We start from the raw sequence: 230,686 nt of genomic DNA, 5'->3' as shown, positions 1-230,686 counted from the left end.
CATGCAGAAACTTTTTAGTTTCCTTAATACGGTCATTAGTTTTTTCCGTAAAATCCACTATCTGATAATTCAAATTACGTATCTCGTCTATATTAGTAATTTTTTCTTTATTTAAATTTTCTTTTGTTTGCTGTAATAAATCGGTAATCAATTCATGTATTAGCTTACGTACTACCTCATAAATCAGACAGGATGAGCTAATATTCTTAAATTTTGACTTGAGTTCAAAAACGTAGCTGTCAATATATTTAAGTTCAGCAAGACTATTAAAATCGATAATTTTAGCACCGATACTATCTTCTAAATCATGCGAAATATAGCTAATATCATCGGCAAGTGCTGCTATTTGAGCCTCCGCCGACGCATAAGTACTAAGCTCTAAATCATTTTGTTTATTATACTCCGCTATATATTCATTTATTTCCCCAGTTATAGGACCATTATGTTTTACGATTCCTTCTAAAACTTCCCATGTTAAATTTACTCCGTTATAAGCGGCATATCTTTTTTCAAGTAGTGTTAGTATCTTTAAAGATTGAGCATTATGGGAAAAGCCGTTATACTCTTTCATACATTCATTTAAAGCTCTTTCGCCTGCATGACCGAAAGGCGTATGACCAAGATCATGAGCGAGTGCTATTGTCTCAGCTAAATCACTTGATAAATTTAAAGTATTAGCGACCGAACGAGCAACAGTCGAAACCTCTAAGGAGTGAGTTAGCCTATTTCTGTAATGATCCCCTTCGTGATTAATAAAAACCTGAGTTTTATATTGCAAACGTCTAAACGCATTGGTATGAATAATACGATCACGATCACGTTCAAACTCGTTTCTATACGAAGTCGGGATTTCTTTATATAATCTTCCCCTACTTTTAAGAGGATCGGAAGCGTATGAAGCTAGCATCGTAATCCTTTATTTTGAAAGGCGTTGCTTGTGTGGATACCAAGTCGTCATTGCGAGCGAACGTAGAGAGCGTGGCAATCTAGAAAACAGTATAAAATTCCTGAGATTGCCACGTCGAGACTCTGCCTCTCCTCGCAATGACGACTTGGTATCCACACAAGCAACGCCATCTTGAAAAAATATTCATTATACTATATAATTTATAAGACTTTTACAAGGTAATTTTGGTGACGATAACAATTACGGATAGAGCTTTTCAACGAGTTTGCGAGTTAATAGAGCTAGAAAAAGATAAGAATTTAGTACTGCGAGTTTCGGTTGATAGCGGCGGTTGTTCAGGACTTATGTATAATTATGAACTAGTCTCAAAAGATGATATAGAGCATGATGATTATGTTATTACTAAACATAATGCTACAATTATTATTGATCCTATCTCTCAAAAATTTATGCTAGATTGTACTTTAGATTTTATAGAGGAACTCGGCAGTTCATATTTCAACGTTAGTAATCCGCAAGCTAAAGCAAAATGCGGCTGCGGTAATTCTTTTTCGGTATAGATATTGTTGTCCATGAAATTCTAAATCGTCATTGAGAGGAGCGAAGCGACGCGATAATCCAGAAAATAATTAAAAAAATTCTGTAAATCAGAATTTTTAACTGGATTGCTTCGTCGAATTATTATGTAATTCTTCTCGCAATGACGGAAAATCGGTCCACGCAACAAGACCTTACGAGCTGGGTACTAGATTCCTGCTTTCGCAGGAATGACATCGCAACGTCAAACTTCTAGCAAAATTCATAAACATTTTCTATAATCTAATGTTACTCATTATGTTGAGAGGCAATACCAAGCCCATCAACTTCACCATTATCCCCATAAGGAAGGCGGGCTATTTCATTATTATTACCGTTATTATTCTCATCTTCTTCGTCATCTGAAGCGTTACTATCTACGTTAATATAAACATGTTGTTCTTGGGCTTGTTGAGCTATTAAACTTTGTTTTAGTGTTTCAGCTTGAGATTTTCTTAAATTTAGTCCTTGTTCTCTACATTGCTCCGTAGAGAGAATTTCAAGACCTTGAGATTGTCTTATTAAATCATCACATACAAAAACTCCGCAGTCCGAAGTATTATCTTGTTGTAGAATTTGGTCGTGCCTCCGTATTGCAGTTTAGAGTAAATAGTCTATAATCCTCAAACAGTAATAAGAGAGAATTATAGTTAAGGAGTTATGGCAAAAATAGATGTTAAGTGTAGATATTGTAACAACACAGAAGAAGTAATAAAGTCAGGATATTCAATTTCAAAACAACAGAGATATCAATGCAAGCGGTGTAATCGATATTTTCAATTGGAGTATATTAATAATGCATCTAAGCCTGGAGTTAAGGAGCAAATAGTAGAAATGTCAATCAACGGCTCTGGAGTTAGAGATACAGTAAGAGTATTAAAAGCGGGTATCAATACAGTTATCCGTGTTTTAAAAAAATCTAGTATTAAAAACAATAAATCATTCTATCAGTACAACAGAAGTAATTATTGCTCCTGAGATAGATGAACAATGGTCTTATGTACAGAATAAATCCAGACAACGATGGCTTTGGTATGCCTTGGATAAGATTTCGTTAAAAGTAGTTGCTTATACGTTTGGTACAAGATGTGATAGCACATTAGAATCATTACTGAAAAAACTAGAGAATTTCAAGGTGACTTTTTACTATACAGATGGATGGGGGAGTTATGCTAGGTTATTAGACCCTAAAAAGCATATTATCAGTAAAAAATACACTCAACGGATAGAACGAAGTAACTTGAACCTTAGAACGAGATGCAAGAGGCTTGCACGTAAGACAATCTGCTTTTCCAAGTCATTGGATATTCATGATAAGGTTATTGGTACTCTTATTGAACGTATAGCTTTTTAATAGGCGTAACTGCAATATGGAGGCATGACCCTTTTTTGTAAGAACCGTACCACTACGTACAAGCTTTGGTCTTTCATTTGCCATAACTTGATCTCTTATTATGGTTCTACGGTGTTTTGCTTCTTCTTTACTTATATTAAGAGCTTTCTCTAGTTCACCTAATTCAGGGACTTGACCGGTAGTTATGTATTCTTTTTCTTTAACTGAAGTTGTTATTGAGTGAATATAGAGGTCTAGTAAGGCTTTTTTATCTTTTTCTGCACGGCGTACATTTTGATTTTTTTCTAGTTTATTATCTGTTTTTTTAGCATCATAATCTATTTCAAGGTTTTGTGCTGCTTCTTCAGGCGTAGGAATTTTTCCTTGTGAAATATACCCGTCAACTTTTTCCTTAAAGCCTTGTTTCGTTCCGGCAATATATAAGTCAAGCTCTGCTTTTTTCTCTTGCTTTATGCCTAGTTTTGTTATTGCGACTCGATAAATCACTTTCAGTAAAACCGGTTTGCATATCAATCATTGCTTGAACAAAATCAGGTGTCAACTTTGCTCTTCTCCATGCTTCTTGTTTTTCTTGTAAAGTATAACTATTCCATTTCTGTTTTCTTTGTACTTCGGAAAGACCGCTCAAGGTTGATATTTGGTTAGCTAATTGGGTAAAACTTGCCGCTCTAGCACTTGTACTTAAAAAGCTACTAGTCAACAAACATGTTGACATGAAAAAAGTTAAAACATATTTTTTTGAGTGGGAATTATTGTAAGCTCATTCAAACCTCGATCAGTTATTATTTTTTTAAATATAAACGAGGCAAATTATATAATGTTTATTAACTTATGTAAACTATTAATTACTAATTTTTGTTAACTAATAGATTTTTTAACCAAAATGTGCTTAATACATCACATACTAATGGCATCTCAATTTTTGGTAAATAAAATATGCAAATTCAATTTCACTTATATAACACTCTTAGCCGTACTAAAGAGGTTTTTAACCCTCAAGATAAGACTAAAGTAAAAATGTATGTATGCGGACCGACTGTTTACGATAATCCTCATATAGGTAATAGCAGGTCGGTAGTGGTATATGATTTACTCTACCGTATAGTTATAAAAATATTTGGTGAGCAATCTGTAAAATACGTACGTAATATTACGGATGTTGACGATAAAATTATCGATAGGGCTGAGCTACTTAGCATTACTATTAATGAGTTGACTGATAAAATTACGCAAGAGTTTCATACAAATATGGCATATTTAGGTTGCCTATTACCGAGTATTGAGCCGAAAGCTACAGAGCATATTGATGTAATGATCGAAATAATAGAACGCTTAATAGCAAAAGATCACGCATATATTGCGGATAATCATGTTTATTTTGATGTTTTATCAGCTCCAAATTATACGGAATTATCTAACCGAAATTTAGAAGAAATGTTTGAGGGAGTGCGTATAGAAAACAGCAAAACCAAAAAGCATCCACAGGATTTTGTGTTATGGAAACCGGCAAAGCCGAATGAATCCGCAAATATGAATTTTGAAAGTCCTTGGGGATTTGGTCGCCCTGGATGGCATATTGAATGTTCAGCCATGAGCTACAAATATTTAGGTGAGAATTTTGATATTCACGGTGGCGGAGCAGATTTAATCTTTCCGCATCACACTAATGAAATTGCACAAAGTAGATGTGCTTTTCCGGATTCTACCTATGCTAAATATTGGGTACATAATGGCTTTCTAACGGTGAACGGTGAGAAAATGAGTAAATCTCTCGGTAATTTTATTACCGTAAGGGATTTAATGGATAAAGAAATTTCAGGAGAGGTAGTAAGGTTATTTTTATTAAATACTCACTATAGACGTCCACTTGATTATAATGATAAAGCTATAGAAGATGCTAAAAAGACTTTAGATTATTGGTATAGAGCCATAGAAAATATTAATGTACAAAAAATAGATTTACCTCACAATTTCATGCAAAGCTTACTTGATGACATGAATACGCCGCTTGCCGTTAAAATAATTAATGACTATGCTAAAGGTGTTTTTATTTCTAAAACTGAAGAAGAAAGGCAGCTTAACGCCTCTGCTATTATTACTTGTGCTAATTTTATTGGTTTAATGAATAAAGCTCCCCATGAGTGGTTTAATAGCGGTGTGGATGAACTCTATATAAACGAGCTTGTAAATAAGCGTTTGGAAGCAAAAAAACAAAAAAATTGGTTATTAGCCGATCAAATTCGTAATCAGTTATTAGAGGAAAAAATAATTCTAGAAGATAAACCTGATGGTACTACTATTTGGCGAAAAGAATAAAAGCTTGTAAATTATGTATCATGCGTGTATGATTTGTAGGCTTAATATGTAGTCAAGACGGCGTTGCTCCTATGTCATTCCTGCGAAAGCAGGAATCCAGCATAAAGCGAGAGAAATCGAGCTTTTAAAAAGCTTTAAAGTACTGGATTCCTGCTTTCGCAGGAATGACATAGGAGTCGCAGCATGAACAATATGTAAGCAAAAAATTCACACGTAAGATATATGTTAGTTCATTAGAATGAGCATCTTACGGAGGTATAAACTAACAATTAGGAGAATTTAAAAATGTCAAAAATACCATCTGTTAACATTAAAGAATTATTAGATGCAGGCGTGCATTTCGGTCATAAAACCTCACGTTGGAATCCCAAAATGGCCTCTTATATATATGGTGAACGTGATGATGTTCATATAATCGATTTAAGACAAAGTGCCGCTTTAATGAGTGTTGCTTTGAATACAATATATGAAACCGTAAAAAAAGACGGTAAAATATTATTTGTAAGTACTAAAATACAGGCCAGTGATATTATAGCGGAATATGCCGAAAAATGCGGACAATATTACGTAAATCATAGATGGCTTGGCGGTATGCTAACTAACTGGAAAACTATTGCGGGTTCAATAGAAAAATTAAATAAGTTAGAAAAAACCTTAGAAAGCGAAGAAGCACTTATGGGTTATACTAAGAAAGAGATACTCGATATGAGCCGTAAGAAAGAGAAGTTACTTCTATCTCTTGCCGGTATTAGAAATCTTAATTCTAAACCTGATCTTCTAGTAGTTATTGACACTAATAAAGAGCATATCGCAATTAATGAAGCGGTAAAGCTTAATGTTCCTATAGTTGCAGTAGTCGATACTAATTCTAATCCTGATAATGTAGATTATCCGATTCCGGGTAATGACGATTCTATAAGGTCAATAAGACTTTATTGTAGTTTATTTGCAGATGCGGCATTACAAGGCCTTGAAGAATCAATGAAAGCTTCAGGGGTTGATATGGGAGCTATGCAGGAGCATACAGATAAGGCGTTAACTTCTAAAAATGTTTCTAAATTAAAACAAGCTAAAAAATTCTCTAAAACGAAAAATATTGATGAAGAGACAAATACAGAATTTGAGCAAGCATTAAATTATGCCGATGAAAATAAAAATTCTGATAATGCGTAGTTTGGACACTTGAACCGTCATGAGCTATGCAGCCGTAAGGCTGCGTGGCAATCTCATGTAACAGTACAAAATTCCTGAGATTGCCACGTCGAGGCTTCGCCTCTCCTCGCAATGACGATTAGTTATCTATACATCCCAAGCCAAATATAATAATTAAGGAGAAAGTAAGGTATGAGTGAAATAAATATAAGTGCTGCAGCGGTTAAAGAATTAAGAGAAAAAACCGGTGCAGGTATGATGGACTGCAAAAAAGCATTAATAGAAACCAGCGGTAATTTTGAAGAAGCTATAGATTTTCTGCGTAAGAAAGGCTTAGCTGCGGCAGCAAAAAAAGCCGGACGTATTGCTTCTGAAGGTTTAACGGCTGTAAAAGTTGATGGGCTTACCGGAGTGGTGGTTGAAGTAAATTCCGAAACGGATTTTGTTGCTAGAAATGAGCAATTTCAGGATCTAGTTAAGGATATTGCAAACCTTGCAGTAATTGCAAAAACTATAGACACGTTAAAAACATCTAAAATGCAAAGCGGTAAATCAGTTGAAGAAGAGATTATAGAAAATATCGCTACAATCGGTGAAAATTTAACATTACGTCGTATGGATATATTAGAGATATCCGAAGGAGCAATCGGTTCCTACGTACATAATGAAGTTGTACCGAATCTAGGAAAAATTTCCGTATTAGTAGGTCTTGCGTCTAACGCAAAAGATAAAGCAAAACTAGAAGCTTTAGCTAAACAAATTGCTGTTCATGTAGCAGGAAATAATCCGCAAAGTATAGATGATTCAAGCTTGGATCAAGCACTCGTAGAGCGTGAGAGAAAAGTATTTTTTGAGAAATCTAAAGAAGAAGGAAAGCCTGATAATATTATAGAAAAAATGGTAGAAGGTAGAATACGTAAATTCTTCTCTGAAGTTGTATTGCTTCAGCAAAATTTCTTATTTGAGCCTAAACTTACTGTTGCGGAAGTAATTAAAAATGCTGAAAAAGAACTCGGTGCAGAAATTAAAATCGCCAAATTTGTTAGATACGAACTTGGTGAAGGTATAGAACACGAAGAAAAAAACTTCGCCGATGAAGTAGCAGCCATCACACAGGGTTAACGGTCTTGTTTCATAGCTTCAATGTCATTCCCATAGGTGCATTGTTGCGTAGACCATCTACTGTGTCACCCCGTGGCTTTGTCCATGGGGTCTAGAAAAACAACTAAAAATACTAATCATATATAGCCTCTATATGATACGTATGGTCAGCTTTTCCTATTAATATCTCTCCTCTATTTTCATAAATTGTTTGAGTTAAATACTCATAATGTCCGCTATTTACCGGTACAGGTCATGCCTCCGTATTGCAGTTTAGAGTAAATAGTCTATAATCCTCAAACAGTAATAAGAGAGAATTATAGTTAAGGAGTTATGGCAAAAATAGATGTTAAGTGTAGATATTGTAACAACACAGAAGAAGTAATAAAGTCAGGATATTCAATTTCAAAACAACAGAGATATCAATGCAAGCGGTGTAATCGATATTTTCAATTGGAGTATATTAATAATGCATCTAAGCCTGGAGTTAAGGAGCAAATAGTAGAAATGTCAATCAACGGCTCTGGAGTTAGAGATACAGTAAGAGTATTAAAAGTGGGTATCAATACAGTTATCCGTGTTTTAAAAAAATCTAGTATTAAAAACAATAAATCATTCTATCAGTACAACAAAAGTAATTATTGCTCCTGAGATAGATGAACAATGGTCTTATGTACAGAATAAATCCAGACAACGATGGCTTTGGTATGCCTTGGATAAGATTTCGTTAAAAGTAGTTGCTTATACGTTTGGTACAAGATGTGATAGCACATTAGAATCATTACTGAAAAAACTAGAGAATTTCAAGGTGACTTTTTACTATACAGATGGATGGGGGAGTTATGCTAGGTTATTAGACCCTAAAAAGCATATTATCAGTAAAAAATACACTCAACGGATAGAACGAAGTAACTTGAACCTTAGAACGAGATGCAAGAGGCTTGCACGTAAGACAATCTGCTTTTCCAAGTCATTGGATATTCATGATAAGGTTATTGGTACTCTTATTGAACGTATAGCTTTTTAATAGGCGTAACTGCAATATGGAGGCATGACCTACTATACATGCACCCACTATTAATATTCCGGCTAACTCACTATCTCCATCATCAGATGAGCTATGCTTCTTTCTATATCTTCTTGCATCATGTCCCAATGCTCCGTCATTTGCAATTTGACGTATAGTCTCCGGACTTTGTGTAAACATAATACCTCCTTCATGATTAAATAGCTATTTAATCACATTGCAATTAGAAGACAAATATTATTTTAGGAATTCTATTTTATTAACTAGCCTTAGTTATGGAAGAAACTTCGTAATTACTTGTAAATATTCATCTAGGACTTTTTGGTTATTCTCAACAAATTTTAAAGCTTTTTCACGATAAGCTTTAAGTTCTAGAGAATTATTAGGGCTAAGTAGATATGTTAGTTTGGTTAGTAAATCTTCACCGTTTTTGATTTGGATAGCTGCTTCATTTTGCAGTACGCCTTTAGCAATATCGGTGTTTTTACTCATATCGGGACCGAATATAATACAATTAGAGAAATATGCCGCTTCTAAAATATTATGTCCGCCTTGTTTAAAAGAACCGCCGATAAAAGAAATTGTAGCTACAGAAAAAAACAATCCCATTTCACCGAATCTATCAACTATATAAATATCATCGCTTAAAACAGGTAAATCATTTTGTGACTTAGCGGTAGCGGATAAATTATGTGACTTACAATTATCAATAATTGATTTAACTCGCTCGGGATGTCTTGGAATTATGATAATATAGCAATCTAAAACCTGTTCTTTTAGTTTTTCGATTATAGGCAAAATTATCTCTTCATCTTCGGGGTGAGTGCTAGCAAATACCACAACTCGCCTATTGTCTAAATGTAAACTTAGTTTTGATAACTCTTCTTGATTAACTGGAAGTTTTTCGTTGGCAAATTTAATATTGCCTAAATTAACTGCATCTGATACGCCAAGTTCATTGAATTTTTGTAAGTCACGTTCGCTTTGCACGATAATTTTACTAAAATTTTTGAGGATAAGCTGAAAGAAACTTTTTCTTTTTAGCCAAGCTTTAAACGATTTATCAGAAATACGAGCATTTACTAGCAGTAATTTACACTGCCTCGCTCCTTCATTAATAGTACACGGCCATAATTCCGATTCTATAAAAATACCTAAATTAGGTTGCCAATTTTTTAAAAATTTTCGAGTAAAAATAATATTATCTATCGGTAAAAATTGGTGAACTGCTATTTTAGGTAATTTGGCAGTTAATATTTTAGCGGAGCTGTTAGTCCAAGAAGTTACTAAAAAACGAATGTCAGGATAGCGTTTACTTATATTACTTATTAAAGTTAAAGCTGCCATTGATTCGCCGACGCTAGCTGCATGAATCCATATTAGACTTCTTGCATAACTTGCTTCTAAAGGTAATTTAGACGTCGATCCGGTACTCGAATCCTCACGTACGCTTGTGTACGCTGCGGTTCTGCGTTCCGTGTCTCCTTTAAATTTCTCTTTATTAGCTTCGTTATGTAAGAAGTCTAATGAATAGTCTTGTCGATGCTTACCTATAGCAAAACGTTCTTGGATGCGTCTTATATCTTCCTTACCTATTAATAAACGTATAAGAATTATGATAAAATAAATAGGTAATAATATAAAGCTTAAAGCATAATATAGTAACATCATTTCTTTAAGCTCTCTGTTAAGCTTGCTAGTTGTTTTTCAAGGCTTATATGGTTTTGTATTTTATCATTTGTGAGTTCTAAAGGTGAGCCAACTATGATTTTAATAATACCAAACGGTAGGGGTATTATTAATTTATCCCAACTTTTTAATCTGAAACATCTAGAAGTGGAGCTGACTATAGGAATAAGTTTTTTGTTATATCTATAAGCAATTTCGGTAATGCCGCTATTTACTTTATATACCGGTCCTTTAGGACCGTCCGGCGTGACTATTATATTTGCACCTTGAGATAACTTACCTATAATATTACGTAAAGCTCCAATTGGATTTTTATTAGTAGAACCTACTATCACTCTGCAACCGAATTTTCCTACTAGATCATTTAAAATTTTCCCGTCTAAATGCGGTGATATTAAAGCATAGATATTTCTATGTCCTATAAACATAGCCGGACTTAAGGCAAGCATATTATGCCAAAATGCAAAGGTTACTCCTTGTTCGTTTAAGAATTTTTCCTTATTGCCGTTATCGTAAAAAATAAATTTCTGTTTTGATGTAAAATAAACAAAACGCAAATACCAATATAGTAAAATAGTAATTATACTAAGTACGTATTTATTATTTTTTAAAAATTTTTTAAAAGCTTTCCGCATTGTTTTTTTGTTGGTTTAATAGTGTTTTAAGCGTCATTGCGAGAAGAATTACAAAGTAATTCGACGAAGCAGCAATCTCAGGATATTTGACGAGATTGCCTCCGCCCTCTGCTACGCACCTCCTCGCAATGACGATTTTATACTTATAGAACCACAAGCTCTTTCAATTCTAATACAAGCTTCTTCTAGCTCTTCCATAGAAGTGGCGTAAGAGATTCTGAAATACCCTTCTAAGCCGAAAGCGATACCGGGTACTACGGCAACTTTTGCTTCTTCAAGTAAATATTCGGCAAAATCATTACTATTTGCAATAATTTTTCCTGATTTAGTTTTATGCCCAAATATTTTATCGCATTTAACAAATAAGTAAAATGCCCCTTCCGGCTTATAGCACTCAAAATATTTTACTCTTTTCAAAATTGATAAAGCAAGATCACGCTTTTTTTGAAAATTTAAAGCATTAGGCTTTATATAATCTTGAGGACCGTTTAATGCTTCAATAGCAGCCATTTGACTTATTGAACAAGGGTTTGAAGTACTTTGCGACTGAATAATAGTCATTGCTTTAATCAAAGCTTTAGAGCCCACGCCGTATCCTATACGCCAACCCGTCATAGAATAAGCTTTAGATACACCGTTTACGGTAAATATTCTCTCTTTTAAATCAGGTGCTATTTGGGCTAATGTATAAAATTTAAAATCATCAAAAGTAATATGCTCGTAAATGTCATCGGACATTACGTTCACATGAGGATATTTTCTTAAAACTTTAGCAATATTTTCTAGCTCTTCAAAATTATAGCTTGCACCTGTTGGATTACTAGGTGAGTTAATAATAAGCCACTTAGTTTTATCCGTAATTGAACGTTCTAAAGCTTCTGCACTTAATTTAAAGTTATTTTCAATTCCGCAATTTACAAAAACAGGTGTTCCTGTGCTAAGTGCAACCATATCAGGATATGAAACCCAATAGGGTGCCGGAATAATTACCTCATCCCCTTTGTCCAAAGATGCCATAAACAAATTATATATAACTTGCTTACCGCCAGTGCTTACTATTATTTCATCAAGTTCGTAATCTATATTATTTTCACGTTTGAATTTGTCTTTTATCGCCTGCTTTAGAAGAGGCATACCCTCAACGTTAGTATATTTAGTAAAGCCGTCTTTAATCGCTTTAATCGCTGCTTCTTTAATGTTATCAGGTGTATCAAAATCAGGCTCACCTGCACCAAGTGCGATAATATCAACTCCCGCTTTTTTAAGCTCAAGGGTTTTCTTTACAACTGCAAGGGTTGGTGACGGCTTTATAGAATTTAGTCTCGTAGAAATAATTGACATAATTTTGAGTCCGTATTAAATGAAAGCTATAGTAAAATCAGTAATTTCAAGAAATAAATATTAATTTTTATAATGAAATCTACAATTATATATTATAATTTGTTTAGGATTAACAGAATATATTAATCTATGTTCGTGGTTAATTCTACGTGACCATAAACCTGATAATATATGTTTTAAAGGTTCGGGCTTACCTATACCTGTAAACGGTGCTTCTTGGATATTTTTTATTAGAAGTTTAATACGTTCATATTTTTTAATATCGTATTTTTTCCAATACGCTAAGTCCTCCGCTGCTTCTAGTGTCCACTCAATCTCAATCATCTAAATTAACTTTAGCAAATTCTCCTCTTTTTGCTTGTTCGATAGATTTTTTTATTCGATTAGCATTAGCCGGATTAGATAATAAATATAATGTTTCTTTTGTAGATTCATACTCTTCTTCGGTTAAAAGAATAATATTTTTATGATTTTTTCTTTTAATAAGATAAGGAACATGGTCGTTTTCTACGGTATTGAGTATAGAGCTTAAGTTTTTTCTAAATGAAGTGCCGCTAATTGAGTTCATGAGTTACCTACTGATGTACATATAACATGTACATCTTAGCTCACATTTCATTAATTTACAAGTATAACTATTATTTTATTTAAAAATTTATCAAGATATGCTTTATTATAGTAAGTAATATTAATTTAGTAATTAAACTATGCTCAGTAAAATAAAAGACAAAATCAAACATTATTGCTTAACTATAATAAATATACCGAATTTTATTAAGAATAAAATTTTAGAATTTAAAAATTATATAAGTGATTGTAAATATAAATTCTCTCATTTAGCCGAAACTAATTATCAGCTTGGACTTGATCATTTATATAGAGGTAATTTAAATGATGCCTTGCTTAGGTTTAAACTAGTAGATAAATTTTTTAATCCTAATGATTCTAAAGTATATTATCAACTCGGATGGGTTTATTTTTTAAAAAATAATTACAGACAAGCTATAGAATATTTAGAAAAATCTAATGAAAAATATAAAGCTATATTTATAAATTTTTTGAAAAATTATAAGGATATTACTGAAATACCGGGGGAAATTTGGGGAAAATATCGTGATTTAACTGCACAATATTATCCTACTATTTTTAATAACGATAAAAATATCCATCTCCCGTATAGGTTTGTTAATGATACACTCAAGCAGATATCTGATTTACCGGATAATTATTCTATTTTGGAACTTGGAAGTAATATAGGGCTGGTAGGTTATGAAATACAAAAACGTTTTCCGGAAAATTTTACTTTAACCGGTGTAGAAATTTCTACTTTAATGAATGATTTACAAGAGACATATTACCCGAACACTAAAATTTACGATCAAATATATAATATTGCTATCGATGAATTTTTAAAACAAAACTCTAATAAATTTGATATTATTTTTAGTTTTTGCGGATTATCGTTTACTAACAATTTAATAGAATATTTTAATTTAATATACTCATCTCTTAGTGAACAAGGGTATTTTGCTCTTTGTTTACCGAACGCCGCGAAGACACAATTCTCAGTAAAACGCAAAGAATTTATTTTTAACTTGAATGAAATAAATAATATTTTACAAAAAAATAATTTTACTATATTAACTTCGGAAGAAATAATACTAGCGGAAAACAATAAATATAGTATTATTGTTTGTAAGAAAATAACATAAATCAATGAGAATTTTAATTATACTATCTATTATACTATGCTCATTATTCGCAAGAGCTGATCTTGAATATGTTGATAATGACATATATAACTATAATGGTGGAAGAAATAAAAACGGTTGCTTGGAAGTTTACGATCCATACGAAAAATTTAACCGTAAAGTGTTTGCATTTAATTCTGTACTAGATTATATAATATTGCGTCCTTTAGCAATAGGTTATAAGAATATCACGAATGATTACGTAAAAGCACGTGTTAATAGTTTCGTCAGTAATGTTGATACACCGCTTACAGCGGTAAATTACGGGCTTCAGTTAAATTACGATAAAACTATGAAAAGCGTTTGGCGGTTTCTCATTAACACGACGCTTGGCATAGGAGGTTTATTTGACGTAGCAGGTAAAGTAGGTTTGCCGTCTGAACGTCAAACTTTCGGCAGTACCCTCGCACATTATGGAGTTGCCCCAGGTCCTTATTTAGTATTGCCGATAATCGGTAGTACTAACGCAAGAGATATGACGGATTCGGTAATTACTAATTATGCTCTTAATCCATTAATGTACTACACTCATAATGATTTTGACTTAGGAGTAATAGCAGTTAGTAAAATAAACGATCGATATGTTGTATTACCGTTTAGTGATTATGTGATGAAGAATTCTACCGATCCTTATGTGGCTATTAGATCAGCATTACATCGTGCTCGTGAAGCATCGGTTCAATATCCTGAAAATTTTAAATGTCCTAAACCCAAGAATTAATTAAATTAACGAGGATTATATGCAAAAAATTATTACAGGTTTATTTTTATTAGTTATGACGTTTTCCGCTTATTCTAGCGAGAAAGTGCCTGCTGGTTTGAATGATTACGTTACTAATTTAGTAAATGAAGCTTCTAGTATATTAAACGATAGTAAGCTATCTGAGCGAGTAAAAATTGCTAAAGCACGTGAGTTAATGTCTCAGAACCTAGATTTTGATTGGATGGCTAAATATACATTAGGCAGAAATGGGATAAAAACTTTATCAGGTGGGCAGATTCAGGAATTCATCAAAGTTTACTCTAAATATGTTACTAAATCTTATACTGATTTAATAAAAGATTATAAAGGTGAACAGCCTAAAATAGTAGGAGTTCGTCCTTTAAGCTCGACCGATTTTATGGTTGCTATGAATATCGTTAGTAATAAAGAGCAAGACCCTATTAAAGTAGAATATCTTGTACGTGAAATGAAAGGGAACGGAAAAGATGTTTTTAAAGTTTCTGATATAATTACGGAAGGTGTAAGTCTTATTGGGGCTCAACAAGACGAGTTTACTGATACTTTAAAAAATCAAGGCTTTGAGGCACTAATACAAAAATTAGAAAGTCGTTCTTAAAGTTGCTGTCATTTCCAAAATCGTCATTGCGAGGAAAAACTGTAAGTTTTGACGAAGCAATCTCAGGAGTATTACTTCATGAGATTGCCGTGCAGCCTACGGCTGCGTAGCTCATGACGATCAGGTGTCTACGCAACACAGGCCGTTTGCTAATAGCGTCAAACAACATAAATCACTCACATGAAAATCCTAGCAGGCAGTAGTAATAAGTTACTTGCATCTCGTTTAGCTATAGCATTAAATATATTGAGCCGAGAATTACCTATTTCAATGATTCCGAAATAAAAGTAGAAATTCAAGAATCATTTCATAATGAAGATGTAATCATAGTACAATCCACATCAAAGCCCGTTAATGATCGCTTAATTGAACTGTTCTTGCTAGTAGATGCAGCAAAAAAAGCGGTAGCAAATCGAATAATTTTAGTAATGCCTTATTTCGGTTATGCAAGGCAAGATAATATAAATTCTCAAAATATAATTCCTGCTAAGTTAATAGCAGATTTTTTAGAGAAGCTCGGAGTAAACCATGTAATTACTATTGATTTACATTCCGATAAAATAGAGAAATTTTTTAATATTCCTATTTCTAATCTTGAACCTATAAATTTATATATCCCGTTTTTAAGAACTTATAGCAATTTCGTTATAGTTGCACCTGATAAAGGAAGTATCAATCGAGTTCAAAAAATTAGTAATTTATTAAATATAGATTCAGCTTATATAAACAAAGAAAGGGATATAAATAATAATTGCGAGATGATATCAATAATAGGTAGTGTAGAGGGCAAAAATTGCATATTAATTGATGATATTATAGATAGCGGTGAAACAGTCGTAAAAGCAGCAAGATTTTTAAAAGAACATTCGGCTTTATCGGTTAGTGCTTTTATAACTCATGCTGTGCTTGCTACCGGTTCTAAAAATTCGATAATAGACCTCTTGGAGAACGAAGCTAATAAAGAGGAATTTGAAGGAAACACGGAACGCAACACCGCAGCGTACACTTTAGTACGTGAGGATGTGAGTACCGGATTGACGTACAAATTACCTTTAGAAGCAAGTTATGCAAGAGGTCTATTAGATAAGATTTTTGTTACTGATACTATGAAGTAGGTGACTTACCTCCAAAATTTCATATAATACCGGTAATGCCAATTATCGTTAAAGAGTTAAGAAATATATTATGAGTTTATGTACTCTAGAAATAAATCTATCTGCAATAAAAAATAATTATCTTTTATTACAAGATATTTGTAAAACCTCATTAGTCGGTGCTGCCGTTAAAGCTAACGGTTACGGTCTTGGAGCAGTGCAAATTTCTAAAGCTTTAATAGAAGAAAATTGTAGGCATTTTTTTGTGGCCACAAGCGAGGAGGGAGTTAATTTATGCAAAGCTCTAGTTTCGTGGCATGAATCGGTTTTCCGTCATTGCGAGAAGAATTACACAGTAATTCGACGAAGCAATCCAGTAAAAAATTCTGTAAGTCATAATTTTTTTAATTATTTTTCTGGATTGCAACAATGCTTCGCTCCTCGCAATGACGGCTCTAGTATCCATGCAACAACGCCCAAAGCACTAGATAATGATGTTAATATTTTAGTTCTCAATGGAGTTTTTGAACATGATGCTTTAGAGCTTATAGAATATAATTTAATCCCTGTTCTAAATAACTTAAAACAAATAGAAATTTGGCAAAAATTTAGTAATTTGAAAAACCGATTATTGCCTTGTTATTTACATTTCAATACGGGGATTAATCGCCTTGGATTAACTCATAATGAAATAGAGCAGTTAATTAATAATCGTGATTTATTAAAAGGGCTAGATTTACAATATATTATAAGCCATCTAGCTGTATCCGAAGAAATAGATAATCCTTATAATCTAGAGCAATTAAACAGATTTAAAACTTATTTACAATATTTCCCAAACGTCAAAGCAAGCCTTGCTAATTCTGGCGGCATATTTTTAGGACAAGATTATCATTTTGATTTAGCAAGACCAGGTGCTGCCTTATATGGGCTTAATCCTGTAATAGACCTCTCGAATAACCTATCTTATAAAGAGGAGTTTGAAGGAGACACGGAACGCAGAACCGCAGCGTACATAAACGTACGTGAGGATTCGAGTACCGGATCGACGTACAAATTACCTTTAGACGGAGGTTATTCGAGAGGTCTACAAAATCCCGTAACCTTAAAAGCTCCTATAATTCATTTACAGAATTTGACACTAGATAGCCATATCGGTTATAATATGACTTTTACAACTGAGCGTGATAGTGTTATTGCAACATTACCGCTTGGTTATGCCGATGGGTTTAGTCGTAATTTTAGCAATCAAGGCGAAGTATTTATTAATGGTCGCAGCGTTCCTATAGTAGGGCGAATATCGATGGATTTGATAAATATCGATGTTACCGATCTACCACCGCTTGATATTTTTCTAGGGCAGGAAGCGGAAATTATCGGAAATTATTGCACGCCCGATAAAATAGCAAGTATTATAGGTACTATAGGGTATGAGGTGTTGACTAGTCTCGGTAGTAGGTATAAAAGAATTTATAAGTAATCGTCATTGCGAGGAGCGAAGCGACGTGGCAATCTCGTCAAATATCCTGAGATTGCTTCGTCGAAACTTACAGTTTCTTCTCGCAATGACGATTAGGTGTCCACATAACATATAAACAAAAAAATATACACAAATGTTATTAAATATAGCTAATTCGGTCGGTAAACGTACTATAAAGTTTGCACAAAGTGCAGGTAGTTTTTCTCTATTTAGCTTTGCTGCCGTTAGCAGTATCATAAGACCGCCTTTATATTTGAGTTTAATCATCAGACAATTATTATTTATCGGGTTTCACTCGCTTCCGGTTGTTGCGATGACGACTTTTTTCTCAGGTGCGGTACTTGCATTACAGAGCTATACAGGCTTTTCTCGTTTCTCGGCTGAAAGTTCCATTGCAACGGTAGTAGTATTATCGCTGACTAGAGAGCTTGGACCTGTCTTAGCCGGACTAATGGTAGCGGGAAGAGTCGGGGCATCAATCGCCGCCGAAATAGCGACAATGAGAGTAACGGAGCAGGTAGATGCTTTATATACTTTATCTACCGATCCTATTAAATATTTAGTTTTTCCAAGAGTAATAGCAGCTATTATTACAATGCCTTGTCTTGTTTTAATCGGTGATATAATTGGTGTTATGGGCGGTTATTTGGTTGGTGTGTATAAGCTTGATTTTAATAGCACGGCTTATTTAACCAGTACTTTTCAGTATTTAGAACCGATTGACGTAATTTCCGGTCTTGTTAAAGCGGGAGTTTTTGGGTTTATTATTTCTATAATAAGTTGCTATAGCGGCTATTATTCAGGTAAAGGGGCTAAGGGAGTGGGAAGAGCTACTACCTCGGCAGTAGTAAATTCTTCTATCCTTATCTTAATCAGCAATTATTTAATAACCGAATTATTTTTTAAAGTATAAATATGAGTACAAAGGAAGAATTTAAAATTAAAATTCGGTCATTATATAAATCATTTGCTAATCATAAGGTGTTAGACGGAATAGATTTGGATGTAAAAAGGGGCAGTTCATTAGTTATTTTAGGCGGTTCCGGTAGTGGCAAATCGGTTCTAATTAAAAATATAGTAGGACTGATTAAACCTGATAAAGGTAAAATTTTTATTGATAATGTAGAAATCCAAGATATCTCAAGTAAACAAAAATTTGAGATAATGGACGGTATAGGCTTTTTATTTCAAGGTGGAGCATTATTTGACTCCTTGAATATACGTGATAATATTACTTTCGAGACTAAAAAATTATCTAAGAAAGAAAAAAACGACCTTGCCGGTGCAAAGCTTAATTCCGTCGGTTTGTCCCCTAGAATACTCGATCTTTACCCTTCCGAATTATCGGGAGGAATGCAAAAAAGAGTAGCCCTTGCTAGGGCTATTTGTAGTACACCGTCGATTTTATTTCTTGATGAACCGACCACAGGGCTTGATCCTATAATGGCAAATGTTATCAACGAATTAATTATAAAAATCCAAGAAGAGTTAGGGGCAACTACGATTACTATAACTCATGATATGATTAGTGCCGAAAAAATAGCTAAAGAAGTAGCTATGATTTATCAAGGAAAAATTAAATGGTACGGTAGTAAAGATGAAATGCGTAATAGTGATAATCCTTATTTAAAACAATTTATAAATGGATTAACTACCGGTCCTATAGAGGTATAAAATGTTTAAGAACTTATTATGTATAATAATATTTCTAGGTATAAACCTAAATGTTTATGCTATAAACTCTAGCTCTTATACGACAGATGATATAATAAAAATAGTAATTATTCTTGGAATAGTTATTTTAATTTTTAGTCCTGCAAAATTCCGTATAATCGTTATCGGTACTATGTTAGGCTTGGCTTGTGCCTATTTCACATATAAATATATCGTACCTATCTTTATTTCTTCGCTAAACGGACCGTAATTATCTCTTGACACTAGGGGAGTATTACTTTATATTTTTTATCTATTGTATATTTATAAGTTTTAAGGTATTTAGCTTATGTCACGTAAGTGCGAACTCACAGGTGTGGGTGTTTTATACGGCAATAATGTATCACATTCTCAGCGTAAAACTAGAAGACGTTTTGAGCCTAATTTAAGGTCAGTTAAGTTTACAAGTGATATAACAGCTGAAGGATATAGATTATCAGTTAATGCTAGATGTATTAGTTCAGTGGAAAAAGCCGGCGGGTTTGATGCGTATATTCTAAAAGCCAATGATAATGTTTTATCAAGTACAGCTAGAGCTATTAAGAAAAAAATAATTCAGACTAAAACGGCAAAATCATTATGAAAAACGGTATACATCCAGAATATAGAAAACTTTCGATTAAAGTAGGAAGTGACGTTTTTGAAACAATGTCTACTCATCCTACAGGTGAAATTTTAATGGATGTTGATTTTAGAAAGCATCCGGCATGGAATAAAGATTCCGGAAATGTAGTAAATCAATCGAACAAAAGCGTTAGTGATTTCAATAAAAGATTCTCAGGTCTTTCTTTCGGTGGTACAAAAGAAGCTAGTTAAGCTTTGTTTGTGGATACTGAAGGTCGTTTGAGCTACGGAAATTGCATAGCAATTGTACGCTCGCAACCTCAGGAATTTATTATTATTTCATGAGATTGCCGTGCAGCCTACGGATGCTCGCAATGATTACTCGGTATCTATGCAAGAATGACACTAGCAATATATAGTATTGGACTAAATCACAATATAACACAGATAAATCGTCAATTCTCAATTATTGCGGGGTGGAGCAGCTCGGTAGCTCGTCAGGCTCATAACCTGAAGGTCGTTGGTTCAAATCCAGCCCCCGCTACCATATTTTTCAACTCACTTGTAGTGTTATTGAAATCTGCTGATGTCATTCCTAAATCATTGTTGTTGCATGGTTTGGTTTTCCTGTCTTTACGAGAAAGCATTGACTGCGTGGACCGGTAAATGCTCTTTATGTCATTCCCGCGTAGGCGGGAATCCAGCATAAAGCGAGATAAATCGAGCTTTTAATTTCAAAAAATTTGCTGTATTTATACTATTTTCTGGATTCCTGCTTCCGCAGGAATGACATCGGTATCCACGCAACAATTCTTTGCGAGCAGTCGTAGTACTTGCATGGCAACCCAGAAAAATAATAAAAAAAATTCTGTAAATCAGAATTTTTTACTGGATTGCGTACGTACAATTACTATCTAATTTCCTCGCAATGACGACTCGGTATTCACTCGGGCAATGCCTAATTACATCAAATACAAAAGCAAATTATGACTACTCAGAAAATAGTATCTACAAAATCATCTGACGGCAGTAAGCTTTTTCGTCATCAAGCTAAATTTGTAGCCGGTGCTATGAATATAAATCAAATCCCCAATTTTTCATTACCGGAAATTGCTTTTGTCGGTAAGTCAAATGCCGGCAAATCAAGCCTAATAAATACGATATGTAATAATAAAAATCTTGCTAAAGTTTCTAATACTCCTGGACGTACTAGGCAAATCAATTTTTTTAACCTTGCAGATAAACTTATTATAGTTGACCTTCCCGGTTATGGTTTTGCTAATGTTCCTATATCAGTCAAAGAACAGTGGGAAGTGTTAATTAGTTATTATTTACGAAATAGTTATAATTTAAGGTTAGTTAACTTATTGATTGATTCAAGAAGAGGTATAAAAGAAAACGATAAGAAAGTAGCAGAGCTATTACTTGCAAATAAAAGAGAATTTCAAATTATTTTCACAAAATCCGATAAAGTTACAGATCGTAAAAACCTTAACGATGAAGCCCAGAATTTTCTTGCAACTTTAAACTACTCATGTAATGTTATGTATGTGAGTAGTAGGAGTAAAGAAGGTGCAAGAGAACTTAAAGCTAGTTTGGCAAAATGCATCAAACCTCAAAGGTAAAGAGGTAGATAGTATTTCTTCATTAAATAACATTGCTATAATTAAGAATATAATAAAGTGTAGTAGTGAGTTGAAGAATCAAGCAATAGTTCTAAAATTACCTGCTGCTATTATTATTGACGATAAATTATTTACGGCTTTTATTGAATCTGTTAGATTGCTTGAGATGTGCGGTGCTAAAATATATATAGTACATGATCATATTGATTTACGAAGTTCGTCTTTAATATCACAAATCGATGAAAATTTTAGTCAGAAAATTAGTAAAATAAGCGACTATAGTTCTCTAAATAATCCTATTATTATGGAAATTTTATCTAGTTACGTTAACAAGCTTATAGTAACAAAGTTAAGTAGTATAGGTTGTTATGCAGTTGGTATTTCAGGTAAGGATGCTAATTTACTGCAAGCAAAAAAGTCAAAATTATCTCACCGAAAAATTGTAAATCATGATGTTATAAATATTGGTTTTTTAAGTGAACCTATTATGATTAATCCGGAAATTTTATTAAATTTTGAAGATAATAATATTATACCAGTGATAGCACCATTTGCTAATGATGATCAGGAAAAAACACATTTATTAAATGTTAACTTAACGGTAGCAACAATTGCTTCTGCATTAAGTGCAGAACATTTAATATTGCCATATGAGATATTACAGGTATCAGAGACATTTCCGTATAATATAAAAATACGAGATATTAACTTATTGAAATCAATGTTAGATGATAGTAATAATTTCATCGAAGAAGAATTAATTAAGATAGCAGTTAATGCACTTGAAAATAATAACGGTTACGTACATTTTGTGAATAGTGAAGTACCGAATTCAATATTGTCAACTATGTTTGATATTAATATAAATTAATAGAGGTTTTTTATGGCAGGAGCATTAGCATCCGATCTTTTATTTGTAGGGTTAACTAGACCGCCGATGATATTTGGAGTAAGTATTAAATTTGCTGCGTTAAATATGATAATGACAATGATAGTATTCATTTGGAATAACGGTATTATGATTTTATTCATTGCAGCGGCTTTGCATTTAGTAGCTTATATTATATGTTTTAAAGAACCGAGATTCATAGAGCTATATTTAAATAAAATGTCAAGAACTAGCCAATGTCCTAATAAATTTTACTATGGGGCAAATTCGTATAATATTTGAGTTTTATGTCATTCTCGTGTGTATGCTAAGCCGTCATTGTGAGCAGGTGTTGTTGCGTAGATCAGTTTTACCTCTGTCCATCCCGTGGCTTGACCACGAGATCCAGTTAAAAATACTAAAATTATTAGTATTTTTTATTGTTTTTATAGACCGCGTGGTCAAGTGAACTAGGTGACACAGTAGGTTTTACCGGTCTACGCAACAATGCCTTAAGAGTAGCCGTAGGCTGACAGTATAAAATTTCTGAGATTGCCGCGTCGAGGCTTTGCCTCTTCTCGCAATGACAAAATAAATCAAAATAGTTAAATCAGGTGAGGTAATGAAGTTATTTAGAACTAGAGCAGCTAAAGAATTAAGGTCTAAACAAGAAAGACCAACTTCGCATTTTATTCCTTATAAATGTCATTGGGATAGTAATACTATTTTAACAAAAGATAATTCTTTATTACAAGTTATTAAAATAAACGGATTTTCTTTTGAAACTGCTGATGATGAAGATTTAGACATTAAAAAGAATATCAGAAATGCCTTACTTAAAAATATGGCTTCGGGAAATATCGTTATGTATTTCCATACTATTAGAAGACGTAAAGCAGTAATATTTGACGATACGGAATTTACTTATGATCCTACCGTAAAAGTCCCTAATGATTTTATTACTTATTTAGGTGCGGAATGGCGTAAGAAACATGCAGGTGCTAGGTCATTTTTTAACGAATTATATGTTAGTATTTTATATAAGCCTGATACCGGCGGTGCTGCTATAGTTGAGTATTTTCTAAAGAAGCTTAGACAAAAATCTAATAAAACCGCTTGGGAAAATGACATGAAAGAGATGAAAGAAAATCTTCAAGAAATGTCAACTAGAGTGATTAATACATTCAGAAGTTACGGAGCAAGATTACTTGGAGTTCGTCAAACGCAGTCAGGTAGTTATTGTGAAATTTTAGAATTCCTTTCATCTTTAATCAATTGCGGCGATTCACCAGGTCCTATAGCATTACCGCGTGGTACTATTGACGAATATTTACCGACTCATCGCTTATTTTTTGATTCTCGTACTATTGAAGCAAGAAGTCCGCTTGGCAAAAAATATGCCGGAATGATCAGTATACTTGAATACGGACCTAATACTTCGGCAGGAATTTTTGACGGGTTTCTGCAAATGCCTTTTGAATTTGTCATGACTCAAAGCTTTGTCTTTGCTAATAGAACCGTAGCGATCGGTAAAATGCAATTACAGCAAAATAGAATGATACAATCTGGTGATAAAGCTACTTCGCAAATTGCTGAAATTAATACGGCCCTTGATATGGCCACTAGCGGTGATATCGGTTTCGGTGAGCATCATTTATCGCTTTTATGTTCCGCGAATAATATTAAAGCTTTGGAAGATATATTATCAATGGCAGCAGTTGAGCTTTCTAATTCAGGAATTCAGCCGGTTAGAGAAAAAGTTAACATGGAACCTAGCTATTGGGGACAGTTGCCGGGAAATATGGATTATATAGTACGTAAATCCACTATAAATACTCTTAATATGGCTAGCTTTGCCTCACAACATAATTATCCGCTCGGTAAAATTAGAGATAACCATTGGGGAGAATATGTCACAGTACTTGATACTACTTCAGGTACGCCGTTTTATTTTAATTTCCATGTAAGGGATGTTGGACATACTCTAATTATCGGTCCAACCGGTGCCGGTAAAACAGTTCTTATGAATTTTTTATGTGCGGAAGCACAAAAATTCAAACCTCGTATGTTCTTTTTTGATAAAGATCGAGGAGCAGAAATATTTATACGTGCTTTAAACGGAGTTTATACGGTAATTGATCCGGGATTAAAATGTAATTTTAATCCCTTGCAGCTTGAAGATACTAGTGAGAATAGAACATTTATTTTAGAGTGGCTTCGTGTACTTGTAACTTCTAACAGTGAAAGTTTAACTGCACAAGATAATAAAATCTTATCGCAAGCAGTAAGCGGTAATTTTAGATTAGAGAAAAAAGACAGAAGGCTTAGTAATGTTATAGCATTTCTTGGTATTGATACACCAAATAGTTTGGCGAGTAGGATTGCAATGTGGGTTGGTAAAGGTTCACATGCTAAGATATTTGACAATGAAGTAGATGATATTGATTTACAAAAAGCAAGGGTATTCGGTTTTGATATGACTGAATTACTTAAAGACCCTGTAAGCCTTGCACCGGTATTGTTATATATTTTCCATCGCATTAATATCTCTTTAGATGGGCAGAAAACTATGATAGTACTTGATGAAGCATGGGCTTTAATCGATAATCCAGTATTTGCACCTAAGATCAAAGATTGGTTAAAAGTGTTGAGAAAATTAAATACTTTTGTTATATTTGCTACGCAGAGTGTTGAAGATGCCGCAAAAAGTAGAATTAGTGATACGTTGATTCAACAAACAGCTACGCAGATTTTTTTACCTAATTTGAAAGCTACGGATATTTATCGTAGTGCATTTATGTTAAGTCAGCGAGAATATATTTTAATTAAAACTACCGACCCTACTACACGTTATTTTTTAATAAAACAAGGAATAGATGCCGTAGTTGCTAAAGTTAACTTAGACGGTATGAATAATATAATTAGTGTTTTATCCGGCAGAGTTGAGACTGTAATATTGCTCGATCAAATTAGAGAGAAATACGGCAATGATCCGGATAAGTGGTTACCTATATTTTATGAAGCAGTTAAAACATTATAGATTCTTGTCTGTCATCCCGTGGCTTGTCCACGGGATCTTGTCTCACAGACTGTGTCCTGAGAACCCGTGGACAAGCCACGGGATGACATTTTTACAATACGAGGCAAGTAACTAGTCATGAAATTATTTCCTCGTAGTATACTTATAACATTAGTATTAAGCTTTGCCCTAAATTTAGGGCTAGTTACTAAAACCCATGCCAAGGATACTCTTGATAGCATTGTAGATATTTTGAGTGGCTTAACTTGCGAAACCCAAGGCGTAGGGGATTTGCTGCGTACTGAATTTTCTCATACCTGTATTGTCGCTCCGTTCTTTACTTTTGCGGTAATGAATCTTGTCTCTCCTGTTTTATACATGAATACGTTTTTAAAGCTTAAAATAAACGACAGTGATTTATTTAACGATAGTAATTTTGGAAATTTCCCCGGAGGTCAATGTACTCGTGAAAACAGAATTGATCCTAAAAATCCAGAATTACGCTTTGCTTTATGTAATAATGCTAAATTAATTGTATCTCGGGCAAAATCTGTTGCTGAATCGGCACTTGCTATTGCTAAAGCCGTCTTAACAGGGGGCGACCCTTGGGATGATATAAAGAAAGCGTGGGAAAATAAAAAAAAGGAATATCATATTCCATATAGTGGTAAGCCCGGTGATGACGGTTTTGCATTTGATGTAAGCTTCCCTGGAATATATTGGAAAGTTATTCAAGATAAAGATAGAATATGTGTTTCAACAAAGGGGTTTACAGGAGATGTTCCCGTCGGCTGTAAATATATGAAAGAGCCGTTTCCGAAATCCATGTATAATAGTTTTATGGATGTAGCAGATAAGGATTTTATTCAGGATCCTAAGGAAACGCCTACCGATCCTTTAGCGTTAGTTTCCTGTAGTGCAGCAGGCAACGGATGTTATCAGAAAGCTTATAATGCTTCAAAAACTGCAGTAGTCATGACTTCTCCTCTTATAGAATGTATGAGGCAAATGATTGCTAGATTACTAATTAGTAAAGATGTTTGTAGTTTTGATAATGTAGAACAAGTGGTTAATTTGGCTTCAAGGCAAGATAGTGCATTATTTCAGTTCCAAGTAGGAATGTATAAAATAGTTACGGCTTTCCTAACTTTATATGTTATGTTTTTTGGCTTTAAACTATTACTTGCAGGTGAAATACCGCCAAAAAGTGAGTATATAAATTTTATATTGAAAATGATATTCGTAACTTATTTTTCAATAGGAATTAATATAACCCCTGGTAATGGCTCTCCGTATGACCGACTAGACGGTATGATTCAGTGGGCGTTTCCTTTCTTACTTGACGGTATAAACGGTTTAGCAAGTTGGGTTATGAATGCTGCTCCGTCCGGTTTATGTAAATTTAACAATCTTTCTTATGACGGCAGTGTTTCCTATATTGCATTATGGGATGCCTTAGATTGTAGGGTAGCTCATTATTTAGGGCTTGATATATTATCTACGTTACTTGTCGAAAATGCTTATCGAAGCCATGATTTTTTAAATTTTGATTTCTTTAGTTTTAGTGCTCCACCATATATTTATTTGCTAATTCCGGCGATAATCTCCGGTAATATGATGTTAGTGTCACTCGCTCTTTCTTATCCGTTACTTGTGATTTCGGTTGCTGCCTTTATGGTTAATGCAACGATTATGTGTATGATATCTATAGTAATACTCGGTATTTTAGCTCCTCTTTTTGTACCTATGTTTTTATTCACATATACAAGAAATTATTTTGACAGCTGGGTTAAGCTGATGATTTCGTTCTTGCTACAGCCTATGGTGGTAGTTACTTTTATGATTACGATGTTTTCGGTATATGATTATGGTTTCTACGGTAAATGTCAATATAAGAGCAAGTTAATTCACAATAGTATAGAAGACAAAATTCAAGGTGGTATTACTTCTAAGAGGGATGTTTTAATATTTTACATTAATAATGATTGGGATGATGCGTCACAATATCCTGATAAAGATGCCGTAGAAAGCTGTCAAAATAGTTTAGGTTATATGTTAAATAACCCTATTACCACGGCATTTAATTTTGCAAAAGATAGTGTAAGTGAAATCGTCGATAGTAAACCGGGAGATACCCCTACAGATAAATTTCTTGCTAAATTCCAGTTTTTATCGGGAGTAGTTTTGGGACCCGGAATGTTTTTCATGTCTCCAAAGGTGCTTTTTGAGAAAATTAAAAATATTTTACTTGCGTTAGTTACGGCATGTTTTACATTGTATTTGATGTATAATTTTAGTAGCCAGCTAGCTGAATTTGCTGCAGATATGACGGAAGGAGTAGCTCTTAATAATGTTGCTATAAAACCGCAAGCAATATTTAAGGCAGGTATGGCAGCCCTTGCTGCTGCGGGTGCGGCAACTAAGGGGGTCGATCAGATAGCAAGTAGAGGAGGAGTTGGTGATTTAAAAGCTGGTCAAGGTGGAGGAGTAAGTGATAATATTGCTAAGAGCGGAGGCGGAGGACCAAATGATAATATTGCTGTAAGCGGAGGTACGTCGGCACCTACGGTAACAACACCGACAGCTTCGTCTTCTGTAGCAACTTCTAGCCCAAAAACAGTAAGTAGTGAAGCAAGATCAGATGTTGTTACTCCTCCTCCTGCTCCTCCAGAAGCTGTTTCACCACCGCCTGCTAGTATTAGAACTTCTATTTCTACACCTGCACCGCAAAGTAATATTGAAACTGAAAGTGTTGGAAAAATTATAAGAGATAATAATCAAGAAAGTAAAAAAGAGATTGATAATACTCCGCCTCCACAGGAAAAAGTTAATAATGCAGCTCCACAAGAAAAAGTTGACAGCACAAGTAAAGGTACAGGAGTAATTGATTATAGTTTTAACTTAAAGGAACATGAAAATCCAGCAGGAGTAAAGCAAATACGGGAAAATGCAGAGATTCGGGATAAACGTGCAGAAGTAGAGAAAGCATGGAACGAATTAGTAGCAAGCGGCGGAGGAAGAATAAGAGATCAGCAAGGTGAAGAAACATCGGAGCGACGTGCGAATGCAGAAAAGAAATGGAATGAATTAGTCGATAGCGGTGTAGTAACTGAAATAAGAGAAAGAGATAATAGTGTAACTAATAAATTTGATAAATTAGCTGATGAACTTAATAAGCCAGAAAAAGCAAAGGTAGAAGAAAATAAAAATATAGAAAACGACAGAAAAGAAGATAATACTACTACGTCACCGCAAGAAAAAGTTGACAGTACAAGTAGGGGTTCAGGAGTAATTGATTATAGTTTTAACTTAAAGGAACATGAAAATCCGACAGGAGTGAAGCAGATACGGGAAAATGCAGAGATTCGGGATAAACGTGTAAAAGTAGAAACAGCATGGAATGAACTAGTAGCAAGCGGAGGAGGAAGAGTAAGAGAACAAGAAGGAGGAGAAGTATCAGAACGACGTGCAAATGCTGAAAAAACATGGGATGAGTTAGTAAAAAGCGGCGTAGTAACAGAAAAAAAAGATAATAGTTCTAATGAAAACTCTTAAAACCTTAAAGATATTTATTATAATTTGTATAGCGTCTGTAAGCTTAGCTAGCTTTGCCGGCTTTGGAGAATCATGTTCTAGTTTACCGACTACTTCAGATGGGTATTTAGAAACGGACACGGCATATGGCTATATAATTCGTAATATTGATATGAAAGATCCGAGAGGTAATTGTAACTCAGCTGCGTCTAGTATAACGTTTTGTTTTAAAAATATAGAAGGTAGTAGTAGCCCTTGCACCATATATAATTTAAATGAAGGTGACTCTAAGAAGATTAGTGATTTAAGTACTGATAATAATCCTGATCTTGGAGCAAATCCTATATTAAAGAATATCGTTTTAACGGTTAAAAAATGGGATAATGATCTATGTTTAGTTATGCCGACGTCAAGAGGACCGATGCCAGTAGCATGTAAATCTTTAAGTGCTACTCCGACGCCTACTCCGCCTGATGATGAAAATTGTAATATAGGAAAAAGTTGCTATACGGGAGCAAATTATAGTCAATCGTTAATTAATTTTTCCGGTCTTGCAGTTCAGTGTTTGAGCGAAACGCTTAATAAAATATTTTTTGCCGGAAATGGTTGTAGCTCTCAAGATCAAAATTCTAGAATAACTAATCTTGCAGCTTTTTCTACGTTTCAAGGTTATTTAAAGAGGATTATAGGTGCGGCATTAATTCTTTATACTATGTTTTTTGCCTTTAATATGGCTCTAAATAAAGAATATGCAAGTACTGAAAAAATAGCTCTTTTTGTAATAAAGTTCTTATTTGTTGCTTATTTTTCTATCGGTCTTGGACCTTTAGATTTTAGCGGCGGTCAGCCGACAAAAGAAAACGGTATGTTAAAATATGGATTACCTCTTTTGACGGGAGCAGCACCGGACTTTGCACAGATGGTCTTTAATGCAGCAGGTTCTAGAGGATTATGTCAGTTTGATAATTCAAAGTATAAGGACGGTTATAAATTTTACGGCTTGTGGGACGCGATTGATTGCCGTATAGGTTATTATCTTGGCTTGGATTTACTTTATAATATAGATAAGAATGGAGTTTTAGGGAATTCAGTCGGTAATGGTCCCGGCGGTAATAATACACCTATACCTAATTTTGACCCTGACGGCAAAAAAGACAGACCGAAAGATTTAAGTAAAGCAGGAGCACTTAGATTTTTTGCTGTTATGTTTGGATTCTTTATGGCCGGAAACGTTATTATACTTGCAGCAGGTCTAGTATTTTCTGTAATATTTTTATCTATACTTTTATATTTTATTACGCATTATTTAGTTTGCATGATTACTATTTACGTTATGACATATATTTCTCCTATATTCATTCCTATGGCTCTATTTACTCGTACAAAAGCTTATTTTGACGGGTGGTTAAAAGTATGTATTTCATGTGCATTGCAGCCGGCAGTAGTAGCAGGTTTTATAGCTTTATTAATAACTATGTATGATTCTGCAATATTTAAAAATTGCGAATTTCTTAGATATGATTATGAAAAAGGGGATATTAGATTTAGCACTTTTGAGTTAAGGCTACCTAACGGTGGAGCAGATAAATGTCAGGAAAGTTTTGGATATAAAATGTTACAATATTATGCAGGTGAAGGTTGGGAAGAGCATTTATTGATACTTTTCCCAATAAAATCAATTGTTAGAGATGTTGTATCTATTTTAGCGGAACTTTTGTGCGTATTAGTATTTTCGGTTATTTTTTATTACTTCTCTAAATCTATAGGGCGATTTGCTTCTGATTTAACTAACGGTCCTAATATGGATGCAGTAACGGCAAGTCCAACTAAAATCGTTGATTTAGTAAAGAAAGGAGCAGCTTTCCTTAAGGATGCGGCCATGGCTTCACAAGGTAAGCCGCCGGTAGGAGATAAGCCGGATGTTGGAGGTAAGCGTAAAGAGGGAGAGCAGCAAGGCGGGGATTCAGAAAGCGGTGCAGGCGGAGGATTAGCTGATTTAGCAAGCGGTTCGGGTGGAGGTAAATGATAGAATATGCAGAGTAACTTATTAAAAGTTTTAGGAGTACTCGCTATAGTAGCAACATTAGTTTGCTTTATTTTTGCAGCACTTGGTATGATAGGAGCAGTAAAAGTCGGTGACGGCTGCTACATGAGATATGCTCCGGACGGTAAAGGAGGTTCAGATTCAATAACCGGTACTATAACACTTAATGCTAATGCTAATTATGTAAATACTTCTAAGATGTTGCCCGATGGCACGACTCAGCTTATTCCTGATCCTAATCGTTACGGTGAATGGTTAAATACTCAGGTGCTAGTAGAAAACAATCAACCGGTGAATTTACAAGTGGTTGGTCAGGTTAGTTTATGTTTGGCTTATGTACCGAAAGATAATGTACAATTTACTGAAAGTACAAGACCTGGTAAATCTAATTTAGACGATAAAGGTAACATGATTCCGATTCCTCGTATTACCGATGCAAATAATCCGCCTCTCTCTCTAATAATGGATGCAAAAAATAATGAATGGCGTAATATTGCTGAATTATACGCTAATGACAGAGTTTTAGTTTCCGTATCTCCTAATTTTGCCAATACGGATGCGACAGTTGAGGATGCTTTTAAAGATGATAAGGTTACGAAAGATTGTTCCCAAGGCCAAACTTCTTATGAGCCGATTTGTGGAAAATATTCTATTTATTCCGGTAAATATGTTAATGCTTGCGAACTGAAGCAAAATTATTGGCAAGGTAATAAGCATCGGGAAAAATGTCATTGTATTTTTGGATGTATTCATCAAGAAGATGTTGCACAGTTGGTATGTGATGCTGCTAATGCCGTTTCTCATTGTTGCCTTGGTTTTACATGTGACTCCTTACCTGCTTGGATAAATCACGAGGGCGACATGCCGGAGGCTTATAAAGATGACGGTAGTTTTACCTTTAGCTGGTCGAATAATTCCGGTAATTTATTTATTGATTATGCGGGACTTCAATGTTCTAATAACGCCAATATTCCTCCAAACGGTAAATGTCCTGATAGTGTCGAGAATCGTAGTCCTAAGGATAAAGATTATATTGGAGGTGTAAATTGTACTTCAGGAATATGTAAGGATGGAGATTTTCAAAAGAATCGAAGATTTTGGTATACGGCGGACGGTAAAGGAGGCAAAGGACCAACCGGATTAATATATCAAATGAATGATGCGGGTTCTGTAAGTCAAGCACTGCCTTCTAAGCTAGAATTTGCTGAGTTTGTTGCAGAGACAGATCAACCGCCTGACTATAAAGATAAAGACGGTAAATATTTATATAAAGTTATATATAATAGACCTTTTAACAGTAATATTGAAAAAAGCTATTTACAATATAGGCTTTGGTATCCCGCCTCACAAGATGCTAGTAAGAATACGGGAGGATATGTTCTAAATATTAAACAGACTAAATGTTATAGAGAGAACGGTAATAGTTTTAACGATACTTTTGATGATCGGGGGCGAGTGCAATACATAATAGTAAAGCCTTCGGAAAACCCGAATACTAGCGGTAAAACCTATTCACCTCAAGGAATTAACGTTAATAGTGACGGTAAATATAACTTTAATGCGAATGAGGCGGGTTATATATGGATGAAAATTCTAAATGATCCTAATAATAATTTAAGGGACTATAAAGATAGTGAAGGTAGCTATAAAGTACATTTCTCAACATCCTTAAAAGTAGGAAGTTTTACTATTAAAGTAATGAATCCGTTACTTGAGTTATTTAAAACTAAAGTACAAGGGGCTGCTACTTCTATTTTTAAAAATATGGTATGTTATAAAGCTAATGATAATTCATCCTGTACTAACTTTTTTACCTATATTAAAGCGATTTTAATTCTGTATGTGATGACTTACGGAGCAATGTTTTTGCTTGGTTTTACTAAGATAAACCAAAAAGAGCTAGTAACTAGAATAGCAAAAATCGGGGTAGTTAGCGGACTTATGAACGGTAATACTTTTGAATTTTTCAATAACTATCTTTTTGATGCAATTACCAATTTTTCAGACGCAATTATTGCTAATATGAGTGGATATAGTTTGTTTACTTCTACTAATACTATTTCTAATCCTTTCATGTTTTTAGATGCAGTAATGAGTAAAATATTTTTTAGTCAAACCTTTATCGCTCAATTACTTTCACTTCTTTCTCTTGGGCTTAGCGGTATTATATATTTTATAATTACTTTTATTGCGGTTGGTATAGTAATTATTACGGCACTTAGAGCTGTTGCCGTTTATATTATGGCATTTATGGCAACTTGTATATTAATCGGTATAGCCCCTTTATTTATTAGTTTCTTATTATTTGATTTTACTAGGTATTTATTTGATAATTGGGTGAGGTTTACGATCCGCTATATGATAGAACCGGTAGTTATGATGGCAGGTATTATAGTGCTAACCCAGCTATTTACCATTTATCTAGATTTTGTTTTAGGTTATAGCGTTTGTTGGAAATGTGCTTTACCGATAAAAATTCCCTTTATCGGTACTATTTTACCTATTGCATTGCTGAATGTACCTATCTTCTGTATTAATTGGTTTGCCCCTTGGGGAATGGATTATATGTCGGGTATGATGGGAGTAAATATGCAAAATATCGTAGCTCTAGTTATTATTGCTTATGGTATGTATGGTTATGTCGAATTTTCAGGGCGTATGGTAGCAAAATTAACTAGTGCTGCCGGACCTTCGGCTACTGAAATTGGTGGTAGAATGTCTCATGATGCAGGACAAAAAGCATTAAGTCCAATAGGAATGGATGATAAAACAAGACAAGGTATTACCGGCAGAGCGGAAGCACGATTAAAACAACGCAATAAGACGCTCGATCAGGCTGAAAAAAATAGGAAAAATACGCCAAAAGAAGGGGCGAAAAGACAAATGAAGAACCGCCGCAGCCTGAAGCACGGGGATAGGGGGTGAATCGAAAATCGTCATTGCGAGGAGTCATTGTTGCGTGGACCGGTAAAACCCACTGTGTCACCCCGTGGCTTGACCACGGGGTCCATAAAAACAATAAAAATACTAATAATTTTAGTATTTTTAACTGGATCCCGTGGTCAAGCCACGGGATGACAGAGGTGAAATTGAGCCATGCAACAATGTCTTTGGTCGCTCGCAATGACAAAAAATAAAAACCACGGCATGACGTGTTGGATAACAATTTAAAATTATGAAAATTCTTAAGAGTTTAGTTTTATTAGTTTTGTTTATGGCGATGCCAGCTAAAGCTGATGATGCTTTTTCATGGATGTCAACCAGTTTTGGTGGGTTAAAAAGCTTATTCGGTTGTTTAGAAGTGCCTGAATTTACAAGTTTTAAAGAAGGTAATATAGGAATTAGTTTATCTACAGCCGGAACTTGGCAATCAACAGGTAATACTGTTGAGAAAGGTAAATTGTTAAAAATAAACTGGTCTACTTCAGGTATTACTCCTGAACCTAGAAAATATCTAGTATTATATAGAATTGATCCAAGATTTAGTACGCCGCAAGTTTTCATTAAAACTTATAATTATTCTAAATTACAATTTGAAGCTTTAGGATTCCCTCGTTTTGTTACGGACAATAACAGTGCAACACCTGGGGCTATACCGCCTGATAAAGACCTTGATGCACTTTCATTTACTAAAATGTCTGATTCTGTTAAATATTTTAACTATTCTAACGGTAATTCGAGAATTGAAGTTAAGGTCGGCGATGTAGTAAATATTAGTTTAGTTGGTAAAGATAATTTTTTTAGCCCTAATACTCTAGATAATATTTTAACGCAGGAACTTGATAGTTCAATATTTGCTGCTTCTGCACTTTATACTCAAAGTAACCTTGGAAATTTTGATAATAGAATAATTTACTCATCTGCAAAGGAGGTATGCGATCTTATAGACGCTTCAAGAGATCCTGATAAACCAAGCGGGTGTAGCGGTACTGGCTCAGCTACAAAATATAAAAGTATAAATAGTAACGAAGCATTAGTCGGCAAACCTATGATAACGAGAGCGGTACAGAATTTCATGGGCTTAATTAATTCTTGTCCTGCTAATGCCGGTATAAATACTAGCCCTGCTTGCTATTACGATCAAGGTAGAGGGATGATAATTAAAGTAGGCGGGCAGGTTATTAAGGAACGAGATCAGAGTTTTGTAAATTCAGGCAGCACTCAAAGTAGCTTTATATATTATCAAGCCACTAGCGGCGGTACTATGGATTTTACTAGCGATTGGCAAGTTAATAACATGTTTAGTAATTCAGTTTTAATGAGTGATTGGAGCCGAAATTTTTCAAATTATGCTAATTTTGTAGATTATATAAATAAGAATGATTGGTCAGCTAATTTTTTATATTTCGGTCGTTATTCGATGATTGTTGAAATAGGTAATGGGGCAAATTCAATTAATCCGGGTGATCAGCAAAATATAAGTTTAGAATATTTAATAACATCTGATGGTACGTTACCTGATCCATCTGTTCGTGGTACACCGGTAGATTATAATTTTGCAGCCGATGCACCGCAAGATGGATATTTATGGTTAAGGGTGGTAAATCCCAATAGTAATATACAAGGGGTGGTTAGTGTAAATTATGCTAATTATACCGGTACAACTTGGTTTTCTGATATAATATATAACGGTGCTATTAAACCTATTACCGATCAGTTTAGAACTTTTAGTCAGAACTTTTATATTAAGTTAGTTAAAAATTCTGCAGTGCAGAATATAGCTAAAGCTGCATTAACCCTTTATGTTACTATATTTGGGCTAATGTTCGTTGCGGGAGCATTAAAATTAACTGCCGTAGAAGTAATAACACGTATATGCAAAATAGCTATAGTAGCTTTTTTAATTAGAGAAGAAAGTTGGAGCTTCTTTAATACATACTTCTTTAGTGCATTTACTAACGGTATTGATTTCTTTGTAACTAACGTAGTAGGTGCTACAAGCTCTAGAGCTAATATTTTTGGTTTTATTGATCCTATATTTGATAAATATACTAACGGTAGGATTTGGGGATTACTATTTATTGAATTATTACAAATACATAATGGTTTAGCATTTATCGCTATTATAACCATTTATTCACTTATTACTTATTTTAGAGCTATTTTAGAAGTTATAATAGGCTATGTTATTGCATTTATAGGGCTAACTGTTATGATTTCATTAGCACCGTTTTTCATAATATTAATGTTATTTGAAAAAACTAAAAGTTTATTTGATAATTGGATATCGACATTGCTTAGCTATGTAGTGCAGCCAACTGTACTATTGATCTTCTTTTTATTGATAGACCAGGTTTTATCTGAGCAGCTCTTAAAAGTGGTAGTTAGAGCTTGCTGGGATACTCTTATACCAATAAAAATAGGGCTTGATTTAACAAATCTTGGTATTCCGATTAATTTCTCTTTTACATTACCGTTCTTACCTGGAATACCTTTTTATGTTCCGGATGTACCGGAAATTAGTAGCTCGAATATTCTAACGAACAAGGCTAATACTTTCTTAGTATTATTTACTACGGCTTTATTATTTTATTCATATTGCTTGATGTCATATGGTTTAGTAACTTTTGTAAATATAGTAGTCGGAATGCTTACAAATGTTACACCGGCACGAATATCAGGAAATTATCAAGAACGCTCTGATCCTGTGGGAGCCGTTATGCAGGATATAGGTTCGGTAACAAAACCGATTAAAAAGGCTGCAATGGCTCCGGCTAGAGTTTTCAAAGACAAGATAATTGATCAAAATTATAAAGCTAGAAAACCGGAAGGAGGCGAACATACAAATAAATTCCTTGCCGAGCGTAATGATGTACCGAAGAAAGAGGAAGGAGAGAGGAAAGAATAATTGTAAATATTTTCGCCGTCATTGCGAGGAAAATTACGAAGTAATTTGACGAAGCAATCTCAGGAATTTCGTACTGTGTCATGAGATTGCCGCACTCCCTACGGTCGTTCGCAATGACGCTATATAAAAATAACTTAAAATAAATGAACAAAAATATTTTTATTACATTATTAATATCATCGTTATTACTGCTTTCCGGTTGTACCGGCGATACTTGTATTGACCCTGATGATTTTGGTTTTATCAAATTCAATGTCTCTTCTAGATATAATCCGGAAGAAATTACTTCAAGACAGGAAGGTGATCAGGTAGCACCATGGCGTGATAGTGCTTATAAAGTAAATGGTTATCCTTTAACCGTTATGGTAAGACCGTGGAGTTATATACTTGGTGATAAAAATACTTCAGGTCAGTTATCTGCATGGTGTCCGTGGTATGGTCAGAAAAATAACACAACTACTTTGGCTGCTTTTTGCGTTAAGCTACAACCGTGTACTTTTTGGGATAATGCTAGACTTGATATGTGTACTCCTAATCCCGCAAATCAAAATGACGCAATGATTAGTAATCCTCCATGTATAATGACAGACGGTGTCGGGCTTTATTTTCTTATTGCTGCTAAAAATACCGATCCCAATATTTCGCCGGACTCACAGCGTAAACCGCAAGGTATAACTCAGCATTTAGGAGAGCTTACTTCGAGTGTAGGCTATGAATTTTATAGTATTAGTAGTACAGGACAATTCTTGCCAGCAGGGGGAATAAATTATCAATATAAAGGTGAAGATAAGTCAAAATATGCTCAATCTCCTCTTTATTTTAAGATTATAGATAAATTTTATGATGATAATAGCGGACAATATAGATTAGTAATCAAGTCCGGAGTTACTGATACTAGACCCGATCCGCTACAATTTTTAACGGATTTAATAAAAGGGGTATTATTTGGTAAGGATGGGATTATAAAGAAAACTTATCAACAAATAATTGATACGCCGGGTTATAGGATGAGTGTCTCGGCTATTTTAACTCTATATATAATGTTTACGGGTTTTTCCTTTTTAATAGGTAATATAAACCTTACTCATGTCGAACTTATAGTTAGAATATTAAAAGTTAGTATAGTCTCAATATTATTAAGTACGGATAAAGCTTGGACATTTTTTCATGATTATTTATTCGTATTTTTTATTGACGGGGTTCAGCAAATACTGCAAATAATTAATGAAGCTGCGGCTACCGGTCCCGGTTCTCAAAGTTTGCTGGGGTTACTTATTTCTCCTCAAACTTTATCTAAATTATTTTCTTTACTATTTGTTGATTGGCTTGGTTTTATATATATCATTCTATATTTAATAGCCCTATATTTTATTTTCTTTCTTATATTTAAAGCTACTATTATCTATCTAACCGCTCTTATAACTATCGGTATGATTATAATTATGGGACCGATATTTATTTGTTTCATGTTGTTTAATATAACTCGTTCGTTATTTGAGAATTGGTTAAGACAATTAATATCATATGCATTACAGCCTATAATTTTATTTGCCGGTATCGCTTTTATTTCAATGATCATCAGAACCGAAATATATTCAACTCTTGGTTTTGGGGTATGTAAACATGATTTTCCTAATTTAGGTCCGATAAATGAAATATTCGGTAGTTTTCTTGAGGATATAGATCCAAGCCTTGGTAATTCAATATTTTATTGGTGGTTCCCTGTACCAATGAAAGGAGGTATAAATAATTTCCACAAAGCAAAGATATTAGTTCCCGAAGATCATATAATAGTAGATGATTCTTGTAAGAATGACCCTGATAAATGTAAGCATTGTGCTGCGTATGAGTGTATAGATGAACGCTATATTGAATTACCGTTTTTAGATTTAGTTAAAGATGCAAAAAGGATTAGTAATTTTATAAACGGGAAATTTGTCCAACTTGATGGGATATTACTAATTTTCGTGTCTATTTATTTGCTAAGTAAATTTAATGATACTGCTATATCGACGGCACAATTTATTGCCGGTACTTCAGGTAATTTAACAGACATACAAAAAGTTAATCAGCAATCTTATGAATCTGCAGCGAAGCAAATGAATAGACCATTAAGTTATGTAGCTAAGACGGTAAGTGCACCTGTAACTAGCCGTGTAAGTGCAAGAAAAGAGCAAGCTAGTATGTTCTTTGCCGAGAAATTTGAAGGTATGATGATGGGAAATCTTGAAAAGCAAGCTCTTGGTTCTTCAGCAAACAAAGCCGTACAAAATGAGGTTAAGAGAAAATACGGTATAGATTCTAAAGATGTAAAAATGAATGCTATTACTGATTATGAAAACGGTATTTCAGGATTGTTAAAGAATTTACCTAAAGGGAATGAATTAAAAGCAAAAGAACTATCGCAAATGAAATTTACTCAGCTTCGAGATAAAATTGCTGCAAATAAATATGGAGTGAAAGATTACGCCGCTTTAAGTGAAGAACAAAAAAGAGAGCTTGATAAGTCATTAAAAGATGCTAACTTACGTGAACTCGCTAGCGATGCGAACTTTACTAAAGATTATCAAGATGCTTATAAATATGCTCACCAAGAAATGTCAGGGCGAGGTGTCGGTCTGTTCGGTAAAAATATAAAACCGCTTAGAAGTTGGCAAGAGATGGAGCATCGTATTGATACAAAACGTAAATTAAAAGAAGAAAGGCGTGTAGGTATAGGTGAAAAACTCTATGCCGGTTATACGGGAATAAAAAGAGGAGCTTTAACTGCAATAGTCGGTAAAGATTTACGTGATGCTTATGAGGGTAATCTAACCAGTGCCGAATGGCATGATTTTGAATATAACGATCCAAGGCTTAGAACTTATAGCGAAAAATTAAAAGATGATGAAAAAGCACGGGAACGTGAAGAGCTCCAAATGCATATTAATAAGGAAACATTAGCTGCTCAAGCAGATATATTATCACCGGAATATCTAGCAAGACTAGAAAAAGCAGGTAGACAGAGTGATGTAGAATATTATCAAGAATTAGGTCAAAGAAAGCTTATTCATGAGGTGCGTGGTAGGTTATTCGAGAAAGGTGAACCGGTAATGATGGGCGACAGATTTATGCGTGAGAAAGCTACTGATTCTCAGATGCGAGATATGATAGATAACGCCCATAGAAAACATGCAGAATTTATAGAGGAAGATCGATATACTCGTCGCCAAGAGCATTATGATATTATGCACGAGAAAGCTGAAGGAAATTTAGAACAAACTTATAAAGAGCTTAAAGATCATTTCAAAAGAGATGATATCAACATTGAGGAAATGCCGGCATTAATAGCACAAAAGATCAAAGATACTGAGCAGGGACCTGAAGTAGACGCAAAGATTACGGAAGAGCTTAATAACTTTAATGCTGATGTTAAAAATTATGAATATAGTACTGAAGTATTAAATAAAATAGAGGATAGAAAGCAAGCTATTACCGATGAAGTCAATGCTCAGATCGATCAGATTAATAAATATAGAGAAAATGCCAAAATGGAAAAATATGTGAGACCAATAGTAAATGAAGGCAGAAAACTAAGAAAATTAGAAGATCATTTGAGAGGGATGAAATAGTAAAAGATATATATTTAGAATAGTTGTTTGCTTTAATAATAAAGTTAATACATACTAATTAATATATACTATTGAGGTATAGTTATGAATAAAGCAAAAATATTTATGAATGGTCAAAGTCAAGCAGTAAGATTACCTAAGGAATTTCGTTTCTCAGTTAAAGAAGTTAGTGTTATTCCTTTAGGTAAAGGAATAGTATTACAGCCTCTGCCTAACAGTTGGAAAGATGTTTTTCAGGAAATGGCTGAAATTTCTAGTGATGATATTTTTCCTGAGGGAAGAAAAGATTTACCGCCACAAAAAAGGAAATATTTTGAATGATCTACATGCTTGACACTAATATTTGTGTTTATGCAATTAATAAACATCCTGATTCTTATCATAATAATTTAGAATTACTGGCAAAAAATAATACTATTGCTATTTCATCAATAGTATTAGCAGAACTTCAATATGGTGTTTCTAAAAGTAAGAAAAAAGAGCAAAATCAAAGCAAATTGGATATTTTTCTAAGTAGATTAGAAATAATAGATTTTTCTGCAAAATGCGCTTTTTATTATGGAGAATTACGTACGGAACTTGAGCAAAAGGGTCTAATAATAGGAAATAATGATTTGCTAATTGCAAGTCATGCTATAGCTGAAAACGCAACTTTAGTTACTAATAATATAAAAGAATTTAAGCGTATACCTAATTTAATTTTAGAAAATTGGGATAAATAAAAAAATACACTGTTGCGTTAATGGCACTTAAGAAATTCCCACTAAAAACAATAACTAGTTTTCCCTTTATTAATTAACTTATATATTATCTAATTAAGGGTCGTGCCTCCGTATTGCAGTTTAGAGTAAATAGTCTATAATCCTCAAACAGTAATAAGAGAGAATTATAGTTAAGGAGTTATGGCAAAAATAGATGTTAAGTGTAGATATTGTAACAACACAGAAGAAGTAATAAAGTCAGGATATTCAATTTCAAAACAACAGAGATATCAATGCAAGCGGTGTAATCGATATTTTCAATTGGAGTATATTAATAATGCATCTAAGCCTGGAGTTAAGGAGCAAATAGTAGAAATGTCAATCAACGGCTCTGGAGTTAGAGATACAGTAAGAGTATTAAAAGCGGGTATCAATACAGTTATCCGTGTTTTAAAAAAATCTAGTATTAAAAACAATAAATCATTCTATCAGTACAACAAAAGTAATTATTGCTCCTGAGATAGATGAACAATGGTCTTATGTACAGAATGAATCCAGACAACGATGGCTTTGGTATGCCTTGGATAAGATTTCGTTAAAAGTAGTTGCTTATACGTTTGGTACAAGATGTGATAGCACATTAGAATCATTACTGAAAAAACTAGAGAATTTCAAGGTGACTTTTTACTATACAGATGGATGGGGGAGTTATGCTAGGTTATTAGACCCTAAAAAGCATATTATCAGTAAAAAATACACTCAACGGATAGAACGAAGTAACTTGAACCTTAGAACGAGATGCAAGAGGCTTGCACGTAAGACAATCTGCTTTTCCAAGTCATTGGATATTCATGATAAGGTTATTGGTACTCTTATTGAACGTATAGCTTTTTAATAGGCGTAACTGCAATATGGAGGCATGACCTAAAAAAGCATTACGAAAACAGAAACACTAAATAATGTCCCTACTTCACGCTACAATCTTAACCGTTTTTCCTGAAATGTTTCCTGGTACTCTAGAGCATTCTTTAGCAGGTCAGGCTCTGAAAAAAAATATTTGGTCATATGATGTTATCAATATTCGGGATTTCGGTCTAACTAAGCATAAAAATGTCGATGATGAAGCTTATGGCGGTGGTGACGGGCTTATAATGCGTCCTGATGTTTTAGGCAGTAGTATAGATCATGCCCTTTCTTTAAATCCTAATGCTGAAATTTACTATCCTTCACCTCGCGGTAGAGTCTTTACTCAAAGCTTTGTTAAGGAGATGTTAAAAAATAAAAACCTTATATTCTTATGTGGACGTTACGAAGGGATTGACGAACGTGTAATTGAAGAGTATAATGTTAAAGAAATTAGTGTAGGCGACTACATTTTATCCGGCGGAGAAATACCTACCCTCACCATTCTCGATTGCTTAATTAGACTACTGCCAGGTGTTTTAATGAACCAAAATACCTTATCTTCCGAGTCTTTTGAAGAAGACGGGGAATTTAAGGGCGGGCTTGAATGCGGTCTATATACAAGACCTGAAATTTGGCGTGATCGAGCTGTACCGAGTGTTTTATTATCTGGTAACCACAGGCTAATTAATGAGTGGAAAAAAGAGCAATCACGTATGATTACTAAATTACGCCGTCCGGAGTTACTTAAAGATTTATAGAGTTAAGGAGTTAAAAAAATGAATATTATTGACCACTTTGAACAGGAAAATATTTCAAAGCTTACTGCAAATAAAAAAATTCCTGATTTTGAAGCCGGTGATACAGTTAAGGTAACTGTTAAAATTATTGATAGATCGATTGAGAAAGACGGTAAGGAAAAATTAACAGAAAGATTTCAAGCTTATGAAGGTGTAGTTATCGCAAAAAGAAATCGCGGTATTACTTCATCTTTCTTAGTACGTAAAATTAGCCATGGTGAAGGTGTCGAAAGACGCTTTATGACTTACTCGCCGATAGTACACTCTATTGATGTAGTAAAATACGGGGTAGTTCGTCGTGCTAAACTCTACTATTTAAGACAAAGAAGCGGTAAGTCGGCTAGAATTAAAGAGAGACATATTCCTATTGCTAAAACCAAAGCAGCAAAAGCTTAAGTATACTCAGGTAGAATTTCAAAAATTGGCTACGTCGTTCTACAAGTTCTGTGGTACTCACGTATTAAGTATACGCTCCGTTCCTCGTCTTGTGAACTCCTTGCTCTTTTTGAAATTGACTTTCGTCTACCGATTTTTCACTTACTCAATACGTCATGAGCTAAGCGACTAAAAGGAGCGTGGCAATCTCATGAAGTAGTATAAAACTCCTGAGATTGCTTCGTCAATTATTTTATAATTTCCTCGCAATGACGAAAAAGTCGAGCCACGCAAGCAAACCTACTAAATCCCTAAAGTATCTCTATAAAGCTCAAGCATAGCATCCTGCTCGGCAAGTTTATCTTTATCCAATTTCTTTAGTTTCAATATAGATTTCATAGCTTTAACATCAAATCCATGTGAAGAAGCATCTTGGAAAATATCTTTTACTTCTTGAGATAAATCAGCTTTTTCTTGTTCTAATCTTTCTATTTTGCTTATATATTGCTCTAATTGTTCTTTTACTACTACTTCTGACATAAAAAATCGTTTAACCTTTTTGAATTTACTATATAATACAAATATACTGCTTATCTTTCAAGAATTGTTCTTTCATTTTATCAAGGATTCGCATCCTCACCTATTAAGTATAGGCTGCGGGTGTTCACCTCTCAAAATAAAATGAGGGTTCTTGAAATACAAGCAGTATATAACTTTTATTCAACGAAATATTAATAATGCAAATTTATCCTTTAAGACTTTTACCTAATAAAATCGATTTTGATTTTATGAATTTTAAAAAAGTCAGTTACAGTTTCTCAATTATTTTATCACTCATTAGCTTTATTTGGATCGGTATATATAAATTTAATTTCGGTATTGATTTTGCCGGCGGTATAGTTATTGAAGTAAGGCTTGATCAAACTCCTGATTTGCCAAAAATGCGTCAGGTTCTAGGTGAGCTTGGAATAGGTGAGGTAGTCTTACAGAATTTCGGTAGTGAGCGTGATTTATCGATTAGATTCGGTAGTAGTAGCGAAGAAAATCTCATGAAAAATATTGAGATAATTAAAGCATCTTTGCAAAGTAATTTTCCGTATAAGTTTGAATATCGTAAGGTAGATTTTGTCGGTCCGCAAGTCGGTAGGCAGCTAATAGAAGCGGGGGCTATGGCGATGCTATTCTCTTTCTTAGCTATTATGGTTTATATTTGGGTGCGTTTTGAGTGGTATTTTGGTCTTGGTATACTTATCGCCTTAGTGCATGACGTAATACTCGCCCTTGGTTTTATGAGTATGACTAAGCTTGATTTTAACTTAAGCACTATTGCCGCAGTGTTAACTATTATAGGTTATTCCGTTAATGATTCGGTAGTAATATATGATAGGATTAGAGAAAATTTACGTAAATATCATAAAAAAAATATCACGGAAATTATAAATTTAAGTATCAATGAGACTTTATCAAGAACTATTTTAACGGTAATTACTACACTACTTGCCAATTTAGCCCTTATTCTTTTTGGTGGTGAGGCAATCCGTAGTTTTAGCGTTCTTGTATTTTTTGGGATAATAGCCGGTACTTATTCATCAATTTTTATCTCCGCTCCGATACTTACAATGTTTGCTAATAGGAAGTTTAATAAGAAAGTAATAGAAAGGTAATGAATCGTCATTGCGAGGAAAAACTGTAAGTTTTGTACGTACGCAATCTCAGGAATATTTGACGAGATTGCCACGTCAAGGCTTCGCCTTTCCTCGCAACGACGTTTTTAAGCCATAACGAGAATAGTTTATGCTAAAAGAAGAAGACAAAATTTTTACTAACCTACATGGGCAGCAAAGCCATGATTTGAAATCTAGCAAGAAGCGAGGAGATTGGGATAATACTAAAGCGTTGCTTGATAAAGGTAGAGAGTTTATTATTGAAGAGGTCAAGAAATCAGGACTTAGAGGGCGAGGCGGTGCCGGATTTTCTACTGGTATGAAATGGTCGTTTATGCCCAAAAATCCAGAGAAACCTTGCTATTTAGTAGTAAATGCTGATGAGTCTGAGCCAGGTACTTGTAAAGACCGTGATATATTAAGGTTTGAGCCGCATAAATTGATAGAAGGCTGTTTGCTTGCAAGTTTTGCTATAGGAGCAAATAATTGTTATATCTACATCAGAGGTGAGTTTTACAATGAAGCTTCCAATATTCAGCGTGCATTAGACGAAGCTTATAAAGACGGGTTAATAGGAAAGAATGCTTGCGGTTCAGGCTTTGATTGTAATATTTATTTACATCGTGGGGCGGGGGCTTATATTTGCGGTGAGGAAACTGCATTACTTGAAAGCTTAGAGGGTAAAAAAGGCATGCCTCGTTTAAAGCCGCCTTTTCCTGCTGGATTTGGGCTATATGGCTGCCCGACTACTATAAATAATGTTGAGTCTATTGCAGTAGTGCCGACCATTTTAAGACGAGGAGCTAGTTGGTTTGCTTCTATCGGTAAGCCTAACAATGCCGGTACTAAGATTTTCTGCATATCGGGGCATGTTAATAAGCCTTGTAATGTTGAAGAGGCAATGGGAATTTCGTTAAAAGAATTGATTGAGAAATATGCCGGCGGTGTTCGAGGCGGTTGGGATAATCTTAAAGCCATAATTCCGGGTGGTTCTTCGGTGCCTTTACTTCCTAAGTCATTATGTGAAGTAGATATGGACTTCGATAGTTTGAGGACAGCAGGTTCCGGACTCGGTACAGGCGGTATTATTGTTATGGATAAATCTACTGACATTATTTATGCAATAGCACGCCTTAGTAAATTTTATATGCACGAATCATGTGGGCAATGTACTCCTTGTCGTGAGGGTACGGGCTGGATGTGGCGAGTTATGATGCGGCTAGTTAAAGGTAATGCCCAAAAATCCGAGATAGACGAGCTTCTTAATGTTACGAAAGAAATAGAGGGGCATACTATTTGTGCCTTAGGTGATGCGGCAGCTTGGCCGGTCCAAGGGCTGATACGCCATTTTAGAAGCGAGATTGAGGATAGGATAAAGGGGTGGTCCAGTGCTATATGAACGTTCAAGATGTCATTCCTGCGGAAGCAGGAATCCACAAAATAACCAATTTTAATGTTAGTACAATAATTATATATTTTACTAGATTCCTGCTTCCGCAGGAATGACATCCACCCATAAAAAAGAAATAAATTATGCAAACAGATAATACAAAAACAAACACTAATAAAACAACTAAGCAAGAGTGGGGTTCTTTTGCTTTTGTAATATGTATCGCTTTACTTATTAGAATACTTATTATGGAGCCGTTTACCGTTCCGACCGGTTCTATGAAAGCAACCATACTTGAGAATGACTATATATTTTCTACGAAATATAGTTATGGTTATAGTAATTATTCTTTATCTTTCTTTGATTTCATAAATCTTTTTAAAGGACGAATATTTGCACGCGAACCGGAGCGTGGTGATATTGTAGTTTTTCGCCCGCCTAACGATATGAATGTTAGATATATAAAGCGTTTAATAGGGCTACCCGGCGATAAAATTCAATTGATTGATGACGTAATATATATTAACGATAAAAAAATAGAACGCACGGAAGTTGGAACTTATATTAGCGAAGAAGGAATAAAATATTTGAAGTTTAAAGAAACGTTGCCAAACGGTAGAACGTATTTTTCTTATAAGCTTGCTCCTATTTTTGGCGTTATATATAATGATAGATACGGTAATACGGATGTTTTTTATGTACCTGAAGGAAAATATTTTTTTTTAGGGGATAATAGAGATCAGTCAAATGATAGTAGAGTAAATCTTGGATTTGTACCGTTTGAAAATTTTATTGCTAAAGCACAATTTATTTGGTTCTCAACAAAAATAACTTGGTGGGATAATGATATAGGAGTTATTAATCTAGTACTAAAGTTAAAGCCATGGATTGAATCTGTTAGGTTAAATCGCATGTTCAAAAACCTTTATAGCATGGATGAATAATGGAATCATTTGAGAAGTTAGAAAAATTACTAGGCTATAGTTTCAAAAATAAAGAGCTTTTAATAGAAGCGTTGAGTCATCCGTCTTTAAGACAACATCATGAGTATAAGGATGATAAAGATTATGAACGATTAGAGTTCCTAGGTGATGCTGTATTAAATTTAGTAGTCACGGAAATTTTATTTAAGAATTTTGCAAATTATAATGAGGGAAATTTAGCTAAAATTAGATCATATTTAGTTTGCAAAGAAACAATATGTGTGGTTGGGACCAAGCTCACTTTAAAAGATTATATAATTATGACTCATGGTGAAGAAGTAGCAGGCGGGCGTGATAATCCTAATAATATAGAAAATGCTACGGAAGCTTTAATTGCAGCTATATATCTTGATAGTAATATTGAAACAACCCGTAATATTATCAGGAAATTATGGGCAGAATTTATAAAAATTCAGAATTTAACGGATTATGATCCAAAAACTGCTTTACAAGAATGGGCTCAAGCGAGTAGCCATCACCTACCTATATACCGTCTGATAAAAAGAGAAGGGGCAGCCCATTCATCAACTTTTACGGTGCTTGTGAAAGTAAAAGATTATGAACAAACAGGTACAGGACACTCTATAAAAGAAGCCGAAAAAAACGCAGCAAGGAAATTATTACATAAGCTCAAATAAATAATTATCAAAATGTAATATTAATAAGAGAATAATATGAAACAATACTTTAAATTTTTATTTTTTGCTTTTTTGTCAATCATTACATCAATCAGTAAAGCTGAAACAAATAATAACACTGTTTCCTATACAGATTATGTTGATGAAGCCAACAAACTATATAAGTCTGGTCAGTATGATTTAGCTATTGAAGCTGTTAATAAAGCTGGTCGTGCTCTAAGCCTGGAGTTAAGGAGCAAATAGTAGAAATGTCAATCAACGGCTCTGGAGTTAGAGATACAGTAAGAGTATTAAAAGTGGGTATCAATACAGTTATCCGTGTTTTAAAAAAATCTAGTATTAAAAACAATAAATCATTCTATCAGTACAACAAAAGTAATTATTGCTCCTGAGATAGATGAACAATGGTCTTATGTACAGAATAAATCCAGACAACGATGGCTTTGGTATGCCTTGGATAAGATTTCGTTAAAAGTAGTTGCTTATACGTTTGGTACAAGATGTGATAGCACATTAGAATCATTACTGAAAAAACTAGAGAATTTCAAGGTGACTTTTTACTATACAGATGGATGGGGGAGTTATGCTAGGTTATTAGACCCTAAAAAGCATATTATCAGTAAAAAATACACTCAACGGATAGAACGAAGTAACTTGAACCTTAGAACGAGATGCAAGAGGCTTGCACGTAAGACAATCTGCTTTTCCAAGTCGCATGACCATAAAGCTATACGCTTAGATTCCAATAATTCACTTTTATATAATCTTAAAGGTATAATTTTATGTAGATCAGACCAAGCTAATTTAGGTCTTGAGGCTTTTAATAAAGCTATTGAATTAAATCCTAATGATTCAAGTTTTTATAATAATAAAAGTAAAGCTTTAGCTCAGCTAGGCAAATATGACTTAGCTCTTGAAACTATTAATAAATCTCTTGAGTTAAATCCTAATGATTCAAATTCTTATAGCAATAAAGGTATGGCTTTAGGGGGATTAGGCAAATATGACTTAGCTTTTGAGGCTATTAACAAAGCTATTGAACTAAATCCTAATGATTCAAGTTTTTATAATAATAAAAGTATGGTTTTAGCTCAGTTAGGCAAATACGTCTTAGCTCTTGAGGCTATTAACAAATCTCTTGAATTAAACCCTAGGAATTCTGACGCTCAACGAGTTAAACAATTATTAATACAAAAATTAGAAAATTAAGAGCATAATTAATTATGTCAACTTTATGACAAAACAAGCTCAAAAAACTATATCTATCTGTATAATAGGGCGACCAAATAGTGGGAAGTCCACTCTGTTAAATAGAATAATCGGTGAAAAGCTTTCAATCGTTACCCCAAAAGTTCAAACTACTAGGTCAATTATTACCGGTATTATTACTTTAAAGGATACGCAGGTAATTTTATACGATACGCCCGGTATATTTGAGCCAAAAGGGACGCTTGAGAAGGCGATGGTCAGATGTGCATGGTCTAGTTTGCATAGTGCGGATTTAGTAATGTTAATTATCGATAGTTTAAAACCGTTTGATGATGTAACGCATAATATTTTAGATAAGCTTCGCTCACTTAATATTGTTCCGGTATTTTTATTGAACAAAATAGACGTCGAATCAAAATATCTAAATGACATTAAAGCTTTTTTAACGGGAAGTCATCCTAATGGTTTGCTTTTTCCTATATCTGCTTTATCGGGCAAAAATATTGATGGATTACTTGAATATATAACAAGTAAGGCAAAAATTTCTCCTTGGCTTTATGCGGAAGACGACATAACGGATTTACCTATGCGTTTTATTGCGGCAGAAATTACAAGAGAGCAGTTGTTTTTTAATTTGCAGCAAGAACTCCCATATAAACTAACTGTACAAACCGAAAAATGGGAAGAGCTTAAAGACAAATCCGTAAAGATTAATCAAGTTATAGTAGTTTCAAGAGAGAGCTATAAAACTATAATACTCGGTAAAAACGGCTCTAAAATCAAAGAGATAGGGGCAAAATCCCGAATGCAAATGGAGCGGTTTTTTGGCTTCCCTGTTCATTTATTTTTATTTGTTAAGGTGCGTGAACTGTGGGAAAATAACCAAGAATTTTATCAATATATGAAGATATAATCAATTTAAACGTCATTGCGAGCGACTCAAAGCATTGTTGTATGGATCGTTTTATGTCATTCCCGCGGAAGCGGGAATCCAGAAAAAAAGTATAAATACAGCAAATTTTTGAAATTAAAAGCTCGATTTATCTCGCTTTATGCTGGATTCCCGCCTTTGCGGGAATGACATAAAAACCATGCAATGACGATTTTAGAAAAATAAAATAATAACTATGATAGTACTTGGGATTGATCCGGCACTTGGGAGTCTTGGATGGGCGGTGGTTGCAAAGGATACCGCAAAGCTGAAATATTTAGCTAGCGGTATTATTAAAACAAATAGTAAAGATGAAATTCATAATAGACTTGCCTTTATTAACAGTACATTAGAAAAAGTAATATTAGAATATCAACCAAATATGGCAGCGATTGAAGAAACATTTGTTAATACTAATAGCGTGACTTCGTTAAAGCTCGGCTATGCTAGAGGTGCGATAATGTCGCTGATCGGTAGATATAATTTGGACATGCGGGAGTTTAAGCCAAATACGGTAAAAAAAACCGTAACCGGTTATGGGCATGCAGAGAAAGACCAAATTTTGCATATGATAAAGTTACTTTTGCCTGGAACTTCTGTTATTACTAACTCTGATGAAGCTGACGCAGTTGCAATCGCTTATACTTGTCATGTTATGAGAGTTTAAATGAATCCGATTATAATATTAGTTGCCCCGCAAATGGGCGAGAATATCGGTGCTACCGCTAGAGCAATGAAGAATTTTGACTTAAATGAGCTTAGAATCGTAGCTCCAAGAGACGGCTGGCCAAATGAGGTGGCACGTAATAATGCAGTCGGAGCGGTTAATATTATAGATAATGCAAAAATTTATGATAGCCTAGAAGATAGTATTAAAGACCTCGAATATTTATATGCTACTACTTGCATTAAAAGGGCTATGAATAAAGATTACGTATTTTCACAAAATTTGCCTTTAGATTATCCAAATTCTGCAAAAGTCGGGATAATGTTCGGGAGGGAAAATAACGGGCTTAGTAATGAAGAAATCTCACTTGCCAATAAGATTATCACTATTAACACCACTGAATTTAGTTCATTAAATATTGCTCAAGCAGGGTCGTGCCTCCGTATTGCAGTTTAGAGTAAATAGTCTATAATCCTCAAACAGTAATAAGAGAGAATTATAGTTAAGGAGTTATGGCAAAAATAGATGTTAAGTGTAGATATTGTAACAACACAGAAGAAGTAATAAAGTCAGGATATTCAATTTCAAAACAACAGAGATATCAATGCAAGCGGTGTAATCGATATTTTCAATTGGAGTATATTAATAATGCATCTAAGCCTGGAGTTAAGGAGCAAATAGTAGAAATGTCAATCAACGGCTCTGGAGTTAGAGATACAGTAAGAGTATTAAAAGTGGGTATCAATACAGTTATCCGTGTTTTAAAAAAATCTAGTATTAAAAACAATAAATCATTCTATCAGTACAACAGAAGTAATTATTGCTCCTGAGATAGATGAACAATGGTCTTATGTACAGAATAAATCCAGACAACGATGGCTTTGGTATGCCTTGGATAAGATTTCGTTAAAAGTAGTTGCTTATACGTTTGGTACAAGATGTGATAGCACATTAGAATCATTACTGAAAAAACTAGAGAATTTCAAGGTGACTTTTTACTATACAGATGGATGGGGGAGTTATGCTAGGTTATTAGACCCTAAAAAGCATATTATCAGTAAAAAATACACTCAACGGATAGAACGAAGTAACTTGAACCTTAGAACGAGATGCAAGAGGCTTGCACGTAAGACAATCTGCTTTTCCAAGTCATTGGATATTCATGATAAGGTTATTGGTACTCTTATTGAACGTATAGCTTTTTAATAGGCGTAACTGCAATATGGAGGCATGACCCTCAAGCAGTTATTATTATATGCTATGAATTATTTCGTAATTCTACACCTAGAGAGGATATATACAATATTCAAAAATTAGCTACTAAAGAAGAAATAGAGCATTTTTTAGTAAATTTATTCGGCAGACTCGATAAAGCCGGCTTCTTCAAAGCTCCTGACAAAAAGTCCGCTATGCAGCAAAATATCACTAATATATTTACACGTATCAATAGCCTCTCTTCCCCTGAAGTTCAAACACTGCAAGGCATTATAAAGTCTTTGAGTAGTACTAATTTTAATAATAAAGGTGAGATAAAAGGTGATATATTAGAGCCTATAGATGAAAAATGGGAGGCTAATGAATAAATTCTATAATATCAAAGATTTAATAATTTCAGCTACTCTTTCTGCTTCGTTTAAAGGTTTGTAGCTATATTCTTCTAGAGAAATAACTGACTCATCAAAAATTCTTGCTATTTTCTGCTCTACTAATTGCTTTATAAAAATCTTATGCTTCGAGGAATTAAAGTTTGGTGGGCAGAATATATAAAGAGGTTTACCGCTTGAAGCTGCTTCACTGCACATTGAAATCGAGTCGGCCGTAGATATTATATATTTTGCATTAGCAAGCATAGCTATATATGGATTATATACCGTAGATACTTCAAGATTTGGTACGTCAAATTTCGGGACTCGCCTGTGCTCACGTATTATTATACGCTCCGCAGGCTCGCCGCTTATTTGACTTCCAACTTTTGAAGTATCTACGGTATAGCCTGTGTCTTCGTTCGGGTCATAAATAATTGTGGAAGACGGCATATTATTTTTAATAATTGATTTTACGGCTTGTGGTGTACGTCTACTGAAACTAATGAAAAATGGTATTTGTTGATTAGTATATATTTTATTTAATAATGAAGAAAATAAATTTGCTTCATTTTCGTTGAAATTAAATTTTTTATTATTCCCACCGATTATCACGGCAATAAATTGTTTAAGGTCAGGATAATGCTTTTGTAGCTCTAAGTTCGCTGCGGCGAACTTTTCGGTTACGTTGTTGATAGCTCCATTGATAGGGATGATGTTTTTAAAGTCGTCATTGCAAGGAAATACGAAGTATTGACGAAGCAATCTAGTAAAAAAGTCCTGAGATTGCCGCAGCCACTTCGTGGCTTCGCAATGACGTTGATCATGATAAGGCAGAATAACGGCATCAAACGCATCATAAGGCAAAGAGGGCTGCATTATTTGTATTAACTGTATACTTTCAAATTTCTTTTTTAAATAAAATGCTAAAACTGCTGTTCTTCTGCCGGCGGTAATTATCATATCAGGTAAAGGTTTTGCCATAATATCTTGCAATAGCTCACTTTTTATATGAATAGGATAATATTTTAGTAAAAAATTCGGTAGCTTAGCTAAGCAATTATACTGCAGTTTAATTATAATGTATTCTTGCGTTAATTTTTCAGCAAGTGCAATAGCCTGATTTGTGTTACCTGTTCTATTATCAGCCAATACGTATATTTTCATTATAAATATTCTTTTAAAGGTAATGTTAATAAATCTGTTAGAGGTAGTGATTTATCGCAAGCATTGGCTATCTCCGGCATAATCGGGATTTGAGCGATTAAAGGTATATTATATTTTTGCGATAAATGCCCGCCGCTATTACTTTCAAACATATAGCTCATATTCTCAATTATTCCGAGTATCGGTAGCCCTAATTTTTGATATAAATCTATGGAACGTATTACATCTATTTCTGATATTTTTTGCGGTGTTGTTACTATTATCACGCCGTCTAAATGATAATTCTCTAGCATACTTAAATGAATATCACCAGTTCCCGGCGGCATATCAATAATTAGATAATCTAAATTATCCCATTTTGTTACTGATAATAATTGATAAATGGTCTTACTCGCCATAGGACCACGCCAAATAATTGCCGAATGATCTTTAACAAAAAAGCCTATAGAAATAACTTGGATATTTTTTGCTATTATCGGTATTATGCGTCCCTCCTCTGTTTTTGGTACTCCGTTAATGCCGAATATATGGGGAATTGACGGACCGTAAATATCGGCATCCACTATTCCTACTCGGTAATTTTCTAGACTCAATTGCTGAGCAATAAGAGCCGATATTGTAGATTTTCCGACTCCGCCTTTACCTGACGCTACTAAGATAATTTTTTTTACGTTTTCTATAAAATGTTTTGGTTTTTGAGCTTTTTTCTCCATCGGTTTACTTTCGGTAAAAACAATTGTTATTTTATTTATTTCCGAAATTTCGTTAAGTTTATTAATTGCCTTAAGTCTGATTTCTTCGGCTTCTAACTTGTCTTTACCTGATATATCTATAGAAAAACCTATATTATTCCCCTTAATTATAATATCCGATATAACTTTATTTAAAAAAGTACCGTCTTTAAATATAATATGCTGAAGTTTATCGATAATTTGCTTTTGGTGTAAATTCGCCATAATTAAATTTCCTTTTTAAGGCTGTTTAAGTTCGTAACTTGACGTTATATGCTATAATATATATAATCACTTAATCCTTAAAATAATATAAAAAAGCAAATGCTTAGTAAAAAATATAGCTCGATTTTAAAAAAATCCCCATGGAAAGATTTTGATTCTGATAAAGAAGATAACATATTCACAAGACCGCGTAAAAATCAATTTAATTTTGATAAATTTCAATTCCAGTTTAATTTTAATAGCAAAACAATAATTTTAGCTGTTGTCGCAGTGATTGCTTTATGGCTTGCTTCGGGTATTTATGAAATAAAAGAAGGTGAAGAAGCAGCGGTAATAAGATTTGGGCGTTTTGTGCGTAAGGGCTACCCCGGGCTTAATTATCATTTGCCTGCCCCTTTTGAAAAGATAATAGTTGAGAAAGTTAAACAATCACGGCGAATTGAGATTGGTTATCGTACAAATAGCTCGGCACGTAGCGGTGGCGATAATACTAAAAATATCGCCGGTGAAAGTATAATGCTTACCGGTGATGAAAATATCGTTGCTTTAAATTGTGACGTAATGTGGCATATTAATAACCTTGAAGATTTTATTTTTAACGTACAAAGACCTGAAGAAACAGTAAAAGCAACAGTAGAAAGTGCTGTTAGAGAAGTAATAGGCAATACTCCTATTTCTTGGGTATTATCTGATCAAAAGCAAGAAATTACTTACAAAATAGAAAAATTAGCACAAAAGATACTGGATAGTTATAATGCCGGTGTTATGATTGAGAAGGTGCAGCTATTAAAAGCCGAGCCGCCTGCCGAAGTAATAGACGCTTATAGAGACGTGCAAACTTCAAAAGCAGATAAAGAGAAAGAAATAAATCAAGCTCAAGCCTATAATAATAAGATTTTGCCGGAAGCTAGAGGAGCGGCCGCAAAGATTATACAAGAAGCAGAAGGTTATAGAGAAGAAGTTATATCAAAAGCAGAAGGTGATAGCCAAAGATTTAATGCTATTTATAAACAATATACTATAGGTAGGCAAGTAACTAGAGATAGGTTATATTTAGAAGTAGTCGAAGAGATATTAGGCGGTTCAAATAAAACGATTATTAATAATGCACTACTGCCGCATATGGCTATTACTCGATGAACTTCAAAAATTGGCTACGTCGTCTTATAAGTTCTGCGATGCTCACGTATTAAGTATACGCTCCGCTTCTCGACTTATAGACTCCTTGCTCTTTTTGAAGTTGATCTTCGTAAAAGGGTTTTTTTAAGAGTTACATGATAAAACAACAAGGAATATTAAATTAAATGCAACAAAAGATTTATTATATAATTTTTACAATTATTTTCGGGCTGATACTGATTTTTAGCTCCTTATTTTCAGTGGACCAACGCCAATCTGCTGTAGTATTCCAGTTTGGTGAAGCAGTTAGAACTATAGAAAATCCAGGGCTAAATATTAAAATCCCGTTTATTCAAAACGTTGAATTTTTTGATAAGCGTCTTTTAGATGTTGAGGTTGAGGCAAAAGAATTAACGGCTGCCGATGGTAAACGAGTTATTGTTGATGCTTATGCCAAATTCCAAATTAATAATCCCATAATGTTTTATAAAACGGTACATGATTATCAAGGGGTGAAAATTAGGTTGACTCGTAATCTTGAATCGTCAATGCGTAAAGTGATAGGTAAAATTTCGCTAAGTAGTCTTTTAAGTCAGGAACGTAGCAACGTAATGCTAAATATCTTAAATCAAGTAGACGGAGAAGCTAAAAGCTTTGGAATTGACGTTGTAGATGTTAGAATTTTAAGAGCAGATTTACCGAAAGAAAATAGTGCGGCTATTTATCGTCGTATGCAAACGGCACGTGAAAAAGAAGCGACCCAAATTAGAGCAGAAGGACAGGAAGAAAGCGTGCGTATCCGTTCAAAAGCAGATAAAGAAAGTAAAATAATACTTGCTAAAGCTTATCGAGATGCACAAATTATTAAAGGTGACGGCGATGAGAAAGCGGCAAAAATATATAATTCCGCTTATTCCGTCGATCCGGAATTTTATAAATTTTATAGATCACTTTTAGTATATAAAAATTCTTTAAAGAAAGAAGATACTAATTTTGTGATTTCACCGGATGCAGAAGTTTTAAAATACCTTAATTTAAATAAATAACTATAGTACCGGACATTTTTCATTCTATGTCATTCCCGCATAGGCGGGAATCCAGTTAAGTAAGCTTTACTTAACAAAATTATATAATAAAAAATCTTTAGAATTAAAGATTTTTTAGCCTGGATCCCCGCCTACGCAGGGATGACATCGAGGGCTTCTTAAAAATTGTCCGGTACTATACTAAATAACTCGTTTATCTACTTTATTATTTACTTGGAGTATATGGTTAATCTGAAAATAGTTCTTATTTTAATAGTTTTAATATCAAGTAACGTTGTTTTGGCAAAAGAAAATAGTAAGTCTTTAAAAGTAGCAGAGCAAGAAGAGAATGAATTTACGGCAATAAATTCTGCTCCTTTAAAAGTAAGTGAAGCTGCCCGTTATAGCTTTGCTGATATAGTTGAGCCGTTAATTCCTGCAGTCGTTAATATTTCAACAATAGAATATGTTAATAGTAAGTCGGAAAATGCTGAGAAAGATCCGCTGCAAGAAAAAAAGCCTTTAGACTTCATTAATGATTTTTTAGAAAAGCTAAATATACCGCTGAATTTGGAAGAAATCGATCAAACTCCTAAAAGCGTTCCGCTTGGTTCAGGGTTTATTATTGAGCCTAACGGTTTAATAGTGACAAACTATCATGTAATTGCAAATGTTGATAAAATTAATATAAAACTTGCAGATAATACTGAATTACCTGCTAAGCTAATAGGTAGTGATACTAAAACTGATTTAGCTCTCTTAAAAATAGATAGCGAGGAGCCGCTACCTTTTGTTGAGTTTGGAGATTCAAATGATGCAAGAGTAGGAGACTGGGTTATTGCGATCGGTAATCCGTTCGGTAATCTAGGCGGTACGGTGACAAGCGGTATTATTTCCTCTAAAGGGCGGGATATTGATATAGATACGGATAATATAGTCGATAATTTTATTCAAACGGATGCTGCAATTAATAACGGTAATTCCGGCGGTCCTATGTTTAATTTGGATCAAAAAGTAATAGGCGTAAATACGGCAATTTTTTCACCGCTCGGTACTAATATAGGTATTGGTTTTGCAATACCGTCAAATACTGCAAAGCCCATAATCGAACGTCTTAAGAAAGATGGAAAAGTAAGTAGAGGACGCCTTGGAGTAACAATACAAGATTTAACCGAGGAAATTTCTGAAGGGTTAGAGCTTAAAGATACTAGGGGGGTGTTAGTAGCTAAAGTACAAGAAGACGGTCCAGGTGATAAAGCAGGAATTAAAACAGGTGATATAATAATAGAGTTTGCAGATATACCGGTTAAAAATACTAAAAAATTGCGTGTGATTATTGCAGATGCTCCTATTGATCAGGAAGTAAAAGTAAAAATACTTCGCGATAAAAAAGAGCTTGAATTACCTATTAAAATTACTTCAGATAATGAAGAAGTTACCAAAGATTCTACAGAAGAGACCAATAAAGAAGAAATAATAAACAAAGAAGAAAGTAATTTATCTATTACTAAAAATAATATTACTTTTAGTAATTTGACTGAAGAATTAAGACAACAATATAATATTCCGAGCGATAAAGCTGGAATAGTTATAACCAATATTGATGAAGAAGAAAGTAGCTTCAAAATTGGTGATCTGATAACCAATATTAATCAGGAAAGCATAGATGATATAAATAAGCTAGAAGAATTATATGAAAATGCTAAAAAATCAGATAAGCAAAATATTTTGCTTTTGATTGAAAGGGGCGATACAAGTGTATTTGTGCCGTTACAAGTTATATAGAGTGATTATCGTCATTGCGAGGAAATACGAAGTATTGACGAAGCAATCTAGTAAAAAAATCTTGAGATTGCTTCAGCCACGTTGTGGCTTCGCAATGACGTTAAAAAGTCAAGCCATACAATAATAATACCTAAATAATTATGAATGAAAAAATAGCAATTTTAAGTGCATACAGTTTTGTTAATATAGAAGAACCGGCGAATTTGATACCGAAACTTTTGCTTATCGGTAAAAAAAAATATGTTAGAGGTACTATTCTATTAGCTAACGAAGGTTTTAACGGTTCTTTTTCAGGCTCATATGAAAATGTAAATCTTGTACTTGAAGAACTAATAAAACTAACCTATCCCAAAGATGTTAACGTTAAAATAAATTATAGTGATGTTCATCCTTTTCAGAAGTTGAAAGTCAGGCTTAAGAGAGAAATCGTAGCGATGAATGTTGAAGATTTGAATGTTGATTTATTTAAAGGCGAATATATAGAGCCGAAAGATTGGGACGAATTTATCACCAAACAAAATGTTATAGTAATAGATACTCGAAATGATTATGAAGTAGAGGTCGGTACATTTAAATCGGCAATTAATCCTAATACCAAAACATTTAAGCAGTTTCCTGCTTGGGCTGCGCAGAATCAAGAATTGCTCAAAGGTAAGAAAATTGCTATGGTCTGTACAGGCGGTATCAGGTGTGAAAAATCCACCAGCTTACTTAAAAGTATAGGTTATGAAGAGGTGTATCATTTGAAAGGTGGTATATTGCAATATTTAGAGGATACGCAAAACAAGAATAATTTATGGCAAGGCGAGTGTTTTGTCTTTGATGATAGAAGAGCAGTTGCGGATGACTTATCACCCGCAGAAGGGCATTGGTTACAGAGATAGAGGTTGTGGATACCCGAATCGTCATTGCGAGCAGCCATTGTTGCGTAGATACCAATACCGTCATTGCGAGGAGCGAAGCGACGTGGCAATCTCAGGATTTTGGTACGAGATTGCTTCGTCAAAACTTACAGTTTTTCCTTGCAATGACGTGATATAAGTTTTTTATTATTAATATTATGACTAAAACCAAACAAGAAATTTATAATAAGCGTCCGACTTCGCCGCATTTAAGCATATATAAACCGCAAATTAGTTCTACTTTATCGATTTTGCATCGTATGACCGGCGTAGCTCTATTTTTTGCAGTATCGATTTTGGCGTGGTGGCTGATTCTTAGTAAATATGACAATAATTATTTACAACTTGCTAATTGCTGCATTATAAAAATATGCTTAGTAGCAGTAAGCTACGCTTGGTTTTATCATTTATGCAACGGTATTCGACATTTGTTTTGGGATATCGGTTACGGCTTTTCTATAAAAGCAGTTAATATCACCGGCTGGTGTGTAGTGGTAGGGTCTGTATTATTAACTATGTTGTTGTGGGTGTAGTAATTAAAAACGTCATTGCGAGGAGAGGCAAAGCCTCGACGTGGCAATCTCGTCAAATATCCTGAGATTGCTTCGTCAATTGCTATGCAATTTCTTCGCAATGACGAAAGGCTAAAACAAATATTTAGAGAAAATTAATGGTATATGATTTTAAAGCAGAAATTGTAAAAGCAAAAAATAGCGGTTCTGCTAAAAGTGGTTCTCATCATTGGTTATTGCAAAGAGTAACGGGGATTATATTAGCTTTATGTTCTATATGGTTAATATATTTTACGCTAACTAACAAAAATAATGACATAAATATTATTATGTGGGAGCTTAAAAAGCCTTTTAACGTAGTAGCATTGTTAATTACGGTGGCTATTTCGTTGTATCATGCAATGCTTGGTATGCGTGTAGTGATTGAGGATTATGTAAGTTGTCACAAATTACGTAATACATTAATTATAATAGTGCAATTATTTTGCATTGTGACTATTGCTACTTTTGTAGTAGCGATGTTTTATAGGGGGTAAATTATAAGGTAATTTATTATGGATATAAACTTAACCAATAATCTAGAAGAATTAGTAATCGCAAAAGTTAATTCAGGAATGTATAGTAATGCGAGTGAGGTAGTAGCAGAAGCTTTAAGATTGTTAGATAAATTTGAAAAAGCACAAAGTATTAAATTAGATTTGCTGCGTCAAGCTGTAGGTGTAGGAATATATCAAGCAGAGAATAATATATTTAGTGAGAAATCAATTTTAGATTTGATCGATGGTGAGTAAGATAGTGTCTTACAAATTAACTAAAATTGCTGAAAATGATTTGCTGCAAATAAAGTATTATAGTGAAGAAGTATGGGGGCAAGAGATAGCCAAAAAATATTTAACTCAAATACATAATAAATGTATAGAAATTTGTAATTTTCCAAATATAGGGATAAATCGCCCGGAAATTTTTAAAAATATAAAATCAATAATTGTTAACAGCCATATAATACTTTATTGCTTGATTGAAAATGAAATTAGTATACTCAGAGTGTTGCATAAAAATATGGATATAACTGAAATATATAGTAAAAAATTAATTTAATGACCAAAGCGTATAATATCATACATCATAAATTTGACGTAGTAGTTGTGGGTGCAGGCGGAGCAGGGCTCCGTTCTGCATTCGGTATGGCTAAAGAAGGGCTAAATACCGCCTGTATAACTAAGCTATTCCCAACCCGTAGTCATACTGTAGCAGCTCAGGGCGGAATTAGTGCAGCCCTTGGAAATATGGGCGAAGATGATTGGCGTTGGCATATGTATGATACTGTTAAAGGATCGGACTGGTTAGGTGATCAAGATGCCATCGAGTATATGTGCAAGAACGCTCCTGATGCGATTTTAGAGCTAGAGCATTACGGTGTACCTTTTTCAAGAACAGAAGAGGGCAAGATTTATCAGCGTCCTTTTGGCGGGATGACAACAGAGTACGGCAAAGGAAAAGCAGCTCAGCGTACATGTGCTGCGGCAGATCGTACGGGGCATGCCATACTTCATACGTTATATCAGCAATCACTAAAGCATAAGGTACAGTTTTTCGTTGAGTATTTTGCTCTTGATTTGTTGATGGAAGACGGTGAGTGTAGAGGCGTAGTCGCTTGGAATTTAGACGACGGTAGTCTGCATTGTTTTAGAGCTCATAATGTAGTGCTTGCAACGGGTGGATATGGGCGTGCTTATTTTTCTGCGACATCTGCTCACACTTGTACTGGTGACGGAGGCGGTATGGCGATTAGAGCCGGTCTGCCATTGCAAGATATGGAATTTGTACAGTTTCACCCGACGGGCATATATTCGGCGGGCTGTCTTATTACCGAGGGAGCTAGAGGTGAAGGTGGATATCTCGTTAATGCAAACGGAGAGCGTTTTATGGAGCGTTACGCTCCGGCTGCAAAGGATTTAGCTTCAAGAGACGTAGTTTCAAGAGCGATGACTATCGAGATTCGTGAAGGGCGAGGAGTCGGCGAGCATAAAGATCATGTATTCCTGCATTTAAATCATTTATCGCCTGAAATTTTACACAGCCGTTTGCCCGGTATCTCTGAGACGGCTAAAATTTTTGCCGGTGTTGATGTCACTAAAGAGCCGATACCGGTACTTCCTACAGTTCATTATAATATGGGCGGGATACCGACTAATTACCACGGTCAAGTAATTATTAAAGACGGCACTAATCATAATAGCGTAGTAAAAGGTCTTATGGCAATTGGTGAAGCGGCTTGCGTATCGGTACACGGAGCTAACAGGTTGGGGTCAAATTCTTTGCTTGATTTAGTAGTATTCGGTAGAAGTAGTGCTTTAAAAGCAGCTGAGCTTATTAGTCCAGCAAGTCCCCATAAGCCTATAAAAGAGGCAAGTCTTGAAAAAATTATAAATAGATTTGATAAAGTCCGTCACGCTAACGGTAATATTTTAGTTGCAGATTTAAGGCTTAAAATGCAAAGAACTATGCAAAGCCACGCTTCGGTATTTAGAACTCAAGAAGTACTAGATGAAGGAGCAGGAATGATTAGCGAAATAAGAAACGGCTATAAAGATATAAAAATTAACGATAAATCTTTAATTTGGAATAGTGATTTAGTAGAAGCCTTAGAGCTAGATAATCTACTTGATCAGGCTTTGGTAACGGTATATTCGGCAGCTGCAAGAAAAGAAAGTAGAGGAGCTCATGCTAGGGAAGATTATCCTGATCGTAATGATGGAGATTGGATGAAACATACTCTTAGCTCTATCGATGAAGCAGGTAAAGTAGTTCTTGATTATAAACCTGTAACGCTAACCACTTTAACCGATGAGGTGAAAGCAGTTCCACCGGCGAAGAGGGTGTATTAATGTATACTCGTTTAATTTGAAAAATTGGCTACGTTGTCTCTTGCTGATAATCCTCACGTACTAGTATGTACGCTGCGGTTATCAGCTTCAAGACGCCTTGCTCTTTTCCAAATTAAACTTCGTCTACCGGTTCTTCAGTTATCATTTGTGTATCAAAATATGTTTGAATATTTAATAAAATTTTATCCAAAAATCCTTTTTATTATAGAAGGGACTTTAGTAACTTTAAAATATAGCGTTATTGCCGTTATATTCGGTTTAGTAATAGGGATGTTGCTCGCTATTTGTAAGGTAAATAAGAATCGTGCTTTAAGGCTTTTTGCAAATTTCTATACTTCTATTTTCAGAGGTACTCCTTTATTAATTCAATTAAGTATTATTTATTTTGCTTCACCTTATATCATAGGCGTTAAATTTAGTGTGTTTATGGCGGGAGCTATTTCTTTTTCCCTTAATTCTGGAGCATATGTTTCCGAAGTAGTCAGGGCGGGGATTAATGCAGTTGATAAAGGGCAGTTTGAAGCGGCTGAAGCTCTTGCTATTCCAAAGTTTTTAATAATGAAAGATATAATTCTGCCGCAAGCAGTTAAAAATATTTTTCCGTCATTAGTAAATGAGCTTGTAAATTTGATTAAAGAATCAGCCATTATTTCTATGCTTGGAGAAATGGATTTAATGCGTAGAGCACAAATTGTATCAATTGAAACATATAATTATTTTTTTCCAATGTTTGTTGCTGCGTGCTGTTATTATATTTTAGTGATGTTAATCAGCTTTATAGCAAAAATAATTGAGAAAAAAATGATTGTTAATTAAAACATACTTGCTTTTATGGAAAAAGTAATTATAATTTAAATTTAGTGTAATTTACAAATTCTTATAATTTGTATTTAGAAATGATTTAAAATAAAGGGTGGAAGTATTTTTTCACCCTTTAATTATCGTATATATAAGTTTTTTTTGGAGTATTTTTTTTAATGCCGACATATAATCAATTAGTACGTTTTGGGAGAAAGTCAAAAACTCGTAAGACCAAGTCTCCTGCCTTAGAATCTAATCCTTTTAAAAGTGGTGTTTGCCTAGTTGTAAAAACCGTTACCCCTAAAAAGCCTAACTCTGCACTTCGTAAGATTGCAACGGTGCGTTTAAGTAATAAAAGAACAGTAAATGCATATATTCCCGGTGAAAAGCATAGTGTAAAGGAGCATGATAGGGTATTAGTAAGAGGCGGTCAGGTTCCTGATCTTCCGGGGGTGAAATATCATATCGTACTCGGTGCATATGATATTGCTGGAGTTAAAGGGCGTAAGCAAGGTCGTTCACGTTATGGTGCTCCTCGTAAACAAGTCGCAGTTACAAAAAAATAAATTATTAGTTAGAGAGAAAAAATAAAATGTCACGTCGTCACGCCGCTGAAAAGCGAGTAATTTTACCTGATATGAAATATAACAGTATTTTACTGTCAAGATTTATCAATAATATTATGAAAGAAGGGAAGAAAGCCCTTGCAGAGAAAATTGTTTATTCAGCCTTTAATAAAATTGAAAAGAAGCATAGAGTCGATCCTTATCAAACCTTTAATAATGCTATGCATAACGTGAAGCCGCATTTAGAAGTAACTTCGGTTAGGGTTGGAGGAGCTAATTATCAAGTTCCGACGCATGTTGATGAAAGAAGAGGATATGCTCTTGCTAGCCGTTGGATTATTAATGCTGCGTCAAAACGTTCTGAAAAAATGATGATTGATAAACTTGCCGAAGAGCTGTTTGAAGCTTCTAATAATAGAGGCGTCGCCATTAAGAAGAAAGAAGATACTCATAAAATGGCTGAAGCTAATAAAGCTTTCTCTCATTTTAGCCCTAAAAAAATGAAATAAGGTAGGGTATATAATGAGTAAAATAAATAAACTTGAGCATATTCGTAATATAGGGATATGTGCTCACATTGATGCCGGTAAAACCACAACTACCGAACGTATTTTATATTATACAGGTAAATCACATAAAATAGGTGAAGTTCATGAGGGCGGTGCTACCATGGACTGGATGGAGCAGGAGCAAGAACGCGGTATAACCATTACCTCAGCTGCTACTACTTGTAGATGGCAAGATAAGATAATTAATATTATCGATACTCCTGGACACGTTGATTTTACTATCGAAGTAGAGCGTTCGCTTCGTGTTCTTGACGGCACGGTTGCAGTATTTGACGGCGTAGCAGGTGTTGAACCACAGTCTGAAACGGTTTGGAGGCAAGCAGATAAATATAATGTTCCTAGAATGTGTTTTGTCAATAAAATGGACAGAATGGGAGCAGATTTTTATAGATGCGTTGAAATGATCAAAGATCGTTTAGGAGCAAAACCGCTTGTTATTCAGTTGCCTGTAGGGATTGAAGAAAATTTTAAAGGTATAATTGATCTTGTTAAAATGAAAGCAGTGATTTGGAAAGATGAATCACTTGGAGCTGAGTATTTTGAAGAAGATATACCTGCCGATATGAAAGACAAGGCTGAAGAATATCGTGCTAAATTACTTGATACGGTCGTTGAGTTAGATGACGCGATCATGGAAAAATATTTATCAGGTGAAGAAGTAACAGAAGAAGAAATTAAAAGATTAATCAGAAAAGGTACTATTTCAGCAGCATTTTATCCGGTTTTATGCGGTAGTGCTTTTAAAAATAAAGGAGTGCAGCCTTTACTTGATGCTGTAGTAGATTTCCTACCTTCGCCTATTGATATAGGTATAGTAAAAGGTATGGAAGTAAGTACCGGTGAAGAAAAAGATTTTCTTATTTCAATAACTGAGCCTTTTTCAGCTTTGGCATTTAAAATTATGAATGATCCGTTTGTCGGCTCATTAACTTTTATTAGAATATATTCAGGGAAAATTACTTCTGGATCAACTGTTATTAATACTGTAAAGAATAAAAGAGAAAAAATCGGCAGAATGCTATTAATGCATGCTAATAATCGTGAAGACGTAAAAGAAGCATCAGCAGGCGATATAGTAGCTTTAGCAGGGCTTAAAGATACTACTACGGGTGATACGTTATCCGATATGGATAAGCAAGTAATCTTAGAAAGAATGGAGTTTCCGGAGCCGGTAATTGAGCTTGCGGTAGAACCTAAATCAACAGCCGATCAAGAAAAAATGGGTCTTGCACTTTCTCGTTTAGCAGCTGAAGATCCATCATTTAGAGTTTCAACGGATCATGAAACAGGACAAACAGTGATAAAAGGAATGGGAGAACTCCATTTAGAAATTATCATTGACCGTATGAGAAGAGAGTTTAAGGTTGAAGCAAATATTGGAGCTCCTCAAGTAGCATATCGTGAAACTATAACAAAAGCTTGCGAAATCGATTATACCCATAAGAAACAATCCGGCGGTGCAGGACAATTTGCTCGTGTAAAAATTATTTTTGAGCCTCTAAAAGAGGTAAAAGATCTAAAAGATGAAGACAAAAATAAAACTTTTGTCTTTGAAAGTAAAATCGTCGGCGGTGCCGTACCTAAAGAATATATACCGGGTGTTGAAAAAGGTTTAAATAATATTAGAGAAACCGGTGTTATTGCCGGTTATCCTATGATTGATTTTAAAGCAACTTTAGTTGACGGTGCGTTTCATGATGTAGATTCTAGTGTACTTGCGTTTGAAATTGCTGCAAAGGCAGCCTTTAGAGAAGGGATGCCGAAAGGTAATCCTAAATTACTGGAGCCTATTATGAAAGTTGAAGTCATCACTCCTGATGAATATATGGGTGATATTATAGGTGATTTAAATAGTCGTAGAGGGCAAATTCAAAGCATGGATCCAAGAGGGAATGCTCAAGTAGTTACTGCGAATGTTCCGTTAGCGGAAATGTTTGGTTATGTTAATACGCTTAGGTCTTTATCTCAAGGTAGAGCTCAGTTTAGTATGATATTTTCTCATTATGATCAAGTGCCGAGTCAGGTAGCTGATATTATTAAAGCTAAAAAATAATTGATGGATCTAATTAGATATAATTACTGTCATGTCTTGCAAAGGTAAATGTTGTTTTACTGTGACAGCTTATAAATTAGAAGTACCGATTATTATAGTAATTTTTTAATAATAACAAATATTTTTAATAAATTTATTGATTTTTTATTAAAAATATGATAGGAGTGTAGCTCAATTGGTAGAGCGCCGGTCTCCAAAACCGGAGGTTGCGGGTTCGATGCCTGTCGCTCCTGCCATTATAGGTTTAGAGCTTTTTTGCTATAAAATATAGAATTTTTACAAAATTTGCTTATAGAGAAAAATTTGAAAGAGATACTTCGCCTCGAATCGCAGCGTACATGCTAGTATGTGAGAATTTCAGTGCTGGATCATTGTCTCAATTACCTCTAGAAGTAGAATTTTGTAAGAAGTCTAATAAATTACCTAACAAAAATATGTTTAAAGAATATAAAATTTATAAGTTTTTTGAACAAGTTAAACAAGAAACTTATAAGGTAGTTTGGCCAACTAGAAAAGAGCTTGTTGCTTCAACATTAGTAGTGGTAGTAGCAGTTTTTATTTTTAGCCTAATTTGTTTGGTACTTGATTATAGTATACATAACATAATGCAGCTTTTGCTTAATATCGGCAAATAGTATAAGGAATAAATTGTGACAGAACAGAGTATAGATAATATATTGCCTTCTTCTGAAAAAAATGTAAAGCAGTGGTATGTAGTACATACGGCATCAGGAGCAGAGAAACGCATTAAAGAAGATATGCTTAGAAGAATCGCTAAACAGAAAATGACGGATTTTTTTGAAGATATATTAATACCTGTTTTTGGAGTTTCTGAAGTTAAACGTGGTAAAAATGTCAAGGTAGAAAAAAAACTAATGCCGAGTTATATCTTGATAAAGATGAATATGACTGATAAATCTTGGCATTTAGTAAAAAATATACCAGGAGTAACCGGCTTTTTAGGAAGCAAGACCACACCAAAAGCTCTTACGGAAAGCGAAATACAGAATATTTTTAATAATTTGGAAGCAGAAGCTAAAGAAGCAAAGAATTCTAAATTGTATGAAGTTGGTGAAATAGTGACTGTTACAGACGGTCCTTTTGAAACTTTCACCGGTACGGTAGAAGAAATAGATCAAGAAAAAAATAGGTTAAAAGTTTCAGTATCAATATTTGGTAAAGCAACTCCAATAGAACTAAATTTTAACCAAGTAAAGAAAAACGATTAAAGGTAGTTAGATTTTTATACTAATCAGTATATTGTTGCTATTAGCCTAATAAAGATCGCTGATGTCATTCCTGCGAAAGCAGGAATCCAGCACAACTTATAAAACACTTGTTTTTTTAAAGATATATTTTATTTTAGATTCCTGCTTTTGCAGAAATGACAAGTTTATACACTATTAATTTAAGAGAAAAATAAGGATATTTATAAATGTCTCAGAAAGTAATAAAAGGTTATATTAACTTGATAATTCCGGCAGGCGGAGCCACTCCTGCTCCTCCTATAGGACCGGCCCTTGGGCAAAGAAAAGTTAATATTAAAACATTTTGTGATGAATTTAATAATAGTACAAAAGATACGGAAAAAGGAGTACCTTTGCCGACTTTAATTACTGTTTATGAAGATAGTAGTTTTTCTTTTAAAATAAAAACTCCTCCTGCCTCTTATTTTTTAAAGAAATATGCTAAAATTACTAAAGGTTCTAGTGCTACTAAGAAAGAAGCCGTAGTAGGTAAAGTTACTATGGATGATTGTCGTGAAATTGCAAAGTTAAAAATGCCTGATTTAAATACAAAAGATATTGAAGCAGCAACAAAAATTATTTGTGGTAGTGCTGCATCTATGGGACTTGAAGTGGTAGGGAATTAATTATTATGTCAAATAAGAAAGATGTTGCCGTAAAAATCAGCGGCGGTAAAAAAATAAGAGAAGCTAGAGAAAAAGTAAAATCAGATGCTTTATATAATTTAACAAATGCAGTTGAACGATTAAAGTCAGCATCATATGTTAAATTTGATCCAACCTTAGAAATAGTTATGAAGCTTGGAATTGATCCTAGGCATTCCGATCAAATGGTACGTGGTGTAGTTAATTTACCTGCCGGTACAGGTAAAACCGTAAGAGTTGCCGTTATTTGTAAAGAAGAAAGAGAAGAAGAAGCTAAAAGTGCTGGGGCAGATTTAGTAGGTTCAACAAATATTATTGATGAAATTAAAGCAGGGAAAATTAATTTCGATGTATGTATAGCTACTCCCGATATGATGGCAGTTATAGGTTCAGTTGCAAGAATTTTAGGACCAAAAGGTTTAATGCCTAACCCTAAACTTGGTACCGTAACTTTAGATATTAAAAATGCTATTAAAAATGCTAAAAGCGGTCAAGTAGAATATAGAGCAGAGAAAGCAGGTATAATTCATGCAGGGCTTGGAAAATTATCTTTTTCAGACCAAGATTTATTAAAAAATTTAAATGCGTTTATTGAGGCAGTAATTAAAGCGAAACCTGCCGGATTAAAAGGAAGTTATTTAAAAGCAATGTATTTATCTTCTACTATGGGAGCATCGGTACAAATAGATTTAACTAGTATAGCATAATTTTTATAGCCGTTTAACGGTAGTATAGTAATAATAAAAAAGTTTTGTTATTTTAAGCATTTGTATCAGTTTAAATATATTAAACTGTGTTATAAAAGGAGAATTAAAAGGTGTTAAGATCAGAAAAACCGGTAGCAGTAGAGGATATTGTAAATATTTATAAAGAATCGCCCTCCGTAATTATTACTCATTATCATGGGTTAACCGTTAGTCAAGTGAGTTCACTTAGAGAATCACTTAAATCTAAAGAAGCAGGTTTTAAAGTAGTTAAAAATACTTTAGCAAAAATAGCTGCAAATCAAACAGGGCTTGATAGTATTGCTAATTTATTTGCAGGTCCTACTGCTATTGTTTATTCTAAAGAACCGGTTGAGATGGCAAAATTAGTAGTTAATTTTGCTAAGGCTAATGATAATCTTAAGATTATTGGTGGAATAGTCGATAATCACGTATTAGATGAACATTCAATAAAAGAACTTTCTAAGCTACCTTCACTTAATGAGCTTAGAGGTAAAATTGTTGGGTTATTACAAGCACCGGCTACTAAGGTTGTAGGTGTTTTACAAGCCCCGTCTTCGAGTATGGCGAGAGTAATACAAGCACATGCTAGTAAAAATTAACTTAAAGGTTACTGCACTAGGGATTTTAATTGATAATTAAAGAGCTTTTATAGTGGAAATTAATAAGGTTTTTTATAGGAGATTGCTCTTATTTTAAAAAAATCTTATAATTTGTAGCAAAAAAGAATTTAATTAACTTTGAAATACCTGATGCAGTAATCTCTCAATATAAAAAAAGTAAAAAGGAAAAAATTATGGCAGATTTAGCTAAAATTGAAGAACAATTATCATCATTAACATTAATGCAAGCAGCTGAGCTTGTGAAAATGCTAGAAGAAAAATGGGGTGTATCTGCAGCAGCACCTGTAGCTGTAGCAGCTGCCGGTGCAGCAGCTCCTGCGGCTGAAGCCGCTGCTGAAAAAACTGAGTTTGAAATAGTTTTAATGGCTGCAGGTGATAAGAAAGTTGAAGTAATTAAAGTCGTAAAAGATATTACGGGTCTTGGTTTAATTGAAGCTAAGAAATTAGTTGATGAAGCTCCAAAGCCTATGAAAAGCAATGTGAAAAAAGCAGAAGCTGAAGAAATCAAAGGTAAGTTAGAAGCTGCTGGAGCAAAAGTTGAATTAAAATAATTATTTCTGCACTAGGTTCTGTAAAGAAAAATTAAATTATTCGTATTTTTAGATATTTTTAAGTAAAAATTAATAAGATTCTTGTTGGAACAGTTATCTTTATTCCAAAAAAAATCTTGTGGTTTTCAATCAAAAACAACTAAATATAGATTAATTTTTTTTACAGGACCTAATATTTTTTGTATTACATGATGAAATATTTTATAGCTTTAAATTAACTTCTTAAAATCTAAAAAGCCTTATTTTAGTAACTAAATTTGAATAAGGCTTTTTTGTTTAAAAATTATTTTAAAGCTAATGTAAGTTATTTTTTTGAAATAGGTTAAAGCTATTACATTGAAAATCTTATTGATTAAAATAATTTTGTTAACGTACCATACGTCTAGAAATTTAAATTATTGAAATTTTCTAGGTTCTGTGAACATTTATAATTGATTTTTAATGAAAATTAATGAGATTTTTGAAGGAATAGTACCTAATTTAAAAAAAATCTTATAATTTTTTGTAACAAACAAATAACCAAAATCAAATCTTTTTGAAAATGTTCGCAGAGCCTACACAAGATCTAAATAGGAAACTTACTAGGTTTCTTTAATTTAAGTTCTATGTAAAAAAATTTAAAACAGTATATTTTACTGCAAATTATAAGTGTTTTATTGAAATAGGTAGTTATTCCAATAAAAATTTTACTGTTTAAAATATAAATAATTTAAATTTTATATACAGAACCTAGGTTTTGAACACTTTTGATTAATGATTATAATTAGGATATATTTTTAAGCAAAAATTAATAAGATTTTTGAGAGGATAGGGTTATTACTATTTCAAAAAACTTATGATTTACAGCTAAAAAGAGCCATAATTATGATTATTCTATTAAAAATGTATAGGACCTAATCACTTCAATACGGGCAGTAATTTTATCAGTCAGGAGATTATATGGTTTCATTAAGGGATAATATAGAAGCACAACCCTTGTCACATAATAGAAGAATAAGAAAAAATTTCGGTCATATAAATTTAGTAGCAGATATACCGAATTTGATTGAAATTCAAAAAAATTCATATGAAAAAAACTTTCTACAGTTAAATATTAAAGATTCTGAAAGAAAAAATAAAGGTTTACAATCTATATTAAACTCAATTTTTCCTATTTCAGATTCCTCCAATATTGCTAATTTAGAATTTGTAAAATATGAATTCGATACTCCAAAATATGATGTAGAAGAGTGCCGTCAAAGAAGTTTAAGTTATGCTGCTCCTCTTAAAGTTACTTTAAGGTTAAGTATTTGGGATATAGATGAGGATACCGGTACTAGAGAAATTAAAGGGATTAAAGAGCAAGAAGTATATATGGGTGATATCCCATTAATGACTAAAAACGGTACTTTTATCATTAACGGTACAGAAAGAGTAGTTGTATCGCAAATGCATCGCTCACCTGGTGTATTCTTTTATCATGATGAAGGAAAAGTCCACTCTTCCGGCAAGCTTTTATATTCTGCTCGTGTTATTCCATATAGAGGGTCTTGGCTTGATTTAGAATTCGACGCTAAGGATGTTATTTATTTTAGGATTGATAGAAAAAGAAAGCTTTATGCTACTACTTTGCTTAGAGCTATAGGTATGAGTACTGAAGAAATTATAAAATTTTATTATAATTCAGTAACTTATAAGCTTATTAAAAATAAAGGTTGGGCGGTTAAATTTATACCTCAGCATATTACTGCTCATCGTTTAACAAGTGATTTAGTAGATGCAGATACCGGAAATGTTTTACTGAAAGCAGGGCAAAAAATTACTCCGCGTTTAGCTAAAAAATATTTTGGGGAAGGGCTTAATAATATTTTAGTAGCTCATGAAACTTTAATCGGCAAATATCTATCCGAAGATTTAAGAGATCCTGCAAGCGATGAAGTATTAGCAAAAATCGGTGAAATGATAACTAGCGATATGCTAAATGTTATTAATGATCTTAAAATTAAAAATGTTAATGTATTAGTAATCAATCCTCAATCCGGTCCATATATAAGAAATACCTTATTTGCTGATAAGAATCAGGACCGTGAGGCAGCATTATGTGATATTTTCAGAGTTTTAAGACCCGGCGAACCTGCTAACATCGAAGCGGCTGAAAGCCTGTTTTATAATTTATTCTTTGATGCAGAAAGATATAATCTTTCAGAAGTCGGACGAATAAAAATGAATTCTAGGTTAGAGCTGAATATTTCTGAGGAAGTTACGGTTTTAACAATTGATGATATTAAAAATATCGTAAGAGTTTTAGTAGAGCTTAAAGACGGTAAAGGTATCATAGACGATATTGATCATTTAGGTAATAGAAGGGTTAGATCGGTAGGTGAATTGATAGAAAATCAATTTAGAATAGGTTTAGTCCGAATGGAAAAATCTGTAATTGAAAGGATGTCGGCAGGTGATGTTGATACCGTAATGCCTCATGATTTAGTAAATTCCAAGATTTTAGTTTCAGTCGTAAAAGAATTTTTTAGTACCTCTCAATTATCCCAATTTATGGATCAAACAAATCCATTATCGGAAATAACTCATAAAAGAAGGCTATCGGCCCTCGGTCCCGGAGGTCTTAGTCGAGATCGAGCAGGTTTTGAGGTGCGTGACGTACATCCGACTCATTACGGTCGTATTTGTCCTATTGAAACACCTGAAGGTCAGAATATCGGGTTAATTAACTCTATGGCTACTTATGCCAGGATAAATAAACACGGTTTTATAGAGAGTCCATATAGAAAAGTTAAAGATGGGCGTGTAACTGATGAAGTGGTATATCTTTCTGCTATTGAAGAAGGTAAATACAAAATTGGACAAGCAAATTCTAAAGTTGATAAAGACGGAAAGTTGCAAGGAGAGTTTATTAATTGCCGTGTTGAAGGCGGTAATTTTGTAATGGTAGAACCGCATGAGGTAGATTTTATTGATGTGACTCCTATGCAGGTAGTATCGGTTGCGGCTTCTCTTATACCTTTTTTAGAAAACGATGATGCTAACCGTGCTTTGATGGGTTCAAACATGCAAAGACAAGCCGTTCCTTTAATTAAAACGGATGCACCTTTTGTAGGTACCGGAGTTGAAGGGGTAGTAGCTAAAGATTCCGGAGCATCAGTACTTGCATTACATGACGGTATTGTTGAGCAGGTAGATTCAAATAGAATAGTGATTAGAACTCTAGAACAAAAGATTGACGGTTCTCCTTCTGTTGATATTTATAATTTATTAAAATTCCAAAAATCCAATCATAATACTTGTATAAATCAAAAGCCTTTAGTTAAGGTCGGTCATTATGTTAAGAAAAACGATATTATAGCTGACGGTCCTAGTACGGATAACGGTGAAATTGCTTTAGGTAGAAATGTGCTTGTGGCTTTCTTACCTTGGAACGGTTATAATTTTGAAGATTCAATTTTAATATCTGAACGTATAGTAAAAGAGGATGTATTTACATCTATTCATATTGAAGAATTTGAAGTAATAGCTAGAGATACACGCCTTGGTCCTGAAGAAATTACCCGTGATATACCGAATGTAAGCGAAGAAGCGTTACGTCATCTTGATGAGGTCGGAATAATTTATGTAGGTGCAGAAGTAAAAGCCGGTGATATTTTAGTCGGAAAAGTAACACCGAAAAGTGAATCGCCTATTACTCCTGAAGAGAAGCTACTACGTGCTATTTTCGGGGAAAAAGCTTTTGATGTAAAAGATTCATCTCTGCATGTACCTTCTGGAGTTAGCGGAACTGTAGTAGAAGTAAGGGTATTTTCTCGTAGAGGTGTAGAAAAAGACCAGCGAGCTATTGCTATTGAAAAACAACAAATTGAAAAATTAGCAAAAGACAGAGACGATGAGTTAGAAATTATTGAGCATTTTGTGTTTAGTTGGCTCGAAAAGCTTTTAATAGGGCAGGTGATTGTTAACGGTCCTAAGCAAGTAAAAGCAGGACAAACAATTACTAGTGAAACGCTAAAAAGCTTATCTGAAGGGCAATTTTGGCAGCTTACTGTGGAAGATGTAAATGTAATGAATGAAATAGAGCAGATAAAGACTCATTATGATGAGAAAAAAAATGCTCTTGATAAAAGATTTGCTACTAAGGTGGAGAAGCTGCAAAGCGGTGATGATTTACCTCAGGGAGCTTTAAAAGTAGTAAAAGTGTTTATTGCAACTAAGCATAAATTACAACCCGGTGATAAGATGGCAGGAAGACACGGTAATAAAGGTGTTATTTCACGTATTGTACCTGAAGAGGATATGCCGTTTTTAGAAAATGGAAGAGTAGTGGATATTGTTCTTAATCCGCTTGGTCTTCCGTCTCGTATGAATATAGGGCAGATTTTAGAGACGCATCTTGGGTGGGCATCAATAAATTTAGCACAAAAAATATCTGAATTAGTCAAGGAATATCAAAATAAACAGATCGGTATTGAGCAGATTAAGAAATTCTTAATTGAGTTGTACGGAGAAGATATTAATTCTATACTTGAAAGATCGGAAGAAGAGATTATCTCTTTCTGTAATAAAGTAAGTAAAGGCGTACATTTTGCAACTCCTGTATTTGACGGAGCAAAAGTTCAGGACGTTAAAGATATGTTAAAACTTGCCGGTCAAGATCCTTCAGGACAAGTAAAATTAATTGACGGTAGAACCGGTGAATATTTTGACCGTCTAGTGACCGTTGGACAGAAATATTTGCTGAAGCTGCATCACTTAGTCGATAATAAAATTCACTCTCGTTCTATAGGACCTTATAGCTTAGTAACTCAGCAACCGCTTGGAGGTAAGTCTCATTTCGGTGGACAGCGTTTCGGAGAAATGGAATGCTGGGCATTACAAGCTTACGGTGCGGCTTATACGTTACAGGAAATGTTAACGGTTAAGTCGGATGACGTAAACGGTAGGATCAAAACTTATGACTCTATAGTACGTGGTGAAAATAATTTTGAATCAGGCATTCCTGAATCATTTAATGTTATGATAAAAGAATTTAGATCCTTATGTCTTAACGTAAAGCTTGAAGTAACTTCGAGTTAAGTATACTCGGTGAATTTCAAAAATTGGCTACGTCGTCTAGCAAGTACTGCGGTGCTCACGTATTAAGTATACGCTCCGCTCCTCGTCTTGCAGACTCCTTGCTCTTTTTGAAATTGACCTTCGTATACCTACTCTTTATTTACTCGAAGTATATTGTTCAGCATAGTATTGGCTTTGTTGTATGGTTTGAAGAAAAGTGTTTTATGTCATTCCCGCATAGGCAGGAAGCCAGGGTAAAGCGAGATAAATCGAGCTTTTAATTTTAAAAACTTGCTATATTTATGTTTTTTTCTAGATTCCTGCTTTCGCAGGAATGACATAAGAGCCATGCAATAACGTCTAAATTTCCTCGCAATGACGGAAGCAATGCAATAAGAATCTAATTAAAAAAGTATCGAGTAATTTTTAAGGAAAAGTATTTATGAGCGTAGTAAATTTTTACGGACAATTAAGTAATACTCAACAATTTGATCAAATAAGGATTAATATAGCAAGTCCTGATCAAGTACGTTCGTGGTCTTTCGGTGAAGTAACAAAACCTGAAACAATTAACTATCGAACCTTTAAACCTGAGAAAGATGGTTTATTTTGTGCAAGAATTTTTGGTCCGGTAAAAGATTACGAATGTCTCTGCGGTAAATATAAGCGGATGAAAAATCGTGGTATTACATGTGAGAAATGCGGCGTTGAAGTTACGGTTTCTAGAGTAAGACGTGAAAGAATGGGGCATATTGAACTTGCAGCTCCCGTTGCTCATATTTGGTTTTTAAAGTCACTACCTTCAAGAATTAGTACGCTTCTTGATATGACAATGCGAGATGTAGAAAAGATTCTTTATTTTGAAAATTATGTAGTAGTTGACCCAGGGTTATCGATTTTACAAAAAGGCGAACTCTTAACAGAGGAGGAATTACAGAAAGCAAAAGATAAGTACGGTGAAGATGCATTTACTGCCTCTATAGGTGCAGAAGTAATACAACAAATGCTTAAAGAGCTTGATTTTTCAAAGTTAAAGCAAGAATTATACGAAGAATTACAAACCACTTCCTCAGAAGTCAAAAAGAAAAAATTAGTAAAGCGTTTAAAATTAGTAGAGGATTTTTTAGAGTCGGAAAATAAGCCGGAATGGATGATTATGGATGTTTTACCGGTTATTCCTCCTGAAATTAGACCGCTTGTTATGCTTGATGGCGGAAGATTTGCTACTTCGGACTTAAATGAACTTTATAGAAGAGTAATTAATAGAAATAATCGTTTAAAGAAACTAATAGAGTCAAAAGCTCCTGATATAATAGTCAGGAACGAAAAAAGAATGTTACAAGAAGCGGTAGATGCGTTATTTGATAACGGTCGTCGAGGTAGAGCAGCGAAAAATGCTAATAAGCGTCCATTTAAGTCATTAAGTGATATGCTTAAAGGTAAGCAAGGTCGTTTCCGTCAGAATCTACTTGGTAAAAGGGTTGACTATTCAGGACGTTCGGTTATCGTGGTCGGGCCTGAGCTTAAGCTTCATCAGTGCGGTTTACCTAAAAAAATGGCATTGGAGCTATTTAAGCCGTTTATTTATTCTAAGCTTGAGTTGTACGGTATTGCTACGACTATTAAAGCCGCAAAAAGAATGGTGGAAGCTGAAAAACCTGAAGTTTGGGATGTGCTTGAAGAAGTCATAAGAGAGCATCCGGTTTTACTTAATAGAGCTCCGACATTGCATAGATTAGGTATTCAAGCATTTGAACCGCTATTAATCGAAGGTAAAGCAATTCAGCTTCATCCGCTTGTTTGTGCTGCGTTTAATGCAGACTTTGACGGTGATCAGATGGCGGTACATATTCCGTTATCGATTGAAGCACAGCTTGAAGCTAGGGTATTTATGATGTCTACAAATAATATCTTAAGCCCTGCAAACGGACGTCCTATTATTGTACCGGATAAAGATATAGTACTTGGTTTATATTATCTAACCCTTGCATTTGATAATGAAGTAGGCGAAGGGATGATGTTCTCAGATTTAGCTGAGATGGAACATGCTTTATATAATAAATTTATAACTATTCATACAAAGATAAAATATCGTAGAAATCAGCTAAATGCCGAAGGTAAAATGGTCCCTGTTATCATTGATACTACTTACGGTAGGTTAATGGTAGGTGAATTATTGCCTTCTAACCCTAATATAGAATTCAAGTTTATTAATAAACAACTAACTAAAAAAGACATATCATTAGTTATAGATTTAGTTTATCGTCACTGCGGTCAAAAAGCTACGGTAATTTTCGCCGATCAGCTAATGAAACTAGGTTTTAAATATGCTTGTTCTTCAGGTATTTCTTTTGGAATGGACGATATGGTAGTACCGGAATCTAAGAGTACTCATATCAATGAAACTCAGCTTGAAATAAAAGAATTTGAACAACAATATTCAAACGGTTTAATTACTTATGGAGAGAAATACAATAAAGTAGTTGATGCTTGGTCAAGATGTACCGATAGAGTAGCAAACGACATGATGAAAGAGATTGCTACGCCGCCGGTTAGTGATGATCCGAATCATCAAAAAATAAATGCTATATATATGATGGCTATCTCCGGAGCAAGAGGTTCTTTCCAGCAAATTAAGCAGTTAGGCGGTATGCGAGGTTTAATGACCAAATCAAACGGTCAAATTATACAAACTCCTATTATCTCTAACTTTAAGGAAGGATTAACTGAATTTGAGTGTTTTAATTCTGCTAACGGAATGCGTAAGGGGCAAATAGATACGGCTTTAAAAACGGCAAGCTCAGGTTACTTAACAAGAAAATTAGTAGACGTTGCACAAGATTGTATTATTACCAAAAAAGATTGTGGAACTGATAAAGGGATTGAAGTTAAGAGTGTTATTGAAGGGGGAGAAGTTATAGTACCTTTAGCTGAAAAGATTTTAGGTCGTACTGCTGCTATCGATATATTTCATCCTGTAACTAATGTTCTAATTCTCAATAAAGGCGAGCTTATTAATGAAGCAAAGTTAGAGCAGATTGAGTCGGCTGGACTCGACAGAATTATGATAAAATCTGTATTAACCTGCGAAAGTACTACCGGTATATGTAGCATATGTTACGGTAGGGATCTTGCTACCGGTACGTTGGTGTCGGAGGGTGAGGCAATCGGGGTTATCGCTGCTCAATCTATCGGTGAACCGGGTACGCAGCTTACAATGAGAACTTTCCATATCGGAGGAGCGGCAACAAAAGGTGCTGAAGTTTCTTCTGTAGAAGCTTCCTATGACGCAAAAGTAAAAATTATAAGTCGTAACGTTGTTATTAATTCCGAAGAACGTAAAATTGTTATGAGCCGAAATTGTGAATTATTATTACTTGATAATAACGGTAATGAAAAGGCTCGTCATAAAATTCCATACGGTGCTAGATTACTTGTTGATGACGGTGATATGGTTATTAAAACTCAAAAACTAGCGGAGTGGGATCCTTATACTATACCGATTATCACGGAGAAATCAGGTAAAGTTTTATTCAAAGATATGGTTGAGGGTATTTCTATTCGTGACGTAACTGACGAGGCTACTGGAATACCGAGTAAAGTTATTATTGAATCAAAGCAATATTCACGCGGTGCAGAATTACGTCCGCGTATACAGCTTTTAGATACTAAAGGTGAAGTTATAGCCTTATCAAACGGTTTAGAAGCCAGATATTACTTGCCGGTTGGAGCAGTTTTAAGCGTAGAAGACGGAGTACAAATATCTGTAGGTGATATTATTGCACGTATACCGAAAGAATCAACCACTACTAAAGATATTACCGGTGGTTTACCGAGAGTTGCCGAGCTTGTAGAAGCAAGACGTCCTAAAGATCACGCAGTTATTGCCGAGGTTGACGGTAGAGTAGAATTCGGTAAAGACTATAAATCTAAGAGACGTATTATTATACATCCGATTGATGAAACAATGTCTATTGAGTATATGGTACCCAAAGGCAAGCATGTTGTAGTTAACGAAGGTGACTTTGTTAAAAAAGGCGATTTATTGATTGACGGTAATCCAGTACTTCAAGATATTTTAAAAGTAATGGGTGTAGAGGTTCTTGCAAATTATATTGTTAAAGAGGTGCAAGCCGTTTATCGTCTACAAGGTGTAAAGATTGATGATAAGCACATAGAAGTTATTATTCGTCAGATGTTACAAAAAGTAGAAATCACGGATTCAGGTGGCACTACCTTATTAGCAGGAGAAAAAATAGATAGACATGAATTCGAGGAGATAAATGAAAAAGCTATTAAAAACGGTTTAAAACCTGCTGAAGCACAATTAATATTACAAGGTATTACTAAAGCTTCTCTGCAAACTAGATCGTTTATCTCTGCGGCATCATTCCAAGAGACTACTAGAGTTTTAACTGAAGCAGCTATTGCCGGTAAAATAGATAAACTACGAGGATTAAAAGAAAACGTGATAGTTGGACGATTAGTACCTGCCGGAACCGGTTACTTTATGGATAAAATGCGTAAAGCAGCTGTAAAGCTTGATGAAGAGAATGTATAAATATACTTGATTCTTGTAAGGCGTTATTGCATGGATACTGAAAGTCGTCATTGCGAACGACCTACACAACTGTCCGAAGTTAAAATGAACAAAAGCTATTTAATAGCTAAAAATGGTATTTTTAACGTAAAACATTAAAAATACTACCAGCAATAGTTGTAAAAACAATTGCTTATTCTACTTATTTTTCAACTTCGGACAGTTGTGAACGACCTAAGCGTTGTTGCATGGCTCAATTTCACCACTGTCATCCCGTGGCTTGACCTATAGTCCCGGACATTTTTCTTTCCATGTCATTCCTGCGTAGGCGGGAATCCAGTAAAGTAAAGCTTTTTTTAAAAGCTTTACTTTAAAAAAACTATGTAATAAAAAATCTTTAATTTTAAAGATTTTTTAATATGGATCCCCGCTTTCGCGGGTATGACATCGAGTTATGCTGGATTCCTGCTTTCGCAGGAATGACATCGGTATACACGCGGGCAATGCTTTCCTAGCTAGAAGTGGGAATCCAGAAAAATAACCTTACTACGCATTATTGACAAAAAAAGCCTATAAAAACTAAGTTTTTTATAGGCTTTTTCTTATTTTGTAGGAATGATTCTTTAATAACAAGCAATCGGTGCTGTTAAATGCTCGTAGGTTTGACCTAAATAAGATACTGGTTGTTCAAAGATATACGTATTATTGTTATCATAATTATAATTACCGTATAATTGTAATCTTGCTAAAGAATCTTCATATCGGAAGTTTTCAAGTATTTCTTGATTTTTAGATATCTGAATTTCTGCTAAACAATGTTCAATATAAGTTTTCAGTGCCTCTTGACAAATTCCATCATGTAAAGCTTTTAACATGAGTAAGTTTACTAATGGGTTAATACCATTATTTGCATTAGTAGTAATCGTAGCTTCTTCGTGTTTTTGATCAATCTTTTCAAACTGCACTTCTAGAGGTGATTTAGACGTCGAGCCTAGACTTGCATCCTCACATATGTCTATATACGCTGCGGTGCTGCATTCCGTATCTCCTTTAAATTCCTCTCTATAAACTGGTTTAGAAAGATGTCTAACAGGTAATTCAGAAATTAAAGGATCTTCATTGATTACTTCTACTTTCTCTATTTCAAGATTTTCTGCTTCAGCATTGATTTTTTCTTCAAAATTTATCTCTGGGAAAAGTGCTTTCACATCCGTTATTTCAAGCTTTTCTCCTTTTTTACCTACTTCATAAGCTTTAGAAACAATTTGTTTATAAATAACGTCAATTAATTCTCGTTTTGTTTGTATTTCATCAGAATAATTAATTCCTCCTTCTTTCCAAAACTTTACTATTTTAGAAAAAGCAGGAATATATTTACCGGTCTTTGCTAAAAATTTTTGTATAAATGTAGGTTCAACAAGAGGTGCTAATGTAGGGTTTTCTTCATATTTTTTAAATACATACTCGACAATTTTAGGTATATTTTGATCTGCTTCTATTTCGTCAGGTAAGCCGTGTAATATTTTTTTGGCTATTGCTTGATCCATCTTCTTATACAAAATATTAACCCCTATCCATGTCCATACAGGATTAGCCGTAAAACAAAGCTTTGTTACATAAAATGCTAGCGATATAGGTAGAGATAATAACTTTAAATAGTTAAGGCAAGTATATCGTATTGGATGAGGGGTGAGGCTATAAATCTCATCCATATCTTGGTTTAGCTCACATGATGTTTTAATCATTGTATACTTCTGCTTAATTAAATGAGAAGTGATGTCATATACTGGCATGTTATTACTTAAATTGGTCATGCCTCCATATTGCAGTTACGCCTATTAAAAAGCTATACGTTCAATAAGAGTACCAATAACCTTATCATGAATATCCAATGACTTGGAAAAGCAGATTGTCTTACGTGCAAGCCTCTTGCATCTCGTTCTAAGGTTCAAGTTACTTCGTTCTATCCGTTGAGTGTATTTTTTACTGATAATATGCTTTTTAGGGTCTAATAACCTAGCATAACTCCCCCATCCATCTGTATAGTAAAAAGTCACCTTGAAATTCTCTAGTTTTTTCAGTAATGATTCTAATGTGCTATCACATCTTGTACCAAACGTATAAGCAACTACTTTTAACGAAATCTTATCCAAGGCATACCAAAGCCATCGTTGTCTGGATTTATTCTGTACATAAGACCATTGTTCATCTATCTCAGGAGCAATAATTACTTCTGTTGTACTGATAGAATGATTTATTGTTTTTAATACTAGATTTTTTTAAAACACGGATAACTGTATTGATACCCACTTTTAATACTCTTACTGTATCTCTAACTCCAGAGCCGTTGATTGACATTTCTACTATTTGCTCCTTAACTCCAGGCTTAGATGCATTATTAATATACTCCAATTGAAAATATCGATTACACCGCTTGCATTGATATCTCTGTTGTTTTGAAATTGAATATCCTGACTTTATTACTTCTTCTGTGTTGTTACAATATCTACACTTAACATCTATTTTTGCCATAACTCCTTAACTATAATTCTCTCTTATTACTGTTTGAGGATTATAGACTATTTACTCTAAACTGCAATACGGAGGCACGACCCTTAAATTTAACTAATTCGTCAGCAAAATATAAAAAACATTAACATTTGTCAAATGCTATTTAATGAGATTTTGTTTTAAATCAATTATAATACTTGCAAAGTTTTATCAAGATAAATAGAATTATCCAAAGTCAAAAGTAATATAAGGAATGAGTATGCTTAACATAAATTTTGTGAATGAAGAATTATCTACTAATCAGGGTCTAGTAGTTTTTATTGATGAACAGTTAAAGCTTGATAGTAATTTAATAGGACTTGATCAACAACATCACGGATTAATTTCTAAAACTATTCAGAATAAACTGCAATTTACCGGTAAATATGGACAGATTAAAGTTATTCCGTCTGTCATTAAATCAGGCGAGGTTAGATATTTGATAATAGCAGGTCTTGGGAATGAAGAAAAATTAACTGAAGCAAAAATTGAAGAGTTAGGCGGTAAAATCTTACAACATGCAATTTGTGCTAAAATTTCTACTATCGGCTTAAAACTTACAAATAGAATTAGCAGGTTTACATCTCAAACATTTGCATCTTTAGTTGCTAGTGGGGCGTTTCTTGCTTCTTACAGATTTGATAAATATAGAACTACCTTAAAAGAAGCAGAGAAGTTTGCAGTAGAGTCAATTGAGATTTTTACCGATAATAGTACTGAAGCAGCAAAATTATTTGAAGTCAAAAAATTAATTGCTGAGTCAGTATTTTTTACAAGGGATATATGTAATGAACCGTCAAATATTAAAACTCCGCAAGTTTATGCTGAAAGAATAGTTGATATACTTGAACCGTTCGGAGTAGATGTTGACGTTATCGGTGAACGTGAGATGAAAAATCTTGGTATGGGTGCATTACTTGGGGTCGGTCAAGGTTCACAAAACGAGTCAAAATTAGTAGTAATGGAATATAAAGGCGGCAGTAAAGATGTTCCGACTATTGCTTTGGTTGGTAAAGGAGTGATTTTTGATACAGGCGGTATTTCCTTAAAGCCGTCAAGTAATATGCATTTAATGAGATACGATATGGGAGGTTCTGCAGCAGTCGTGGGTGCTATGATTGCGGTTGCAGGTCAAAAATTACCTGTAAATATAGTCGGTGTTGTAGGGCTTGTCGAAAATATGCCGTCCGGTAATGCACAGCGTCCAGGGGATGTAGTAACTACTATGTCAGGGCAAACTGCCGAAGTTTTAAATACCGATGCAGAAGGGCGTTTAGTACTTGCTGATGCAGTTTGGTATGCACAAGAAAAATTTAAGCCTAAATGCGTGATTGACGTTGCAACTCTAACAGGAGCAATAACTGTAGCACTCGGTAGTACATATGCTGGTTGTTTTTCCAATAATGATGAGTTAGCTGATAAGTTAATAAAAGTAGGGGAAGAAGTTAATGAAAAACTTTGGAGAATGCCGCTTCATGATGAGTACGATGCAATGATTAACTCCGACATAGCCGATATGGCAAATATAGGGAACGTACCGGGAGCTGCCGGAAGCTGCACGGCTGCACATTTCATTAAACGTTTCATTAAAGATGGAGTAGATTGGGCTCATTTAGATATAGCAGGTGTTGCAAATAGTAATAAAGCTTCAGCACTCGGTCCGAAAGGGGCAGTGGGGTACGGCGTGAGACTACTTGAGAAATTTATTAAAGAATATATTTAACGTTATTCTAGAGTCGCTTTGTTGCGTAGAAACCGAGTCGTCATGAGCTACGCAGCCATAGGCTGCGTGGCAATCTCATGCAATAATAACAAACTCCTGAGATTGCGTACGTACAAAACTTACAGTTTTTCCGTAGCTCAGACGAAAAGTCATCTATTTGCTATTTGTTTATTCTGAATATAATTATGAACACAATAAATAAACCTTATATATTTGTTATAGGTAATGAAAAAGGCGGGGCAGGTAAAACTACCTGCTGCATGCACCTAATAATAGCTCTGCTTTATCAAAATTATTCGGTAGTAAGTATTGATACCGACTCACGTCAAGGTTCTTTAACCAGCTATTTAAAAAATCGAGATTTATATAATCAGCAAAATCCTGATAAACCGGTATTAGTACCGAAACATTTTCATATATCTGAAGGAGAGATAGAAGAGCAAGTCAAGAGTTTTGAGAAAGTACTAGAAAATAATCAAGATGCCGATTATATAGTGATTGATACCCCAGGCAGTCATACTCCTTTATCAAGAGTTGCTCATTCTTACGCCGATACAATTATTACACCGATTAATGACAGCTTTCTAGATTTAGACGTAATAGCAAAAGTCGACAGCAAAGATGAAATTATTAGCCCATCAATATATAGTCAAATGATTTGGGAGCAGAAAATGGAGCGTGCTAGTCGTGATAGAATTAGTATAGATTGGGTAATACTGCGTAATCGTTTAAGTAATCTTGATGCATTAAATAAAAGACGCGTAGGGAATGTATTAGCTAAACTTGCTAAAAGAATTAACTTTAAACTCGCAGAAGGATTTAGTGAACGTGTAATATATAGGGAGTTATTTTTACAAGGTCTAACATTACTTGATCTAAAAACTGCAAAATATGATAGAGCGTTTAATAGCTCACACGTACTTGCACGTCAAGAATTACGAAATTTTTTAGACTTTCTAGGTATTAAGGCTGCGTTCAAAGGTTAATTTTTATTAAAGTTTTTCTTGTATAAAGTTAAAAAATATATAATGGGCAAAATTAATATGTTTTAACTTTATAAGGGAAACAAATGCCAAATATTGCTGAAAATATTTCAAAACTACCGGAAGAACAAGAAAAAGTTAATAAGCTTGTTGATCAATACAAAAATTTAACTCCGGAAGAACAAAAAATTGTTGATAGAAAACTTAAGTCACATTTTACAAAAGAAGAGCTAGAACAAGATGAGCTTAAATCAAGAATGAATAACATACGTAGTAATTTGTCCAATAAAGACCAAGAAAAACTACAAGCAGGTAATAATTCTATAGGTGAAATAGCAAAAGATGTATTATCGTTAGTTAAAGGAATAATAAATCTAGTAGAAAATGTTGCAGAGATAATTAAAAACCCTAAGAAAGCAATATATGAATGGATTAAAGGTGAGTTAAATCAAGTAAAACCGGAGCAACAAAATCATCAGCAACTCCCATCAAAGCCAAAAGCTGCTGCAATATCAAGATAAAATTTTGGCAAGATAAAACTTTAGTTTTTATTTGCGAAACTCTGTAATTTTATGTATATGTATAAAGGAAAGAAATATACGTAGAAAATGCATAAATATAGAACTCATAATTGTAACGAATTACAAATATCCGATGTTGGGAAAGAAGTTAAATTATCCGGTTGGGTACATAGAAGAAGAGATCACGGTAATCTAGTTTTCATAGATTTACGCGATCATTATGGTATAACTCAAATCGTGTTTACCGATCAAAACCAGCAGCTTATGGAAGATGCAAGTCGTTTGCGTTATGAGTCGGTAATTACGGTAAGGGGTACAGTTGTAGCAAGATCAAATGATACTATTAATGATACGCTTCCGACAGGTCATATTGAGGTCTTAGCAGGTGAATTTATTGTTGAATCAGCTGCAGATACTCTACCTTTTGTTATTAATACCGAAAAAGATGCTCCAGAAGAGACGAGGCTTAAACATCGCTTTTTAGATCTTAGACGTGAGAAATTGCATAATAATATAATACTCCGCTCACAAATTATTTCTCATATTCGTCATTTGATGACGGCAAGAGGTTTTACTGAATTTCAAACACCGATTTTAACGGCAAGTTCACCTGAAGGTGCTAGAGATTTCTTAGTACCGAGTAGAATGCATCCGGGTAAGTTCTATGCGTTACCGCAAGCACCTCAGCAATTCAAGCAGTTATTGATGGTATCAGGCTTTGATCGTTATTTCCAAATTGCTCCTTGTTTTCGGGATGAAGATGCAAGAGCCGATAGATCGCCTGGCGAGTTTTATCAGCTAGATGTAGAAATGTCGTTTGTTACACAGGAAGACATATTTAGTACTATTGAGCCTGTGATGTATGATTTATTCACTAAATTCACGGCTAAAAAAGTATCAGAGACTCCTTTTGTTCGTATTCCATACAATGAATCTATGCTAAAATATGGCTCTGATAAGCCTGATTTACGAAATCCTATTATAATTGCTGATGTAACTGAGATATTTAGAGATTCCGATTTTACGATTTTCAGAGAGAATATCAAAAAAGGTAGTATTGTTCGTGCAATTCCTGCCCCTAAGGCAGCTGCACTGCCTCGTAGTTTCTTCGATAAAATGATAGAGTTTGCAATATCCGAAGGAGCAGGTGGACTTGGCTATATTCAGTTTAGTGAAACCGGTGAAGCAAAAGGACCGGTAGCAAAATTCTTAAGCCCGCAGCAATTAGAGAGTCTAAAAGCTACAGCTAGTATTAGTAACGGTGATGCCGTATTTTTTGCTAGTGATAAAAAAGAAAAAGCTGCAAAGCTTGCAGGTAAGGTTAGAATAAGACTTGGTGAAGAGCTTGATTTACTCGAAAAAGACTGCTTTAAATTCTGCTGGATTACCAATTTTCCATTCTATGAATTAAATGAAGACACAGGAAAAATTGATTTTAGCCATAATCCGTTTTCTATGCCGCAGGGTGGAATAGATGCTTTAGAGCAAGCTAAAACTACTGAAGAGTTATTAGAAATTAACGCCTATCAATATGATATTGTTTGTAACGGTATTGAGCTTTCCAGCGGTGCTATTAGAAACCATAAGCCTGAGATTATGTATAAAGCATTTTCCATAGCAGGTTATAGTGAGGAGGAAGTTGATAAGAGATTTGGCGGTATGATTAGAGCATTTAAGTTTGGTGCTCCACCACATGGCGGAATAGCTCCCGGTATTGACAGAATCGTTATGCTACTCGCAGAAGCTACTAATATAAGAGAAATAATTGCATTTCCTTTAAATCAGCAAGCTGAAGATTTACTAATGAACGCTCCAAGCTATGTAGAAGATAAAGCTCTAAAAGAGCTAAGCATTATGCTATCACCGTCGATTCTTAAGAATATGAAATAACAATTAGCCAAGATAAAAGACGATTTTATCTTGGACGTAAATCTAATTTTTGTACTTTTATTGTGTCGATGAAAATTTAAAAGGTTTTTCAGGAACAAAATGCTCCGATACTTCACCTGAAAATACTTGTCCTTTTGATATAATAAGTTTTTTTACCGGTGCTCCTTTCTTGAAATCTAAATTGGCAAGAGATATCCAAAATACATTTGGAGGGTCGTGCCTCCGTATTGCAGTTTAGAGTAAATAGTCTATAATCCTCAAACAGTAATAAGAGAGAATTATAGTTAAGGAGTTATGGCAAAAATAGATGTTAAGTGTAGATATTGTAACAACACAGAAGAAGTAATAAAGTCAGGATATTCAATTTCAAAACAACAGAGATATCAATGCAAGCGGTGTAATCGATATTTTCAATTGGAGTATATTAATAATGCATCTAAGCCTGGAGTTAAGGAGCAAATAGTAGAAATGTCAATCAACGGCTCTGGAGTTAGAGATACAGTAAGAGTATTAAAAGTGGGTATCAATACAGTTATCCGTGTTTTAAAAAAATCTAGTATTAAAAACAATAAATCATTCTATCAGTACAACAGAAGTAATTATTGCTCCTGAGATAGATGAACAATGGTCTTATGTACAGAATAAATCCAGACAACGATGGCTTTGGTATGCCTTGGATAAGATTTCGTTAAAAGTAGTTGCTTATACGTTTGGTACAAGATGTGATAGCACATTAGAATCATTACTGAAAAAACTAGAGAATTTCAAGGTGACTTTTTACTATACAGATGGATGGGGGAGTTATGCTAGGTTATTAGACCCTAAAAAGCATATTATCAGTAAAAAATACACTCAACGGATAGAACGAAGTAACTTGAACCTTAGAACGAGATGCAAGAGGCTTGCACGTAAGACAATCTGCTTTTCCAAGTCATTGGATATTCATGATAAGGTTATTGGTACTCTTATTGAACGTATAGCTTTTTAATAGGCGTAACTGCAATATGGAGGCATGACCATTATCCGCATATGTTACCTAGCAAATTAATGTTGATTAATGAATACTTTATATAAAAATAATATTATTGTAAATAAATTTACTTATATTAAAGAATAAAAATATAAGTAAAGCTTCCTTTTTACAATAGTCATTCCCACGTAGTATTGCGTGGCATCGAAATCTCTCGTCATTGCAAGGAAGGACGTAGTCCCGACGTGGCAATCTCAGGAATTTTGCTTGAGATTGCTTCGTCAATTACTTCGTAATTTCCTCGCAATGACGATGAAACAGAACCACGCAAAAATACCGTGACTGCTCGCAATGACGTTTAAGGCATATCCTCAACAATGCCTATCTTTGTTTCTGATTTTCCCTTTTAGCTTGTAATTTAGAGAGTGCAATTTCTTTTACCGCTTCTACTCTTTTTGGCTGAATGCCTTGATTTCCTTTTTGTTTTAATATGTTGCCAATTTTTATACTTTCTGCTATCAGCTTCTGTGTATCATGAATTTTATTTAAATTTTCAGGAGAAATTTTTTTCATAAAATAGTTTGAAATGTTAGATAAACCTATCTTTTCACAAAAATTTCCTACCTTGTAATATATAGTATCTTTGGAATTTAAGTTGAAAGATTTAGCATTTAATAAGTTGGTCGTGTTTTCGATATTATCCTGATATTTTAAATCTTTCTTTATACCCTCAATATCCTGCTGGGTAAGATAATTTTCTTTTTTTAGCTCTTTCATTATATTGTCGTAGAATTTTGCTACTTCTTTATCTGTTACGTTTTTAGTTGTTGCCTGTTTTGTAAAATCAACAATTAGTGATTCCAACTTTTCGCCTGTAGATTTGTCTTGTGTACGCATCGATTTTACAGGATCAGAAATTTGTACTTCTACTTTATCTTTCTTAACCTCAACTTCTGTTTCTTTCCATTTTCCTTCTAAATCTTTGCTCCATTGTTGTTCCTTGATTATTTCTTTTTTCAAGCCTATAGAAGTTTTAATTTGGTAATTATTTTCATACGCCCACTCTTTAGCATCTTTACCTTCAATTGTAATGTTATTATTTATTGCATAGAGTACCGGGTCTTTTACAGGTGAATTAGCGAAAGCCTTTAACCAACTGCCATTTTTAAATTCAGGTGAGACATTACTGAATTTTGTTACTATCTCAGCTCCTTTGGCCACTTCTTGCATATTAACAAGATTTTCTTTTATACTGCCTTTATAGTGTTTCCTCAAATCATCAAAATTGTTAATATTAGTGGATAACGCAATATTTTTTGGATCAAACCCGGCTTTTTTTAATTCATCAATTTTTTGATCAACTATTGCTTCCATCTGTTTCTCATCAAATTGACTTATCATCTGATTTAACGATTCGCTATATTTATCGATACTAAATGAGAAATTACCTGCTTTGATAGCAGCATTGTAGCCGACTCCAGGATGTGCAAACATTTCATTTGTTGATTGGATCATACTGCCAAAATCCTTATGAAATGCTAAAAAAGAGCGACCATGATCAATTTTGGTTATTGTTTTACCATCCTGCACCATTAAATTACCAGCATGATAATCTACTTCCCCCAGCATATGACAAGCAGCTATGGCTTTTTCAAATCCTTCTAGCTTTTTTAAATTTTGATCATTAGCTCTGACTCTAGTTTGATCTGATAAACCGGAAAATTCTGTTAGTGTTACAGCATTATCAAAAAATTTAGAACGTACATAAAGTGAATCAGGGTGTTTTTCATCTGCTTTTACCAGTCCTTCTTTTGGTGCTCGATCATGTAATAAAAATTGATACATGGTAGAGCCTATTAATTCTTGTACCCCGTCTCTTCGGTCAGCAATAGCCTGTTTCCGTGCCTTATTATTTTGTATTTTTTGGCATGCGGCATGAGTTTTATAAAAATGTTTTAAAATAAAAGTATTTCCTAGCTCATCTTTAGCAACATAACCAGCAGAAACTCCTGCTGCCTTTTTTCCTTTCTCCTCAAACTCAGCTTGCTGTGCCACCCTCTTATCACGTAGCATAGCATCAATTGCTTTTTTAGGGTCATTAGGATTGCTTATTTCTTCAAGTTTTCTGTAATCTGCATTATATCGGCTATCATCTAATCCAACTTGTCGTTCAATTGCCTCTTCCATAACTAAATGCTGTAAAAGAGGTGCATCGATTATTTCTCTGAATTCCCGGTGTTTATCTCCTGGAAACAAGTTTTTTATTATTGTTGTGGCTTTAGCCAAACCTCGACCATCCAAATCAGCTAATTTCATTTGACTAACATATAGACTTGCAGTAGCAGGGGATTGGTCATTAGAAAGGTCAATAGCAGATGAGGCAATGGCTTCGCAGGCTCTAGATATTTTGGCATTCAATGCTGTATCTTCTGTTTTCAAGGCTTTAAAAAGTTGCTCTTGTAATAATAATTCCTGTTGAGTTTTTTCTTTAGACATAAAATAACCTGATTATATTAACTAATGCTTCAAAAATTTATTATATAAATTAATTAATTATTATTAATTGCAGGGAAGAAAAAAATTCTAATTTACAAAATTTTTTTATTATTTTTTCTGGATTGTCGAACTAGCTTGGCATTGTTGCGTGGACCGGTAAATGCTCTTTATGTTATTCTTAGCTAAAAGCGAGAATCCAGAAAAAAGTATAAATACAGAAAATTTTTGAAATTAAAAGCTCAATTTATCTCGCTTTATGCTGGATTCCTGCTTTCGCAGGAATGACATCGGTATCCACGCAACAACGCCAACTCGCTTAGACCGTTCACAATGAGGAGTCGGTATCCATACAACAAGGCCTCGCTTTTGTGGGGAATAACATCGAGGTCTTTTTAAAAACTATTCGGTACTATAGATTTGATCGTGATATGACAATGAAAAAAACAAAGCCATAAATAAATCATGACTTTGCAAAAAGGATACCAATTAATCTCTTCTATTGCCTAAAAATCTCATTAGATATAGGAAAAGATTTATAAAATCTAAGTATAAAGTAAAGGCTGCCATAATAGAAAGCTTTTGTCCTACTTCATCGTTTCCTGCCATGTAATACATAGACTTAATCTTTTGTGTGTCCCAAGCAATTAATCCCATAAATACTACTATTCCAATAAGAGAAGTAGCAAAAGAAAGAGCTGAGCTTTTTAGAAACAAGTTGACTAATGAAGCAATGATAAGACCTATAAGACCCATTGCAAAAAATGAACCCATAGATGTTAAATCTCTACTTGTACTATAACCGTATAAACTCATTGTTCCAAAAACGGAAGAGCAAATAAAGAAAGTACGAGCTATCGAGGCACCGGTATAAATAAGAGCTAAATATGCAAGCGACATGCCGGTTAAAGCAGCATAAACCCAAAATAATACTTTTGCCGTTTGCAAGCTCATACGTCCAAAGCCCATAAAGAAATATAAAGCAATCCCAAGCGGAGCAAACATTATAATAGTGCCGAAGCCTGTTTGAAACATTAAATTATATAGCGGCTCAACAGATACGGTTGTTACAGCTGCTACACCGGTTAGTAAAAGTGCTAAAGCCATATAATTATATACTTTAAGCATGTATTTTCTTAAGCCTTCATCAAAAGTTTTATTCTTTGAGGTGGCAGTTAAAGTTTTTGTATAATCGATCATAAGTAACCTTAGGATTATGTTATTTACATAATCAAATATAGCCCTTTAAGCGCTCTTTTTCAAGCTATAATTATAAATATCTTGCATTGAATATAAAGCAGGGGATTTATCTTGCAGCCAAATAGCAGCTTTAATTGCACCAATAGCAAAAGAATTTTTATTCAAAGCTTCATGTTTTAAAGTGATTATTTCATCATCACCTAAAAAAGCTATCTCATGTATACCGTGAACATTCCCGCCACGAAATGAGGAAATACCTATTTCCTCTTTTCTTCTTAGTCTATTACCGCGATTAAATGTTATATCTAAGTCTCGTGCGTTTGCAATTGTTTCAGCAAGCATAATAGCAGTTCCTGAGGGTGAATCTTTTTTATTACGGTGATGCGTTTCTAGAATTTCAATATCGTAATCATCTAGTATTTTTGTTGCCTTTCTTGCTAAATAGCTGAGCAAATTAGCCCCGATACTCATATTTGCAGAATATAAAATAGGTAAAGTTTGAGCTGCTTTTTCTAAAAGCTTAAAATGTTGAGGCTGAAGTCCTGTGGTTCCGATTACTAATTTTGTATTATGTTTTAATGCATAATTAATTAATTTTTCTAATATTTCAGGAGTAGAAAAATCGATGATTACATCAGAATTTTTACAAAAATTATCTAAATCATCTAAATTATTAGTACTATTAAATTTTGTTGAAATTTTGCAATCTTTAAATTTATCTATTCTCTCTGTAATGGTTTTTCCCATTTTACCGGTAGAACCGCTAAGACCGATATTAATCATGTTTGATTTATTGTAAATTTGTATAAGATTTATGAAAATATAATAGAGGCTTTAAATCATTTTTAATAGCAGTATTTATTACTTCACCAATAAATATAACATGGTCACCGGCATCGTAAGAAGCATATTTAGTACATTCTATATAACAAGTTGCACCGTTTATTAAAGGACAATTGGTTTTATTGCCAAGCTCATAAGCAATTTTTGTAAATTTATTAGGTTGTGATTTAGCAAAATGTTTTGAGATATCAATTTGGTTCTCTGCTAAAATACTAACTGCGAATTTATCACTTTTCTGAAAACTGTTTATACTAAAAGAGTTTTTATTGAGGCAAAATAATATTAACGGTGGTTTTAAAGATACAGAAGTAAGAGAACTAGCAGTAAAGCCAAAAAGCTCGTTATTACAATTTGTTGTTATAATAGTCACTCCCTGGGGGAATCGACTCATAGTATCTTTAAATTGACTTTCTGTTACTGTCCCAGCCATTTTTTCATAATTTTGTTAATGGTTCCGTCTTTTTTTAATGAATCGATTGCCTCATTAATTTCATTAATTAGTCCTGAGTTTTTAGACATACCTATAGCAAAATCTGATGAAAATTCTTCTAAAGTACTGCTTTCTAAATTTGAATTATTTTCTTTTAATTTTTTGCCTTGAAATTCCTCAGAAATAATAGCATCTATGACTCTGGCTTTTAACTCTTCAACTAACATTAAATGATTTGCTAAAGAATGAACTTTAATATTCATTGTCTGTGATAGATCTTGTGCTTTTTTTTCTAAAACACTACCGAGTTGTACCCCTACTATTTTATTCTCTAGATCTTTGCTATTTTGTATATTATCGCCTGTTCTATATATTATGGCAAATCTTGCAGTAGCGTAATTATCGGAAAAGCTGATATATTCGGAACGCTCCGGTGTTACGGAAAGCTCCGCCACCGCAACATCAATATTTTCACTAACTAAAGCTGCAAGTAAACCGTTAAAGTCGAAGTTTTTTATAATAACTTTTTTATTTAGACGTTCACTTATTGCTTTTATAATATCAATATCAATCCCAACAATCTCCCCGTCTTGGATGAATTCATAAGGAGGATTATCTGCGGCAGTACCGACTATTAAAGTTTTTTCCGTTTCTTTTTTATCACAAGAAATTAGTAAGAAAGATAGTAAAAATATTTTTAGAAATTTCATAAAAATAATGTTTTAAGTTTGAGTATGTGTCATGTGCCGAATTGTCATTGCGAGGATATGCGTAGCATCGACGTGGCAATCTCAGAAGTGTTATACTATTTCATGAGATTGCCACGCTCTACTTGAGTTCGCTCGCAATGACGGGAAAACTTATCACGTGGGCAATACCTACCGGAGTAATAGCTTCAAGAATCCAGCCTATCCTTTAAAAGCTGATTCACAAGGGTTGGATTAGCCTTACCGCCGGTTTTTTTCATTACCTGGCCTACAAAGAAACCGAATAATTTATCCTTACCACTTTTATAACCCTCTACTGATTCAGGATTTTCAGCTATTACCTCGTCAATTACTGTGTTCAGCACGTTATTATCCGAAACTTGCATCAGTCCTTTTTCCTCTACTATTTTATCAGGTGCTTTACCGGTTTCAAACATAATTTCAAAAACGGTTTTTGCAATTTTACCAGAAATAGTATCATTTTCTATTAATTTTACCAGTTTTGCAAAGTTACTAGGAGTAATTTTACATTCATTTATTCCTATCGATGCTTTGTTTAATTGTCCGAACAACTCACTAGTTAGCCAATTAGTAAGCATTTTAGGGTTACATTCATTTGCTGCTTTCTCAAAATACTCAGCAACCGATTCATCGGCTACTATTACTTCGGCATCATATTTACTTAAGCCAAATTCTTTCGTATATTTTTCAATCTTTTGATCAGGCAGCTCAGGTAAGTTTGCTTTTAGTTCATTTATTAACTCATCAGAAATAACAAGCGGTAATAAATCAGGATCAGGAAAATATCTATAATCAAGTGCTTCTTCTTTTAAACGCATAGTTTTTGTTTCACCGCTATCGGCATTAAATAAGCGTGTTTCTTGAATTATTGCTTCACCGTTTTCAAGCAAATCTACTTGTCTTTTAGCTTCAAATTCTATTGCTTTAATAATATTACGAATTGAATTAATATTTTTAATTTCACATCTTGTGCCGAGTGGTTCGCCGCTACGTCTTACTGAAATATTAGCATCGCAACGCATTGAGCCTTTTTCCATATCACCGTCGCAGCTGCCGATATAACGTAGCAAATTTCTCAGCTTTTTTACAAATTCAGCAGCTTCTTCCGGTGAAGATATATCAGGTTCGGTCACAATTTCCATAAGTCCAATACCGGCACGATTTAAATCGATAAAGCTGTAATGTGGTGATTGATCATGCATAGACTTACCTGCATCCTGCTCTAAATGCAAACGGTTAATACGAATAGTTTTAAGATCGCCGGTACTAGTCGGTATTTCCATAGTTCCGTTTTGCACTATAGGATAGTAAAATTGCGAGATTTGGTAACCTTGGGGCAGATCAGCATAAAAATAATTTTTACGATCAAATACCGAATATTTATTTATTTTAGCTTTAAGCCCAAGCCCTGTTTTAATTGCTTGGTGTACACAATGCTTATTTAATACCGGTAACATTCCGGGCATTGCTGCATCAACATAGGAAACCTGCGAATTTGGACTTGCTGCAAAAATAGTACTACTTCCTGAAAAAAGCTTAGACTTTGAGGAAATTTGAGCATGGATTTCAAGCCCTATTACATATTCCCATTTCCCCGTATTACCTTCAATATATGCCATAATTAAAAACCCTTTGGCTCAAATTTAATATGTTTTACACCTGACTCAATTGTCGATGCTACTTTCAAAACATTATATTCGTCTAATTGTTTACCTATAATCTGCATCCCTAGAGGTAAACCTCGTGCCGATAATCCGGCAGGAACCGATGCACAAGGTAAACCGGCTAAACTTGCAGGAATAGTAAATAAATCGTTTAAATACATAATAGTCGGATCATTTTGTTTTTCACCGATCTTAAAAGCTTCGGTCGGTGCTGCAGGTAACAAAATGGCATCAACTTTTGCAAAAGCATTATTAAAATCGTTTGTAACTAAACGACGTACTTTTTGAGCTTTTAGATAATATGCATCCATACAACTAGATGAAAGCACATATGTTCCAATCATAATACGACGTTTTACTTCCTCCCCAAATCCGGCTGATCTAGTCATTTCGTACATTTCGTCAAGCGTCATATTTTCACGTTCTACTCGAAGACCGTATCTAACGCCGTCATATCTAGATAAATTTGAAGAAGTTTCAGCCGGTGCTATTACGTAATAAACGGCAACACCGTATTTAGCATGCGGTAGCGTAATATCAACTATTTCAGCACCGGCGTTTTTAAGTAGCTCTATGGTATCCTGCCACATTTTCATAATATCAGGTTCAATAATACCGCCTTCACCAAGGCTAAGAGGTACACCTATCTTCATATTTTTCATAGAACTTCCGATAGCGGATTGTAGTTCTGGAACTTCTGCTTTAATCGAAGTAGAATCTTTTTCATCAAACCCCATCATCGCTTCAAGCATAATGCTACTGTCTAAAACGCTTCTAGTAAATATCCCTGCTTGATCAAGTGAGCTAGCAAACGATACCATTCCGTATCTTGAGCAACGACCATATGTCGGTTTAAATCCGACTAAACCCGTAAAGCTTGCAGGTTGACGTACCGAGCCTCCAGTATCGCTACCAAGAGCAGCAGATGCCATAAACCCGCTAACTGCTGCAGCTGAACCACCTGAAGAACCGCCCGGAACTAAATCTGCATTATCATCATTTGCTTTCCAAGGGCTAATTACATTTCCAAAGCAACTAGTGATATTTGCCGAACCCATTGCAAATTCATCCATATTGGTTTTGCCGAGCATCACACCGCCTTTATCAAAAATATTTTGTGTAACGCTTGATTCATAATTAGGTATAAAATTTTTCAGTATATTAGAACATGCCGTAGTTCTAATTCCTTTCGTACAGAAAAGATCTTTAGCGGCAAATGGTATACCCTCAAGTGTTCGCTGTTGATTTTTAGCATAATTTTGATCGGCTGCTTCAGCCTGTTTTAAAGCTAAATCAAAAGTTTCGGTAACATAAGCATTTAGGTTTTTATGTTTCTCTATTTGTTTAATATGTGCATTAACTAATTCCTTACTTGTAAAATCTTTATTTTTTAGACCTTTTACACTGTCTGCTACTGTTAATTTGTTTAGTTCCATCATAATTATTCAACAACCTTTGGAGTGATAAAATATTTTACTTCTTTAGCAAGTTGAGCACTATTTCCGCTTACATTATCAAATAATTTATTTGATAAATCAGAACTTGTAACGGCGTCCTCTCGCATTCTAGCATTCATATTAGAAACCGACGTTAAAGGCTCTATATCTTTGCAATCTATTTCATTTAAAATATCAATCATATTCATAATAGTACTAAGCTGAGCAGAAAATTTTTCTACAGTATCTTCTTCAAATTTTAATCTAGCTAATTTTGCTATTTTCTGTGCTTCTTCTTTTGTAATCATAGTTTTATTATTTTGAGTGATCTGATGTTATTCCTGTGAAAGCTTGTCTGAATGGATCGATCCTGTGATTTGTGGGCTAGATCCTGGATACAGCTTGTGATACAAGATTCCACAGCCGGCTTTATTTTATTAAGTCATAAAAGCTAATTAGTTATTTTTTCTAAAACTATCTTATTATCAAAACCACCATTAACTTTCTTTTTTTGTTTTTTAATTTTTAATATATCTTTTAGTTTATAGTCGTTAATATTACAGATTGTTTCAAGTACTTCTAGTATATCAGCAACTTCTTCTATATACTCATCTTGCAAGAATTCCTCTACTTCCTCTAGTAGTTTATTTTTTAATAATTCTTTATACTCATATGATTCAGCAATATGAATAACCGGTATCCTGCCTGATTTTAAAATAATTTCTGGAATTAAATCTCTAACTAATTTTGTCATTTTATTTTGTCAGTATAGATTTAATTGATGTCATTCCCGCGAAGGCGGGAATCCAGCATAAAGCGAGATAACCTCAGCTTTTAATTTCAAAAATTTGCTGTATTTATACTTTTTTTGGATTCCCGCCTTCACGGGAATGACATCAACAAGCACACAACAAGGCTCTTCACTCCTCGAAGATTAGAATCAAACAGTCATTATCTCGTGTTCTTTTTGTTTTATTGCCGAGTCAACTTTACTACTATAATCATCGGTTAGTTTTTGTACTTGTTCAGATAAGCTATGATGCTCATCTTTTGCAATAATATTATCCTTTTCTAGCTTTTTAAGCTCTTCATTGCCGCCTCTTCTAATATTACGTAATGAAATTTTAGTATCCTCACCGTATTTATGAGCAAGCTTTACCAGTTCTTTACGTCTTTCTTCAGTTAAAGCTGGTATCGGTAGTCTGATTAATTGACCGTCCGTTGCAGGAGTTAAGCCAAGATTTGCTATAGTAATTCCTTTTTCTACCGAGGACACCATAGATTTATCCCAAACCTGCACGTTAATTGTTCGTGCATCAGGGGTGGATAGAGAAGCAACTTGTGAAAGCGGCATTTTACTCCCGTAAGCTTCCACGGTTACGCTATCAAGCAAATTAACCGAAGCTCTACCGGTACGCAAGCCTTTAAGCTCATGATCTAAAACTTTCAGAGCTTTATCCATCTTTTCTTGTAAGTTTTTCTTTAACGTTTCTGTGTCCATATTATTTTATCCGTATATTATTAATTGAGACATTGTTATGTGTATTGGGAAATACCTACAATGTCATTCCCGCGTAGGCGGGAATCCAGTAATTAAAAAGTACAAACATTTTAAGTTTTTAAAATCAAAAGCTCGATTTATCTCGCTTTATGCTGGATTCCCGCTTTTGCGGGAATGACATAAAACGAGCTATGCAACAAGATCTCCTTGCAATGACGAAAAACCGAGTCACACTACAATAATATTATTCCTCAATTGTCGTATATTCGCCTTTATCTTGTATTACTCTAGCAAAATTTCCCTGTTCTTTTATCGAAAATACTCTTATAGGTAATTTATTTTCTCTTGCAACTGCAATAGCTGCCGTATCCATGACTTGCAGGTTGTTAGTTATAACATCTTTATAGCTAATAGTGAAATATTTTTTAGCATCAGGATTTTTTTTAGGGTCGGAATCATATACGCCATCAACTTGAGTTGCCTTTAACAAAAGATCACAATTCATTTCAATTGCACGAAGTACTGCGGCACTATCAGTGGTACAGAACGGATTACCCGTGCCTCCGGCAAAAATTACTACACGCTTTTTTTCCATATGTCTTTTAGCTTTACGGCGAATATAAGGCTCGCATACGCTCATCATAGGAATAGCCGATAGAACTCTTGTATAGATACCTAAGCTTTCCATAACGTTTTGCAATGTTAAAGCATTAATCACCGTTGCGAGCATACCTATATAATCCGCTGAAGCACGATCCATACCGACAAGTGTTGCATTGATCCCTCGATAAATATTTCCGCCTCCGACTACAATAGCGACTTCTACTCCCAAATCAATGACCTCCTTAATATCGCCGCCTATCTTTTTTATTACCTCATATTCATGTCCAAATTGCTTGTCTCCCATTAAAGCTTCCCCTGAAACTTTGAGCAAAACTTTTTTATACTTTAGAGCGTTTATATCTGATAACATTTTCTACTTCAAGTTGTTTTTAATATTTGCTTAATTTTTTTAATCATTCTACCTCTTTGTAGGTCGGTAATCGATGATTTATTGAGTGCATGTACTAATAGCATATTATTATTTATATCAAGTGTTACCGTACCGGGTGTTAATGTAATCGAGTTACTATAAATTACTTCACCGATTTCTTCTAGCCCTTCTGCGTCAATCCATTCAAAAACCGGCTCTATTTCTATCTTTCTTTGCCAAATTATTTTGATAACCGAGAAAGCAGATTTCCATATTTCTAATAATAACCAAGGAAAATATAATATAAATTTAATTTTAGTGAGCATTAACATTTCCGGTTAATTTGATATTTGAAGTAAAAGGTATTAGTAGCATTATAAATACAAATAACAGCCCTATCATATTAAATATATTATTTATTGCAATTACAAAAGCATCATTATTTAATTTGTTTGCTAATAACAAATAGGATGCTTTTTCAGGATTAAGGACTTTCCCGCTTAATAATTCAGTGTAAGAATCTAGTTGTTCTAATGCCATTATAGAAGTAGACGAGATATTTTCCGATAAATATTGCATAAAGATTTTAGTATCATTAGTAAGTATAGTACTGATTACCGCAAGTCCTACAGCTCCTCCTAAATTACGAGTAAGATTATAAAGCCCGCTAGCGTTACCTACTCTTTCTTTTGGCATATTGCCAAGAGCTATATTATTAGTCGGTATAAAACAAAACATTAATGAAAGCCCTCTAACAAATTGAGGAAGCACAAAGGCAGCAAATTTAGAATCAGGTGTTAGAAAACTATTCAAATGACATCCAAGAGCAAACCCTCCAAGCCCTATAATAAGCATCAGGCGTAAATCTACCCCTAGCCCTAACATTCTACCGGCGAGCGGTGCAGATAAAAATTGTGCTCCGCCCGTCACCATCATAGTAGCCCCGATTTGTAATGTATCATATCCGGCAATAGTAAAGAGAAATAGCGGTAATATATATACTGCTCCGTATAATCCGATACCCATAACGAACGAATAAAGGCAACCAAAAGTAAAGTCTTTATAAAGGAATGTTTTTAAATCTAAAATTGGATTAATAAAGGTTAGTTCTCTAATGATTAATAAAACAAAACCTAAAGCTACTGCAATACTTAAGAATAGTATTAAATTATCCTCAAGCCAACCTTTTTTGTTTCCTTCTTCTAAAACATATTGTAATAAGCCGAGCGTTAAAGCCATTAATAATATACCGAGAAAATCAAAATTTTTCAGTAATTTATAATTTGGTTTATCAAAATCCCCATATAAAAATACTACCGTGCATACGAAAATACCAGGTATGACGTTTAATAAAAACATAAAATGCCATGATAAAATCTCTGTAATATATCCACCGAGTGTAGGTCCTAAAGTAGGGGCAACAGTTACGACAAGTCCAATTAAGATAGTAACGGTAGGACGTTGTGATGCAGGAAAAATTATAAAAACGGTACTAAATACCGTCGGTATCATAGCACCACCAAAAAATCCTTGTAATGCTCTAAAGATAATCATTGATTCAATATTAGATGCGAGCGAACATAATACGCTCATAACCGTAAATCCTAGAGCTGCAATAAAATAAGAAATTCTGGTAGAAAGTAACCTTGCTAAAAAGCCGGTAATAGGAATAATGATAACTTCAGCTATTAAGTAAGATGTTTGAACCCAAGAAAGCTCATCGCTTGATGCAGCAAGACCTGCAGCTATTACGGATAATGAGCTAGCGACAATCTGAATATCAAGTACCGACATAAACATCCCGACAACCATACCAAAAAAAGCAAATAATTGCTTTTTAGAAAGAGCAGGCGGTTGTAAATTATCATTTGACATAATTAAATTATACAGTTTAAATTAAATAAAGTTAATAAGTGAAATAAAAATATATGTTTAAAATAAAAAATTGTTGTACAACTTTTAATTTTTAATTAAACTATTTATTAGGATATAAGTAGACAAGACCTAATATATGGTAATCATTTTATTTATATTTAGCAAATAATAAATATGTGATTGATTTATTAAAAAATATTTACTATAATATTAACATTTATTAACTATAATTGATTTATCAATATGCAAAATCCAGCACAAAAAGTTATATCTTTTTCAGAGCATAAATCTGATATAGAACGCATAAAGAAATCAATAGAAGAAGGGTGGGCAATAGTAAAGCTAGTACCTAATAAAGACCGTTTTATCGGACTTTTAGAAAAGATTTCGCATGCTGAAGATGAAACAATCTATATTCCTCCAAGAAAAAAGATAATAGTTAATTAACACGAATAGCGAATTATTACATAATCTGCTATTCGACTTAAGAAGTTGAATATAAAAGTGCAATAAAACAATATTCAATGATTTAAGGCTTGTATTTCTTTTAAATAAGGTGATTTTGCTTTTTTTAAATAAGGTATTACTCTTTCTCTTAGTTCAGGTATCATAATTGCTATGTTAACTAAAAGTTCTTTAACATCAATATGGATAACTCCTTTCTTTGATGTTAAAAATTTTTTTATAAAAGGTAATATAATATCGAAATTTATTTTTTGAAATCTAGTTACTATATAACTAAGCCCTTGAAAAGAAGTGTCATATATTTTTTCGCTTTCTTCTTTTTGAAAAAAATATAAACAAACCTCTAATGCTTCATTATAATCTAAAGAATTTTGGCAGAAACTTAAAATAAATTCTATTTTTTCTTTTTCATTCTTTAGGTTATTTATTAAATTTTTATCAGTAAATACCTGCAACTCTTTTTGAGTAAAAAAATCAATGCCATTTTTAATATATTCTAAATAGATTTTTTTTTGACCTAATTATATAAGCGGCGATTGTTTCTAAAGTATCAATAGTTTCATATTTTATTCGTTTACTTTCACTTCTCAAATTCTTAAATAAGATAGGTAATATCAATTTATCTTCAATATTGCTAAATCTACGAACCGCAATGTCTAAAGCTTGAATGGCTGCAGCCTGCAATAATTCTTCAGGATTCCTCAAATTTTTGATAATACAATCCATTGCTTCATCATAATTCTCATAATGCCCTACATTTATTATATAGTAGAAAGATTTTTCCCATTCTGGAAGATTAATCACATTAGGTTGTTTTTTAAACTCTTCTTCATTAACTATCATAACTAATGTTCTTATTTATAATTTTACCATTATATGTTAATAACTATTCTTTATATTTTTCAGGTAATCTAGCTTGAATCAATTTTTCAAAACTTTTTATTGTTTCTAAGTTAGTAGGTACTTTCATTTCTCTTATTTTTATCATTATTAGTATTTTAAGTTATTTTCCTGGATACCGTGAAGGGAGCACGGTATGACACGAATGCGTTGTTCTACACATTATTAGTGTATCAGGTTCTACCTGTCTATCACAAAATAGGACTATAATTTTATTTAGAAAATGGTGCCAATGTGGGGATTTGAACCCCAGACCTACGCATTACGAATGCGCCGCTCTACCAGCTGAGCTACATCGGCAAGGCTGAGATATGTCATTTCTGTGAGGTATTGCCCGCGTGGACTGGTTTTCCGTCATTGCGAGAAGAATTACGTAGTAATTAGACGAAGCAATCCAGCAAAAAATTCTGTAAATCAGAATTTTTTTAATTATTTTTTGGATTGGAACAATGCTACGCTCCTCGCAATGACGATTTGGCATCCATGCAACAACGCAGACAAGTCACGAGGTGACAATGAAGCATTTTTATAAATGCGTTGAAAATCTTAAATGGAAATGCTGCGTATCGTCATATTTCTTCTTTTTAACCGGGAAACCCCAATCCATTCTGATCGGTGCAAAACGTGTTACCCAAATAAAGCCGAAACCAACGGAAGCTCTAAGCGATTTATCGTTATAAAAACCGTTTGGAGTTTGATATTGTTTCTTATTTAGAGCTACTCCCCATACGCTTCCTAAATCCATAAATACTGCACCTGTTAAATTAAACTCTTCAGGTACAGGTGTTGGGAAATTAAGCTCTGTTGAGAATGTATAATATCGCTCACCGCCAAGTCCTTCATTAGTGACCTTTTCACGAGGTCCTACACCACCGCTTGCAAAGCCTCTTAAACTATAATCACCTAAATTAAAGCGATCGGAAATTCTAATAATTTTTCCTCCAAGCCCTGCAATATCACCACCGGAAGCAGATAATTTTAAAGTAAGTTTGTTATGTATGAAAGATTTATAATATTTACCGTCAACTTCATGTTTTATATATTTGTTATCACCTCCAACGCCGGCAAATTCTTGGGTGCCGCTTACTAAATAACCGTTCTTTGGAACAATTTTGCTATCGGTCTGATCATAAGTAATAGTATGTCCTATAGCGGAAGTAATGAATCTTCCCATTTGTTCATTTAAGTATATTGAGCTTGATGGACTCGGTGCACTTAAAATATCACGTTTAATTAAATAATCTACTTCGTGACCTAAATCCTCTTTGATTTCATAACCAAGAGAAGTTTTAACCCCTATAGAGTGTTGTTTATAGCTTTGATCAGTTGTATTTAATACACTAGCACCGCGTCCGGTATAGTTTTTAAACGCATTTACGCCAAGTGATAAATCACGATCTAAAAAGTGTGGTTCGGTAATACCGCCGTAATAGCTTGTACTGTTTTTACTTACTTGTACACCGGCATTAAGTAGTTTACCGGTACCGACTAAATTACGCTCTAAGAAAGAGAAACGCCCGAATAAACCGCCGGCAGTATTATATCCTAAATCAAAACCTATAGAGGAAGTAGATTTTTCATCAACTTCAACGTTAACATCATATTTATCTTTAGCTTTAGTCGGAGCTAAGCTAATTGCTACTTTCTCAAAATAATCTAAATTTCTAAGGTTACGCTCACCTTTTTCAATATATGAACGGTTAATTATGTCACCTTCTTCTGTTTTAAATTCTCTTCTTATAACATGGTCTTCGGTTTTAAGATTATTAATAATATTAATTTTATTAATATAAACCTTATCGGCTTTCTCAATAATAAATTTAATATCTGCAGTATGATTAGCATTTTTCATTATATCCGGATAAACATTTACCGCAGGGTAACCGTTTGCTGTAAAATATTCTCCGATTTTTTCAGCTATATCATCAACCGTTTTCATATTGAAAACCTTGCCTTGCTTAATATTAACAATTTTATTAAGCGGTGTTATATTTATATTAGTTAATTTATTATCTATCGTAACATTACCGAAGCTATATTTTTCTCCCTCTTCAATGGAATAGGTAAGGGTGAAATATTCTTTAGTATTATTGAGTTCTGCCGATGCCGAAATTACTCTAAAATCTGCAAAACCTACAGATTGATAAAACTCTCTCAGTAATTCTTTATCATATTCCACTCTATCAGGATCGTAAGTATCGTTACTTTCTAAAAAACGAAACCAACGAGATTCTTTAGTTAAAACAACGGATTTAAGTTCTGAATCACTATAATTTTCATTACCGCTAAAATAAATATATTTAATACCGGTTTTTGGTCCTTCTGCTATATCAAAAATAACCTTAACTCTGTTGTTTTCTAAATTTTCGATTTTAGGTGTTACTGTAGTAGCAAAACGTCCGCTACGTTTATAAATTTCCAATATTTTCTTTACATCTAATTCGATTTTAGCTTGGCTAAGAGATTCACCAGACATTGTATAAATTTCTTTAGCGAGCATATTAGTTTTGATTTTAGAATTACCGCTAAATACCACGCTACTTATAAAAGGCGTTTCAGTAACGTTAACTATTAAATTACCCTCATTTGTTATATGTATATTTATATTTCTAAAAAGTGAGGTGGCATATAAATTTTTTATTGCTTCATCTTCTTTAGAATTATTATAGGCTTCTCCTACCTTAAGTTTTAAATAGCTCTCAATAGTAGAACGCTCAACCCTATGGTTACCTTCGATAGTTATTTTACGAATTACAGAGTCAGCTAATGAAATATGATAATAAAAAATCGTTAATAATAAAATTGTTAACTTACTAATTGATCTGATTTTCACCTAAAACCTTCTTTAAGATTTAAATATTAACCGTCATTGCGAGCAGCCATAGGCTGCGTGGCAATCTCATGAAATAATAACAAACTCCTGAGATTGCTTCGTCAATTACTTTGTAATTTCCTCGCAATGACGATTTTTGAACCATGCAACAACGTCTCCTCGAAATGACGACAAAGAATGCATTTAAACATAATTAATGTACTCCACTATAGTAGATAATATAAACGAGAGCAAGCAAATCTATAATTTAGGAAAATAAATTTTGTATATCGTTAGAAACAGAGATTATAATAAGAAAAATTATTATTGCCGCTCCTAATTGTAATAAAATATTTTTAGTTTTAGGATTCGGTAATCTACCGGTAATTGCTTCATAGAGTATAAATATCAAATGTCCGCCGTCAAGTACCGGTATAGGTAGTAAGTTAAGTAATCCTAAATTAACGGAAAGCATTGCTATAAATAATAGATACATTTGGGTTCCACCAGCTATAGATTTTCCTGACTCTTTAGCGATAGCTACTGGTCCTCCTATCTCATCGAATGAACGTTTTCCTACAATCATTTGCGATATTGCTTTTAGAGTTAAAGCAGACATATCTATAGTAGTATTAATAGCTTCCCAAAATCCTCCTAAAATTCCTATTTTAGTATGAATAGGTTCATTTTTAGCTATAATACCGATGCGAAGAGTTTTCTTAACTTTCTTTTCTTCGGGAGGCGATATAATGATTTCTTGAGGCATTATATTAACGGTAAATTCTTCACTTTTTCTTTCTATAGTTAAAGTAGAAGAGCTAAAGCCGTTAATTAATATCTCTCTCTGTACGTCCCCAAAATCTTTAACAGATTTATCGTTAACCTTAACAATTTTATCTCCTTCTCTTAAGTCTGCTCTCGCTGCTGGTGATGAAGCTACTACATCACCTATTATAGGAGGAATCTCTGTTTTTCCAAAGTAACAATAAAAGCCTGCAAATATTATTACGGCAAGCAAATAATTAATTAACGGACCTGCCGCAACTATTAAAAAACGTTCTAAACAAGATTTAGCATAAAAAGCTACTTTTTCGTTAACTTCTTTAGTCTTATCCATAAGGCTGCGATCATAGCCGTAAATCTTGACATAGCCCCCAAGCGGTATAAGACAAATCTTCCACCTAACTCCTCTTGTATCAGTAATGCCTATTAGTTCTTTACCGAAACCTATAGAGAATTCTTCAACTTTTACATTAAAATATCTAGCAATACAATAATGCCCAAATTCATGGATAAATACCAAGATGCTGATGGTTATAATAAATCCGATTATAGACAACATAAAAATTTTATAAGTTTACTAATAAATTATTTTAAGGTATAAATTGCAAGATTATAGATATCATTTCGTTGTTGTGAGTGATATTGTTGTGGGAATCCCTTTCCACGTCATTGCGAGAAAATTACGAAGTAATTGACGAAGCAATCTCAGGATATTTGACGAGATTGCCACGCCAGCCTACGGCTGCTCGCAATGACGATTTGGTATCCACGCAAGTAATACTCACTCGCAATGACGAAAATTAAATTTTAAATTTCTTTTCTCTATGAGTTCAAATAAAATTAATAAAAAGTCGATTGCACGTATTGCAGCAGTGCAAGCTATTTATCAAAACATATTGCAAAATAACGACGATATGGATGATATCATGCAAAATGTACTTTCTTTTTATCAAAATAATAATTCTACAACAGATTTACCTGAGAATTTAAAAATATCATTAAGTATAAGTCATTTTAAAATGCTGGTAAAGTCAGTATTTGAAAATATTAATAAACTAGACGAAATTATCGACAATCATTTAACAAATGATAAAGATCCTGCACATATGCCGATCTTACTCCGAGCTTTATTGCGGGTTAGTATATGTGAGCTATTATTTTGCCCTACTACTCCTGCTAAAGTAGTAATCAACGAATATACGGACATAGCAAATGATATGTTAAATGAACATGAGATTGGTTTTGTGAATTCAATATTAGACAAAATAGCTCAAGAAAATAATAAAATTTCATGACAAATAATTTAAGCGGTTATAGAAATAAATTCGTTAGAGTTAAGACTTCTAAAAAACGTACCGTCTCTTCTAGTAATTGGCTTAGACGCCAATTAAACGATCCGTATGTTGCAAAAGCACGTCTTGAAGGCTTTAGGTCGAGAGCTGCATATAAACTACTTGAAATCCATGAAAAATTTAAACTTTTTCATCCTAACATGAAAATTGTTGATCTAGGAGCAGCTCCTGGGGGGTGGAGTCAAGTAGCTTCCAAGCTTATTAAAGCTTCGGATAATAGCCTAAATAATAAAATAATCTCTATCGATTTGTTAGAAATCGAACCTATTGCCAGAGTTGAGTTTTTTCAAAAAGATTTTTTTGAAGAAAATACGGAAGAATTAATTATTCAGGCTTTAGACGGTAAAGCTGATATAGTAATGAGTGATATGGCATCAAATACCATAGGTCATAAAGCTACAGACCATATAAGAACCTTACTTTTATGTGAGCAAGCTTTTGAATTTGCTTTAAAAGTATTAAAACCCTCCGGTCATTTTATTGCTAAAATTTTTCGTGGCGGTGCAGAAAACGAATTGTTAAATAAAGTGAAACGTGAATTTAGGACAGTAAAACATTTTAAACCTTCATCCAGCCGCAGCGAATCTACGGAAATCTATTTAGTTGCTCTAAATAAGAAATAACATATATAAATTTACTATATATATGTTATTTTTTTATTTAACATACTAGATGATAACCACTTATATCTCCTGTTGTTTTGACTTCCTGAGCGTATTCTTGACTGCAGCTTTGAAAATTATTATATATCCCAACTAAATTAGCTCCGGTTTCAGTTTCAACTATTTGATTATATAAATTATTTTTTAAATTTAGAGTATTTTTAGCATATTTTTGTGTTCCTGCTTCCCAATCATCTACGATTAAAGTAATATTCTGTTTCAAATCAGAAAAATTAACAAGTCCATGTTTACTGATTCCGGCTATTATTTCCTCAAAGCCTTCGACTATTCCATTAATTCCTAAGTATTTTGTAACTTTTTGTTTGGCAAAATTATATAAATATGATGCCCATTCTTCTGATTGTGATAGTCCTATTTTTTTACCAGGAAGTACCATTGTTGTTTTTCCCAAATGCTTATTAGTAATATTAATAAGATTATGTTTTGCATTATATATCTTGGAATGGGTAGCTAATTCTTCTATTGGAGTTGTTACTTTTCCGGTAAATAAATTTTTTTCTATGCCTCTTTCAATTATCGGTTTTGAGCCAGGGCTGTCAAAAGTTGTAGATTTATTAAAATGTAAGTTGCGAGAATGTATTTCTACTGAAGTTAAATCTGCAGTTATTGCTCCAAGTGAATGACCGCTAGTATTAAAAATATATTCTGTGGCTTTACTTAAGCCGCCTAATTTGTTAATTACTTCATTAACAAATTCTTGAAGCGGAGTTAGTTTAGTAGGTAAATAATGAAGAGCGATAAGTAAGTCGTCTAGTAAATCATATATATTGAATTTTGTACCGGCACTAGCAATATGAACTTCTTTAGTTTCTTTATTTATAAATGCAACAGCTTTATAACCATATTTAGCAGTGTTGATATAATCACATGAAGCAGTCAGTATTTCCCAGCCGCTATCTGTTAATTGTTCATTGACCTTTGATGCTTCTAGATTATAAACATTTAAATCATCTGTTTTATATGCGAGGTCTAACCCTATATAAGCAAGTTTTTTAGTGCTAATATGTTTAGAATTTTTGTGCTTAGACATATCTACCTCTTTTTTATCACTATTACCATAAAATATGGTTTTTTCTAAAAAATGTCAAGTATTAACATTAATTAACTTGTTATTAAATAAAAGTTGACATTTGATTACCTTTATTATATAGTGCATTTGCGTTATATTTAAAAACCATGAAACATGGTAACTTAAACAAGGAGATAAACTATGTTTACATTATTAGGTCGTGCCTCCGTATTGCAGTTTAGAGTAAATAGTCTATAATCCTCAAACAGTAATAAGAGAGAATTATAGTTAAGGAGTTATGGCAAAAATAGATGTTAAGTGTAGATATTGTAACAACACAGAAGAAGTAATAAAGTCAGGATATTCAATTTCAAAACAACAGAGATATCAATGCAAGCGGTGTAATCGATATTTTCAATTGGAGTATATTAATAATGCATCTAAGCCTGGAGTTAAGGAGCAAATAGTAGAAATGTCAATCAACGGCTCTGGAGTTAGAGATACAGTAAGAGTATTAAAAGCGGGTATCAATACAGTTATCCGTGTTTTAAAAAAATCTAGTATTAAAAACAATAAATCATTCTATCAGTACAACAGAAGTAATTATTGCTCCTGAGATAGATGAACAATGGTCTTATGTACAGAATAAATCCAGACAACGATGGCTTTGGTATGCCTTGGATAAGATTTCGTTAAAAGTAGTTGCTTATACGTTTGGTACAAGATGTGATAGCACATTAGAATCATTACTGAAAAAACTAGAGAATTTCAAGGTGACTTTTTACTATACAGATGGATGGGGGAGTTATGCTAGGTTATTAGACCCTAAAAAGCATATTATCAGTAAAAAATACACTCAACGGATAGAACGAAGTAACTTGAACCTTAGAACGAGATGCAAGAGGCTTGCACGTAAGACAATCTGCTTTTCCAAGTCATTGGATATTCATGATAAGGTTATTGGTACTCTTATTGAACGTATAGCTTTTTAATAGGCGTAACTGCAATATGGAGGCATGACCCCTAGTAACTAAATACAAAATTTTCTAAAGAGTAAGATTATAGATCTATAATCTTACTCTTTTTTATTTAATAACCTCTTTAGCTCTCTTTTCAAAAGCTATAATCATTTTTTCGGTTGCTTTGGTAAAATAAGTACCAATTAATTTATCCAGTATTACGGATTTCATTTTAAAATCAATAAAGAATTTTAATTCAGTTCCTGCCGTGCATGGAACAAATTGCCAAGTACTTTTTAAATATTCAAAAGGCCCTGAAATAGCTACCGTATTAATCAAATATATTCCATCATCTGTTATTTCGCTTGTAACTCGTGAGTTATATTTTTCTGAAAAGCCTTTTAACTGAATTACTAACTCAGCAATGATCTCATATTTATCTTCTGAAATGATTCTAGAAGCAGAACACCAAGGCAAGAATTTAGGATAAGATTTGACGTCCCAGACCAAATCAAACAATTCTTGCGGTTTATAGAGTAAAATTTTTGTTTGCTGGAAAAAAGCCATCAGAAGTCAGTTACTTTACCTTTATGCTGCCAATCACCGTATCTTGTCGGTTCTAGACCTTTAACGCCGCCGATTTCTTTTTCTTTTGGCAATTTTTCTTCTTCTGATATATTGTCTTTTTTATTATCCATAATTAACACTCCTGCGAAGTGAAGAGTTGATATACGAAGATCAACTTGGAAAAGAGCAAGGAGTCTGTAAGCCGAGGAGCGGAGCGTATAATAAACGTTCAGCATCCGAGGACTTATAAAGACGACGTAGCCAATTTTTCAAGTTCATCGAGTATATATGAAGTATAACCGTATCTATATTAATAGTCATTTAGCTGAAAATAGCAAGATAGAATTAGCAAATGATCATGTGCATTATGTTAAAACGGTGCTACGTCTTAAAGTAAATGATAGCTTGCGTATCTTTAACGGTACGGATGGAGAATTTTTAGCACAAATTACCGATATAGGTAAGCATAACCTATCGGTTAGGCTTAAAGAACAGTTAAAAAAGCCGTATACAGAATCTGCGTTAACTCTTGCTGCTGTTATAATAAAGCAAGATAAATTAATGCTTGTAATAAATATGGCTACGCAACTCGGTATAACTAAAATTATTCCCTTAATTACTGGGCGGTGTCAATTTAGAACGGTAAATATTGAACGTTTAACAAAATGTGTTATTGAGGCAACAGAGCAATCAGAACGTCTTACTCCCCCGACAATTGAAAAAGCTATCACAATACAAGATTACCTTAAAGAGAATAATAATTTGATGTTATATGCTAATGAACATGAAAAAGAAGAAAATTCTATATTACGCATTTTATCATCACTTAGTAATAGTGATATAACTATTATTATAGGACCGGAGGGAGGCTTTACTAATGATGAGCTGGAACTTCTTGCCTCATATAAGAATACAAAATCTGTAAGTTTAGGAAATAATATATTACGTGCTGAAACAGCAGCAATAACTGCTATAGCACAAGTTAGGTTGTTAGGTGGATCAGTCACAGTGTCACCCCGTGGCTTGACCACGGGATCCATAAAAACAATTTAAAATACTAATGATATCAGTATTTTAAGCTGGAACCCGTGGTCAAGCCACGGGATGACACCAACCACGGAAGAGTATAGCTTTACTTCGCCTTTTCTATTCCGGGTTTACAAAATAGCTTACCTAAACAAAGGAAAGAATATACACCACAAAAGCCTATAATTATATAAAGTATTGTAACAATAATTGGAAATGAGCCAAATAAAAGTGTGACTAAATTAAAATTAAATAATCCGACTAAGCCCCAATTTACAGCACCTATAGAAGATAATAAATGTATAGTAGTAATAAGCGGATTATTAGAAGTATTTATTAACATATTTAAGCTCCTTTTAGTTAAACGTAAAATAATCATTTCTCATTTTGAGCTATATGTCTACTAAATTTTATAATTCTATAATTTATTAATCCTTCTTAAAAGTTTGATATATTACAGGTATAACAAAAATTGTAAATATAGTACCGATGCTTAATCCTCCAACTATTACAAAGCCTATAGAATTACGAGCAGCAGCACCGGCTCCATCTGCAAAGACTAGAGGTAAAGCTCCGACTACAGCAGCAAGGGTAGTCATAAGAATTGGACGCAAGCGAAGTTTTGAGGATTCTATTATAGCTTCTTGAACCTTTACTCCTTTTTCTCTTAGCTGATTAGCAAATTCTACTATCATAATAGAATTCTTAGTAATTAATCCAATTAAAGTAATAAGTCCTATATTACTATACATATTAAGGCTATTACCGGCAAGCCAGAGAGCAAGTACACCGCCGGTTATTGAGAAAGGTACGGCGAGTAATATTAATAAAGGGTCAGTAAAGCTTTCAAATTGAGCTGCAAGCACTAAATAGATAAATACAAGAGCGAATACAAATGTTATAAGCATATTACTGTCTGCCTCTCTCATTTGTTTAATTTCGCCGATATATTCAATTATAGTATTACTAGGGTCGAGTAACTTAGCGGCTATTTTATTGATTTCATTAATTGCATCATTAATTTTTCCATCAGGAGCAAGATCGGAAGAAATAGTAACGGATTTTGAATTATTATAATGACTATATGATTTCACTGATATTTTTTCTGTAATATTGGCTATTGATTCCAGCGGTAACATATTATTATTTTTTGCTCTGATTAAAATTTTACTAAAATCGCTAATATCTTTTCGATCTTTTTGATTAAATTGCAATATAACGTCATATAAATCATTACCCATTCTAAAATCCCCGATTTGTTGACCTGCAAGTAAATATTGTACCGTTTTGCCTATATTTGCCAAATCCATTCCGTATAAATAAGCCTTATCACGGTTGACTTCTATACTTATAGTCGGCATTGCCGATTGTAAATTTCTATTGACGTTTAAGAAAATAGGATTTGTTTTCATTATATCAATAAATTGTTGTGATATTTTATCTAAATCATCATATTCAAGGTTCGTTTGAATAGTAAACTCGATAGGGCTACTTGCATTCCCGCTAACCATTGAACGTGGATCCATAGCGAAAATCGACATGCCCGGTATTTCGGAAAACTGCTTATTTAACATATTTTTAATAGTTTCTTGGGAACGAGAACGCTCACCCCAATCTTTTAACGGAATGAATCCAAAAACATTATCACTACCGCCTGCACCTATTACCATCAGATAACCTAATATATCTTTATAATTAGCAAGGATTTTTTCGGCTTCTTTCACTACTTTAGTAGAGGATTCTAAACTAGAACCTTCAGGTCCTTTAAGAGAAACTTGTAAAAATCCGTCATCTTCTTGGGGTGCGAAAATTTTTTGAGTAAATTTAAAACTAATAATCAACACTATAAAAGATGATGCAATAATGATGACAAATTTCTTTTTATTGTCAAAAGTTAGCTTTAGATAGTAAATATATTTATTTTGAATAAATTGTAGAATGTCGTTAAACTTTACTAAGAATTTCGGTAAGTCCGTATTATGTTTTGTAACCATACGACTTGACATCATAGGAGTTAATGTTAAGGCCACAAATCCTGAGAACAAAACACAAAATGCTAAAGTCCAAGCAAATTCAATAAATAATTTCCCGATAAAACCCTCTATAAAACCGACGGGTAAAAATACGGCAGCAAGCGTAATAGTCATAGCAATGATTGCAAAGCCGATTTCTTTAGAAGCAAGTAAAGCTGCTTCCATGGGTTTATGCCCCATTTCATTATATCTAAAAATGTTTTCAAGCATAACTATCGCATCATCGACGACTAAACCTATAGCAAGTATCATAGCAAGGAGCGTAAATATATTAATAGAAAATCCAAAAGCATACATTACGCTAAAAGTACCGATCAATGATACCGGAATCGTCACAAACGGAATTAAGGTAATTTTAGCAGAAGCAAGAAATAAATAAGTGACTAAAACTACTAATATTAAAGCTTCAAAAATTGTTTGAAATACCGCATAAATTGATGCTTTTACAGGTGTTGCTCCATCATATGCGATACCCATGCTTATTCCTTTGGGCATGGATTCTTTAATTCTTTCTAGCTCTTTAGTTACTTCATTTGATAAATCTATGACATTAGCTTTTGATTCTTTTATAAGACCAAGAGCAATGGAGCTTTTGCCGTTATATCTGAAAATTATGTCCTCATCGGGAGAGGTTAAAGATATTTTCGCTATATCTCGTAATTTTATGATACCTCCGTTTTGTACTTTTAGAATAATATTGCCGAATTCTTCCGGTGTAGATAAAGAGCCTTCAAGAGTTACTATAAAATTATTACTTTTTGTTTTAATCGTACCTGCAGGATAATCTTTATTTTGCTCTTTTATTGCAGATTCAATCTCCAATAAAGAAATTTTATGTTGATATAATTTTTTGGAGTCAGGTTCTATTCTCATTATATATTCCCGACCGCCGTAAATTTGTGATTGTCCTACACTTTCAAGTTTATCTAAAGGTGTTTGTAGATTATCTTCGACGATCTTTGTTAATTCTAAATCGCTATATTGATCACTTTCAACACTTATGAAGAGGCTTGGGAAACTATCGGCATCAAGTTTTGCAACTGATGGGGCTTTCATATCTTGCGGGAACATATAAGTTATATCCGATATTTTAGAACGAACATCGTTTAATGCTACTTCAATATCGGTAGATAGTAAAAATGATAAAGTAATACTACTTTCGCCTGTAGAACTTTGAGAAGTTATATAATCTAAATTTTTAACCGTCTTTAAAGCTTTTTCTATACGCGTTGTTATTTCTTTTTCCATATATAAAGCATCGGCACCTGCATAATGAGCTTCGACATTTATAATTGGAACTGAAATATCCGGAGTTCCTCTAATTTGTAGTTTGGTAAAAAAAATTGCTCCAAGAGCTACGATAACCAAACTCAAAACCGTAGCAAAGACAGGGCGTTTAATACAAATTTCAGACAATAACATTGGATTTAATATATTTTTCTTTAAAAATTTTATTCTAAATTAATGTGAATAGCGAATTATTACATAAATCTGCTATTCGGTTAGAAATATTCTATATAAAAGGTGAAAGATGGTTTCCAACTTATTATATAAATTAAGTATATATTGTTTTTTATTAAAAAACTTATAATTTTTTACAGAGTAGAGTAATTTACTATTGACAATAAATTAGGGTTTTTAATGATAAATTTTCACTTTAATTACTTGATTAAGATAGTTTTAACAGTATTACTGATGTAAAATGGCTACATTTTTCTATAAATTAATATAATAACGTATATATTTTAAACTTTGTAAATAACTGGCATTTGCAGTATGTGGGTAGTTTGTTATAATTAACTCACATAAAAAAATATATTGATGTATATTATTGCCAGTTGTATATATTGTTTTATAAAAAAACATCAATACATATTAACCCATTAAAGGAGAGTTGATTTTATTATGAGTACACATAACAAAAAAGAACCAAAAAAAATGAATAAAACCGAATTTATAGCATTTATGACCGACCATGGTCATAATCATAAACATGCTTCACATAAAACATTAACAAAAGCTGATGCTGAGAAAGCACTTAATTTAGTTCTTGATAGTGTGATTAGTGCTATAAAGAGCCACCATAATATTAATATAACAGGTTTCGGTTCATTTGAAATACATCATAGAAAAGCACGTGAGGGTCGTAACCCAAAAACCGGAGCAAAAATGAAAATAGATGCTTACAATCAACCTACTTTTAGAGCTGGAAGAAAAATGAAAGAAGCTTGTAATTAATTAATGATGTGACGTTGATCAAAATCGTCATTGCGAGGAGCGAAGCGACGTGGCAATCTCATGAAATAGTAACAAACTCCTGAGATTGCTTCGTCAATTGCTATGCAATTTTTTCGCAATGACGAGAAACCACGCATAAACCACTTATGATAATTGAACGCCTAGAGTTTAACTTAAAACATAATAAGCTATATAATAGTTGTCTTATCGAAGCCGAAAATATAGAGCAAGCTTTAAAAGATATAGAAGATTTTATATATAGTAAGCTTTTTAAGAATAGCATTCCTCTTGAAAACAATCCTGATTATCATTTCATCGCTAGGGAAACTTCAACTACATCTAATGCTAAAAATATTTCTATTGAACAAATAAGAAAATTACAAGATTTCTTAAGTAAAACTTCTGCAATTTCAGGTTATAAAGTTGCCGTAATTTATGCGGCTGATCTTATGAATTTAAATGCGGCGAATTCATGCTTAAAAATTCTTGAAGATGCACCAAAGAATAGTTACATTTTTTTAATTACTTCAAGAGCTGCAAGTATTATATCTACAATTAGATCAAGATGCTTTAAAATTAATGTTAGCTCATCTCAACCTCATTCTATAAATGAATTATATCTTCAATTTATTCAGCCGATAGCAAATAATGAAACGTTAGATTTTATTAATCGTTTTACTACTAAAGACCGAGAATTATGGCTAGATTTTATTGATAATTTATTATTATTATTGAATAGAATTCTTAAAAAATCCGCTAACGTCAATATTGAGCTTCTAGATTTAGAAAATAAGATTTTTGATAAACTGCCAAATAAGCATCCTTCCTATTTACTACAAAAATTTACCGATATAAAAAAGTTAATATATAATACCGTTGATTATGATTTAGACTTAAAAACAAGTTATATATTAGTGGTGAATGAGTTTTTTAGTAATTAACACGATATCACTACGTTCCTTTCCACGTTATCCATAAAAGGCGTTATTGCATGGATAGGTAAAACCCGTTGTGTCACCCCGTGGCTTGACCTATAGTACCGGACAGTTTTTGAAAAGACCTCGATGTCCTCCTCGCGAAAGCAGGGATCCAGAATAAAAAATCTTAATTTTAAAGATTTTTTATTATATCGTTTTTTTCAAATAAAGCTTTAAAAAAGCTTTATTTGACTGGATTTCCGCCTACGCGGGAATGACATAGAATAGAAATTGTCCGGTACTATTGGCTTGACCACTGGGTCCATAAAAACAACTTGAAATACTAATAATTTTAGTATTTTTAATTGGAACCCGCTACAAGCTAGCTAGGATGACAACGGAAAATCGATCCATGCAACAACGCCTACATAAAACAACAAAATATATTGTTGCTAAAACATATTGAGCAAAATATATTAGAACTTTATAAATTAAATTATTTGCATGTTTAAAACTTTAACACAAAATTTAACGAAGATTTTTGATAAGCTAGTTAGCTCAGGCATTTTGACGGAAGCTCAAATAGATGCTGCTATGCGGGATATAAGAGTAGCTCTTTTAGAGTCGGATGTTGCATTACCGGTGATAAAAGATTTTATAGCGGAAGTTAAACAAAAGGCACTCGGACAGGAGGTTATTAAATCCGTTTCACCGGGGCAGATGATAATTAAAATTATTCATGAAGAGATGATAAATCTCTTAGCTTCAAGTGAAAGTGAGACAAAGCTAAATTTAAATTCAAAGCCGCCGGTAAATTTCCTAATGGTAGGGCTGCAAGGGAGCGGTAAAACTACGGCGAGTAGTAAGCTTGCTTTACGACTTAAAAATCAAAATAAAAAAGTTTTGCTTGTTTCTTTGGATACTTACAGACCGGCCGCACAAGAGCAACTTGCTATACTTGCAAACTCAGTACAGATTAATTCATTACCTATTGTGCAAGGTGAGAAACCTCTTGATATTGTCAAAAGAGCTATTGCCGAGGCTAAAATTTCTGCTTATGACGTCGTAATTTATGATACGGCAGGTCGTACACAAATTGATAAAGAGATGATGGAGGAAGCTCTTGCAATAAAAAAGATAGTGGAACCTACGGAAACTTTGTTAGTAATTGATAGTATGACAGGGCAGGATGCAGTAGTTACGGCAAGCAGTTTTAATGAAAAGCTAGAGATTTCAGGATTAATTTTATCTAGAATTGATGGCGATTCCAAGGGCGGTGCAGCACTCAGTGTAAAATATATTACTAAAAAGCCGATTAAATTTTTAAGTAGCGGTGAGAAATTAACAGATTTAGAAGAATTCGATGCTGAACGTTTAGCTTCTCGAATACTTGATATGGGTGATATTATCTCTTTTGTTGAAAAAGCAGCTAGTATTGTTGATAGAGAAGAAGCCGAAAAAACGGCAGCTAAATTGAAAAAAGGTAAGTTTGATTTAAATGATTATCTTCAGCAAATGAGAAGTATAAAAAAAATGGGAGGTTTTGGAAGTATACTTAGCATGTTACCGGGTAGCGGTAAAATTATGGATCAAATAGATCAATCAAAATTAAATAGTAAAATAATTGAACATCAAGAAGCAATTATTTTATCTATGACGCTGAAAGAACGTAAGAATCCTGACATCATTAATGCTTCTCGTAGAAAACGTATAGCTGCTGGAGCAGGGACTACAGTACAAAAGGTAAATATTTTGCTAAAGCAATATAAGCAAATAAGCGAGATGATGAAAAAAGCAAGTAAAATGAATCCTAAAAATCTATTACGTAGCGGAATTGGAAAATTGTTTTCGTAAAACGGCATTATTGTATGGATACCTGCACCGTTATTGCAAGCAACTTTTGATGTTGTTGTGTGGCTAGTTTATGTCATTCCAGCTAGGCATTGTTGTGTGGATACTAAAACCGTCATTGTGAGGAGGCGTTGTTGCGTGGACTGGTGAATGCTCTTTATGTCATTCCCGCAAAAGCGGGAATCCAGAAAAAAAGTATAAATACAGCAAATTTTTGAAATTAAAAGCTCGATTTATCTCGCTTTATGCTGGATTCCCGCCTACGCGGGAATGACATCGGTATCCACGCAACAATGTCTTGCGAGGAGGAAAGCAACGTGGCAATCCAGAAAAAGTAATAAAAAATGCTAATAATTTTAGTATTTTTAACTGGATCCCGTGAATAAATCACGGGATGACAGAGGTGAAATTGAACCACACGGGTAATATCTCCGTGAAGTAAAATTTAATCAATCTTCAATTTCAAAGCATTTGCAAAAAATGTATAGATATTGATAAAATAATTAGCACTGTCTTTTAAGTCACTACCGCTACCATGTCCGCTATCACTACTCTCTAAGAAATAAGTTGTAGTGTTTGGGTTTTTCTCAAGCACATACTCAAAAATACGTGCATGCCATGGATGTACACGTTGATCAAGCACTGAACCGGTAATTAAAATAGTAGGATATTTTTGAGTTAAAGATAAATTTTCTAAAGGTGCATATTTTTTAATATGTACTAAATCATTTGGATTTTCCGGATCTCCGTATTCAGTTACCCATGAATGTCCTGCTCCAAATTCTTTATAGCGTACCATATCAAGTATCGGTACTTCGCATGCTATAGCTCCAAATAAATCGGGACGCTGTGTCATTGCAACACTTACTAGCAATCCGCCGTTACTTCCTCCTTTAATTCCTAAATACTCAGGGCTAGTAATATTTTGCTTTATTAAATCCTCTGCTACTGCAATAAAATCATTAAAGCCGTTTTGACGTTTTATTCCTTGAGCTGCCTTATGCCACTCAGGACCAAATTCTCCGCCTCCTCTGATATTAGCAAGAACACTCACTCCACCATGTTTAACCCATACTTCATTTTCCATGCGAGAGAAATATGGAGAGTTGATTACTTGAAAACCACCATATGCTTCAAGTAATGTTGGATTCTTACCGTCAAATTTTATACCTTTTTTATAGACAATAAAATATGGTATTTTAACTCCATCCGAGCTTGTTGCTTCCTTCTGCTCTACAACATAATTTTTGCTATCAAACGGATATAAAGGCTTTCTAATAACTTTTAATTCATGAGTTTTATCCCATAAATAGATAGTTGGCGGCACTATAGAATTTTCTATAGTAATTAGTGCATCTTCTTCCTCATCATCAGACAACATACCAAAAATTGCATTTTCATAGGGCAGTTTTAAAGTTACCGGTTTTGTCCATTCATTATTTTCTAATGTAAATGTTACTACTTTTGAAATAACATTCTCGTAGCTAGTTAAAAATACTGTATCTCTAGTCATTCCTACAAAATAAAATACTTCTTTCTCTGTTGGGGTAAATAATATTTTTAAGCTGGCTTTATCGTTATCTTCTTTTAGAAGATCAGCGTAGTGTAGGGCAACAAGAGAACCTGCTTTTATATTACTATCTTTAAATTGCCAATCGGAACGCAGAAGCCAAAATACATATTCTTTAAAAGAACCTTCGGGTGTTGCATCTGATGGCATATTTATTTTTTGTAATTTTAAGCTCTCATCTTTAGTATCTAAAATATAATTATCGTAATTATAAAAATCCTTATCTGCAGATATAAATATTAAAGATGAAGAAATATTATCGGATAAAAGCTTACCGGCTGATACACGTATATAATTCTTTGGTATTTCAAATAGTTTTTTGGCTTTCTCTATAGGTTCTCCTCGCTTCCATATGTAGAGCGAGTTAGGATATAAAGAGTCAGTAACTTCTTCTTTATTCAAAACTGGATTAAATATAATAGTATTTTGATCAACCCAAGTAGGGACAGTAAATTTACCTTCTAGTAATTTTCCGCTACTTGTTTTTGGCTCAAAACCATTTTTTACAAAATCTTTTTTCTCTAAATCCCATTCTCTAAAAAACATCTCATCCTTACCGCCAAATGACATGGTAATTAAGAAACGATTAGGGTTTTGAAAACAATCACTTCCACCTCGATACATTACTTTTTTACCGAGTTTTTTGGATAATTTATCAAAATCGATTAGAACTTCCCAATTTGGTTTATCTTTAGAGTAATTCTCAACTAACGTCCTACGCCATAACCCTTGGGGATTTTTATCATCCATCCAAAAATTATACACGTAACCTTTACGTATAATACCATATGGAGTTTTTCTTTGGTCATAGAAAATAGATTCTGTTTCTTTTTTTATTGGTTTATATTCCGGCATAGATTGGAAAGCTTTTTCGGTTTTATCAGTACGCTCTTTTGCCCATTTTAGAGCTTCAGTTCCTTCAGCTTCTTCTAGAAATTTGGTATCTTGAGAGTTATATATTTGTTTATTATTATCTCCCATAGCTTGAACACAAAAGGTTAATAAAATAATTGTAAAATAGCAGGTAAGTTTTTTCATTATTTTAACAATATCTCTTAAATTAAAATAGTGTTTTATCATACACCTTGAATAAAATCAAAGAAAATGCTAAGTTAGCTACTGACAAAAATATAAAATATGAAAGTGACGGCAGATAATTTAAGCATTTATATTCACTGGCCGTTTTGTTTGTCAAAATGCCCATATTGTGATTTTAATTCTCATGTGGTAAGCACTATAGATCATCATCAGTGGCTTAAATCCTATGAAACGGAAATAGAGTATTTTAAGGATATTATTCAAAATAAATATATAAAATCTATTTTTTTCGGCGGTGGCACTCCCTCTTTAATGAATCCTGTAGTCGTTGCAGGAATAATAAATAAAATCAGTAATCTAGCAATTATTGATAATAAAACCGAGATAACTCTAGAAACTAATCCCACATCCTTTGAAACTGAGAAGTTTAAAGCATTCAAATCTGCCGGAATTAATCGTGTTTCTATTGGGGTCCAATCCTTAAAAGAGGATGATTTAAAAAAATTAGGAAGGACTCACGATTCCTTGCAAGCCATTAAAACAATTGAGGCAGCAAATGCTATTTTTCCACGAGTATCATTTGATTTAATATATGCACGTAGCGGTCAGAAATTAAAAGACTGGCAAGAAGAATTAAAGCAAGCTATACAACTCGCAAACGGCCATATTTCGCTTTATCAATTAACTATCGAAAAAGGCACGCCGTTTTATAAATTATTTAAGGACGGTAATCTGATTTTACCACATTCGGATGAAGCAGCTGAGATGTATGAATGGACTAATCATTATTTGGAATCTAAAAAATATTTTAGATATGAAATATCTAATTACGCTAAAAAAGGTCAGGAATGTTTGCATAATTTAACTTATTGGAATTATAATAGTTATTTAGGTATAGGTCCCGGAGCCCATAGTAGAATAATTGAACCGGCAACGGTATCAGCAATTATGATGTGGCATAAACCTGAAAAATGGTTAGATTCGGTTAACGCAAAAAATGTCGGTATTCAAACTAATACTAAGTTAACGCATCAAGAAATCATTGAAGAAACGTTAATGATGGGTTTACGTCTTAAAAGCGGTATAAATATTGCGGCACTAGAGCAGAAAATAAATGCAAAATTAGTTGATATTTTAGACATGAATAACTTGCAGCATTATCAAAACCAAGACCTAATTAAGTTAGATAACAATATCTCTCTTACCGATAAAGGTTTAATGCTGCATAGTTATATAGTACCTAGATTAATTATATGAAAATTATTCAAGTAATTTTAAAGTTTATAATTATTTTTATTATTCCTTCTATCCATGCTAAGGAATGTAAGCTTGAGTTTAAAACTGAAAAGATATATGTGAACGGTGTTGCGTATGATCAAAAAGTCGGAGATCCAATTACACCGATAGCAGATGCTATTAAGGCAGATAATCTTGATGAAGTAAAAAAGATATTAGATGAGGGATACGGAGTAAATCAACCATGCTTGGGTTGGGTTCCTCTAGATTATGCTATATCGAATAATAATATAAAAATTGCCGATTTTTTATTAAAGCGTGGTGCATCCATGAGTTTAATCCATATAAATATAGGATTTATGAAGTCGGAAATTGCTGAATTTTTAATTAATCAGGGAATGAGTCCTAATTTAAGATATGAAGACGGTATTACCGGAATGATGCTAGCCGCAGAAAGAAATAATCCTGATTTAATAAAACTTTTGCTTAAGCTAGGTGTTAATCCTAACGTTCAAAATTCTAAAACCGGAATGACTTCCCTTATGTATGCAGCATCATATCTTAATGCTGAACCTGTTCATATTTTATTAGAGTATGGAGCAGATCAAAAAATTAAAGATTTTAAAGGAAAAAGAGCTTTAGATTGGATAGCAGTGGATGCTAGTAGAAAATTATATGCTTCTGACGCAGAATATTATACTGCTTTATTTTTTGCTCCGTTTGAAACTAAACAGAAAATTATAAAAGAAAGAAATAGCATTAAGACAAGAAATAAAGAAAAGGAAAAAGAAATAAAAAAGCTTTTCAATTCTCACCGTTAAATTTTGGTAGAGTTTCTATTTATATCTTACAAGTTAAGATATAAACCTATTCTAATTTTTTTAAATTTTTATAGCGTTATTGCTTGGGTACCACCCAGTCATTGCGAGCGACTGTAGACGTTTTTGCATGGCTCAAAAAGCCGGCTCTATGTCATTCTCGCGTAGGCGGGAATCCACCGTTGTCATACCGCGACTTGATCGTGGTATCCAAAAATACAACTTAAAAATACTAAATTTTAGTATTTTTAATTGGACCCCGTGGTCAAGCCTATAGTACCGGACATTTTTTTAAAAAATCTCGATGTCATCCCTGCGAAAGCAGGGATCTATGCTAAAAAAATCTTGATTTCAAAGATTTTTTTATTAGATAATTTTTTTCAAATAAAGCTTTAAAAAGCTTTATTTGACTGGATTCCCGCTTTTGCGGGGATGACATAAAGAGCATTTATCGGTCCACGCATGCCTGCTCGCAATAACGTTTTTATGTGATTTACATAAAACCGTCTGGTACAGCATCATTCACAAAGCTTGATACAAGCAATTTTGTAGGACTCGTCTGTGCTCACGTACTGATGTACGCTTTGCAGACTCGTCCTTAAATTTAGCTTGTCTGAAGTTTTGTGAATTTAGTTGTATTATGGTTACTATACCCATATCCAAGGTTGAGCAGAATTTGCTAATATACCTTGGTTGATATGGTCGTGCCTCCGTATTGCAGTTTAGAGTAAATAGTCTATAATCCTCAAACAGTAATAAGAGAGAATTATAGTTAAGGAGTTATGGCAAAAATAGATGTTAAGTGTAGATATTGTAACAACACAGAAGAAGTAATAAAGTCAGGATATTCAATTTCAAAACAACAGAGATATCAATGCAAGCGGTGTAATCGATATTTTCAATTGGAGTATATTAATAATGCATCTAAGCCTGGAGTTAAGGAGCAAATAGTAGAAATGTCAATCAACGGCTCTGGAGTTAGAGATACAGTAAGAGTATTAAAAGCGGGTATCAATACAGTTATCCGTGTTTTAAAAAAATCTAGTATTAAAAACAATAAATCATTCTATCAGTACAACAGAAGTAATTATTGCTCCTGAGATAGATGAACAATGGTCTTATGTACAGAATAAATCCAGACAACGATGGCTTTGGTATGCCTTGGATAAGATTTCGTTAAAAGTAGTTGCTTATACGTTTGGTACAAGATGTGATAGCACATTAGAATCATTACTGAAAAAACTAGAGAATTTCAAGGTGACTTTTTACTATACAGATGGATGGGGGAGTTATGCTAGGTTATTAGACCCTAAAAAGCATATTATCAGTAAAAAATACACTCAACGGATAGAACGAAGTAACTTGAACCTTAGAACGAGATGCAAGAGGCTTGCACGTAAGACAATCTGCTTTTCCAAGTCATTGGATATTCATGATAAGGTTATTGGTACTCTTATTGAACGTATAGCTTTTTAATAGGCGTAACTGCAATATGGAGGCATGACCATATACTCCAATTGAAAATATCGATTACACCGCTTGCATTGATATCTCTGTTGTTTTGAAATTGAATATCCTGACTTTATTACTTCTTCTGTGTTGTTACAATATCTACACTTAACATCTATTTTTGCCATAACTCCTTAACTATAATTCTTATTACTGTTTGAGGATTATAGACTATTTACTCTAAACTGCAATACGGAGGCACGGCCCATATTTTATAGAAAGAATAATAAATTAGACTCTATATTAGAATGTTATACCAGTCTTATAGATAAGGCTGAAAAGCCTATAAAAAAATATGATTCATATATGGACCAAGGAAACGAACTTCGCTTTCAAAAACAACAGGAAGAAAATGCTGCAGAATCATATTTTAAAGCAGCCGGCGTTGTACATGATCCTCAAAAACAACAAAATTCAGTACTTACGGCATACAATACTTTCTTAGGAAACACCAATAATAATGCAATTCAACAACTGGCTATTTCAGAGCAACAACAAAGAAAGGAGTACTTTAAAGATATAATCGGCGATATTATTGATCCGTGACCGTTCATTAGTGTTGAGCGTCTTATTATTCCTCTTTGTCATCCTGTGGTCAAGCGGGTCTTGTTGCATGGTTCTTATGTCATTCTTAGCTAAAAGCACAACTGTCCGAAGTTAAAATGAACAAAAGCTATTTAATAGCTAAAAATGGTATTTTTAACGTAAAACATTAAAAATACTACCAGCAATAGTTGTAAAAACAATTACTTATTCTACTTATTTTTCAACTTCGGACAGTTGTGAGCTAAAAGCAGGAATCCAAAAAAAGTATAAATACAGAAAATTTTTGAAATTAAAAGCTGAGGTTATCTCGCTTTATGCTGGATTCTTGCTTCCGCAGGAATGACACCGAGTACTTTTCTTGAGCCATGCAACAACGCTAGTTAAACGAACTAGGTGACAGTGAACAATCACCTTAACAAATCATTAATGCTTACTTTAGCTCTAGTAGCTTTATCGACTTGTTTTACGATAACTACGCAATAAAGTCCAGGCTTGCCGGCTTCCTTAGCAGGTAATACTCCGGGAACTACAACAGAATAAGCCGGAATTCTGCCGTAAATAATTTCACCTGTATCTCTGTATATTATTTTTGTAGAGCTACCGATAAACACTCCCATACTAATTACTGCTCCTTCTTCTACTATTACCCCTTCTGCTATTTCCGATCTTGCACCGATAAAACAATTATCTTCAATGATAACCGGCTTTGCTTGCAACGGCTCAAGCACCCCTCCTATTCCCGTACCACCTGAAATATGGCAATTCTTACCGATTTGAGCACATGAGCCGATAGTAGCCCATGTATCAATCATCGTTCCCTCGTCTATATAAGCACCTATATTAATGAAAGAAGGCATAATTACAACATTTTTAGCTATATAAGTACCGGTTCTAACAACAGCTCCGGGAACTTTACGTATAGCTGCTTCTTTGAATATATTTTTATCAGTATCCGCAGAAAATTTAGGAGCAACTTTGTCATACCAACTATTATAATTGTTATTATAAAGTTGCGATTCCGTAGTGATAAAATATAGCAATATAGCTTTCTTTACCCATTCATTAACTTCCCAACTATTTTCTTTCTTTTCACAAACACGAATTGTACCTTGATTTAAGTTTTCTATAATATCATTAAGTGTTTTTTTTAATGTTATAAGCTTTGAAGAATCTTGAAGAAGTTTGTCCTTAATTTGCCAAGCTTCTTCAATTTCTTTAATAAGAGAGGACATATCTTATAACTGTTTTATTGCCAAAAATAATAAATGAGATTATCATGAAGTCAAACATAATAATTATAATTAACTATGTATATTACTTGCCCAAATTGCCAAACAAGATTTATCGTTACAAGCAATCAAATAGGTATTAACGGACGACGAGTAAAATGTTCCAAATGTAGCCATTTGTGGTATCAAAAATTAGACTATAATACTAGTAAATTAAATGACTTTAAAGATAAAGTAAACACGGAAACTATTAAAACTCCTATTAAAAATCATTATAATGCTAATGTGCCGGTTATTTTACCGTATATTCCTACTAAGAAAAAATATAATATATTTTCAATATTATGGACTAGCTTTATAATTTTTTGTTTAGTGATATTACTAATAGATAGTTTTAAATTTTTAGGTAAATATAATCAATTAAAGATAGAAGAAATTAATTTGGGAAAATCTCATCATATAGGCGGTATGAAGATATTTTATAAATTATCTAATCAGTCTGATTATTTAATTTCTGATCCTATAATCAAAGTTAGAGTAATGGATAGTAATAATCAAGCGTTAGATGAATATGTATCAATTACAAAGCTGCAAGCAAAAATCCCTGCAAAACAAGCAATATATCTAGAAATGAATATTGAAGGAATCCCTGTTACGGCAAAATATATTGATATTGCTATAGGTAATAGATTAGGGCTTTTATTTAAGTAAAGACGGTTGCGTGGATCAATTTCACCTCTGTCATACCGTAGTCAAGCCACGGGGTGACACTGAGCTGTCATTGCGAGTGACTGTAAGGAACGGGGCAATCTCGTCAAATATCCTGAGATTGCTTCGTCAAAACTTACAGTTTACCCTCGCAATGACGGATAAACCGGTCCACGCAACAATGCCTCCTCGCAATGACGACTCCGTATCCACGGCAATGCTTAAGCTATACAACAACGTCACTTAAAAATGAAAATACCCATAAGCCGAAACTTATGGGTATTACTAAAGATATAATAATTTTTATTATCGCGTATTAGGAAACACCACAATTTGAGCTATTAGTATCACTTGATACCATATTAACAATATCTGGAGCTTTAAATAATATAATGATTGCAGTAACTACTACTAAAGCTACTTCCCACTGCAATTTTCCTCTTAATGTTTGAATTCCTAGAACAATTATACCGACAACAGCTATACCTTTTGCAGTATTGCCTCTGAACACTATAATTAACTTACACAATGCATCACCTACAGGATCGCCGACACTACTACCTAAGCTATCAAAAGCTACCATAATAATAGCCACGCTTAGAATAGTAAATAGTATGCGTAATGATAGATTATAATCGATTAATTCTTCGTTTAATTTACGAATAGGAAAGTTCATATGTTTTACCTCAATAAAATAATTAGCATTTAAAAAATAATGTATAATTTATTTATATATAAATCAACTCCTAAATATATGCAATTTTAATTAATATGCAAAAATATTTTAAAAACACTTATTTTAAGTAACATTATAATCACATATAGTATAATTTAGCTTCCAAATATATAAACAAACGTAAATAAAAATAACCAAACCACGTCCACAAAATGCCAGTACCATGCAGCAAATTCAAACCCTAAATGTCCATTACCTTCTGTAGTAAAATCTCCTCTTTTTGCTCTAAAGTAGCAAACTATTAGAAATATAGTACCTATAATTACATGAGCTCCATGAAAACCCGTGGCTAAATAAAAATTAGAAGCATATATACCATCCGTGAATTTAAACGCCGCATGATAATATTCATATGCTTGCATAGTTGTAAAAAATATTCCAAGCAATATGGTAAGAGCAAGTGCAGTTACGCAATCTTTTTGATTTTTTTCTTCTAAAGCATAGTGAGCCCAAGTAACGGTAGTACCCGATAAGAGTAGTATTAAAGTATTGATAAAAGGAATATCAAATGGATCAAAAGTTTTAATTGTAGGTGGAGGCCAAATTCCCTGCTTTACAACCCATACACCGTCTAAAAGACCTACGGGTGATAGACTTGATTTAAAAAAAGAAGCAAAAAATACACCAAAAAATACTATTTCCGTTAAAATAAATAACGCCATACCTATTTGTAAACCTTTTCTAACAGGACTAGTATGCTGATGTTCGACTATTCCTTCTTTCACTACATCTCTCCACCAAGAATATAAACAGTAACCTACTGAAATAACTCCTGCAGATAAAATATATATATTAAATTTGTAGCCATGCATGAATGAGACACCGCCTATAACCAAAAGAAGTAAAGCAAAAGATGTTAGGACGGGCCAAGGGCTTGGGTCTACTATATGGAATAAATGCGATTTAGTCATAGGATGTGAATTTGGATTCATATTTTATTTTATCATTTTCTAATTATACTTACGAATAGATATACGAAGATCAACTTGGAAAAGAGCAAGAAGTCTGTAGGTCGAGGAGCAGAACGTATAGCAATATGTGAGCGTCCAAGGTCTTACAAAGACGAGATAGTCAATTTTTCAAGTGCTATCTTAGTATATAAATAAATATAAATTATTATTGATGTAAAAGCAAATTCTAGAAGCAGATTATATAGAAAATATACCTCGTAACTCAGAATTACATTATTTATTATTAATGACAACTAAAATCTCTTGACTCTTTATATTATTCAACTAATATATAGACCGCTAATAATGTTTAAGCTCCATTGTTGCAAGACCAATCTGTCAAAACTTAATATTAAGTTATGCCAGGGATCTATTATTATAAGTGAGTAAAATCATGAAGTATAATGGAGGTTGTTGTCTTACAGCAACGGAGCTTAAACCCTGGCACCTTTATTTATTAATTCTAGATTAGGTTTAGGCATAAATTAAATAAAGGAATTGCGAGTAGTATTAGCTTATGTTTAATATAAAGATTTATTAATTCTAAAAAATACAAATGCAAAAAATAAAGAAAAAACTAGAAAAAATTTTTTCTTTTCATCACCGTTTTTAATAATATTATTAATGTTTTTTTATTATCTTCTTAATATCTTAGAAATAAAATATTTCTAGATTTTTCAACTAACTCAGCTGTTAACTCTAAATTTTCTTACTTAAAATTATAGAGATACGACAAATTATCTTCACTATTTTACTAGTTATTTCTGCAAATACTGCCTCAGTACTATCATTCATTATAGCAATATTTTTATGTTCAATTTCATCAAGTCGAAATTTAATAATATTATTTAATAATTCCGGCTCAATATTTTTATTTTCTAAATAATTTATTTGCTGTTCATAATGTTTTTCTATTACTTCTTCTACACTCTCGGTAACAAGCATCGCTGTTTTTATTCCCATCAAGGAAGATAAAGCACCAAGTAAAAATCCGTAATGATGCCAAAAAAATAATAAAAACGTGGGTCTTACTTCTTTTTCTAGTAATTTTTTTTCAAAATAATTTAGATGGACCTCTTCGTGATCAAGCATTTCTTTAATTAATATATGATCATTATGAGATTTGATATATTTTAGCTGCCCTTGATAAATTCTTTTTGCCCCATACTCTCCAGCATGATTAACTCTAATTATTTCGTGAATTTGTTTGTTAGGGTCAGAAAAATCAGGTCTTGGCATAATGTATACTCGTTTAATTTGAAAAATTGGCTACGTCGTCTTATAAGAGCGCAGGTAGCCACGTATTATTATACGCTCCGCTCCGAGGACTTTAGTCTCCTTGCTCTTTTCCAAATTAAACTTCGTCTACTCTTCATTTACTTTAAAGTATACTTTGGAATAAATCGAAACCAGCAGGATTTAACTTATAATCCACTTCTGCCTGTTGTAGCAGTTTTAAAGTCTTTAGACATTCGGTTAGGCTAAGGCTATTTGCTATCTTTGTAAAATCATTAATATATTGATAGAAAATCGGTGGTGATAATGATTTTATTGCGAGTTCCAAACTCTCACCGTTTTTTATTTTCGACAAAACTATATATAAATTTAAATAATGCCTTATTAATGCTCTAATAATTAAAACTTCATTGATATTTTGTTTTTTTAATATCTCCAGCTCTTGTAGAAAATTACTATAATCTTTTTTTGAAAAATACATTGCTAAATCACTGCCGTTTGCCGTAATTTCGCTACTTATAACTTTTAGAACATCGTTTAAAGTAATTTCTCTTCGATCATGAACAAAATATATCAATTTATTTATTTCGCTACAAATTAAATCATGATCACCTTTTAAATGAGCTTTTAAATAAGTGATAGCCTCTTTACTTATAACTTTATTAGTTTTTTCTACTTTACCTAAAATAATTCGTTCAATTTTTGCTTCATCATCATGATAACAAGCAACTGCCGCTAAATATTCTTCTGTTTCAAAAAACTTTTTAAAGCTCCCACTTGAAGTAATTTCTTCCCCTATAAATACAGGAAAATTTATATAATCACTGCTTAGAATTGTTTTTAAATTCTTATCGATTGAATTCCCAACCGATCTAATTTTAATTAATTCTTTTTGACCAAAAAAATTAGGCGAATTAAGTAATATTTCTAAAGATGAAATATTAAGCTCTGAGTATTCTATAGAAGTTTGTAGCATATTTAAGCTTTTTACTAAATGCTTACAAATTTTTTCTATATAGCCTTTATCAGGACCGTATAGTAAAAGAGCTCTAATCTTTCCGGCTTTTATTAGTTCAAATAATCTACCTATTTGTGAAAAATAAAATTTCATAGCTTAACTATTTCCGTGTAAAATATAAAATTAATCTGCTACGAATTTCTTCTGCTGCTTGATATGCCAAGTCTATTCCTGTTTCATCTCTTTCAACATTTGTTGCATATGGTGTAAAAATAGCATTATATGACGTGTTTTGGTAAAACTTCTCTTCAATTAAAACCTTTTGGCTTTCTATATCAATTAATTTATACCTAACTAATTGATTAATATATTCCCTTAAAACATTGGAGTTTTTTTCAATAGTAGCAGGCATAGTTGTTGCGATAAGCTCTGCTTTAAGCAGGTATTTTGCTTTTGCTTTCTGAGGTAAAATACTAGTTAAACGATGATAAAACTCAGCTCCTTCAATTGTTCTAATCGGTTCAACTTTAATAGCTTCTAAATCATTATTTCTACTGTATTTTTCACTATATACCGGTTTTAAATTACAACTACTCATTAGAAAGAATATAATTACTATAAATAAAGAACGCATATACTAGATTAAGATTGATTTTTTATATTAATAACAGCTTATTTCGATTTTGTGAAAGAAAATTATAATAATTAGCATTTGTTAATACTTATAGTAATTATATATTAATTTATGTTGACATCTATAAATAAGACTTATATATTGCCGCTTCAAAATAATTTTAAGGTATTAGATGTTATTAGATAAACTTATTACATTTTTTTCAACGGAAATAAAAACAACATTAGTAAAAATAAAAACATATTTTTCTTTCCCCAAAAAAGTAACAAAAGCTTTTGAAACATCTAGCATAAACATAGATGAAGTAGATAAAGCTAAAACTGTAAAAATTACAAAAGAGGATTTAAAAAAATCTTTTGAGTTATATGAAGAAAAATTGGTAATATTAGCACAAAAACTATCACCACAAACATCAATTAGTAATGATGATTATAATTCTCAAACAGAGTATTACCCATTGATAGGAGAAGATGGAAATATCAAATATATCCCTACTACTGAATTATAATTTTTAAGCTTAAAATACTTTATAGGTAAGCTTTACATACTTATCGTTTTTTATTAAAGAACTCTCTACATCTTCCTTGCAAATCTAATACTCTATATTAAATTTACAAGGAAGAGGCTCGCTTTAAATTAAGCCGTTTACATTTAAGCTTTTTAAAACTCTTCACTATTTGTAGGATTAGTTTGTCCAACTAATTTACACCCCATATATTCTTCAAAAGCTTTTTCCAAATTGAGCTCTATAGGAAGACATTTTGGAGGGGTTATAGGAACAAATTTGGGTTTTTTTATAAGAAAATCCATAATATTTCGTTCATACTCTTGTAATATTTCTAGTATTTCTTTACTAGTATTATAACATGACGGCGTAAGACCTGAAGCATCTTTTTTTGTTACTAAAATAGGTTCTTCATTTAATAAAATTTCAATAATTTCTTTTTTATTATTAACCCCTGCAACTACCGAATGTAAGACTGATAAACCCTGAGGAGTCGTAGAATTTATAGAATCCCGATTTACTTTTAAGATCTCTATTACCAACTTTTTTTACCATGTTCCGCTGCTTCGTGTAATAAAGCATTGGGATTATTTTCAATACATACCTTTAATGCACTATTAAAAATTGCTATACCGTCTTTTGTTTTATCTTTAAGTAATTTTGCCAACTCGTCTATATCACTCTTTACTGATGTGGATTTCATTTCTATATCTGAATCGGGCGAACCTGCCCCCGGAGATTTATCTAAAGCCGATGTAGATAAAGTAGGTATTTGTTGTTTTTTCATTAATTCTCCTAAATTTATCAATGATGCCAAATAGCAAATTATTACATAATCCGCTATTCGCATTAAATATCTATATTTTTGATTAGGAATACCATCTACTCCTCTGGGGAATGTCCCAAAAGATTTGAATATTGTGTATCTTCTTCTGAGTAAAAGGAAGGCTTTATTATTGCACCTTTAGGAGATATATACTTTCCTAAATTAGGTGCTAATTCTATCATGCAATCAATTAAAGTATCTTTTTTATCCTTAACTGCTAAATTCAGAATATCATATAACTTTGATCGGTGAGCATATAAGTGGTATCTTGTTATATCTAATAAATACTGTTCACAAATTTCTAATTTATTGTTTTCACGTAGATACTTAAAATAATTTAACGTATTTTCAGCAGTACATAATCCTTCATCATAAAGGTTATATTGCCTATCCATTAATTCTCCTAAACTGCATAATTCTTCATAATATATGGTATTTTTCTTAGTCATTAATTCTCCTAAATTTATAAATTATTAATTATTTTAGGAGGAATTGCTAATTAGTAGTGAATTGATGACATTGCCCGCATGGATACCACCCCGTCATTGCGAGGAAATTATAAAGTAATTGACGAAGCAATCCAGTAAAAAATTCTGATTTACAGAATTTTTTTATTATTTTTCTGGATTCCCGCTTTCGCGGGAATGACATAAAGAGCATTTACCGATCCACGAAAGCAATGCCTACTCGCAATGACGACTTTAGTATCCACGTAGGAATATTATAGTATAGTGAACAACACTGAGCCAATTTGCAATTCTCCTAAAATTAAGATTATAAATTTAGGAGTAATAACGCAACAAACCGAGTTGAATTGATTGCGACTTAATTGATTAAGAATTGTTAATTTATCACAATCGATTAGTTACTGAAGTTTTATATTTTCCATATCCCAATCATGAGAAACAGTATTATACTTTAATATATAAGGCTTGGTATCTATAGAATCCAAGGTTACATCGGCAATCATATCATCATGTGAGGAGATAAGTTCGTTATAACCGAAATTAGCGTAATAAGGTTGATAATTTTTAAATCTAACCGTTATAAATTTCTCTTTAGTAATAGCAGGTAAGAATTTCACCAAATCATCAAGATTACTTAAAGCCAAATCTTTCATCTCAAAAATTTGTAATCTATAAACATTTTTATAATCTTTGGTAAAGAATGTCGGTATAGAGCTGAAACTACTACCGGATTGAACAGAAGCTATACTTAAAGCTTTAAGTGGAATGCCTGATTTATTACTAAAATAATCATCGGCTTCAAAAAATACTGCACCGCCGAAATTTATCATTTTAGAGATTTTATTATTGTTCACATCATATAAATCCACTGACTGCTCTAACTTTTTGCCGTCACGAAATATAGTAAGTTTAATAGCTATTCCTTTAAAATTATCCATTTCTCTATCAAATAATGCTAGATTGCCGCCGAGTTCCTTATCATTTACTGCCCAAATAATATCACCGGCTTTTAAAGATTTTTCAGCAGGCGAACCGGCTAGAACTGCCTTAACGCTTATCACCCTATTTCTACTGTCAGGAAATTTATTTATATATTTATCCATTTCTTCTTTAGGGAAATTATGATGTCTAACTGCTTTATTTAAAGAATATAACTCGCTTATTATTCCTATATGCTTTCTGCTTGGTTGTTTATTATTCTTTAAACTTTCTAAGGTGCGAGCTACATAATCACCGTGCAGTGCTAGAGAATGAGTTTTACCGCCGCCGTATAATACTCCTATAGCCTCAATCTTATCGTTTAATACCGGTGAACCGCTAGCACCGCCGGTACTATTTAAATTAATAACATAAGTACATTGCGGCATTAAACCTTCAATATTATAAAGATCGGACAAATAACCGGTATGGAAAGAAAAGCCTTTTGCCTCTGTGTTACCGACTACGAAAACCTTTTGATTTAATTTTGGTATCTCATTTGAGAAAGCTATTTGTGTTGCCGATGCCGGTATATCTTTGCTCTCTACTTTTAGAACGGCATAATCTTGCCAAATATCGTAATAGATAAGTTTTGCTTCCGCCTGCTCGCCATTATAAAAAGTGACAAAATAAGTTCCGATAGACGCACCGCCGACAACATGAGTATTAGTAATTATATAACCGTTGTTCTTATCGTTAATAAATCCAGTTCCGGTCCAACTACTTGTATCATCATATGCAGATACGGCAATTCTAGTATCAATTGTTACGATTGCTTTCTTCGCTTTTTCAAATATAGCACTGCTTGCTTCAGAAGATGCTAAAACTATATTATTTAGGAAAACTAAATTAATAATAAATAAAAGTTTTAGTAAAATCGGTAGTTTTTTCATTTTCACCTCTTGTAAAATCATTTAAGCCGCACTATATCAAATAAAAAGTCATAATAAAATAAAAAAAAGAAAACGAGGAATCTTATGGGAAAAGTAATAGGTATCGACCTTGGGACTACCAACTCTTGTGTTGCAGTCATGGAAGGTAAAGAGCCAAAAGTAATAGAAAATTCAGAAGGTGAGAGAACTACGCCGTCAATAATAGCTTTTGCAAACGGCGAAAAATTAGTCGGGCAGTCTGCTAAGAGACAAGCAGTAACCAACCCTCGCAATACTATATATGCGGTAAAGCGATTAATCGGTAGAAATTTTACTGATCCTATGGTTAAGAAAGACCAAGATATCGTACCGTATAATATAGTTAAAGCCGATAACGGTGATGCCTGGGTCGAAGCGGATAACAATAAATATTCACCAAGCCAAATTAGTGCTTTTATTTTACAAAAAATGAAAGAAACCGCAGAGAATTATTTAGGCGAAAAAGTAACACAAGCAGTAATTACCGTGCCTGCTTATTTTAATGATGCACAGCGTCAAGCAACAAAAGATGCAGGTAAAATAGCAGGTCTTGAGGTCCTTAGAATAATCAACGAGCCGACTGCCGCAGCTCTTGCTTACGGTTTTGATAAATCGGCAAGTAAAACTATTGCAGTATACGATCTTGGCGGCGGAACATTCGATGTTTCAATTCTTGAAATCGGCGATGGTGTTTTTGAAGTAAAATCAACAAACGGTGACACATTCCTTGGCGGTGAAGATTTCGATACAAGAATATTAAACCATTTAATAGATGTATTCAAAAAAGAAAGCGGTATAGATTTACGTAATGATCCTTTAGCACTTCAACGTTTGAAAGAAGCAGCAGAAAAGGCTAAAAAAGAGCTATCTTCCGCAGTAACTACCGATATTAATTTACCTTATATTACAGCTGATAGTACAGGACCAAAACATTTAAATATTAAATTCACTAGAGCAGAACTCGAAAAATTAGTAGATGATTTAATTGAAAAAACCGTTGAGCCTTGCCGTAAAGCGTTAAAGGATGCAGGTTTAAAAGCTTCTGATATTCAGGAAGTAGTACTTGTCGGCGGTATGACTAGAATGCCGAAAGTACAAGAAGCCGTAGAGAAATTCTTTGGACGTGCACCGCATAAAGGCGTAAATCCTGATGAGGTTGTAGCACTTGGTGCTGCTATTCAAGGAGGGGTACTTAACAAAGAAGTAACGGATATATTATTATTAGACGTTACGCCTCTATCCCTTGGTATTGAAACTCTTGGCGGCGTATTTACAAGGTTAATCGATCGTAATACTACTATACCTACTAAAAAAAGTCAGGTATTCTCAACTGCTGACGATAATCAGCATGCCGTAACTATTAGAGTGTTTCAAGGTGAACGTGAAATGGCAGCTAGTAATAAATTACTTGGTCAGTTTAATCTTGAAGGCATACCTCCGTCGCCTAGAGGTGTTCCACAAATAGAGGTAACATTTGATATTGACGTTAATGGAATAGTACATGTTTCGGCTAAAGATAAAGCAAGCGGTAAGGAGCAGAAAGTAACTATTCAGGCTTCCGGCGGTCTTAGCGATGCCGAAATCGAACAAATGGTTAAAGATGCTGAGCAGAATGCCGATGAAGATAAAAAGCGTAAGGAACTTATTGAAGCGAAAAATGCTGCCGATAGTTTAGTTTATTCTACTGAAAAGAGTCTTACGGAGTATGGTGATAAATTATCATCAGAAGATAAAGGAGCTGCTGAAGAAGCACTATCTGCTTTAAAAGCTGTTCTTGAGTCAGAAGATGCTGCTTTAATTAAAGAAAAGACAGAGAGCTTAACTGCAGCTAGTATGAAAATCGGTGAAGCAATGTATAAAGCACAAAGCGAAAGCCAACCTGCTGAAGAAAATACTGCTAACGATGAAAAAGTAGTAGATGCCGATTTTCAGGATGTAGAGAAGAAGTAGGTGGGCATCCCCCGTCATTGCGAGGAGCGAAGCGACGCGGCAATCTCGCGCCAAACTCCTGAGATTGCTTCGTCAAATTACTATGTAATTTTCCTCGCAATGACGTTACAATCTCATTTTATAAATTAAATTATGTCACAAGATTATTACCAAATACTAGGCGTTAGTAAAACAGCTAGCCAAGCTGATCTTAAAAAAGCCTACCTTAAGCTAGCCAAGCAATATCACCCTGATACTACTGACGCTAAAGATGCTGAAAAGAAATTTAAAGAAATAAATAGTGCTTATGATGTTCTAAAAGACGAGCAGAAAAGAGCCGCTTACGACCGCTTTGGGCATGATACTTTTCAAAATCAACAGTCACGAGGGGGAGGAGGAAATCACGGCGGTTTTCATCCTGATATTAACGATATTTTTGGCGACTTCTTTAGTGACTTTATGGGAGGTGGTAGAAGAAAGCCTACATCAAGTAAGGCTAGAGGTTCGGATTTAAAATATGATCTGACAATTAACCTAGAGGAAGCATTTCACGGTATAGAAAAAAATATCAGCTTTTCTAGCGAAGTAAAATGCGATACTTGCCACGGCACTGGTTCTGAAAAAGGTGAAACCGTAACTACTTGCGATGCTTGCGGCGGTGTTGGAGCGACTAGAATTCAGCAAGGATTCTTTACGATCGAACAAGCTTGTCACAAATGCCAAGGTAACGGACAAATTATAAAAAATCCTTGTAAGAAATGTCATGGCATGGGACGTTACCATAAGCAACGAAATTTATCAATAAATATTCCTGCCGGTGTCGAAAACGGTACTAGAATAAGACATACCGGAGAAGGAGAAGCAGGTATTAGAGGCGGAAATAGCGGTGATTTATACGTTGATATAGCAATAAAACCACATGATATTTATAAAGTAGACGGAGCAAATTTACATTGTAAACTACCTATTAGTTTTGTAAATGCTGCTCTTGGAGGAGAGATAGAAGTGCCGATAATTGAAGGTGGGAAAGTCAACTTAACAATTCCGGCAGGCACGCAAAACGGTGATCAATTAAGGCTACGCAGCAAAGGTATGTCTAAAATGAGGTCAACTATTAGGGGTGATATGCTTACACATATTCATGTCGAAGTACCTAAAAATTTATCTAAAAGACAACGTGAACTACTAGAAGAATTCAAAAAAGAATCCATAAATGAAAAAGAAAATGACGGTAGCTTTTTTAATAAAATGAAAGGTCTATGGTCATGAATTTTATTTAACTTTCCTATAGAAATGAAACCTCCGATGTTATAAAATATTATAGTCATATGTCATTCCCGCGTGGCATTGGCATTGTCGCATGACTCAGTAAACCCCACTATGTCACCTAGTTTGCTTGACCACGGGGTCCAGAAATATAACTTAAAATATAATAATTTTAGTATTTTAAGCTGGATACCGCGATCAAGTCGCGGTATGACAACTGAAAAACCGAGCCATGCAACAATACCCGTGGCATTACCCGCGTGGACGCCAAATCGTCATTGCGAGGAGCGAAGCGACGTGGCAATCCAGCAAAAATAATTAAAAAAATTCTGATTTATAGAATTTTTTACTAGGTTCTGTGCACTTTTGATTAATGATTATAATTATGAAATATTTTTAAGCGAAAATTAATAAGATTTTTGAAGGAATAGTTATTCATATTTCAAAAAAATCTTATAATTTGCAGCTAAAAAGAGTCATAATTATGATTATTCTATTAAAAGTACACAGGACCTAAGCTCCTATATTATTGTTTTTTTTATTACATTTTAAGTGCAAAGAAGTCTTATAAAATCTAATATTAGGATTTTTCTTGATTTATTATTAAAAACCTATATATTAACGATTTTTAATGATTTTGAAATATCTAATGTTACTTTACCATTCTACAAATTTAATTCAAATAATTGAAAATAATGATCTAGATTTATTAAAAAGAATAATAAAAAAAGACCAAGCTAGTGTTATTAACTATATAAATAATCAAAAACTTCTACATTTAGCAGTAAGAGCAGGATATAAAAATATAGTGGAATACTTGCTTAAGAAAGGAGCTAATCCTAATATATTAGATCAACAAGGAAATTCTATAGCTCATACTGCAATAATTGCAGAGAATCAAGAACTAGCATTTAATATATTGAAATTGCACGATAGTATAAATATATATGTACATCCGTTGAGCATTGATTTAAATGCTAAAAATAATAATAGTGATACATTAATACATTTAGCTGCTAGAAATGGATATAAGAACATTATAAAATTATTACACAATTATAATGCAGAATTAAATATTTTAGATTTTCATGGTAACACAGCTATTAATATTGCAGTACAAGAAGAGCATCAAGATATAGTAGCATATTTACTTAGCGTAGGGGTCAATCCAAGTACCCCTAATCGTTATGGTCATCCTCCTTTATATTATGCAATTCAGAAAGAGCAAAAATCTATAGAATTAATGCTCTTAAAGAATGGAGTTAATAATATTTTACGACCTAGAGATCAAAATCATTCCTTGCTATTTAAAGCAATTGTAGAAAATAATCATATAGAAGTAATGAATATTTTGGATAATGAAGAGAGTAATATTAATACTAAGGAAATCTATGGCTATACTCCGCTACATTTTGCGGCTAATTATGGTAACTATTTTATAGTAGCATTATTACTTAGCTACGGAGCTAATCCTAATATACAAAATAATAATGGCGAAACTGCGTTACATTTTGCCGCCATGAATGGTTGCATAAGAACTATAGAGTGCCTTATAAAAAGTGGGGCAGTAATAGATAGTTTTGACAAGTTTGAGAGAACTCCTTTAGAACTTGCAATTAATAGCGGAAATACAGACGCAGTTAAGTTATTTTTACAATATGGAACTACTATCGGTAATGCCCTAAGATCAATATCTAAATATACTAGTAAAGAATTAGTAAGTTTATTATATGCAGAACATACCTTACAAAAAATAAAAGAGGACATATGTGTATTACAGAAAGTAGGGATAAGCTTTATTCCTATTAACCAAGAAGAAATAAAACATCTCTTAGAGTTAAAAAAAAGTGAATGGAACAAAACTCTAACAACACATAATATATTAGATAAAAATTTTCAAAAATATTTAAATGCTTTATTTCATGTAAAGAAATATCATGACTGTAAAAATGAAAAATTTGAACATAAGTTTTATAATGCTTATATTAATGCTGAAGCAGTTAACCAGCCAGTTTTATCTTTAAAAATATTGTCATTAGCTACAGTTAATAACTTCTTTAATACGGATGATTTAATTAACGATAATATGATAAAAGATGTGCTTACTCAATGCGATATTAATTTATTAGGAAATAATCCGCTTATAGAGGAGCCTACTATATGATTTTATTGTAAACACCAACAATTTATATCATGTTATTAATTGAATCCTTGAAATTCTTTAAGCCTATATGTATATTTAGTTATTAACTGAATTTAAGTTCCTATGAAATTAACAAAATTATTAAGCATCCTTTTCATTATAGGCCTATCTTTAAGTGGCTGTAAAAGCAAAAAAAACAGTGATGATATAGTAGTTCCTATCCCTACTCTTTATAACGAAGGTGTTAGTTTGTTAGAAAAGAAAAAATATAAGAAAGCTGCGGAAGAATTCGGAAGAGTATTTTACCAACATCCGGGTAATGAAATGACCCCACAAGCCGAATTGATGCAAGGCTATTCTTTATTCCTCGCCGCTCAATATGAAGAAGCGGTTGACGTGCTTGATATGTTCATCAACTTGCACCCTGCAAATGTTGACATTGCTTATGCTTATTACCTTAAAGCTCTATCATATTATATGTTGATTTCTGACGTAAATCATGATCAATCTAGAACTTTCTTAGCTAAAGATAGTTTTGAAGACGTAATAGAGAAATTCCCAAATACTAAATATGCTATTGATTCATCATTAAAAATCGACCTAGTAAACGATCATTTAGCAGGTAAAGAGATGATGGTAGGTCGGTTCTACTTAAAGAAAAAGAACCCAATGGCAGCTATTAATAGATTTGAAGAGGTAATTGATAATTATCAAACTACTTCTCATTCGGTAGAAGCTCTTTACCGTTTAGTCGAAAGCTATATGATGCTTGGGTTACCTGATGAAGCAAAGAAATACGCCTCGGTGCTAGGTTACAATTATCCGGATAGTCAGTGGTATAGTTACGCATATAAGTTGGTGAGGTAGTAAGATATTCATGGTTCTTAAAAAGTGTTCGATGTCATTCCCGCGGAAGCGGGAATCTAGTACTTTAAAGCTTTTTTTAAAGCTGAGGTTATCTCGCTTTACGCTGGATTCCCCGCTTCTAGCTAAGAATGACATAAACGAACCGTGCAACGCAGCTTTTCAAATTCATCGAGTATAACTATGTTTCATAGTCTCTCAGTTAAGAACTTCATTCTGATAGACGAGCTGGAAATTGAGTTTAATAAAGGTTTATGCGTTATTACCGGTGAAACGGGAGCCGGTAAATCTATTTTACTTGACGCTATTTTATTTTGCCTTGGTTATAAAACTTCAAACAATATAATAAAGCGTGGAAAAGATTACGCTGTTGTTAATATAATATTCTCTTTAAATGAAGAGATAAAAAACTTTCTAATCCAAAATTTTATTGAACCTGAAGAGTTATTGCTTGTAAAATGTTTGCAAAAAGCCGAAGGGCGAAAAAATTTTTTTATTAATAATCAAGTAGTTAATAAAGCTATAATGCAGCAATTAGCTACTTATTTATTTGAACTTCATGGACAAAATAATAATATCTCCCTTCTATACGCCAATACTCAGCGTGATATTTTAGATAGTTACGGAAATCTTTTGGACTTCCGAGCCGAGCTTTCCAAATGTTATCAGACTTGGCAAAATACTCGGAAAGAAATTGCTGAAATAACACTTAAACAAAATTCTATAGACCAAGAAATCGATTATTTGAGCTTTGCAACGGAAGAATTAACTAAGCTGAATATTCAAATAGGTGAAGAAGAAAAATTAGCAAATATACGAAAAGATTTGCAAAATAAAGATAAGGATTTACAGTTAATAAAAGATATTCTAGAACAGATTAATAACCCCGAAATAAATACATCGATTAATAGAGCAGAGAAATTATTAGCAAGGCAAGGCGATAATGAGCGTTTTGAAGCTATTGCTACAAGCTTAGAAGAAGCCTATAATAACCTAGAAGAAGCACGCCAAGGATTATCAAATCTGTTAGATAGTTGTAATTATGAGGAATATAATCTTGAAGAAACAGAAGAACGATTATTTTTAATAAAAGCTATTAGCCGCAAATATAATGTTCCTGCTGATGAATTAGGTATATTTTTAGATAAATCTTTAGAGAAGCTCGGTATATTAAAAAACAAAATAGCGAATAGTAATGAGTTAAAAGCTCAAGAAGTGCTATTACAGAAAAAATATTATGAACTAGCAAGCGATTTATCCGTAAAGCGTCTTATTGCCGCAAAACATCTAGAAGAATCGTTGCATCAGGAGCTAAAACAGCTTAAAATGGCGAAAGCAATTTTTGAGATTGAGATAATCGCCGGAAAAGAGCCGACAGCCGGCGGTAATGATGATGTTGTGTTTAAAGCTTCTACTAACCCCGGAATGGCAACCGAAGCAATTAATAAAATCGCTTCCGGCGGTGAATTATCAAGGTTCATGCTTGCTTTAAAAACTTCTTTGTTTGATAAAATGGTAAAACCATCTATTATATTTGATGAAATAGATGTTGGGATTGGCGGAGAGGTCGCAGATAAAGTAGGTGAGCGATTAAAAAAACTTAGTAGCGTTACTCAGGTAATAGTTATTACGCACCAGCCGCAAGTAGCAGGTAAAGCAGATTCGCATATAAAAATAGAGAAAACACAGCTAGAGAAAGAAACAAAAGTAACGGTAAAAGCTTTAAATTTAGCTGAGAGACAGGAGGAACTCGCCCGCATGATTTCAGGTAAGACAATCACCGAAGCAAGTTTAAAAGCAGCAAAAGAGTTGTTGCATTTGTAATAATCGTCATTGCTGGGTATCGTGGATCATTAATCGTCATTGCGAGCGGCTGAAAGGAGCGTGGCAATCTCAGGAATTTACCCGAGATTGCTTCGTCGACGCTTATAGCGTCTCCTCGCAATGACAAAAAACAAGGAACATATGAGCAACTACACAAAATTAGAAAACGAATTTGCAACCATTTCGCATTTTAATAATATATTGGGCATATTATACTGGGATATTGCCGTAAATATGCCTATGGGTTCAGGTGAGAGTAGAACAAACGAAATAGTAACTTTAACGTCGCTCGTTCACTCGCTGCTCAAATCTCCTATGCTAAAAGAGTTAGTTAGCAAGGCAAAAGAAGAATCAAAGAACCTTGATGAATGGCAAAATGCTAATATTAGAGAGATTGAGAGGCAAATAATAGATGCGAATTGTATTGACGAGCAGCTACAAAAGAAACTAGTAGCAGCGACTACCAAAGCTGAACTTGTTTGGCGAGAAGCAAGAAAAAATAATGACTATAATTTATTCAAACCGCATTTACAAAAAGTTTTAGATTATACGAGAGAAGTTGCTAAAGTACGAGCAGATGCTTTTAATTGCGGATTATACGACTCATTAATAGATATGTTTGATCCAAGCAGAAAAAGTAGCGAAATCAAACAAGTTTTTTCAGTGCTTAAAAAAGAACTCCCACAACTCATAAATAAAGTTTTAGAAAAACAGAAAAGCGAGAAAGAACTAGTAAAGAACACCGAACTAGCTCCTGAAATGCAAAAACGTATCGGAAAACGCATTATGGAAATTATGCAGTTTGATCTAACAAAAGGACGCTTAGACGAATCTACTCATCCTTTTTGCGGTGGAACACCAAACGATATACGTTTAACTACTAGGTATTATAAAGATAATTTCATAAGCGGTTTAATGGGAATTATTCACGAAACAGGTCATGCTCTATATGAGCAGAATCTACCGGAAATGTATAAAGGACAGCCGGTAGGACATCCTAAAGGTATGGCTTTTCATGAAAGCCAGTCTTTATTTATGGAGATGCAAGTAGGTAGATCAAGAGAATTTACGGAATTTTTAGCTAAATTACTTCGAGACGAATTTGCTTTTAAAAGCGAAGAATATTCAGCAGAAAATTTATATAAAAAGATTACTAAAGTTAAACCTGATTTTATAAGAGTGGATGCCGATGAAGTAACTTACCCTCTGCATGTAATATTACGTTTTGAGATAGAGGAAATGCTTATTAATGGTGACTTGAATCTTGATGAGTTACCAAGCTTTTGGGATAATAAGATGCAAGAATATTTGAGGCTAAAACCGGTAAGCTTTAGTAATGGCTGTCTTCAAGATATTCACTGGTCACACGGAAATTTCGGTTACTTTCCCGCCTATACAAACGGTGCAATTATCGCATCAATGGTGATGAAAAAAGTAAAAGAGATGTATCCTAATATAAAAGATGATATATTAAAGGGTGATTTTAGTAATCTAAATAATTATCTAAATAAGAATTTTAGAAATCTCGGTTCGTTAAAAAATTCAGCCGATTTATTAAAAAGTGCTAGCGGTGAGGACAAGATAAACCCTGAAGTGTATATAGGGTATTTAGAAGGGAAATATTTATAGTAATAAAACTGTCATTGCGAGAAGGCATTGCCTGCGTGGATACCGAAACGTCATTGCGAGGAAATTACGAAGTAATTGACGAAGCAATCTCAGGATATTTGACGAGATTGCCACGCAGCCTACGGCTGCTCGCAATGACGACTCCCGTATCCCTCGCAATGACGTTAATCAAACAATACAAACAATAATATGGAAGAAGACTTAAAAAAAACAGGTTATTTATTTGGCGGGAACGCCGTTTTTGTTGAAGAGCTATATAGGCAATATTTAGCCAATCCCGCCTCGGTTGATCAAACTTGGCAAGAATTTTTTGCCGGTATTAAGGATAATAGTGCTGTGCTTAATAAAAGTACGGCAAAGATAATTATTCCTTATGAAATAAAAAAAGAACCGTTAAATAATAATCTATCTTCTGAAGTCTTAAATAACAGACACCTTGCCAAACCAGCTTATAGAGAGGAATTTAAAGAAGACACGGAAGCGCTTGCCACCGCAGCGTATATAGACATACGTGAGGATGCGAGTACCGGATCGACGTATAAATTACCTCTAGAAGCGGAGTTTGGCAAGATGTCTAGTTTAAAAGCTAAAGAAATGATCAATGCTTATCGCAAGCATGCTCACTATTTAGCGAATCTTGACCCGCTTGGTCTTGAGCTACGTAAAACAAAAAACGATTTAAAGCTTAATATAGAAACTTTTGGTCTTGATAACAGTCAACTAGAGGAAAATATCAATATTACGGATGAATTTGTCGGTAATTGGAACTGTAAATTATCTGAATTAATTACCAAGCTCGATAAAGTTTATACGGGTTCCATCGGGGTTGAATTTGAACAAATAGAAAATGTAGAAGAAAAAAATTGGTTATATAATAAGCTAGAAAGTGAAGTTACATTTTCTTCTGAAGACAAAAAAACTATCTTAAATGATTTAGTAGAAGTAGAAGGGTTTGAGCAGTATTTACATACAAAATTTCCCGGAGCTAAGCGTTTTTCCGTTGAAGGCGGTGATGCTTCTATAGTTGCTATGAGTAAAGCTATAGATTTATCCATGAACCAAGGCGTTGAAGAAATCGTTATCGGTATGGCACATCGAGGGAGATTAAACACTCTGACTAAAGTAGTAGGTAAGCCATATAAAGCTGTTATTGCGGGCTTCATAAGCGGTAGCGTATTTCCTGATGAGCTAAATGTTTCAGGTGATGTGAAATATCATCTAGGCTATTCGTCCGATAGAACTATAGATAACAAGAAAATACATTTATCACTAGCTGATAATCCTTCACATTTAGAAGCGGTAAATCCTATAGTTGCAGGGAAAGTAAGAGCAAAACAGGATATTCTTGTAGATACTAAACGCAGTAAAGTTAAGGCTATTTTAGTGCATGGTGATGCTGCTTTTTGCGGTCAGGGCGTAGTTGCCGAAAGCCTATCAATGTCACCGCTCACTGCTTATGATATCGGCGGGATATTACATTTCGTCATTAACAACCAGCTAGGCTTTACGGCAAATGCTGCAGATACTAGAGCTAGCAGATATTCTACGGAGTTTGCTAAAATCATAGCTGCTCCGATTTTACACGTTAACGGCGATGATATAGAGGCAGTGTTAAAAGCTACCAATATTGCAGTAGAATACAGGCAAAAATTCGGTAAAGATGTTGTGGTAGAAATTATTTGTTACCGCAAATACGGGCATAATGAGGGCGATGAGCCGATGTATACTCAAGGTAAGATGTATAATATTATTAAAAGCAAACCGACCCCTGGAAATATTTACGCAAATGAGTTAGTAAAAAGCGGTATAATTGATAATAATTATTTTGCTAAGTTAAAAGAAGAATTTAAAGCAAAGCTAGATAAAGAGTTTGAGCAAGCCAAGAATTATAAGCAAGAGGCGCATTTCTTAAGCGGGTTATGGCAAGGTATTTCTCGTACACGTACGCAAGCTGCAATAACAGGAGTTAGTAAAAAAATATTACAAGATTTAGGAACTAAATTATGTGAAATACCTAAAGATTTTACCGTTAATCCAAAGCTTGTAAAATTATTTGAAGCTCGAAAAGCTAATCTGACTAGCGATCAGCCTATTGATTGGGCAACGGCAGAGCAACTAGCTTTTGCAAGCTTGCTTAACGAAGGCACAAATATAAGGCTAACTGGACAAGACTGCGGACGAGGTACTTTCTCGCATCGTCATTCAGTATTGCACAATCAAATTGACGATACCACCTATATACCTCTAAATAATTTATCTAAGACCCAAGCAAAATATGAAGTAGCCGATAGTAATTTATCTGAATATGCAGTGATTGGTTTTGAGTATGGCTATTCGCTTGCAAATCCAAAAAATTTAGTTTTATGGGAAGCACAATTTGGCGATTTTGCTAATGGAGCTCAGATTATTTTTGACCAGTTTATTTCAAGCAGCGAAACTAAATGGCTTCGTATGAGCGGGCTTGCGGTACTACTCCCGCACGCATTTGAAGGGCAAGGACCGGAGCATAGCTCGGCAAGGCTTGAGAGATTTTTACAACTCGCTGCTGAGGATAATATGTATGTTACATATCCCACTATTCCTGCTTCAATTTTCCATCTGCTACGTCGTCAGATATTTGATGATACTCGCAAACCGTTAATTATAATGTCACCGAAATCATTATTACGTCATAAATACGCTGTATCTAAACTTGACGAGCTAGGCGAAAATACTACTTTCCTACCGGTTTTAGATGAAGTAAATAAACGAGATGCAAACAATATTACTAAAGTAATTTTATGTAGCGGTAAGGTATATTACGATCTATTTGAAATGCGTGGCAATAACAGTAATATAGCGATTATTAGGCTTGAGCAATTATACCCTTTTGAAAAAAAACTTGTAGCATCACTATTAAAAAAATATAATAGGACGCAGGAATTTATTTGGTGTCAGGAAGAACCAAAGAATATGGGAGCTTGGCGTTATATAGTTTCTCACTTAAACGATGCTTTAAAAGAAGCAGGAATTAATAACGAATTTAAATATGTAGGCAGAGAGGAATCGGCCTCTCCGGCAGTAGGTTCGCTGCAAGCACATAATAAACAGCAAGAGAAGCTATTAAAGGAAGCATTGGGGATGTGATTCTTGGGGTATATTGCCTAAGAATCGTCATTGCGAGGAGCGAAGCGACGTGGCAATCTCGTCACATCTCCTGAGATTGCTTCGGTGAATTACTTTGTAATTCTTCTTGCAATGACGGCTTTGGTCTCCATGCAGGCAAGGCCTTCTCGCAATGACGATAAAAATATAGGAGTAAAATAAATTATGAGCGTTAAAATTATAGTACCATCGCTTGGAGAATCCGTAACGGAAGCAACTATTGCCCAATGGTATAAGAAAGAAGGTGATTCGGTTAAAACCGATGAATTACTGTTAGAAATTGAAACTGAAAAAGTAACTTTAGAAGTTAATGCTCCTTGTAACGGCACTATAGGTAAAATATCGAAAACTGACGGTGCAAATGTAGCAGTTGGCGAAGAAATAGGCGAAATAAATGAAGGGACAGCTGCAAATACTGCGGGTACTAATAATGAATCTGCTAAAGCTCAAGCAGTTACGCAACCTACTTCAGAAAAGCCTGTAGAGAAACCTGCCGTGGTTAATAATATTCTTGCTCCTTCCGTACAAAAATTAGTTACCGAAAATAAGCTTGATCCCAATAATATAAAAGGAACAGGTAGAGACGGTAGAATTACCAAAGGTGACGTGCTTGAAACAATAAACACACCGTCTGCTGCTACTTCTACTCCTACAGTAAACAAAACTAATGAAGAAAGAGTACAGCGTGTTCGTATGTCACGCTTGCGTAAAACTATTGCACAGCGTTTAAAAGATTCACAAAATACGGCAGCTATTTTGACTACTTTTAATGAAATTGATATGTCAAAAGTAATTGCCTTGCGTAATCAATATAAAGAAGAGTTTGAAAAAAAGCACTTGGTAAAACTTGGCTTTATGTCGTTTTTTGTTAAAGCAACAATTGAAGCTTTAAAGCTTATTCCGTCGGTAAATGCTGAAATAGACGGCGATGATTTAGTATATAAAAATTACTATGATATAGGTGTAGCTGTCGGAACAGAGCAAGGGCTTGTTGTACCGGTTGTTAGGGATGCCGATAAAATGGGATTTGCCGAAGTGGAAAAAGCTATAGGAACTTTGGCTAAAAAGGCTCGTGAAGGTAAACTTTCTATGGCTGATTTGTCAGGGGGGACATTCTCGATTTCTAACGGAGGCGTATATGGTTCATTATTATCTACACCGATTATTAATCCTCCTCAATCAGGTATTCTAGGCTTACATAAAACCGAGGAAAGAGCTGTAGTTATAGACGGTAAAATTGAAATATGTCCGATGATGTATATAGCTTTATCTTACGATCATCGCATAATTGATGGGAAAGAAGGAGTATCGTTCTTGGTAAAAATTAAAGAGCTTATTGAAAATCCAGAGAAGTTACTACTGAATTTGTAACAAATTGTCATACCGTGGCTTGTCCACGGTATCCAGAAAAATAACTTAGATGTAGATTGTTTTGATGCTTTTACTGGATGCCGTGGACAAGCCACGGCATGACAATCGAGAAAGGAAATATACAATAATGATAAAATGTACTCGTCGTATTGAGTTCGATGCAGGACATAGAATTATAGGACATCAAAATAAATGTCAATTCCTGCACGGTCATCGCTATGTTCTTGAGATTGCTATAGCCGCAAACAAAACCGATAAACTTGGTATGGTAATCGATTTTGGTTTAATTAAGGATGTAGCTAAAAAATGGATTGATGAAAATTTTGATCATAGCTTAATCCTACATCAAGACGATAAGGAAATGGGGCAGCAAATAGAAAATTGTACCGGTCAAAAAATATATTACATGCAGAATAACCCAACTGCAGAAAATATAGCGACGCATTTAAAGAATGAAATTTTTCCTAAACTTTTCGTAGGTCAAAACTTCTTCGTAGCGAGCCTAAAACTATATGAAACACCTAATTGTTTTGTTGAGGTTTAAGCGTGCATCTTTATAAAATGAAGAGGAGTCATACGAAGATCAACTTGGAAAAGAGCAAGGAATTTGTAAGCCGAGGAGCGGAGCGTACAAAAGTACGTGAGCATCCGAGGACTTACAAAGATGACGTAGCCAATTTTTCAAGTTCATCGAGTATGCAAGATTACTGTTTAATTTTAACTACTACAAATGATTTGCAAATTGCCAAGAAAATAGCATCTGTTTTGTTAGAATTAAACCTTGCTGCCTGCATTCAAATTGACGATATCAAAAGTTACTTTAGATGGGATGGGAGAGTAACTTTAGAAACCGAATATAGACTTGTAATTAAAACAAAATCTTCTAATTATAACGAAATTGAAAATAAACTCCTTGAAATTCATAATTATGAATTACCGCAAATAATAAAAATAAATATTGACTATGGCTTTCAAAAGTACTTAGAATGGATTGACCAAAATAGTAAATAAATTTATAGTTGAGCAAATTTAAAAATTAAGTAAGTAAATTATGAAATTATGGCAAAAAGTTACCTTAGGGTTAATCTTAGGTATTATATTTGGTATATACTTACCACAATATGTTAATTATATTAAACCTATCGGTGACATTTTCTTACGCTTGATAAAAATGATCATTACCCCTTTAATTTTCTTTAGTTTGGTTTCCGGTATCACTAGTATGAATGATACTTCCGCCCTTGGCAGAGTAGGAATGAAAGCGGTAGCTGCTTTTTTAGGTACTACTTTTTTTGCCACGATTTTTGGGCTTACTGTTGCCTTAGTATTAAAGCCGGGAGTAGGCATACATATAGATTTTACCTCTTCAGGAACGACAAGTAGAACTTCATTTAATATAATTGATTTTTTTGTAAATATCGTCCCTGATAATGCTGTTGGGGCTTTTGCAAACGGTGATGTCTTGCAAGTTGTATTTTTTGCTATTTTTGTTGGGATTACCTTAAACAAAATGAAATCTATCGGTGAACCTGTTACTGATTTAATTCATGTAATGTCAAAATTAATATTAAAAATGATATCGTTTGTTATTCAATTATCCCCTTACGGTGCTTTTGCTTTAACAGGCTGGATTGTAGGCATGCAGGGAGTTGAAGTAATGATTAGTTTATCGAAACTTGTTGTAGCGGTAGTTGTGGCGATGACATTTCAATATTTAGTTTTTGGCTTACTTATATATGTATTCTGCCGTGTTTCCCCTATACCTTTTTATAAAAAAAGTTTTGAATATCAGATACTTGCTTTTTCTACTTCAAGTAGTAAGGCAACTCTTGCAACTACTATGCAAGTTTGTCGTGAAAAACTTGGCATTTCAGAGTCTAGTACTTCATTCGTACTTCCGATAGGGGCGTCAATTAATATGGACGGATTCGCCATAAATCTATCTCTTACTACTATATTCTTTGCTCAAATGATGGGAGTAACGCTTGCTCCTCATGACTTTTTAGTAATTATTCTCACCTCAACACTTGGATCTATCGGCGGAGCCGGTATTCCCGGTGCCTCTTTGATAATGCTTCCTATGGTTCTTTCTTCGGTTCACTTACCTATAGAGGGAGTAGCAATTATTGCCGGGATTGACCGAATACTTGATATGCTACGTACTACTATCAATATTACCGGCGATGCAACAATTACTATGATTATAGATAACAGCGAAGATACTTTAGATAAGGAAGTATATTTATCTTAATTATATTAAGGCCGGATATCGTCATTGCGAGGAAATTGCATAGCAATTGACGAAGCAATCTCAGGAGTTTGTTATTATTTCATGAGATTGCCACGCTCCCTACGGTCGCTCGCAATGACGATTTGGTATCCATACAACAATGCCTACAAGTTTGCAGGATGATAACGCTCAAATTTCTTTCCTCATTTTTCAATTTTTAATTTAAAAAGCTATTGACTTTAGAATTTAAAGTATGTATTACAATAGCTATATTAACTTAAAGTTGAGGATATATGTTAAATTTCCTAAATAATACTGCATCACAAAAAAGATTTGTATCTATAAATAATAGAACTACGGCAAGCGATTTATCTGAATCGTTTTGGCATTCTATTGCTGAAAATAGCTGTGATATTAATTGGAAAAATATACCATTACAAAAAAGTCCTTTTCAGATTGTTACTACTCAAGGTTTAATTCAAGAATTAAAACCCAAAACCATAATTGAATTTGGAAGTTTTAAAGGAGCTTCCGCCCTTTGGTTGGCTGATATACAAAGTTTATCAGTAAAAGATGGTAAAGTTATTAGTATAGATATCGATTTTGAAAATATTGATCAAGCCGTAAAAGGTGATAATAGAATAGAATTTTTACAAGGCGATTCTAATAAAGTAGAGGCAATATTCCCAAAAGAAAAAATATCCGAAATAGTACATCCCATAGTTTTAATAGAAGATGCTCATATTAATACTATAGGTATTTTAGAATATTTTCATAATAATATCTTTGAAGAAGGGGATTATTTCATCATTGAAGATACTAATATTGACTATAATAATGCTTGCTATGATGTTTGGAGGAAAACTTTAGATGAAAAAACTTGTATAGCAAAATTAGAAAATTTAAACAATAAAATCGTTAGATTAACTAGCTGGTTGAAAGAAAAAAAAGATTTATATCTAGTAGATACAAAATATGTAGATCCTTTCGGTATTATTAATGCTTCTAAAAATTGGAATTCAGCTATAAAAAAGATTTAAAGATAATGACTGTGTATTATGAGAAAAGAAATTTATCTAAAAAATTTTAATATTAATAGCGATGAGGCTTTAAACAATTTTACTAAAAATCCATATAAATCTACTGTATTTTTTAGAAACAGAATATGTAAATTATATAAAAGAAATTAAAGATGCCATAAATAATAATGCAGAAATTATACATATAAAAAATATTAGGTCGTGCCTCCGTATTGCAGTTTAGAGTAAATAGTCTATAATCCTCAAACAGTAATAAGAGAGAATTATAGTTAAGGAGTTATGGCAAAAATAGATGTTAAGTGTAGATATTGTAACAACACAGAAGAAGTAATAAAGTCAGGATATTCAATTTCAAAACAACAGAGATATCAATGCAAGCGGTGTAATCGATATTTTCAATTGGAGTATATTAATAATGCATCTAAGCCTGGAGTTAAGGAGCAAATAGTAGAAATGTCAATCAACGGCTCTGGAGTTAGAGATACAGTAAGAGTATTAAAAGCGGGTATCAATACAGTTATCCGTGTTTTAAAAAATCTAGTATTAAAAACAATAAATCATTCTATCAGTACAACAGAAGTAATTATTGCTCCTGCATGACCAAAATGTACGCGATAATATAGCCCTTATTCCTAAAGCCAACGAAGTAAATATTCAAGTAAATAATTGGATTAATAACAATATTGTTAATTTAACGGTGGCAAGCAATATAGATAGTGGCGATTTAACGTTTTTACAAAATAAAGCCACACCGGCAACATTATCAAAAATTTATGAAACGGCAGTCGATACTAAAGCTAAATTATTAAAAAAAGTTTTAGCCGATAATGCAGCCGATTTATCCAAAGCTTCTAAAAACATTACAGAGAAAAATATAACAGATGCCGTACAGAATAATTTCAATGCAAAAATGAAAGCTTTAACACCCGGTACTAAAGATTTCTCAAAAGAGCAAATTGTAAAATTTCTTAATGTAATAAGTGATGCGAAAATAGAAGCGGTATTAAAAGGAGTAAAAACAGCAAACGCTGCTAGTACCCCTGTTGCTGCACCGATAATAGTGGTAGCAGGTGGACCGCCGCCACCACCGCCTATAAGAGTGGTAGGATATAATGGGCTTGGTATGGATGGTCTAGTTAGAAAGATGAATATTTTAAAGCCTATCGAAAATCTTTTTCCTAAAAAACCCGATGCAGATGCAAGTGAAGTAGTTTACATTGCTCCTACTTCTGAATTAGGAAAAAAATATGAAGATGCCGTGAAAGTTATAGCAGCTGCAGCTGATACTGAGTTTAAAAAAGAGTTGGCAATAAGGACTAAAGGAAAAGAAAAGCTAAAAGCATTAATTGTAGAGGAAGTTTTTGAGAAATATACAACTAAAAATGCAGATGCACTTGATGGCGATATAAACCAATTAGCTCAAGCTATAAAAGAAGGAACCAATATTGAGTTTATCGATCCTAAAAGAGAAGTAGAAAGCGGTATAGATCAAGAAACAAGAAATCTATGTGTTAGAATGAATCAAGATACAGGATTAATGCAGCAACTTAAAGCGAATAATCCTAGGTTAGCCGCAATTATAGAAGCAGCAGCTATAAATGAAGAAGAAGTTGCTACAAGACTTCCTGAGTCGGCAGCAGCACAAGCAGTAGCAAACGGAGACGTAAACTATGGCGGAGTAGTTGTAGTAGCTCCTGCTGCTGCTCCCGTAGCTCCTGTTGCCCCGTTAGTTTTACCGGCAGACCCAGAAGAAGACCCGGAAGAAATAGCTGTTCCTGCAGCACCGGCAATCAATATGGAAGATGTAGTGGTAGTTCCGCCGCCGGTGGAAGAAGCACCACAGGCTGATGCAGAAATTATGATTGTTCGAGCTATAGATAGGATTGTGCCTGTAGAAGGCAATATTGAAGACTTTGATGATGAGGACGATGATGAAGATTTTGAAGATGATGATGACGATATAATACAAGAGCAAACAAAACTAGAAGTATCCGGTAGCACTACGGTAGTTGTAAATAAATTAGAATCTAAGGATTCTGAAGATAGTTTTGAAAACTTGAAACAAGAGGAAGCAAGAAAAGAAGAGGAAGCAAAAGTAGCTGCTTCTATAAAGGAGGCAGAAGAAGCCAGAATTGCTGAAGCCGTAAGAGTTGAAGCTGCTGAAGTTGCAGAAATGCAAAATGCAGTAAAACAAGACGAAGAAATGATTGGAGCAATATATAATCCGATTCATGATATTATCACTCAAATGAGCCGCAATATTATATCGCATAGAATGTTCTCTAGTGCTGCGGTTGCTGCGGGTGATGAAGATGAGAAAGTGTTAGATAAAGGTCTTTGGATTGCAGGTACTATAGGTACTAATAAGCAAAAAGGGACTAGCGGTTATAAAGGTCATGCTTCAGGCGGTACTATAGGTTTTGACATCGGTTCTGACAACTTTAAAGATTTAGTCGGTATTGCTTATACTAAACTAGATTCAAAGTTTAAATCTAGCGGTAGCAGGCTAAATACTACCGTTGATAGCCATATATTAGCTCTATATGGTCAAAAAGAGTTACCGAAAAACTTTATGATCCAAGCTATGTTTGCTTACAATCATAATATAGTAAAGAGTAAAATCAACCGTTTAGGTACTATTGCAATCGGTAAATATAAGAATAATAATTATAATTTTGAAACCTTATTAAGTTATAATCATCTTATGAACGGCGGTATTACTCTTACTCCAAATCTTGGTATAAGATACGGTCACTCTAAAGACGGTTCTTATCAAGAAAGTGATGTAGGTATCCAGCATTTGAGTATTGCTTCTAAAAAGCAGCATTTATGGAGCGGTATTTTAGGCACTAAAGTAGCTTTAGCCCCACAAAAGATAGCTGAAGGCTTAAGTATTACGCCTGCACTTCAAGCTTCTGTAGAAAATTACTTTAACAATAAGAGTAAAAAACTTAATGCTAAAGTAAAATGGAAAGATAGAGAAGTTAATGAAACTATCGCATTACCAAAACAGCCTAAAGTTGGTTATAATATCGGTGCTAGCGTTTTAACTGAAAAAGGTAATATAAGCGTGACTTTAGAGTATAACTGCCACTTACAGAAGAAATATCAAAGCCATCAAGGCTTTGTGAAGTTGAAAGTGAAATTGTAAGTTATTATTATTTCATGTATAGTTAATGAATATCATCCCGCGTGGTATTGCTGCGCGGATCGGTAAAACCTACTGTGTCACCCCGTGGCTTGACCACGGGGTCCATAAAAACAATAACAAATACTAATATTTTAGTATTTTTAACTGGATCCCGTGGTCAAGTCTAGCTCGTTTATGTCATTCCCGCGTAGGCGGGAATCCAGTAAAAAAAATATAAATACAGCAATTTTTTGAAATTAAAAGCGGAGGTTATCTCGCTTTATGCTGGATTCCCGCCTACGCGGGAATGACATCGTACGTTTTTTCGAGCCATGCAACAAGACCGGTCAAGCCACGGGATGACAGAGGTGAAATTGATCCACGCAGGCAATGCCTTGCGGGAATGACGTAAGAACCATAAATAATACTTATTACTCGTCTCTTACTACTAAAACTGATATATCAGAATGACGGACGATTTTAGAAGCATTAGGTCCAAGCATATAATCTTTTAATTGTAGTCTGACTGCAGAGATTATTATTAAATCGGCTTTAATTTCATTAGAGTGCTTAATTATTTCATCATAAACGGCACCGCTACCTATATAATAATCTGTTTCAATTTCATCAGGAATATATTGTTTGATAAGCTCTTTAATTTGAGTCTGATACTTTTCTTTTTTCTCCGTTTTCCAATTTTTAGGTAAATAATCTTCAAACATTTTCGTACCGAATTCAGGAATTACATACATAAAATGTAATTTTGCTTGAAAGTTCGTCGCAAGCATTAAAGCCTTAGAAAGAATACCTTTTATAGATTTTTTATCATTTAAATCTATAGGTATAAGTATATTTTTAAATATAGTATTTTCAGACATAAGATATTCTTAGTTTTTATTTCTTACTGAATCATGTTTTGGTAGAACAAAATTTTTAGTATCGGCAAAATAGTTAATATCGAGGTTATTTAATAAGTAATTAGAAAGTTTAAAATTTGCTACGTTTCTATGAAAAGCTCCAATAAATTTATCTAAAATATCACGATTCGCCTCATCTCTAGTTACTAAGATTGCTGATACTTTTACTGTAGTTTGATCATCGGTAATCCCTGGATATAAGCCCTTGTGAAGTATAGCTTTATGAAACGCTCTATTTTGTTTTATTAATTCTGCTATTTTATCATTTTCAATTGAAACGAAATCAACTTCACACTTATTAGCTATTAAATTTACTAAGGGGTTAGAGTGTCCAACCATCATTATTATAGCATCTATTTCCTTATTACAGAATTTATCAATAGAATCTTCATAATTAATATGTAGCTCTTCAGGTTCTTTAGAAAATTTATATAAAGAACGTATGGCATCATAAGTAATATTACTACTGGAAAATGCCGGACCGTTAGTTATTTTTTTCCCGTCAATATCAGCAAAAACTTTTATTTTATCCTCATCTTTTACAATAACCGTAAAAAACTCATCATGTAGATTAAGTACCTGACGTAAATTTTGCATTTTTTCTTGATCGTGATAATAACCTATGCCCTCATATGCTTCTACTGCAATATTAGCTTGCACTAGAGCTAAATCAATTTTGCCTTGTTGTAATAATTTTAAATTTTCTATACTGCCGTTTGTTGCAACAACTTCACATTTAATATGTTCATTATTTTTATCATCATTTGTAATAGTCTTGCATAAATCAAGTCCAATAGCATAATATCCTTTTAAAATAGAGCCGGTACCGATTTTAATGACTTTTGGAGCAGCATAAATATTACTGCAAATAAGAAATATGCTAATAATAGTAGCTAGTTTAAAATTATTCATAAAACTAATTTAAATTATTTTCGGCTAATTTGAATTATTTTCGGTGTTTTGGTCTTCTTTATGTTCACCAAGTTTTAGTTCTAATAAATTAATAGAACCGATATTTATTCCTTTATCTGAAAACTCAATATCAAACTTAGCTTTTTCTATATTGTTGTAAGCCGAATTTGAATCATTTTGATCTATATTTAATTGTTCGTCGGAAGCTTTATTAATTGCTTTAGCAATAATTGTTTTAATTATTTTCTTAGAAAAAATAATATTATTCGGTAATAATTTATCAACTATGGAATTATAATTTTCCAGCTCAAAATATAGTTTTCCTTCCGGTAATTTATTGGCAAAGAATTGTAAAGCACCGTTTAAATTAACTTTAGAATCATTATCACAAGTAAAAATAAATCTTTCTATATTAAAATTTTGTAAAATAGCTGAATCTTCTCCGTCTTCAGCGAATTTTAAAGAAGCAGCAATATCTAAATTAGCATTTTTAAAATTCAAAATATCTTTTTCTGAATAATAATTCATATTTAAAAATAAGGATATATTTTCCTCAGTTGCTAAATTCTGTTTTCTTATAAGAAATGCTAAATCATTAATTTTAAAGATTTCTTGATTATCTTTAAATATCGATAATGCTTTGTTATTTAGTTGAACCGATTTTAATATCTCTTTCAAATTATCATTCTTGGATATTTTGTATAAAGGTTTATTAAATTTTCCTATACCTTTTATGTCATCATCGCTGCGTACATCATAGGTAAATGTTTTATCGCCGTAATTATCGACTTCTCTAATAAAAGGACCGAAATTAAGAGCGGCTCTTTTAGTACTAAAAGCTATATTTAGGACAATATTTTCACTAGTAAATTCTTTAGAATTTACATGATCAATTAATTTTACTTTAGGATCCGTTACGGTAATTTTCCAATTAAAAGGATAGCCTGAAAACTTAACTGCATTATAAGATATTTTAAGATTATCGGATTCAGAATTCTTAATTAAACTTACAATGTTATTTTTTATAGTATATGCAGTTGCAAACCATATTATAGTAAAGGCTAAAAACACAAAAAGAAGTATTTTACGTATCACTTTTTTAATCCATTATAATTTTATATTACGAGTAGCAGAAGGAAGGCGTACTTTTATGCCGTCTAATTCTTCGGTTAAAATAATTTGGCATCCCAATCTAGAAGTATCGGTAAGACCGAAGGCTAAGTCAAGCATATCTTCCTCTGCTTCCGTAGGTTTTTTTAATTTGTTGTAAAATTCTTCTTCTAAAATAACGTGACAAGTAGCACAAGCAAGAGATCCTTCACAAGCTCCCTCAAGGTCTAGATCGTTACTATGGGCAATTTCTAAAATGGAAAGCCCTATAGGTGCTTCTACAGTTTTTTCTTCTCCATCATTTATAATAAATGTTACTTTTATTTTTCCTGACATTCTTCTTATTTTTCCTTATCTAAATTAGTTCGATTATATATAAATATTTTATATATAACTGAGGCTATTTAATTTGATTGATATTTTTGCCTTTTAGCAAATCATTAATTATTATATTAAGCTTTGTATTCATAGATTTTTTTATTTTGGATTTAAATTCTTTAATAGAATTGTTAATTAAGATCCGATCTCTAGCGTGTGCGGCTTCTTTTATATTATCTAATAAAGAATTAATTATAGATATCTCACTTTCCGATAATAAAGCTGTTAATTCTGCTATAGCACGTTCTATGCTAAAGATTAAAGCCTCTGCTTCAATTATTGCTTCTTGTAATAATCTTGTAGTATAATCTATTTTAGCATTTTTATAAGCGTTTTCTAACATAATATCAATCTCCGTTTTATCAATACCGTGATTTGGCTTTACTTCTATAGTATGTGATGTATTACTGATTTTCTCATAAGCAGAAACGGATAATATACCGTCTGCATCAATAGCAAAAGTAACTTCGGCTCTAATATTTCCCGCTTTCATAGGAGGAAGCCCCTTTAACTCAAATCGAGCCAAGCTACGGCAATCTACAGCCATTTCACGTTCGCCTTGCAATATATGAAATTGTATACCGGTTTGATTATCGGCATAAGTCGTAAATTCTTTTACTACCGAAATAGGAATCGGAGTATTACGCATAATGATTTTTTCAACTATACCACCGTATAATTCCATACCCAGCGATAAAGGTACTACATCAATCAATAATGAATTTGTATGGGGTGCTGTTAAATTTTCTGCTTGTAATGCAGCTCCCCATACGACTGCTTTATCAGGATTAATATCTGCTAGAATATCTACTTTAAATGCTTTATATAATTCATCTTTTATTAAAGGAATGCGGGTTGCACCTCCAACTAAAATAATGCCATCTATATTTGGATTTCCTGCTTGTTCTAAACATTCTTTAGCTATATTGATAGTACGTTCTACTAAAGGTAAAATTAATTGCTCTAATGTTTGCTTACTAATTGATATATTATCATTATTAAAACTATCTTTATATGTTAAAGTTTCTTTTGCTTTTTTTGCAAGTTGTAAAGTATCTATAGAATTAGGTAAATCAAATTTATTGCAAAGATATTGTGTAATTACTACATCTATATCGTCGCCACCAAGCATATTATCGCCGTTTGTTGCTATAACTTGAAAAATGCCTTCTTGTATATTAAGAATAGATACGTCAAAAGTGCCGCCGCCTAGGTCATATACTAAATAACAGCCTTTTTGATTTTTGTTTAAGCCGTAAGCATAGGCAGCTGCAGTAGGTTCGGCAATTAGCCTTAATACTTCAAAACCTGCTATTTTAGCCGCAAGCATTACTTCGCCTCTTGCTGCATCGTTAAAATGTGCAGGTACGGTTATAACTGCTTTAGTTATATTAGTCTTTAATTGCTCTTCTGCTTGATTTTTTAAGTAAATAAAAACTTCTGCTGCAATTTCAGAGATTCGCAGTTGTTTATTTGCAAAGTTTAATTTAAGCTCACTACTATAGTCAATTGATTTGGACTCGCATACATCGTCACTCGTCGCTCTCCTATTAGTTATAGGCTTCGCTTCTCGCTCCTTGTATCCAAATCCAACTGAATTGACTATATCTATGTCGATATAATCTTTAACTAACGAAAAAAGTGCCGGAGTATTTAGAATTTCTTTTAATGTTTTGCCAAATAGTCTTTTAATAGAACGCAGCCCTTTATTATTACCTATTATAAAATTTTCGTTTGTAAAATCTATAGTAGTTGGGGTTAATTCTTTATCATCTCTAGATTTAATAACTTTAACTTTTCTATTAGTTGCAATAGCTATTAATGAGTTAGTAGTGCCAAAATCGATACCGACTGCTATTTGCCGTTCTTGCTTAAAATCAGCTTGCTCCGGTTCTGTAATTTCTATTATTTGCATGATTTTATTTTTTCTTGCACTTTATGCAGCAATGTCCCAATATATTTAAGCTTGCTAGTTTTTATAGTTGCGTCTGATAGATTTTGTTCTTCAAAAGCTTGTTTTAAAGAATCAATCTCAAGCTTTTTCATTAATTCATATTTGTCTTTTATTTTTTCTAAATCACTAAATAAGATTGTATTTTCGATTATTTCCATTTCATCCCAGAATATGCTTAATTCTAGAGGCGAAAGTAAACTACGTGTCTTTTCGTCATTCAAATTTATATTTTGCAAAAGCAGCATATATTCAGCACGCTTTAAGGCATCTTTAAGAGTAGAGTAAGCATTATTTAATTCAGCCGCAATAATTAGATTTTGTTTCTTTTCCTGCAAAGTTTTTGCTTTATCGGGATGATATTTTACCTGCATAGTAAAATATTGCTTTTCTAATATCTTTAAATCAATATTATAATCTTGCGGAAGTCCTAATAATTGAAAATAATTTTGCACTTTATAATTCTATATTATTTTAGGTTTTGTTGCATAGATTGATTTTTATCGTCATTGCGAGGAAAAACTATAAGTTTTGACGAAGCAATCTCAGGAGTTTATTATTTCATGAGATTGCCACGCTCCTTGCAGTCGCTCGCAATGACGACTCGGCGTTCATACAACAAAGACTATGATATTATATACATTAAAAATCAAAAAAATACAATTATGGAAGTAGATCTATTACATTTTGAAAAAAAATATCATAACTATATTGTAGCAGGTATAGATGAAGCAGGTAGAGGACCGCTAGCAGGTCCGGTAGTAGCAAGTGCCGTTATAATAGATAACACTAATATTATATCGGGCATTAAAGATTCTAAAAAGCTTTCCAAAAAGAAAAGAGAATTACTATATGAACAAATAACTAGTAATTATGTTTGGGCAACTGCTATTATTTCTCATACCGAAATTGATGAGATTAATATATTAGAGGCAACTAAAAAAGCTTGTTCGGTTGCTGCAGCAAATCTTAGACTTAAACCGGAGATAGTGCTAGTTGATGGTAATATGCAGTTTAATGATGAAAGATTTGTTAGTATAGTTAACGGTGATAATTTATCGTTATCGATTGCTGCGGCTTCCATTATTGCAAAAGTTACTAGGGATCGTTTGATGCTAGATTTAAGTACTGAATTCCCACAATATTTATGGTACAAAAATTCCGGCTACGGTACCAAAGAACATATAGAAGCTATTAATACATACGGCTTATCACCGTATCATAGAAGAAGTTTTAAGTGTTATTAATGGGCATTGTTGTATGGATCGAAAAACCTGCCGGGTGTCATCCCGTGGCTTGACCACGGGATCCAGCATAAAGCGAGATAAATCGAGCTTTTAGTTTTAAAAAATTGTTATATTTATATTTTTTTACTGGACCCCGTGGTCAAGCCACGGGGTGACAATCGGGTTTAGCTCAACTCAAGTGCCGCCTCTTCTAGAGTTTTTAGTTGATCACGAAGTTTTGCGGCTTGTTCAAATTCGAGATTACTTGCGGCTTTAAGCATGTCTTTCTTTAATTTTTCAATATGGGCTTTTAACTTAGCAGGGTTATCAAATAAAGTATGAGCTTGTTTTTTATCAAGCTTACTATCGACTTTCTCAAGTTCTGCTAAAGCATGAATAGCACGGTTGATAGTCTTTGGAATTATACCGTGTTTCTTGTTATATTCCTGCTGAATTTGTCTTCTACGCAAAGTTTCACTCATGGCTTTATCAATAGATTTAGTCATTTTATCAGCATAAAGTATTACTCTGCCCTCACTATTTCTTGCAGCTCTTCCGATTGTTTGTATTAACGATACTTCAGACCGTAAAAATCCCTCTTTATCTGCATCAAGTATAGCAACTAAGCCGCATTCAGGGATATCAAGCCCCTCTCTTATTAGGTTAATACCGACTAAAATATCGATAGTACCTTGTCTTAAATCTCGTAAAATCTCAATACGCTCTAAAGTATGAACGTTAGAATGTAAATAAGAGGTTTTATATTTTAGCTCCTGCAAATAGGCGGTTAAATCTTCTGCCATTTTTTTAGTTAAGGTGGTGACTAGAACACGAAAACCTTTAGCTATAGTGGCTTGAATCTCGCTAATTAAATCCTCAACCTGATTGGTGGCCGGCTTTATAATACATTCGGGATCAAGCAGTCCCGTAGGTCTGATAATCAACTCTACTACAGTGCCTCCGGTTTCTTCTAGCTCAAACGGTCCCGGGGTTGCTGATACAAAAACGGTTTGTGGTCTAAATTTTTCCCATTCTTCAAATTTTAAAGGTCTGTTATCAAGAGCAGAAGGCAGACGAAACCCATGCTCTACCAATACTTCTTTCCTTGCTCGGTCGCCGTTATACATCGCTCTAATTTGTGGTACGGATACGTGGCTTTCATCAACAAATAATAACGCATCTTTTGGCAAGTACTCGAATAATGTCGGTGGCGGCTCACCGGCATTACGACCGGTAAAGAATCTCGAATAATTTTCAACGCCTTTACAGCTGCCGGTTTCTGTCAGCATTTCAAGGTCATATTGAGTACGTTGATTTAGCCTTTGCGTTTCAAGCGGTTTATCTTGCGACTTTAAGAACTCTAAGCGTTTTTGTAGCTCCTCCTCAATACCTGATATGGCACTATTTACCGTTTCTTGCGGCATCACGAAATGCGAATTACCAAAAACCATAGCTTTATCGAGCTTAGCAAGTTTCTCGCCCGTTAGGGGATCAAATTCATGTATATATTCAAGTTCATTACCGAAAAACGATAAACGCCAAGCTTTATCGCTATAATGTGAGGGGAAAATATCGATGTTATCGCCTTTAACCCGAAAACAGCCGCGCTCAAACCCGATATCATTACGCTCATATTGCAGATTTATCAAATCATTTAGTAATTTATCGCGAGGATAGCTTTTACCAGGCTCTAGATTAACCGTCATCTGATAATATAAATCAGGAGAGCCAAGCCCGTAAATACAGGAAACGGAAGAAACTACTATAACGTCACGACGCTCTAATAATGATCTTGTAGCAGAATGACGCATTAAATCAATCTGCTCGTTAATTGATGAGTCTTTTTCTATAAAAGTATCGGTACGTGCTATATAAGCTTCGGGCTGGTAATAATCATAATATGAGACAAAATACTCAACGGCGTTCTTTGGAAAAATCGACTTCATTTCTGAATAAATTTGAGCAGCTAAAGTTTTATTATGTGCCATTATCAGAGTAGGGCGATTAGTTCTCTCTATAATATTCGCCATAGTAAAAGTCTTACCTGACCCTGTAATACCAAGCAACATTTGTGAGCGTTTTTTACTGTTTAACCCTGCTATAATTTCATCTATTGCTTTTGGTTGATCGCCTGCCGGTTTATATTCTGAGATAATAGAAAAATTATTCATGTATTTTTACTTGCTTTAAAAACTATAGTTTAAGATAATATATTAAAATCTAACAAAAAAATATAATATTATGAATAAAGCTATATTACACACAATTATTATTTATACTCTCGCTAGTTGTCCTTATTGTATAAAAGCTAAAGCATTGCTTGATGAGAAAAATGTTGTTTATGAGGAAATTGAAGTAAGTAATTTTACTCAGGAAGAGAAAGAAAAATTTATTAAGAAATCCGGTGGAAAAAAGACCGTCCCGCAGATATTTATAGATAATATACATGTTGGAGGTTGTGATGCTCTATTTGAGCTTGAAAAAGAGGGAAGGCTAGATAAGTTACTGGAAGGGCAACCGAAGAAGATGACTACGCCTGCAGCCGGGGCGTAACTAATAAAAACGTCATTGCAAGACAATACCATATGTCATTCCTGCGTATATTGGTCCTCCCATTGTCATCCCGCGACTTGATCGCGGGATCCAAAAAAATATACAAGCAACTTGTGTTATAAAATGAAAGAATATTACGTTTATATACTTTCTAATAAATGTAATGGTACGTTGTATGTTGGTGTTACTTCTAATATTATAAGGCGTATTTGGCAACATAAACAGAAGTTCACAAAAGGTTTTACCACAAAATACGATATAGATAAATTAGTTTATTTTGAGCAGTTTAATGATATAAACCTTGCAATTGGTCGTGAAAAACGTTTAAAAGAATACAAAAGAAAATGGAAGTTAGATTTAATTAATTCTAGTAATCCTGATTGGAAGGATTTATACGAAGAATTTTTAAAGTAAATTTTTGGATACCGCGATCAAGTCGCGGTATGACACTGAATAACAATGCCTAACCACAACAATCACAAAAATTCATTCTATTTACTTCTGCCTTATTTATGGTCGAAGGATTTTGATATACGCCTGCGTATTGTTACCTCTCTTATTTGTCTAGTCATAGCTAAAGTAATAAATATTTTCGTTCCGATTGTTTATAAATATATAATAGATGGGCTAAATAAAAATTTTGCTCTTTCGGTTATGATCGGGATTATTGTTGCATATGGCGGAACTAAAATATTGGTACAAATATTTAGTGAGCTGCGAAATATCATTTTCTCAAAAGTAGGACATCAGGCGACTCGCTTAGTTGCTCTAAATGTCTTTAAGCACATGCATAATTTAAGTATGCGTTTTCATATTACCCGGAAAACAGGGGGATTAAGTAGGTCAATAGAGCGCGGTACTAAAGGTATTGAAGCGGTGCTACGATATTCATTATTTAATATTTTCCCGACAAGTGTAGAAATTATACTTGTAAGTGGGATGTTATGGTATGTTTACGGCATTTGGTTTGCTGTAACTATTTTAATAACAATGATAGTTTATATTGGTTATACTTTCCTAATCAGTACTTGGCGTATTTCTTTTGCAAGAGAAATGAACCAAAGCGATAATACTGCCAATAATAGAGCAATCGATAGTTTACTGAATTTTGAGACCGTTAAATATTTCGGTAATGAAGAATATGAGGCGATAAAGTTTAATGAGGCTTTACAAACTTATGAAAAATCAGCCACTAAAACTACTAACAGCCTATCGATTTTAAATATCGGGCAAGATGTTATAATATCCTTAGGTCTTGTTTCTTTAATGATACTTTCGGCAAATGCTATTAACCAAAATAAAATGACCGTCGGCGATTTAATAATGGTTAATACTTACTTGTTTCAGCTATCAATTCCGCTTTCAATACTTGGTTTTGCTTATAGAGAAATTAAAAACGCTCTAGTTAGTATGGAAGATATGTTTAAGCTGCTAGATATACCGGCAGAAGTACAGGACGCAGTAGATGCTAAGGAGTTAATTATCTCAAAAGGTGAAGTTAGTTTCGATAATGTTAGCTTTGCTTATAATCAGGAACGTCCGATTTTGCATAATATAAGTTTTACGATTAAGAGTGGTAAAACACTCGCAGTAGTTGGTAGTAGTGGAGCGGGGAAATCAACAATATCACGCTTGTTGTTCAGATTTTACGATATCAATAGCGGTAGCATTACTATAGATAATCAAGATATACGAGAAGTCATGCAGGTCTCACTTCGTAGGTCTATCGGGATTGTTCCGCAAGATACAGTGCTGTTTAATGATACTATATATTACAACATCGCATACGGCAATAATGCAGCTAGTTATGATGAAGTTATAGCAGCCTCAAAAAATGCTCATATTCATGAGTTTATTAGCACGCTACCCGAAGGTTACGAGACACAGGTAGGCGAGAGAGGCTTAAAGCTTTCGGGCGGTGAAAAACAGCGTATTGCAATTGCAAGAACCATCTTAAAAAATCCTGCAATATATGTTTTTGATGAAGCCACTAGCTCGCTTGATACTAAAACCGAAAAGCTAATTCAAGCAAGTCTTAAAGAGATCTCAGCTCATCATACCACCCTTATCATTGCCCATAGATTATCAACTATTATCGATGCAGACGAGATTATTGTTTTAGATAACGGCTATATAGTTGAACGAGGCAACCATAAAACCTTACTACAACATAAAGGCTATTATGCCGAACTTTGGTATAAACAGCAGGAGGAGGAAAGTAAATAAAGTACTAATTTATTAATATTCTCTTTACTTAATTTATAATTTTGTGTATAATGGTTTTTTTTAACAAAAAATAAGGTAGAAATTATGACAAAAAATACAACACTATATAATAGTGCTAGCATAGAGAATCTAGGAGCAAGGGATAGTTCGGTATCAGGCAGTGATACACTCAAATTTGGAAATTTTTCTAATATAAATTATAATAGCTTAGGTAATGGAGCAATAGTTTCTTCGGCGAATGGACTTCATGCTACTATAAATACAAGGCTTACTAAAGATATTATATTTAGGTCGTGCCTCCGTATTGCAGTTTAGAGTAAATAGTCTATAATCCTCAAACAGTAATAAGAGAGAATTATAGTTAAGGAGTTATGGCAAAAATAGATGTTAAGTGTAGATATTGTAACAACACAGAAGAAGTAATAAAGTCAGGATATTCAATTTCAAAACAACAGAGATATCAATGCAAGCGGTGTAATCGATATTTTCAATTGGAGTATATTAATAATGCATCTAAGCCTGGAGGGTCATGCCTCCATATTGCAGTTACGCCTATTAAAAAGCTATACGTTCAATAAGAGTACCAATAACCTTATCATGAATATCCAATGACTTGGAAAAGCAGATTGTCTTACGTGCAAGCCTCTTGCATCTCGTTCTAAGGTTCAAGTTACTTCGTTCTATCCGTTGAGTGTATTTTTTACTGATAATATGCTTTTTAGGGTCTAATAACCTAGCATAACTCCCCCATCCATCTGTATAGTAAAAAGTCACCTTGAAATTCTCTAGTTTTTTCAGTAATGATTCTAATGTGCTATCACATCTTGTACCAAACGTATAAGCAACTACTTTTAACGAAATCTTATCCAAGGCATACCAAAGCCATCGTTGTCTGGATTTATTCTGTACATAAGACCATTGTTCATCTATCTCAGGAGCAATAATTACTTTTGTTGTACTGATAGAATGATTTATTGTTTTTAATACTAGATTTTTTTAAAACACGGATAACTGTATTGATACCCGCTTTTAATACTCTTACTGTATCTCTAACTCCAGAGCCGTTGATTGACATTTCTACTATTTGCTCCTTAACTCCAGGCTTAGATGCATTATTAATATACTCCAATTGAAAATATCGATTACACCGCTTGCATTGATATCTCTGTTGTTTTGAAATTGAATATCCTGACTTTATTACTTCTTCTGTGTTGTTACAATATCTACACTTAACATCTATTTTTGCCATAACTCCTTAACTATAATTCTCTCTTATTACTGTTTGAGGATTATAGACTATTTACTCTAAACTGCAATACGGAGGCACGACCATCTCTTGCAAGAATAGCGGTAACGTTATTCTGGGGTTTCAAAGCCCTTTATCACAGATGGTTAGCATTATCCATTTAAAAATGCTCCTCAACTTTGTCATGGTTGGGGTGATAGTAGCTATGTCCAAGGTTTAAGGTGTAAACTTTAAACCTAAAAGCTATTATAACTGTTCTGTGACGGTTCTTTGAACGCCCCAACCACCCAAGGTTAAAATCTTTGGTGGTTGAAACTTGAGCAATTTAAGTTTAATCAATCGGGAGCAATTACATGTTCAACAAAACTAATAAATTATTATCTAAAATATTCCCAATTTCTAAGAAAAATAAAGATTATAGTAAACTGATACCCACTTTGTGCTTCGTTGTCCGCCCTTTCGCCTATTATAGGCTTCGCTCCTCACGTCTGTCACAAAATGGAGCTGAGTTTACTATAGAAAAATTGAGAGCTAAGTTTAAACAAAGGTTAGAAGAACCGGTAACATTAGATGATATAAAAAGAATAGAGCAGCGTTCATTATATTTAGAAAGTATAAAATAATTCTAATATATAATATAAGTCTGTTAACTCTTACGATTATATCATTGCCTAGAAGCGGTTGATGTCGTCATTGCAAGTGACTAAAGAGCTTGTTGCGTAGATACCTAAGTCGTCACTGCAAGCAGGCATTGTTGCGTGGACCGGTAAAATCCACTGTGTCACTCCGTAGCTTGCTAACTAGGTCCATAAAAACAATAATCCTGATTGACAATAAAAATCAGCTCAATATATTACCTTATATTTAGTTAAAATTAATTAATCTTTGAGGTTTGATATGTTTTTATTTGAATTTAGTCGTGATAATAAATCGGCTTATTTATTAGGGTCAGTACATTTTTTAAGCATAGATTTCTTGCCAAAGGTAGCAAAAGAATTTTTATTGAAACAGAAAATACTTATTACCGAAGGAGATGGAGAAAATCTGTTTCAGAGAGATTACAACTCTTATCAGACTTAAAATTGCTAAATAAAAATGCTGATAGTATCCATGATGATATTGATCCAAGAATATTAAAGATAGCAGCAAAAGCTTTATCTCATAAATCGGAATTAAATCTTAAATTACACGATTTATCTCATGAAGGGGTTATAATGTTTGCTGCACAGGAAGGACATAAAGGTATGGATTCGGAGTTAGCAAGACATTACAGTCAAGAAGGAAAGTTAGTGCAAAACTTAGATGACACGAATACTATGCAAGGTATGGACATACAATACCTTGAGAATTATGTTATTTCCTGTATAGAAGACCCAAGATGGATGAATATCATATCTTTAGAATATTTGAAAGGGCATATGTTGACAGATATGATCCCATCAGATGATACGCTGCTCATTAAACAACGTAACACAGCATGGATAACTAAAATAGATCATTACTTTAAAGAATATAATAAAGATATCGTATGTTGTGTAGGAACAGCACACTTATTTGGTGAATATGGCTTGCTAAAGCTATTAATAGAAAGAGGATATTTAATTAATAGAATTAACAATGATTTAAGTAAAATCAGATTCTCTAGCGATGATTTAAATGAATTAGAATCATCAGCTAAAGATTTATTTATCTATAACGAAAATATAAATGAGTGGTTCATCAATAAGGAATTAGACATAGAATCAGAGAATAACCTATTATATGAAGCAATAAGTTTGGCTAATCCATTCTATGAGTTTCAAAGTGATACTAGTATAGAAAATAATAATTGTGTAGAAATTTTAGGATAAAATTAAATTAGTAGCCAAAATAAAAATCTCCTTTTATCTTGGCTACACATTATTTAAAACTCCTTTCTAAAAGAATTTTAATACTGCCTTTCAAAGTACAAAGTAAATACAAGCAATCCTTGAAAGAAATTTATTATGTCTCTATAATTAAATATAATTCATTAAATTAAATTTAAGGCTAAGTAATCGTGACTGATCAAAATTTTTCTAATTTAGTACCGGTAAATATCGAAGATGAGATGAAAGTATCTTATCTTGATTATGCTATGAGTGTTATAGTAAGTAGAGCTATACCGGATGTTCGGGACGGCTTAAAGCCGGTGCATCGCCGAATTATCTATTCTATGTATGAAGCCGGTAATCATGCTAGCAAACCTTATAGAAAATCTGCAAGAATTGTCGGTGACGTGATGGGTAAATACCATCCGCACGGTGACAGTGCTATTTACGACTCCTTAGTACGTATGGCACAAGATTTTTCCTTGCGTTTACCGCTTGTAGACGGGCAAGGTAATTTCGGCTCGATGGACGGTGATGCGGCAGCGGCAATGAGATATACCGAATCTCGAATGGCCAAAGTTTCGCATAAGCTTGTAGAGGATATCGATAAAGAGACTGTCAGCTTTAACCCTAATTACGATGGTTCTGAAGAAGAGCCTTCCGTACTTCCTGCAATGTTTCCCAATTTATTGGTTAACGGTAGTGGAGGTATTGCGGTCGGTATGGCAACTAATATCCCTCCGCACAATTTAGGTGAGGTTATCGAGGCTTGTTGTTTATATATAGATAATAACGATATAGAAATATTAGATTTACTCGAAGTTGTTAAAGGACCGGATTTTCCTACAGGTTCAATGATTTTAGGCATTAGCGGTATTAGATCGGCATATCTTACCGGTAGAGGTAGTATAATTATGCGAGGTCGAGCCGAGATTGAGAATATCGGTAATAGCCGTCAAGCAATTATTATTACCGAAATACCGTATATGGTAAATAAGGCAAGGCTCGTTGAGAAAATCGCTGAAATGGTTAAGGAAAAACGCATAGAAGGCATAAGTGATTTACGTGACGAATCGAACAAAAACGGTGTAAGGATTGTTATTGAACTAAAGAAAGATTTTGTTGCTGAGGTAGTCTTAAACCAAATATACGCATGTACGCAGCTACAAACTAGCTTCGGTGTTATTATGCTTGCTCTTAAAGACGGGCTACCGAAAGTGATGAATTTGAAAGAAGTAATTGCGGCTTTCGTTAGTTTTAGGGAAGTGGTAATTACTAACCGTACTATATATTTGCTAAATAAAGCAAGAGATAGAGCACATATTTTACTAGGGTTAACCATTGCCGTTAGTAATATCGATGAAATAATACGTATTATTAAAGCTTCAAATGACCCGAATGCCGCTAAGCAAGAATTAATGGCACGCAGCTGGGATGCGTTAAATATTCTACCGCTTGTGAAGCTAGTTGATGATAAAGCAATGTTAAATGAGCAAGGCAAATGTAGCTTTACTGAGGTGCAAGCTAAGGCAATCTTAGAAATGAGGCTACAACGTCTAACCGCTATGGAGAAAAACAAGCTTGAAGAGGATTTAAAAAACCTTGCTACGGAAATTGCCGAGTACCTTAATATACTTGGCTCTCGCACAAGGTTACTTGAGATTTTAAAGGAAGAGCTAATTAAAGTTAAAGAAGAATTTGCGACTCCTCGTCTTACTTCAATTGAATTCGGCGAATTTGATCAAGATATAGAAGATTTAATTCAGCGTGAAGAAATGGTAGTAACCGTAACGCTTGGGGGGTATATCAAGCGTGTACCTCTAAGTAGCTATCGTTCGCAAAAACGAGGTGGTAAAGGAAGATCAGGGCTTTCAATGCGTGATGAGGATATTACCACGCAAGTTTTTGTCGGTAGTACTCATACGCCAATGTTGTTCTTCTCAAATATAGGTCAGGTATATAGTTTAAAACTATATAAATTACCTTTAAGTAATCCGCAAGGTAAAGGAAGACCAATGGTTAATATATTACCGTTGAAAGAAAATGAGCATATTACAAATATTATGCCGCTACCTGAAAACCAGGATGAGTGGGATAATTTAAATATTATGTTTGCAACTGCCAAGGGTAACATCAGAAGAAGCGATTTATTAGATTTCAAAAAAATTCAGTCGAACGGTAAAATTGCTATTAGGCTTGATGAGGATGATAAATTAATAGACGTAAAACCATGTAAAGAAGACGAGCATATTTTACTTGCCACCAAAACCGGTAAAGCTTTAAGATTCCCTGTTGAATCGCTGCGTGTTATTAAGAGCCGTACTTCCGACGGAGTGCGAGGTATGAAACTTGCCAAGGAGGATTCCGTAATTTCTATGACTGTGCTTAAAGGCATTAGCAGTACAAAAGAGGATAGAGATGCTTATTTAACAGTGCCATGGGAAAAAAGGCTTGAGATTGCTAAAGGTGAGGAGTTTAACCTCGAAGAGTTAAGTGTAACTTTGACTGCAGATTCTATTTTAGAAATGGCAAATTCCGAAGAATTTATCTTGACGGTTACAGAGAACGGTTTTGGTAAAAGAAGCTCGGCTTATGGCTATAGAATTACTGACCGTGGCGGCAGCGGTATAATCAATATGGATATTAACGACAAAACCGGTTTAGTCGTCGGTGTTATGCCGGTTAAAATGGATGATGAGCTAATGCTGATCACCAATAGCGGTAAGTTAATTCGCTGTAAACTTGAGTCAGTGCGTATTACGGGACGTAACACTAGCGGCGTAATCCTATTTAAGCTAGATGACGGTGAAAAAGTCGTATCTGTCTCTTTAATTGCTGAAACTTCTGAAAGCGAAGAAGATAGTGAGTTAGAGGAAGATTTAGAGCAGGCAGAAGAGGTGTATACTTGATGAACTTCAAAAATTGGCTACGTCATCCTACAAGAGCTGTGGTGTTCACGTATTAAGTAACTGCTGCCGCTCCTCGCCTTGTGGATTCCTTGCTCTTTTTGAAGTTGTGTCGAAGTATACTACTGTTCATTTTACTTTGAAGTATAATGGTGATGTCGTTTTTAGTTAAGGCGTTGTTGCGTAGATCGGCAAACCTACTCAGTGTCATACTGCGACTTGATCGCGGTATCCAGAAAAATAATAAAAAAATTCTGTAAACTAGAATTTTTTTCTTCCTTGCTTCATCAAATTATTTCGTAATTTTCCTCGCAATGACGTTAATTTATTAACTACTCTGCTTTTAATTAGCAATACCTCCCAAAGAACTTCTAGAAAAGTATTGCAACACTAATTTTTCTCTCTATAATAACTGTATATTGAATTTATGAATATGCACATATTAACTTTCCAGTCTTTCTTTACTACTACAACCGGTTCAAGCCGGTAACAATATCTCTATATCTTTCTTTTAATTATATCCACCCCTTTAAATTAACTAATTATTATTAGGTAAGTTTTATGTTTCGTAAAATGCCACTTATTTTAATGGCTATTATCATAGCTATCATATTATTCAACCCACTAATGAGTTTAGAAGTAAAAAGGTTATTATATTCAATAAGTCTATCTATTAAATCTATAATTGGATTATTTCTTCCTTTAATTATTTTTGGCTTACTTTTTAAATCTGTTGTAATGCTAGCCAAAGATGCAACACGTATAGTTTTCTTAATATTATTACTAGTATGTGGGTCTAATTTTTGTTCTACTTTCATAAGTCATTATGTAGGTATATACATATATCAATTTGATTTATCAATGATCTCTCCTATAGAAAATGATAGTTTAAAGCCTTTATGGTTACTTAATTTTCCTAATATTATTTCTAATGATAAAATCGTATTTAGTAGTATTATCTTAGGCTTTATATCCTCAAAATTTTGTGCTGAGATTGCAATTGGATTGGCTTTCAAGATAGAAGCATTTGTTGCAAAAATATTGCGATTGTTTATCTATATAATTCCCTTATTTATAATGGGCTTTATCGTAAAATTACAGTTTGATGAAGTATTAGGTATAATTATTAAAGATTATATGTTCATTTTTGTGACAATCGCATTTGCTCAGTTTGGTTATATCTTTCTTGCTTACTTTATTCTAAGTAACTGTCGAGTTAAGGAATTCATAGCTAGCCTCAGTAATATGATGCCAGCATCTATAAGTGGATTTAGTGCTATGTCTAGTGTTATAAGTATGCCACTTAGTATAATAGGAGCGGAAAATAATACAAATAATAAAGCACTCGCTCGTACTGTTGTACCAATAACAGTAAATATTCATCTTGTTGGCGATTGTTTCGCTATACCAATTTTGGCTTATGCTATACTAAAAAGTTATGGATTAGCTGAACCTACTTTATTTAATTATCTTATTTTTGCTTTTTATTTTGTATTGGCAAAATTTTCAGTAGCAGCCATACCAGGTGGCGGAATTATTGTAATGCTCCCTATACTTGAACAATATCTAGGTTTTAATACTAATATGATGTCTCTGATTACAGCTCTTTATATCTTGTTTGATCCTGTGATCACTTGTGCTAATGTTTTAGGAAATGGTGCTTTTGTTAAACTGATAGATAATATATATAGTGTAACTCAGAAAGCTTAGATTAGGTTTCTCAAAATACTCTAGGTTCTTGCGTGCGGAAAATTAAATTATTTGTATTTTTGCGGAAATTAATAAGAACGCAAGAACCTAATATCTCTTTTTCTTTTGAAGTAATTGTTGAATTATCTATATTTGATAAATTAGATATTTGTATTCCTAGAATTGTTATTTTTTGTGAAGAATTAGTTAATTTTTGAACTGACTCTCAAATATTAATTAGATAATTGATTTAAAAGAGAAAAAGCATATAATCTTTGTGTAGGAAATTATATATTGAGTAATAAATTATGATGTGGTTATTAATTGCTATTGGTTTAACCGTTTCGGTTCTTATTATAGGGGTAGTGTCGATGGCTATCGGAGGAAAATTTGATAAGAAATTTAGTTCAAAGTTAATGACTTTAAGAGTTTTTTTTCAGGCAGTTGCTATATTTTTATTGATTATAATATATTTTTATAAAGTTAATTTATAAATTATAAATGCCTGAAAATAACTACTTAATTTATTTCTCCCATCTCTTCACGTATTTCTTCCCATTTGTCTAGAATTTCTTCTAATGTAACTTCTTCGACTTTTTTTTCTTCATCTTCAAAGTCCTTTAAATCTCTAATCAGTTTTTCTAGCTTTAATAATGAAATTTTTTTTTCATTATACTGATCGCTACAATGTTCTTCGAGTTGTTCGGCAATTTCTTCAATATCACCCCAATGCATTGCTATTCCTCCTTAATTTTATGCAAGCCTTATTTATTAACATGTTATCTGATATTTGCTATTATTTTTTACTAAATATTATTAATTCGACAAATTATTGCAAATAGGTGAGTTTATTATGCAACTATTGCCGGAATTAGGCAGGTTTGCTTTCTTTACATTTTGGTAGTTTTATGGTATATTAAAATAAAATATTAAGATTTAATTATGTCAATATTACCGATAGTAACGGCACCTGATGAAAGATTAAAGCAGAAATCTCAGCCGGTTTTAGAGTTTACCGATCAAACACGAAAATTTATGGATGATATGCTTAAAACTATGTACCATGAAGACGGTGCAGGGCTTGCAGCAGTACAAGTAGGGGTATTGAAACGTATTTTAGTAATTGATATAAAAGATCATGATCCGGTAGAAAGACCAAAGGATTTTTATCCGCTTTTTATAGTGAATCCTGAAATAATAGAAAAATCAGAAGAGCTAATTACGGCTAATGAAGGTTGTATCTCAGTACCGGAGCAACGTATTGAGGTGGCAAGACCGGAATCTATAAAGATTAGGTATTTAGACTATCATGGTAAATCGCAAGAGCTTAAAGCAAATGATTGGCTTGCAAGAGTTATCCAGCATGAGTATGATCATTTAGAAGGTAAGCTCATGATTGATTATTTAAGTAATTTAAAACGAGATGTGGTGCTTCGTAAGCTCAAGAAACTTAAAAATAATATAGTGTGAAAGTAATCTTTATGGGAACGCCTGAATTTGCAGTTCCCGTTCTTAAAAAACTTATAACTCATCATGAAGTTAAAGCTGTTTTTACCCAGCAACCTAAAGCTAAGGGCAGAGGACTTAACTTAGCTAAATCCCCCATACATCAATTAGCCTTTGAACATCAAATTCCTGTTTATACCCCTTCTACTCTTCGTAATGATGAAACAATAAATCTAATTAATAAGATTAATGCGGATATTATAGTTGTTATTGCATATGGTTTTATTGTGCCGAAAGCTATATTAGAGGCTAAAAAATACGGCTGTCTTAATATCCATCCATCCGATTTGCCTCGTCACAGAGGAGCGGCTCCTCTGCAGCGTACTATTATAGAGGGTGATCGGAAAAGTAGCGTATGTATTATGCGTATGGATGCAGGGCTTGATACGGGTGATATATTGATGAAAGAAGATTTTGATTTAGAAGAAAGGACAACATTGGAGGAATTGCATAATAAATGTGCTAATTTAGGAGCTGAATTACTAATAAAAACACTTGCAAATATTGATAATATAGTACCGATAAAACAGTCAAGTGATGGCGTTACGTATGCTCATAAATTAACTAAAGAAGAAGGAAAAATTAATTGGCATGAATCCGCATATAAAATAGATTGTAAAATAAGAGGGATGAATCCCTGGCCCGGAGCATATTTTAGTTATAATGATAAAATAATTAAAATCCTTGAAGCAGAATATTTAAATGCGGAGCATCACTTTACTTCCGGCACCGTTATTAGTGATAAGCTGGAAATAGCTTGTGGAAGCGGTATATTACGAGTAAAAAAACTTCAGCAAGAGAGTAAAAAAGCTTTGAATATAGAAGAATTTTTACGTGGTACAAATATTTTAAAAGATACAATATTAAAATAATTAGGGACCGCAAATCTAAACAAAAAGCCAACAAAGCCTACTTTAAAAAGAGGTTAAAATAACTTTAAGCCCTCTCATAAGAAATAAAATTAAAATTATTTGAAATTAGTGTTTGACAAGCTTTAAAAATGTAGATATAAAATCATCACGCAAGGTTTGAAACTTAAAACTTTGTAGCTGTTTGAAAAGTTGATAAAGCTAAAAAACTAAATACACCGCGATAATAAAAATTTATATCGTGAGTAGATACTGAAAATAATTGTGAAATTAATTCTGTATGCATCGTGTAATCTCAAGTTAAAAGCGTTAAGTAAATATAATAAGAGCATTTGGTGGATGCCTTGGCACTAGAAGGCGATGAAGGACGTAATACGCTGCGATAAGCTTCGGGGAGTTGCGAATAAACTTTGATCCGAAGATTTCCGAATGGGGAAACCCACCTAATTTTTAGGTATTGTATAGTGAATACATAGCTATATGAGGCAAACCCAGCGAACTGAAATATCTAAGTAGCTGGAGGAAAGGACATCAACCGAGACTCCGTTAGTAGTGACGAGCGAACGCGGACCAGGCCAGTGGCTTCAAAAAAATAACTAAAACAACATGGAAAGGTTGACCATAGAGGGTGATAGTCCCGTATAGGTAAAAAGTTTGAAGTCCTTGAGTAAGGCGGGACACGTGAAATCCTGTTTGAACATAGGGGGACCACCCTCTAAGCCTAAGTACTCTCTAGTGACCGATAGTGAACAAGTACCGTGAGGGAAAGGTGAAAAGTACCCCGACAAGGGGAGTGAAATAGTATCTGAAACCAAATGCTTACAAGCAGTCGGAGCAAGCGTATTTATACGTCTTGTGACGGCGTACCTTTTGTATAATGGGTCAGCGACTTAGTTTATCTAGCAAGCTTAAGCCGTTAGGTGTAGGCGTAGTGAAAGCGAGTCTGAATAGGGCGTTTAGTTAGATGAATTAGACCCGAAACCGGGTGATCTAGCCATGGCCAGGTTGAAAGCGGAGTAAAATCCGCTGAAGGACCGAACCCACTACTGTTGAAAAAGTAGGGGATGAGCTGTGGTTAGGGGTGAAAGGCCAATCAAACTCGGATATAGCTGGTTCTCCGCGAAATCTATTTAGGTAGAGCGTTATAGCGATTACCGTCGAAGGTAGAGCACTGAATGAGCTAGGGGGTCCCACAGACTTACCAAACTCAATCAAACTCCGAATGTCGACGAGTACAGCATAGCAGACAGACTATGGGTGCTAAGGTCCATAGTCGAGAGGGAAAAAGCCCAGACCGCCATCTAAGGTCCCTAAATCATGACTAAGTGTTAAAGGATGTGAGAAGACCAAAACAACTAGGATGTTGGCTTAGAAGCAGCCATCATTTAAAGAAAGCGTAATAGCTCACTAGTCTAAATAAGTTTTCTTGCGCCAACAATGTAACGGGGCTCAAGTCATGTACCGAAGATGCGGATTTGCACTAAGTGCAAGTGGTAGCGGAGCGTTCCGTAAGCCTGTGAAGGTGAACCGTAAGGTTTGCTGGAGGTATCGGAAGTGAGAATGCTGACATAAGTAGCGATAAAGAATGTGAGAAACATTCTCGCCGAAAGTCCAAGGGTTCTTGCGTAAAGTTAATCTGCGCAAGGTTAGTCGGCCCCTAAGATGAGGCTGAAAGGCGTAATCGATGGGAATCAGGTTAATATTCCTGAACCTGAAGGATGTGACGAAAATAGTAAATTGTACAGTCTTATTGGATTGATTGTGCAGTGAATATTTTCCAGGAAATAACACCTTCATTATAGACCGTACCCGAAACCGACACAGGTGGACAGGTAGAGTATACCAAGGCGCTTGAGAGAACGATGCTGAAGGAACTAGGCAAATTGCATCTGTAACTTCGGAAGAAAGATGACCTGTATATGGGCAACCATGTGCAGGTGGCACAAGCTAGGGGGTAGCGACTGTTTATTAAAAACACAGGGCTCTGCAAAGTCAATAGACGACGTATAGGGTCTGACGCCTGCCCAGTGCTGGAAGATTAAAAGGAGGGGTGCAAGCTCTGAATTGAAGTCCCAGTGAACGGCGGCCGTAACTATGACGGTCCTAAGGTAGCGAAATTCCTTGTCGGGTAAGTTCCGACCCGCACGAATGGCGTAACGATTTCCCCACTGTCTCCAGTATCGACTCAGCGAAATTGAATTCTCCGTGAAGATGCGGAGTTCCCGCGGTCAGACGGAAAGACCCCGTGAACCTTTACTATAGCTTTGCACTGGTGTTAGGAATCAGATGTGCAGGATAGGTGGGAGGCTACGAAGCGAAGGCGTCAGCCTTTGTGGAGTCACCCTTGAGATACCACCCTTTTGGTTCTTGACATCTAACCGAGATCCTTGAATCAGGATCCGAGACAATGCATGGTGGGTAGTTTGACTGGGGCGGTCGCCTCCCAAAGAGTAACGGAGGCGCGCGATGGTTAGCTCAGGTTGGTCGGAAATCAACTTTTAGAGTGCAATGGCATAAGCTAGCCTGACTGCGAGTCTGACAAGACGAGCAGAGACGAAAGTCGGTCATAGTGATCCGGTGGTCCCGAGTGGAAGGGCCATCGCTCAACGAATAAAAGGTACTCCGGGGATAACAGGCTGATGATTTCCAAGCGTCCATAGCGACGAAATCGTTTGGCACCTCGATGTCGGCTCATCACATCCTGGGGCTGGAGAAGGTCCCAAGGGTTCGGCTGTTCGCCGATTAAAGTGGTACGTGAGCTGGGTTTAGAACGTCGTGAGACAGTTCGGTCCCTATCTGCCGTGGGTGTAGGAAGTTTGAGAGGATCTGCCTTTAGTACGAGAGGACCGAGGTGGACGTACCCCTGGTGGACCAGTTGTCGTGCCAACGGCACAGCTGGGTAGCTAAGTACGGAAGGGATAACCGCTGAATGCATCTAAGCAGGAAACCCACCTCAAAACTAGACTTCCCCATTAGAGCCGTGGAAGACCACCACGTTGATAGGTCGGGTGTGGAAGTGCAGTAATGCGTGTAGCTAACCGATACTAATAGCTCGATTGATTTACTTTGCTGTGAGATTACATATGCATATAGTGTTAATTCTATAAAAATGTAGTATCAACTCACAAAGTTATCAGGTTAAATTAGCTTTATCAATGAATAAAAATGTTGTTGCACAGCTAATAATGTTATACCGTGGCTCCGCCACGGTATCTAGAAAAATTTCTAATATTTAGATTCCTGCTTCCGCAGAAATGACAAATTTAGTCATGCAACAACATTAACAGCAAACTATAATACAAATCTATCTTTTTAAAAGTTTGTATTGCTAGCTTGGTGGTTATAGCATGAGTGAAACACACGATCCCATCCCGAACTCGAACGTGAAACCTCATAGCGCTAATGGTACTATGTCATAAGGCATGGGAGAGTAAGTCGCTGCCAAGCTTGCAATGCAAATTTTTAATTATCTTTTTTTCTCTTTATGAGATATTTTATATTCATAATTCTCATCCTCTTCTATATTAGTAATAGTAATGCTTATGCATTAAAGAATAAACATCAACTTATTTCCATAGAATCGCTAAAATCTAACATAGAAATAAAAAAGCTATTTAAAGAAAAAAATACTGAGCAATTTATTTTAGAGTTACCAAATGGCACAGTAATTAATGAAGGTGGAATTTTAACTCAAGAAGGTTATATTCTACAAGATACTCAAACAAGCTTAGCTGATCAACATCGTTTATTAAATAAGAACCGAGATATTAATACAGAAAATCCTTTATATTTTAATGGAAAATTAGCAGTAATTTCATCTCCTGGTTCTGAAAATTGGTATCATTGGCTGCTACAAATTTTGCCTAGATTAATTATATTAAAAGAATCGGATCTTGAATATGACCGTATCTATATTAATAATTTAAAATATTCATGGCAAATTAAGTCATTAGAAATAGTATTAAATTATTTAAATATACCGGAAGATAGCTTTTTGCAGTAAATAATGACTGTATAATTCAAGCTACTATCCTAATTGTTCCATCTGTACCGTTTATTCCTGTAAAAGGTACAATTTTGCCTTTATGGTTAAAAAAAGATTTAAGAAATATTTTTATTAAAGATAATAGTAAAGCATACGATAAAATATATATTTCTCGTAAATACGCTTCTACCAGAAAAATAGTTAATGAAGAAGAATTAATAGAAAAAATTGAGAAACTTGGTTTTAAGGCAATATATCTAGAGCTATCATCTCCGTATGAACAGGCCCAGCTTTTTAATAAAGCAAAAATAATAGTTGGACCGCATGGATCAGGATTTGCTAATCTTATTTTTGCGGCTCCAAAATGTAAACTAGTAGAGATTGATCACGGCACAACTCCTCCTAGAAGTTTTTATAAAAGAATGGCAAATTATATGTCATGTGATTATTATCCTTTTTACATAGATCAGACAACAGAAGAGCATTTAGAAGACGATATAAAAATCAATATTGATGAATTTATTAAATTTCTTAGGCTTATCTGTAAATAAATTTTAATTAGTAATTAAAGAGCTTTTTTAGCGAAAATTGATAAGATTTTTGAAAGAATATATTCATATTTCAAGCTCTTAAGGAAGTTAATTCTTAAAATCATTTTCTAACAAATAAGATTCGCTATTCATTTCATTTAGTCTTGAAATAGTGCGTTTGAATTCTGCGGCTCGTGCTGAATCTTGATATATTTTACTCGGCTTATCTTCTAGGCTCATAAATAAAAGTATTTTATAGAAATAGGCATTATCGATAAAATTGATAAATCTAACAGCAGTATTTGTATCGCTAGGCTCGATAATATGGACATTCTCAACTATAATAACATTGAAGTTTTGGCAAATATTAACATAGTCGATATAGCTTAAGTTTCTTGCAAATAATTCATTATAATCTGTTACTAATATTCTTTTATGTACTTTTTGAAATGATATTTTTCTGCCTAAAACCTCTATATCCTGTAGAGTAAAATTGTTATCACTAATCTCCGTGATAATTTTTTTAAGCTTGTTTTTGTTTTCTGAAGTTAAGGGATAAATTATTCTTTCCCCTTTAACTCCTAAAGCCTTATCAAACCTGTAATCGTGGTGATTATCAAGACATTTAACATAAAAACTATTATTGATCACCTTTATAAAAGGCAAAAAAGATTCTCGCTGTAGTCCATCTTTATAAAGATTATTAGGTATTGTATTAGAGGTGATAAAAATAAAAATATTTTGCTTTATTAATTCGTTAAATAGCCTGCCGATTATCATCGCATCGGTTATGTCTTTAATTTCAAATTCATCTATTCCAAGTACTCTAGTTTTTTTAGCATAATCTTTGGCAATTTTAGGTATGATATCTTTTTGATTTTCTGTTTGTAATTTGTGCATTTTTTTATGCACTTCTTGCATAAAATTTTGATAATGTATTATCATTTTAGGTGTGGTCAATTCTTCAAAAAAAGAATTCATGAGCATAGTTTTACCGCTGCCCACCGGACCGTATAAATAAATTCCGCTTTTTAAATTGTTTTGATTAAAGAATTTGAATAAGCTTTTAGGCTTATTAAGTTCTGCTACTAGCTGTTTTAATTCTTCTAATAACGCAGCTTGTTTTACATCTAATATTAATGAAGTAGAGGATTTGCTCATCCAAAATATTTTTTCTCTAGTTTGATATATGTTTTTTCTAAAATCGGTAGGTATAATTTAATATTTTCAAATATTTTTTTTATATTTTCATAATTATAAATATGAGAAGTAAGATTCCGATCATCAAGCATTCCAAGCCACATTTTTTCATCATCGATAAGACTAAATTGAAAAGCTTTACTTAAAACATCTTTTGGAGTATTACTTTCAATCTTTTCGTGTTTAAGTATTTTTTTTTAAGGTTTTACAAAATAGTTCTATGGTAAGGGTGAATCTTCGAAGAGCAGCATCATATATATAGTCGTTTTTGTCAGTTTCAGAAGCATGAATAACTTCTGCAAGCCGTACAATTCTTTGATTTAAACAGTTAAAAATTTCCTGCATATTCATATTATAATTTTATTAACTAAAGGTGTTATTGCATATAAAGGTTTTTCGTCATTGCGAGGAAATTGCATAGCAATTGTACGTCCGCAATCTCAGGATATTTGATGAGATTGCCACGCAGTCTACGACTGCTCGCAATGACGGTTGATATTACCCTTTCCTATACAAAACTGTTGCATCGCCATAGCTGAAAAAACGCATTTGTTCTTTTATAGCATATTTATATAATTCGTGCATCTCTTTAAATCCGGCAAAAGCACATATAAGCATAAATAAAGTAGATTTCGGAAAATGGAAATTAGTAAGCAGCATATCGGCTGTTTGGAATTTAAAGCCGGGAGTTATAAAAATATCGGTTTCAAAATCATCTGCTTTTATAATGCCGTTATTGCAAGAACTCTCAAGGGTTCTAAGCGTTGTAGTGCCGACTGCGATAATGCGTCTTCCCTCTTGCTTTGCTTTGTTGATGATTTCAGCAGTTTCAGGAGTAATAGAGCAATATTCGGTGTGCATTTTATGCTCATGAATATTTTCGGTTTTTACAGGTAAAAAAGTTCCGGCTCCTACATGTAAGGTTAAAAATGTAATTTGTACGCCTTTTGCTTCAAGCTTACCAAGTATATCCTTTGTAAAGTGCAACCCTGCCGTCGGTGCAGCAACCGAGCCTTCTATTTGACTATATATTGTTTGATAGCGTAGAGAGTCTAGTTTATCGTCATTGCGAGGCGTCCTTTTGGACGCCGTGGCAATTTCAGGATTTTGTGATGAGATTGCTTCGTCAGAACTCTGTTCTTCCTCGCAATGACGTTTAGAACGCCTAATATAAACCGGTAGCGGCATCTCACCGTATTTGTCCAAAAATTCAAATACCGAAATATTATCAAGTTCAAATTTTACTTTAATCTCACCCATAGCAAGTTTTTCGGTAATTATTACCTTATGATTATCAAAATAAAACTCATCGCCTATATTAAGTTTTCGAGCAGGCTTCGCAAAAGCCGACCAACTGTCATTCGATAATTTTTGATTCAAATTTATTGTAATATTTTTCCCTAAATGTAACTTTGCTTTTATCACTTTACTATTATTAAAGACTAATAAATCCCCTTTTTTCAGGTAATCTATTATGTTGTAGAATTTGGTTTTAATAGGCGATGTAGAAGCAATTAGTAAATCCGAGTGGTCACGTTCACTAGATGGATATTGTGCGATAAGTTCGCTTGGTAAATCAAAGTCAAAATCAGATAATTTCATTGTTTAAATATTAGTAAATAAAAAAGCGATTATAACAGCATATTACAATATTTAATATAAGATTCTAGTTTATTGACTAATTATTAATAAATTCAATATTTATTGACTAATTGATTTTTTTCTGTATGATACAAAAACATTATTAATTGATTAACAAAGGGGAAAATTATGAAGAAACAAATAGAAATAACCGATGATATAATTAGGAATAAATTTGATGAGATATTAAGCGGTAAAGATATAGAACAACAACAAATTATGGGATTTAATAATATAGATAAAGTAAAAAGATATGAATTTTTAAGAGAAAATTTTGTTCAAGAAGTAAAAAATACAATTGGTGAGGATGGAGTAAGTGATAATCATTTATTTAGTTACTTCTGTGACATCGTATATAATGATATTTTTAAAATAGCAAAGGATCCGGTAACTGTTATATATGAGGCAATTACAAAGAATGATATTAATTTAGTGGAAACTTTATTAACAAATCTAGAGGTTAATCCAAATGCAGAATTTAATAAATATAGCACCCTTTTAGAAGTTGCTTGTACTGAAAATAATAAAGATATAGTTAAGCTTTTACTTGAAAAAGGAGCAGATCCGATTTTACTTTTTTATAAGCATGTAAAGTCTAAATCAGCAGAATATATGGGATTTAATAATATAGATGATTATTTTAAAGCTAAAGCTGCAATAAATGATAGTTTAATATCTGCAGAAGAAAAAAGCGTATTAAGTGCTAAAATAAAAAGACATGAATTTTTGAAAGAAGACTTTATCAAAGAATCCAAAGCTTTTATTGAAGATCCAAATATAAATATTCGTCATGTGTACAAGGAGGCATACAATAATACGTGTACTATAGCAGTAATGCCCGAGGAGGTTATAGTTAAAGCAATTCAGCAAGGTGATTACGATTTAGTTAATACTTTGTTAACAGCTCTAAATGATGATCCGAATACTTATGCAAGTACACTAGAACAGGATTTCGGCAGTCTTTTATATTTTGCGTGTAAGAATAATCAGAAAAAGATAGCGGGGCTTTTACTTGAAAAAGGAGCGTATATAAACCCCCCTGTACAGTGTGTTATACAAGCCGGGAACTTAGATATGCTAGAATTTCTACTTGAAAATGGGGCTGATCCTAATTACAGTGAAGGGAAAATTTTTTCTTGTTTAGAAACAGCTGTTTTAAACATAAATATAGCTATGGTAGCTAAATTACTTGCTTACGGTGCTAATATGGAAGATACCTTATTTGAAAGGTTAACGTATTTAAGTAACGAAAATTGGACTCAGACTATGCAGGATAAGCAAAATAAAATAGATATGATAAAAGTATTTTTACAATACGGAGCTAATCCGGATGTGGAGTATTCTAGCGGTCGAATGATCAAGGATATGGAAGCAGTTTATGAACCTCTGAGAGCACTTTTAACGCTTGAATCTGCATTTCGTCGGAATGATTACACGGCAATTAAGGATATTGACAAGAAAGATTTAGCTGCATTTGTTAAATGGAAATCAGAAGTGTGGCCGGTTATAAAAGACGATTCTAAGGGTAAATTTGAGTATATCAAAAACCTATCAGGACTAGATAAATTTTCAAAACAAGTGAGTTTGGATTCGGATGATTCTATAGAACAATCGCTAATAAAATTAAGAGAAAAGATAGCTAAATTGGCACCATCTTTGAAGTTTCAATGCCTTTTAAAAATTGCAGATATTATTAAAGGTGACGTTGAAGGTCAGATAACATTTGATGATGAGTTAACGTATAATACTACGCTGGATTTACTGAAAAAAAGCGGGTTTCAAGTTGATGTAACAGGGGAAACAGGGGAATTGCTGATTTAGTTTAAAGGTTTTGTTGCCTGCATGGGGCAACGTGTCTTATGTCATTCCCGCGTAGGCGGGAATCTAGTACTTTAAGGCGTTTTAAAAGCTCGATTTATCTCGCTTTACGCTGGATTCCTGCTTTCGCAGGAATGACATCGGTATCCACGCAACAATGCCTTCTCGCAATGACGGTAAGCAACACATCCTCACACTATCAATCCTTTAACTTGGGAGTTCCATAATTTTTGATATAGCTTACTATTTTTTAGTAATTCTGCGTGGCTGCCGTCATCGATTATACTACCTTTTTCAAAAACTAAAATTCTATCCATATTGAGTAAAGTAGATAATCTGTGGGCAATGACTATCACGGTTTTATTTTGCATTAAATAATCCATCGACTCTTGAATCAGGCTTTCCGTCTCGCTATCTAAGCTACTTGTTGCTTCATCGAGAATTAAAATAGGAGCATTTTTTAAGATGGCTCTTGCTATGATAATTCTTTGACGCTGACCGCCGGATAAATTATTCCCCCGCTCGCCGCACATAGTATCGTAACCGTCTTGTAGATTATTGATAACATCATGGATATGTGCAGATTTTGCGGCTTCTATGACCTCCTCAAGAGTAGCTTCTTTTTCCCCGTATCTGATATTTTCCAAAATAGTACGATGAAAAAGTACCGGTTCTTGGGGTATAAGGCTAATGGCTTTTCTTAAAGAATCTTGAGTTACGTTTTTAATATTTTGGTTATCTATTAAAATCATCCCTTCTTCTATATCATGTAATCTCGTGAGCAAACTAATAAAAGTGGTTTTCCCCGAACCGGAAAAACCAACTAGTCCCACTTTTTGCTTACTTGGAATTAATACCGATTTATTACGAAATAAATTATTATTATGGTGATAATTAAACGTAACATTTCTAAATTCGATAACCCCTTCTTTGATGTCTAAAGGAGTAGCGTTTTCAATATCTGTTATAATATGCGGTGCCATCAGGGATAAGCCTTGATTAAATGCCCCGATCTGCTCGAACATATCACCGATTTCTTGCGTTAAATCCCAAATATCGTCTGCTACATTTATACATAATGTTAGCACTAATACGCAATCACCTATGCTTATAGATAATTCACTGCGAAGCTTAGATAAATAATAAATCATTATAAAAATCATTATTGAACAAGAAGTTCCAAGAGCGTAACGCAATTTGAACATAAAGAATTGCATAGTTTGCTCATCTGCTACGGCATTTTCTACTCTTGTTTCTAGATGTTGACGTTCAAATTTATGGGCTGTAAACATTCTAACCGCATTAATGTTGCTAATTGCATCTACGATACTACCGGCAACGAAAGATTGGCTTCTAGCATAATTTAATGAGTATTTATTGATTTTATCCGAGAAAAGAACACTCAGCCCTAAAAAAACTGTAATCCATAAAATAAATATCGTAGCAAAAACGTAATGTACGGAATATAAAGCAATTAATGCAAATACGATAATAGCTAGTTTACGAAGAATTTTTTCACCGAATATAGAAATGATCATCTCAAACGATCTTGCGGTTTCGGTAATACGATTGCTAATATGTCCGGCTAAATTATCCTGAAAGAATTTATGGCTATGATATTGTGTATAATTATAAAGTTCATTTAGTATTTTCCCTTTTATTACGGGCATAGTCTTTAGATACAAATAATCATATGAACGATATGCTATATTAATACTCTCCCACCAAAGAGCATAAAATACTGCCCAGTAAATCATGGAAGATAAAAGGTTATTTGCGTTCTCATCACTGAAAGATTCGATTAGATCAATAATTTTCTGAAGTAATATACTATCAATTGCCGGAATCATACCGAGTAAAATACAGATTACAGTCAATAAAGTAATTTTAACTTTATCGAATTTTAAAAAATAAATACCTAAGCTAAATGTTGATTTAGATAAAGTAGGGTATTTTATCACGATAATGTACCTCAATTTTAAAATAATATATTAATTCGTGTTATTTCAGAGCATATTTTAATTTAATTATTTTGCAAAAATATACCTAAAAATATTAAATCTATGGAAAAATAATAAACAAGCCTTGCTTCTTACCTTAAATAATGCTACAAAATTCAGAAAATAACTTCAAAATCATTAGAAATGCAAGAAAAAGAATTATCTAATAATTTTTTAGAAGAACAAGAAAAGTCTAAGGAAGACGTTTCTCCGTTCTTTGATGTAAAATATATTTGTCAAGCAAGTTTATTAATTACGGATTCTATCCGAAAAGGGTATGATGTAACTCAATTGCCCAATGGTGATATTAATGTTACAGAAGTAAGAATAGTAAATGTTCATTATAATTGGAACTCCGAAAAAGGAAAATTTGTTAAAACTAATCAGATAGAATTTAATAATAGCAAAGGCGGCTGATTAAATCAAATACTGTATACTCGTTTAATTTGAAAAATTGGCTGCGTCGTCCTATAAGTACTGTGGTGCTCACGTATTTAAGTATACGCTCCGCTCCTCGTCTTATGGACTCCTTGCTCTTTTCCAAATTAAACTTCGTCTACTTAATTCATTATACTTGGAGTATATTGTTATTGTCAAAAAGCTTATTATCTTAAAACAGCAGCTTAAATATGGAATTTGATCAAGTATTATTATCGAGGATTCAGTTTGCTTTTACCATAAGTTTTCATATAATATTTCCTGCTTTTACTATAGGGCTTGCAAGCTTTTTAGCGGTAATTGAAGGGTTATGGTTAAAAACAAAAAAGCCGGTTTATCAAGAAATATACAAATTTTGGGTGAAGATTTTTGCCGTTACTTTCGGTATGGGAGTAGTTTCGGGCGTTGTAATGTCTTATCAATTCGGTACTAATTGGTCTAATTTTTCAGATAAGGTTGGAAATGTCCTTGGTCCGCTTCTCGGTTTTGAAGTATTTACTGCCTTTTTCCTCGAATCTTCTTTTTTAGGTATAATGTTATTCGGCTTTAATAAAGTCAGTAAAAAAGTACATTTTATTTCTACGTTAATAGTTGCTGTTGGTACTGTAATCTCAGCTTTTTGGATACTTGCAGCTAGTAGCTGGATGCATACGCCTGCTGGTTTTGAACTGCGAGGCGATGGGTTCTTTTTCCCTTTAAATTGGCTAGAAATTATCTTTAACCCTTCTTTCCCATATCGTTTTTTCCATATGATTACGGCGGCTTATTTAACTACTTCTTTTGTTATCGGTGGTGTAGCTAGCTTTTATTTACTAAATAATCGTTATAAAGAGCATGCTAAAATTATGCTTTTTATGGCGGTGTTAATGGCGTTAATCGTTGCCCCTATTCAAATATTTATCGGCGATTTGCATGGTTTAAATACTCTTAAATATCAGCCGGTTAAAGTTTCGGCTATGGAAGGTATTTGGAATACGGAAAAAGGAGCAGCTTTTAATCTTATCGGCTTTCCTGATGGGGAAGAAGAAAAAACAAAATATGCTGTAGAAATACCTTATGCTAGTAGTTTAATCTTAACACATAGCTTAGACGGTGAAGTGAAAGGGTTAAAAGAATGGACAAAAGAAGAGCGTCCGCCGGTGCTAGTCGTATTTTTTAGCTTCCGTATTATGATAGGAATCGGTTTCTTAATGGTATTTACAGGTATTGCGGGGTTATATCTTTACTTGAAGAAAAGATTATATACTACGCACTGGTTTCAATATTGGTATATATTAATGTCACCTTCAGGTTTTATTGCAGTACTTGCTGGTTGGTTCGTAACCGAGGTAGGTAGACAACCTTATATAGTATATAATATTTTAAAAACCGCAGATACGGTATCACCGGTACTCGGCAAATATGTATTTATTTCTCTAATTGCTTTTGTAGTAGTATATGTGATCATTTTCGGAGCGGGTATATATTATATAATGCATTTAATAAAGAAAGGTATAGAAGCGATAGATAATAAAGAAACGTACGGAGAGATCGGTTTGAATAACACATTATTAGAAAAGTAAAATAGTTTTTACTTAAATAAATCAGAATGAGTGCCTGTGCGTTCAAAAATTATACGGTCGTGAAGTAATAAAGTCAGGATATTCAATTTCAAAACAACAGAGATATCAATGCAAGCGGTGTAATCGATATTTTCAATTGGAGTATATTAATAATGCATCTAAGCCTGGAGTTAAGGAGCAAATAGTAGAAATGTCAATCAACGGCTCTGGAGTTAGAGATACAGTAAGAGTATTAAAAGTGGGTATCAATACAGTTATCCGTGTTTTAAAAAAATCTAGTATTAAAAACAATAAATCATTCTATCAGTACAACAGAAGTAATTATTGCTCCTGAGATAGATGAACAATGGTCTTATGTACAGAATAAATCCAGACAACGATGGCTTTGGTATGCCTTGGATAAGATTTCGTTAAAAGTAGTTGCTTATACGTTTGGTACAAGATGTGATAGCACATTAGAATCATTACTGAAAAAACTAGAGAATTTCAAGGTGACTTTTTACTATACAGATGGATGGGGGAGTTATGCTAGGTTATTAGACCCTAAAAAGCATATTATCAGTAAAAAAGCATGACCCAAAAGATTTAGTATAGATAGGTCTAAACACAACTTAAATACCAAGTTTTTTAAACATTTCCTTTGTGTTATTAGAGGCAATTAGTCCGATTTTATTATCAGTTGATTCAAATGTTTTTAGAGTAACGGCATTGGGAATTTTTATTGTAGTAGGCCATTTATGTTCGCGTGCTACGTACTTATATAGCATAGTAACCGCTTGTGTAGGAGTGATGCCAAGCTCATCAAGCACGTTTTCTGCTTCTTCTTTTAATTCCGGTTCAACTCGTGCTCTTATGAAAGCTGATTTAGTCATACAATTACTTGAAATTTAACAATGATTACTACTATATTAGTAGCACAAATGAGATACATTAGCAAGAATATTTGTAACCTTATCTAAAAGAACTCTACAAAAAGAAGAAAAAAATGTATATACTAATATCGTAAATGATATAATTTAAAGAAAAACCTAATGTTAAACTTTGCACCTTATATAGATTTACCGCTTATTTGGGGTGGTCTTATAGCTACCGCTATTTGTTTATATGTTTTATTAGACGGTTTTGATTTAGGAGTAGGAATCTTATTTCCGTTTGCACCTACCGATGATTGCCGTCATAAAATGATCAATTCTATTGCTCCTTTTTGGGACGGTAACGAAACTTGGTTAGTACTTGGCGGTGGTGGTTTATTTGCAGCTTTCCCATTGGCATATTCGCTATTAATGCCGGCTTTATATATTCCTATTACATTGATGTTACTTGGTTTAATCTTTCGAGGTGTAGCTTTTGAATTTCGTTTTAAGGCTCATATAGGTCATCGTTATATTTGGGATTACGCTTTTCATTTTGGTTCTATGCTTGCTGTTTTTTGTCAAGGTTTAATGCTTGGTACGTTTGTCCAAGGAATAGAGATAGAAGGACGAGAATTTGCAGGAGGGAGCTTTGATTTTCTTACTCCCTGCTCCGTTATGACGGGGATAGCATTAATATTCGGTTATGCACTCTTGGGTGCTACTTGGCTTATTCTGAAAACAGAAAAGAAAACACAAGATTGGGCTTATAAATCTGCCTTATATATTTTATTTTACGTTGCACTTTTTATGGGGCTTGTAAGCTTATGGGTTCCTTTCTTAAATAACCACATAAATCATCGTTGGTTTAGTGTACCTAATATTTACTATTTATCGATTGTACCTATTGTAACTGCTTTAATATTTATTAAGTTAATTAAAGCCGTTAAGCAAAAAAAAGAAGTAAAGCCGTTTATTTATACGATCTTGTTATTTTTATTAGGATATTTAGGGCTTGCGATAAGTATATGGCCATATATCGTTCCTTATAAAGTTACGCTCGAAACCGCAGCAGCAGCACCGGAGTCACAGTCTTTACTGTTGGTAGGGGCTGGGATATTCCTACCTGTCATACTTGGCTATACTTTCTATTGTTATTATATATTCCGTGGCAAATCATCTCATCATCCGATATATTAAAAAAATAACCTCTTGTCTAAAAGGGTGGCAATGGTTTATTATTCTATGGCTCAGCGGATTATTATCCACGCTACTTTTAACTTATATAGTTAAGCTGGTGTTTAAGGCGATAGGATAGGGAAGTAAAATCGTTATAGTCATTGCGAGCGAACGTAGAGAGCGTGGCAATCTCAGGATTTTGACCTGAGATTGCTTCGTCAAAACTTACAGTTTTTCCTCGCAATGACGACTCTAGTTTCTCACAATTGCGACGTACTAATAAAAATATATGGAAAAAATCTCAGCATTTATTATTACCAAAAATGAAGCGGCAAGGATAGCAAGAGCTATAAATAGCGTAAAAAATATTACTGATGAAGTGATAGTAGTCGATAGCGAAAGTACGGATGATACGGTAGCAATCGCTGAACAATTAGGAGCAAAGGTAATAGTAAAGCCGTGGCTTGGCTATGTAGGACAGAAATCTTTTGCCGAGAGCCTTTGCGTAAATGATTGGATTCTTAATATTGATGCCGATGAGGAGTTGTCTAAAGAGTTACAAGACGAAATAGAGTATATTTTTGCCTCTCATAATCAAGATCGTTATTTGGCTTATCAAATAAAGCTGTTAATAATGCATCGTAATGACCAAAAGCCACGAATGTTTGCTCCGTTTAATAAATGTACTCGGTTGTATAATAAAAAATTTGCAAGTTTTGAAAATACCGTAAATAGTACTACTCATGATTCGGTGGTATTTAACAAAGATGTTGATTTTGCAGGTAAAATTTATCTATTAAATGGAGCTGCTTATCATTATTCCGGTACTTCAGTTGAGCAGTTGGTAACTAAAGCAAATTTTTATTCTAGCGAGCAAGCAAAAGATTTAGTTAAGCAAGGAAAAAAGCTTTCAAATTTTCGTTTAACAACTGAAATGATATGGTGGTTTTTTAAAGCGTTTTTTATCAGACGCTATTTTGTATTCGGTTTTGACGGTTTTGTAGATTCAATGATTTTTGCCTTTGCAAGGTTTCTAAGGCTTGCGAAGTTAAGAGAGTCGTCGCTTAAATCAAAAAACGTCATTGCGAGCGACTGTAAGGAGCGTGGCAATCTCATGAAATAATAAACAAACTTCTGAGATTGCTTCGTCGATATTTTGCATCTCCTCGCAATGACGATTTAAAAAATAAAAGTAACTTATGAAAGAAAATTTTAACGTTAGTAAATTAAAAAACGGCTTAACGGTTTTGACGTATAATATGCCTTATGTTAATTCGGTAGCAATAAATTTAATTGTTAAAGTTGGAAGCCGTTATGAAAATCCTGAAGAAGAGGGCATTTCTCATTTTCTTGAGCATATGGCTTTTAAAGGTACAACAACAAGAACGGCAAAGCAAATAGCCGAGGAATTTGACGAGATAGGCGGTCATTTTAACGCATATACTGGTCATGAAAAAACAATATATTACGCACGAGTATTATCTGAGAATTGTGATAAAGCCCTGAATATACTTGCCGATATAATACAAAATTCTATTTTTGCCGAAGAAGAGATAGCAAAGGAATATCAGGTAATATTACAGGAAATAGCCCAAGCCCATGATAATCCGGATGATTTAATATATGAGAAGTTTTATAGCAGTGTTTATAAGGACCAGCCGCTCGGTAAACCGATTCTTGGAACAAGCAAAACATTATCTAGTTTTACTAAAGAGCATTTTTTGAGTTTTATAGATAAACATTATAACGCTGGAAATTTGTATTTATCGGTTGCCGGTAATGTTGATCACGATAAAATAGTAAGTAGTGCAGAGCGATTGTTTTCCTCTTTAAAGCAAGGAGAAAAAAGTAATTTTCTTCCTGCAAAATATATAGGAGGTAATAGCTTTATCAATAAGGATTTGGAGCAGACTACTTTAATCCTTGGTTTTGAAGGAACGCCTTATATTAACTTAGAAAGGCTTTACCGAACCCAGTTACTTGCTATAATATTCGGAGGTGGTATGTCTGCGCGACTATTTCAGCATATTCGTGAAAAATTAGGTCTTGCATATGCGGTGGGTAGTTATAATAGTACATATTCTGATAGCGGGGTATTTACTATTTATGCAAGTACCGCACATGATAAATTAGAGTTATTATACAAAGAGCTTAAAACCGAAATAACCAAGATGACTGAGAAAGTTAATGAAGAAGAGATGATTAGAGCTAAAACGCAACTACGAAGTAATTTGTTGATGGCACAAGAAAAAGTAGCTTATAAATCAGAAGAAATCGGTAAAAATTATGCAGCTTTCGGTAAATATATTCCTCCTGAAGAGATTATGGAAATTATTACTAATATAAAAGCCGATGACATTATTAATACGGCAAATAAAATATTTAGTAGTATTACTACATCGGCAATTATCGGTCCGAATGATCTTCGAGGGTTTTAATGTTATGTTTGGATACCGTCATTGCAAGGAAAAATTGAAAATTTTGACGAAGCAATCTCAGGAGTATTGATTCATGAGATTGCCACGCAGTCTACGAATGCTCGCAATGACGGAAAAATTGCTCCACGTCACAATGCCCGGTTGTAATGACGATGAAAATGAATTTTGAGAAAATAATAAATGAAAACACAACTTTACAAAGGTTCAAGTAAAATTCTATATTCCGCCGAAGAAGATTTTTTACTTATAATGGCCTTTTCCGATAATGTTACCTTAGAAAGCGGTGAAATTATTGAGGTCTCAGGCAAGGGAGTACTTAATAATAATATTTCTTCCTTTCTAATGGATAAACTGGAAATGAACGGCATTGAAAATCATTTTATTGAAAAAATAAATATGAGGGAGCAATTAATTCAATATGTTGAGGTTTTTCCGGTACAAGTAATAATATCATCGGTAGCGTGCGGTAGATTTGTAAAAGAGTTTGGTATGGACGAAGGGTATGTATTTGATAAACCGATCATTGATTTTAAAGTCCGAAGTCGTGAATTTAAATATCCGATAGTTAATGAGTATCAAATATTAAATTTCGGCTGGTTAACTAGGGATGAAATTAAAGCGGTAAAAGAGCAAGCTTTGCGTATATATGATTTTCTAAGCGGCTTATTTATCGGTGTCGGGATTCGTCTTGTTGAATGTAAATTAGAATTTGGGCGTGTGTTTAACGGTGAAGAATCTATCATTATGTTAACTGATGAAATTAGTCCGGATAATTGTAGGTTATGGCATATTAACAGTAATGAAAAATTGGGATTTGAATTGCTTGAAAACGAGCCTAATAAAGCTTTTGAATCATATCAGCTAATAGCTGATCGTTTAAAAGAAAAATAAATATATTTTTAAAGCGATATATGCTATTTTGGACTTGAAAAACACTCCGATGTCGTACCGGTTTTGTTGCATGGTTCGATTTCACCGTCATTGCGAGCAGGCTTTGCCTGCGTGGATCAATTTCACCGCTGTCATCCCGTGGCTTGACCACGGGATCCAGTTAAAAATACTAAAATTATTAGTATTTTTTATTGTTTTTATGGACCCCGTGGTCAAGCCACGGGGTGACAGTGAGGTTTAATTATTCACGTGGGAATGACATAGAATCGCTGTACCGAGTTATACAACAAAGCCAATACCACACAAGGATAACATTTTTGATTTTTAATAATTTTTTACAGTAAAAAAGATGAAAATACGATTTATTATAATAAGTTTTATAGCTCTAATCTTATTAGGATGGGGATATGCTGCCTATAAATTTGAACATCAAAGTAAAGAGAATATTATCTCTATTCTTGATGAATACGGGGAATATATAACTTATGATTCAATAAAAGTTAATAAATATAGCTTTAGCGTTACTTTAAATAAGGTAATGTTAAAACCTATAGATTTTTATTATGACGAGGTGGTTATTAGGCATATACCGTTTTTAAATATTACAAAAATTGATTCTTACGGAAATAATGTAAAAATTACTACCGCTCAAGATGAAGCAGATATTTTGTACTCGCCTGATCATCATACAACAATTTGGTTTAGAAAATCTTTATTTAATAGAGAGCCTAGTTATTGGAAATTAAGCTTGAGCGACAATAAATCGACTCTTTATAGTTCTATAGGTGCAGAAAAATTAGCAGAAAATGATATTAGCAATACTGTAATTACTAATACTAAAACATCGGATAATCTTAATTTGCTAACTATAGACAGGAAAAATACCGTTTTTTTTGTGTCTGAAAACTGTGACAAAAATTTTTCTGATAAGATTTTAAAGTTTTTAAGAAGCAAAATAGGAGAGGATTTTAATCTTAACTCATTTGATTATGATTTAGCAAAATTGGAGATATTAAATTTGCCGACTACTTATAACGCTCAATTAAAGCTTAAATATAGCGATGAGTTATTAGCTCTCGGGAAATTATTAATTCAAAACTTTTCTCTAGATAAAAAGCAAGATGAGAATATGAATGCCGTTATTTTTATGCAAATATTAGGTGAACTCGTAAAAGGTAAGCCGTTTTTATTTGCTTGCGATATTGAAAGAAAAGGAAAAATAGAAAGTAATTTATACAAATTAAATATAGAAAAAGATAAAATTTTTGATTTTGCTTTAAATATTAAATCTACTATAGAACCTTCTGAAACATACCAAAAAACAGCAGTTGAAGCTTTAGGAAGCTACTTTAGTAACGGTTTAAATAAAAGAGCCGAGTTAGATAAAATTTTTAAACTAACTAGCCCTATTACTCAAGAAGACGGAGAAAAAGTAATGGGTGTTTTTGCAAAAATAAATAATTCTGAATTTAATTTAAAAGGTAAGTTTGATCCTGAAGCAAAAAAATTATCCGGTAAAACTAATCTTGTTATGGATGATTTTAATTTTGCTATTGATATTGATATGCCTAATTTAGATAATCCTCTGAATCTAGAAAGTGTAATAAAATTATCGGATCCAAATGCGTTTATAAATAATTTTGTGAATTATACCGATAATGCCGTAATACCGGTGCTTAATAAAATAGAAGATTCTAAGGAATTTGCTTTAAACCTAAGAAAACAATCTTCAGTAATAAAGCAATACGGCTTTAGGGCAATAGAAGCTCTTAGTAAAAATTCTGAATTAAAAGACGGTGAATCTTTAGTAGTTGACGTGAAAGGTAAAGATACTGGACTAACCTTTAATGATAAAGCTATTGATCAGATTTTTGGTGATGCTAGAGTATTAGAGTTTATGAACGCTATGGCTCAAATAGAGCAAGAAAGAAAAGCTGAAAATAAGAAATAGTAAGGTTAATGATAAAGCATATAGTATTATTTAAATTTTCAGTAACTGCTTCAGAAAAGCAAATAGAGCAAGCTTTAGCAAAGCTTGGAAATTTAAAAAATATATCTATTCCACAAATTAAATCTTTTAGTTTTGGTAAAAATTGTAGTCCTGAAAATTTAAATAAGGGTTTCAGCTATGCATTTATTATGGAGTTTCTTAATGAGAAAGATAGAGAAGACTATTTAAACCATCCTGATCATATTAGAATAGCTTCAGAGGATGTTATGCCTTTAACTAAAGAAGTGATAGTATTAGATTATAAAATTTGAAGAAAAAATAAGTTAGAATAAAAATGATAAATATTTCTTTTCCTGACGGTAGTGTAAGACAATTTGAAAAAAACATTACCGCCTATGAAGTAGCAAATGCAATTTCAATGTCGCTTGCTAAAGCAGCAATGGTTGCTGAAATAAACGGTGAGCTTAAAGATTTAAGTACCGTAATTGAAAGTGATTGCAAGCTTCGTATTTTAACCGCAAAAGATCCTGAATGTCTTGAGATAATAAGGCATGATGCAGCACATTTAACAGCAGAAGCAGTAAAGGAATTATTTCCTGAAACTCAAGTAACCATCGGTCCTGCAATTGAAAACGGTTATTACTACGATTTTGCTCGTGATAAGCCTTTTACCACTGAAGATTTAGCCGTTATAGAAGCTAAAATGCAAGAACTTTCAAAGAAGAACGAGAAAGTAACAAGAGAGCTATGGGATAGGGATAAAGCTGTAGAGTTTTTTAAGTCGATAGGAGAGCATTATAAAGCCGAAATTATTGCGGGGGTTCCGGCAGGTGAGCCGATTACCTTATACAGGCAGGGTAGTTTTATTGATTTATGCCGAGGTCCGCATGCTCCCTCTACAGGGTTTGTTAAACATTTTAAGTTGATGAAAGTTGCAGGAGCTTATTGGCGAGGTGATAGTCGTAATGAGATGTTGCAGCGTATATACGGTACGGCGTGGGCTACGAAAGAGCAATTAGACAATTATCTTTTTATGCTTGAAGAAGCCGAGAAACGTGATCATAGAAAGCTAGGGCGTGAGCTTGATTTATTCCACTTTCAAGAAGAAGCTCAAGGTATGGTATTTTGGCATGATAAAGGCTGGAGTATATATAATACTATTGAGCAGTATATAAGAAGAAAGATTCGTAAAAACGGTTATACAGAGGTTAAGACTCCTGTTTTGGTGGATAAAAGCCTTTGGGAGGCTTCAGGACACTGGGAAAAATTTCGTGATGATATGTTTGCGTTAGAAACAGATGACAAGACATTAGCTTTAAAGCCGATGAATTGCCCTTGCCACGTGCAGATTTTCAAACAAGGTATTAAGAGCTATCGTGATTTACCGCTTCGTATGTCAGAGTTTGGTTTGTGTCATCGTAATGAGGCGTCCGGTGCATTACACGGTTTAATGAGAGTGCGTAGCTTAGTGCAAGACGATGCTCATATATTTTGTGCAGAGGAGCAAATTACCGATGAAACAGTTAGTTTTTGTAAATTACTGACGGAAGTTTATAAAGATTTCGGTTTTACCGATATAAAGGTAAAATTCTCTGATCGCCCTGAAGTTCGTGCAGGTAGTGATGAAGTTTGGGATAAGGCTGAGAATGCTTTAAAAGAAGCAGTGGAAAAAGCAGGTTTCACTTATACGCTAAACCCGGGTGAGGGGGCATTTTACGGACCGAAGCTTGAGTTTGTATTAACAGATGCGATAGGGCGGCAATGGCAATGCGGTACGCTTCAGATGGATTTTGTTTTGCCGGAGCGACTCGATGCTAGCTATATTGCAGCAAGCGGTGAGAAAAAAAGACCGGTAATGCTCCATAGGGCAATACTCGGCTCGCTTGAGCGTTTTATCGGTATATTGATTGAAGAATATGCCGGGCGTTTTCCTATTTGGCTTGCTCCTATACAAGTCGCTATTGCAACAATCACAAGCGATTTAAACGATTACGCTTTAGAAGTGCAAAAAGCTTTAATTGATAATGGCGTAAGAACGGATATTAATATCTCACCTGATAAAATTAACTATAAAATTCGTGAGTTTTCTAATCAAAAAATACCTATAATTGCCGTAATCGGTAAGCAGGAAAAAGAAAATAAACAAGTAACGATAAGAAGACTCGGAACTACCGACCAGGAAGTATTATCGATAGAGCAGTTAATAGCGTTAATTAAGAAAGAGAATGAGAAGTATTTGTAGATTTTAAATCTAAAATGTGATATAAAATAATGATAATATGTATCATAGGGATATGATATCCCAGTTAGGAAAAATCCTAAGGAGCTTATATGAGAACTATTATTAATATAGCTGATTCGCAAATTAAAATTCTAGATCAACTATCCAAGAAAAAAAAAATATCAAGAGATAAAATTATTGGGCAAGCTTTAACTAGTTACATTGCTAGTAATGATCACAATAATAAAGCATTTGAAAACGCTTTTGGACTTTGGAAAGATAAAAATCTAGATAGTTTAGAATATCAGACTAAATTACGTAATGAGTGGAACGAATGAAAGCTACCTTTGATACTAATATATTAATAGACTACCTCCTTGGAAACTTATCAGCTCGTAGAGAAATTAGTTTATATAATAATCCTCAAATTAGTATAATAACTAAAATGGAAATACTAGTTGGTACATCAAAAGAGAACCAAGAAATTATAGAAAGTTTTTTTAAAAATTTTCTTATAATTAATCTGACTGAAGAAATTGCTGAAATTGCAGTAGTTCTTCGTAAAGAAAATAAAATTAAACTACCTGATGCTATAATATGGGCTACTGCAAAGTTTACCAATAGCATATTAATTACAAGAAATACTAAAGATTTCCCTGTTAGTGCTTTTGATATAAAAGTACCTTACAGTATATAGATTATATTCTGTGTATTTACTTTATTTAAAATGCACAGAATATAAATTTGACATACATTTCTCAATTTATGAAAACAACATCTCATCCCGTCTCTTTTTTATGGTCGGTTATAAAGCCGTATAAATATTATTATCTTATTATGATGATGGCTCCGTTTTCAAATGGTGTTCATCCTATTTTATATAATTATGCCGTAAAGCTTTTGCTTGATCTGTTTACCCAAAATGAACAAATTACATTTGCACAAAGTTATAAACCGGTAATGGTTTTTATAGCTGCACAAGCAATACTTGACGTAGCTTGGCGTACTCATAATTTTGCACAACTTAAAGCAATGCCTGGTCATGCCTCCATATTGCAGTTACGCCTATTAAAAAGCTATACGTTCAATAAGAGTACCAATAACCTTATCATGAATATCCAATGACTTGGAAAAGCAGATTGTCTTACGTGCAAGCCTCTTGCATCTCGTTCTAAGGTTCAAGTTACTTCGTTCTATCCGTTGAGTGTATTTTTTACTGATAATATGCTTTTTAGGGTCTAATAACCTAGCATAACTCCCCCATCCATCTGTATAGTAAAAAGTCACCTTGAAATTCTCTAGTTTTTTCAGTAATGATTCTAATGTGCTATCACATCTTGTACCAAACGTATAAGCAACTACTTTTAACGAAATCTTATCCAAGGCATACCAAAGCCATCGTTGTCTGGATTTATTCTGTACATAAGACCATTGTTCATCTATCTCAGGAGCAATAATTACTTCTGTTGTACTGATAGAATGATTTATTGTTTTTAATACTAGATTTTTTTAAAACACGGATAACTGTATTGATACCCACTTTTAATACTCTTACTGTATCTCTAACTCCAGAGCCGTTGATTGACATTTCTACTATTTGCTCCTTAACTCCAGGCTTAGATGCATTATTAATATACTCCAATTGAAAATATCGATTACACCGCTTGCATTGATATCTCTGTTGTTTTGAAATTGAATATCCTGACTTTATTACTTCTTCTGTGTTGTTACAATATCTACACTTAACATCTATTTTTGCCATAACTCCTTAACTATAATTCTCTCTTATTACTGTTTGAGGATTATAGACTATTTACTCTAAACTGCAATACGGAGGCACGACCCAATGCCTTATATCTTTCAAAGCATTATGAATAAAATTTGTAATCACTGTTTTCATTTGCCGTATACTTATTTTCAGAATAATCTTTCCGGCTCTATAGTCGGAAGAGTACGGGGCATAGGTGATAATTATTATAAAATGAACCAAGCTATTGAGTGGAAATTAAGCAAACCTCTACTCATTACACTATTTTCAGGGATTACTCTTGCCTATACTAATATTAAAATATTTACTGTTATTATTGCCTTTACTGCTCTTTATCTACCGCTTGCATTACATTTTTTTACCAAACTTGCTAAAATGGAACAGGCTAAGCAAGATTCTTGGTATAATTTATTTGGTATAGTGGCTGATTGTATCACAAACATTTTTACTATTTTTTCATTTGCCGCAAAAAAGCGAGAATTAAATAAAGTACAAGATGAACGCTAACGAAACAAAACTAACTATGAAGTTCATAACCTAATAAAAGGCATTTATTACATTTATAATCAAATATTCCATGAAATGTTGTTTTTAATTGCCAATCTTTTTTACAAGATGGGCAATTTGAATAATTAGAACGTGCATATGAGTTTCCTGATACCGGTTCTGCTATAGGATAAAAAACTTTCTTTTTTAAACATTTTTGTATTCGCTTACTAATTTTTCTTCCTTCTATAGAAATATCACTGTCTAATTCTGCTAATTGTCTTTCCATTAACGGTTCTAATTTTTTATAGCTTGAAAGCCATAATCTGCGAGCCGCCGCATAATCATTTTTCCAAGAGGTAATTGTTCCTCCGAGATATCGGTCTTTATCATTTATTATATATAAAGGTAGATATATCCCCTCATCTGTACGTAATACAAGCTGCTTTTCATAAGCTTTTGACCATGAAATAGGATATAAATAGAGAAATTTTGCATTTTCAATATTTTCTTCAATATCAATAGGGGTTTCACTAATATAGTCTGCTGTTATTTTATAACTAATTATTACGCCCAATTGCTCTAATTCATCTTTATCTTTCAATGCCTGATAGCTTAAATGTGAAGCATGCAAAGCATCTTTATTAGGAATTACTGCATAAAAAACCAGTTTATTTTTTGTGGGACTAAAAAATTCTCCATTATTTAATATATTACCGTTTTGATATAAAGAACCGATAAAACTACAAAGTAAATGCCAAGTCTTTCCATAATCCTTTAGTAAGAATTGCTTACTTTTATTAAACGATATAGTAACAAGATATATGCTAGACATAGTTTAAATAAAATTTACCTACTTAGCTAAGAATGCTGCCTTTTATAATCTAACTTAATCGAAGTTTATTCCTAAAAAAGCTTACTATTTAGGAATGAGTTCCTAAATAGTTATATTAGTATTGATTTTAAACCTGCTTTAAAAAGAAGTATAAAATACTACTTTTTAAAGCAAAGAGTTACACCCCTAAGGCTTTTTTACCTTTAGATTGTTCTTGTTCAACTGCTTGAGTATGAGATTTGACTTGAGGGATTGCAAGATCGACTACATGTTCATATCTAACGCCGTTTTCAAATAAAACTTGACCGCATTTATTCACTTGAATAACATCTTCTTTAGAGAATTTATTTAAAATAACTTCCGTGATGTCATAAAGGAATTTCCAAGATAATTCTATTCTTTCTTGTAATGTCAGCTTTTTATTTTCCGGTTTTTGACTATTAAGGGCAACATTTGGCGAATCATCAATATTACCTCCTTCAGTAGGTAATATATTTTTTTTACGTGCTGCTATTTTCTTATACATTAAAAATATTAATAATAATGCTAAGCAACCTATGGCAATTAAAATATGAGTATTAGAATTAGACACTATTTTGCTCTTCCTTGTTGTTGAGTTAAGTTTTGTGTTTTAGAAAGCATCATAACCACTGCTTTACCTATATTAACTAAGTTAGCTATATCAGGAGCTAGCTTTGCAACTGCTAAGACCGGAGGCGGTAATAAGTTAGTTTTTATTGCTAGACTTATAACATTTCCGAGTTCTTTACTTCCTGGTATTACTCCTACTATTTTTTTTATGTCGCTTGCAATTTCCGTAGCTTTTTCTGCGGCTTTACATAAGGATTCTATCTTTTCGCCAAAAGAAGCTTCCGGATTTAATACTTTTAATAATTCTGTTTTAGCTTCATTTAGATTATCCGAAATAGTATTCTTTACAGAGTTTAATTTGTCAATATTTATATCTTGCGGAATTGCATTTTCAATATTACTTTTTAGTTCTGCTATTTTTTCTTCTACTTCATCTTTGCTTTTTGGTATAGCTTTAGCAGCTTTTGCAACATTCTCTAGTGAAGCTCTGTTATTAGGGTTTTTATTTGCTATTTCAATAATTTTTCGAGGCGATTCCTTTGAGATTTCTGAAATTGCGGCAACTTTCTTAGCTTGTTCATAAAGGTTTTCAATCTGGTCATTAGATTTAGTCTTTTGCCTCATTTCTTTTATATCATTGTGCAAGTTTGTTATTTTCGGTAATAATTTTTCCGAATCAATGAGGTTATTTACTTTTTCAAGTATACCGATTATTTGTATAAATATTACAAGCATCGGTATTTGAGTCGATATAACTCCAACTAGTATATTTTCTAATGATTCTATAATTTTTTTAGAAGCCCCTGGATAGAGTTTATCTAATTCTTGCTGAAATTTTAAAACTTGTTCTAAAACGTTTAAACATTTTTCTACAATAATCCCGTCAAATAAAAAGATATCTTTTGTTTTTAACTGTTCTTGATATGCTTTCTCAAGTGCTTCAGATAAAGTAGCTAGAGATTCTTGGATTGTCCTATTAAAAAGTTTTTCTATTTTCTCTATATCGATATTTTCAGTGTGAGATAATTCATTTAAAGAATTTTGTAAAATATAAAATAAATGATCTTCCAAATCTTTTACATTCATTTTCAAAGATTTTGTAAAACCTTTTAATTTTATTAACAGTCTTTGTAGTTCTTCTTGTTGCTCTTTGTTTAATCCGCTGAAACTAGAAAAATTAATTATAGACATAAAATTTATTATTTTGTTACCAAATATTAATTAATCTTAAAGCTTTATAACCGTAAAATAAAATGTAAAATAGTTATCATTGCCCTTGAGATTAATTTTTGTTATATTACGTGCTAACATTGCTACAATAGATTTATATTGTTTTATTAGGATATAGGTATATTCTTGAAAGATTAAACTAATCTAACTAACATATTATCAATTATTCAAAAAATTTATGCGTAAATTAACTACATTTATTATCACATTATTACTAACCGGTTCGGCTGCTGCTGTTGATTTGCAGGAAGCTTTAACTGAAGGATATAAGAATAATGAGGAGCTGAAAGCTGCTAGAATTAAGTTTTTGAATGCGATTGAGCAGTTCCCTCAAGCTTTCTCAGGATTTATGCCTAGTGCTGGATTGCAGATTAATAGACAAAATAGTAAGACTAAATATAATAAAAAATATACTGATAGGCTTGGTCTTACTCCAAAAGAGACAGATAGCAATCAAGGTGCATTAACAATTGAGCAATCATTATTTAGCGGTGGTTCTAGTGTTGCGGCTCTTAAAGCTGCTCAATCAGGGTTTAGAGCATCACGAGGCGAATATTATGCTGGCGAACAAAAAATATTATTAAATTTAATAACTGCTTATCTTGATTGTTTTGAGAGCAAAGAAAAATATGATATTTCTGAAAGTAGAGTTCGTACTAACATACAACAAGTTAACACTGTTGAAGAGAAATTAAGACTAGGGGAAGCAACGGTAATAGATATAGCAACTGCAAGAGCAGGGCTTGCAGCGGCAGAAACGAATAAACTAGCTGCCTATGCCGATTTTCAAGGAAAAAAAGCAAATTTTATTAGAGTATTCGGAATAGAGGCTACTGATATAACTATGCCTAATTTACCTGATAGATTACCTGCTTCATTGGATGAGTTAACAAAAAAAGCCGCTAAGTTAAATCCTGATATTGATTCGGCAAGACATAATGTAACTTCGGCGAAAGCTTTGGAAATGGTGCAGAAAGGAAAATTATTGCCGCAAGTAAGCGTAAAGTTGCAATCAGGTAGAACTAACTATAATCCACAAGATCCAGCTGTTCAAAATATAAACAATAAAAGCTATACTACTATTCTTTCGGTAAATATACCTATTTATCCAGATGGAGGAGCTCAATATTCAAGAATCAGATCGGCTAAAAACCAAACAAGAAGTAGTGCAGTTCAGCTTGATAGTGCGATAAAGCAGACACAAGCGGGTGTTGTAAGTGTGTGGGAAGGATTTGAAGCAGCAAAATCTCGTATTGTTGCAGCTAATCAAGGCGTGGAGGCTGCACAAATATCATATGACGGTACAGTGCAAGAGGAAATAGTCGGCTCCAAAACTATCCTCGATGTTTTAGATGCTGAGCAAAAATTGTATGAAGCAAAAATAACTCGTGTGGATGCGTATAAGAATTCAGTACTTGCGGCATATCAAATGAAATTGTTAACCGGCGAGCTAACGGCTCAAAGTTTAAAACTTAAAGTAAAATATTTTAGTCCTGAAGAAGAGTTTAAGACTATTAAAAAGAAAATGTTTATAGGTTTCTAACGTGAGTAAGGAAAATAAAAAGAACCAAGATATGTCTGTAGAAGACATATTAAAATCGATTAAAGGAGTAATTAACGAGCGTAAAAATCCTATTTATGAAAATGATAGTGAAGATGAAGATATATTAGAACTAACGGAAATAGTAAATCAAGATGAGGAAGAAAAGTTAATATCAACTAAATCTGCTGAAGCGGTAGGTGATATTTTTAAAAATTTTACCGATACTATTAAAGATAAAAAGCTGGATAATAATATCTCATCTAAAAATGCACTTGAAGAATTAGTCATTGAGATGTTAAAACCGGAACTTAAAGCTTGGCTTGATAAAAATCTACCTGTACTTGTTAAAGAGTTAGTAGAAATTGAAATAAAGAAATTGGTGCAGAATAGTAGGAAGTAGGGGAGTGTAATGTCATTGTTATACCACTCTTTATATGTCATTCCTGCGAAAGCAGGAATCTAGGCTCTGTGAACATTTCTGAAAAGATTTAATTTTGGCTATTTTTTGCTGTAAATTGTAAGATTTTTTTGAAATATGAATAACTATTCCTTCAAAAATCTTATTAATTTTCGCTAAAAAATATCTCAAAATAGCAAATCAATTAGAAATGTTCACAGAGCCTAGAAAAAACCTAAATTATCAACATAATATGGATTCCTGCTTTCGCAGGAATGACAAGGTAACATATGTTAAATAAATTATGTAAGATATTATTTTTTATCAATCTGTTATTGGTTGCAGTGCAAAGTTATGCTTCCCCTCCGCCCTTGCCGCCATCATTACCGGCTGCCGAAATAGATACTAAAGACAAGGATGTTAGTTCTAATTCCGATATTTCTTTTTTTGATAAATTTAAGCAATTTTTTAGTAAATCAAAAAAGAAAAATATCTCTCCTAAACAGCCAAATGAGCAAACTAAAGCAGCTAATCAAGAAGAACTAAAGCTAGCTTCACAAGAGCATACTGAAGCTGATGCGTCTGAACCTTTTATAGATACCGGTAATACGTCGTTGCCTAGTGCCACCGCAAGTAATGAACATGAAAATAGTACAAATTTAGCTTCTCATGACATTCAGGAATCTAATGAAACCGAGGCATCTAAGCCTTTTATAGATGTTGGTAATACAACATTGCCTAGTGCTGCAAGTAATGATGTTCATACAAATACCGAACATGAAAATAGTACAAATTTAGCTTCTCATGATAACACACCGGATACACAACAAGCACCTAATGAATCGGAAACATCTGAACCTTTTATAGATATTGGTAGTGCAAAGTTACCTAGTGCTATAAGTAATGAAATACATGAGGAAGAAGTTGCTTTTAATGAGCATAAAGATACAAATTTAGCTTCTAATATTATAACTCCTAATGTACCGAGACCGATAGTATCTATGCCTCCGGCTCAAGCCGGAAGTTATGTAGTGCCTCCGCAGCGACCGGTGCAAATATATAAATCGACCAATTTGCCGCCTGTGCATAAGCCTATTCCGCTTAATCCACCTCCTGATGCTAATAAAGAGGAAGAAAGCGTAACACCGGTAGCATCGCCGGCAACACCGTCTATTAATATGCCTGCTGTTTCTCCGCCTGTGGTTAGCCCGCCGGTAATCCAAGATACTACTACCCCTAGTACTATGCCGACAACGGTACCTCCTGCAGAAACTCCGGCAGTACCTAGTAACGTACCTGCACCTCCGGTAATGCCTACAAATCAACCTTCTACACAGCCTATAACACCTCCTAGCCCAAATACACCCGTTACTACTCCGTCTAAAGTAGTTCCTACAACTGATTCTTCGGCGGAAATAAATAACTCTCAAGAGACATTTGTTGCTGTTTCAGATGTCCCAAAAAAACAAGATTGGAATACGCCGCTTATACCGGTTGTTGTAGTGAAGCCGAATCAACCTCAGACTTTAGAGAAGCAAGTCAATAATAATCAAACTACAAATAATCAAGAGAAATCACCTCCGGTAAGCTCTTCAAATGTCACGATTCAAAAACAGGATGATAAGGTGAATAATGAAACCTCGGAATCAACAACAAAATTCGTTAAAGATGAAACACAAATGTTACTTTTACCTGATGATGATATAGTTCTTGGTAAACTAACAGAACAGGCTAATTTAGAGCAGATGGATATGTATGCATATATAGAGCTGTTCCAAAAGAAAGAAGAATGGATAGCAAGTGCTGAAAGAAGAAAAGTTGTAGAGAGTTTTATTAAATATGATAATGATATAAATAAAAAGAAAGATATTTATGCCAATCTATCTTATTGTAAGGCAGTAGATAATGCTTTTAGAGCAGTTGATAGAAACAATCTTTTTGGGTTGCGTGCGTTACTTGACGTTTATCCAATATTGCAAGAAAAAAGTAGAAGCGGTGAAACATTACTAACTGCTGCTATTTATAACGATAATTACTATTTAGCAAAATTTTTGGTCATACGAGGTATTAAAATTTCTACTCTAAACGATGAATGCCAATATCCGTTAGATATTGCGTTAGCTCAAGGAAACGCTAACATAGCTTGTATGTTAATCAAAGCTAAGGGGTATAATTGATTTGGTCATGCCTCCATATTGCAGTTACGCCTATTAAAAAGCTATACGTTCAATAAGAGTACCAATAACCTTATCATGAATATCCAATGACTTGGAAAAGCAGATTGTCTTACGTGCAAGCCTCTTGCATCTCGTTCTAAGGTTCAAGTTACTTCGTTCTATCCGTTGAGTGTATTTTTTACTGATAATATGCTTTTTAGGGTCTAATAACCTAGCATAACTCCCCCATCCATCTGTATAGTAAAAAGTCACCTTGAAATTCTCTAGTTTTTTCAGTAATGATTCTAATGTGCTATCACATCTTGTACCAAACGTATAAGCAACTACTTTTAACGAAATCTTATCCAAGGCATACCAAAGCCATCGTTGTCTGGATTTATTCTGTACATAAGACCATTGTTCATCTATCTCAGGAGCAATAATTACTTTTGTTGTACTGATAGAATGATTTATTGTTTTTAATACTAGATTTTTTTAAAACACGGATAACTGTATTGATACCCGCTTTTAATACTCTTACTGTATCTCTAACTCCAGAGCCGTTGATTGACATTTCTACTATTTGCTCCTTAACTCCAGGCTTAGATGCATTATTAATATACTCCAATTGAAAATATCGATTACACCGCTTGCATTGATATCTCTGTTGTTTTGAAATTGAATATCCTGACTTTATTACTTCTTCTGTGTTGTTACAATATCTACACTTAACATCTATTTTTGCCATAACTCCTTAACTATAATTCTCTCTTATTACTGTTTGAGGATTATAGACTATTTACTCTAAACTGCAATACGGAGGCACGACCAATTTTTTTATAAATTTCATCTTGTGTAACAAAGTCAATAATATTTCTAACTTCAATCTCAAATTTTTTTTATCAAAATTTGAGGTTAGTACTTCTACTATAAAAGAACTTAATGGATTAAGATCAAAACCGATAACCTTTCTATTAAGTCTAATTGCTTCAAAAAAAGCAATTCCACTTCCCATAAATGGATCAAGGCAAATCCCATTTTCTGGAGTATAAGTTTTAATGTATTCAGCCCAAATATTATGTGGTTTTTTGCCCCAATATTTTAGTGCTGTATATATAGGTGGTCTTTTTTCTTCCACCAAGGCATGATTAACACCTTTATTTGTTGATATATCAATCATATATTTGAAAGCTGAAATAATTAATAATAAACATATTTATATAGCATATTAATTAATTTGATTCTATAAGTAATAGAACCTTATTAAGTAAATTATGTATACTTAGTTTAGAACTTCATATTAACTATTCTATTTTTTAAATTTTTAGATATCTTATCAACTGTTTCTATTAATACTAACAATTTCTTTAAAGCCTAATTGCTTTTCTATGTTAAATAGTTTAATTTAGGAAAGAAAATAATTAATTAAATCTCTAATATATGAGCGATTTATTCAGCTTTAACAAAGAAAAGAAAAATAAGCTAGTCGATAATAATTACAGTGCAAAAGATATTGAAGTATTAGAGGGGCTTGAGCCTGTTCGTAAAAGACCGGGGATGTATATCGGGGGTACTGATTCAAATGCTATGCACCATTTAGTATCTGAAGTGCTAGATAATGCTATGGATGAAGCGGTCGCCGGCTTTGCAAGTATCATCACGATAAAAATGCATCAAGATCATAGTATTACTATATTTGATAACGGTCGCGGTATTCCTATTGATAATCATCCTAAATTTCCTGACAAATCAGCTTTAGAAGTAATTTTAACTACTCTTCATTCAGGAGGTAAATTCTCAAATAATGTTTATCATACTGCAGGCGGATTGCATGGTGTTGGAATATCGGTAGTAAATGCTTTATCTAAACATTTAGAAATAAAGGTTTATAAACAAGGTAAATTATATAGCCAAAGTTATTCTAAAGGAGAAAAATTAACTGATTTAATATGTGAAGAAGCATCTAAAAGGCTAAGAGGTACATCAATAAATTTTACTCCAGATCCGGAAATTTTTAGTGAAAAATTACATTTTAATCCTAAAAAGATTTATGAGCTTGCAAGGTCAAAAGCCTATTTATATCGTGGTGTTACTATAGAATGGGAATGCGAAGTAGAAGTGCCGTCAGATATACCTAAAAAGGCATTAATAAATTTCCCGAACGGTTTAAAAGATTATTTAAGTTCAAAAATAACTTTAGATAATTTAATTATTCCGGAAATTTTTTCAGGTAATATAGAGTCTACGCCGGACGAGATAAAACTTGAATGGGCGATTTGTTGGCAAAATAATGATAACTCGGCATTTATTCAATCATATTGTAATACTGTTCCGACTCCTCAAGGAGGAACGCATGAGCAAGGTCTTAAGTCAGCTGTTTTACGTGGGCTTAAAGCATACGGTGAAATGATAGGAAATAAAAAAGCTGCTAATCTAACTATTGAGGATATTTTAGAAACCGCAAGTGTCGTACTTTCTATTTTTATAGCTGAGCCGTCTTTTCAAGGACAAACTAAGGAAAAATTAGTGTCAAACGGTGTAAGTAAACCGGTTGAGAATATAATAAAAGATCATTTTGACCACTTCCTTAGTAGCGATAAAGCTTTAGCTACTAATTTACTTGAGCATGTAATTGCTATTGCTGAGTTTAGAATAAGTAAGAAAAACGAAAAAAATATTTCCCGTAAAAATGCCACTCAAAAATTACGTTTACCCGGTAAACTTGCTGATTGCACACGAACTACGCCCGGAGGGACGGAATTATTTATTGTAGAGGGTGATTCGGCAGGAGGCTCTGCAAAACAAGCTCGTAATAGAGAAACGCAAGCAGTATTACCGCTATGGGGTAAAGTTCTAAATGTTGCGAGTTCTACGCTTGAGAAAATCGTTAATAATCAAGCAATACAAGATTTAGAAATAGCTCTTGCTTGCGGTAGTTTAAAGAATTATAAAGAAGAAAATTTGCGTTATGAAAAAATCATTATTATGACTGATGCAGATGTTGACGGTGCTCATATAGCTTCGTTATTAATGACTTTCTTTTTTTTACGAATGCCGAAATTGGTAGAAGAGGGGCATTTATATCTAGCTAAGCCTCCGCTTTATCGTTTAACGCAGTCTAATAAAACTTATTATGCAGGCGATGAAGAGGAAAAAGCTAGGTTAACGGATAAATTATCGAAAGCTAGTAAAGCTAAAATTGAAGTAGGTAGGTTTAAAGGTCTCGGCGAAATGATGCCTGCACAATTAAAGGAAACTACTATGCATCCGGAAAAAAGATCGCTTTTAAAAGTGACTTTAGAAGATTTTCAAAATGTCGATAAAATAGTAGATGATTTAATGGGCAAAAAGCCGGAAAAAAGATTTCAATTTATTTATGAACAGGCTTTAGTTAAAATGGATAAGATTATTAACGAATTGGATATTTAATAGTACTGATGTCATTCCCACATGGCATTGTTGCGTGGATGCCCAAAACCGTCATTGCAAGGAGCGAAGCGACGTGGCAATCTCATGAAGTAATACTCCTTGAGATTGCTTCGTCAATTACTTCGTAATTTCCTCGCAATGACGTTCTAACTACAAAATTAAACACATACGGAGTATTATGTTATTACGTTTAATTATAACACTATTTTTTATTATAAATTCTATTTGTGCATTTGCAGAAGAAGAAAAAGAAACTGAAAATAAAATATCAAATCAAGAAGCTTATAAGCAATTTCAAGACGTATTTGAACGTATCGAAAAGGATTACGTACAAGTTCCGGATAGGCAAAAAATGATAGATGAAGCAATTAACGGTATGTTAAACTCTCTTGATCCTCATTCAAGTTATTACACCGATGAGGATTTAGAAGATATTTTTACTTTTACAAAAGGTGAATTCGGCGGAATCGGTGTTGAAATAATGTATGATAGCGGAGCAATTAAGATAATATCGCCTATTGATGATTTACCGGCTTTTAAAGCAGGGCTTAAAGGCGGGGATTATATAGTAGGCGTGAATGACGAGTTAGTCTCTACGCTTGGACCTAATAAAGCTATAAAAGAGATGCGTGGTACGCCTGGTACTAAGGTTAAATTGTTGATAATTAAGGAAGAAGAGGCAAAACCGCAAGAGCTAGAGCTTACTCGCGAAATAGTAAAAATCAAGCCGATAAAAGCACATTTAGAAAAAAATAATATTGCATATATACGTATAACTACTTTTAATGAGTCAACAATTTCTGAGTTGAAGGCAGCAGTAAAGAAGTTAAAAACTGAAAGTAAAGATGACCTGAAAGGTATAATTCTAGATTTACGTAATAATGCCGGAGGTATACTAGATCAAGCTATTGCCGTTAGTGATTATTTTATTGATTCCGGTGTAATTGTAACAACAAAAGGTAGAACTACATCAAGTAATAGCGAGACTAAAGCAAATGAGTTTTCGTTAAAAGCTCCCAAAGTACCTATGATAGTTTTAATAAACGGTAATTCTGCCTCTGCCTCGGAAATAGTTGCCGGAGCTTTGCAAGATCATAAAAGAGCAATAATACTTGGCACTAAGTCTTTTGGTAAAGGATCAGTTCAGGCTTTAACGCAAATCAATTCTAGGGCTGCCGTAAAACTCACTATATCTAAATATTACACCCCAAGCGGTCGTTCTATTCAGGCAGAAGGAATAGAGCCTGATATTTTAATTGAGCCGGCAAAAGTCGAATATCCTGAGGTGAAAAAAATAGATAAGCGTTTTTCAGAAAGTTCTTTAAAAAATTACTTAAAGAATGATAATGAAAAAAATAAAGATAATTCATCTAAAAATAAAGATAGCAAAAAAGAAACAAAAGCCAAAAATAATAAACAAGAAGAGAATGAATTATCAGAATTATACAAAAAAGATTATCAATTTGCTCGTGCTTATGATGTAATTACAGGGTTGATTATTAATAAGAAGCTGGAAACGAAAGAGAAAGTTAAACAAGAAGATAAGTAGAGAGGATAATGTCATTCTAGGTTTTGCTGCATGGATGCCGAGTCGTCATTGCGAGGAGCCGTAGGCGACGCGGCAATCCAGAAAAATAATAAAAAAAATTCTGTAAATCAGAATTTTTAACTGGATTGCTTCGTCAATTACTTCGTAATTTCCTCGCAATGACGACTTTCAGTATCCATGCAACAATGCCTTTAGTTGAGTAGCTTATGACGATTTGGTATGTAAGCAAGCTTTCCACAGGAATGACATCCGTTGAGCTAAAAATAACTACTAGGTCTCGTAATGAACCATAATAAGTATATAATAAGATTGTCATTTATTATATTATTTCTTAATATTGTCATAAATATGATGTTTTATCGTTATTTTATGATAAAAGAAATGATAGTAAAACAAGTGGCTTTGGAACATACTAAAATTGTAGAACTTTACACTGATAATATTTGGAATACTCATCAGAACGTAATCAGTAAATTACATAAATTCGATTATTTAAAACTATTACAAGATCAAGATTTTATTAATTTTGCAAAGATTACCGCTCAATGGTTCACCAATCTTAATATTAATATTTCTCTCTACGATCTCAAAGGTAATAAATTCATCACTAGTAATATGTTACATATGTATAGTGTAGACAATTATAAAGATGATAGCTTGGTTGAGATATTTACCGCAAAAATCGATAAATTTTTTTTAAAATCCTTTACTTCAAAAGCTCCGCTTCGAGATGCTTTTGAAGGTATTACAAGTCATATATTATTACCAAGGGTAGTAATAGAAAATGAAAGTGATTTAACAATAGAAGAAGCTTCTTTTGTTACTAGCTATATCCCTGTTATAGATAATAATTTAGATTTTCCCGTAGATGCAGTATTTGAGATTAACACTAATATTACCAGCCAGTGGCAAAATATAACATCTCTTGAGCAAAAAGTTTTTATAACTTTTATCATTATTTTTATAATATTCTGCACTATAATTATTAGTAATACTAACTATGCTAGACAAATTATTGAGGAGCAGCTTGAAACAAATAGAAATTTAAAAGCTCAAATAGTAAAAGTAGAAAAAACCAGCTCTTCAAATACAAAGTTTTTTGCTAATATTAGTCATGAATTGCGTACACCACTTAATGCTATAATAGGCTTTTCGGAGATTCTTATGTCGGAAAGAGATGCAGAAAAAAGTAAAAATTATATTAAAGATATAAATGATGCCGGTAAACATTTGCTTAGTATGATTAATGATATTTTAGATCTTTCTAAAGCTTCTGCCGATAAATTAAAAGTAGATAGTATAGATCTTGATTTAAATAAATTAATTAGTTCTTCGCTGATACTTGTTAAGCCTCGTGCTAATCAAGCCGAAGTAGCTTTAATTAGTAAATTACCGAAAGAGCATGTGGTTATAAAGGCTGATCCAAAGAGGCTAAAACAAGTATTCTTAAATCTTTTATCAAATGCCGTGAAATTTACAAATTCCGGAGGAAGTGTTACTATTGCACTTGAAAAAGATGAGTTAGCAAAATTAGTATATATAAAAGTTATAGATACCGGCATCGGTATTGAGGAAAAAGATATCCCGAAAACTTTATCGGCGTTCGGTCAAATTGATAGTGAGCTTAGTCGAAAATATGAAGGTACCGGGCTTGGGCTGCCGCTTACTAAAAAGCTGGTTGAACTTATGAACGGTAAATTTGATTTGCAAAGTAAGATAAATGAAGGTACCACCATAACAATAACTTTTACATATGATGGTAGTATTGAAATATAAGTATACTCGCTGAATTTGAAAAATTGGCTTCGTTGTTTTTTGCTTTTAATCCTCACGTACTAGTATGTACGCTGCGGTTAAAAGCTTCAAAACGCCTTGCTCTTTTCCAAATTGAGCTTCGTATACCTACTCTTCATTTACTCGTAAGTATATTGCCTAAAAAGAATTTTTTGAGATAGAATGACAATAAGGTCTTTATTAAGTGTTGTATAAAACAAAAGCACCTTTTTAGGTAATTCCGAAATATAAAAAATTGTGTGGAATATTAAAAATTTTTCGGTATTATAAAAAAATTATAAATTTTTAAAAAATATATGAAGCTTATTATCTTATTATTTACTTTTTTATTTTCTATGTTTTCTTTTGGAGAAAGCGAAACTATTAAAGGAAAGCCTTTAAAATATGCAGCAAATAATGATTTTGAAAATAGACTAGATGAACAGGAACAAGAAATCAGAAGGCTAATCGGTAAAGTTGAGGTTTTACAGCATAAAATTGATATGCTAACGCAGAACTCAAATATTCCAAATCAAGAAGAAAATACTGAAGCTTTAGAAGCCGGTGATTCAAAAAAACAAGATGTTTTTGATATAGCTTTGCTTAAAGATATGCCGGATAATGCTCCTAAAAAACCTATTGCGGTTAATAAGGATATAGCTCCTGATAAGCAAGCTTACGATTTGGCTCTTGCTGCTTATAAAGATAATAAACTTACTGAAGCAAAAGATAAATTTAAAAATTTTATCCAAAAATATCCTAACAGTTCGCTAATTAGTAATGCTTATTTCTGGTATGGGGAATGCTTTTTTAAACAAAAAGACTATAACGGAGCAGCGGTTAACTATTTAAAAGGCTATAAAGAGTCGCCGAAAGGGACAAAGTCTTCTGATGGGTTATTGAAGTTAGCACTTTCCTTAGGCGAGCTAAAAAAGACGACAGAAGCCTGTAATATGCTTGCTAAGCTTGATAAGGAATTTCCAACTAATAGAACTGCCGCATCCAAGAAAATGGCAGAAGATGCTAAGATTAAATTTGGCTGTAAAAATAATAAAATATGACTGATATTTTAGATGAAGTACTGAGTGATCAAAATGAAGAAAAAAGGTTAATTTTTTTCAAAAAGCTTTTACCTATAATAATAATCATTTCTATAATAGCTATTACTATAATGGTTGTTATTAATAATAATAAGGATAAAAGAGTTAAAAATAACCAAAAAAACGGAGATATTCTTGTTAAGACTGTTGGTTTGGAAGCAACAAAAGATAATGAAGAATTAGCTTTTAATACTTTAGAGAATTTAGTTACTACTAGTAATACTAAAATTAAAGAAATAGCTGCATTAGAACAAGTAGCCATAAAGATTTCGGAAAAAAAATATTCAGAAGCGAAAGACCTGCTTAATAAAATTATTGAAAATAAAGAATATTCCGAAATTTCTACTTCTTATGCACGTATTTCATGGTGTGGTCTTGTTATTGATGATCAAAATCTAGATATTCAAGATAAAGAAAAATTGACAAAATATTTAAACTATTTTGATGACGAGAAAAAACCTTTTTGGGCTACGGCAACTATTATAAAAGCTATGTGGGATATTAAGAATAATATGAAACCGCAAGCAGAAAAAAATCTAAAAAATTTATTAATTTCAAATAATGTATCTGATCTAATAAAAGATCAGGCTAAAGCATTGCTTGTAAATTTAAATAAATAATAATTTGTACTTAAGGAAAAATATGACAAAAAAAATAGCACTTCTGTTATTACCTTTTATTTTAATTTCATGTAACGGGCTTGGACCAAAAAGGGTAAAAAATATTGTTGAGTTGACTCCTAAATTAGAAATTCAGACTAATGAGCCTATATATTTAGATTCTAATGCAAATATATATACATTTAATGCAAATATGCTTAAGAATAAACAGTATAGTTTTGCTAGAAGCAAAACGATTACCGAGCCGATTTTTATAGGCGATATGATTTATACATTAGATATTAGATCGAATATTTCTGCATTTTCTATAGAGAAAAATAAGATTATTTGGTCTTATAATTTAAGTAGACATAAAAAAGATAATTATATAGGCGGCGGAATTTTACACCATAACGGGAAATTATACGTAACATACGGTTCAAGGCTGTTAGTAGTACTAGATGCAAAATCAGGTTATGAAATAATTAGAAAAGAACTTCCGGATATTATTAGAATTAAGCCTATTGTGCTAGATGATAATACTGTCTTAGTGCAAACTATCAGTAATCAAACTATTGCTTTAAATGCAGAAACTTTAAAAACCATATGGGAACATGAAAGCCTAGCGGAAGTTTTATCGGCTAGTTATTTTATGACGCCGATAGTACAGCATGATAATGTAATAGTAACTTATAATTCCGGTCAAGTGCTTGCCTTAAATATAAAAAACGGTGAAGTAAGATGGAATTTTGAGTTTGCAAATCTTAATGATCGTACAGCTATACCGAATTTTGACGAATCAAGTATTTTATGTACCCCCGTTCATGATAATATGAATCTGTATATAGCGACCGGTCTTGGTAAGCTTATTAAGCTTAATATAGCAACTGGTAGTGTGATTTGGCAGGTAAATGCCGAGGATATTCAATCAATGTCTTTAATCGGTAATAGCCTATTTGTAACAAATAATGCTAGACAAATAGCAGCATTTAATCCTGAAACAGGGAAAGTAAAGTTTTTAGCTGATTTAAATGATGGAAAAGATCCTAAGAAACTAAAATCTGCTACTTTTTTAGTACCTTTTGTTGGAGTTGATAATAACAATAAGCGAAGTTTAAATGTTATTTCCGTTAACGGTGTTTTATATAGTTTTGATGTTGATAATAATGGATTAAACATGATGCCTCATATTGTCAAAATTATAAAAAATATTCGTTATTATGGGCTAATGGCAAATAATAATTTATATTTTTCTACCGATAGAAAAATAATATTCGGAAGTAAATAAATTATATTTAGCTTGACAGATAGCGGGTATTAATGCTATTAAATATGTTTCTTGATTCTTTAATTTTAAATTCTAATTAAAATAGATACTATTGTGAAAACTTACTCGGCAAAGCCATCGGAAATTGAAAAGAAATGGTGGGTCATAGACGCAAAAAATATTGTACTAGGACGACTCGCTAGCAGAGTTGCTAATATGCTGCGCGGTAAGCATAAACCTAGCTTTACACCTCATTTAGATTGTGGTGATAATATAATCATAATAAATGCAGAGCATGTAAAATTAACAGGTAAAAAAGCGAATCCCAAAGACGGAAAAATATATTACAGACATACAGGATTTCCAGGTGGGATAAAAGATACTACGGCAGGTAAAATCTTAAGCGGTAAACACCCTGAGAGAGTTATTAAAATGGCCGTAAAAAGAATGATTACAAGAAATACTTTAGGTGCTAAGCAAATGAGTAATTTGTATGTTTATGCAAATGGTGATCATCCTCATATGGCACAGCAACCTACTGTTTATGATTTTGCAAGCCAAAATCCAAAAAATAAAAAGTAATAGAATATGACCGAGTTAAAAATTAAAACAGAAAAAGTAGAAAAGCAGTTAACTAAAGAGCTTTTAAAACCGGTATTAAAAACTCCTAAAGAAAAAATAGATAATTCAGGCAAGTTTTATGCTACAGGTAAAAGAAAAAATGCTATAGCACGAGTATGGCTTAAAGTAGGAAAAGGAAAAATAGTTGTTAATAAAAAAACAATAGACCAGTATTTTCCTTCTGAAACTTATGTGAAAACTATCTTACAGCCGTTTGTCTTAACAAAAACTATTGATCAGTATGATGTAATTTGTACTGTTAGAGGTGGAGGAATTTCAGGACAAAAAGGTGCTATTTTACATGGAATTTCTAAAGCTTTAGATAAATCTGCTCCGGATTTTCATGCTATTTTGCGTAAAGGCGGTCTTTTAACGCGTGATTCTAGGGTAGTAGAGCGTAAGAAATACGGACAACGTAAAGCACGTAAGAAAACACAATTCTCTAAACGTTAAGATATTGGTCGTTGTTGCATGGCTTGAGAAACCTATTCAATGTCATTCCAGCAACGGCGGGAAGGTCTTGTTGTGCGGACTAGTTTTCCGTCATTGCGAGAAGAATTACGTAGTAATTCGACGAAGCAATCCAGTAAAAAATGCTAATCTTAGCATTTTTTTTATTGTTTTTCTGGATTGCCACGCAGTCTACGACTGCTCGCAACGATACCATGCGGGAATAAGATAAACAAGTCTATACGAGAACGCCTACGATCTTAATAAATTATATAAACACTTCTCCCCTGGCGGGGTAGCTCAGCTGGTTAGAGCGACGGAATCATAATCCGTGTGTCGGGGGTTCAAATCCCTCCCTCGCTACCATTTATTATCCCTTTTACTATATAACGTTATTAATAATTTAAAGCCAATAGCAAGTTACGGCATTGCCTAGAAAAAGTTTATATCGTCATTGCGAGCGACTAAAGGCGTTGTTGCACGGCTTAAAAAATGCCCTCGGTGTCATTTCCGCATAGGCGGGAATCCAGCATAAAGCGAGATAAATCGAGCTTTTAATTTCAAAAACTTGCTGTATTTATACTTTTTTTCTGGATTCCCGCCTATGCGGGAATGACATAAGCGAGCCATGCAACAAGGCTGCGACTAAAAGGAGCGTGGCAATCTAGGTTCTGTGAAGATCTCTAAAAAGATTTGATTTGCACTAAAAAATATCTCAAAATAACAAATCAATTAAAAACCTTTGCAAAGCCTAGCATTTTATGAAATTGATTTTAACAAGTTTAATTTTTATATTTATGAGTTCTCTTCCAATATATGCTAAATCCTTACCTAAAGGGTTCGTGTATCTGAAAGATATCGACCCTACAATTATTCAAAATATGCGTTATTATTCATATGAAAATTTTGTTGGTAAAAAGGTAGATGGTTATAAAGCACCAGAAGCAATTTTAACCATAGAAGCTGCTAAGGCTCTTAAAGCAGTACAAGCTGAGATAAAAAAAGATGGTTATTCACTTATTATATATGACGCATATAGACCGCAAAAAGCTGTACAACATTTTTTAAGATGGAGCAAAGATAATATTGATCAAAAAAATAAGGAAAGCTTTTACCCATATATAGATAAGTCTAAATGTTTTACACTAGGTTATATAGCTGAAAAATCCAGTCATAGTAGGGGTAGTACTGTAGATTTATCAATAATAAAGCTTCAGAAGGAAGTTAATAATAATCCAAAAGTCATTAAGAGAAAATTGAAAGATGAACGTGTTATATCCTATTTAGATGATAATACGGTAGATATGTATACTTCTTTTGATTTATTTGATGAAGCTTCACATCATGACAGTAAATTAATTGATAAACAATATTTAGAAAAACGTAATTATTTACGTTCTAAGATGCAAAAACATAATTTTAAAGCATGTCAGATTGAGTGGTGGCATTATACACTTGAAGATGAGCTTTATAAAGATCAATATTTTAACTTTGATATAGAATAGACTTCCTGCATAAATCACTTCTAAAGGTAATTTGTACGTCGAGCCGGTACTCGAATCCTCACGTACTATAGTGTACGCTGCGGTTCGAGGTGAAGTATCTCCTTCAAATTCCTCTTTATAAGATGATTTATGCAGGAAGTCTAATAAAAAACTATGACAGTATTAAGCAAAAAAAGATGTATTCCGTGTGAGGGTGGTATTCCGCCGCTTGAGAAAAAAGAAATTGATAAGTTATTAGTTCAATTACAAAGTAAGTGGCAAGTGAATGAATTAGGGCATCTTTATAAAAAATATAAATTTCCTAATTTTGTAAAAGCTATGGAATTTGCAAATAAGATAACTGAAATTGCAGAGCAGGAAGCACATCATCCCGATTTAACTATATCTTGGGGAGCATGTAGTGTGGAAATATGGACTCATAAAATCGACGGTCTTACTGAAAGTGACTTTATATTGGCTGCAAAGATAGAAAGTATTAATTCTTAAGTGAAAAGAATAATAGCAAAAATCACACAAGTATCAACAGCTAAACGATGATTTCTTATTAAATTAATTGAATTATAACAATATTCTTAATAATAAGACATGTTTATAATAAACATAAGGTAACGTTATGCCAACTTATCATATTAAATTTTTACCAAATATAGTTAATTTAATCGGTTATTTTTGTAGACTTGTTTTATTACCAAATTTAATATCAGCTGATTCTAGTGAAAATAGTTATGACCAAAGCCTTGATAGAAATAAGGTATATTCTGTACATTTAAAACCTTTTTCTAATAGTTCTATATATTTTTTAGATGAGCAGCCTGATCATACCTTCGTACATATTGCTGATAAAAAATATATTTTATGTGGATTGGTTAGAGAGCTAAAATTTGCGTTTGAAGATATAAATTCATGGTTTTTAATGCCGGAAGCTCAAATTGATACGGTTAATTGGGAAGCTGAAACAACAACAAATCACTGTCTAAGTAATTTTATTATAAACTTATTTCATATAAAAGAAGTAAAAGATTTTATTGCTAATATAACTATATCTAACCTAGCAAACGTATTTACTGCACATATAATCGGTGATAATAATTATAGCCTAATAAAGAATGATAGTACATATTATATGGTTGAATCTAGTTGCAATAAAGATATTAGTTTATTGTCTAGAGGAACAAATGAGTGTGCTGTATTTACTTTAGGCAATGATACGGATATCTCATTATTTAGTGCTATAAATGAATTAATTGAAGGTGATAGAGAGGTAAATAGTGCTGCTACAAGTAATTTTGTTATCTATATTACAGCAATAACATTAAGTATATTAGGCATAAGATATGTAGCTAATAAAATTAAGGTACATATAAGTCCGGATCACTATGATAATAATGACCAGCATAATGTATGTCTAGGTCAAATAGAGGATCAAGAGGCTCTAAATAATTAAGTATACTCGTTTAATTTGAAAAATTGGCTATGTTATCCTTTGCTGATAATCCTCACATACTAGTATGTACGCTGCGTTTATCAGCTTCAAGATGCCTTGCTCTTTTCCAAATTAAACTTCGTCTACCAACTCTTCATTTATGAGAGGTATATATAAAATTTTTACTGAATTAATGATTCAAATTCTTTTACGACGGCTTGATAAAGTTTCCGTTTGAAAGGAATTATAATAGATAATAGTTCGTCAAGTGATGCCCAACGCCATTGGTCAAATTCCGGATTAGAGGTATTTATATTAATATCTTCGTTATTTCCAGTAAATCTAATTAAAAACCAGCGTTGTTTTTGTCCGCGAAAATTACCGTTCCACAATTTAGGTATTAAAAAGCTCGGTACATCATAACTATACCAGCATTTGCTTTCGGCAATAATATATCCTTTATCGCTTCCTATTTCTTCTAACATCTCACGCATTGCTGCAATACTTGGGGTTTCGCCGGGAACTATCCCACCTTGCGGCATTTGCCATGCAGATATTTTTGTATCTATTCTTTTACCGACGAATATATGGTTATCGGCATTTAATATCATCATGCCGACTCCTGGTCTATATGGTAAATCAAGATGTTTTTTGGAAGAATTTCTCATTATTTTTTTACTTTAAAAAATCAATTATAATTTTACTACTTTATTTTTACCCGTTGTTTTAGCTTCATACATAGCTTTGTCAGCACGTTCAATGAAAGATTCTATTGATTCTTCTTTTTTATATTCCGTAACTCCAATTGAAATAGTTTTTTTTAAAGGTTCAATTTGATCTTCAATGTGAAAATCCATATATTCTATTTTAGCTCTAACTCTCTCCGCAGTTTCAATTGCTTTAGAAATATCTATATCCGTTAAAAGTATAGTAAATTCTTCACCGCCGAATCTTGCTATTAAGTCTGTTACTCTAAGAGTATTCTTCAAAATACGGGATACAATCGTTAAAACCTTATCGCCTGCTTGATGACCGTAAGTATCGTTTACGTGTTTAAAATTGTCGATATCGCACATAAGTAAATATAATTTAATACTTTCTTTATTAGCTTTCTCAATCATTTGTTTGAGGTGTATATCGAAATAGCGACGATTAAATAAGCCGGTTAAGCCGTCTTTAGCTGCTAAATTAACACTTTGTTCAAGGTCATTACGTAGATTATCTTGATATTGCTTACGCCTTAATTGTGTTCTAATTCTAGCAAGTAATTCGCTTTCCTCTATAGGATAAACGAAATAATCATTAATACCGAGTTCAATACCTTTCACAACTAAAGGCATCCCGTCTTCATCAATTTGTAAAATTATTACCACGCCGCTTATTTCTGCTTTACCTCTTAAAATAACACTGATTCTCAAAGGATCTTCATTTTCGAGCGTACTACTGATAATTACTAAATCGGGTGTATATTCATTTATAATATCTAATTCATCGGAATTACTTATTACCTTTACGTTTTGGGTAATCTTAAGTAACATTTGTTTTATATTTTTAGCTTGTACCACATCATCATTAATTAGTAATATTTTTTTATCTGCAAAAGTGTCATGCATTTCGATATTTGTTACGCCTAATAATGCATTAGTGCTATTACGAAGCTTTAACTCATCAATTAAGCTTTTCATTCTAGATAGCGATTTAAGTCTTACAAATAGAGCAGTATCGTTAATAGGCTTTGTTAAAAACTCATCAGCCCCTGCCTCAAGACCTTTAACTCGATCATCAATATCAGAAAGTGCAGTTACCATTACGACCGGTATATGAGTAGTTTCCGGATCGTTTTTTATCGTTTTACATACCTCAAATCCATCCATTTCCGGCATCATAACATCAAGTAGTATAATATCAATTTTGCCTTTTTTAAGAATTGCTAGTGCTTCTTTGCCGCTATTTGCAGTAAGAACCGTATAATACTCTTTTAAAAGTTTGGCTGTTAGTAACTTAATATTGGTTTCTATATCATCTACTACTAATATTGTGGTCATAAGATTAAATTCTTGTTTTTAAAGGAAATAATTTGTATATTTATACTTTAATTTTAAGTCTTAAATGTATAATATATGAAAATTTCAGCAAATTCAATTAGAACAGGTAACATATTAGTTTATAATAATGATTTATGGGTTGTAAGCAAAACACCGGAACATACTCAACCAGGGAAAGGTGGAGCTTATGTACAAGTTGAGATGAAAAATTTAAAAACAGGTACAAAGCGTAACGATAGATTTAGCTCTTCCGATTATTTAGAAAAAGCCGAACTTGAACAAAAAGACTATCAATTTTTATATTTTGAAGGTGATGATTTAGTATTGATGGATACCAAACATTTTGAACAAATAAATGTTTCCAAGGAAATTTTAGAAGAAAAATTACCTTTCTTAACTGAAAATATGATTGTTAAAGTCGAATTTTATAATGAGAAGCCTTTAAATATTGAGCTTCCTCCAACTGTTATACTTGAAATTAATGAAACTGATCCGGTAATAAAAGGAGCAACCGCTACCGCTTCTTATAAACCGGCAATTTTAGAAAACGGTATTAAAGTTAAGGTCCCGCAATATTTAGAAGTAGGAGAAAAAATTGTTGTTAAAACTGATGATATGACATATGTCGAAAGGGCAAAGTAAGTTTAATGTCATTCCTGCGAAAGCAGGAATCCAAAAAAAAGTATAAATATAACAAGTTTTTAAAACTAAAAGCTCGCTTTATAATGGATTCCTGCTTTCGCAGGAATGACATCGAGTAGATTTTTCGATCCATGCAACAACGTCGATTTATCCACGGTATGACGCTGTAATAAATTAACTATTAAAATAAAATGCAACCTATAACTAATTTATTAATTAATGCCCTGCGTAAAGCAGTTAAGTTTTTGCATAGAGATTTTTTAGAACTCGAAATGCTGCAAAAAAATTCTGTAAGAAACGAAGAATTTTGTAAGCGATCCTATTTAAGATTAAAAACTTTATTATGTGAAGAATTACAAAAACATACACAATATTTATTTTTTCCAGAGGATCAATTCGATTTAAATAATAATTATGAGAGTGTCTTTTTAATTAATCCTATAGATAGCCCAAATAATTTCGCCAGAAGCATACCTTTTTTTGCGATATCCGTAACTTATTTAAAAAGGAATCAAGAAGGTTTAACTCCTACTTCTACAGTAATATATTTTCCTGCTCTTAATGAAATTTATTATGCTGAAAAAGGTAAAGGAGCTTGGATAGAAAAAAATAATTTAAACTCTAATTATCAAGGATTAAGACTTAGAGTTTCCGATAATGCTGATTTAAAAAACTGTTTAGCAATTATTGAAGGTTTAAATCATAATGATTTGGAGGAGATAGAGGTAGATAATATTAGATCTTTTGGCTCTCCTTGCTACGGAGCTACGCTTGTAGCATCAGGTAAAGCGGATTTAATATGTTTATCATTATTAAATTTTACATTATATTATGCATTTGAGCTTCTTATTAAGGAAGCAGGCGGGATAATTATAGATTCTAACGATAAATTTATATATTCAAATCGTTATATTACTAAGAAACTTAAAAAATATTAGAGGTTATATGTATCAGTTATTTTAATTGATAATTAAAGAGATTTTATAGCGAAAATTAATAAGATTTTAGAAGGAATAGTAGTTCCTATTTCAAGAAAATCTTATAATTTGTAGCAAAAAAGCATTTAATTAGCTTTAAAGTAACTGATACAGTAACCTCTTGGACTGAAATTATTTTAGATTTGCATTTTTATTGTTAGAATATAATAATATTAATATAATTATTAATTCATAAAGTTATGGCACATTATAAAGAGTTTGAATTTGACTGCGATTTTGGTGGACAAAGAGCCAAGTTTAAGTTTTATATAGGTACGCCTCAAGAAGGGCATCATCCGCTACAATTTCAAGCAAAATGGTTATCTGACGAAAGAGGTGGTACTATTCCTGATGAGGTTATGAAAGCAATATCACAGCTAAATGATCTTGCCAAAAAAAACGGTGTTCCACTTCCAGATTTATGCGTATATGCTCTTGGTTCTGCTCAAGAAGCCCAGACTACACCTCAAGAAGAAGATGAAGATGAGAGTGAGAACCAAGAGGATAAAGCAGAGCAGGCATAGTTAAAAATAATAAGGAGATTCATAGAGATTAAAATGAAACAATATAATGATTTATTTAAAATTATTCACCGCGAAGGATATATATTTATTGCTAGCTTTGCATTAGTAAGTTTTTTATTAGCATCATTTAATGAAAAACTTGGCTGTATTGGATTTATCACTACTGCTTGGTGTATTTATTTTTTCCGTAATCCTGATCGCTTTGTGCCTATAAGTGATGATCTGGTAATAAGTCCTGCAGACGGAATAATTCAAGAAATTAAGGAAGCATTGCCGCCCCCGGAATTAGGTCTTGGTGATGTGGAAATGATTAGAGTTAGTATTTTTCTAAATATTTTTAATGTCCATGTTAATAGAATCCCGGCAAACGGAAAAATTTTAGCACTTCATTATAATCCTGGAAAGTTTTTTAATGCTTCACTTGATAAAGCTAGTATTTATAATGAGCGTCAATCAGTATTAATGGAAACTGATCAAGGGCAGAAAATCGTTTTTGTTCAAATAGCAGGACTTATAGCAAGGCGTATAGTTTGTGATTTAGAAGAGGGAAATGAAGTTAAAACGGGCGAGCGATACGGTATAATTCGTTTCGGTAGCAGAGTAGATGTTTATCTACCGTTGAAAACAGCTTTATTAGTGAGTAAAGGGCAGACTGCTATAGGTGGTGAAACTATCATTGCTGATTTTGGACGTAAAAAGTCGGCAGAATTTAAGTTTGAGAGAAGATAGTTAAATATCATACCGTGGGCTTGACCAGCGTTGTTGTGTGGATCGATTCCACCATCTTGTCATTCCGCGAGCTTGTAGCGGGATCCAGTAAAAATACCAGTATTTTTTATTGTTTTTATGGATACCGTGGTCAAGCCACGGTATGACACTTGGGAGTATAAAAATTGTTAAAAATTCGTAAATCTATAATAACTAAGCCTGTACCTCTAATAAAATTAATTCCCAACTTTATTACGTTGCTTGGTTTAGTAACCGGTATGAGTTCTATAAAATTTGCTTTGGATAGCAGATGGGAGCTTGCGGTATATTGCATTATAGTAGCGGCAATTATTGACGGTATCGACGGTAGAATAGCAAGGATGCTAAATGCAGCTAGCCCATTTGGTGCAGAGCTTGATTCATTATGCGATTTTGCTAATTTCGGTATAGCTCCTGCTTATTTAATATATTTATGGTCTTTTCAGCAATATGAATATAAGGTATTTTCATCAGCAGTAATGCTATTATTTATAGTGTGTATGGCCTTGCGTTTAGCTCGCTTTAACGTTGGTATTTATCAACCGAAACAAGATAAAAAAACTGAATATTTTTTTACCGGTGTACCTGCCCCATGCGGTGCTTTACTTGCTTTAACGCCTGTAATGATAGATTTTGAAATCGGTACGTTATTAAATATTAATACCCGTACTCACACTATAACAATTAATATATATTTAGCTATTATAGCTTTTCTACTTGCTAGTAGGCTTCCTACAATCTCAACAAAAAATTTGAGTATTAAACCTGAATATTTATCGCTTGCAATGATTTTAGTTGCTATTGTTATTATAAATCTTATCATATATCCATGGTATTCACTACCGTTAATTGCAGTTATATATATTCTTTCTATACCAATTTGTTATTTTTTTAAACATAGAGGGTATTGGTAAAGTTAATTATGCCGAGTGTATTACAACAAGCTATCGACAAATATAAACATCATCCATTTACTAAATGTGTAATTATTATAGCCTTAATAATATTTATTTATTTGGGATATAAAATTTATGTTTGGGCAAATACACAATCCACGGATAATGCTTACATAGATGCAGATATTTCAAATGTTAGTGCTGAAGTTAGCGGTGTTTTAACAAAGTTATTTGTTACCGATAATACTAAAGTTAATAAAGGCGATCTGATAGGAGAAATTGACGATAGAGATTATAAGGCAAAGCTTGCAGCACTTGAAGCATCTATTGAAGCTTGCATAAAAAATATAGAAATTATAGAGCAAAAAATCTCAATAGGGCAGATTAGCTTAGAGCAGGCGGCTGAAAAATTAAAGCTTACTAAAATAAGCTTTGATATTGTTTCAACAGATTTTACTAGAGTGCAGGAATTAAATAAGGCAAAATTTGCTAGCTCTAAAACGTTAGATGATTCTAAAAACGCATATCAAAAAGCCAAAACGGATTATAAACAAGTACAGTTAGATTTAGATATATCTAAGCAAAATTTACAACTTCTTGAGCTTGAAAAAGCAGCAGAACAGGAAAAATTTAAAGAGCTAACGGAAAACAAAAAAGTAACGTTAAGGAGCTTACAAAATACTAAACTTATTGCTATGGTACCCGGTATATTCGGTAATAGTAGTTTAGAAGTCGGAAATTATATAGTACCGGGTAGGGCGTTATTTTCTATAGTTCAAGATAATACTATGTATATTCAGGCTAATTTTAAAGAAACGCAAATTAAGAAATTTAAGTCCGGCATGAAAGTCAAAATTGAATTTGATGCTTTGCCTAAAAAAATAATTTACGGGAAGATTCGTAATATCGCTCCTGCTACCGGTTCTAAATTTAGTTTAATCCCACCCGATAATGCTACAGGTAATTTTACTAAAATCGTACAACGTGTCCCTGTCTTAATAGATTTTGAGTCCCCAAATGCTAATCTAGTCCCCGGCATGTCAGCAATAGTATCAATCAGAACTGATCAAAGTACGTAATTTTTGTTAAAAAATAGCAATAATTATTCTATTATAAGCTGCATATTTACTTATTACTTAAAAA

At 33.4% G+C, this 230,686-nt stretch carries 212 protein-coding genes, 4 tRNA genes, 2 rRNA genes and 17 pseudogenes (1 of these 235 only partly in view); 160 read left to right on the top strand and 75 right to left on the bottom strand.

Annotated elements, in window-relative coordinates:
- A protein-coding gene (locus tag ACNFN7_RS05365; protein ID WP_485441139.1) for a deoxyguanosinetriphosphate triphosphohydrolase crosses the window boundary here: on the bottom strand, positions 1-907 show its 5' portion. Its footprint begins 245 nt before the window's first position; only the first 907 of its 1,152 coding nucleotides appear in the window; it begins with the start codon at positions 905-907; its stop codon lies off the left edge, out of view.
- Between the two features lie 227 nt (positions 908-1,134).
- Between ACNFN7_RS05365 and ACNFN7_RS05360 the strand changes: the two genes are divergently transcribed.
- Positions 1,135-1,467 (top strand): iron-sulfur cluster assembly accessory protein, encoded by a 333-nt coding sequence (locus tag ACNFN7_RS05360; protein ID WP_485441138.1) that lies wholly within the window; start codon positions 1,135-1,137, stop codon positions 1,465-1,467.
- A gap of 265 nt (positions 1,468-1,732) precedes the next feature.
- Here ACNFN7_RS05360 and ACNFN7_RS05355 read toward each other — a convergent pair whose 3' ends face one another.
- A complete protein-coding gene (locus ACNFN7_RS05355) occupies positions 1,733-2,059 on the bottom strand; it encodes a hypothetical protein (protein WP_485441246.1) in 327 nt (108 codons plus the stop codon).
- Positions 2,060-2,143: 84 nt separating this feature from the next.
- On the opposite strand from ACNFN7_RS05355, the pseudogene ACNFN7_RS05350 reads away from it, so the two are divergent.
- Positions 2,144-2,837 (top strand): annotated as a pseudogene (locus ACNFN7_RS05350) (IS1 family transposase).
- Here ACNFN7_RS05350 and ACNFN7_RS05345 read toward each other — a convergent pair.
- Positions 2,781-3,552: pseudogene (locus tag ACNFN7_RS05345) on the bottom strand (hypothetical protein). The pseudogenes ACNFN7_RS05350 and ACNFN7_RS05345 overlap by 57 nt on opposite strands.
- A 221-nt stretch (positions 3,553-3,773) precedes the next feature.
- On the opposite strand from ACNFN7_RS05345, the gene cysS reads away from it, so the two are divergent.
- From cysS to ACNFN7_RS05325, 4 genes are all read left to right on the top strand, one after another.
- Complete coding sequence (gene cysS / locus ACNFN7_RS05340) at positions 3,774-5,153, top strand: cysteine--tRNA ligase (protein ID WP_485441137.1); 1,380 nt, start codon at positions 3,774-3,776, stop codon at positions 5,151-5,153.
- Between the two features lie 285 nt (positions 5,154-5,438).
- Complete coding sequence (rpsB, locus tag ACNFN7_RS05335; RefSeq protein WP_485441136.1) at positions 5,439-6,326, top strand: 30S ribosomal protein S2; 888 nt, start codon at positions 5,439-5,441, stop codon at positions 6,324-6,326.
- 171 nt (positions 6,327-6,497) lie between these two features.
- Positions 6,498-7,427 carry a translation elongation factor Ts gene (tsf, locus tag ACNFN7_RS05330; protein ID WP_485441135.1) on the top strand — a complete coding sequence of 310 codons (930 nt, stop codon included), beginning with the start codon at positions 6,498-6,500 and terminating at the stop codon, positions 7,425-7,427.
- Between the two features lie 312 nt (positions 7,428-7,739).
- A protein-coding gene (locus tag ACNFN7_RS05325; protein ID WP_485440526.1) for an IS1 family transposase occupies positions 7,740-8,433 on the top strand; the annotation gives its coding sequence in 2 pieces (ribosomal slippage) (positions 7,740-8,026 and positions 8,025-8,433; 696 coding nt in all).
- Here ACNFN7_RS05325 and ACNFN7_RS05320 read toward each other — a convergent pair.
- The 6 genes from ACNFN7_RS05320 to ACNFN7_RS05295 form a co-directional block, all read right to left on the bottom strand.
- Positions 8,377-8,613: a hypothetical protein gene (locus ACNFN7_RS05320; protein WP_485441134.1), complete on the bottom strand. Its 237-nt coding sequence runs from the start codon at positions 8,611-8,613 to the stop codon at positions 8,377-8,379. The two genes, ACNFN7_RS05325 and ACNFN7_RS05320, sit on opposite strands and share 57 nt — an antisense overlap.
- A gap of 93 nt (positions 8,614-8,706) precedes the next feature.
- Positions 8,707-10,104 carry a lipid IV(A) 3-deoxy-D-manno-octulosonic acid transferase gene (gene waaA, locus ACNFN7_RS05315; protein WP_485441133.1) on the bottom strand — a complete coding sequence of 466 codons (1,398 nt, stop codon included), beginning with the start codon at positions 10,102-10,104 and terminating at the stop codon, positions 8,707-8,709.
- On the bottom strand, positions 10,101-10,757 hold the full coding sequence (locus ACNFN7_RS05310; RefSeq protein ID WP_485441132.1) for a lysophospholipid acyltransferase family protein: 657 nt from the start codon (positions 10,755-10,757) through the stop codon (positions 10,101-10,103). Before ACNFN7_RS05310 ends, waaA begins: the two co-directional genes overlap by 4 nt.
- 111 nt (positions 10,758-10,868) lie before the next feature.
- Positions 10,869-12,098, bottom strand: coding sequence for a pyridoxal phosphate-dependent aminotransferase (locus ACNFN7_RS05305; RefSeq protein WP_485441131.1), 1,230 nt, complete (start codon positions 12,096-12,098; stop codon positions 10,869-10,871).
- Positions 12,099-12,158: 60 nt separating this feature from the next.
- Positions 12,159-12,422 carry a Txe/YoeB family addiction module toxin gene (locus ACNFN7_RS05300; protein ID WP_041077629.1) on the bottom strand — a complete coding sequence of 88 codons (264 nt, stop codon included), beginning with the start codon at positions 12,420-12,422 and terminating at the stop codon, positions 12,159-12,161.
- On the bottom strand, positions 12,415-12,666 hold the full coding sequence (locus ACNFN7_RS05295) for a type II toxin-antitoxin system Phd/YefM family antitoxin (RefSeq protein ID WP_485441130.1): 252 nt from the start codon (positions 12,664-12,666) through the stop codon (positions 12,415-12,417). Before ACNFN7_RS05295 ends, ACNFN7_RS05300 begins: the two co-directional genes overlap by 8 nt.
- 139 nt (positions 12,667-12,805) lie before the next feature.
- Between ACNFN7_RS05295 and ACNFN7_RS05290 the strand changes: the two genes are divergently transcribed.
- The 27 genes and pseudogenes from ACNFN7_RS05290 to rplS all read left to right on the top strand — a co-directional run bounded on the left by ACNFN7_RS05290 (position 12,806) and on the right by rplS (position 43,389).
- Positions 12,806-13,810, top strand: a complete 1,005-nt coding sequence (locus ACNFN7_RS05290; protein WP_485441129.1) for a methyltransferase domain-containing protein — start codon at positions 12,806-12,808, stop codon at positions 13,808-13,810.
- Between the two features lie 4 nt (positions 13,811-13,814).
- Positions 13,815-14,570, top strand: a complete 756-nt coding sequence (locus ACNFN7_RS05285) for an MlaA family lipoprotein (protein WP_485441128.1) — start codon at positions 13,815-13,817, stop codon at positions 14,568-14,570.
- Positions 14,571-14,589: 19 nt separating this feature from the next.
- A complete protein-coding gene (locus tag ACNFN7_RS05280) occupies positions 14,590-15,189 on the top strand; it encodes an MlaC/ttg2D family ABC transporter substrate-binding protein (protein WP_485441127.1) in 600 nt (199 codons plus the stop codon).
- A 236-nt stretch (positions 15,190-15,425) separates the two neighbouring features.
- Positions 15,426-16,061 (top strand): annotated as a pseudogene (locus tag ACNFN7_RS05275) (ribose-phosphate diphosphokinase); the annotation flags it as partial.
- Positions 16,062-16,091: 30 nt separating this feature from the next.
- Entirely contained in the window at positions 16,092-16,304 is a 213-nt protein-coding gene (locus tag ACNFN7_RS05270) for a palindromic element RPE1 domain-containing protein (protein ID WP_485441245.1), read from the top strand.
- 70 nt (positions 16,305-16,374) lie between these two features.
- Complete coding sequence (locus ACNFN7_RS05265; protein WP_485441126.1) at positions 16,375-17,763, top strand: alanine racemase; 1,389 nt, start codon at positions 16,375-16,377, stop codon at positions 17,761-17,763.
- A 133-nt stretch (positions 17,764-17,896) separates the two neighbouring features.
- A complete protein-coding gene (locus ACNFN7_RS05260; RefSeq protein ID WP_485441125.1) occupies positions 17,897-18,676 on the top strand; it encodes an MlaE family ABC transporter permease in 780 nt (259 codons plus the stop codon).
- 2 nt (positions 18,677-18,678) lie between these two features.
- On the top strand, positions 18,679-19,437 hold the full coding sequence (locus tag ACNFN7_RS05255) for an ABC transporter ATP-binding protein (RefSeq protein WP_485441124.1): 759 nt from the start codon (positions 18,679-18,681) through the stop codon (positions 19,435-19,437).
- A gap of 1 nt (position 19,438) precedes the next feature.
- Positions 19,439-19,687, top strand: coding sequence for a DUF5510 family protein (locus tag ACNFN7_RS05250; protein ID WP_040256865.1), 249 nt, complete (start codon positions 19,439-19,441; stop codon positions 19,685-19,687).
- Positions 19,688-19,765: 78 nt separating this feature from the next.
- Positions 19,766-20,059 carry a 50S ribosomal protein L28 gene (gene rpmB / locus ACNFN7_RS05245; protein WP_485441123.1) on the top strand — a complete coding sequence of 98 codons (294 nt, stop codon included), beginning with the start codon at positions 19,766-19,768 and terminating at the stop codon, positions 20,057-20,059.
- Positions 20,056-20,292 carry a 50S ribosomal protein L31 gene (gene rpmE / locus ACNFN7_RS05240; RefSeq protein ID WP_485441122.1) on the top strand — a complete coding sequence of 79 codons (237 nt, stop codon included), beginning with the start codon at positions 20,056-20,058 and terminating at the stop codon, positions 20,290-20,292. The genes rpmB and rpmE overlap by 4 nt, the downstream gene beginning before the upstream one ends.
- 218 nt (positions 20,293-20,510) lie before the next feature.
- Positions 20,511-20,587, top strand: a tRNA-Met gene (locus tag ACNFN7_RS05235).
- A gap of 439 nt (positions 20,588-21,026) precedes the next feature.
- Positions 21,027-21,665: a ribosome biogenesis GTP-binding protein YihA/YsxC gene (yihA, locus tag ACNFN7_RS05230; protein WP_485441121.1), complete on the top strand. Its 639-nt coding sequence runs from the start codon at positions 21,027-21,029 to the stop codon at positions 21,663-21,665.
- Positions 21,613-22,536 (top strand): amino acid kinase family protein, encoded by a 924-nt coding sequence (locus tag ACNFN7_RS05225; protein ID WP_485441120.1) that lies wholly within the window; start codon positions 21,613-21,615, stop codon positions 22,534-22,536. The genes yihA and ACNFN7_RS05225 overlap by 53 nt, the downstream gene beginning before the upstream one ends.
- 12 nt (positions 22,537-22,548) lie before the next feature.
- Complete coding sequence (locus ACNFN7_RS05220; RefSeq protein WP_010976817.1) at positions 22,549-22,836, top strand: type IV secretion system protein VirB3; 288 nt, start codon at positions 22,549-22,551, stop codon at positions 22,834-22,836.
- A 319-nt stretch (positions 22,837-23,155) separates the two neighbouring features.
- A complete protein-coding gene (locus tag ACNFN7_RS05215; RefSeq protein ID WP_485441119.1) occupies positions 23,156-25,573 on the top strand; it encodes a VirB4 family type IV secretion/conjugal transfer ATPase in 2,418 nt (805 codons plus the stop codon).
- A 117-nt stretch (positions 25,574-25,690) separates the two neighbouring features.
- Positions 25,691-29,107 (top strand): TrbL/VirB6 family protein, encoded by a 3,417-nt coding sequence (locus ACNFN7_RS05210; protein WP_485441118.1) that lies wholly within the window; start codon positions 25,691-25,693, stop codon positions 29,105-29,107.
- Positions 29,094-31,112: a TrbL/VirB6 family protein gene (locus ACNFN7_RS05205; protein ID WP_485441117.1), complete on the top strand. Its 2,019-nt coding sequence runs from the start codon at positions 29,094-29,096 to the stop codon at positions 31,110-31,112. The genes ACNFN7_RS05210 and ACNFN7_RS05205 overlap by 14 nt, the downstream gene beginning before the upstream one ends.
- Positions 31,113-31,118: 6 nt before the next feature.
- Positions 31,119-34,048 (top strand): annotated as a pseudogene (locus tag ACNFN7_RS05200) (TrbL/VirB6 family protein).
- A gap of 25 nt (positions 34,049-34,073) precedes the next feature.
- Positions 34,074-34,237: pseudogene (locus ACNFN7_RS05195) on the top strand (tRNA lysidine(34) synthetase TilS); the annotation flags it as partial.
- Between the two features lie 68 nt (positions 34,238-34,305).
- The gene (locus tag ACNFN7_RS05190) at positions 34,306-36,978 is read left to right on the top strand and encodes a TrbL/VirB6 family protein (RefSeq protein ID WP_485441116.1); all 2,673 of its coding nucleotides are present in this window, start codon (positions 34,306-34,308) and stop codon (positions 36,976-36,978) included.
- A gap of 143 nt (positions 36,979-37,121) precedes the next feature.
- Positions 37,122-40,589 carry a TrbL/VirB6 family protein gene (locus tag ACNFN7_RS05185; protein ID WP_485441115.1) on the top strand — a complete coding sequence of 1,156 codons (3,468 nt, stop codon included), beginning with the start codon at positions 37,122-37,124 and terminating at the stop codon, positions 40,587-40,589.
- A gap of 84 nt (positions 40,590-40,673) precedes the next feature.
- Positions 40,674-40,910 carry a type II toxin-antitoxin antitoxin VapB2 gene (gene vapB2 / locus ACNFN7_RS05180; RefSeq protein ID WP_011270448.1) on the top strand — a complete coding sequence of 79 codons (237 nt, stop codon included), beginning with the start codon at positions 40,674-40,676 and terminating at the stop codon, positions 40,908-40,910.
- On the top strand, positions 40,907-41,311 hold the full coding sequence (vapC2, locus tag ACNFN7_RS05175) for a type II toxin-antitoxin system toxin ribonuclease VapC2 (RefSeq protein WP_485441114.1): 405 nt from the start codon (positions 40,907-40,909) through the stop codon (positions 41,309-41,311). The genes vapB2 and vapC2 overlap by 4 nt, the downstream gene beginning before the upstream one ends.
- 180 nt (positions 41,312-41,491) lie before the next feature.
- Positions 41,492-42,185 (top strand): IS1 family transposase gene (locus ACNFN7_RS05170; protein WP_485441113.1). Its coding sequence is split into 2 segments (ribosomal slippage): positions 41,492-41,778 and positions 41,777-42,185, totalling 696 coding nucleotides; the frame shifts between segments, so codons are not numbered across the junction.
- A gap of 64 nt (positions 42,186-42,249) precedes the next feature.
- Entirely contained in the window at positions 42,250-42,954 is a 705-nt protein-coding gene (gene trmD, locus ACNFN7_RS05165) for a tRNA (guanosine(37)-N1)-methyltransferase TrmD (protein ID WP_485441112.1), read from the top strand.
- An 18-nt stretch (positions 42,955-42,972) separates the two neighbouring features.
- A complete protein-coding gene (gene rplS / locus ACNFN7_RS05160) occupies positions 42,973-43,389 on the top strand; it encodes a 50S ribosomal protein L19 (RefSeq protein ID WP_011270454.1) in 417 nt (138 codons plus the stop codon).
- Between the two features lie 282 nt (positions 43,390-43,671).
- On the opposite strand, the gene ACNFN7_RS05155 is transcribed toward rplS, so the two are convergent.
- Complete coding sequence (locus ACNFN7_RS05155; RefSeq protein WP_004996682.1) at positions 43,672-43,908, bottom strand: DUF2312 domain-containing protein; 237 nt, start codon at positions 43,906-43,908, stop codon at positions 43,672-43,674.
- Positions 43,909-44,105: 197 nt separating this feature from the next.
- On the opposite strand from ACNFN7_RS05155, the gene secF reads away from it, so the two are divergent.
- From secF to ACNFN7_RS05095, 12 genes and pseudogenes are all read left to right on the top strand, one after another.
- Positions 44,106-45,032 carry a protein translocase subunit SecF gene (secF, locus tag ACNFN7_RS05150; protein WP_485441111.1) on the top strand — a complete coding sequence of 309 codons (927 nt, stop codon included), beginning with the start codon at positions 44,106-44,108 and terminating at the stop codon, positions 45,030-45,032.
- 130 nt (positions 45,033-45,162) lie between these two features.
- Entirely contained in the window at positions 45,163-46,431 is a 1,269-nt protein-coding gene (gene nuoF, locus ACNFN7_RS05145) for an NADH-quinone oxidoreductase subunit NuoF (protein ID WP_485441110.1), read from the top strand.
- Between the two features lie 134 nt (positions 46,432-46,565).
- Positions 46,566-47,366: a signal peptidase I gene (gene lepB, locus ACNFN7_RS05140; protein WP_485441109.1), complete on the top strand. Its 801-nt coding sequence runs from the start codon at positions 46,566-46,568 to the stop codon at positions 47,364-47,366.
- Positions 47,366-48,043, top strand: a complete 678-nt coding sequence (gene rnc / locus ACNFN7_RS05135) for a ribonuclease III (protein ID WP_485441108.1) — start codon at positions 47,366-47,368, stop codon at positions 48,041-48,043. The genes lepB and rnc overlap by 1 nt, the downstream gene beginning before the upstream one ends.
- A 36-nt stretch (positions 48,044-48,079) precedes the next feature.
- On the top strand, positions 48,080-48,286 hold the full coding sequence (locus ACNFN7_RS05130) for a hypothetical protein (protein WP_485441107.1): 207 nt from the start codon (positions 48,080-48,082) through the stop codon (positions 48,284-48,286).
- Between the two features lie 5 nt (positions 48,287-48,291).
- Positions 48,292-48,435, top strand: coding sequence for an IS1-like element transposase (locus ACNFN7_RS05125; protein ID WP_485441106.1), 144 nt, complete (start codon positions 48,292-48,294; stop codon positions 48,433-48,435).
- Entirely contained in the window at positions 48,392-49,252 is an 861-nt protein-coding gene (locus tag ACNFN7_RS05120; protein WP_485441244.1) for an IS1 family transposase, read from the top strand. Before ACNFN7_RS05125 ends, ACNFN7_RS05120 begins: the two co-directional genes overlap by 44 nt.
- Positions 49,253-49,277: 25 nt before the next feature.
- Positions 49,278-50,165, top strand: coding sequence for a GTPase Era (gene era / locus ACNFN7_RS05115; protein WP_485441105.1), 888 nt, complete (start codon positions 49,278-49,280; stop codon positions 50,163-50,165).
- Positions 50,166-50,379: 214 nt separating this feature from the next.
- Positions 50,380-50,850, top strand: coding sequence for a crossover junction endodeoxyribonuclease RuvC (ruvC, locus tag ACNFN7_RS05110; RefSeq protein WP_485441104.1), 471 nt, complete (start codon positions 50,380-50,382; stop codon positions 50,848-50,850).
- Positions 50,851-51,279 (top strand): annotated as a pseudogene (locus tag ACNFN7_RS05105) (RNA methyltransferase); the annotation flags it as partial.
- Positions 51,280-51,362: 83 nt separating this feature from the next.
- A pseudogene (locus ACNFN7_RS05100) lies at positions 51,363-52,056 on the top strand (IS1 family transposase).
- A gap of 32 nt (positions 52,057-52,088) precedes the next feature.
- Positions 52,089-52,352: pseudogene (locus ACNFN7_RS05095) on the top strand (RNA methyltransferase); the annotation flags it as partial.
- Positions 52,353-52,436: 84 nt separating this feature from the next.
- Here the strand turns inward: ACNFN7_RS05095 and ACNFN7_RS05090 are convergent.
- Together ACNFN7_RS05090 and ACNFN7_RS05085 are read right to left on the bottom strand one after the other, a co-directional pair.
- Entirely contained in the window at positions 52,437-53,600 is a 1,164-nt protein-coding gene (locus ACNFN7_RS05090) for a mitochondrial fission ELM1 family protein (RefSeq protein ID WP_485441103.1), read from the bottom strand.
- Positions 53,600-54,556 carry an Mrp/NBP35 family ATP-binding protein gene (locus tag ACNFN7_RS05085; protein WP_485441102.1) on the bottom strand — a complete coding sequence of 319 codons (957 nt, stop codon included), beginning with the start codon at positions 54,554-54,556 and terminating at the stop codon, positions 53,600-53,602. The genes ACNFN7_RS05090 and ACNFN7_RS05085 overlap by 1 nt, the downstream gene beginning before the upstream one ends.
- A 99-nt stretch (positions 54,557-54,655) precedes the next feature.
- On the opposite strand from ACNFN7_RS05085, the gene hflK reads away from it, so the two are divergent.
- The 22 genes from hflK to rpoC all read left to right on the top strand — a co-directional run bounded on the left by hflK (position 54,656) and on the right by rpoC (position 80,167).
- Entirely contained in the window at positions 54,656-55,696 is a 1,041-nt protein-coding gene (gene hflK, locus ACNFN7_RS05080; RefSeq protein ID WP_485441101.1) for an FtsH protease activity modulator HflK, read from the top strand.
- A gap of 164 nt (positions 55,697-55,860) precedes the next feature.
- Complete coding sequence (gene hflC, locus ACNFN7_RS05075; RefSeq protein ID WP_485441100.1) at positions 55,861-56,721, top strand: protease modulator HflC; 861 nt, start codon at positions 55,861-55,863, stop codon at positions 56,719-56,721.
- 222 nt (positions 56,722-56,943) lie between these two features.
- On the top strand, positions 56,944-58,485 hold the full coding sequence (locus ACNFN7_RS05070) for a Do family serine endopeptidase (RefSeq protein ID WP_485441099.1): 1,542 nt from the start codon (positions 56,944-56,946) through the stop codon (positions 58,483-58,485).
- A 140-nt stretch (positions 58,486-58,625) separates the two neighbouring features.
- Entirely contained in the window at positions 58,626-59,369 is a 744-nt protein-coding gene (gene trhO / locus ACNFN7_RS05065) for an oxygen-dependent tRNA uridine(34) hydroxylase TrhO (RefSeq protein ID WP_485441098.1), read from the top strand.
- A 176-nt stretch (positions 59,370-59,545) separates the two neighbouring features.
- Positions 59,546-59,920 (top strand): succinate dehydrogenase, cytochrome b556 subunit, encoded by a 375-nt coding sequence (sdhC, locus tag ACNFN7_RS05060; RefSeq protein WP_485441097.1) that lies wholly within the window; start codon positions 59,546-59,548, stop codon positions 59,918-59,920.
- 137 nt (positions 59,921-60,057) lie between these two features.
- On the top strand, positions 60,058-60,435 hold the full coding sequence (sdhD, locus tag ACNFN7_RS05055) for a succinate dehydrogenase, hydrophobic membrane anchor protein (RefSeq protein ID WP_485441096.1): 378 nt from the start codon (positions 60,058-60,060) through the stop codon (positions 60,433-60,435).
- An 18-nt stretch (positions 60,436-60,453) separates the two neighbouring features.
- Positions 60,454-60,690, top strand: coding sequence for a type II toxin-antitoxin system ParD family antitoxin (locus ACNFN7_RS05050; RefSeq protein WP_485441095.1), 237 nt, complete (start codon positions 60,454-60,456; stop codon positions 60,688-60,690).
- Positions 60,680-60,997 carry a type II toxin-antitoxin system RelE/ParE family toxin gene (locus ACNFN7_RS05045; RefSeq protein ID WP_485441094.1) on the top strand — a complete coding sequence of 106 codons (318 nt, stop codon included), beginning with the start codon at positions 60,680-60,682 and terminating at the stop codon, positions 60,995-60,997. The genes ACNFN7_RS05050 and ACNFN7_RS05045 overlap by 11 nt, the downstream gene beginning before the upstream one ends.
- On the top strand, positions 60,997-62,787 hold the full coding sequence (gene sdhA / locus ACNFN7_RS05040) for a succinate dehydrogenase flavoprotein subunit (RefSeq protein WP_485441093.1): 1,791 nt from the start codon (positions 60,997-60,999) through the stop codon (positions 62,785-62,787). The genes ACNFN7_RS05045 and sdhA overlap by 1 nt, the downstream gene beginning before the upstream one ends.
- 159 nt (positions 62,788-62,946) lie before the next feature.
- Positions 62,947-63,603 carry an amino acid ABC transporter permease gene (locus tag ACNFN7_RS05035; RefSeq protein WP_485441092.1) on the top strand — a complete coding sequence of 219 codons (657 nt, stop codon included), beginning with the start codon at positions 62,947-62,949 and terminating at the stop codon, positions 63,601-63,603.
- 161 nt (positions 63,604-63,764) lie between these two features.
- Positions 63,765-64,154, top strand: a complete 390-nt coding sequence (gene rpsL / locus ACNFN7_RS05030; protein WP_004996647.1) for a 30S ribosomal protein S12 — start codon at positions 63,765-63,767, stop codon at positions 64,152-64,154.
- A 26-nt stretch (positions 64,155-64,180) separates the two neighbouring features.
- Positions 64,181-64,663, top strand: a complete 483-nt coding sequence (gene rpsG, locus ACNFN7_RS05025; RefSeq protein ID WP_004996646.1) for a 30S ribosomal protein S7 — start codon at positions 64,181-64,183, stop codon at positions 64,661-64,663.
- 13 nt (positions 64,664-64,676) lie between these two features.
- A complete protein-coding gene (gene fusA / locus ACNFN7_RS05020) occupies positions 64,677-66,776 on the top strand; it encodes an elongation factor G (protein ID WP_485441091.1) in 2,100 nt (699 codons plus the stop codon).
- 160 nt (positions 66,777-66,936) lie between these two features.
- Positions 66,937-67,012 (top strand) — tRNA-Trp (locus ACNFN7_RS05015).
- A 198-nt stretch (positions 67,013-67,210) separates the two neighbouring features.
- Positions 67,211-67,411 (top strand): preprotein translocase subunit SecE, encoded by a 201-nt coding sequence (secE, locus tag ACNFN7_RS05010; RefSeq protein WP_004996644.1) that lies wholly within the window; start codon positions 67,211-67,213, stop codon positions 67,409-67,411.
- A gap of 15 nt (positions 67,412-67,426) precedes the next feature.
- Complete coding sequence (nusG, locus tag ACNFN7_RS05005; protein ID WP_266264936.1) at positions 67,427-68,005, top strand: transcription termination/antitermination protein NusG; 579 nt, start codon at positions 67,427-67,429, stop codon at positions 68,003-68,005.
- Positions 68,006-68,211: 206 nt separating this feature from the next.
- A complete protein-coding gene (rplK, locus tag ACNFN7_RS05000) occupies positions 68,212-68,649 on the top strand; it encodes a 50S ribosomal protein L11 (RefSeq protein WP_485441090.1) in 438 nt (145 codons plus the stop codon).
- Positions 68,650-68,654: 5 nt separating this feature from the next.
- Positions 68,655-69,374, top strand: a complete 720-nt coding sequence (gene rplA / locus ACNFN7_RS04995) for a 50S ribosomal protein L1 (RefSeq protein WP_485441089.1) — start codon at positions 68,655-68,657, stop codon at positions 69,372-69,374.
- Between the two features lie 110 nt (positions 69,375-69,484).
- Positions 69,485-69,994 carry a 50S ribosomal protein L10 gene (gene rplJ / locus ACNFN7_RS04990; RefSeq protein ID WP_040256974.1) on the top strand — a complete coding sequence of 170 codons (510 nt, stop codon included), beginning with the start codon at positions 69,485-69,487 and terminating at the stop codon, positions 69,992-69,994.
- 194 nt (positions 69,995-70,188) lie between these two features.
- Positions 70,189-70,566, top strand: coding sequence for a 50S ribosomal protein L7/L12 (gene rplL, locus ACNFN7_RS04985; RefSeq protein ID WP_011271456.1), 378 nt, complete (start codon positions 70,189-70,191; stop codon positions 70,564-70,566).
- A gap of 939 nt (positions 70,567-71,505) precedes the next feature.
- Positions 71,506-75,627, top strand: a complete 4,122-nt coding sequence (gene rpoB / locus ACNFN7_RS04980; protein ID WP_485441088.1) for a DNA-directed RNA polymerase subunit beta — start codon at positions 71,506-71,508, stop codon at positions 75,625-75,627.
- 421 nt (positions 75,628-76,048) lie between these two features.
- Entirely contained in the window at positions 76,049-80,167 is a 4,119-nt protein-coding gene (rpoC, locus tag ACNFN7_RS04975) for a DNA-directed RNA polymerase subunit beta' (RefSeq protein WP_485441087.1), read from the top strand.
- A gap of 602 nt (positions 80,168-80,769) precedes the next feature.
- Here the strand turns inward: rpoC and ACNFN7_RS04970 are convergent.
- The gene (locus ACNFN7_RS04970) at positions 80,770-81,939 is read right to left on the bottom strand and encodes a palindromic element RPE1 domain-containing protein (protein WP_485441243.1); all 1,170 of its coding nucleotides are present in this window, start codon (positions 81,937-81,939) and stop codon (positions 80,770-80,772) included.
- 45 nt (positions 81,940-81,984) lie between these two features.
- Positions 81,985-82,678: pseudogene (locus ACNFN7_RS04965) on the bottom strand (IS1 family transposase).
- A 238-nt stretch (positions 82,679-82,916) separates the two neighbouring features.
- Here ACNFN7_RS04965 and ACNFN7_RS04960 point away from each other — a divergent pair.
- The 6 genes and pseudogenes from ACNFN7_RS04960 to ACNFN7_RS04935 all read left to right on the top strand — a co-directional run bounded on the left by ACNFN7_RS04960 (position 82,917) and on the right by ACNFN7_RS04935 (position 88,801).
- Entirely contained in the window at positions 82,917-84,419 is a 1,503-nt protein-coding gene (locus ACNFN7_RS04960) for a leucyl aminopeptidase (RefSeq protein WP_485441086.1), read from the top strand.
- 185 nt (positions 84,420-84,604) lie between these two features.
- On the top strand, positions 84,605-85,405 hold the full coding sequence (locus ACNFN7_RS04955; RefSeq protein ID WP_485441085.1) for a division plane positioning ATPase MipZ: 801 nt from the start codon (positions 84,605-84,607) through the stop codon (positions 85,403-85,405).
- An 83-nt stretch (positions 85,406-85,488) separates the two neighbouring features.
- The gene (locus ACNFN7_RS04950) at positions 85,489-85,923 is read left to right on the top strand and encodes a DUF3106 domain-containing protein (RefSeq protein WP_485441084.1); all 435 of its coding nucleotides are present in this window, start codon (positions 85,489-85,491) and stop codon (positions 85,921-85,923) included.
- Between the two features lie 87 nt (positions 85,924-86,010).
- Positions 86,011-87,813 (top strand): aspartate--tRNA ligase, encoded by a 1,803-nt coding sequence (aspS, locus tag ACNFN7_RS04945; protein ID WP_485441083.1) that lies wholly within the window; start codon positions 86,011-86,013, stop codon positions 87,811-87,813.
- 49 nt (positions 87,814-87,862) lie between these two features.
- On the top strand, positions 87,863-88,051 hold the full coding sequence (locus ACNFN7_RS04940) for a hypothetical protein (protein WP_485441082.1): 189 nt from the start codon (positions 87,863-87,865) through the stop codon (positions 88,049-88,051).
- A gap of 56 nt (positions 88,052-88,107) precedes the next feature.
- Positions 88,108-88,801: pseudogene (locus ACNFN7_RS04935) on the top strand (IS1 family transposase).
- A gap of 363 nt (positions 88,802-89,164) precedes the next feature.
- Here ACNFN7_RS04935 and risK1 read toward each other — a convergent pair.
- The 13 genes and pseudogenes from risK1 to ACNFN7_RS04870 all read right to left on the bottom strand — a co-directional run bounded on the left by risK1 (position 89,165) and on the right by ACNFN7_RS04870 (position 101,926).
- Complete coding sequence (gene risK1, locus ACNFN7_RS04930; protein WP_485441081.1) at positions 89,165-91,279, bottom strand: T4SS effector phosphatidylinositol 3-Kinase RisK1; 2,115 nt, start codon at positions 91,277-91,279, stop codon at positions 89,165-89,167.
- 486 nt (positions 91,280-91,765) lie between these two features.
- Positions 91,766-92,476 carry a Bax inhibitor-1/YccA family protein gene (locus ACNFN7_RS04925; RefSeq protein WP_485441080.1) on the bottom strand — a complete coding sequence of 237 codons (711 nt, stop codon included), beginning with the start codon at positions 92,474-92,476 and terminating at the stop codon, positions 91,766-91,768.
- Between the two features lie 45 nt (positions 92,477-92,521).
- Positions 92,522-93,259, bottom strand: coding sequence for a 4-hydroxy-tetrahydrodipicolinate reductase (dapB, locus tag ACNFN7_RS04920; RefSeq protein ID WP_485441079.1), 738 nt, complete (start codon positions 93,257-93,259; stop codon positions 92,522-92,524).
- A gap of 7 nt (positions 93,260-93,266) precedes the next feature.
- On the bottom strand, positions 93,267-93,749 hold the full coding sequence (locus ACNFN7_RS04915; protein ID WP_485441078.1) for a flavin reductase family protein: 483 nt from the start codon (positions 93,747-93,749) through the stop codon (positions 93,267-93,269).
- Complete coding sequence (locus ACNFN7_RS04910; protein ID WP_485441077.1) at positions 93,734-94,459, bottom strand: ABC transporter substrate-binding protein; 726 nt, start codon at positions 94,457-94,459, stop codon at positions 93,734-93,736. Before ACNFN7_RS04910 ends, ACNFN7_RS04915 begins: the two co-directional genes overlap by 16 nt.
- A 185-nt stretch (positions 94,460-94,644) precedes the next feature.
- The gene (gene gatB / locus ACNFN7_RS04905) at positions 94,645-96,096 is read right to left on the bottom strand and encodes an Asp-tRNA(Asn)/Glu-tRNA(Gln) amidotransferase subunit GatB (protein ID WP_485441076.1); all 1,452 of its coding nucleotides are present in this window, start codon (positions 96,094-96,096) and stop codon (positions 94,645-94,647) included.
- Between the two features lie 2 nt (positions 96,097-96,098).
- Positions 96,099-97,580, bottom strand: coding sequence for an Asp-tRNA(Asn)/Glu-tRNA(Gln) amidotransferase subunit GatA (gene gatA / locus ACNFN7_RS04900; RefSeq protein ID WP_485441075.1), 1,482 nt, complete (start codon positions 97,578-97,580; stop codon positions 96,099-96,101).
- A gap of 2 nt (positions 97,581-97,582) precedes the next feature.
- On the bottom strand, positions 97,583-97,885 hold the full coding sequence (gene gatC, locus ACNFN7_RS04895) for an Asp-tRNA(Asn)/Glu-tRNA(Gln) amidotransferase subunit GatC (RefSeq protein WP_041077478.1): 303 nt from the start codon (positions 97,883-97,885) through the stop codon (positions 97,583-97,585).
- Positions 97,886-98,169: 284 nt separating this feature from the next.
- Positions 98,170-98,331: pseudogene (locus ACNFN7_RS04890) on the bottom strand (nucleoside triphosphate pyrophosphohydrolase family protein); the annotation flags it as partial.
- A 186-nt stretch (positions 98,332-98,517) separates the two neighbouring features.
- Positions 98,518-99,078, bottom strand: a complete 561-nt coding sequence (gene frr / locus ACNFN7_RS04885) for a ribosome recycling factor (protein ID WP_485441074.1) — start codon at positions 99,076-99,078, stop codon at positions 98,518-98,520.
- 244 nt (positions 99,079-99,322) lie between these two features.
- Complete coding sequence (gene pyrH / locus ACNFN7_RS04880) at positions 99,323-100,051, bottom strand: UMP kinase (protein WP_485441073.1); 729 nt, start codon at positions 100,049-100,051, stop codon at positions 99,323-99,325.
- Between the two features lie 8 nt (positions 100,052-100,059).
- On the bottom strand, positions 100,060-100,383 hold the full coding sequence (locus ACNFN7_RS04875) for a monovalent cation/H+ antiporter subunit E (protein ID WP_410527880.1): 324 nt from the start codon (positions 100,381-100,383) through the stop codon (positions 100,060-100,062).
- Positions 100,367-101,926 (bottom strand): DHA2 family efflux MFS transporter permease subunit, encoded by a 1,560-nt coding sequence (locus ACNFN7_RS04870; RefSeq protein WP_485441072.1) that lies wholly within the window; start codon positions 101,924-101,926, stop codon positions 100,367-100,369. Before ACNFN7_RS04870 ends, ACNFN7_RS04875 begins: the two co-directional genes overlap by 17 nt.
- A gap of 243 nt (positions 101,927-102,169) precedes the next feature.
- On the opposite strand from ACNFN7_RS04870, the gene ACNFN7_RS04865 reads away from it, so the two are divergent.
- Positions 102,170-102,373 carry a DUF2674 domain-containing protein gene (locus ACNFN7_RS04865; RefSeq protein WP_011271433.1) on the top strand — a complete coding sequence of 68 codons (204 nt, stop codon included), beginning with the start codon at positions 102,170-102,172 and terminating at the stop codon, positions 102,371-102,373.
- Between the two features lie 74 nt (positions 102,374-102,447).
- Here ACNFN7_RS04865 and ACNFN7_RS04860 read toward each other — a convergent pair whose 3' ends face one another.
- The 6 genes from ACNFN7_RS04860 to rseP form a co-directional block, all read right to left on the bottom strand.
- The gene (locus tag ACNFN7_RS04860; protein WP_485441071.1) at positions 102,448-102,846 is read right to left on the bottom strand and encodes a hypothetical protein; all 399 of its coding nucleotides are present in this window, start codon (positions 102,844-102,846) and stop codon (positions 102,448-102,450) included.
- Between the two features lie 31 nt (positions 102,847-102,877).
- Positions 102,878-103,234 (bottom strand): HEAT repeat domain-containing protein, encoded by a 357-nt coding sequence (locus ACNFN7_RS04855; protein ID WP_485441070.1) that lies wholly within the window; start codon positions 103,232-103,234, stop codon positions 102,878-102,880.
- A 281-nt stretch (positions 103,235-103,515) separates the two neighbouring features.
- Positions 103,516-103,591 (bottom strand) — tRNA-Thr (locus ACNFN7_RS04850).
- 226 nt (positions 103,592-103,817) lie between these two features.
- Positions 103,818-106,124, bottom strand: coding sequence for an outer membrane protein assembly factor BamA (gene bamA / locus ACNFN7_RS04845; protein ID WP_485441069.1), 2,307 nt, complete (start codon positions 106,122-106,124; stop codon positions 103,818-103,820).
- Between the two features lie 19 nt (positions 106,125-106,143).
- Positions 106,144-106,269, bottom strand: coding sequence for an RND transporter (locus tag ACNFN7_RS04840; protein WP_081427785.1), 126 nt, complete (start codon positions 106,267-106,269; stop codon positions 106,144-106,146).
- A gap of 102 nt (positions 106,270-106,371) precedes the next feature.
- Complete coding sequence (rseP, locus tag ACNFN7_RS04835; protein WP_011271430.1) at positions 106,372-107,445, bottom strand: RIP metalloprotease RseP; 1,074 nt, start codon at positions 107,443-107,445, stop codon at positions 106,372-106,374.
- An 83-nt stretch (positions 107,446-107,528) separates the two neighbouring features.
- Here rseP and ACNFN7_RS04830 point away from each other — a divergent pair, with 83 nt between their 5' ends.
- From ACNFN7_RS04830 to ACNFN7_RS04820, 3 genes are read left to right on the top strand one after another with little or no spacing between them, the layout of a single operon-like run.
- Positions 107,529-107,690, top strand: coding sequence for a hypothetical protein (locus ACNFN7_RS04830; RefSeq protein WP_485441258.1), 162 nt, complete (start codon positions 107,529-107,531; stop codon positions 107,688-107,690).
- A gap of 20 nt (positions 107,691-107,710) precedes the next feature.
- Positions 107,711-108,181, top strand: coding sequence for a transcription antitermination factor NusB (nusB, locus tag ACNFN7_RS04825; protein ID WP_485441068.1), 471 nt, complete (start codon positions 107,711-107,713; stop codon positions 108,179-108,181).
- Positions 108,178-108,861: an RlmE family RNA methyltransferase gene (locus ACNFN7_RS04820; protein ID WP_485441067.1), complete on the top strand. Its 684-nt coding sequence runs from the start codon at positions 108,178-108,180 to the stop codon at positions 108,859-108,861. The genes nusB and ACNFN7_RS04820 overlap by 4 nt, the downstream gene beginning before the upstream one ends.
- A 37-nt stretch (positions 108,862-108,898) precedes the next feature.
- On the opposite strand, the gene rlip is transcribed toward ACNFN7_RS04820, so the two are convergent.
- Positions 108,899-109,951: a secreted effector lipase Rlip gene (gene rlip / locus ACNFN7_RS04815; protein WP_485441066.1), complete on the bottom strand. Its 1,053-nt coding sequence runs from the start codon at positions 109,949-109,951 to the stop codon at positions 108,899-108,901.
- Between the two features lie 277 nt (positions 109,952-110,228).
- Between rlip and ACNFN7_RS04810 the strand changes: the two are divergent.
- A pseudogene (locus ACNFN7_RS04810) lies at positions 110,229-110,922 on the top strand (IS1 family transposase).
- A gap of 93 nt (positions 110,923-111,015) precedes the next feature.
- Here the strand turns inward: ACNFN7_RS04810 and ACNFN7_RS04805 are convergent.
- On the bottom strand, positions 111,016-111,456 hold the full coding sequence (locus ACNFN7_RS04805; RefSeq protein ID WP_485441065.1) for a type II toxin-antitoxin system RatA family toxin: 441 nt from the start codon (positions 111,454-111,456) through the stop codon (positions 111,016-111,018).
- Positions 111,456-111,735: pseudogene (locus ACNFN7_RS04800) on the bottom strand (DUF1674 domain-containing protein). Before ACNFN7_RS04800 ends, ACNFN7_RS04805 begins: the two are co-directional and overlap by 1 nt.
- Positions 111,736-111,744: 9 nt before the next feature.
- Here ACNFN7_RS04800 and ACNFN7_RS04795 point away from each other — a divergent pair.
- Positions 111,745-112,509 (top strand): 16S rRNA (uracil(1498)-N(3))-methyltransferase, encoded by a 765-nt coding sequence (locus ACNFN7_RS04795; protein ID WP_485441064.1) that lies wholly within the window; start codon positions 111,745-111,747, stop codon positions 112,507-112,509.
- A gap of 79 nt (positions 112,510-112,588) precedes the next feature.
- On the opposite strand, the gene ACNFN7_RS04790 is transcribed toward ACNFN7_RS04795, so the two are convergent.
- Complete coding sequence (locus ACNFN7_RS04790) at positions 112,589-112,825, bottom strand: DUF378 domain-containing protein (protein ID WP_485441063.1); 237 nt, start codon at positions 112,823-112,825, stop codon at positions 112,589-112,591.
- 85 nt (positions 112,826-112,910) lie between these two features.
- Entirely contained in the window at positions 112,911-115,937 is a 3,027-nt protein-coding gene (locus ACNFN7_RS04785) for an efflux RND transporter permease subunit (protein WP_485441062.1), read from the bottom strand.
- A 483-nt stretch (positions 115,938-116,420) separates the two neighbouring features.
- Here ACNFN7_RS04785 and ACNFN7_RS04780 point away from each other — a divergent pair, with 483 nt between their 5' ends.
- Complete coding sequence (locus ACNFN7_RS04780; protein WP_008579420.1) at positions 116,421-116,753, top strand: HU family DNA-binding protein; 333 nt, start codon at positions 116,421-116,423, stop codon at positions 116,751-116,753.
- Here the strand turns inward: ACNFN7_RS04780 and ACNFN7_RS04775 are convergent.
- On the bottom strand, positions 116,750-116,890 hold the full coding sequence (locus tag ACNFN7_RS04775) for a hypothetical protein (RefSeq protein WP_485441061.1): 141 nt from the start codon (positions 116,888-116,890) through the stop codon (positions 116,750-116,752). The two genes, ACNFN7_RS04780 and ACNFN7_RS04775, sit on opposite strands and share 4 nt — an antisense overlap.
- Positions 116,891-116,899: 9 nt before the next feature.
- On the opposite strand from ACNFN7_RS04775, the gene ACNFN7_RS04770 reads away from it, so the two are divergent.
- Together ACNFN7_RS04770 and ffh are read left to right on the top strand one after the other, a co-directional pair.
- Positions 116,900-117,694 carry a DNA polymerase III subunit delta' gene (locus tag ACNFN7_RS04770; protein ID WP_485441060.1) on the top strand — a complete coding sequence of 265 codons (795 nt, stop codon included), beginning with the start codon at positions 116,900-116,902 and terminating at the stop codon, positions 117,692-117,694.
- Between the two features lie 480 nt (positions 117,695-118,174).
- Entirely contained in the window at positions 118,175-119,524 is a 1,350-nt protein-coding gene (gene ffh / locus ACNFN7_RS04765) for a signal recognition particle protein (RefSeq protein WP_218460780.1), read from the top strand.
- 442 nt (positions 119,525-119,966) lie between these two features.
- Here the strand turns inward: ffh and ACNFN7_RS04760 are convergent, their stop codons facing one another.
- Positions 119,967-122,129, bottom strand: coding sequence for a prolyl oligopeptidase family serine peptidase (locus ACNFN7_RS04760; protein ID WP_485441242.1), 2,163 nt, complete (start codon positions 122,127-122,129; stop codon positions 119,967-119,969).
- A 99-nt stretch (positions 122,130-122,228) separates the two neighbouring features.
- On the opposite strand from ACNFN7_RS04760, the gene hemW reads away from it, so the two are divergent.
- The 3 genes and pseudogenes from hemW to ACNFN7_RS04745 all read left to right on the top strand — a co-directional run bounded on the left by hemW (position 122,229) and on the right by ACNFN7_RS04745 (position 125,659).
- On the top strand, positions 122,229-123,386 hold the full coding sequence (gene hemW, locus ACNFN7_RS04755) for a radical SAM family heme chaperone HemW (protein ID WP_485441059.1): 1,158 nt from the start codon (positions 122,229-122,231) through the stop codon (positions 123,384-123,386).
- Entirely contained in the window at positions 123,383-124,186 is an 804-nt protein-coding gene (locus ACNFN7_RS04750; RefSeq protein WP_485441058.1) for an ankyrin repeat domain-containing protein, read from the top strand. The genes hemW and ACNFN7_RS04750 overlap by 4 nt, the downstream gene beginning before the upstream one ends.
- A gap of 779 nt (positions 124,187-124,965) precedes the next feature.
- Positions 124,966-125,659 (top strand): annotated as a pseudogene (locus ACNFN7_RS04745) (IS1 family transposase).
- On the opposite strand, the gene ACNFN7_RS04740 reads toward ACNFN7_RS04745, so the two are convergent.
- Complete coding sequence (locus tag ACNFN7_RS04740) at positions 125,656-125,820, bottom strand: IS1 family transposase (RefSeq protein ID WP_485441057.1); 165 nt, start codon at positions 125,818-125,820, stop codon at positions 125,656-125,658. The pseudogene ACNFN7_RS04745 and the gene ACNFN7_RS04740 overlap by 4 nt on opposite strands.
- A 178-nt stretch (positions 125,821-125,998) precedes the next feature.
- Between ACNFN7_RS04740 and ACNFN7_RS04735 the strand changes: the two genes are divergently transcribed.
- Entirely contained in the window at positions 125,999-126,238 is a 240-nt protein-coding gene (locus ACNFN7_RS04735; protein WP_485441056.1) for a hypothetical protein, read from the top strand.
- A 407-nt stretch (positions 126,239-126,645) separates the two neighbouring features.
- Here ACNFN7_RS04735 and dapD read toward each other — a convergent pair whose 3' ends face one another.
- Positions 126,646-127,470 (bottom strand): 2,3,4,5-tetrahydropyridine-2,6-dicarboxylate N-succinyltransferase, encoded by an 825-nt coding sequence (gene dapD / locus ACNFN7_RS04730; protein WP_485441055.1) that lies wholly within the window; start codon positions 127,468-127,470, stop codon positions 126,646-126,648.
- Positions 127,471-127,545: 75 nt separating this feature from the next.
- Here dapD and ACNFN7_RS04725 point away from each other — a divergent pair, with 75 nt between their 5' ends.
- On the top strand, positions 127,546-128,178 hold the full coding sequence (locus tag ACNFN7_RS04725) for an MJ0042-type zinc finger domain-containing protein (RefSeq protein ID WP_485441054.1): 633 nt from the start codon (positions 127,546-127,548) through the stop codon (positions 128,176-128,178).
- Positions 128,179-128,491: 313 nt separating this feature from the next.
- Here ACNFN7_RS04725 and ACNFN7_RS04720 read toward each other — a convergent pair whose 3' ends face one another.
- A complete protein-coding gene (locus tag ACNFN7_RS04720) occupies positions 128,492-128,851 on the bottom strand; it encodes a TrbC/VirB2 family type IV secretion system protein (protein ID WP_485441053.1) in 360 nt (119 codons plus the stop codon).
- A 155-nt stretch (positions 128,852-129,006) separates the two neighbouring features.
- Positions 129,007-129,843, bottom strand: a complete 837-nt coding sequence (locus tag ACNFN7_RS04715) for a cytochrome c oxidase subunit 3 (protein WP_041078917.1) — start codon at positions 129,841-129,843, stop codon at positions 129,007-129,009.
- Positions 129,844-129,897: 54 nt separating this feature from the next.
- On the opposite strand from ACNFN7_RS04715, the gene ACNFN7_RS04710 reads away from it, so the two are divergent.
- The gene (locus tag ACNFN7_RS04710) at positions 129,898-130,017 is read left to right on the top strand and encodes a palindromic element RPE5 domain-containing protein (protein WP_485441052.1); all 120 of its coding nucleotides are present in this window, start codon (positions 129,898-129,900) and stop codon (positions 130,015-130,017) included.
- 543 nt (positions 130,018-130,560) lie between these two features.
- Here the strand turns inward: ACNFN7_RS04710 and ACNFN7_RS04705 are convergent.
- The 3 genes from ACNFN7_RS04705 to ACNFN7_RS04695 form a co-directional block, all read right to left on the bottom strand.
- The gene (locus ACNFN7_RS04705; protein ID WP_485441051.1) at positions 130,561-131,100 is read right to left on the bottom strand and encodes a demethoxyubiquinone hydroxylase family protein; all 540 of its coding nucleotides are present in this window, start codon (positions 131,098-131,100) and stop codon (positions 130,561-130,563) included.
- Positions 131,101-131,242: 142 nt separating this feature from the next.
- Entirely contained in the window at positions 131,243-132,208 is a 966-nt protein-coding gene (holA, locus tag ACNFN7_RS04700; protein WP_485441050.1) for a DNA polymerase III subunit delta, read from the bottom strand.
- 7 nt (positions 132,209-132,215) lie between these two features.
- Positions 132,216-132,689 carry a hypothetical protein gene (locus ACNFN7_RS04695; protein ID WP_485441049.1) on the bottom strand — a complete coding sequence of 158 codons (474 nt, stop codon included), beginning with the start codon at positions 132,687-132,689 and terminating at the stop codon, positions 132,216-132,218.
- 172 nt (positions 132,690-132,861) lie between these two features.
- Between ACNFN7_RS04695 and ACNFN7_RS04690 the strand changes: the two genes are divergently transcribed.
- Entirely contained in the window at positions 132,862-133,197 is a 336-nt protein-coding gene (locus ACNFN7_RS04690) for a hypothetical protein (protein ID WP_485441048.1), read from the top strand.
- Positions 133,198-133,349: 152 nt separating this feature from the next.
- Here the strand turns inward: ACNFN7_RS04690 and ACNFN7_RS04685 are convergent, their stop codons facing one another.
- The 4 genes from ACNFN7_RS04685 to ACNFN7_RS04670 all read right to left on the bottom strand — a co-directional run bounded on the left by ACNFN7_RS04685 (position 133,350) and on the right by ACNFN7_RS04670 (position 136,379).
- A complete protein-coding gene (locus tag ACNFN7_RS04685) occupies positions 133,350-133,736 on the bottom strand; it encodes a hypothetical protein (RefSeq protein WP_485441047.1) in 387 nt (128 codons plus the stop codon).
- A complete protein-coding gene (locus ACNFN7_RS04680) occupies positions 133,730-134,044 on the bottom strand; it encodes a hypothetical protein (protein ID WP_485441046.1) in 315 nt (104 codons plus the stop codon). Before ACNFN7_RS04680 ends, ACNFN7_RS04685 begins: the two co-directional genes overlap by 7 nt.
- 32 nt (positions 134,045-134,076) lie before the next feature.
- Entirely contained in the window at positions 134,077-134,469 is a 393-nt protein-coding gene (locus tag ACNFN7_RS04675) for a hypothetical protein (protein WP_485441045.1), read from the bottom strand.
- 416 nt (positions 134,470-134,885) lie between these two features.
- On the bottom strand, positions 134,886-136,379 hold the full coding sequence (locus ACNFN7_RS04670) for a S1C family serine protease (RefSeq protein ID WP_485441044.1): 1,494 nt from the start codon (positions 136,377-136,379) through the stop codon (positions 134,886-134,888).
- A gap of 63 nt (positions 136,380-136,442) precedes the next feature.
- On the opposite strand from ACNFN7_RS04670, the gene dnaK reads away from it, so the two are divergent.
- The 16 genes from dnaK to ACNFN7_RS04590 all read left to right on the top strand — a co-directional run bounded on the left by dnaK (position 136,443) and on the right by ACNFN7_RS04590 (position 156,967).
- Positions 136,443-138,326 carry a molecular chaperone DnaK gene (dnaK, locus tag ACNFN7_RS04665; protein ID WP_485441043.1) on the top strand — a complete coding sequence of 628 codons (1,884 nt, stop codon included), beginning with the start codon at positions 136,443-136,445 and terminating at the stop codon, positions 138,324-138,326.
- A gap of 132 nt (positions 138,327-138,458) precedes the next feature.
- Positions 138,459-139,574 carry a molecular chaperone DnaJ gene (gene dnaJ, locus ACNFN7_RS04660; RefSeq protein ID WP_485441042.1) on the top strand — a complete coding sequence of 372 codons (1,116 nt, stop codon included), beginning with the start codon at positions 138,459-138,461 and terminating at the stop codon, positions 139,572-139,574.
- Between the two features lie 646 nt (positions 139,575-140,220).
- Entirely contained in the window at positions 140,221-141,735 is a 1,515-nt protein-coding gene (locus ACNFN7_RS04655) for an ankyrin repeat domain-containing protein (protein WP_485441041.1), read from the top strand.
- A gap of 102 nt (positions 141,736-141,837) precedes the next feature.
- Positions 141,838-142,581: an outer membrane protein assembly factor BamD gene (locus tag ACNFN7_RS04650; RefSeq protein ID WP_485441040.1), complete on the top strand. Its 744-nt coding sequence runs from the start codon at positions 141,838-141,840 to the stop codon at positions 142,579-142,581.
- Positions 142,582-142,761: 180 nt separating this feature from the next.
- Positions 142,762-144,402: a DNA repair protein RecN gene (gene recN, locus ACNFN7_RS04645; protein ID WP_485441039.1), complete on the top strand. Its 1,641-nt coding sequence runs from the start codon at positions 142,762-142,764 to the stop codon at positions 144,400-144,402.
- 141 nt (positions 144,403-144,543) lie between these two features.
- Positions 144,544-146,031 (top strand): carboxypeptidase M32, encoded by a 1,488-nt coding sequence (locus ACNFN7_RS04640; protein ID WP_485441038.1) that lies wholly within the window; start codon positions 144,544-144,546, stop codon positions 146,029-146,031.
- Positions 146,032-146,066: 35 nt separating this feature from the next.
- A complete protein-coding gene (locus ACNFN7_RS04635) occupies positions 146,067-146,219 on the top strand; it encodes a hypothetical protein (protein ID WP_485441037.1) in 153 nt (50 codons plus the stop codon).
- A gap of 1 nt (position 146,220) precedes the next feature.
- A complete protein-coding gene (locus ACNFN7_RS04630; RefSeq protein WP_485441036.1) occupies positions 146,221-149,157 on the top strand; it encodes a 2-oxoglutarate dehydrogenase E1 component in 2,937 nt (978 codons plus the stop codon).
- Positions 149,158-149,340: 183 nt separating this feature from the next.
- Positions 149,341-150,546, top strand: coding sequence for a 2-oxoglutarate dehydrogenase complex dihydrolipoyllysine-residue succinyltransferase (odhB, locus tag ACNFN7_RS04625; RefSeq protein WP_485441035.1), 1,206 nt, complete (start codon positions 149,341-149,343; stop codon positions 150,544-150,546).
- A 127-nt stretch (positions 150,547-150,673) separates the two neighbouring features.
- On the top strand, positions 150,674-151,090 hold the full coding sequence (locus tag ACNFN7_RS04620) for a 6-pyruvoyl trahydropterin synthase family protein (protein WP_485441034.1): 417 nt from the start codon (positions 150,674-150,676) through the stop codon (positions 151,088-151,090).
- A 152-nt stretch (positions 151,091-151,242) separates the two neighbouring features.
- A complete protein-coding gene (gene cutA, locus ACNFN7_RS04615) occupies positions 151,243-151,557 on the top strand; it encodes a divalent-cation tolerance protein CutA (protein WP_485441241.1) in 315 nt (104 codons plus the stop codon).
- A gap of 40 nt (positions 151,558-151,597) precedes the next feature.
- Positions 151,598-152,797 carry a dicarboxylate/amino acid:cation symporter gene (locus tag ACNFN7_RS04610; protein ID WP_485441033.1) on the top strand — a complete coding sequence of 400 codons (1,200 nt, stop codon included), beginning with the start codon at positions 151,598-151,600 and terminating at the stop codon, positions 152,795-152,797.
- A gap of 272 nt (positions 152,798-153,069) precedes the next feature.
- A complete protein-coding gene (locus tag ACNFN7_RS04605; RefSeq protein WP_485441032.1) occupies positions 153,070-153,816 on the top strand; it encodes a CmcI family methyltransferase in 747 nt (248 codons plus the stop codon).
- 18 nt (positions 153,817-153,834) lie between these two features.
- Positions 153,835-153,966, top strand: a complete 132-nt coding sequence (locus ACNFN7_RS04600; RefSeq protein WP_485441031.1) for a cephalosporin hydroxylase — start codon at positions 153,835-153,837, stop codon at positions 153,964-153,966.
- Positions 153,967-154,095: 129 nt separating this feature from the next.
- Complete coding sequence (locus ACNFN7_RS04595; RefSeq protein ID WP_485441030.1) at positions 154,096-154,416, top strand: IS1-like element transposase; 321 nt, start codon at positions 154,096-154,098, stop codon at positions 154,414-154,416.
- Positions 154,403-156,967, top strand: coding sequence for an autotransporter outer membrane beta-barrel domain-containing protein (locus tag ACNFN7_RS04590; protein WP_485441029.1), 2,565 nt, complete (start codon positions 154,403-154,405; stop codon positions 156,965-156,967). The genes ACNFN7_RS04595 and ACNFN7_RS04590 overlap by 14 nt, the downstream gene beginning before the upstream one ends.
- 410 nt (positions 156,968-157,377) lie before the next feature.
- Here the strand turns inward: ACNFN7_RS04590 and ACNFN7_RS04585 are convergent, their stop codons facing one another.
- From ACNFN7_RS04585 to hscB, 6 genes are all read right to left on the bottom strand, one after another.
- Positions 157,378-157,824, bottom strand: coding sequence for a universal stress protein (locus ACNFN7_RS04585; RefSeq protein WP_485441028.1), 447 nt, complete (start codon positions 157,822-157,824; stop codon positions 157,378-157,380).
- Positions 157,825-157,833: 9 nt separating this feature from the next.
- Positions 157,834-158,775, bottom strand: coding sequence for a TAXI family TRAP transporter solute-binding subunit (locus ACNFN7_RS04580; protein ID WP_266263324.1), 942 nt, complete (start codon positions 158,773-158,775; stop codon positions 157,834-157,836).
- A 24-nt stretch (positions 158,776-158,799) separates the two neighbouring features.
- Positions 158,800-159,870: an RP198 family tick cell line-upregulated protein gene (locus ACNFN7_RS04575; RefSeq protein WP_485441027.1), complete on the bottom strand. Its 1,071-nt coding sequence runs from the start codon at positions 159,868-159,870 to the stop codon at positions 158,800-158,802.
- A 12-nt stretch (positions 159,871-159,882) separates the two neighbouring features.
- Positions 159,883-160,221, bottom strand: a complete 339-nt coding sequence (locus ACNFN7_RS04570; RefSeq protein ID WP_010423662.1) for a ferredoxin family 2Fe-2S iron-sulfur cluster binding protein — start codon at positions 160,219-160,221, stop codon at positions 159,883-159,885.
- Between the two features lie 64 nt (positions 160,222-160,285).
- Entirely contained in the window at positions 160,286-162,178 is a 1,893-nt protein-coding gene (gene hscA / locus ACNFN7_RS04565) for a Fe-S protein assembly chaperone HscA (RefSeq protein WP_485441026.1), read from the bottom strand.
- On the bottom strand, positions 162,169-162,669 hold the full coding sequence (hscB, locus tag ACNFN7_RS04560; protein ID WP_485441025.1) for a Fe-S protein assembly co-chaperone HscB: 501 nt from the start codon (positions 162,667-162,669) through the stop codon (positions 162,169-162,171). The genes hscA and hscB overlap by 10 nt, the downstream gene beginning before the upstream one ends.
- A gap of 207 nt (positions 162,670-162,876) precedes the next feature.
- On the opposite strand from hscB, the gene ACNFN7_RS04555 reads away from it, so the two are divergent.
- Complete coding sequence (locus ACNFN7_RS04555) at positions 162,877-163,461, top strand: ribonuclease HII (RefSeq protein WP_485441240.1); 585 nt, start codon at positions 162,877-162,879, stop codon at positions 163,459-163,461.
- 164 nt (positions 163,462-163,625) lie between these two features.
- On the opposite strand, the gene uvrB is transcribed toward ACNFN7_RS04555, so the two are convergent.
- Positions 163,626-165,611, bottom strand: coding sequence for an excinuclease ABC subunit UvrB (gene uvrB, locus ACNFN7_RS04550; protein ID WP_485441024.1), 1,986 nt, complete (start codon positions 165,609-165,611; stop codon positions 163,626-163,628).
- Between the two features lie 70 nt (positions 165,612-165,681).
- Between uvrB and grxC the strand changes: the two genes are divergently transcribed.
- The 5 genes from grxC (at position 165,682) to ACNFN7_RS04525 (ending at position 168,797) form a co-directional block, all read left to right on the top strand.
- Positions 165,682-165,993 (top strand): glutaredoxin 3, encoded by a 312-nt coding sequence (gene grxC / locus ACNFN7_RS04545; RefSeq protein ID WP_485441023.1) that lies wholly within the window; start codon positions 165,682-165,684, stop codon positions 165,991-165,993.
- Positions 165,994-166,116: 123 nt separating this feature from the next.
- Positions 166,117-166,407, top strand: a complete 291-nt coding sequence (locus ACNFN7_RS04540; RefSeq protein WP_485441022.1) for a GIY-YIG nuclease family protein — start codon at positions 166,117-166,119, stop codon at positions 166,405-166,407.
- 45 nt (positions 166,408-166,452) lie between these two features.
- Positions 166,453-168,219 carry an ABCB family ABC transporter ATP-binding protein/permease gene (locus ACNFN7_RS04535; RefSeq protein WP_485441021.1) on the top strand — a complete coding sequence of 589 codons (1,767 nt, stop codon included), beginning with the start codon at positions 166,453-166,455 and terminating at the stop codon, positions 168,217-168,219.
- 84 nt (positions 168,220-168,303) lie between these two features.
- The gene (locus ACNFN7_RS04530) at positions 168,304-168,534 is read left to right on the top strand and encodes a hypothetical protein (RefSeq protein WP_485441020.1); all 231 of its coding nucleotides are present in this window, start codon (positions 168,304-168,306) and stop codon (positions 168,532-168,534) included.
- Positions 168,535-168,590: 56 nt separating this feature from the next.
- Positions 168,591-168,797 (top strand): IS1 family transposase, encoded by a 207-nt coding sequence (locus tag ACNFN7_RS04525; protein ID WP_485441019.1) that lies wholly within the window; start codon positions 168,591-168,593, stop codon positions 168,795-168,797.
- Here ACNFN7_RS04525 and ACNFN7_RS04520 read toward each other — a convergent pair.
- A protein-coding gene (locus tag ACNFN7_RS04520) for an IS1 family transposase (RefSeq protein ID WP_485440658.1) occupies positions 168,775-169,468 on the bottom strand; the annotation gives its coding sequence in 2 pieces (ribosomal slippage) (positions 168,775-169,183 and positions 169,182-169,468; 696 coding nt in all). The genes ACNFN7_RS04525 and ACNFN7_RS04520 overlap by 23 nt on opposite strands.
- Before the next feature lie 350 nt (positions 169,469-169,818).
- Here ACNFN7_RS04520 and ACNFN7_RS04515 point away from each other — a divergent pair.
- The 6 genes from ACNFN7_RS04515 (at position 169,819) to ACNFN7_RS04490 (ending at position 176,404) form a co-directional block, all read left to right on the top strand.
- Positions 169,819-170,088: a hypothetical protein gene (locus ACNFN7_RS04515; protein WP_485441018.1), complete on the top strand. Its 270-nt coding sequence runs from the start codon at positions 169,819-169,821 to the stop codon at positions 170,086-170,088.
- A 306-nt stretch (positions 170,089-170,394) separates the two neighbouring features.
- Positions 170,395-171,315 (top strand): TraB/GumN family protein, encoded by a 921-nt coding sequence (locus tag ACNFN7_RS04510; RefSeq protein WP_485441239.1) that lies wholly within the window; start codon positions 170,395-170,397, stop codon positions 171,313-171,315.
- Between the two features lie 188 nt (positions 171,316-171,503).
- Positions 171,504-174,224, top strand: coding sequence for a DNA topoisomerase (ATP-hydrolyzing) subunit A (gene gyrA / locus ACNFN7_RS04505; RefSeq protein ID WP_485441017.1), 2,721 nt, complete (start codon positions 171,504-171,506; stop codon positions 174,222-174,224).
- A gap of 570 nt (positions 174,225-174,794) precedes the next feature.
- Entirely contained in the window at positions 174,795-175,931 is a 1,137-nt protein-coding gene (locus tag ACNFN7_RS04500; protein WP_485441016.1) for a cation:dicarboxylate symporter family transporter, read from the top strand.
- Between the two features lie 32 nt (positions 175,932-175,963).
- Positions 175,964-176,128 carry a peptide deformylase gene (locus ACNFN7_RS04495; protein ID WP_485441015.1) on the top strand — a complete coding sequence of 55 codons (165 nt, stop codon included), beginning with the start codon at positions 175,964-175,966 and terminating at the stop codon, positions 176,126-176,128.
- A gap of 90 nt (positions 176,129-176,218) precedes the next feature.
- Entirely contained in the window at positions 176,219-176,404 is a 186-nt protein-coding gene (locus ACNFN7_RS04490) for a twin transmembrane helix small protein (RefSeq protein ID WP_485441014.1), read from the top strand.
- A gap of 25 nt (positions 176,405-176,429) precedes the next feature.
- Here the strand turns inward: ACNFN7_RS04490 and iscX are convergent, their stop codons facing one another.
- On the bottom strand, positions 176,430-176,645 hold the full coding sequence (gene iscX / locus ACNFN7_RS04485; RefSeq protein WP_041405309.1) for a Fe-S cluster assembly protein IscX: 216 nt from the start codon (positions 176,643-176,645) through the stop codon (positions 176,430-176,432).
- 207 nt (positions 176,646-176,852) lie between these two features.
- On the opposite strand from iscX, the gene def reads away from it, so the two are divergent.
- The 6 genes from def (at position 176,853) to ACNFN7_RS04455 (ending at position 182,821) form a co-directional block, all read left to right on the top strand.
- Entirely contained in the window at positions 176,853-177,380 is a 528-nt protein-coding gene (gene def / locus ACNFN7_RS04480) for a peptide deformylase (protein ID WP_045812640.1), read from the top strand.
- A complete protein-coding gene (gene fmt / locus ACNFN7_RS04475; protein ID WP_485441013.1) occupies positions 177,377-178,288 on the top strand; it encodes a methionyl-tRNA formyltransferase in 912 nt (303 codons plus the stop codon). Before def ends, fmt begins: the two co-directional genes overlap by 4 nt.
- A gap of 308 nt (positions 178,289-178,596) precedes the next feature.
- Positions 178,597-181,354: ribosomal RNA gene (locus ACNFN7_RS04470) — 23S ribosomal RNA — on the top strand.
- A gap of 263 nt (positions 181,355-181,617) precedes the next feature.
- Positions 181,618-181,732, top strand: a 5S ribosomal RNA gene (rrf, locus tag ACNFN7_RS04465).
- 37 nt (positions 181,733-181,769) lie between these two features.
- The gene (locus tag ACNFN7_RS04460; protein WP_485441012.1) at positions 181,770-182,288 is read left to right on the top strand and encodes a hypothetical protein; all 519 of its coding nucleotides are present in this window, start codon (positions 181,770-181,772) and stop codon (positions 182,286-182,288) included.
- Between the two features lie 74 nt (positions 182,289-182,362).
- Positions 182,363-182,821, top strand: a complete 459-nt coding sequence (locus ACNFN7_RS04455; protein WP_485441011.1) for a glycosyltransferase family 61 protein — start codon at positions 182,363-182,365, stop codon at positions 182,819-182,821.
- Between the two features lie 87 nt (positions 182,822-182,908).
- Here the strand turns inward: ACNFN7_RS04455 and zapE are convergent, their stop codons facing one another.
- The 4 genes from zapE to queA all read right to left on the bottom strand — a co-directional run bounded on the left by zapE (position 182,909) and on the right by queA (position 185,602).
- A complete protein-coding gene (zapE, locus tag ACNFN7_RS04450; RefSeq protein ID WP_485441010.1) occupies positions 182,909-183,961 on the bottom strand; it encodes a cell division protein ZapE in 1,053 nt (350 codons plus the stop codon).
- Positions 183,958-184,173, bottom strand: coding sequence for an HI0074 family nucleotidyltransferase substrate-binding subunit (locus tag ACNFN7_RS04445; RefSeq protein WP_485441238.1), 216 nt, complete (start codon positions 184,171-184,173; stop codon positions 183,958-183,960). Before ACNFN7_RS04445 ends, zapE begins: the two co-directional genes overlap by 4 nt.
- Before the next feature lie 10 nt (positions 184,174-184,183).
- Positions 184,184-184,345, bottom strand: coding sequence for a hypothetical protein (locus ACNFN7_RS04440; RefSeq protein ID WP_485441009.1), 162 nt, complete (start codon positions 184,343-184,345; stop codon positions 184,184-184,186).
- A 153-nt stretch (positions 184,346-184,498) separates the two neighbouring features.
- Positions 184,499-185,602, bottom strand: coding sequence for a tRNA preQ1(34) S-adenosylmethionine ribosyltransferase-isomerase QueA (queA, locus tag ACNFN7_RS04435; RefSeq protein WP_485441008.1), 1,104 nt, complete (start codon positions 185,600-185,602; stop codon positions 184,499-184,501).
- 168 nt (positions 185,603-185,770) lie between these two features.
- Between queA and ACNFN7_RS04430 the strand changes: the two genes are divergently transcribed.
- Positions 185,771-187,462, top strand: a complete 1,692-nt coding sequence (locus ACNFN7_RS04430; RefSeq protein WP_485441007.1) for an ankyrin repeat domain-containing protein — start codon at positions 185,771-185,773, stop codon at positions 187,460-187,462.
- Positions 187,463-187,650: 188 nt separating this feature from the next.
- Here the strand turns inward: ACNFN7_RS04430 and ACNFN7_RS04425 are convergent, their stop codons facing one another.
- Positions 187,651-189,420: an ABC transporter ATP-binding protein gene (locus ACNFN7_RS04425; protein WP_485441006.1), complete on the bottom strand. Its 1,770-nt coding sequence runs from the start codon at positions 189,418-189,420 to the stop codon at positions 187,651-187,653.
- A gap of 183 nt (positions 189,421-189,603) precedes the next feature.
- Between ACNFN7_RS04425 and ACNFN7_RS04420 the strand changes: the two genes are divergently transcribed.
- The 4 genes from ACNFN7_RS04420 (at position 189,604) to ACNFN7_RS04405 (ending at position 192,034) form a co-directional block, all read left to right on the top strand.
- On the top strand, positions 189,604-189,876 hold the full coding sequence (locus ACNFN7_RS04420; protein WP_485441005.1) for a DUF2671 domain-containing protein: 273 nt from the start codon (positions 189,604-189,606) through the stop codon (positions 189,874-189,876).
- Positions 189,877-190,088: 212 nt separating this feature from the next.
- A complete protein-coding gene (locus tag ACNFN7_RS04415; RefSeq protein WP_485441004.1) occupies positions 190,089-191,459 on the top strand; it encodes a cytochrome ubiquinol oxidase subunit I in 1,371 nt (456 codons plus the stop codon).
- 136 nt (positions 191,460-191,595) lie between these two features.
- Positions 191,596-191,793 carry an IS1-like element transposase gene (locus tag ACNFN7_RS04410; protein WP_485441003.1) on the top strand — a complete coding sequence of 66 codons (198 nt, stop codon included), beginning with the start codon at positions 191,596-191,598 and terminating at the stop codon, positions 191,791-191,793.
- A complete protein-coding gene (locus ACNFN7_RS04405; protein WP_485441237.1) occupies positions 191,750-192,034 on the top strand; it encodes an IS1 family transposase in 285 nt (94 codons plus the stop codon). Before ACNFN7_RS04410 ends, ACNFN7_RS04405 begins: the two co-directional genes overlap by 44 nt.
- Positions 192,035-192,070: 36 nt before the next feature.
- Here ACNFN7_RS04405 and ACNFN7_RS04400 read toward each other — a convergent pair whose 3' ends face one another.
- Positions 192,071-192,331, bottom strand: a complete 261-nt coding sequence (locus ACNFN7_RS04400; protein WP_040257140.1) for a type II toxin-antitoxin system RelB/DinJ family antitoxin — start codon at positions 192,329-192,331, stop codon at positions 192,071-192,073.
- A gap of 159 nt (positions 192,332-192,490) precedes the next feature.
- Here ACNFN7_RS04400 and cydB point away from each other — a divergent pair, with 159 nt between their 5' ends.
- The 10 genes from cydB to ACNFN7_RS04350 all read left to right on the top strand — a co-directional run bounded on the left by cydB (position 192,491) and on the right by ACNFN7_RS04350 (position 202,115).
- Entirely contained in the window at positions 192,491-193,510 is a 1,020-nt protein-coding gene (gene cydB, locus ACNFN7_RS04395) for a cytochrome d ubiquinol oxidase subunit II (protein WP_485441002.1), read from the top strand.
- Positions 193,511-193,778: 268 nt separating this feature from the next.
- The gene (locus ACNFN7_RS04390; RefSeq protein WP_485441001.1) at positions 193,779-194,612 is read left to right on the top strand and encodes a glycosyltransferase family 2 protein; all 834 of its coding nucleotides are present in this window, start codon (positions 193,779-193,781) and stop codon (positions 194,610-194,612) included.
- 76 nt (positions 194,613-194,688) lie between these two features.
- On the top strand, positions 194,689-195,927 hold the full coding sequence (locus ACNFN7_RS04385; protein WP_485441000.1) for a M16 family metallopeptidase: 1,239 nt from the start codon (positions 194,689-194,691) through the stop codon (positions 195,925-195,927).
- Between the two features lie 180 nt (positions 195,928-196,107).
- Positions 196,108-196,818 (top strand): phosphoribosylaminoimidazolesuccinocarboxamide synthase, encoded by a 711-nt coding sequence (locus ACNFN7_RS04380; RefSeq protein ID WP_040257149.1) that lies wholly within the window; start codon positions 196,108-196,110, stop codon positions 196,816-196,818.
- 349 nt (positions 196,819-197,167) lie between these two features.
- Positions 197,168-198,769 (top strand): phosphoribosylaminoimidazolesuccinocarboxamide synthase, encoded by a 1,602-nt coding sequence (locus ACNFN7_RS04375; RefSeq protein ID WP_485440999.1) that lies wholly within the window; start codon positions 197,168-197,170, stop codon positions 198,767-198,769.
- Positions 198,770-198,777: 8 nt separating this feature from the next.
- Positions 198,778-199,080, top strand: coding sequence for a Dabb family protein (locus ACNFN7_RS04370; RefSeq protein ID WP_485440998.1), 303 nt, complete (start codon positions 198,778-198,780; stop codon positions 199,078-199,080).
- Between the two features lie 23 nt (positions 199,081-199,103).
- Positions 199,104-201,011, top strand: coding sequence for a threonine--tRNA ligase (gene thrS / locus ACNFN7_RS04365; protein ID WP_485440997.1), 1,908 nt, complete (start codon positions 199,104-199,106; stop codon positions 201,009-201,011).
- A gap of 89 nt (positions 201,012-201,100) precedes the next feature.
- Complete coding sequence (locus ACNFN7_RS04360) at positions 201,101-201,328, top strand: hypothetical protein (protein WP_485440996.1); 228 nt, start codon at positions 201,101-201,103, stop codon at positions 201,326-201,328.
- Positions 201,325-201,687, top strand: a complete 363-nt coding sequence (locus ACNFN7_RS04355; protein WP_485440995.1) for a PIN domain-containing protein — start codon at positions 201,325-201,327, stop codon at positions 201,685-201,687. Before ACNFN7_RS04360 ends, ACNFN7_RS04355 begins: the two co-directional genes overlap by 4 nt.
- A gap of 68 nt (positions 201,688-201,755) precedes the next feature.
- Positions 201,756-202,115, top strand: coding sequence for an ABC transporter ATP-binding protein (locus ACNFN7_RS04350; RefSeq protein ID WP_485440994.1), 360 nt, complete (start codon positions 201,756-201,758; stop codon positions 202,113-202,115).
- Here ACNFN7_RS04350 and ACNFN7_RS04345 read toward each other — a convergent pair.
- Positions 202,059-202,752 (bottom strand): annotated as a pseudogene (locus ACNFN7_RS04345) (IS1 family transposase). The gene ACNFN7_RS04350 and the pseudogene ACNFN7_RS04345 sit on opposite strands and share 57 nt — an antisense overlap.
- A 108-nt stretch (positions 202,753-202,860) precedes the next feature.
- On the opposite strand from ACNFN7_RS04345, the gene ACNFN7_RS04340 reads away from it, so the two are divergent.
- On the top strand, positions 202,861-203,265 hold the full coding sequence (locus ACNFN7_RS04340; RefSeq protein WP_485440993.1) for an ABC transporter transmembrane domain-containing protein: 405 nt from the start codon (positions 202,861-202,863) through the stop codon (positions 203,263-203,265).
- Positions 203,266-203,275: 10 nt separating this feature from the next.
- On the opposite strand, the gene ACNFN7_RS04335 is transcribed toward ACNFN7_RS04340, so the two are convergent.
- The 3 genes from ACNFN7_RS04335 to ACNFN7_RS04325 form a co-directional block, all read right to left on the bottom strand.
- A complete protein-coding gene (locus tag ACNFN7_RS04335) occupies positions 203,276-204,079 on the bottom strand; it encodes a DUF2310 family Zn-ribbon-containing protein (protein WP_485440992.1) in 804 nt (267 codons plus the stop codon).
- A 178-nt stretch (positions 204,080-204,257) separates the two neighbouring features.
- Positions 204,258-204,671, bottom strand: coding sequence for a DUF2660 domain-containing protein (locus ACNFN7_RS04330; RefSeq protein WP_011271301.1), 414 nt, complete (start codon positions 204,669-204,671; stop codon positions 204,258-204,260).
- Complete coding sequence (locus ACNFN7_RS04325) at positions 204,671-205,861, bottom strand: hypothetical protein (protein WP_485440991.1); 1,191 nt, start codon at positions 205,859-205,861, stop codon at positions 204,671-204,673. Before ACNFN7_RS04325 ends, ACNFN7_RS04330 begins: the two co-directional genes overlap by 1 nt.
- 217 nt (positions 205,862-206,078) lie before the next feature.
- On the opposite strand from ACNFN7_RS04325, the gene ACNFN7_RS04320 reads away from it, so the two are divergent.
- The 3 genes from ACNFN7_RS04320 (at position 206,079) to ACNFN7_RS04310 (ending at position 210,017) form a co-directional block, all read left to right on the top strand.
- Positions 206,079-207,443 carry a TolC family protein gene (locus ACNFN7_RS04320; protein WP_485440990.1) on the top strand — a complete coding sequence of 455 codons (1,365 nt, stop codon included), beginning with the start codon at positions 206,079-206,081 and terminating at the stop codon, positions 207,441-207,443.
- 1 nt (position 207,444) lies between these two features.
- A complete protein-coding gene (locus tag ACNFN7_RS04315) occupies positions 207,445-207,843 on the top strand; it encodes a DUF2497 domain-containing protein (RefSeq protein WP_485440989.1) in 399 nt (132 codons plus the stop codon).
- A gap of 287 nt (positions 207,844-208,130) precedes the next feature.
- Entirely contained in the window at positions 208,131-210,017 is a 1,887-nt protein-coding gene (locus tag ACNFN7_RS04310; RefSeq protein ID WP_485440988.1) for an ankyrin repeat domain-containing protein, read from the top strand.
- Positions 210,018-210,050: 33 nt separating this feature from the next.
- Here the strand turns inward: ACNFN7_RS04310 and ACNFN7_RS04305 are convergent.
- Both ACNFN7_RS04305 and ACNFN7_RS04300 read right to left on the bottom strand, forming a co-directional pair.
- Positions 210,051-210,744, bottom strand: a protein-coding gene (locus tag ACNFN7_RS04305; protein ID WP_485440658.1) for an IS1 family transposase whose coding sequence is annotated in 2 segments (ribosomal slippage) — positions 210,051-210,459 and positions 210,458-210,744 — 696 coding nt in all. Because the reading frame shifts where the segments join, the coding sequence is not laid out codon by codon here.
- Positions 210,745-210,795: 51 nt separating this feature from the next.
- Positions 210,796-211,134, bottom strand: coding sequence for a DNA methyltransferase (locus ACNFN7_RS04300; protein ID WP_485441236.1), 339 nt, complete (start codon positions 211,132-211,134; stop codon positions 210,796-210,798).
- A gap of 302 nt (positions 211,135-211,436) precedes the next feature.
- Between ACNFN7_RS04300 and parE the strand changes: the two genes are divergently transcribed.
- The 10 genes from parE to ACNFN7_RS04250 all read left to right on the top strand — a co-directional run bounded on the left by parE (position 211,437) and on the right by ACNFN7_RS04250 (position 222,289).
- The gene (gene parE, locus ACNFN7_RS04295) at positions 211,437-213,425 is read left to right on the top strand and encodes a DNA topoisomerase IV subunit B (protein ID WP_485440987.1); all 1,989 of its coding nucleotides are present in this window, start codon (positions 211,437-211,439) and stop codon (positions 213,423-213,425) included.
- A gap of 178 nt (positions 213,426-213,603) precedes the next feature.
- Positions 213,604-214,974: a S41 family peptidase gene (locus tag ACNFN7_RS04290; protein ID WP_041078832.1), complete on the top strand. Its 1,371-nt coding sequence runs from the start codon at positions 213,604-213,606 to the stop codon at positions 214,972-214,974.
- 282 nt (positions 214,975-215,256) lie between these two features.
- Positions 215,257-216,750 (top strand): sensor histidine kinase, encoded by a 1,494-nt coding sequence (locus ACNFN7_RS04285; RefSeq protein WP_485440986.1) that lies wholly within the window; start codon positions 215,257-215,259, stop codon positions 216,748-216,750.
- Between the two features lie 314 nt (positions 216,751-217,064).
- Complete coding sequence (ybgF, locus tag ACNFN7_RS04280) at positions 217,065-217,808, top strand: tol-pal system protein YbgF (protein WP_485440985.1); 744 nt, start codon at positions 217,065-217,067, stop codon at positions 217,806-217,808.
- Positions 217,805-218,467, top strand: coding sequence for a DUF2659 family protein (locus ACNFN7_RS04275; protein WP_011271310.1), 663 nt, complete (start codon positions 217,805-217,807; stop codon positions 218,465-218,467). Before ybgF ends, ACNFN7_RS04275 begins: the two co-directional genes overlap by 4 nt.
- Positions 218,468-218,489: 22 nt before the next feature.
- The gene (locus ACNFN7_RS04270) at positions 218,490-219,734 is read left to right on the top strand and encodes an outer membrane protein assembly factor BamB (protein WP_485440984.1); all 1,245 of its coding nucleotides are present in this window, start codon (positions 218,490-218,492) and stop codon (positions 219,732-219,734) included.
- Between the two features lie 93 nt (positions 219,735-219,827).
- Positions 219,828-220,295, top strand: coding sequence for a 50S ribosomal protein L13 (gene rplM, locus ACNFN7_RS04265; RefSeq protein ID WP_041078837.1), 468 nt, complete (start codon positions 219,828-219,830; stop codon positions 220,293-220,295).
- Between the two features lie 6 nt (positions 220,296-220,301).
- Positions 220,302-220,787 (top strand): 30S ribosomal protein S9, encoded by a 486-nt coding sequence (rpsI, locus tag ACNFN7_RS04260; RefSeq protein WP_041078838.1) that lies wholly within the window; start codon positions 220,302-220,304, stop codon positions 220,785-220,787.
- 286 nt (positions 220,788-221,073) lie between these two features.
- Positions 221,074-221,150, top strand: a tRNA-Met gene (locus ACNFN7_RS04255).
- Between the two features lie 395 nt (positions 221,151-221,545).
- Entirely contained in the window at positions 221,546-222,289 is a 744-nt protein-coding gene (locus ACNFN7_RS04250; protein WP_485440983.1) for a M15 family metallopeptidase, read from the top strand.
- On the opposite strand, the pseudogene ACNFN7_RS04245 reads toward ACNFN7_RS04250, so the two are convergent.
- Positions 222,287-222,433: pseudogene (locus ACNFN7_RS04245) on the bottom strand (palindromic element RPE1 domain-containing protein); the annotation flags it as partial. The gene ACNFN7_RS04250 and the pseudogene ACNFN7_RS04245 overlap by 3 nt on opposite strands.
- A 9-nt stretch (positions 222,434-222,442) precedes the next feature.
- Here ACNFN7_RS04245 and ACNFN7_RS04240 point away from each other — a divergent pair.
- Both ACNFN7_RS04240 and ACNFN7_RS04235 read left to right on the top strand, forming a co-directional pair.
- Positions 222,443-222,775, top strand: a complete 333-nt coding sequence (locus ACNFN7_RS04240) for a 4a-hydroxytetrahydrobiopterin dehydratase (protein WP_485440982.1) — start codon at positions 222,443-222,445, stop codon at positions 222,773-222,775.
- A 127-nt stretch (positions 222,776-222,902) separates the two neighbouring features.
- Positions 222,903-223,193, top strand: a pseudogene (locus ACNFN7_RS04235) (hypothetical protein); the annotation flags it as partial.
- A 701-nt stretch (positions 223,194-223,894) separates the two neighbouring features.
- Here the strand turns inward: ACNFN7_RS04235 and ACNFN7_RS04230 are convergent.
- Together ACNFN7_RS04230 and ACNFN7_RS04225 are read right to left on the bottom strand one after the other, a co-directional pair.
- Entirely contained in the window at positions 223,895-224,380 is a 486-nt protein-coding gene (locus tag ACNFN7_RS04230) for an RNA pyrophosphohydrolase (protein ID WP_008580323.1), read from the bottom strand.
- Between the two features lie 24 nt (positions 224,381-224,404).
- Positions 224,405-225,757: a PleD family two-component system response regulator gene (locus ACNFN7_RS04225; RefSeq protein ID WP_485440981.1), complete on the bottom strand. Its 1,353-nt coding sequence runs from the start codon at positions 225,755-225,757 to the stop codon at positions 224,405-224,407.
- A gap of 75 nt (positions 225,758-225,832) precedes the next feature.
- Between ACNFN7_RS04225 and efp the strand changes: the two genes are divergently transcribed.
- From efp to ACNFN7_RS04195, 6 genes are all read left to right on the top strand, one after another.
- A complete protein-coding gene (gene efp, locus ACNFN7_RS04220) occupies positions 225,833-226,399 on the top strand; it encodes an elongation factor P (protein ID WP_485440980.1) in 567 nt (188 codons plus the stop codon).
- A gap of 191 nt (positions 226,400-226,590) precedes the next feature.
- A complete protein-coding gene (locus tag ACNFN7_RS04215; protein WP_485440979.1) occupies positions 226,591-227,337 on the top strand; it encodes an inositol monophosphatase family protein in 747 nt (248 codons plus the stop codon).
- 239 nt (positions 227,338-227,576) lie between these two features.
- A complete protein-coding gene (locus tag ACNFN7_RS04210; RefSeq protein WP_485440978.1) occupies positions 227,577-227,900 on the top strand; it encodes a DUF2610 domain-containing protein in 324 nt (107 codons plus the stop codon).
- Positions 227,901-227,933: 33 nt separating this feature from the next.
- The gene (locus ACNFN7_RS04205) at positions 227,934-228,629 is read left to right on the top strand and encodes a phosphatidylserine decarboxylase (RefSeq protein WP_485440977.1); all 696 of its coding nucleotides are present in this window, start codon (positions 227,934-227,936) and stop codon (positions 228,627-228,629) included.
- Between the two features lie 164 nt (positions 228,630-228,793).
- On the top strand, positions 228,794-229,561 hold the full coding sequence (locus tag ACNFN7_RS04200; protein WP_008580317.1) for a CDP-alcohol phosphatidyltransferase family protein: 768 nt from the start codon (positions 228,794-228,796) through the stop codon (positions 229,559-229,561).
- 8 nt (positions 229,562-229,569) lie between these two features.
- Positions 229,570-230,622: an HlyD family secretion protein gene (locus ACNFN7_RS04195; RefSeq protein ID WP_485440976.1), complete on the top strand. Its 1,053-nt coding sequence runs from the start codon at positions 229,570-229,572 to the stop codon at positions 230,620-230,622.
- Positions 230,623-230,686: the final 64 nt, after the last annotated feature.

The sequence above is a fragment of the Rickettsia sp. MAE-05 genome, assembly GCF_057319745.1.
Note: the sequence above shows the minus strand (reverse complement) of the source record. Positions and strands in the feature narration are given on the sequence as shown.

What these genes read in the sequence shown, in the direction of transcription:
- queA (WP_485441008.1), bottom strand. Translation starts at nt 185,602, where the DNA reads ATGAAATTATCTGATTTTGACTTTGATTTACCAAGCGAACTTATCGCA.
- cydB (WP_485441002.1), top strand. Translation starts at nt 192,491, where the DNA reads ATGTTAAACTTTGCACCTTATATAGATTTACCGCTTATTTGGGGTGGT.
- ACNFN7_RS04530 (WP_485441020.1), top strand. Translation starts at nt 168,304, where the DNA reads ATGACAAAAAATACAACACTATATAATAGTGCTAGCATAGAGAATCTA.
- ACNFN7_RS04415 (WP_485441004.1), top strand. Translation starts at nt 190,089, where the DNA reads ATGGAATTTGATCAAGTATTATTATCGAGGATTCAGTTTGCTTTTACC.
- ACNFN7_RS04770 (WP_485441060.1), top strand. Translation starts at nt 116,900, where the DNA reads ATGATAATTGAACGCCTAGAGTTTAACTTAAAACATAATAAGCTATAT.
- ACNFN7_RS04525 (WP_485441019.1), top strand. Translation starts at nt 168,591, where the DNA reads ATGGCAAAAATAGATGTTAAGTGTAGATATTGTAACAACACAGAAGAA.
- rplK (WP_485441090.1), top strand. Translation starts at nt 68,212, where the DNA reads ATGTCTCAGAAAGTAATAAAAGGTTATATTAACTTGATAATTCCGGCA.
- ACNFN7_RS04420 (WP_485441005.1), top strand. Translation starts at nt 189,604, where the DNA reads ATGCAAGAAAAAGAATTATCTAATAATTTTTTAGAAGAACAAGAAAAG.
- ACNFN7_RS04270 (WP_485440984.1), top strand. Translation starts at nt 218,490, where the DNA reads ATGACAAAAAAAATAGCACTTCTGTTATTACCTTTTATTTTAATTTCA.
- ACNFN7_RS04875 (WP_410527880.1), bottom strand. Translation starts at nt 100,383, where the DNA reads ATGTTAATGCTCACTAAAATTAAATTTATATTATATTTTCCTTGGTTA.
- ACNFN7_RS04390 (WP_485441001.1), top strand. Translation starts at nt 193,779, where the DNA reads ATGGAAAAAATCTCAGCATTTATTATTACCAAAAATGAAGCGGCAAGG.
- cysS (WP_485441137.1), top strand. Translation starts at nt 3,774, where the DNA reads ATGCAAATTCAATTTCACTTATATAACACTCTTAGCCGTACTAAAGAG.
- gatB (WP_485441076.1), bottom strand. Translation starts at nt 96,096, where the DNA reads ATGGCATATATTGAAGGTAATACGGGGAAATGGGAATATGTAATAGGG.
- ACNFN7_RS05050 (WP_485441095.1), top strand. Translation starts at nt 60,454, where the DNA reads ATGGATATAAACTTAACCAATAATCTAGAAGAATTAGTAATCGCAAAA.
- ACNFN7_RS04925 (WP_485441080.1), bottom strand. Translation starts at nt 92,476, where the DNA reads ATGATCGATTATACAAAAACTTTAACTGCCACCTCAAAGAATAAAACT.
- rpsI (WP_041078838.1), top strand. Translation starts at nt 220,302, where the DNA reads ATGACCGAGTTAAAAATTAAAACAGAAAAAGTAGAAAAGCAGTTAACT.
- ACNFN7_RS04780 (WP_008579420.1), top strand. Translation starts at nt 116,421, where the DNA reads ATGAGTACACATAACAAAAAAGAACCAAAAAAAATGAATAAAACCGAA.
- ACNFN7_RS04500 (WP_485441016.1), top strand. Translation starts at nt 174,795, where the DNA reads ATGCCACTTATTTTAATGGCTATTATCATAGCTATCATATTATTCAAC.
- ACNFN7_RS05305 (WP_485441131.1), bottom strand. Translation starts at nt 12,098, where the DNA reads ATGTCAATTATTTCTACGAGACTAAATTCTATAAAGCCGTCACCAACC.
- ACNFN7_RS04380 (WP_040257149.1), top strand. Translation starts at nt 196,108, where the DNA reads ATGAAAACACAACTTTACAAAGGTTCAAGTAAAATTCTATATTCCGCC.
- yihA (WP_485441121.1), top strand. Translation starts at nt 21,027, where the DNA reads ATGACTACTCAGAAAATAGTATCTACAAAATCATCTGACGGCAGTAAG.
- pyrH (WP_485441073.1), bottom strand. Translation starts at nt 100,051, where the DNA reads ATGTTATCAGATATAAACGCTCTAAAGTATAAAAAAGTTTTGCTCAAA.
- ACNFN7_RS04385 (WP_485441000.1), top strand. Translation starts at nt 194,689, where the DNA reads ATGAAAGAAAATTTTAACGTTAGTAAATTAAAAAACGGCTTAACGGTT.
- trhO (WP_485441098.1), top strand. Translation starts at nt 58,626, where the DNA reads ATGAATGAAAAAATAGCAATTTTAAGTGCATACAGTTTTGTTAATATA.
- lepB (WP_485441109.1), top strand. Translation starts at nt 46,566, where the DNA reads ATGCAAACAGATAATACAAAAACAAACACTAATAAAACAACTAAGCAA.
- rplA (WP_485441089.1), top strand. Translation starts at nt 68,655, where the DNA reads ATGTCAAATAAGAAAGATGTTGCCGTAAAAATCAGCGGCGGTAAAAAA.
- ACNFN7_RS05085 (WP_485441102.1), bottom strand. Translation starts at nt 54,556, where the DNA reads ATGGCGAATTTACACCAAAAGCAAATTATCGATAAACTTCAGCATATT.
- ACNFN7_RS04275 (WP_011271310.1), top strand. Translation starts at nt 217,805, where the DNA reads ATGACTGATATTTTAGATGAAGTACTGAGTGATCAAAATGAAGAAAAA.
- ACNFN7_RS05265 (WP_485441126.1), top strand. Translation starts at nt 16,375, where the DNA reads ATGAGTTTATGTACTCTAGAAATAAATCTATCTGCAATAAAAAATAAT.
- rplS (WP_011270454.1), top strand. Translation starts at nt 42,973, where the DNA reads ATGAATATTATTGACCACTTTGAACAGGAAAATATTTCAAAGCTTACT.
- ACNFN7_RS04215 (WP_485440979.1), top strand. Translation starts at nt 226,591, where the DNA reads ATGCAACCTATAACTAATTTATTAATTAATGCCCTGCGTAAAGCAGTT.
- ACNFN7_RS04515 (WP_485441018.1), top strand. Translation starts at nt 169,819, where the DNA reads ATGTTCAACAAAACTAATAAATTATTATCTAAAATATTCCCAATTTCT.
- ACNFN7_RS05215 (WP_485441119.1), top strand. Translation starts at nt 23,156, where the DNA reads ATGAAGTTATTTAGAACTAGAGCAGCTAAAGAATTAAGGTCTAAACAA.
- trmD (WP_485441112.1), top strand. Translation starts at nt 42,250, where the DNA reads ATGTCCCTACTTCACGCTACAATCTTAACCGTTTTTCCTGAAATGTTT.
- uvrB (WP_485441024.1), bottom strand. Translation starts at nt 165,611, where the DNA reads ATGAATAATTTTTCTATTATCTCAGAATATAAACCGGCAGGCGATCAA.
- sdhA (WP_485441093.1), top strand. Translation starts at nt 60,997, where the DNA reads ATGACCAAAGCGTATAATATCATACATCATAAATTTGACGTAGTAGTT.
- ACNFN7_RS04705 (WP_485441051.1), bottom strand. Translation starts at nt 131,100, where the DNA reads ATGCCAAGACCTGATTTTTCTGACCCTAACAAACAAATTCACGAAATA.
- ACNFN7_RS04285 (WP_485440986.1), top strand. Translation starts at nt 215,257, where the DNA reads ATGAACCATAATAAGTATATAATAAGATTGTCATTTATTATATTATTT.
- ybgF (WP_485440985.1), top strand. Translation starts at nt 217,065, where the DNA reads ATGAAGCTTATTATCTTATTATTTACTTTTTTATTTTCTATGTTTTCT.
- rnc (WP_485441108.1), top strand. Translation starts at nt 47,366, where the DNA reads ATGGAATCATTTGAGAAGTTAGAAAAATTACTAGGCTATAGTTTCAAA.
- hflK (WP_485441101.1), top strand. Translation starts at nt 54,656, where the DNA reads ATGCTTAGTAAAAAATATAGCTCGATTTTAAAAAAATCCCCATGGAAA.
- ACNFN7_RS04570 (WP_010423662.1), bottom strand. Translation starts at nt 160,221, where the DNA reads ATGTCAGGAAAAATAAAAGTAACATTTATTATAAATGATGGAGAAGAA.
- ACNFN7_RS04535 (WP_485441021.1), top strand. Translation starts at nt 166,453, where the DNA reads ATGCCTAACCACAACAATCACAAAAATTCATTCTATTTACTTCTGCCT.
- ACNFN7_RS05285 (WP_485441128.1), top strand. Translation starts at nt 13,815, where the DNA reads ATGAGAATTTTAATTATACTATCTATTATACTATGCTCATTATTCGCA.
- ACNFN7_RS04325 (WP_485440991.1), bottom strand. Translation starts at nt 205,861, where the DNA reads ATGTCTATAATTAATTTTTCTAGTTTCAGCGGATTAAACAAAGAGCAA.
- hemW (WP_485441059.1), top strand. Translation starts at nt 122,229, where the DNA reads ATGAAAGTGACGGCAGATAATTTAAGCATTTATATTCACTGGCCGTTT.
- ACNFN7_RS04775 (WP_485441061.1), bottom strand. Translation starts at nt 116,890, where the DNA reads ATGCGTGGTTTCTCGTCATTGCGAAAAAATTGCATAGCAATTGACGAA.
- rpmE (WP_485441122.1), top strand. Translation starts at nt 20,056, where the DNA reads ATGAAAAACGGTATACATCCAGAATATAGAAAACTTTCGATTAAAGTA.
- rseP (WP_011271430.1), bottom strand. Translation starts at nt 107,445, where the DNA reads ATGTTGTCTATAATCGGATTTATTATAACCATCAGCATCTTGGTATTT.
- ACNFN7_RS04855 (WP_485441070.1), bottom strand. Translation starts at nt 103,234, where the DNA reads ATGATAGTTAATGAAGAAGAGTTTAAAAAACAACCTAATGTGATTAAT.
- dapB (WP_485441079.1), bottom strand. Translation starts at nt 93,259, where the DNA reads ATGATTAATATCGGTCTTAGCGGTTCTACCGGTAAAATGGGAAAAACC.
- ACNFN7_RS04580 (WP_266263324.1), bottom strand. Translation starts at nt 158,775, where the DNA reads ATGAATAATTTTAAACTAGCTACTATTATTAGCATATTTCTTATTTGC.
- ACNFN7_RS04320 (WP_485440990.1), top strand. Translation starts at nt 206,079, where the DNA reads ATGCGTAAATTAACTACATTTATTATCACATTATTACTAACCGGTTCG.
- ACNFN7_RS04540 (WP_485441022.1), top strand. Translation starts at nt 166,117, where the DNA reads ATGAAAGAATATTACGTTTATATACTTTCTAATAAATGTAATGGTACG.
- ACNFN7_RS04950 (WP_485441084.1), top strand. Translation starts at nt 85,489, where the DNA reads ATGCCAAATATTGCTGAAAATATTTCAAAACTACCGGAAGAACAAGAA.
- ACNFN7_RS04795 (WP_485441064.1), top strand. Translation starts at nt 111,745, where the DNA reads ATGAAGTATAACCGTATCTATATTAATAGTCATTTAGCTGAAAATAGC.
- ACNFN7_RS04910 (WP_485441077.1), bottom strand. Translation starts at nt 94,459, where the DNA reads ATGAAATTTCTAAAAATATTTTTACTATCTTTCTTACTAATTTCTTGT.
- dnaK (WP_485441043.1), top strand. Translation starts at nt 136,443, where the DNA reads ATGGGAAAAGTAATAGGTATCGACCTTGGGACTACCAACTCTTGTGTT.
- dapD (WP_485441055.1), bottom strand. Translation starts at nt 127,470, where the DNA reads ATGTCCTCTCTTATTAAAGAAATTGAAGAAGCTTGGCAAATTAAGGAC.
- ACNFN7_RS05125 (WP_485441106.1), top strand. Translation starts at nt 48,292, where the DNA reads ATGTCAATCAACGGCTCTGGAGTTAGAGATACAGTAAGAGTATTAAAA.
- rpoB (WP_485441088.1), top strand. Translation starts at nt 71,506, where the DNA reads ATGGTTTCATTAAGGGATAATATAGAAGCACAACCCTTGTCACATAAT.
- ACNFN7_RS04870 (WP_485441072.1), bottom strand. Translation starts at nt 101,926, where the DNA reads ATGTCAAATGATAATTTACAACCGCCTGCTCTTTCTAAAAAGCAATTA.
- ACNFN7_RS04785 (WP_485441062.1), bottom strand. Translation starts at nt 115,937, where the DNA reads ATGTTATTGTCTGAAATTTGTATTAAACGCCCTGTCTTTGCTACGGTT.
- ACNFN7_RS04735 (WP_485441056.1), top strand. Translation starts at nt 125,999, where the DNA reads ATGGACCAAGGAAACGAACTTCGCTTTCAAAAACAACAGGAAGAAAAT.
- sdhC (WP_485441097.1), top strand. Translation starts at nt 59,546, where the DNA reads ATGACTAAAACCAAACAAGAAATTTATAATAAGCGTCCGACTTCGCCG.
- ACNFN7_RS04205 (WP_485440977.1), top strand. Translation starts at nt 227,934, where the DNA reads ATGAAACAATATAATGATTTATTTAAAATTATTCACCGCGAAGGATAT.
- ACNFN7_RS04655 (WP_485441041.1), top strand. Translation starts at nt 140,221, where the DNA reads ATGTTACTTTACCATTCTACAAATTTAATTCAAATAATTGAAAATAAT.
- ACNFN7_RS04630 (WP_485441036.1), top strand. Translation starts at nt 146,221, where the DNA reads ATGGAAGAAGACTTAAAAAAAACAGGTTATTTATTTGGCGGGAACGCC.
- era (WP_485441105.1), top strand. Translation starts at nt 49,278, where the DNA reads ATGACAAAACAAGCTCAAAAAACTATATCTATCTGTATAATAGGGCGA.
- ACNFN7_RS04620 (WP_485441034.1), top strand. Translation starts at nt 150,674, where the DNA reads ATGATAAAATGTACTCGTCGTATTGAGTTCGATGCAGGACATAGAATT.
- efp (WP_485440980.1), top strand. Translation starts at nt 225,833, where the DNA reads ATGAAAATTTCAGCAAATTCAATTAGAACAGGTAACATATTAGTTTAT.
- ACNFN7_RS04640 (WP_485441038.1), top strand. Translation starts at nt 144,544, where the DNA reads ATGAGCAACTACACAAAATTAGAAAACGAATTTGCAACCATTTCGCAT.
- ACNFN7_RS04610 (WP_485441033.1), top strand. Translation starts at nt 151,598, where the DNA reads ATGAAATTATGGCAAAAAGTTACCTTAGGGTTAATCTTAGGTATTATA.
- ACNFN7_RS04350 (WP_485440994.1), top strand. Translation starts at nt 201,756, where the DNA reads ATGAAAACAACATCTCATCCCGTCTCTTTTTTATGGTCGGTTATAAAG.
- ACNFN7_RS04355 (WP_485440995.1), top strand. Translation starts at nt 201,325, where the DNA reads ATGAAAGCTACCTTTGATACTAATATATTAATAGACTACCTCCTTGGA.
- waaA (WP_485441133.1), bottom strand. Translation starts at nt 10,104, where the DNA reads ATGATGTTACTATATTATGCTTTAAGCTTTATATTATTACCTATTTAT.
- ACNFN7_RS04695 (WP_485441049.1), bottom strand. Translation starts at nt 132,689, where the DNA reads ATGCGTTCTTTATTTATAGTAATTATATTCTTTCTAATGAGTAGTTGT.
- rpsG (WP_004996646.1), top strand. Translation starts at nt 64,181, where the DNA reads ATGTCACGTCGTCACGCCGCTGAAAAGCGAGTAATTTTACCTGATATG.
- ACNFN7_RS04715 (WP_041078917.1), bottom strand. Translation starts at nt 129,843, where the DNA reads ATGAATCCAAATTCACATCCTATGACTAAATCGCATTTATTCCATATA.
- ACNFN7_RS05205 (WP_485441117.1), top strand. Translation starts at nt 29,094, where the DNA reads ATGAAAACTCTTAAAACCTTAAAGATATTTATTATAATTTGTATAGCG.
- ACNFN7_RS05035 (WP_485441092.1), top strand. Translation starts at nt 62,947, where the DNA reads ATGTTTGAATATTTAATAAAATTTTATCCAAAAATCCTTTTTATTATA.
- sdhD (WP_485441096.1), top strand. Translation starts at nt 60,058, where the DNA reads ATGGTATATGATTTTAAAGCAGAAATTGTAAAAGCAAAAAATAGCGGT.
- ACNFN7_RS05250 (WP_040256865.1), top strand. Translation starts at nt 19,439, where the DNA reads ATGTTTAAGAACTTATTATGTATAATAATATTTCTAGGTATAAACCTA.
- nuoF (WP_485441110.1), top strand. Translation starts at nt 45,163, where the DNA reads ATGCTAAAAGAAGAAGACAAAATTTTTACTAACCTACATGGGCAGCAA.
- ACNFN7_RS04460 (WP_485441012.1), top strand. Translation starts at nt 181,770, where the DNA reads ATGAGATATTTTATATTCATAATTCTCATCCTCTTCTATATTAGTAAT.
- parE (WP_485440987.1), top strand. Translation starts at nt 211,437, where the DNA reads ATGAGCGATTTATTCAGCTTTAACAAAGAAAAGAAAAATAAGCTAGTC.
- ACNFN7_RS04595 (WP_485441030.1), top strand. Translation starts at nt 154,096, where the DNA reads ATGGCAAAAATAGATGTTAAGTGTAGATATTGTAACAACACAGAAGAA.
- ACNFN7_RS05220 (WP_010976817.1), top strand. Translation starts at nt 22,549, where the DNA reads ATGGCAGGAGCATTAGCATCCGATCTTTTATTTGTAGGGTTAACTAGA.
- ffh (WP_218460780.1), top strand. Translation starts at nt 118,175, where the DNA reads ATGTTTAAAACTTTAACACAAAATTTAACGAAGATTTTTGATAAGCTA.
- rplL (WP_011271456.1), top strand. Translation starts at nt 70,189, where the DNA reads ATGGCAGATTTAGCTAAAATTGAAGAACAATTATCATCATTAACATTA.
- ACNFN7_RS04680 (WP_485441046.1), bottom strand. Translation starts at nt 134,044, where the DNA reads ATGCGAATAGCGGATTATGTAATAATTTGCTATTTGGCATCATTGATA.
- ACNFN7_RS04865 (WP_011271433.1), top strand. Translation starts at nt 102,170, where the DNA reads ATGCAAAATCCAGCACAAAAAGTTATATCTTTTTCAGAGCATAAATCT.
- vapB2 (WP_011270448.1), top strand. Translation starts at nt 40,674, where the DNA reads ATGAATAAAGCAAAAATATTTATGAATGGTCAAAGTCAAGCAGTAAGA.
- rpsB (WP_485441136.1), top strand. Translation starts at nt 5,439, where the DNA reads ATGTCAAAAATACCATCTGTTAACATTAAAGAATTATTAGATGCAGGC.
- ACNFN7_RS05300 (WP_041077629.1), bottom strand. Translation starts at nt 12,422, where the DNA reads ATGATTGAGATTGAGTGGACACTAGAAGCAGCGGAGGACTTAGCGTAT.
- ACNFN7_RS04585 (WP_485441028.1), bottom strand. Translation starts at nt 157,824, where the DNA reads ATGTCTGAAAATACTATATTTAAAAATATACTTATACCTATAGATTTA.
- ACNFN7_RS05310 (WP_485441132.1), bottom strand. Translation starts at nt 10,757, where the DNA reads ATGCGGAAAGCTTTTAAAAAATTTTTAAAAAATAATAAATACGTACTT.
- ACNFN7_RS04225 (WP_485440981.1), bottom strand. Translation starts at nt 225,757, where the DNA reads ATGACCACAATATTAGTAGTAGATGATATAGAAACCAATATTAAGTTA.
- ACNFN7_RS05190 (WP_485441116.1), top strand. Translation starts at nt 34,306, where the DNA reads ATGAAAATTCTTAAGAGTTTAGTTTTATTAGTTTTGTTTATGGCGATG.
- rpoC (WP_485441087.1), top strand. Translation starts at nt 76,049, where the DNA reads ATGAGCGTAGTAAATTTTTACGGACAATTAAGTAATACTCAACAATTT.
- ACNFN7_RS04375 (WP_485440999.1), top strand. Translation starts at nt 197,168, where the DNA reads ATGAAAATACGATTTATTATAATAAGTTTTATAGCTCTAATCTTATTA.
- ACNFN7_RS04335 (WP_485440992.1), bottom strand. Translation starts at nt 204,079, where the DNA reads ATGTCTAGCATATATCTTGTTACTATATCGTTTAATAAAAGTAAGCAA.
- ACNFN7_RS04650 (WP_485441040.1), top strand. Translation starts at nt 141,838, where the DNA reads ATGAAATTAACAAAATTATTAAGCATCCTTTTCATTATAGGCCTATCT.
- secF (WP_485441111.1), top strand. Translation starts at nt 44,106, where the DNA reads ATGCAAATTTATCCTTTAAGACTTTTACCTAATAAAATCGATTTTGAT.
- ACNFN7_RS04750 (WP_485441058.1), top strand. Translation starts at nt 123,383, where the DNA reads ATGAAAATTATTCAAGTAATTTTAAAGTTTATAATTATTTTTATTATT.
- rpsL (WP_004996647.1), top strand. Translation starts at nt 63,765, where the DNA reads ATGCCGACATATAATCAATTAGTACGTTTTGGGAGAAAGTCAAAAACT.
- rpmB (WP_485441123.1), top strand. Translation starts at nt 19,766, where the DNA reads ATGTCACGTAAGTGCGAACTCACAGGTGTGGGTGTTTTATACGGCAAT.
- ACNFN7_RS04820 (WP_485441067.1), top strand. Translation starts at nt 108,178, where the DNA reads ATGACAAATAATTTAAGCGGTTATAGAAATAAATTCGTTAGAGTTAAG.
- ACNFN7_RS04740 (WP_485441057.1), bottom strand. Translation starts at nt 125,820, where the DNA reads ATGGCAAAAATAGATGTTAAGTGTAGATATTGTAACAACACAGAAGAA.
- ruvC (WP_485441104.1), top strand. Translation starts at nt 50,380, where the DNA reads ATGATAGTACTTGGGATTGATCCGGCACTTGGGAGTCTTGGATGGGCG.
- ACNFN7_RS04340 (WP_485440993.1), top strand. Translation starts at nt 202,861, where the DNA reads ATGAATAAAATTTGTAATCACTGTTTTCATTTGCCGTATACTTATTTT.
- ACNFN7_RS05130 (WP_485441107.1), top strand. Translation starts at nt 48,080, where the DNA reads ATGAAACAATACTTTAAATTTTTATTTTTTGCTTTTTTGTCAATCATT.
- ACNFN7_RS04195 (WP_485440976.1), top strand. Translation starts at nt 229,570, where the DNA reads ATGCCGAGTGTATTACAACAAGCTATCGACAAATATAAACATCATCCA.
- rlip (WP_485441066.1), bottom strand. Translation starts at nt 109,951, where the DNA reads ATGTCTAAGCACAAAAATTCTAAACATATTAGCACTAAAAAACTTGCT.
- ACNFN7_RS04240 (WP_485440982.1), top strand. Translation starts at nt 222,443, where the DNA reads ATGACAGTATTAAGCAAAAAAAGATGTATTCCGTGTGAGGGTGGTATT.
- ACNFN7_RS04490 (WP_485441014.1), top strand. Translation starts at nt 176,219, where the DNA reads ATGATGTGGTTATTAATTGCTATTGGTTTAACCGTTTCGGTTCTTATT.
- ACNFN7_RS04430 (WP_485441007.1), top strand. Translation starts at nt 185,771, where the DNA reads ATGAAGAAACAAATAGAAATAACCGATGATATAATTAGGAATAAATTT.
- ACNFN7_RS04675 (WP_485441045.1), bottom strand. Translation starts at nt 134,469, where the DNA reads ATGACTAAGAAAAATACCATATATTATGAAGAATTATGCAGTTTAGGA.
- vapC2 (WP_485441114.1), top strand. Translation starts at nt 40,907, where the DNA reads ATGATCTACATGCTTGACACTAATATTTGTGTTTATGCAATTAATAAA.
- ACNFN7_RS05210 (WP_485441118.1), top strand. Translation starts at nt 25,691, where the DNA reads ATGAAATTATTTCCTCGTAGTATACTTATAACATTAGTATTAAGCTTT.
- ACNFN7_RS04915 (WP_485441078.1), bottom strand. Translation starts at nt 93,749, where the DNA reads ATGGCTGGGACAGTAACAGAAAGTCAATTTAAAGATACTATGAGTCGA.
- ACNFN7_RS04720 (WP_485441053.1), bottom strand. Translation starts at nt 128,851, where the DNA reads ATGAACTTTCCTATTCGTAAATTAAACGAAGAATTAATCGATTATAAT.
- iscX (WP_041405309.1), bottom strand. Translation starts at nt 176,645, where the DNA reads ATGCATTGGGGTGATATTGAAGAAATTGCCGAACAACTCGAAGAACAT.
- hflC (WP_485441100.1), top strand. Translation starts at nt 55,861, where the DNA reads ATGCAACAAAAGATTTATTATATAATTTTTACAATTATTTTCGGGCTG.
- ACNFN7_RS05260 (WP_485441125.1), top strand. Translation starts at nt 17,897, where the DNA reads ATGTTATTAAATATAGCTAATTCGGTCGGTAAACGTACTATAAAGTTT.
- ACNFN7_RS04955 (WP_485441085.1), top strand. Translation starts at nt 84,605, where the DNA reads ATGAACACAATAAATAAACCTTATATATTTGTTATAGGTAATGAAAAA.
- tsf (WP_485441135.1), top strand. Translation starts at nt 6,498, where the DNA reads ATGAGTGAAATAAATATAAGTGCTGCAGCGGTTAAAGAATTAAGAGAA.
- ACNFN7_RS04670 (WP_485441044.1), bottom strand. Translation starts at nt 136,379, where the DNA reads ATGATTTTACAAGAGGTGAAAATGAAAAAACTACCGATTTTACTAAAA.
- gatC (WP_041077478.1), bottom strand. Translation starts at nt 97,885, where the DNA reads ATGATTACAAAAGAAGAAGCACAGAAAATAGCAAAATTAGCTAGATTA.
- ACNFN7_RS04400 (WP_040257140.1), bottom strand. Translation starts at nt 192,331, where the DNA reads ATGACTAAATCAGCTTTCATAAGAGCACGAGTTGAACCGGAATTAAAA.
- ACNFN7_RS04790 (WP_485441063.1), bottom strand. Translation starts at nt 112,825, where the DNA reads ATGTTAATAAATACTTCTAATAATCCGCTTATTACTACTATACATTTA.
- frr (WP_485441074.1), bottom strand. Translation starts at nt 99,078, where the DNA reads ATGGACACAGAAACGTTAAAGAAAAACTTACAAGAAAAGATGGATAAA.
- odhB (WP_485441035.1), top strand. Translation starts at nt 149,341, where the DNA reads ATGAGCGTTAAAATTATAGTACCATCGCTTGGAGAATCCGTAACGGAA.
- grxC (WP_485441023.1), top strand. Translation starts at nt 165,682, where the DNA reads ATGAATAAAGCTATATTACACACAATTATTATTTATACTCTCGCTAGT.
- ACNFN7_RS05255 (WP_485441124.1), top strand. Translation starts at nt 18,679, where the DNA reads ATGAGTACAAAGGAAGAATTTAAAATTAAAATTCGGTCATTATATAAA.
- secE (WP_004996644.1), top strand. Translation starts at nt 67,211, where the DNA reads ATGTTTAAAGAATATAAAATTTATAAGTTTTTTGAACAAGTTAAACAA.
- ACNFN7_RS04600 (WP_485441031.1), top strand. Translation starts at nt 153,835, where the DNA reads ATGAGAAAAGAAATTTATCTAAAAAATTTTAATATTAATAGCGATGAG.
- ACNFN7_RS04960 (WP_485441086.1), top strand. Translation starts at nt 82,917, where the DNA reads ATGCTTAACATAAATTTTGTGAATGAAGAATTATCTACTAATCAGGGT.
- ACNFN7_RS05280 (WP_485441127.1), top strand. Translation starts at nt 14,590, where the DNA reads ATGCAAAAAATTATTACAGGTTTATTTTTATTAGTTATGACGTTTTCC.
- zapE (WP_485441010.1), bottom strand. Translation starts at nt 183,961, where the DNA reads ATGAGCAAATCCTCTACTTCATTAATATTAGATGTAAAACAAGCTGCG.
- ACNFN7_RS04760 (WP_485441242.1), bottom strand. Translation starts at nt 122,129, where the DNA reads ATGAAAAAACTTACCTGCTATTTTACAATTATTTTATTAACCTTTTGT.
- ACNFN7_RS04840 (WP_081427785.1), bottom strand. Translation starts at nt 106,269, where the DNA reads ATGGTTCAAAAATCGTCATTGCGAGGAAATTACAAAGTAATTGACGAA.
- ACNFN7_RS05090 (WP_485441103.1), bottom strand. Translation starts at nt 53,600, where the DNA reads ATGAAAATATACGTATTGGCTGATAATAGAACAGGTAACACAAATCAG.
- ACNFN7_RS04360 (WP_485440996.1), top strand. Translation starts at nt 201,101, where the DNA reads ATGAGAACTATTATTAATATAGCTGATTCGCAAATTAAAATTCTAGAT.
- ACNFN7_RS04210 (WP_485440978.1), top strand. Translation starts at nt 227,577, where the DNA reads ATGGCACATTATAAAGAGTTTGAATTTGACTGCGATTTTGGTGGACAA.
- thrS (WP_485440997.1), top strand. Translation starts at nt 199,104, where the DNA reads ATGATAAATATTTCTTTTCCTGACGGTAGTGTAAGACAATTTGAAAAA.
- ACNFN7_RS05320 (WP_485441134.1), bottom strand. Translation starts at nt 8,613, where the DNA reads ATGTTTACACAAAGTCCGGAGACTATACGTCAAATTGCAAATGACGGA.
- ACNFN7_RS05045 (WP_485441094.1), top strand. Translation starts at nt 60,680, where the DNA reads ATGGTGAGTAAGATAGTGTCTTACAAATTAACTAAAATTGCTGAAAAT.
- dnaJ (WP_485441042.1), top strand. Translation starts at nt 138,459, where the DNA reads ATGTCACAAGATTATTACCAAATACTAGGCGTTAGTAAAACAGCTAGC.
- fusA (WP_485441091.1), top strand. Translation starts at nt 64,677, where the DNA reads ATGAGTAAAATAAATAAACTTGAGCATATTCGTAATATAGGGATATGT.
- recN (WP_485441039.1), top strand. Translation starts at nt 142,762, where the DNA reads ATGTTTCATAGTCTCTCAGTTAAGAACTTCATTCTGATAGACGAGCTG.
- holA (WP_485441050.1), bottom strand. Translation starts at nt 132,208, where the DNA reads ATGAAATTTTATTTTTCACAAATAGGTAGATTATTTGAACTAATAAAA.
- ACNFN7_RS05290 (WP_485441129.1), top strand. Translation starts at nt 12,806, where the DNA reads ATGCTCAGTAAAATAAAAGACAAAATCAAACATTATTGCTTAACTATA.
- ACNFN7_RS05185 (WP_485441115.1), top strand. Translation starts at nt 37,122, where the DNA reads ATGAACAAAAATATTTTTATTACATTATTAATATCATCGTTATTACTG.
- ACNFN7_RS04805 (WP_485441065.1), bottom strand. Translation starts at nt 111,456, where the DNA reads ATGGCTTTTTTCCAGCAAACAAAAATTTTACTCTATAAACCGCAAGAA.
- risK1 (WP_485441081.1), bottom strand. Translation starts at nt 91,279, where the DNA reads ATGTCTAAAGAAAAAACTCAACAGGAATTATTATTACAAGAGCAACTT.
- ACNFN7_RS04440 (WP_485441009.1), bottom strand. Translation starts at nt 184,345, where the DNA reads ATGCAGGAAATTTTTAACTGTTTAAATCAAAGAATTGTACGGCTTGCA.
- ACNFN7_RS05070 (WP_485441099.1), top strand. Translation starts at nt 56,944, where the DNA reads ATGGTTAATCTGAAAATAGTTCTTATTTTAATAGTTTTAATATCAAGT.
- ACNFN7_RS04725 (WP_485441054.1), top strand. Translation starts at nt 127,546, where the DNA reads ATGTATATTACTTGCCCAAATTGCCAAACAAGATTTATCGTTACAAGC.
- ACNFN7_RS05155 (WP_004996682.1), bottom strand. Translation starts at nt 43,908, where the DNA reads ATGTCAGAAGTAGTAGTAAAAGAACAATTAGAGCAATATATAAGCAAA.
- ACNFN7_RS04970 (WP_485441243.1), bottom strand. Translation starts at nt 81,939, where the DNA reads ATGCCAGTATATGACATCACTTCTCATTTAATTAAGCAGAAGTATACA.
- nusB (WP_485441068.1), top strand. Translation starts at nt 107,711, where the DNA reads ATGAGTTCAAATAAAATTAATAAAAAGTCGATTGCACGTATTGCAGCA.
- cutA (WP_485441241.1), top strand. Translation starts at nt 151,243, where the DNA reads ATGCAAGATTACTGTTTAATTTTAACTACTACAAATGATTTGCAAATT.
- ACNFN7_RS04690 (WP_485441048.1), top strand. Translation starts at nt 132,862, where the DNA reads ATGTTATTAGATAAACTTATTACATTTTTTTCAACGGAAATAAAAACA.
- ACNFN7_RS04230 (WP_008580323.1), bottom strand. Translation starts at nt 224,380, where the DNA reads ATGAGAAATTCTTCCAAAAAACATCTTGATTTACCATATAGACCAGGA.
- gatA (WP_485441075.1), bottom strand. Translation starts at nt 97,580, where the DNA reads ATGATGGAACTAAACAAATTAACAGTAGCAGACAGTGTAAAAGGTCTA.
- aspS (WP_485441083.1), top strand. Translation starts at nt 86,011, where the DNA reads ATGCATAAATATAGAACTCATAATTGTAACGAATTACAAATATCCGAT.
- ACNFN7_RS04605 (WP_485441032.1), top strand. Translation starts at nt 153,070, where the DNA reads ATGTTAAATTTCCTAAATAATACTGCATCACAAAAAAGATTTGTATCT.
- ACNFN7_RS04290 (WP_041078832.1), top strand. Translation starts at nt 213,604, where the DNA reads ATGTTATTACGTTTAATTATAACACTATTTTTTATTATAAATTCTATT.
- ACNFN7_RS05295 (WP_485441130.1), bottom strand. Translation starts at nt 12,666, where the DNA reads ATGAACTCAATTAGCGGCACTTCATTTAGAAAAAACTTAAGCTCTATA.
- ACNFN7_RS04250 (WP_485440983.1), top strand. Translation starts at nt 221,546, where the DNA reads ATGAAATTGATTTTAACAAGTTTAATTTTTATATTTATGAGTTCTCTT.
- ACNFN7_RS04370 (WP_485440998.1), top strand. Translation starts at nt 198,778, where the DNA reads ATGATAAAGCATATAGTATTATTTAAATTTTCAGTAACTGCTTCAGAA.
- def (WP_045812640.1), top strand. Translation starts at nt 176,853, where the DNA reads ATGTCAATATTACCGATAGTAACGGCACCTGATGAAAGATTAAAGCAG.
- hscA (WP_485441026.1), bottom strand. Translation starts at nt 162,178, where the DNA reads ATGCAAATAATAGAAATTACAGAACCGGAGCAAGCTGATTTTAAGCAA.
- ACNFN7_RS04310 (WP_485440988.1), top strand. Translation starts at nt 208,131, where the DNA reads ATGTTAAATAAATTATGTAAGATATTATTTTTTATCAATCTGTTATTG.